This is a genomic window from Chryseobacterium sp. FR048 (assembly GCF_056844665.1).
The window spans coordinates 57,672-288,357 of record NZ_JBXDSE010000003.1 but is presented as its reverse complement, the minus strand read 5'-3'; the positions used below and the strand labels follow the sequence as shown (position 1 = coordinate 288,357).

The 230,686-nt window shown below is 37.6% G+C and carries 221 protein-coding genes, 3 tRNA genes and 2 riboswitches (2 of these 226 only partly in view); of the genes, 126 read left to right on the top strand and 98 right to left on the bottom strand.

Going from position 1 to position 230,686, the window contains the following annotated elements; translation table 11 throughout:
- Window positions 1-671 carry the beginning of a helix-turn-helix domain-containing protein gene (locus tag AC106K_RS10640; RefSeq protein ID WP_482445183.1) on the bottom strand. Its footprint begins 937 nt before the window's first position, so 671 of the gene's 1,608 nt are visible here — the first part of the coding sequence; the start codon lies at window positions 669-671; its stop codon lies off the left edge, out of view.
- 336 nt (window positions 672-1,007) lie between these two features.
- Between AC106K_RS10640 and AC106K_RS10635 the strand changes: the two genes are divergently transcribed.
- The 6 genes from AC106K_RS10635 to AC106K_RS10610 all read left to right on the top strand — a co-directional run bounded on the left by AC106K_RS10635 (window position 1,008) and on the right by AC106K_RS10610 (window position 10,034).
- Window positions 1,008-2,327, top strand: coding sequence for a T9SS type A sorting domain-containing protein (locus tag AC106K_RS10635; protein ID WP_482445182.1), 1,320 nt, complete (start codon window positions 1,008-1,010; stop codon window positions 2,325-2,327).
- 85 nt (window positions 2,328-2,412) lie between these two features.
- The gene (locus AC106K_RS10630; protein WP_482445180.1) at window positions 2,413-3,732 is read left to right on the top strand and encodes a T9SS type A sorting domain-containing protein; all 1,320 of its coding nucleotides are present in this window, start codon (window positions 2,413-2,415) and stop codon (window positions 3,730-3,732) included.
- 198 nt (window positions 3,733-3,930) lie between these two features.
- Complete coding sequence (locus AC106K_RS10625) at window positions 3,931-5,244, top strand: T9SS type A sorting domain-containing protein (RefSeq protein WP_482445178.1); 1,314 nt, start codon at window positions 3,931-3,933, stop codon at window positions 5,242-5,244.
- A gap of 196 nt (window positions 5,245-5,440) precedes the next feature.
- Window positions 5,441-6,754 carry a T9SS type A sorting domain-containing protein gene (locus AC106K_RS10620; RefSeq protein ID WP_482445177.1) on the top strand — a complete coding sequence of 438 codons (1,314 nt, stop codon included), beginning with the start codon at window positions 5,441-5,443 and terminating at the stop codon, window positions 6,752-6,754.
- 138 nt (window positions 6,755-6,892) lie between these two features.
- Window positions 6,893-7,069, top strand: a riboswitch (cobalamin riboswitch).
- Between the two features lie 32 nt (window positions 7,070-7,101).
- Complete coding sequence (locus tag AC106K_RS10615) at window positions 7,102-8,943, top strand: TonB-dependent receptor plug domain-containing protein (RefSeq protein WP_482445175.1); 1,842 nt, start codon at window positions 7,102-7,104, stop codon at window positions 8,941-8,943.
- A gap of 20 nt (window positions 8,944-8,963) precedes the next feature.
- Window positions 8,964-10,034 (top strand): DUF5074 domain-containing protein, encoded by a 1,071-nt coding sequence (locus AC106K_RS10610; protein ID WP_482445173.1) that lies wholly within the window; start codon window positions 8,964-8,966, stop codon window positions 10,032-10,034.
- 176 nt (window positions 10,035-10,210) lie between these two features.
- On the opposite strand, the gene AC106K_RS10605 is transcribed toward AC106K_RS10610, so the two are convergent.
- The 9 genes from AC106K_RS10605 to gldB all read right to left on the bottom strand — a co-directional run bounded on the left by AC106K_RS10605 (window position 10,211) and on the right by gldB (window position 17,757).
- Complete coding sequence (locus tag AC106K_RS10605; protein ID WP_482445171.1) at window positions 10,211-11,632, bottom strand: CCA tRNA nucleotidyltransferase; 1,422 nt, start codon at window positions 11,630-11,632, stop codon at window positions 10,211-10,213.
- A 37-nt stretch (window positions 11,633-11,669) separates the two neighbouring features.
- A complete protein-coding gene (locus tag AC106K_RS10600; RefSeq protein WP_482445169.1) occupies window positions 11,670-12,014 on the bottom strand; it encodes a nuclear transport factor 2 family protein in 345 nt (114 codons plus the stop codon).
- A 108-nt stretch (window positions 12,015-12,122) separates the two neighbouring features.
- Window positions 12,123-12,671 (bottom strand): L-threonylcarbamoyladenylate synthase, encoded by a 549-nt coding sequence (locus AC106K_RS10595; RefSeq protein ID WP_185289006.1) that lies wholly within the window; start codon window positions 12,669-12,671, stop codon window positions 12,123-12,125.
- A gap of 361 nt (window positions 12,672-13,032) precedes the next feature.
- Window positions 13,033-13,626, bottom strand: a complete 594-nt coding sequence (locus AC106K_RS10590) for a hypothetical protein (protein WP_482445167.1) — start codon at window positions 13,624-13,626, stop codon at window positions 13,033-13,035.
- Between the two features lie 403 nt (window positions 13,627-14,029).
- Window positions 14,030-14,542, bottom strand: a complete 513-nt coding sequence (locus AC106K_RS10585; RefSeq protein WP_482445166.1) for a DinB family protein — start codon at window positions 14,540-14,542, stop codon at window positions 14,030-14,032.
- Window positions 14,543-14,609: 67 nt separating this feature from the next.
- Entirely contained in the window at window positions 14,610-15,056 is a 447-nt protein-coding gene (locus AC106K_RS10580; RefSeq protein WP_482445163.1) for a GNAT family N-acetyltransferase, read from the bottom strand.
- 67 nt (window positions 15,057-15,123) lie between these two features.
- Window positions 15,124-16,263, bottom strand: a complete 1,140-nt coding sequence (locus AC106K_RS10575; RefSeq protein WP_482445162.1) for a cystathionine gamma-synthase — start codon at window positions 16,261-16,263, stop codon at window positions 15,124-15,126.
- Between the two features lie 154 nt (window positions 16,264-16,417).
- Complete coding sequence (gene gldC / locus AC106K_RS10570; RefSeq protein ID WP_185289014.1) at window positions 16,418-16,741, bottom strand: gliding motility protein GldC; 324 nt, start codon at window positions 16,739-16,741, stop codon at window positions 16,418-16,420.
- A gap of 32 nt (window positions 16,742-16,773) precedes the next feature.
- Entirely contained in the window at window positions 16,774-17,757 is a 984-nt protein-coding gene (gene gldB / locus AC106K_RS10565; protein WP_482445161.1) for a gliding motility lipoprotein GldB, read from the bottom strand.
- A 52-nt stretch (window positions 17,758-17,809) separates the two neighbouring features.
- Here gldB and AC106K_RS10560 point away from each other — a divergent pair, with 52 nt between their 5' ends.
- From AC106K_RS10560 to AC106K_RS10525, 8 genes are all read left to right on the top strand, one after another.
- Window positions 17,810-18,448 (top strand): leucine-rich repeat domain-containing protein, encoded by a 639-nt coding sequence (locus AC106K_RS10560; RefSeq protein ID WP_482445160.1) that lies wholly within the window; start codon window positions 17,810-17,812, stop codon window positions 18,446-18,448.
- A 15-nt stretch (window positions 18,449-18,463) separates the two neighbouring features.
- On the top strand, window positions 18,464-18,991 hold the full coding sequence (locus AC106K_RS10555; RefSeq protein ID WP_482445158.1) for a GNAT family N-acetyltransferase: 528 nt from the start codon (window positions 18,464-18,466) through the stop codon (window positions 18,989-18,991).
- Window positions 18,992-19,049: 58 nt separating this feature from the next.
- On the top strand, window positions 19,050-19,571 hold the full coding sequence (locus AC106K_RS10550; RefSeq protein ID WP_482445156.1) for a GNAT family N-acetyltransferase: 522 nt from the start codon (window positions 19,050-19,052) through the stop codon (window positions 19,569-19,571).
- Window positions 19,572-19,578: 7 nt separating this feature from the next.
- The gene (locus tag AC106K_RS10545; protein WP_482445154.1) at window positions 19,579-20,112 is read left to right on the top strand and encodes a GNAT family N-acetyltransferase; all 534 of its coding nucleotides are present in this window, start codon (window positions 19,579-19,581) and stop codon (window positions 20,110-20,112) included.
- Window positions 20,113-20,125: 13 nt separating this feature from the next.
- Window positions 20,126-20,917 carry an NAD(+) synthase gene (nadE, locus tag AC106K_RS10540; protein ID WP_482445152.1) on the top strand — a complete coding sequence of 264 codons (792 nt, stop codon included), beginning with the start codon at window positions 20,126-20,128 and terminating at the stop codon, window positions 20,915-20,917.
- Window positions 20,918-21,018: 101 nt separating this feature from the next.
- Window positions 21,019-21,534: a ribonuclease domain-containing protein gene (locus AC106K_RS10535; RefSeq protein ID WP_482445151.1), complete on the top strand. Its 516-nt coding sequence runs from the start codon at window positions 21,019-21,021 to the stop codon at window positions 21,532-21,534.
- Window positions 21,535-21,604: 70 nt separating this feature from the next.
- Window positions 21,605-22,228 (top strand): Zn-dependent protease, encoded by a 624-nt coding sequence (locus AC106K_RS10530; RefSeq protein WP_482445149.1) that lies wholly within the window; start codon window positions 21,605-21,607, stop codon window positions 22,226-22,228.
- A complete protein-coding gene (locus AC106K_RS10525) occupies window positions 22,225-22,536 on the top strand; it encodes a barstar family protein (RefSeq protein WP_482445147.1) in 312 nt (103 codons plus the stop codon). The genes AC106K_RS10530 and AC106K_RS10525 overlap by 4 nt, the downstream gene beginning before the upstream one ends.
- 486 nt (window positions 22,537-23,022) lie before the next feature.
- Here the strand turns inward: AC106K_RS10525 and AC106K_RS10520 are convergent, their stop codons facing one another.
- Window positions 23,023-23,505, bottom strand: a complete 483-nt coding sequence (locus AC106K_RS10520; protein ID WP_047096170.1) for a cytidine deaminase — start codon at window positions 23,503-23,505, stop codon at window positions 23,023-23,025.
- A 100-nt stretch (window positions 23,506-23,605) separates the two neighbouring features.
- On the opposite strand from AC106K_RS10520, the gene namA reads away from it, so the two are divergent.
- From namA to AC106K_RS10450, 14 genes are all read left to right on the top strand, one after another.
- On the top strand, window positions 23,606-24,658 hold the full coding sequence (namA, locus tag AC106K_RS10515; RefSeq protein WP_482445145.1) for an NADPH dehydrogenase NamA: 1,053 nt from the start codon (window positions 23,606-23,608) through the stop codon (window positions 24,656-24,658).
- A gap of 29 nt (window positions 24,659-24,687) precedes the next feature.
- Window positions 24,688-24,966, top strand: coding sequence for a DUF2752 domain-containing protein (locus AC106K_RS10510; protein ID WP_482445143.1), 279 nt, complete (start codon window positions 24,688-24,690; stop codon window positions 24,964-24,966).
- Between the two features lie 189 nt (window positions 24,967-25,155).
- Window positions 25,156-25,560, top strand: a complete 405-nt coding sequence (tssD, locus tag AC106K_RS10505; RefSeq protein ID WP_047096172.1) for a type VI secretion system tube protein TssD — start codon at window positions 25,156-25,158, stop codon at window positions 25,558-25,560.
- Window positions 25,561-25,711: 151 nt separating this feature from the next.
- Complete coding sequence (locus AC106K_RS10500) at window positions 25,712-27,643, top strand: type VI secretion system Vgr family protein (protein ID WP_482445141.1); 1,932 nt, start codon at window positions 25,712-25,714, stop codon at window positions 27,641-27,643.
- A 1-nt stretch (window position 27,644) separates the two neighbouring features.
- Complete coding sequence (locus AC106K_RS10495) at window positions 27,645-27,815, top strand: hypothetical protein (RefSeq protein WP_482445139.1); 171 nt, start codon at window positions 27,645-27,647, stop codon at window positions 27,813-27,815.
- Window positions 27,802-28,881 carry a DUF2931 family protein gene (locus AC106K_RS10490; protein WP_482445137.1) on the top strand — a complete coding sequence of 360 codons (1,080 nt, stop codon included), beginning with the start codon at window positions 27,802-27,804 and terminating at the stop codon, window positions 28,879-28,881. The genes AC106K_RS10495 and AC106K_RS10490 overlap by 14 nt, the downstream gene beginning before the upstream one ends.
- 3 nt (window positions 28,882-28,884) lie before the next feature.
- Complete coding sequence (locus tag AC106K_RS10485; protein WP_482445136.1) at window positions 28,885-30,261, top strand: T6SS phospholipase effector Tle1-like catalytic domain-containing protein; 1,377 nt, start codon at window positions 28,885-28,887, stop codon at window positions 30,259-30,261.
- Between the two features lie 50 nt (window positions 30,262-30,311).
- Complete coding sequence (locus tag AC106K_RS10480; protein ID WP_482445134.1) at window positions 30,312-31,352, top strand: hypothetical protein; 1,041 nt, start codon at window positions 30,312-30,314, stop codon at window positions 31,350-31,352.
- Between the two features lie 17 nt (window positions 31,353-31,369).
- Window positions 31,370-32,422: a hypothetical protein gene (locus AC106K_RS10475; protein WP_482445132.1), complete on the top strand. Its 1,053-nt coding sequence runs from the start codon at window positions 31,370-31,372 to the stop codon at window positions 32,420-32,422.
- A gap of 2 nt (window positions 32,423-32,424) precedes the next feature.
- Window positions 32,425-32,913 carry a DUF4280 domain-containing protein gene (locus AC106K_RS10470; RefSeq protein ID WP_047096178.1) on the top strand — a complete coding sequence of 163 codons (489 nt, stop codon included), beginning with the start codon at window positions 32,425-32,427 and terminating at the stop codon, window positions 32,911-32,913.
- A 10-nt stretch (window positions 32,914-32,923) separates the two neighbouring features.
- A complete protein-coding gene (locus AC106K_RS10465) occupies window positions 32,924-35,626 on the top strand; it encodes an OmpA family protein (protein WP_482445129.1) in 2,703 nt (900 codons plus the stop codon).
- Between the two features lie 119 nt (window positions 35,627-35,745).
- Window positions 35,746-36,708: a hypothetical protein gene (locus AC106K_RS10460; protein ID WP_482445128.1), complete on the top strand. Its 963-nt coding sequence runs from the start codon at window positions 35,746-35,748 to the stop codon at window positions 36,706-36,708.
- 96 nt (window positions 36,709-36,804) lie between these two features.
- Window positions 36,805-37,524, top strand: a complete 720-nt coding sequence (locus AC106K_RS10455) for a hypothetical protein (protein WP_482445126.1) — start codon at window positions 36,805-36,807, stop codon at window positions 37,522-37,524.
- Window positions 37,525-37,752: 228 nt separating this feature from the next.
- Window positions 37,753-38,313: a hypothetical protein gene (locus tag AC106K_RS10450; protein ID WP_482445124.1), complete on the top strand. Its 561-nt coding sequence runs from the start codon at window positions 37,753-37,755 to the stop codon at window positions 38,311-38,313.
- Between the two features lie 205 nt (window positions 38,314-38,518).
- Here AC106K_RS10450 and AC106K_RS10445 read toward each other — a convergent pair whose 3' ends face one another.
- The 3 genes from AC106K_RS10445 to AC106K_RS10435 form a co-directional block, all read right to left on the bottom strand.
- A complete protein-coding gene (locus AC106K_RS10445; protein ID WP_482445122.1) occupies window positions 38,519-40,042 on the bottom strand; it encodes an endonuclease in 1,524 nt (507 codons plus the stop codon).
- A gap of 384 nt (window positions 40,043-40,426) precedes the next feature.
- A complete protein-coding gene (locus AC106K_RS10440) occupies window positions 40,427-40,954 on the bottom strand; it encodes a DUF4136 domain-containing protein (protein WP_482445121.1) in 528 nt (175 codons plus the stop codon).
- Between the two features lies 1 nt (window position 40,955).
- Window positions 40,956-41,138, bottom strand: a complete 183-nt coding sequence (locus AC106K_RS10435; RefSeq protein ID WP_007842321.1) for a C1orf53 family protein — start codon at window positions 41,136-41,138, stop codon at window positions 40,956-40,958.
- A 41-nt stretch (window positions 41,139-41,179) separates the two neighbouring features.
- Between AC106K_RS10435 and AC106K_RS10430 the strand changes: the two genes are divergently transcribed.
- The 4 genes from AC106K_RS10430 (at window position 41,180) to hemL (ending at window position 45,205) form a co-directional block, all read left to right on the top strand.
- A complete protein-coding gene (locus AC106K_RS10430) occupies window positions 41,180-41,506 on the top strand; it encodes a hypothetical protein (protein ID WP_482445119.1) in 327 nt (108 codons plus the stop codon).
- Between the two features lie 352 nt (window positions 41,507-41,858).
- Complete coding sequence (locus AC106K_RS10425; protein ID WP_482445117.1) at window positions 41,859-42,767, top strand: 1-aminocyclopropane-1-carboxylate deaminase/D-cysteine desulfhydrase; 909 nt, start codon at window positions 41,859-41,861, stop codon at window positions 42,765-42,767.
- Window positions 42,768-42,782: 15 nt separating this feature from the next.
- Complete coding sequence (locus AC106K_RS10420) at window positions 42,783-43,841, top strand: glucosaminidase domain-containing protein (protein ID WP_482445116.1); 1,059 nt, start codon at window positions 42,783-42,785, stop codon at window positions 43,839-43,841.
- Between the two features lie 74 nt (window positions 43,842-43,915).
- Window positions 43,916-45,205 (top strand): glutamate-1-semialdehyde 2,1-aminomutase, encoded by a 1,290-nt coding sequence (gene hemL, locus AC106K_RS10415; RefSeq protein ID WP_482445114.1) that lies wholly within the window; start codon window positions 43,916-43,918, stop codon window positions 45,203-45,205.
- Window positions 45,206-45,267: 62 nt separating this feature from the next.
- On the opposite strand, the gene AC106K_RS10410 is transcribed toward hemL, so the two are convergent.
- A complete protein-coding gene (locus AC106K_RS10410; protein ID WP_482445112.1) occupies window positions 45,268-45,621 on the bottom strand; it encodes a hypothetical protein in 354 nt (117 codons plus the stop codon).
- A 247-nt stretch (window positions 45,622-45,868) separates the two neighbouring features.
- Between AC106K_RS10410 and AC106K_RS10405 the strand changes: the two genes are divergently transcribed.
- The 4 genes from AC106K_RS10405 (at window position 45,869) to AC106K_RS10390 (ending at window position 50,365) form a co-directional block, all read left to right on the top strand.
- Entirely contained in the window at window positions 45,869-47,203 is a 1,335-nt protein-coding gene (locus AC106K_RS10405; RefSeq protein ID WP_482445110.1) for an amidohydrolase, read from the top strand.
- An 18-nt stretch (window positions 47,204-47,221) separates the two neighbouring features.
- Window positions 47,222-47,890 (top strand): ankyrin repeat domain-containing protein, encoded by a 669-nt coding sequence (locus AC106K_RS10400; RefSeq protein ID WP_482445109.1) that lies wholly within the window; start codon window positions 47,222-47,224, stop codon window positions 47,888-47,890.
- A gap of 307 nt (window positions 47,891-48,197) precedes the next feature.
- Complete coding sequence (locus tag AC106K_RS10395; protein WP_482445107.1) at window positions 48,198-49,043, top strand: AraC family transcriptional regulator; 846 nt, start codon at window positions 48,198-48,200, stop codon at window positions 49,041-49,043.
- A gap of 83 nt (window positions 49,044-49,126) precedes the next feature.
- Window positions 49,127-50,365 (top strand): amidohydrolase, encoded by a 1,239-nt coding sequence (locus AC106K_RS10390; RefSeq protein WP_482445106.1) that lies wholly within the window; start codon window positions 49,127-49,129, stop codon window positions 50,363-50,365.
- 480 nt (window positions 50,366-50,845) lie between these two features.
- On the opposite strand, the gene AC106K_RS10385 is transcribed toward AC106K_RS10390, so the two are convergent.
- Window positions 50,846-52,255: a hypothetical protein gene (locus AC106K_RS10385; protein ID WP_482445104.1), complete on the bottom strand. Its 1,410-nt coding sequence runs from the start codon at window positions 52,253-52,255 to the stop codon at window positions 50,846-50,848.
- 40 nt (window positions 52,256-52,295) lie between these two features.
- A complete protein-coding gene (locus AC106K_RS10380) occupies window positions 52,296-55,085 on the bottom strand; it encodes a TonB-dependent receptor domain-containing protein (RefSeq protein ID WP_482445103.1) in 2,790 nt (929 codons plus the stop codon).
- 324 nt (window positions 55,086-55,409) lie between these two features.
- Between AC106K_RS10380 and AC106K_RS10375 the strand changes: the two genes are divergently transcribed.
- From AC106K_RS10375 to AC106K_RS10335, 9 genes are all read left to right on the top strand, one after another.
- On the top strand, window positions 55,410-56,084 hold the full coding sequence (locus AC106K_RS10375; protein WP_482445101.1) for a response regulator: 675 nt from the start codon (window positions 55,410-55,412) through the stop codon (window positions 56,082-56,084).
- Window positions 56,085-56,133: 49 nt separating this feature from the next.
- Entirely contained in the window at window positions 56,134-57,165 is a 1,032-nt protein-coding gene (locus tag AC106K_RS10370; RefSeq protein ID WP_482445099.1) for a sensor histidine kinase, read from the top strand.
- Between the two features lie 134 nt (window positions 57,166-57,299).
- On the top strand, window positions 57,300-57,896 hold the full coding sequence (locus tag AC106K_RS10365) for an IS1096 element passenger TnpR family protein (RefSeq protein WP_482445098.1): 597 nt from the start codon (window positions 57,300-57,302) through the stop codon (window positions 57,894-57,896).
- Between the two features lie 405 nt (window positions 57,897-58,301).
- Complete coding sequence (locus AC106K_RS10360; protein WP_482445096.1) at window positions 58,302-59,651, top strand: alpha-amylase family glycosyl hydrolase; 1,350 nt, start codon at window positions 58,302-58,304, stop codon at window positions 59,649-59,651.
- A gap of 151 nt (window positions 59,652-59,802) precedes the next feature.
- A complete protein-coding gene (locus AC106K_RS10355; protein ID WP_482445094.1) occupies window positions 59,803-60,243 on the top strand; it encodes a hypothetical protein in 441 nt (146 codons plus the stop codon).
- A 137-nt stretch (window positions 60,244-60,380) separates the two neighbouring features.
- A complete protein-coding gene (locus AC106K_RS10350) occupies window positions 60,381-61,175 on the top strand; it encodes a thymidylate synthase (RefSeq protein ID WP_482445092.1) in 795 nt (264 codons plus the stop codon).
- 96 nt (window positions 61,176-61,271) lie between these two features.
- Window positions 61,272-62,711 (top strand): hypothetical protein, encoded by a 1,440-nt coding sequence (locus tag AC106K_RS10345; RefSeq protein WP_482445090.1) that lies wholly within the window; start codon window positions 61,272-61,274, stop codon window positions 62,709-62,711.
- A 163-nt stretch (window positions 62,712-62,874) separates the two neighbouring features.
- Complete coding sequence (locus tag AC106K_RS10340) at window positions 62,875-63,093, top strand: hypothetical protein (protein ID WP_047096200.1); 219 nt, start codon at window positions 62,875-62,877, stop codon at window positions 63,091-63,093.
- A gap of 23 nt (window positions 63,094-63,116) precedes the next feature.
- Complete coding sequence (locus AC106K_RS10335) at window positions 63,117-65,627, top strand: M1 family metallopeptidase (protein WP_482445088.1); 2,511 nt, start codon at window positions 63,117-63,119, stop codon at window positions 65,625-65,627.
- A gap of 80 nt (window positions 65,628-65,707) precedes the next feature.
- Here AC106K_RS10335 and AC106K_RS10330 read toward each other — a convergent pair whose 3' ends face one another.
- Window positions 65,708-66,205 carry a hypothetical protein gene (locus AC106K_RS10330; RefSeq protein WP_482445086.1) on the bottom strand — a complete coding sequence of 166 codons (498 nt, stop codon included), beginning with the start codon at window positions 66,203-66,205 and terminating at the stop codon, window positions 65,708-65,710.
- A gap of 123 nt (window positions 66,206-66,328) precedes the next feature.
- Here AC106K_RS10330 and AC106K_RS10325 point away from each other — a divergent pair, with 123 nt between their 5' ends.
- From AC106K_RS10325 to AC106K_RS10315, 3 genes are all read left to right on the top strand, one after another.
- Entirely contained in the window at window positions 66,329-67,657 is a 1,329-nt protein-coding gene (locus AC106K_RS10325; protein ID WP_482445084.1) for a hydroxymethylglutaryl-CoA synthase family protein, read from the top strand.
- A gap of 576 nt (window positions 67,658-68,233) precedes the next feature.
- Window positions 68,234-71,086 carry a SusC/RagA family TonB-linked outer membrane protein gene (locus tag AC106K_RS10320; protein WP_482445082.1) on the top strand — a complete coding sequence of 951 codons (2,853 nt, stop codon included), beginning with the start codon at window positions 68,234-68,236 and terminating at the stop codon, window positions 71,084-71,086.
- Window positions 71,087-71,098: 12 nt separating this feature from the next.
- Window positions 71,099-72,784, top strand: coding sequence for a RagB/SusD family nutrient uptake outer membrane protein (locus AC106K_RS10315; protein WP_482445080.1), 1,686 nt, complete (start codon window positions 71,099-71,101; stop codon window positions 72,782-72,784).
- Window positions 72,785-72,876: 92 nt separating this feature from the next.
- Here AC106K_RS10315 and AC106K_RS10310 read toward each other — a convergent pair whose 3' ends face one another.
- The gene (locus AC106K_RS10310; RefSeq protein WP_482445079.1) at window positions 72,877-73,803 is read right to left on the bottom strand and encodes a helix-turn-helix domain-containing protein; all 927 of its coding nucleotides are present in this window, start codon (window positions 73,801-73,803) and stop codon (window positions 72,877-72,879) included.
- Between the two features lie 180 nt (window positions 73,804-73,983).
- Here AC106K_RS10310 and AC106K_RS10305 point away from each other — a divergent pair, with 180 nt between their 5' ends.
- The 3 genes from AC106K_RS10305 to AC106K_RS10295 all read left to right on the top strand — a co-directional run bounded on the left by AC106K_RS10305 (window position 73,984) and on the right by AC106K_RS10295 (window position 77,287).
- A complete protein-coding gene (locus AC106K_RS10305) occupies window positions 73,984-75,513 on the top strand; it encodes an aldehyde dehydrogenase family protein (protein ID WP_482445078.1) in 1,530 nt (509 codons plus the stop codon).
- Window positions 75,514-75,793: 280 nt separating this feature from the next.
- The gene (gene adhP / locus AC106K_RS10300) at window positions 75,794-76,828 is read left to right on the top strand and encodes an alcohol dehydrogenase AdhP (RefSeq protein ID WP_047096206.1); all 1,035 of its coding nucleotides are present in this window, start codon (window positions 75,794-75,796) and stop codon (window positions 76,826-76,828) included.
- Window positions 76,829-76,903: 75 nt separating this feature from the next.
- Window positions 76,904-77,287, top strand: coding sequence for a DUF779 domain-containing protein (locus tag AC106K_RS10295; protein WP_482445076.1), 384 nt, complete (start codon window positions 76,904-76,906; stop codon window positions 77,285-77,287).
- 15 nt (window positions 77,288-77,302) lie between these two features.
- Here AC106K_RS10295 and AC106K_RS10290 read toward each other — a convergent pair whose 3' ends face one another.
- Both AC106K_RS10290 and AC106K_RS10285 read right to left on the bottom strand, forming a co-directional pair.
- The gene (locus tag AC106K_RS10290; protein ID WP_482445074.1) at window positions 77,303-77,827 is read right to left on the bottom strand and encodes a hypothetical protein; all 525 of its coding nucleotides are present in this window, start codon (window positions 77,825-77,827) and stop codon (window positions 77,303-77,305) included.
- Window positions 77,828-77,843: 16 nt separating this feature from the next.
- Window positions 77,844-79,049 (bottom strand): dicarboxylate/amino acid:cation symporter, encoded by a 1,206-nt coding sequence (locus tag AC106K_RS10285; RefSeq protein ID WP_482445073.1) that lies wholly within the window; start codon window positions 79,047-79,049, stop codon window positions 77,844-77,846.
- Window positions 79,050-79,143: 94 nt separating this feature from the next.
- Here AC106K_RS10285 and AC106K_RS10280 point away from each other — a divergent pair, with 94 nt between their 5' ends.
- From AC106K_RS10280 to AC106K_RS10270, 3 genes are read left to right on the top strand one after another with little or no spacing between them, the layout of a single operon-like run.
- On the top strand, window positions 79,144-80,064 hold the full coding sequence (locus tag AC106K_RS10280) for a DnaJ C-terminal domain-containing protein (RefSeq protein ID WP_482445072.1): 921 nt from the start codon (window positions 79,144-79,146) through the stop codon (window positions 80,062-80,064).
- A gap of 3 nt (window positions 80,065-80,067) precedes the next feature.
- The gene (locus AC106K_RS10275) at window positions 80,068-80,370 is read left to right on the top strand and encodes a chaperone modulator CbpM (protein WP_482445070.1); all 303 of its coding nucleotides are present in this window, start codon (window positions 80,068-80,070) and stop codon (window positions 80,368-80,370) included.
- A 35-nt stretch (window positions 80,371-80,405) separates the two neighbouring features.
- Window positions 80,406-80,936 (top strand): hypothetical protein, encoded by a 531-nt coding sequence (locus AC106K_RS10270; RefSeq protein WP_482445068.1) that lies wholly within the window; start codon window positions 80,406-80,408, stop codon window positions 80,934-80,936.
- 78 nt (window positions 80,937-81,014) lie between these two features.
- On the opposite strand, the gene AC106K_RS10265 is transcribed toward AC106K_RS10270, so the two are convergent.
- Window positions 81,015-81,998, bottom strand: coding sequence for a PLP-dependent cysteine synthase family protein (locus AC106K_RS10265; RefSeq protein WP_482445066.1), 984 nt, complete (start codon window positions 81,996-81,998; stop codon window positions 81,015-81,017).
- A gap of 115 nt (window positions 81,999-82,113) precedes the next feature.
- Window positions 82,114-83,343 (bottom strand): ABC transporter permease, encoded by a 1,230-nt coding sequence (locus AC106K_RS10260; RefSeq protein ID WP_482445065.1) that lies wholly within the window; start codon window positions 83,341-83,343, stop codon window positions 82,114-82,116.
- A 4-nt stretch (window positions 83,344-83,347) separates the two neighbouring features.
- Between AC106K_RS10260 and AC106K_RS10255 the strand changes: the two genes are divergently transcribed.
- Window positions 83,348-84,544: an exo-beta-N-acetylmuramidase NamZ family protein gene (locus tag AC106K_RS10255; protein WP_482445064.1), complete on the top strand. Its 1,197-nt coding sequence runs from the start codon at window positions 83,348-83,350 to the stop codon at window positions 84,542-84,544.
- Between the two features lie 159 nt (window positions 84,545-84,703).
- Here AC106K_RS10255 and AC106K_RS10250 read toward each other — a convergent pair whose 3' ends face one another.
- The 3 genes from AC106K_RS10250 to AC106K_RS10240 are packed head-to-tail and all read right to left on the bottom strand — an operon-like array spanning window position 84,704 to window position 86,726.
- On the bottom strand, window positions 84,704-84,910 hold the full coding sequence (locus tag AC106K_RS10250) for a hypothetical protein (protein ID WP_482445062.1): 207 nt from the start codon (window positions 84,908-84,910) through the stop codon (window positions 84,704-84,706).
- A gap of 4 nt (window positions 84,911-84,914) precedes the next feature.
- Complete coding sequence (locus AC106K_RS10245) at window positions 84,915-85,541, bottom strand: DUF3575 domain-containing protein (RefSeq protein WP_482445060.1); 627 nt, start codon at window positions 85,539-85,541, stop codon at window positions 84,915-84,917.
- Window positions 85,542-85,547: 6 nt separating this feature from the next.
- A complete protein-coding gene (locus AC106K_RS10240; protein ID WP_482445058.1) occupies window positions 85,548-86,726 on the bottom strand; it encodes a thioredoxin family protein in 1,179 nt (392 codons plus the stop codon).
- A gap of 458 nt (window positions 86,727-87,184) precedes the next feature.
- Between AC106K_RS10240 and AC106K_RS10235 the strand changes: the two genes are divergently transcribed.
- From AC106K_RS10235 to AC106K_RS10160, 16 genes are all read left to right on the top strand, one after another.
- Window positions 87,185-88,762 carry a histidine kinase gene (locus AC106K_RS10235; RefSeq protein ID WP_482445056.1) on the top strand — a complete coding sequence of 526 codons (1,578 nt, stop codon included), beginning with the start codon at window positions 87,185-87,187 and terminating at the stop codon, window positions 88,760-88,762.
- 112 nt (window positions 88,763-88,874) lie between these two features.
- Window positions 88,875-91,460, top strand: coding sequence for a zinc-dependent metalloprotease (locus tag AC106K_RS10230; RefSeq protein WP_482445054.1), 2,586 nt, complete (start codon window positions 88,875-88,877; stop codon window positions 91,458-91,460).
- A 6-nt stretch (window positions 91,461-91,466) separates the two neighbouring features.
- Window positions 91,467-94,796 carry a SusC/RagA family TonB-linked outer membrane protein gene (locus AC106K_RS10225; protein ID WP_482445052.1) on the top strand — a complete coding sequence of 1,110 codons (3,330 nt, stop codon included), beginning with the start codon at window positions 91,467-91,469 and terminating at the stop codon, window positions 94,794-94,796.
- Window positions 94,797-94,808: 12 nt separating this feature from the next.
- Window positions 94,809-96,128, top strand: coding sequence for a RagB/SusD family nutrient uptake outer membrane protein (locus tag AC106K_RS10220; protein WP_482445050.1), 1,320 nt, complete (start codon window positions 94,809-94,811; stop codon window positions 96,126-96,128).
- Between the two features lie 74 nt (window positions 96,129-96,202).
- Window positions 96,203-96,964 carry a LytR/AlgR family response regulator transcription factor gene (locus tag AC106K_RS10215; RefSeq protein ID WP_482445049.1) on the top strand — a complete coding sequence of 254 codons (762 nt, stop codon included), beginning with the start codon at window positions 96,203-96,205 and terminating at the stop codon, window positions 96,962-96,964.
- A 144-nt stretch (window positions 96,965-97,108) separates the two neighbouring features.
- Complete coding sequence (locus AC106K_RS10210; RefSeq protein ID WP_482445048.1) at window positions 97,109-97,723, top strand: hypothetical protein; 615 nt, start codon at window positions 97,109-97,111, stop codon at window positions 97,721-97,723.
- An 82-nt stretch (window positions 97,724-97,805) separates the two neighbouring features.
- Complete coding sequence (locus tag AC106K_RS10205) at window positions 97,806-98,375, top strand: hypothetical protein (RefSeq protein WP_482445046.1); 570 nt, start codon at window positions 97,806-97,808, stop codon at window positions 98,373-98,375.
- A gap of 5 nt (window positions 98,376-98,380) precedes the next feature.
- Window positions 98,381-98,842: a hypothetical protein gene (locus AC106K_RS10200; RefSeq protein WP_482445044.1), complete on the top strand. Its 462-nt coding sequence runs from the start codon at window positions 98,381-98,383 to the stop codon at window positions 98,840-98,842.
- A gap of 34 nt (window positions 98,843-98,876) precedes the next feature.
- Window positions 98,877-99,335, top strand: a complete 459-nt coding sequence (locus tag AC106K_RS10195) for a hypothetical protein (protein WP_482445042.1) — start codon at window positions 98,877-98,879, stop codon at window positions 99,333-99,335.
- A 157-nt stretch (window positions 99,336-99,492) separates the two neighbouring features.
- Window positions 99,493-100,152, top strand: coding sequence for a hypothetical protein (locus AC106K_RS10190; RefSeq protein ID WP_482445040.1), 660 nt, complete (start codon window positions 99,493-99,495; stop codon window positions 100,150-100,152).
- Window positions 100,153-100,644: a hypothetical protein gene (locus AC106K_RS10185; RefSeq protein ID WP_482445038.1), complete on the top strand. Its 492-nt coding sequence runs from the start codon at window positions 100,153-100,155 to the stop codon at window positions 100,642-100,644.
- Between the two features lie 27 nt (window positions 100,645-100,671).
- Entirely contained in the window at window positions 100,672-101,154 is a 483-nt protein-coding gene (locus AC106K_RS10180) for a hypothetical protein (RefSeq protein WP_482445036.1), read from the top strand.
- A 27-nt stretch (window positions 101,155-101,181) separates the two neighbouring features.
- Window positions 101,182-101,493, top strand: coding sequence for a hypothetical protein (locus AC106K_RS10175; protein WP_482445033.1), 312 nt, complete (start codon window positions 101,182-101,184; stop codon window positions 101,491-101,493).
- Window positions 101,494-101,559: 66 nt separating this feature from the next.
- Window positions 101,560-101,889, top strand: coding sequence for a hypothetical protein (locus AC106K_RS10170; protein WP_482445031.1), 330 nt, complete (start codon window positions 101,560-101,562; stop codon window positions 101,887-101,889).
- A gap of 161 nt (window positions 101,890-102,050) precedes the next feature.
- Window positions 102,051-102,878, top strand: coding sequence for a carboxypeptidase-like regulatory domain-containing protein (locus AC106K_RS10165; RefSeq protein ID WP_482445030.1), 828 nt, complete (start codon window positions 102,051-102,053; stop codon window positions 102,876-102,878).
- A gap of 17 nt (window positions 102,879-102,895) precedes the next feature.
- Window positions 102,896-103,309: a hypothetical protein gene (locus AC106K_RS10160; RefSeq protein ID WP_482445028.1), complete on the top strand. Its 414-nt coding sequence runs from the start codon at window positions 102,896-102,898 to the stop codon at window positions 103,307-103,309.
- 240 nt (window positions 103,310-103,549) lie between these two features.
- On the opposite strand, the gene AC106K_RS10155 is transcribed toward AC106K_RS10160, so the two are convergent.
- The 7 genes from AC106K_RS10155 to AC106K_RS10125 all read right to left on the bottom strand — a co-directional run bounded on the left by AC106K_RS10155 (window position 103,550) and on the right by AC106K_RS10125 (window position 110,574).
- Window positions 103,550-103,622 (bottom strand) — tRNA-Phe (locus AC106K_RS10155).
- Window positions 103,623-104,735: 1,113 nt separating this feature from the next.
- Window positions 104,736-104,808, bottom strand: a tRNA-Phe gene (locus tag AC106K_RS10150).
- A gap of 132 nt (window positions 104,809-104,940) precedes the next feature.
- Complete coding sequence (locus AC106K_RS10145) at window positions 104,941-105,825, bottom strand: tetratricopeptide repeat protein (RefSeq protein ID WP_482445026.1); 885 nt, start codon at window positions 105,823-105,825, stop codon at window positions 104,941-104,943.
- A gap of 96 nt (window positions 105,826-105,921) precedes the next feature.
- A complete protein-coding gene (locus AC106K_RS10140) occupies window positions 105,922-106,734 on the bottom strand; it encodes a helix-turn-helix domain-containing protein (protein WP_482445024.1) in 813 nt (270 codons plus the stop codon).
- Window positions 106,735-107,289: 555 nt separating this feature from the next.
- Window positions 107,290-107,362 (bottom strand) — tRNA-Phe (locus AC106K_RS10135).
- Window positions 107,363-107,471: 109 nt separating this feature from the next.
- Entirely contained in the window at window positions 107,472-109,313 is a 1,842-nt protein-coding gene (locus AC106K_RS10130) for a lysophospholipid acyltransferase family protein (RefSeq protein WP_482445022.1), read from the bottom strand.
- A 22-nt stretch (window positions 109,314-109,335) separates the two neighbouring features.
- The gene (locus tag AC106K_RS10125; RefSeq protein WP_482445020.1) at window positions 109,336-110,574 is read right to left on the bottom strand and encodes an aspartate kinase; all 1,239 of its coding nucleotides are present in this window, start codon (window positions 110,572-110,574) and stop codon (window positions 109,336-109,338) included.
- Window positions 110,575-111,179: 605 nt separating this feature from the next.
- On the opposite strand from AC106K_RS10125, the gene fbp reads away from it, so the two are divergent.
- Together fbp and menC are read left to right on the top strand one after the other, a co-directional pair.
- Window positions 111,180-112,196, top strand: a complete 1,017-nt coding sequence (gene fbp, locus AC106K_RS10120) for a class 1 fructose-bisphosphatase (protein WP_047095229.1) — start codon at window positions 111,180-111,182, stop codon at window positions 112,194-112,196.
- Window positions 112,197-113,201 carry an o-succinylbenzoate synthase gene (gene menC, locus AC106K_RS10115; RefSeq protein ID WP_482445018.1) on the top strand — a complete coding sequence of 335 codons (1,005 nt, stop codon included), beginning with the start codon at window positions 112,197-112,199 and terminating at the stop codon, window positions 113,199-113,201. It begins immediately after the preceding gene.
- A gap of 133 nt (window positions 113,202-113,334) precedes the next feature.
- Here menC and AC106K_RS10110 read toward each other — a convergent pair whose 3' ends face one another.
- The 3 genes from AC106K_RS10110 to AC106K_RS10100 all read right to left on the bottom strand — a co-directional run bounded on the left by AC106K_RS10110 (window position 113,335) and on the right by AC106K_RS10100 (window position 115,368).
- Window positions 113,335-113,508 carry a bacteriocin-like protein gene (locus AC106K_RS10110; RefSeq protein ID WP_482445016.1) on the bottom strand — a complete coding sequence of 58 codons (174 nt, stop codon included), beginning with the start codon at window positions 113,506-113,508 and terminating at the stop codon, window positions 113,335-113,337.
- 80 nt (window positions 113,509-113,588) lie between these two features.
- On the bottom strand, window positions 113,589-113,753 hold the full coding sequence (locus AC106K_RS10105; protein WP_482445014.1) for a bacteriocin-like protein: 165 nt from the start codon (window positions 113,751-113,753) through the stop codon (window positions 113,589-113,591).
- Between the two features lie 484 nt (window positions 113,754-114,237).
- Window positions 114,238-115,368: an alpha/beta hydrolase gene (locus AC106K_RS10100; protein ID WP_482445013.1), complete on the bottom strand. Its 1,131-nt coding sequence runs from the start codon at window positions 115,366-115,368 to the stop codon at window positions 114,238-114,240.
- Between the two features lie 153 nt (window positions 115,369-115,521).
- Between AC106K_RS10100 and AC106K_RS10095 the strand changes: the two genes are divergently transcribed.
- Window positions 115,522-117,195: a glutamine--tRNA ligase/YqeY domain fusion protein gene (locus tag AC106K_RS10095; RefSeq protein WP_482445011.1), complete on the top strand. Its 1,674-nt coding sequence runs from the start codon at window positions 115,522-115,524 to the stop codon at window positions 117,193-117,195.
- An 89-nt stretch (window positions 117,196-117,284) separates the two neighbouring features.
- On the opposite strand, the gene AC106K_RS10090 is transcribed toward AC106K_RS10095, so the two are convergent.
- From AC106K_RS10090 to AC106K_RS10080, 3 genes are all read right to left on the bottom strand, one after another.
- Entirely contained in the window at window positions 117,285-118,181 is an 897-nt protein-coding gene (locus tag AC106K_RS10090) for a 3-hydroxyacyl-CoA dehydrogenase (RefSeq protein ID WP_185289164.1), read from the bottom strand.
- Window positions 118,182-118,301: 120 nt separating this feature from the next.
- Window positions 118,302-120,242 (bottom strand): oleate hydratase, encoded by a 1,941-nt coding sequence (locus AC106K_RS10085; protein ID WP_482445009.1) that lies wholly within the window; start codon window positions 120,240-120,242, stop codon window positions 118,302-118,304.
- Between the two features lie 89 nt (window positions 120,243-120,331).
- Window positions 120,332-121,210: a helix-turn-helix domain-containing protein gene (locus AC106K_RS10080; RefSeq protein ID WP_482445007.1), complete on the bottom strand. Its 879-nt coding sequence runs from the start codon at window positions 121,208-121,210 to the stop codon at window positions 120,332-120,334.
- Window positions 121,211-121,512: 302 nt separating this feature from the next.
- Between AC106K_RS10080 and AC106K_RS10075 the strand changes: the two genes are divergently transcribed.
- Window positions 121,513-122,694, top strand: a complete 1,182-nt coding sequence (locus AC106K_RS10075; protein WP_482445722.1) for an MFS transporter — start codon at window positions 121,513-121,515, stop codon at window positions 122,692-122,694.
- 84 nt (window positions 122,695-122,778) lie between these two features.
- On the opposite strand, the gene tssD (AC106K_RS10070) is transcribed toward AC106K_RS10075, so the two are convergent.
- Complete coding sequence (gene tssD / locus AC106K_RS10070) at window positions 122,779-123,183, bottom strand: type VI secretion system tube protein TssD (RefSeq protein WP_185289161.1); 405 nt, start codon at window positions 123,181-123,183, stop codon at window positions 122,779-122,781.
- A gap of 159 nt (window positions 123,184-123,342) precedes the next feature.
- Complete coding sequence (locus AC106K_RS10065; RefSeq protein ID WP_482445005.1) at window positions 123,343-124,323, bottom strand: YpdA family putative bacillithiol disulfide reductase; 981 nt, start codon at window positions 124,321-124,323, stop codon at window positions 123,343-123,345.
- Between the two features lie 226 nt (window positions 124,324-124,549).
- On the opposite strand from AC106K_RS10065, the gene AC106K_RS10060 reads away from it, so the two are divergent.
- A complete protein-coding gene (locus AC106K_RS10060) occupies window positions 124,550-125,194 on the top strand; it encodes a hypothetical protein (RefSeq protein ID WP_482445003.1) in 645 nt (214 codons plus the stop codon).
- A 58-nt stretch (window positions 125,195-125,252) separates the two neighbouring features.
- Here the strand turns inward: AC106K_RS10060 and AC106K_RS10055 are convergent, their stop codons facing one another.
- From AC106K_RS10055 to AC106K_RS10025, 7 genes are all read right to left on the bottom strand, one after another.
- Entirely contained in the window at window positions 125,253-126,566 is a 1,314-nt protein-coding gene (locus AC106K_RS10055) for a glycosyltransferase family protein (protein ID WP_482445001.1), read from the bottom strand.
- Window position 126,567: 1 nt separating this feature from the next.
- Entirely contained in the window at window positions 126,568-127,518 is a 951-nt protein-coding gene (locus AC106K_RS10050; RefSeq protein ID WP_482445000.1) for a hypothetical protein, read from the bottom strand.
- Window positions 127,519-127,532: 14 nt separating this feature from the next.
- Window positions 127,533-130,067: a YfhO family protein gene (locus tag AC106K_RS10045; protein ID WP_482444998.1), complete on the bottom strand. Its 2,535-nt coding sequence runs from the start codon at window positions 130,065-130,067 to the stop codon at window positions 127,533-127,535.
- Between the two features lie 31 nt (window positions 130,068-130,098).
- A complete protein-coding gene (locus AC106K_RS10040) occupies window positions 130,099-130,335 on the bottom strand; it encodes a hypothetical protein (RefSeq protein WP_047095241.1) in 237 nt (78 codons plus the stop codon).
- Window positions 130,336-130,394: 59 nt separating this feature from the next.
- The gene (locus tag AC106K_RS10035) at window positions 130,395-131,444 is read right to left on the bottom strand and encodes a DUF6263 family protein (protein ID WP_047095242.1); all 1,050 of its coding nucleotides are present in this window, start codon (window positions 131,442-131,444) and stop codon (window positions 130,395-130,397) included.
- Window positions 131,445-131,607: 163 nt separating this feature from the next.
- Window positions 131,608-132,357: a 23S rRNA (guanosine(2251)-2'-O)-methyltransferase RlmB gene (rlmB, locus tag AC106K_RS10030; protein ID WP_482444995.1), complete on the bottom strand. Its 750-nt coding sequence runs from the start codon at window positions 132,355-132,357 to the stop codon at window positions 131,608-131,610.
- A 105-nt stretch (window positions 132,358-132,462) separates the two neighbouring features.
- Window positions 132,463-132,933 (bottom strand): DinB family protein, encoded by a 471-nt coding sequence (locus AC106K_RS10025; protein WP_047095244.1) that lies wholly within the window; start codon window positions 132,931-132,933, stop codon window positions 132,463-132,465.
- Between the two features lie 493 nt (window positions 132,934-133,426).
- Between AC106K_RS10025 and AC106K_RS10020 the strand changes: the two genes are divergently transcribed.
- The 10 genes from AC106K_RS10020 to AC106K_RS09975 all read left to right on the top strand — a co-directional run bounded on the left by AC106K_RS10020 (window position 133,427) and on the right by AC106K_RS09975 (window position 142,260).
- Window positions 133,427-134,431 carry an AAA family ATPase gene (locus AC106K_RS10020; protein WP_482444993.1) on the top strand — a complete coding sequence of 335 codons (1,005 nt, stop codon included), beginning with the start codon at window positions 133,427-133,429 and terminating at the stop codon, window positions 134,429-134,431.
- Window positions 134,431-134,889 (top strand): GNAT family N-acetyltransferase, encoded by a 459-nt coding sequence (locus AC106K_RS10015; RefSeq protein WP_482444991.1) that lies wholly within the window; start codon window positions 134,431-134,433, stop codon window positions 134,887-134,889. The genes AC106K_RS10020 and AC106K_RS10015 overlap by 1 nt, the downstream gene beginning before the upstream one ends.
- Before the next feature lie 126 nt (window positions 134,890-135,015).
- Window positions 135,016-135,879 carry a DUF58 domain-containing protein gene (locus AC106K_RS10010; protein ID WP_047095246.1) on the top strand — a complete coding sequence of 288 codons (864 nt, stop codon included), beginning with the start codon at window positions 135,016-135,018 and terminating at the stop codon, window positions 135,877-135,879.
- Between the two features lie 59 nt (window positions 135,880-135,938).
- A complete protein-coding gene (locus tag AC106K_RS10005) occupies window positions 135,939-136,835 on the top strand; it encodes a BatD family protein (protein ID WP_482444989.1) in 897 nt (298 codons plus the stop codon).
- Window positions 136,828-137,820 (top strand): VWA domain-containing protein, encoded by a 993-nt coding sequence (locus AC106K_RS10000; RefSeq protein WP_482444987.1) that lies wholly within the window; start codon window positions 136,828-136,830, stop codon window positions 137,818-137,820. The genes AC106K_RS10005 and AC106K_RS10000 overlap by 8 nt, the downstream gene beginning before the upstream one ends.
- Window positions 137,820-138,827 carry a vWA domain-containing protein gene (locus AC106K_RS09995; RefSeq protein WP_482444985.1) on the top strand — a complete coding sequence of 336 codons (1,008 nt, stop codon included), beginning with the start codon at window positions 137,820-137,822 and terminating at the stop codon, window positions 138,825-138,827. The genes AC106K_RS10000 and AC106K_RS09995 overlap by 1 nt, the downstream gene beginning before the upstream one ends.
- A 100-nt stretch (window positions 138,828-138,927) precedes the next feature.
- Window positions 138,928-139,668, top strand: a complete 741-nt coding sequence (locus AC106K_RS09990; RefSeq protein WP_482444983.1) for a tetratricopeptide repeat protein — start codon at window positions 138,928-138,930, stop codon at window positions 139,666-139,668.
- A 23-nt stretch (window positions 139,669-139,691) separates the two neighbouring features.
- A complete protein-coding gene (locus AC106K_RS09985; RefSeq protein WP_482444981.1) occupies window positions 139,692-141,407 on the top strand; it encodes a BatD family protein in 1,716 nt (571 codons plus the stop codon).
- A 44-nt stretch (window positions 141,408-141,451) separates the two neighbouring features.
- On the top strand, window positions 141,452-142,054 hold the full coding sequence (locus AC106K_RS09980) for a MarC family protein (RefSeq protein WP_065398746.1): 603 nt from the start codon (window positions 141,452-141,454) through the stop codon (window positions 142,052-142,054).
- 5 nt (window positions 142,055-142,059) lie between these two features.
- A complete protein-coding gene (locus tag AC106K_RS09975; protein WP_047095253.1) occupies window positions 142,060-142,260 on the top strand; it encodes a hypothetical protein in 201 nt (66 codons plus the stop codon).
- 330 nt (window positions 142,261-142,590) lie between these two features.
- Here the strand turns inward: AC106K_RS09975 and AC106K_RS09970 are convergent, their stop codons facing one another.
- The 8 genes from AC106K_RS09970 to AC106K_RS09935 form a co-directional block, all read right to left on the bottom strand.
- Window positions 142,591-143,559 carry a chorismate-binding protein gene (locus AC106K_RS09970; protein ID WP_482444979.1) on the bottom strand — a complete coding sequence of 323 codons (969 nt, stop codon included), beginning with the start codon at window positions 143,557-143,559 and terminating at the stop codon, window positions 142,591-142,593.
- Window positions 143,560-143,582: 23 nt separating this feature from the next.
- Entirely contained in the window at window positions 143,583-144,455 is an 873-nt protein-coding gene (locus tag AC106K_RS09965) for a hypothetical protein (RefSeq protein WP_482444978.1), read from the bottom strand.
- Between the two features lie 7 nt (window positions 144,456-144,462).
- Window positions 144,463-145,569 carry an RNA polymerase sigma factor gene (locus AC106K_RS09960; protein WP_482444977.1) on the bottom strand — a complete coding sequence of 369 codons (1,107 nt, stop codon included), beginning with the start codon at window positions 145,567-145,569 and terminating at the stop codon, window positions 144,463-144,465.
- A 180-nt stretch (window positions 145,570-145,749) separates the two neighbouring features.
- The gene (locus AC106K_RS09955) at window positions 145,750-146,817 is read right to left on the bottom strand and encodes a hypothetical protein (RefSeq protein WP_482444975.1); all 1,068 of its coding nucleotides are present in this window, start codon (window positions 146,815-146,817) and stop codon (window positions 145,750-145,752) included.
- 102 nt (window positions 146,818-146,919) lie between these two features.
- Entirely contained in the window at window positions 146,920-147,348 is a 429-nt protein-coding gene (locus tag AC106K_RS09950; RefSeq protein WP_047095259.1) for a PaaI family thioesterase, read from the bottom strand.
- A gap of 87 nt (window positions 147,349-147,435) precedes the next feature.
- A complete protein-coding gene (locus AC106K_RS09945) occupies window positions 147,436-148,038 on the bottom strand; it encodes a 1-acyl-sn-glycerol-3-phosphate acyltransferase (RefSeq protein ID WP_047095260.1) in 603 nt (200 codons plus the stop codon).
- Window positions 148,039-148,354: 316 nt separating this feature from the next.
- Window positions 148,355-150,076: a PspC domain-containing protein gene (locus tag AC106K_RS09940; RefSeq protein ID WP_482444973.1), complete on the bottom strand. Its 1,722-nt coding sequence runs from the start codon at window positions 150,074-150,076 to the stop codon at window positions 148,355-148,357.
- Window positions 150,077-150,087: 11 nt separating this feature from the next.
- Window positions 150,088-150,417, bottom strand: coding sequence for a PadR family transcriptional regulator (locus AC106K_RS09935; RefSeq protein ID WP_047095262.1), 330 nt, complete (start codon window positions 150,415-150,417; stop codon window positions 150,088-150,090).
- 560 nt (window positions 150,418-150,977) lie between these two features.
- On the opposite strand from AC106K_RS09935, the gene AC106K_RS09930 reads away from it, so the two are divergent.
- The 3 genes from AC106K_RS09930 (at window position 150,978) to AC106K_RS09920 (ending at window position 153,935) form a co-directional block, all read left to right on the top strand.
- Entirely contained in the window at window positions 150,978-151,676 is a 699-nt protein-coding gene (locus AC106K_RS09930) for an XAC2610-related protein (RefSeq protein WP_482444971.1), read from the top strand.
- 1 nt (window position 151,677) lies between these two features.
- Window positions 151,678-152,268 (top strand): HD domain-containing protein, encoded by a 591-nt coding sequence (locus tag AC106K_RS09925; RefSeq protein WP_482444970.1) that lies wholly within the window; start codon window positions 151,678-151,680, stop codon window positions 152,266-152,268.
- 188 nt (window positions 152,269-152,456) lie between these two features.
- The gene (locus AC106K_RS09920; protein WP_482444969.1) at window positions 152,457-153,935 is read left to right on the top strand and encodes a MutS-related protein; all 1,479 of its coding nucleotides are present in this window, start codon (window positions 152,457-152,459) and stop codon (window positions 153,933-153,935) included.
- Between the two features lie 20 nt (window positions 153,936-153,955).
- Here the strand turns inward: AC106K_RS09920 and AC106K_RS09915 are convergent, their stop codons facing one another.
- The 4 genes from AC106K_RS09915 to AC106K_RS09900 form a co-directional block, all read right to left on the bottom strand.
- Window positions 153,956-154,339, bottom strand: coding sequence for an acyl-CoA thioesterase (locus AC106K_RS09915; protein WP_047098292.1), 384 nt, complete (start codon window positions 154,337-154,339; stop codon window positions 153,956-153,958).
- A 116-nt stretch (window positions 154,340-154,455) separates the two neighbouring features.
- Window positions 154,456-154,636: riboswitch (cobalamin riboswitch) on the bottom strand.
- A gap of 34 nt (window positions 154,637-154,670) precedes the next feature.
- Complete coding sequence (locus tag AC106K_RS09910) at window positions 154,671-155,468, bottom strand: hypothetical protein (protein ID WP_047098293.1); 798 nt, start codon at window positions 155,466-155,468, stop codon at window positions 154,671-154,673.
- Between the two features lie 219 nt (window positions 155,469-155,687).
- A complete protein-coding gene (locus tag AC106K_RS09905) occupies window positions 155,688-156,353 on the bottom strand; it encodes a hypothetical protein (protein ID WP_482444967.1) in 666 nt (221 codons plus the stop codon).
- A 132-nt stretch (window positions 156,354-156,485) separates the two neighbouring features.
- The gene (locus AC106K_RS09900; RefSeq protein ID WP_482444965.1) at window positions 156,486-158,633 is read right to left on the bottom strand and encodes an endonuclease MutS2; all 2,148 of its coding nucleotides are present in this window, start codon (window positions 158,631-158,633) and stop codon (window positions 156,486-156,488) included.
- Window positions 158,634-158,695: 62 nt separating this feature from the next.
- Between AC106K_RS09900 and AC106K_RS09895 the strand changes: the two genes are divergently transcribed.
- The 6 genes from AC106K_RS09895 to AC106K_RS09870 all read left to right on the top strand — a co-directional run bounded on the left by AC106K_RS09895 (window position 158,696) and on the right by AC106K_RS09870 (window position 162,169).
- On the top strand, window positions 158,696-158,887 hold the full coding sequence (locus AC106K_RS09895; RefSeq protein ID WP_482444963.1) for a hypothetical protein: 192 nt from the start codon (window positions 158,696-158,698) through the stop codon (window positions 158,885-158,887).
- A gap of 42 nt (window positions 158,888-158,929) precedes the next feature.
- Entirely contained in the window at window positions 158,930-159,514 is a 585-nt protein-coding gene (locus AC106K_RS09890) for a hypothetical protein (RefSeq protein ID WP_482444961.1), read from the top strand.
- Between the two features lie 38 nt (window positions 159,515-159,552).
- Window positions 159,553-159,861, top strand: a complete 309-nt coding sequence (locus tag AC106K_RS09885; RefSeq protein WP_482444959.1) for a hypothetical protein — start codon at window positions 159,553-159,555, stop codon at window positions 159,859-159,861.
- A 44-nt stretch (window positions 159,862-159,905) separates the two neighbouring features.
- Entirely contained in the window at window positions 159,906-160,421 is a 516-nt protein-coding gene (locus tag AC106K_RS09880) for a GNAT family N-acetyltransferase (protein ID WP_482444957.1), read from the top strand.
- A gap of 67 nt (window positions 160,422-160,488) precedes the next feature.
- The gene (locus tag AC106K_RS09875) at window positions 160,489-161,490 is read left to right on the top strand and encodes an acyltransferase family protein (RefSeq protein WP_482444956.1); all 1,002 of its coding nucleotides are present in this window, start codon (window positions 160,489-160,491) and stop codon (window positions 161,488-161,490) included.
- Window positions 161,491-161,527: 37 nt separating this feature from the next.
- Window positions 161,528-162,169: a uracil-DNA glycosylase gene (locus AC106K_RS09870; RefSeq protein WP_482444954.1), complete on the top strand. Its 642-nt coding sequence runs from the start codon at window positions 161,528-161,530 to the stop codon at window positions 162,167-162,169.
- On the opposite strand, the gene AC106K_RS09865 is transcribed toward AC106K_RS09870, so the two are convergent.
- From AC106K_RS09865 to AC106K_RS09855, 3 genes are all read right to left on the bottom strand, one after another.
- Entirely contained in the window at window positions 162,156-162,665 is a 510-nt protein-coding gene (locus tag AC106K_RS09865; protein WP_482444952.1) for a hypothetical protein, read from the bottom strand. The genes AC106K_RS09870 and AC106K_RS09865 overlap by 14 nt on opposite strands.
- A gap of 18 nt (window positions 162,666-162,683) precedes the next feature.
- On the bottom strand, window positions 162,684-163,175 hold the full coding sequence (locus AC106K_RS09860) for a DUF456 domain-containing protein (RefSeq protein ID WP_482444950.1): 492 nt from the start codon (window positions 163,173-163,175) through the stop codon (window positions 162,684-162,686).
- Between the two features lie 77 nt (window positions 163,176-163,252).
- The gene (locus AC106K_RS09855; protein ID WP_482444949.1) at window positions 163,253-164,437 is read right to left on the bottom strand and encodes a carboxypeptidase-like regulatory domain-containing protein; all 1,185 of its coding nucleotides are present in this window, start codon (window positions 164,435-164,437) and stop codon (window positions 163,253-163,255) included.
- A 250-nt stretch (window positions 164,438-164,687) separates the two neighbouring features.
- Between AC106K_RS09855 and AC106K_RS09850 the strand changes: the two genes are divergently transcribed.
- The 13 genes from AC106K_RS09850 to gloA2 all read left to right on the top strand — a co-directional run bounded on the left by AC106K_RS09850 (window position 164,688) and on the right by gloA2 (window position 176,939).
- Entirely contained in the window at window positions 164,688-165,956 is a 1,269-nt protein-coding gene (locus AC106K_RS09850; protein WP_047098302.1) for a mechanosensitive ion channel family protein, read from the top strand.
- A 174-nt stretch (window positions 165,957-166,130) separates the two neighbouring features.
- A complete protein-coding gene (locus AC106K_RS09845) occupies window positions 166,131-166,850 on the top strand; it encodes a pyridoxine 5'-phosphate synthase (RefSeq protein ID WP_185289133.1) in 720 nt (239 codons plus the stop codon).
- Window positions 166,851-166,985: 135 nt separating this feature from the next.
- Window positions 166,986-167,765 (top strand): alpha/beta fold hydrolase, encoded by a 780-nt coding sequence (locus AC106K_RS09840; protein ID WP_185289132.1) that lies wholly within the window; start codon window positions 166,986-166,988, stop codon window positions 167,763-167,765.
- Between the two features lie 114 nt (window positions 167,766-167,879).
- Complete coding sequence (locus AC106K_RS09835; RefSeq protein ID WP_482444947.1) at window positions 167,880-168,131, top strand: microviridin/marinostatin family tricyclic proteinase inhibitor; 252 nt, start codon at window positions 167,880-167,882, stop codon at window positions 168,129-168,131.
- Between the two features lie 49 nt (window positions 168,132-168,180).
- Window positions 168,181-168,408, top strand: a complete 228-nt coding sequence (locus AC106K_RS09830; RefSeq protein WP_047098306.1) for a microviridin/marinostatin family tricyclic proteinase inhibitor — start codon at window positions 168,181-168,183, stop codon at window positions 168,406-168,408.
- Between the two features lie 74 nt (window positions 168,409-168,482).
- Entirely contained in the window at window positions 168,483-169,439 is a 957-nt protein-coding gene (locus AC106K_RS09825) for an MvdC/MvdD family ATP grasp protein (RefSeq protein ID WP_482444945.1), read from the top strand.
- Window positions 169,432-170,436 (top strand): MvdD family ATP-grasp ribosomal peptide maturase, encoded by a 1,005-nt coding sequence (locus tag AC106K_RS09820; protein WP_482444944.1) that lies wholly within the window; start codon window positions 169,432-169,434, stop codon window positions 170,434-170,436. Before AC106K_RS09825 ends, AC106K_RS09820 begins: the two co-directional genes overlap by 8 nt.
- 438 nt (window positions 170,437-170,874) lie before the next feature.
- The gene (locus AC106K_RS09815) at window positions 170,875-171,888 is read left to right on the top strand and encodes an NAD-dependent epimerase/dehydratase family protein (RefSeq protein ID WP_482444942.1); all 1,014 of its coding nucleotides are present in this window, start codon (window positions 170,875-170,877) and stop codon (window positions 171,886-171,888) included.
- Window positions 171,885-173,654 (top strand): AMP-dependent synthetase/ligase, encoded by a 1,770-nt coding sequence (locus AC106K_RS09810; RefSeq protein WP_482444940.1) that lies wholly within the window; start codon window positions 171,885-171,887, stop codon window positions 173,652-173,654. Before AC106K_RS09815 ends, AC106K_RS09810 begins: the two co-directional genes overlap by 4 nt.
- A gap of 173 nt (window positions 173,655-173,827) precedes the next feature.
- Window positions 173,828-174,886 carry a diphosphomevalonate decarboxylase gene (locus AC106K_RS09805; RefSeq protein WP_482444938.1) on the top strand — a complete coding sequence of 353 codons (1,059 nt, stop codon included), beginning with the start codon at window positions 173,828-173,830 and terminating at the stop codon, window positions 174,884-174,886.
- A 313-nt stretch (window positions 174,887-175,199) separates the two neighbouring features.
- Window positions 175,200-175,640 carry a nuclear transport factor 2 family protein gene (locus tag AC106K_RS09800; protein WP_482444936.1) on the top strand — a complete coding sequence of 147 codons (441 nt, stop codon included), beginning with the start codon at window positions 175,200-175,202 and terminating at the stop codon, window positions 175,638-175,640.
- On the top strand, window positions 175,641-176,558 hold the full coding sequence (locus tag AC106K_RS09795) for a hypothetical protein (protein ID WP_482444934.1): 918 nt from the start codon (window positions 175,641-175,643) through the stop codon (window positions 176,556-176,558).
- Window positions 176,559-176,561: 3 nt separating this feature from the next.
- Window positions 176,562-176,939, top strand: coding sequence for an SMU1112c/YaeR family gloxylase I-like metalloprotein (gene gloA2, locus AC106K_RS09790; RefSeq protein WP_482444932.1), 378 nt, complete (start codon window positions 176,562-176,564; stop codon window positions 176,937-176,939).
- A gap of 3 nt (window positions 176,940-176,942) precedes the next feature.
- Here gloA2 and AC106K_RS09785 read toward each other — a convergent pair whose 3' ends face one another.
- Both AC106K_RS09785 and AC106K_RS09780 read right to left on the bottom strand, forming a co-directional pair.
- Window positions 176,943-177,326, bottom strand: a complete 384-nt coding sequence (locus AC106K_RS09785) for a DUF1634 domain-containing protein (protein ID WP_482444930.1) — start codon at window positions 177,324-177,326, stop codon at window positions 176,943-176,945.
- Window positions 177,326-178,156, bottom strand: coding sequence for a sulfite exporter TauE/SafE family protein (locus AC106K_RS09780; RefSeq protein ID WP_047098317.1), 831 nt, complete (start codon window positions 178,154-178,156; stop codon window positions 177,326-177,328). The genes AC106K_RS09785 and AC106K_RS09780 overlap by 1 nt, the downstream gene beginning before the upstream one ends.
- 97 nt (window positions 178,157-178,253) lie before the next feature.
- Between AC106K_RS09780 and AC106K_RS09775 the strand changes: the two genes are divergently transcribed.
- Both AC106K_RS09775 and AC106K_RS09770 read left to right on the top strand, forming a co-directional pair.
- The gene (locus AC106K_RS09775; protein ID WP_482444928.1) at window positions 178,254-178,805 is read left to right on the top strand and encodes a DUF1543 domain-containing protein; all 552 of its coding nucleotides are present in this window, start codon (window positions 178,254-178,256) and stop codon (window positions 178,803-178,805) included.
- A 28-nt stretch (window positions 178,806-178,833) separates the two neighbouring features.
- Entirely contained in the window at window positions 178,834-179,946 is a 1,113-nt protein-coding gene (locus AC106K_RS09770; protein ID WP_482444926.1) for a 5-(carboxyamino)imidazole ribonucleotide synthase, read from the top strand.
- Between the two features lie 184 nt (window positions 179,947-180,130).
- On the opposite strand, the gene AC106K_RS09765 is transcribed toward AC106K_RS09770, so the two are convergent.
- The 5 genes from AC106K_RS09765 to AC106K_RS09745 form a co-directional block, all read right to left on the bottom strand.
- Complete coding sequence (locus tag AC106K_RS09765) at window positions 180,131-180,496, bottom strand: hypothetical protein (RefSeq protein WP_482444924.1); 366 nt, start codon at window positions 180,494-180,496, stop codon at window positions 180,131-180,133.
- A gap of 18 nt (window positions 180,497-180,514) precedes the next feature.
- Window positions 180,515-181,216 carry an SH3 domain-containing protein gene (locus AC106K_RS09760; protein ID WP_482444922.1) on the bottom strand — a complete coding sequence of 234 codons (702 nt, stop codon included), beginning with the start codon at window positions 181,214-181,216 and terminating at the stop codon, window positions 180,515-180,517.
- Between the two features lie 88 nt (window positions 181,217-181,304).
- On the bottom strand, window positions 181,305-181,976 hold the full coding sequence (locus AC106K_RS09755) for an SH3 domain-containing protein (protein ID WP_482444920.1): 672 nt from the start codon (window positions 181,974-181,976) through the stop codon (window positions 181,305-181,307).
- A 210-nt stretch (window positions 181,977-182,186) separates the two neighbouring features.
- Window positions 182,187-184,310: a cation:proton antiporter gene (locus AC106K_RS09750; RefSeq protein WP_482444918.1), complete on the bottom strand. Its 2,124-nt coding sequence runs from the start codon at window positions 184,308-184,310 to the stop codon at window positions 182,187-182,189.
- A gap of 8 nt (window positions 184,311-184,318) precedes the next feature.
- Window positions 184,319-184,882 carry a hypothetical protein gene (locus tag AC106K_RS09745; RefSeq protein ID WP_482444916.1) on the bottom strand — a complete coding sequence of 188 codons (564 nt, stop codon included), beginning with the start codon at window positions 184,880-184,882 and terminating at the stop codon, window positions 184,319-184,321.
- A 254-nt stretch (window positions 184,883-185,136) separates the two neighbouring features.
- Between AC106K_RS09745 and AC106K_RS09740 the strand changes: the two genes are divergently transcribed.
- Window positions 185,137-186,060 carry an alpha/beta hydrolase gene (locus tag AC106K_RS09740; RefSeq protein WP_482444914.1) on the top strand — a complete coding sequence of 308 codons (924 nt, stop codon included), beginning with the start codon at window positions 185,137-185,139 and terminating at the stop codon, window positions 186,058-186,060.
- A 36-nt stretch (window positions 186,061-186,096) separates the two neighbouring features.
- On the opposite strand, the gene AC106K_RS09735 is transcribed toward AC106K_RS09740, so the two are convergent.
- The gene (locus AC106K_RS09735; protein WP_482444912.1) at window positions 186,097-187,002 is read right to left on the bottom strand and encodes a DMT family transporter; all 906 of its coding nucleotides are present in this window, start codon (window positions 187,000-187,002) and stop codon (window positions 186,097-186,099) included.
- Window positions 187,003-187,239: 237 nt separating this feature from the next.
- Here AC106K_RS09735 and purE point away from each other — a divergent pair, with 237 nt between their 5' ends.
- Complete coding sequence (purE, locus tag AC106K_RS09730) at window positions 187,240-187,743, top strand: 5-(carboxyamino)imidazole ribonucleotide mutase (RefSeq protein WP_482444910.1); 504 nt, start codon at window positions 187,240-187,242, stop codon at window positions 187,741-187,743.
- Between the two features lie 98 nt (window positions 187,744-187,841).
- Here purE and yiaA read toward each other — a convergent pair whose 3' ends face one another.
- The 3 genes from yiaA to ahcY form a co-directional block, all read right to left on the bottom strand.
- Window positions 187,842-188,234: an inner membrane protein YiaA gene (gene yiaA, locus AC106K_RS09725; RefSeq protein ID WP_065392731.1), complete on the bottom strand. Its 393-nt coding sequence runs from the start codon at window positions 188,232-188,234 to the stop codon at window positions 187,842-187,844.
- A 369-nt stretch (window positions 188,235-188,603) separates the two neighbouring features.
- Window positions 188,604-189,401, bottom strand: coding sequence for a hypothetical protein (locus tag AC106K_RS09720; RefSeq protein ID WP_482444908.1), 798 nt, complete (start codon window positions 189,399-189,401; stop codon window positions 188,604-188,606).
- Window positions 189,402-189,504: 103 nt separating this feature from the next.
- Window positions 189,505-190,818 carry an adenosylhomocysteinase gene (gene ahcY / locus AC106K_RS09715; protein WP_047094722.1) on the bottom strand — a complete coding sequence of 438 codons (1,314 nt, stop codon included), beginning with the start codon at window positions 190,816-190,818 and terminating at the stop codon, window positions 189,505-189,507.
- 165 nt (window positions 190,819-190,983) lie between these two features.
- Here ahcY and AC106K_RS09710 point away from each other — a divergent pair, with 165 nt between their 5' ends.
- Both AC106K_RS09710 and AC106K_RS09705 read left to right on the top strand, forming a co-directional pair.
- Window positions 190,984-191,514: a pyridoxamine 5'-phosphate oxidase family protein gene (locus AC106K_RS09710; RefSeq protein ID WP_482444906.1), complete on the top strand. Its 531-nt coding sequence runs from the start codon at window positions 190,984-190,986 to the stop codon at window positions 191,512-191,514.
- A 228-nt stretch (window positions 191,515-191,742) separates the two neighbouring features.
- The gene (locus AC106K_RS09705) at window positions 191,743-192,357 is read left to right on the top strand and encodes a 4'-phosphopantetheinyl transferase family protein (protein WP_047094720.1); all 615 of its coding nucleotides are present in this window, start codon (window positions 191,743-191,745) and stop codon (window positions 192,355-192,357) included.
- On the opposite strand, the gene AC106K_RS09700 is transcribed toward AC106K_RS09705, so the two are convergent.
- Window positions 192,338-194,602, bottom strand: a complete 2,265-nt coding sequence (locus tag AC106K_RS09700; RefSeq protein ID WP_482444904.1) for an FUSC family membrane protein — start codon at window positions 194,600-194,602, stop codon at window positions 192,338-192,340. The two genes, AC106K_RS09705 and AC106K_RS09700, sit on opposite strands and share 20 nt — an antisense overlap.
- Before the next feature lie 254 nt (window positions 194,603-194,856).
- On the opposite strand from AC106K_RS09700, the gene blaCHM reads away from it, so the two are divergent.
- Window positions 194,857-195,615, top strand: coding sequence for a CHM family subclass B1 metallo-beta-lactamase (blaCHM, locus tag AC106K_RS09695; protein ID WP_482444902.1), 759 nt, complete (start codon window positions 194,857-194,859; stop codon window positions 195,613-195,615).
- Between the two features lie 135 nt (window positions 195,616-195,750).
- Here the strand turns inward: blaCHM and porV are convergent, their stop codons facing one another.
- Both porV and porU read right to left on the bottom strand, forming a co-directional pair.
- Window positions 195,751-196,914 carry a type IX secretion system outer membrane channel protein PorV gene (gene porV, locus AC106K_RS09690; RefSeq protein ID WP_482444900.1) on the bottom strand — a complete coding sequence of 388 codons (1,164 nt, stop codon included), beginning with the start codon at window positions 196,912-196,914 and terminating at the stop codon, window positions 195,751-195,753.
- Between the two features lie 59 nt (window positions 196,915-196,973).
- Window positions 196,974-200,873 (bottom strand): type IX secretion system sortase PorU, encoded by a 3,900-nt coding sequence (porU, locus tag AC106K_RS09685; protein ID WP_482444899.1) that lies wholly within the window; start codon window positions 200,871-200,873, stop codon window positions 196,974-196,976.
- 165 nt (window positions 200,874-201,038) lie between these two features.
- Between porU and gldJ the strand changes: the two genes are divergently transcribed.
- Window positions 201,039-202,640: a gliding motility lipoprotein GldJ gene (gene gldJ, locus AC106K_RS09680; RefSeq protein ID WP_482444897.1), complete on the top strand. Its 1,602-nt coding sequence runs from the start codon at window positions 201,039-201,041 to the stop codon at window positions 202,638-202,640.
- A gap of 154 nt (window positions 202,641-202,794) precedes the next feature.
- On the top strand, window positions 202,795-204,066 hold the full coding sequence (locus AC106K_RS09675) for a UDP-N-acetylmuramoyl-tripeptide--D-alanyl-D-alanine ligase (RefSeq protein WP_482444895.1): 1,272 nt from the start codon (window positions 202,795-202,797) through the stop codon (window positions 204,064-204,066).
- Between the two features lie 95 nt (window positions 204,067-204,161).
- Here AC106K_RS09675 and AC106K_RS09670 read toward each other — a convergent pair whose 3' ends face one another.
- Window positions 204,162-204,770 (bottom strand): NUDIX hydrolase, encoded by a 609-nt coding sequence (locus tag AC106K_RS09670; RefSeq protein ID WP_482444894.1) that lies wholly within the window; start codon window positions 204,768-204,770, stop codon window positions 204,162-204,164.
- A 628-nt stretch (window positions 204,771-205,398) separates the two neighbouring features.
- Here AC106K_RS09670 and AC106K_RS09665 point away from each other — a divergent pair.
- Entirely contained in the window at window positions 205,399-205,788 is a 390-nt protein-coding gene (locus tag AC106K_RS09665) for a hypothetical protein (protein ID WP_047094711.1), read from the top strand.
- A gap of 157 nt (window positions 205,789-205,945) precedes the next feature.
- Here the strand turns inward: AC106K_RS09665 and AC106K_RS09660 are convergent, their stop codons facing one another.
- The 6 genes from AC106K_RS09660 to bamG form a co-directional block, all read right to left on the bottom strand.
- Window positions 205,946-206,143 carry a hypothetical protein gene (locus tag AC106K_RS09660; RefSeq protein WP_482444892.1) on the bottom strand — a complete coding sequence of 66 codons (198 nt, stop codon included), beginning with the start codon at window positions 206,141-206,143 and terminating at the stop codon, window positions 205,946-205,948.
- A gap of 40 nt (window positions 206,144-206,183) precedes the next feature.
- Window positions 206,184-207,239, bottom strand: coding sequence for a hypothetical protein (locus tag AC106K_RS09655; protein ID WP_482444891.1), 1,056 nt, complete (start codon window positions 207,237-207,239; stop codon window positions 206,184-206,186).
- Window positions 207,240-207,310: 71 nt separating this feature from the next.
- Window positions 207,311-208,177, bottom strand: a complete 867-nt coding sequence (locus tag AC106K_RS09650) for a helix-turn-helix domain-containing protein (RefSeq protein WP_482444889.1) — start codon at window positions 208,175-208,177, stop codon at window positions 207,311-207,313.
- 156 nt (window positions 208,178-208,333) lie between these two features.
- Complete coding sequence (locus AC106K_RS09645; RefSeq protein ID WP_482444887.1) at window positions 208,334-209,377, bottom strand: anhydro-N-acetylmuramic acid kinase; 1,044 nt, start codon at window positions 209,375-209,377, stop codon at window positions 208,334-208,336.
- 11 nt (window positions 209,378-209,388) lie between these two features.
- A complete protein-coding gene (lptC, locus tag AC106K_RS09640; protein WP_185289098.1) occupies window positions 209,389-209,979 on the bottom strand; it encodes an LPS export ABC transporter periplasmic protein LptC in 591 nt (196 codons plus the stop codon).
- A 1-nt stretch (window position 209,980) separates the two neighbouring features.
- Window positions 209,981-211,267 (bottom strand): BamG family beta-barrel-assembly machinery protein, encoded by a 1,287-nt coding sequence (bamG, locus tag AC106K_RS09635; protein ID WP_482444884.1) that lies wholly within the window; start codon window positions 211,265-211,267, stop codon window positions 209,981-209,983.
- A gap of 270 nt (window positions 211,268-211,537) precedes the next feature.
- On the opposite strand from bamG, the gene AC106K_RS09630 reads away from it, so the two are divergent.
- Window positions 211,538-212,656, top strand: a complete 1,119-nt coding sequence (locus tag AC106K_RS09630) for a DNA polymerase III subunit (RefSeq protein WP_482444882.1) — start codon at window positions 211,538-211,540, stop codon at window positions 212,654-212,656.
- A gap of 53 nt (window positions 212,657-212,709) precedes the next feature.
- On the opposite strand, the gene AC106K_RS09625 is transcribed toward AC106K_RS09630, so the two are convergent.
- A complete protein-coding gene (locus AC106K_RS09625) occupies window positions 212,710-212,937 on the bottom strand; it encodes a hypothetical protein (protein ID WP_482444880.1) in 228 nt (75 codons plus the stop codon).
- A 45-nt stretch (window positions 212,938-212,982) separates the two neighbouring features.
- On the bottom strand, window positions 212,983-214,050 hold the full coding sequence (locus AC106K_RS09620; protein ID WP_482444878.1) for a hypothetical protein: 1,068 nt from the start codon (window positions 214,048-214,050) through the stop codon (window positions 212,983-212,985).
- 325 nt (window positions 214,051-214,375) lie between these two features.
- On the opposite strand from AC106K_RS09620, the gene AC106K_RS09615 reads away from it, so the two are divergent.
- From AC106K_RS09615 to AC106K_RS09595, 5 genes are all read left to right on the top strand, one after another.
- The gene (locus AC106K_RS09615; protein WP_482444876.1) at window positions 214,376-215,002 is read left to right on the top strand and encodes a TetR/AcrR family transcriptional regulator; all 627 of its coding nucleotides are present in this window, start codon (window positions 214,376-214,378) and stop codon (window positions 215,000-215,002) included.
- Entirely contained in the window at window positions 214,986-216,302 is a 1,317-nt protein-coding gene (locus AC106K_RS09610; RefSeq protein ID WP_482444874.1) for a TolC family protein, read from the top strand. The genes AC106K_RS09615 and AC106K_RS09610 overlap by 17 nt, the downstream gene beginning before the upstream one ends.
- A 16-nt stretch (window positions 216,303-216,318) precedes the next feature.
- Window positions 216,319-217,422, top strand: coding sequence for an HlyD family secretion protein (locus AC106K_RS09605; protein ID WP_482444872.1), 1,104 nt, complete (start codon window positions 216,319-216,321; stop codon window positions 217,420-217,422).
- 141 nt (window positions 217,423-217,563) lie between these two features.
- Window positions 217,564-219,141 carry a DHA2 family efflux MFS transporter permease subunit gene (locus AC106K_RS09600; RefSeq protein WP_482444870.1) on the top strand — a complete coding sequence of 526 codons (1,578 nt, stop codon included), beginning with the start codon at window positions 217,564-217,566 and terminating at the stop codon, window positions 219,139-219,141.
- A 489-nt stretch (window positions 219,142-219,630) separates the two neighbouring features.
- Window positions 219,631-220,227 carry a hypothetical protein gene (locus tag AC106K_RS09595; RefSeq protein ID WP_482444868.1) on the top strand — a complete coding sequence of 199 codons (597 nt, stop codon included), beginning with the start codon at window positions 219,631-219,633 and terminating at the stop codon, window positions 220,225-220,227.
- A 253-nt stretch (window positions 220,228-220,480) separates the two neighbouring features.
- Here the strand turns inward: AC106K_RS09595 and AC106K_RS09590 are convergent, their stop codons facing one another.
- From AC106K_RS09590 to AC106K_RS09580, 3 genes are read right to left on the bottom strand one after another with little or no spacing between them, the layout of a single operon-like run.
- A complete protein-coding gene (locus tag AC106K_RS09590; protein WP_482444866.1) occupies window positions 220,481-221,494 on the bottom strand; it encodes a TQO small subunit DoxD in 1,014 nt (337 codons plus the stop codon).
- Between the two features lie 54 nt (window positions 221,495-221,548).
- Window positions 221,549-221,902 carry a hypothetical protein gene (locus tag AC106K_RS09585; RefSeq protein ID WP_482444864.1) on the bottom strand — a complete coding sequence of 118 codons (354 nt, stop codon included), beginning with the start codon at window positions 221,900-221,902 and terminating at the stop codon, window positions 221,549-221,551.
- A gap of 38 nt (window positions 221,903-221,940) precedes the next feature.
- On the bottom strand, window positions 221,941-222,855 hold the full coding sequence (locus tag AC106K_RS09580; RefSeq protein ID WP_482444862.1) for an alpha/beta hydrolase: 915 nt from the start codon (window positions 222,853-222,855) through the stop codon (window positions 221,941-221,943).
- 359 nt (window positions 222,856-223,214) lie between these two features.
- Between AC106K_RS09580 and AC106K_RS09575 the strand changes: the two genes are divergently transcribed.
- A complete protein-coding gene (locus tag AC106K_RS09575; protein ID WP_482444860.1) occupies window positions 223,215-223,766 on the top strand; it encodes a DNA-3-methyladenine glycosylase I in 552 nt (183 codons plus the stop codon).
- 91 nt (window positions 223,767-223,857) lie between these two features.
- On the opposite strand, the gene AC106K_RS09570 is transcribed toward AC106K_RS09575, so the two are convergent.
- Window positions 223,858-224,274, bottom strand: coding sequence for a hypothetical protein (locus tag AC106K_RS09570; protein ID WP_482444858.1), 417 nt, complete (start codon window positions 224,272-224,274; stop codon window positions 223,858-223,860).
- Window positions 224,267-224,644 carry a winged helix-turn-helix transcriptional regulator gene (locus tag AC106K_RS09565; protein WP_482444856.1) on the bottom strand — a complete coding sequence of 126 codons (378 nt, stop codon included), beginning with the start codon at window positions 224,642-224,644 and terminating at the stop codon, window positions 224,267-224,269. The genes AC106K_RS09570 and AC106K_RS09565 overlap by 8 nt, the downstream gene beginning before the upstream one ends.
- Before the next feature lie 91 nt (window positions 224,645-224,735).
- Between AC106K_RS09565 and AC106K_RS09560 the strand changes: the two genes are divergently transcribed.
- Window positions 224,736-225,266, top strand: coding sequence for an NAD(P)H-dependent oxidoreductase (locus AC106K_RS09560; RefSeq protein ID WP_482444854.1), 531 nt, complete (start codon window positions 224,736-224,738; stop codon window positions 225,264-225,266).
- A gap of 1 nt (window position 225,267) precedes the next feature.
- Here the strand turns inward: AC106K_RS09560 and AC106K_RS09555 are convergent, their stop codons facing one another.
- The 7 genes in view from AC106K_RS09555 to AC106K_RS09525 are tightly spaced (at most 44 nt apart) and all read right to left on the bottom strand, a layout consistent with a single transcriptional unit that may run on beyond the window.
- On the bottom strand, window positions 225,268-226,023 hold the full coding sequence (locus tag AC106K_RS09555; protein ID WP_482444852.1) for a hypothetical protein: 756 nt from the start codon (window positions 226,021-226,023) through the stop codon (window positions 225,268-225,270).
- A gap of 44 nt (window positions 226,024-226,067) precedes the next feature.
- On the bottom strand, window positions 226,068-226,301 hold the full coding sequence (locus AC106K_RS09550) for a hypothetical protein (RefSeq protein WP_482444850.1): 234 nt from the start codon (window positions 226,299-226,301) through the stop codon (window positions 226,068-226,070).
- A complete protein-coding gene (locus tag AC106K_RS09545; RefSeq protein WP_482444848.1) occupies window positions 226,298-226,777 on the bottom strand; it encodes a hypothetical protein in 480 nt (159 codons plus the stop codon). Before AC106K_RS09545 ends, AC106K_RS09550 begins: the two co-directional genes overlap by 4 nt.
- Window positions 226,778-226,788: 11 nt before the next feature.
- The gene (locus AC106K_RS09540; RefSeq protein WP_482444846.1) at window positions 226,789-227,268 is read right to left on the bottom strand and encodes a hypothetical protein; all 480 of its coding nucleotides are present in this window, start codon (window positions 227,266-227,268) and stop codon (window positions 226,789-226,791) included.
- Window positions 227,268-227,774 (bottom strand): DUF2199 domain-containing protein, encoded by a 507-nt coding sequence (locus tag AC106K_RS09535; RefSeq protein WP_482444844.1) that lies wholly within the window; start codon window positions 227,772-227,774, stop codon window positions 227,268-227,270. The genes AC106K_RS09540 and AC106K_RS09535 overlap by 1 nt, the downstream gene beginning before the upstream one ends.
- Window positions 227,775-227,783: 9 nt before the next feature.
- Window positions 227,784-229,253, bottom strand: coding sequence for an FAD-binding oxidoreductase (locus tag AC106K_RS09530; protein WP_482444842.1), 1,470 nt, complete (start codon window positions 229,251-229,253; stop codon window positions 227,784-227,786).
- 35 nt (window positions 229,254-229,288) lie between these two features.
- Window positions 229,289-230,686, bottom strand: the 3' portion of a protein-coding gene (locus AC106K_RS09525; RefSeq protein ID WP_482444840.1) for a patatin-like phospholipase family protein. It continues 192 nt past the right edge of the window; the window shows 1,398 of its 1,590 coding nt (coding positions 193-1,590); the start codon falls outside the window, past its right edge; the stop codon is at window positions 229,289-229,291.

Here is a 230,686-nt window from a genome sequence, read left to right as displayed (position 1 = left end):
ATAAGATTTTTACATTCATCCAGTTTGTTTTCTTTCATCAGATAAAGAGAACGGAAAATCTTATTCTCCATTTTTATGATCCTATTCTCCTCATTATTGCTGTTGATGTATTGATTACTTTTATCAAGGTTTTTTAAGGCAGTAGGATAATCTCTGCTGATCCCTGAGTTCAGTGCCTGCAGCTGATAAAGCTTTGCTGTGGTTATTCTTAAGGCAGGATCATTGCTGGTAAGGAGTTTCTGATCGGATAAAAGCCGGGCAATAATTGTTTTGGACTGATTATAAAGCCCCAGGTTCTGATATTGATCTGCAAGAGTATAATCGCTGAAAACCTGTCTGAAGTACGAAATATCTGTTTTTTGATCAAAATCTTCTTTTTGAGAGAAAATATTGACAGACTGTACATAATCACCTTTCATTGCAAAGGCTTGGGAAATAATGCTTTGTAAGATTAATTTATGCTCCGGGTCCTGATCGCTCACAAGTATTCCCTGAGTATAGCTGATGCATTCATCCGAATTTTGATACAATTTCTCAAATGCTTTGTCTGCCAGGATGTTAAAGTCAGGGCCGGATTGTCCGTTACTGAGAATCGAGCAAAATACGAATAGTAACAGAAAAGTTTCTCTGCTACTATGAAATAATTTTTTGAATAATAGATTTTTCTTCATAGGTTTTTTATGACTCTCTTTTTATCCATATTCAAAATGGTAGCCTTTTGTGTTCATCATTATTAATTTTTGTGTTTTTGATCTCTTTTAAAATTCGCGAATTATGAAAGTTAACTTCTTTTTATTAGGTAAATATAGTATTAATATTGTTTTACACGATTTTAAACACAAAAATAACATAAAGTATATAGGATTAATGTTTAAAGAGCTGCCATTTGTGTAGCTCTTTTTTATTCTTTTGGAATTCACGAATTGTGATAGTCAACTTCTTTTTACCAGGTCAATATAGTGCTAATATTGTTGTTAACGATTTGAAATACTAAATACATAGCAATTATGAGAAAATCTTACAAAATGACAATGAAAGTTCTGGTAGCTTCTTTTTTTCTGACATTTAATATCGCAGAGGCTCAGCTTACTGTAATAGCAGAAGGAGATGTTTATAGTGTTGGGGGAGTTTCAGATAATGGAGTGGTGAGCTTGCAGATTAATGTTGGAGGTAAAACATTCATATGGACTGCTTCCGGAGGATTGGTACAGATAGGTGCATTGGCACCAGGAATACAGGTAGTGGGCAGAACTCCTATTTCTAGTGACGGCACTTTAGTAACATCTGGATTTACAAATACAGCAACAGGAACTCGCGAAATCTCAACCTATAATATTGCTACATCTACCTGGACGAACAGAGGAGCCCTAGCTGCCATTGGTTCCGGAGGAGGAGAAAGTTTCCCTTGGGGAATATCACCGGACGGAAATACAATTGTTGGGTTAGGTTTCCTTACCGGAGGGCTGGCTCATGCCGTGAAGTGGACCCAGGATAGTGGGGTGGTAGATCTGGGAAGTATGGTAAGCGGACAGAATTCCAGAGCCAATGCGGTAAATGCCGACGGCAACGTTATTGTTGGCTGGCAGGATCTCCAAGGTAAACCAGCACGAGGTGCAAAATGGGTAAACGGAGTAGAAACCTTGATTACAGATAATAATGGAATTAATGTAGGCGAAGCAGGAGGGGTTTCAGCAGATGGAAATATAATAATAGGTGCCAATTTACCAAGCCCTTATGTTTGGGATGCTGCCACTGGACTTACTTTTATAACGCATCCTAATGCTTCCGTGAATTTCAGAGGAGGAGCTACCGGTATTTCTGCTGATGGTAAAAAAGTAATCGGATTTTACAGGCCCTTTTCAAGTCCTGCTCTTGCGGGAGAAGGCTTTATCTGGACAAAAGCAGACGGGCGTATTAATCTGAACAACTATGCCACATCATTAGGAATTGCAACGAATGGAATAACAATGTCATTACCTACGGCAATTTCTCAGGACGGGATGAAAATTGCCGGTGTGGGATTGAATGCATCTAATATCCCGATAGCTTTTTATCTGGATCTTACCCAATATTTATCTGTAAATGATACTGCGAATGATAAAAATGATATTGCTGTTTATCCGAATCCGGTATCTGATATTCTCTACTTTAAAGGAAATATAAAAATTGAAAAAGCCGAGATCTATAATATGGTAGGGCAAAAAGTGAAATCATTTGACTCTGTAAATGACCAGATTAATGTAGCATCCCTGTCAAAAGGAGACTATATACTGCAATATTCCGTAAAAGGAAAAGGACCACAGACTTATAAGTTCATTAAAAAATAAGAATGACCCGTTTTCATAATTCATGAATTATGAAAGCGGCTTTCTTCATGCGTTAAATATAATATTGTTGTAAATATTTAAAAATATGAAAAATAATTTCAAAATGTCAATACAAATGTTGACCGTTTCTTTTCTGATGGTATTTGGAGCAGCTGATGCCCAGCTTACTATCATGTCAACAGGACCTAATTATAATGTGGGAGGTGTCTCTGATAATGGAGTGGTAAGTATGCAGATCAGTACTGAAGGTACAATATTTAAATGGACAGCAGCAGGAGGACTTGTTCAGATTGGAGCTTTGCCAAGCGGAAGTATGATTTCCGGGAATACTCTTGTAACCAATGACGGAAGTATGATAGCATCTGCATTTACAAATTCAGTTACAGGATTGCCAGAAATATCAACGTATACTGCTTCCAACTGGACAAATAGAGGGGCACTTCCTCCTATCGCGCCTGGTGGAGGTGAAAGCACTCCTTATGGAATGTCTCCGGATGGGAATACTATTGTAGGACTAAGCTTTCTTGATATAGCACGGGTGCATGCCGTAAAATGGACCCCCTCCGACGGAGTGGTAGATCTGGGAAGTATAGTGCCGGGACGTGATTCCAGAGCTAATGGGGTAAATGCAAACGGAAGTGTCATTGTAGGGTGGCAGGATGAAGCTACAGGAATACGGAGAGGAGCTAAATGGGTGGATGGAACAGAAAGTTTCATTACGGATAATTCCGGAAATTATGTAGACGAAGCGCAAGGAGTTTCAGCAGATGGAAGCACCATCATAGGTGGTGGTGGTGGAACTCCCACTCCCTATATCTGGAATGTTACCACCGGACTTACCTATATTACCCATCCTAATGCATCCACTTTTTTCAGGGGAGGAGCAACCGGTATTTCTGCGGATGGCAAAACGGTAATTGGTTATTACAGACCATTAGGAGGACCTCCAATGGCAGGAGAAGGATTTATCTGGACACCTGATGGCGGGCGTGTTAATCTGAATGATTATGCTGCATCATTAGGAATTGCAACCAATGGAATTACAATGGGACTTCCGCTGGCGATCTCCCGGGATGGGAAAAAAATTGCCGGCATGGGAGTAGATACAAATTTTCAGTTTGTAGCTTTTTATCTTGATCTTACCCAATATTTATCCGTAAATGATACTGCGAAGGATAAAAATGATATAGAAATTTATCCCAATCCTGTAGTTGATGTTTTATACCTTAAAGGAGCAGGAAAGATTGAGAAAGCAGAAATTTATAATATGGTGGGACAGAAAGTGAAATCAATGGGTTCTGCAAAAGATAAGATAGAAGTATCATCATTAGCAAAAGGAAATTATATTCTGAACTATTCTGTAAAAGGAGGAACACAAAAGAGCTATAAATTCATTAAAAAGTAAATAAAATTAGCCGTCTAAACTTATAAATCAACTGGAGACAGGTATTGGCGGGTGGTTTTTTATAATATTGATTTTCAGTGTTTTGTAAAAATTATTCTTTTAAAATTCACGAATTATGAAAGCTAATTTCTTTCAAATGAATGAATGTAATGTTAATATTGTTTTTGATTAATAACAATAACCAAATTGAATTATTTTATGAAAAATTTTTACAAAGTACCAGTAAAAGTATTGGCTTTTTATTTTCTATTAAACTTTGGATCAGCAAAATCTCAGTTGACTGTCATGGGGCTGGGTAACTATAATGTAGGAGCTGTTTCTGATAATGGAGTCGTAAGTATGCATACCAGTGCCGGTAGTGTATATAAATGGACCAATGGGGGAGGGCTTGTACAGATAGGCTCAATATCCAATGGATATCCTGCTGCAGGAAGAACCGTTGTTTCTAATGATGGAACCAAAATAGCTTCTTCCGTTACCAATACGGTGACAGGCTTTAATGAAATATCAACCTATGATGTTGCTACTTCTACATGGATCAACAGAGGGGGGCTTGTGCCTACCGGCTGGGACGGAAGTGTAAGCTCTAGCTGGGGAATGTCTCCGGATGGAAGTACAATTGTAGGGCTAGGTTGGCTTACGGCAGCCAATGCGCATGCAGTGAAATGGGACGAAGCCGGAGGAGTGGTCGATCTGGGAAGTATTGTAGCCGGAAGAAGTTCCAGAGCCAATGCTATCAGTGCCAACGGATCAGTTATCGTAGGATGGCAGGACGAACCTACAGGAACCCGAAGCGGAGCAAAATGGGTGGACGGATCAGAAAGCTTCATTACAGATGCTAATGGAAATCATGTAGGGGAAGCTGGTGGTGTTTCTGCGGATGGAAGTACCATCATTGGAGGAGGAAACCCTAATCCTTATGTTTGGAATGCGACCACCGGGCTTATCTATATTACCCATCCCAATGCTTCATTCTTCTTTAAAGGAGGTGCTACAGGGATTTCAGCAGATGGAACTAAGGTTATTGGCTATTACAGAGCATTTGGAGCACCGCCAATGTCGGGAGAAGGCTTTATCTGGACATCAGAAACCGGACGTGTTAACCTCAATGATTATGCTGTAAGCCTAGGAATTGCAACCAACGGAATAACGATGGGGCTTCCATTGGCTATTTCCCAGGATGGAAAGAAAATTGCAGGAATGGGGCTTGATTCTTCCGATAATTTGGTGGCTTTTTATCTGGATCTTACCAGCTATCTGTCAACTAAAGAAACGGTGAAAGATAAAAGTACGATGGAGATCTATCCTAATCCTGTGGCTGATATTCTATATTTTAAAGGAACAGGAAAAATTGAGAAAGCAGAAATTTATAATATGGTGGGACAGAAAGTGAAATCTATTGGTTCTGTAAAAGATAAGATAGAAGTATCATCATTAGCAAAAGGAAATTATATTCTGAACTATTCTGTAAAAGGAGGAGAACCACAGAGCTATAAATTCATTAAAAAGTAAATAAAATTAGCCGTCTGCACTTACAAATCAACTAGAGATGGTTATTGGTGGTTTGGTTTTATAATGTTGATTTGCAGTGTTTTGTAAATTTTATTCTTTTGAAATTCATGAATTATGAAAGCCAAGTTCTTTTAATTGGGTGAATATAATATTAATATTGTTTTAGATGATTTAACATACTAAATACAATAATATTATGAGAAATTTTTACAAAATTCCAATGAAAGTATTAATGGCTTGTTTTTTCCTTAATATTAGCATAGCAGAAGCTCAGCTTACAGTTATGGGACAGGATAACTATAGTATAGGGTCCGTTACGGATAATGGGGTAGTGAGTATGAATACCTTTGGTGGTACTGTATATCTATGGACCAACGGGGGAGGGCTTGTACAGATAGGCTCCCTATCCAATGGGTATCCGGCGGCAGGAAGAAGCATTATTTCTAATGATGGGACTAAAGTAGCTTCTTCAATTACCAATACAGCGACAGGCTTTAATGAAATATCAACGTATGATGTGGCTACTTCTACATGGATCAACAGAGGTGGGCTTGTACCTACCGGTTGGGACGGAAGTGTAAGTTCTACGTGGGGAATGTCTCCGGATGGAAATACAATTGTAGGGCTAGGGTGGCTTACAGCATCCAATGCGCATGCGGTGAAATGGAACGAAACCGATGGAGTGGTAGATCTTGGAAGTATTGTTGCTGGCAGAAGTTCCAGAGCCAATGCAATCAGTGCCAACGGATCGGTTATCGTAGGATGGCAGGACGAAACTACAGGAACCCGAAGCGGAGCAAAATGGGTGGACGGATCAGAAAGCTTCATTACAGATGCTAATGGAAATCATGTAGGGGAAGCTGGTGGTGTTTCTGCGGATGGAAGTACCATCATTGGAGGAGGAAACCCTAATCCTTATGTTTGGAATGCGACCACCGGGCTTATCTATATTACCCATCCCAATGCTTCATTCTTCTTTAAAGGAGGTGCTACAGGGATTTCAGCAGATGGAACTAAGGTTATTGGCTATTACAGAGCATTTGGAGCACCGCCAATGTCGGGAGAAGGCTTTATCTGGACATCAGAAACCGGACGTGTTAACCTCAATGATTATGCTGTAAGCCTAGGAATTGCAACCAACGGAATAACGATGGGGCTTCCATTGGCTATTTCCCAGGATGGAAAGAAAATTGCAGGAATGGGGCTTGATTCTTCCGATAATTTGGTGGCTTTTTATCTGGATCTTACCAGCTATCTGTCAACTAAAGAAACGACGAAAGATAAAAGTAGTGTTGGTATTTATCCAAACCCTGTGGCTGATCGATTATATTTTAAAGGAACAGGGAAGATTGAAAAGGCAGAAATTTATAATATGGTAGGGCAGAAGGTGAAATCATGGAATACCGTAGAAGGTCAGATTGATGTATCCTCTTTATCCAAAGGAGATTATATTCTTCAGTATTCTGTAAAAGGAGAAAAACAACAGACTTATAAATTCATTAAAAAGTAATTCATATCAATTATAAAAGTAGTGGGATGAACGGCTGTTTTCAATATTGAGAACAGCTGTTCTTTTTTTGTTTATTCTGTGAAAATATAGAGTTTCTGACAGGATAAGCCTGGTTTTTGGCAGATACATATAAAAAGCTATCTTTGCAAAAATTTTGGTTTCCAGTATTTTGGAATGAAAAGGGAACCGGGTGAAAGTCCCGGACTGTCCCCGCAACTGTAAATCGCAACAAAAATTTCTGTAAAAAACCACTGTGAAAAACGGGAAGGTGCAGAAAGCGAAAGTCAGGAGACCTGCCGGAATTATAATCTAAAAACATATTGCTTTCGGAGGAAAAGTAAAAGAGTATGGGTATAAAAAGATCTTTAGTACTGTTTTTTTCGTCTTACGGCTGTTTTCTTTTGGCTCAGGAGAAGACTATTGACACGATTTATGTTTTCGACAATCAGATGAACAGAGTGAAGCTCTTTCATCCTGTGAAAATCATTTCTGCAGAAGACACTCAAAAAAATTCAAGCAACCTTTCTGAACTTCTTAGATTTCAGTCACAGGTTTATATCAAAGAAAACGGACGTGGTGCCGTCTCTTCACCTTCTTTCAGGGGAACTACCGCACAGCAGACCGCCTTTGTATGGAACGGAATCAATATCAACTCTAATTTTTTAGGACAAGGCGATATTAATAATATTTCTGCATTTGGATATGACCAGATAGGAATAAAAGCAGGCGGCGGAAGTGTGATCTATGGAAGCGGTGCCATTGGGGGAAGTATTCACCTGAATAATACCCTTGATTTTAATAAAGGCTTTCATGGTTCTCTGTTTTCAGAAGCTGCATCTTTCAATACCTATAACAACTTTGTCAGAGGTTCTTACAGCAATGACCGGTTCAGTTTTAAAGTTTCGGGAAACCATTCGATCAGTAAAAATGATTATAAGGTTGAGGAGGATCACGGAAAGATCTATACCAATGACAATGGACAGTATTATAATACGAATATCAATGTCGCTGTAGCTTATAAAGTAGCTCCACATCATCAGATTTCCTGGATCTCTGAGCTTTTTAACAGCAAACAGCATTTTCCTGTTTATTTTGGAGATTTAGAGAATAAAACAAAATATGAGGCTCAGAATGCCCGAAGTCTGCTTTCGTGGGATTGGAATAAAGTACAGTTCAGCAATTCATTCAAAGCTGCTTATACGGAGGAGAATTTTCAATATTTTGGAACGATTGATGGCCCTGAAACAAGTGGCGGAGCGGGTAAGAACTATATTCTGAAAAACGATTTCAATTATTTTCTTAATCCAAAATGGAATATCAATATTATTGGTGAATTCCAAATCAATAAAGGAAAAGGAGATGGAACTTCAGGAATCGGGGATATTAGAAGAAATGCAGGATCTATTGCAGGGTTAGTCCGTTATTTCCCAACAAAGGATTTACGTTTTGAAGCCGGGATCAAGAAAGATTTTGTAGAAGAGATCAGTTCGCCGACTTTATTTTCTTTTTCAGGAAAATGGAACGCTGTACAATGGTATGGGCTGGAGCTGAATGCTTCAAGGAATTTCAGAGCTCCTTCATTTAATGATTTATATTGGGCTTTGGGAGGGAATAAGGATTTAAAACCCGAAACTTCTTATCAATTTGAGTTGAGAAATCTTTTTAAAATGGGAATTTTCAAACTTTCTGTAGCTCCTTATTATATGAAAATTCAGGATATGATCCGATGGCTCCGAACTCCTGCCGGATATTACGGTGCCTTCAATACCAATAGAGTAGAAGCATACGGATTGGAAGCCCAGCTGGAATTTGAAAAACAGATCGGAAAGCACACCCTGAAATCTAATCTGGGATATTCCTATACGAAATCAACAGATCTTGATATTCAAAAACAGCTGATGTATGTCCCTTTTCATAAATTTACCGGAAATGTAGAATATCAGTATGATTTCGTGAAATTATATGTACAGGGAATGTTCAATGGCAAGACGTATACAGATTCCAACGAAACCAAAACCAGTGCTTTAAATCCATATTGGGTACTTAATGCAGGGTTGAATGCAACGGTTCTTAAAAACTATACATTAGGTTTTAAAGTAAATAACATTCTGAATAAAACTTATTACACTATGCTTTCTTACCCATTACCTCAAAGAAATTATAGTGTTACTTTAAATATCAATTTTTAAAATAAATAAATTAATTACATATGAATATTAGAAAAATTTTATCTCTTGCAGCTGCTTCCATGTTACTTTTCAATGTTTCTTGTAGCACAGACAGCAGTTATGAAGAAACTATTGACGGAACCGTTAGATTTGATTCCGGAGTCCTTATTACCAACGAGGGAGGGTTTACAACAACAACCTCTGAAGTTTCTTACGTGAGTAATAATCTTGCGACAGTATTTAACAAGATCTATGGAGCAAGTAATAATAATGAGCCTTTAGGAAAAGTGCTTCAGAGTATGGGGTTCAATGGTGACCGCGCTTATTTGGTTTCCAATCTCCCTAATAAAATTGAAATTGTAAACCGTTTCACATTCAAAAAACAGGCTACTGTAACTGCCAATCTGGATGGTGCCAGATATATCGCCTTTTCAGGAAATCAATATTATGTAACCAACAGTAATTTTACTACACTTAAAAGAAAACTTAACGTGTATAATATTTCAGATAACTCTTTTGTAAAAAGTATCGACCTTACAAACGCTGCTGAAAAAGTAGTGGAAGCAAGTGGAAGTATCGTTGTACAGTCTGACGGTGTAGGCTACGATGCAAGCTGGAATCCGATCCCGACTGGTTATACGGTAACGGTTGTAAACCCAACTACCAATACAATCAGCAAAACAGTAAATCTTCCAACTGAAGGGATTATTAAAGATCTTATTTCGTATAAAGGAAATGCATATGTTCTGGTTTCAGGAGATACCAATTCATTTATCTATAAAATCAATACAACAAACGGAACTTATGAAACAACGACTTTAACAGCAATGCCTAAAGTTCAGAAACTGAGAGCCGATAATGACAAGTTCTATTTTATCACGAATGCCAATAAAATATATGCAATGACTATCGGATCTTCAACGGTTCCAACTAAAATTATTGCAACAGCTGTAGGTGACGTATATGGATTTGACGTAATTGACGGTAAAATTTTTGCAGCAGATGCCAGCTATACTACAGATGGTAAAGTAAATGTTTATGATGCCGTGAATGGTACTTTATTGAAAAACTTCATTGCAGGAATCGGAACGAACGGATTCTATAAAAACTAAATATAACGCTTAGGCGATATATCTTATAATTTTTTATTTTTTTTCATCATTTGTGTTTTTTTCCGGCCGGTTTCTTCGAAACCGGCCGGCTTTGTTTACCCCAGTAAGCATAAAGCATCAAAAAGCCCGGCGGGATGGAACATCCCGCCGGGCTTTTTGATGTATAATCAATGGAATTAAATAATGGTTAATCCCAGTTTCTCCGCTTCAGCAATTACAAATTGAGTGGCTTCCTCCTTTTCATTAGGAATCTCCCCTTCAAGAATAGCCTCTTTTACTTTTTCTTTCAGAATCCCGATTTCACGTCCCGGTTTAAGGTTGAACATTTCCATGATCTCTTCACCGGTAATAGGTGGCTGGAAGTTCCTTACATGATCTTTTTCCTCCACTTCTTTGATCTTTACCGCTACATATTCAAAGTTCTTTTTGAACTTCTCCTGTTTTTTAGAATTTTTAGTGGTAATATCAGCCTTACAAAGGGTAAAAAGATCTTCAAGATTTTCTCCTGCATCAAATAAGAGTCTTCTCAGTGCAGCATCCGAAGCATCATCCGTAATCAAGGCGATAGGGCGGGATGACAGTTTTACCATTTTCTGAACGTATTTCATATCACTTCCCAAAGGCAGTTTCAGTCGCTGGAAAAGAGTTTTTACCATTTTTGAACCTAAAAATTCATGTCCATGGAAAGTCCAGCCTGTACCCTCTACAAATTTCTTTGTAGGTGCTTTACCTATGTCGTGAAGCAAAGCAGACCAACGCAGCCAAAGGTTATCTGTATTCTCTGAAATATTGTCAACAACTTCAAGCGTATGGTAGAAATTATCTTTGTGGGTTTGTCCTTCAACTTCTTCCACACCTTTCAGCTCGATCAGTTCGGGAATGATCAGCTTTAAAAGACCGGTCTGTTCCATCAGCTTTAAGCCTACGGAAGGTTTTGCAGACATCATGATCTTATTAAACTCCACCATGATTCTTTCCATAGAAACAATTTTGATCCTTTCGGCTTCCTGTTTGATGGCGTGTAAAGAGTTGTCTTCAATGGTAAAGTTTAATGTAGAAGCAAAACGTACCGCTCTCATCATTCGCAACGGATCATCAGAATAGGTTTGAGCAGGTTCAAGAGGAGTTCGTAAAATCTCTTTTTCGAGATCATCAATTCCGTTGAAAGGATCAATAAGTTCCCCGAAGTTATCCTTATTTAAAGAAATAGCCATTGCATTAATGGTGAAATCCCTTCTCTTTTGATCATCTTCAAGACTTCCTCCTTCCACTTCCGGTTTTCTGCTGTTTTCCGTATAACTTTCCTTTCTTGCCCCTACAAATTCCAGTTCAAGATCTTTATACTTGATCATTGCTGTTCCATAAGTTTTGAAAACAGAAACTTTTAATTTAGGATCGATGTCCTGTGCAACGTTTTGAGCAAGCTCAATGCCACTTTGCTCCGTTACAAAGTCAATATCTGTAGAAGCTTTTCTTTTCATCAGAAGATCACGCACGTATCCGCCTACAATATAGACAGACTGATTGTTTCTCTCTGCAGCTTCAGAAATTATTTTAAAAAGTTTTAAATTCTTATTTTGATTAAGATTAATTTTCATCGTTGATAATAGTGTCAATTTCTACCAATGTTACCCATTAGTCATAATGAGCATACATTCTACTAATTTTCCCATCCTCATTAAAAAACATAACCTCTACGGCATGTTTATCCATAATAGACTTATAAAATAATGCTACCGAATCTACTCCTGCTGTAGAATGAATCAGATTAAAATGAAGGTCCGGAAATTTATCCAGTGCCTTTCGCCAGTATTCACGAACAGCTTCTTTGCCTTTCAGAGAACTTTCCTTTCCTCCTGTAGCCAGTGTTATCATAGGTGTTGTGATCTCTATATCTTCAGAATAATGGGATAGAATATTCTCTAAATCATGAGAGTTCCATGCATGTATCCATACTTGAGCAAATTCCTGATGATTCATAGCATATATTTTATGAGTTGAGTTTGCAAAGATAGAATTAAAAAAAAGAAATCCTGTCGATATAAACTGACAAGACTCTAAAAAAATAACCGGATCAATACGGGATTTTTATTCTCTAAGAACTTTTATCCTGTTATCATTCCATATTTTGATCACTGAAGATCCTGAATATTTCGAAACTTTTTCTCTGTCTTCCTCCACAGCATAATCTACAAGATTTACCATTTCCTCTGAAATATCAGAAAATTTCAACGGGCTTTTTTCTCCACTGAAATTAGCAGAAGTAGAAACCAAAGGTCTGTTCAGTTTTGAAATCAGCTTTTTACAAAAATCATTTTTTACAAGACGGATACCAATACTTCCGTCTTCCGCCAGAAGTTCTTTAGGTAAGCCTCTTGGATTTTCGTAAACAATAGTTACCGGCTTTTCGCTAAGATCAATGATTTCCCAGGCCATCTCAGGAACATCTACCAGATCCTGAAGTCTCTTCTCAGATTCTACAAGAATGATCATGGATTTGTTTTTCTCACGCTTCTTAATGTCAAAAATTTTATTGACCGCCTCTATATTAGTGGCATCACAACCAATTCCCCAGATCGTGTCAGTAGGATAAAGAATCGTTCCGCCGGATTTTAGTATTTCGATAATATGTTCCATAAATTGTATTGAATTCAAAACAGGTTATAAAGGTAGAAAATCTGCAAATTTTAGACAAAAAAATAGGGTATAAATACAATTGTGTTTATAGGTTTTGGCTAAAGCCAATGGAAGGTGTATTTAATGAGAAAACGGGCTAAATCCCGTTCCTATTGATGAATAATGTGTGTTTAAAGAACCTGAGTATGCTTCTCCGTTACCTCTGAAATATTATGGATTTCCAATAATTTTTCAGGAATCAATTTCTATTAATTAAGGAGTGTTATAAGGAGACAGTATGATCAAATTCAATAGAAATAGGATTTAGTCCATTTACCAAAATATAAAATGCGTTTCGGCTTTAGCTAAAATTTACTAAAGATTATAAACCATGAAAAAATGAACTAAAATAGCCTCTCTTGTTACTTATTTCAACTTTGTCCTCTTGTAGTAATTTTTTTAAATCCATTTTTACAATATACTGTGAGAAGAGTACAGGGAAATTTGAACGTGATCCTTCTTTTATAACAGTGTAAAGGATGGCATTCTCTTTTAAAAAAATTACAGTAGTCTGTTCCAAATTTTGTAAACTATAAGGATCTGCAATTTCATTAAGATAGATTAAGTTACCCGAAGTCCTGGGCATTCTGTAATTATGCTTTTTTCCATATTCAATTATTCTGGCTTTAGCTTCGTTTTTTGAAATATCAAATTCGATTTCTTTTAACTGTTTTTCTGTGAATTTACAGTATATGACATAAAAACTAAAGATCAGAGAACAGATCAGAAGAAAATATTCCATATCATTATTAAGAGAAGGCTGTATTTCTTTAAAACAAAGTATGGAAGCCCCAATCAATGCCAAAAAAATAAAATAGATGAAAAAAGTATCGAATTTATCGGACCAGCTTTCTTCAAAAATCAATTTTTTAGATTGAATGCTTTTAGAGATATTTATTTTTTTTAATGATCTCATGATTTGAATGAGTAACCTCTTTTTAACTTATTTAAAAATACGAAAAAATAAATTCTAACTTGGGTCTAGAGCTATATTTTCAATAGACTCATTGTATCTGTTTATAAAATTTTAGATATAATAAATGATATTTTTATTTTTTGGCTAAAGCCAATGGGAGGTTTATTTAATGAGAAAACGGGCTAAAGCCCGTTCCTACTGATGTGTGATGTGTATTTAATAAATCTGAGTATACTTCATTGTTATTTCTGAAAGATTGTGGATTGTCAATAATTTTTCAGAAATCAATTTCTATTGATGGCGGAGTGTTATGAGGTTACAGAATAATAGAATTCAATAGAAATGGGCTTTAGCCCATTTACCAAAAAACATAACATCATTTGGCTTTAGCCAAAACTTATCCCTACATAAACCCTAATTTTGATAAATACCTTTCTTCAATAATGTTCAGGTGATGGTAATTATGTCCTACAATCAGTTTCCCTATGGTTTCTACAGACACTTCATTCCCATTGGCAATTCCTGTATTTTGTAAGGCGGACGGATGAAGGGTGTCTAAAAGGATTTGAGAAGATTTTCTTACCAGCTTATATTCATCCAGCAGAGATTCCAGACTTCTTTCATCGGCAAATGATTGATCGGCGTATTGGTTTTCATCAAATCCGGGAAGTTCGTTTTTATCACCTCTTGCAAAGACCAGCATTCTGTATTGGAAAACTCTTTCCGAATCTGAAAGGTGAAGTAAAAGTCCTTTTAAGGTCCATTTTCCTTCAGCGTAAGCAAATCTGGATTGCTCTTCCGTAAGGTTGGAATAAATTCCTATTGTTTTCTCTCCTGAAATTTTTAATTGTTCCAGCCAGTCTCCGGATGGGATCATATCTAAATATCTCTGAACGTATTTCTGAAACTCAGTCATATTATTTGTTGTGTTAAATGTGTTTATAGTTTTAAGGTAAATTAATTTTACTACGATTATTCAGTTCTTATGAATTGCTCCACTCGTAGAAATTCACGGAGTCGTAAAGTTCAAAACCGCAGGAAGGGTACAGTTGGTTTCCTATATCGTTGCTTTTTCCGGTTTCCAGAAGGATTCCGCAGGCGTTTGATGACCGGCATAGTTCTTTAGACTCTTCAATCAGTTCTTTAGAATAGCCTTTTCCTCTGTGGTTATCATTGACGTATAAATCGTTCAGTAACCAGTAGCGTTGCATTCTTGTGGATGAAAATATAGGATATAGTTGAACAAAACCTGTTAATGAACCGTTTTCCTCTGCGACAAAAATCTCCGAATCTTTATTTTCAAGTCTTTCCTGAATAAAATTGGCTGCTGCAGGAATATCAGATTCTTTGTGATAGAAAACTCTGTATTGATCAAATAATTCTGCAAGCTGAGGCAAGTCGGTAATGATTGCTTTTCTTGTATTTTTCATAGTATATTTTGTGATGATAATAAAATGAGAAGAATAATTAAATCCTTCTCATTGTATATGTGGTCGATTAAGAAAAAGCTTTCTCCAGATCTGTAATAAGATCTTCTGCATCTTCAATACCTACACTTAAACGAACCAGGTCATCAGTGATTCCTAATTCAGCACGTTTTTCAGCTGGGATAGAAGCGTGAGTCATTAAAGCAGGGTGGTTAGCTAAAGATTCTACACCTCCTAAAGATTCAGCTAAAGTGAATACTCTTACTTTTTCTAGGAATTTTATGGCATCTTCTTTTTTACCGGATTTGAAAGTGAAAGAAACCATTCCTCCGGATTCCTTCATCTGAGATTTTGCCAATTCATACTGAGGGTGAGATTCTAATCCCGGATAAATTACTTTATCTACTGCAGGATGAGATTCAAGGTATTTGGCTACAGCAAGACCGTTGTCAGAATGTCTCTGCATTCTTAATGCTAAAGTTTTGATTCCTCTCAATACAAGATAAGAATCGTGAGGTCCCAAAATACCACCGCTTGCAAATTGAATGAAGTGAAGTTTTTCTCCTAATTCAGCATCTTTGGCAATAAGAGCTCCGGCAATAACGTCAGAGTGTCCACCAAGATATTTCGTTGCAGAGTGCATTACAATATCAGCTCCCAGGTCAATAGGTCTCTGGATGTAAGGTGTTGCGAAAGTATTGTCTACCGCTACTAAAATATCTTTTCCTTTAGCAATTTCCACTACCGCTTTGATGTCTACCAGTTTCATCAATGGGTTGGTCGGAGTTTCTACCCAGATCAGCTTGGTTTTGTTTGTGATCACCTCTGCAATTTTAGACACATCATCAAAATTAATGAACGTGAACTTCAATTGGTATTTTTCAAAAAGTCTGGTAAACATTCTGTAAGTACCACCATAAAGGTCGTCTACAGCAATCACTTCATCACCAGGGTTCAATAATTTCAAAACGCAGTCAATAGCAGCCAGTCCCGAACCGAAAGCCAATCCTCTTGCTCCGTTTTCAATACTTGCTAAAGAATCTTCCAATGCCTGTCTTGTAGGGTTGGCAGCTCTTGAATATTCATATCCGGAATGTACGCCCGGGCTCTTCTGTGCAAATGTAGAGGTTAAAAATACAGGAACATTTACAGATCCTGTTGCAGACTCATGATGCTGCCCTCCGTGAATTACTTTGGTATTAAAATTCATAATTTATTGTAAATATTTACTTTAAAAAATAAGACCTTACAGATCTATTCTGAAATGTAAAAGTACTAAAATAAAGTTGATTTTAATAAAACGAGGACAATTGAAATGATCAATTATCCTCGTTTATATTATTAAATAATTCTTGTGCTAGGTCTTATTTAATAGCCGATTTTACAGCGAATTCTTCTGCAATCTCTTCCAGCCATTGTGCTACATCTTCCTCTCCTGTAGCTCTCTGATAGGTATTTCCTAAAGATACCAGGATCTGGTGGATGAACATTTTCATTTGGTCTACTGGCATTTCTTTCGTCCAAAGATCGATTCTTAAAGCTTCCATCGCTTTGTCATCCCATACAGAGATCATAGTCGCTTTGGTTGCTTCCTTTTCAACGCCTCCGTCCTGAGCGTTCCATGTAATGTTCTCAGGAATATGATTTTCATCCAGCTCTACATCTATCGTAATCTGAGTCTTTCTCATTTTTCTATTTTTTCTAAATTCTAAATTGTCTCTTATTTAAGTTTTGGCTTGTAGCCGGACTGATTAAAAATGGCTGTTGCATCCATTTTCAGAAAATCAGTCAGTTTTGTTTCAGGTTTTTCTTTCAGGTAAGCTTTACAGATCTGCCATCCGGTAAAAATTCCGATTTGTGGTGAAGATTCATTATCAATTTCTGTATAAAACTTCGAAAATGGTCCCGGCGAGATAAAACGTTCACCCAATCGGGGATCATCACCAAAGATCAGATTGCTTTCTACAAAATAATTCCAGATATTAGCTTCATTGCCGGTTGCCCAGTCATACTGCTTCTGCGTATAGTTCATTTTCAGATAATCCGGGAAATCGGGAAGAAAGGCATCCTGAAGAATCATTACCTTTCCGTTTAATATGATCTGATCAATAAATTTTTGGTGATCAGGAGATTCTGTGACAATATTTTCTGCAAAAAGCTGTGAAACCTTAGGAACGATATTCTGAGGGTTCATCGATTTTTGGAAATATAATTCCAGTCCTTTATAATGCGGATTTCCATCTCCCATAAAGCCTGTAATATCTATAAACAGAAGATTGCCTTTCTGATCATAGAAAATAGGGTCCTGTACCATCTGCAATGCTGATGAAAACAGGTAGACCTTAGGGCTTTTAAATTGTGGAAAATAATATTTGATATGTGAAAATAAACCCTGAAGCTCTTTTTGAAGCTTGGCCTGATCTATTTTGGCAGAAGCTTCTTTATAGATTTTTATCTCTTCAGCATCAGCTCTTCTTTTTTCAAAATCAGCATCAGAAACACTCCCCTGGAACCACGGAAATTGAGTTTTAAACTGCTCCAACGGAAGGGCAGGGTTGTAGAACTCTTTGGAAATATCCGTTAGTTCCACTTTTTCTACAGGATCTTTTACCTCTACTTTCCATTGGTTTTCAGGATCTTTTTTGCAGGAATTCAAGCCTGCAACTAAAATAGAAGAAAGCGCTATATATCTAAAAATCTTCATTATTTTTACATGAAATTTAAGTTTACAAAAGTAAGGATTAAATAGACAATTCATGATGAAAATTAAAATATTTACAACCCTCAGCCTTATTTTTGGACTTTCTTTTTTCTACGGACAAAAACTTGAATTTAAAGATAAAAACTTTGAAAAAGCGGTTCTTGAAAATTTTGATCAGAATAAAAACGGAGCGATAGAGTCTTCTGAAGTCAATGCTGTTTCCAACCTGTTTTTAGTTCAAAAAGGAATTACTTCCGCAGTGGATTTACATTTTTTTAAGAATGCCAAAATGATCGTGCTGGATGGTAATGCTATTTCTGAAATGAGTATCAACAATCTTGACCAGCTGGAACTGTTTTCCTGTACAGGATGTAAAATGGTTGTATTCAAGGGTGAAAATCTGAGAAACCTGGCTTCTCTCTATCTGGATAATAACCTTCTGGAGAGTGTTTTACTGAAAGCAATACCAAAAATTGATCAATTAACATTATCTTTAAATCAATTAAAAACAATTGATCTGAGCCAGCTGAAAAACCTAAGAAAGTTGAATTTGGAGCATAATAAGCTTCAAAAGGTTGATATTTCCGGTAATCCGGCTCTGCAAACCCTGAATATAGGAGGAAATGCAATGAAGCAGGCAGATATAAAAAAAGGCATGAAAACGGATGTAACTGTTTTTGGGGCCGAAGAATAAAAACAAAACAAAACTATGAAACTGGAAACTGAAAGACTTATTTTAAGAGCGCTTGAAGAAGCAGATTTTGAACGTATGTTCCTGATGGATTCTGATCCTGAAGTGATGAAATATATAGGAGTTCCTCCATTGACGGATATTAATGAGTCAAAAGAAGTCATTCAAATGATCAGGAAGCAATATGAAGAAAACGGAGTAGGAAGACTGGCTGTGGTAGAAAAAGAAAGCGGCCTGGTTGTAGGATGGAGCGGATTAAAATTATTGACAAAAGCGGTAAATGGCTACCAGAATGTTTTAGAATTAGGCTATCGTTTCGTTCCGGAATCCTGGGGAAAAGGATATGCAACGGAATCCGGAATAGCATCTCTTGATTATGGCTTTCATGAATTGAATGCTGAGGTTATTTATGCCTATGCTCATTCAGAACATGAAGCTTCCAATCATATTTTAAGGAAACTGGGATTTCAGAAAACAAGTGAGTTTGAAGAGCCGGATGGCATTTGTTTCTGGTATGAACTGAAACGTGAAAAATTTATTAAATAATAGACACCTTCTGTAAATTCAGTATGCTGAAACAGAAAAATAAACCTATATCTATATAATGAAACTGGAAACGGAAAGACTTATTCTAAGACAATTTGAAGATTCTGATTTTGAAAGACTGTTCCTGATGGATTCCGATCCTGAAGTGATGAAATATCTGGAAACCCCTGCAACAACGGTTGACGATTCAAAAAAGATGATTAGAATTATTCAGAAACAATACGAGGAAAATGGAGTAGGAAGACTGGCTGTTATTGAGAAAGAAAGCGGACTGATGATAGGATGGAGCGGTTTAAAACTATTGAAAACACCTGTGAATGGTCATATCAATACTTTGGATCTTGGGTATCGTTTTATCCCTGAATTCTGGGGAAAAGGCTATGCCTGGGAAGCTGCAGAAGCCTCTCTGAATTATGGTTTTAAGACATTAGATGCAGAAACGATCTATGCTTATGCTCATTCGGAAAATGCAGGATCCAATTATATTTTAAAGAAGCTGGGTTTTGAAAATAAAGGAGAATTTGAAGAAGTAGGTGTAAAATGTACCTGGTATGAACTGAAGCGTGAAAACTATATTTAAGATCAACATGATAACAATAAGAAAAGAAGAAGAAAAAGATTACGGACAGGTTTTTCAGCTTACTGAAGAAGCATTCAGAGATATGGAACACAGCGACCATAAGGAACAGTTTCTGGTTGAAAACTTAAGAAAATCAGACGCTTTTATTCCCGAACTTTCATTGGTGGCAGAAGATGAAAACGGCAGAATCGCCGGGCATATTCTGTTTACAAAAATAAAGATCGTCAATGATTCAGAATCCTTTGAATCTCTTGCACTGGCTCCTGTTTCCGTGAAGCCGGAATTTCAGAATCAGGGACTTGGAGGAAAACTGATTGCAGAAGGACATCGTATTGCCAGAGAATTGGGATACCAGTCTGTGATTCTTATCGGACATGAAAAATATTATCCGAGGTTTGGTTACGAAAAAACAAGTAATTTTGGAGTTTCTTTTCCGTTTGAGATTCCGGAAGAAAATGGAATGGCTATAGAGCTGGTAAAAGACGGATTAAAAAATAAAAAAGGGATGGTAAAATATCCTAAAGAATTTGGAATAGACTAAAAAAATATAAACGATGCAGACACAAAAAGTAACAGATCATATTGTAGGCTGGTTGAAAGACTATGCTGCAAAAGCCAGAGTAAATGGATACGTAATAGGAGTTTCCGGAGGAGTGGATTCTGGAGTGGTTTCTACATTAGCAGCAATGACCGGACTGAAAACATTGCTGATCGAAATGCCCATCCGTCAGAAAGCAGATCAGGTAGACCGTGCAAAAGACCATATGAACGATCTGAAGTCGAAATTTCCTAACGTGGAAATCATGTCTGTAGATCTTACGCCTGCTTTTGAAGAACTTTACAAAACCTTTGATGTAAAAGATGATCTGTATCCTAACGAAAAACTGGCTTTTGCCAATACAAGATCCCGTTTGAGAATGCTTACCCTTTATTACTATGGGCAGCTGAACGGACTTTTAGTATGTGGAACAGGAAACAAGGTAGAAGATTTCGGAATCGGATTCTATACAAAATATGGTGATGGAGGGGTAGATGTTTCTCCCATCGCAGACCTTTATAAAACGGAAGTATATACCCTTGCCAAAGGACTGAATCTGATCAAAAGTATTCAGGAAGCGATCCCTACCGATGGACTTTGGGATACAGACAGAACCGATGAGCAGCAGATTGGTGCCACTTATCCCGAGCTGGAAAAGATTCAGAAAGAATATGGAACCAAAACTGCTGAAGACTATGAAGGAAGAGATAAAGAAGTATTCCTGATCTTCGACAGAATGCACAAAGCGGCAAAACATAAAATGGAACCTATCCCGATTTGTGATATTCCTGAGGAATGGAGAAATTAATTAATGTACCAATTTAACAATGTAACAGTTTAACAATGTAATAGTCTATCAATGATTGGTAAATTGTTAAATTGGTACTTTGTTACACTAAAAAAAGTATTATGAATACTAAAATAAGAGCTGTCCTTTTTATGTGTCTGGGACTTCTTTTCGGGATGTCTGTAATGTATGTGTACAAGAATTTTATTGAAGATAAAAAGAATCAGACCCATCCGAAAACAGAGGTCGTAAGCTATGGCAGTGCTTCTACAGAAGACCAGTACAGTACAGGAAATTCAAATAAGCAGGCTTCCATTGATGAATTAACGGAAGAAAGAAAAGTGATTAGCTATGTGAAGCAGAATCATAGGCTGCCTGAGTATTATATCACGAAAAATGAGGCCAGAGAACAGGGCTGGAATCCTTCAAAAGGAAATCTTTGCGATGTACTTCCGGGAAAAGCGATAGGAGGAGATAAGTTTGGAAACAGAGAAGGAAGACTGCCGGACGGAGAAAAATACTTTGAAGCAGATGTCAACTATCATTGTGGCAGCAGAAAGGCAGACCGTATTATCTTTACAAGAGATGGTGATGTATACCTTACCAAAAACCATTATAAAAGCTTCGAAAAACAGTAACGTAATTGCAGGAAATGAAACTTCTTACTATGACTGAAGAATTAGTTATTTTAAAAATGATATAAGAACTTTGAAAATTAATGCCCTTTTTTATCTTTCATCAGTTTTCTTCCTGGCCTTATCATGTTCAGAAAAAAATAAACATGTAGAGAAAGAGGCAGAACAGCCCGCTGTCACGATACTTATACAGCCATTCAAAGATATTAATCCAGATGCTGTAGAAAAAGTGGCTGAAGGAATAAAAAAGGTATACCCGAATCTAAAAGTTCTGACTGCTATAGACTTTCCGGAAAATACATACTATAAAGCCAGAAACCGTTACAGAGCAGATTCCATCATAAAATTCCTGAATAATAATACAAAAGAAGGCTTTGTAACCATTGGCCTGACTTCAAAAGATATTAGTGCCACCAAAGGGAAAATTAAAGACTTCGGAATTATGGGTTTGGGATATAGACAAGGAAAAGCCTGCGTGGCTTCAACATTTCGGCTGAGTAAAGAAAATGCAGCGGAGCAGTTCTATAAAATAGCAATTCACGAGCTTGGTCATACACAAGGACTTCCACATTGTCCTGAAAAAATGTGCTTTATGAGGGATGCAGAAGGCAAGAATCCTACTAATGAAGAAACGGATTTCTGCAAAAAATGCAAAACTTTTTTAATCAACAAAAATTGGAAATTTAGTTCAATATGAAGACAGTATATATAGATTTTACAGACATCGGCGATTACGAAGATTTTTATGCCCAGCTGAAAGAAAAAATTCAGTTGCCTGAACACTTCGGAGATAACCTTGATGCGCTTTTTGATACCATTACCGGAGATCTGGAAATGCCACTCCACTTGGAATTTGTAAATATGACAGTAGACCAGCTGGAAATTTTCGAAGATTTGCTGACAACATTGGAAGATGCTGAAGAAGAAGTAGAAGGTTTTAGCTTTAGCTACTATCTTGAGCAGTATGAAGACGATGAAGATGAAGAGGTAGAATCTGAAGAATAAAAAATTAAAACAAGGCTGTTTCCAGGTGGGAGCAGCCTGTTTTATACTGAAATTGGCTGTAGCTTGTGAGGTATTGTAGGTAAATACAAAGGCACAATTTTTTGATAAGAATTTGTTGTAAAGCACAATGATTTTTTTAATGCCACTAATACACGAATAAAATATTGAATGATTTAATAAATTCATTCGTGCATTAGTGGCAAAAAAAACTGAAAATCTTAGATTTTCTTGCGTCTTATAAGCCGTTTATATATTAAAAACCTTTGTGCATTTACGTATTCCAACTCAAAAAACGCCCAATATAGTAATAGAAATTAGATGTCAATAAAAATAAAAACCTGCAGAAATTCCACAGGTTTTTAAACTAATATTATCCATAAGATTCCGAAAGATAATAGGAAGATCTATATCTCAGCAAAAGCTGAATATCAAATTTTATAATCATGTACAGCCTCTTTGCAGCTTTGCAAATCTGACTTTTCGTTCTTACAAAAATGTAGAATCAAAATAAAAAGGCAGCAGATCTTTCACGGCATGTACCTTTACCACTTCTTCATTCATGCTGGAAAAATAGAGGTCGATATTTTCATCCTGCTTGGTTTCGTACTCTATTAAGCTCTGTCGGCATGCTCCACAAGGAGGAATCGGAGGATTCTTTTCATGGAATTCTTTAGGACCACCTACCACGAATATCTTTTTTACTTTCACATCCGGAAAATTAGCGGCTACCCAGAACAGAGTGGTTCTCTCAGCACAAAGACCTGATGGGAAAGCGGCATTCTCCTGATTGTTTCCGGAGTAGATTTCTCCGTTTTCGAGGAGTACAGCACATCCCACAAAGAACTGTGAGTAGGGTGCATATGCATTCTCACGGGCTTCTTTGGCTCTTTCGAATAGTTTTTTCTCTATATCATCCAGTTCGCTGCTATTCTTAAAATATTCGTAACTGATCTGTATGTCTTTTTTCATATATTGTAGACTAAAAAAGGGGGGTAAAATTAGTTCTTTTTAATGAAGTGGGCAATATTTTATTTCTCCAAAAATAAACTTCAAATTTTTAAAAGATAAAATGCTATATACACCAATAAAATTCAGAAATGTAGAGCTCAGGAACCGCTGGGTAATGTCACCCATGTGTATGTATTCTTGCGAAAACGGAATGGCCAACGACTTTCATTTTGTACACTATGGAAGCAGATCACAGGGAGGTACGGGATTGATCGTAGTGGAAGCTACAGGAGTAGAGCCCAGAGGAAGAATTACCAACCACTGTATGGGAATCTGGAATGATGAACAGGCCGAAAAACTACAGCGAATCGTAGAATTTGTTCATACCCACTCGGAAAGTAAAATAGGAATCCAGCTGGCTCATGCAGGGAGAAAAGGCTCAACCTGGAATAATCTGCAGATTCCATTGGAAGAAGGATGGGAAACTGTGGCACCTAGTCCTATTCCTTATCATCCTACAGAAAGAATTCCGCACGTGCTGAGCACAGATGAGGTAAGAGGTCTGGTTCAGGACTTCAGAAAAGCAGCGCGCAGAGCAGTGAATGCTGGGTTTGATATTATTGAAATCCATGGGGCACATGGCTATCTGATTCATCAGTTTCTGTCACCGCTTTCCAACATCAGGACAGATGAATATGGCGGGAGTTTTGAAAACAGAATCCGATTCCTACTGGAGATTGTAGAGGCCGTCAATGAGGAGCTTACCGAAAATACGGCACTTTTTGTAAGAATTTCCGGAACCGAATATGCTGAAAACGGATGGGATATTCAAAGCAGCGTGGCGTTGGCTAAAGTGTTAAAAGAGCATTCCGTTGATCTGGTGGATGTATCCAGTGGAGGAAATATTCATGGAGCAAAAATTCCCGTTTTCGATGGTTATCAGGTTCCATTTTCTTCACAGGTGAAGAATGAAGCCGATGTGAAAACAGGTGCTGTGGGGCTAATTACCAAAATAGATCAGGCGGAAGAGATTCTTCAGAAAGGTGATGCAGATCTGATCTTTGTAGCAAGGGAAATTTTGAGAAACCCTTATATTGCCGTTCAGGGATCCTTTGAAATGAAAGAAGACTGTTTCTTTCCCCATCAGTATACCAGAGCTAAAATTTCTTCATAATCTGATCCCATTAATCGTAAAACCATGCAATGAATATTGAAGATTTCATGCTGGCCTGTCCCAGTAAGAAATTCCTGGGAGTAGAATGTCTCGGCTGCGGAGCACAGAGAGCTGTTGTCCTTGTTTTTGAGGGAAAGTTTTCTGAGGCGTTTCAGATGTATCCTGCAGTGTATACCGTGCTGTTGTTCTTTTTTACCCTTGGTTTAAGTTTTATCGACAAAAAAAGAAAGTACAGCAGTGTTTTAATGGGGCTGATTGTGATCAATCTTATCATTATGGTCAGCAGCTATATTTATAAACACTATTAAAACATTACCTATATTAAAAGAAAAACAATGTTGAAATAATCTGTGCCTGACCGGAATTCTAATTTGTCGTAGAACTACGACAATTTCTGAAACTGTTGTTCAAAAATTTTTCAGATTAGAACATGTACTCTATCTTTGTTTGGTCAATCGTATATACGGGAACAAGCATTAAAAATTAAATTTAAGAATATGGCAGGAAATTCAAGAGGAATCTTAAAATTCAATGGAGGAGAAGGTCAGAAGTTATTAAAGCTTAACTACAGTGTATCAAGATCTACAGACGTTTCAGGACGAGTAGCATCCGATCCGTCAAATGCACTTATCAAAGTAACAATCGAAGCTACAGAGAAATCTGATGTTTTGGAAAGCTTACTCAACAGCAAATACAAACCTACAAACGGAGAAATTACTTTCAATAAATCTCATGAAGAAGGAACACTGATCTCTTTAAAGTGGGAAAACGGATATGTAATTCAGCATGAAGTAGACTTTGATGCCCTGGACAGCAACAATATGCTGATCAGCTTCGTAGTAAGCGCAGAAAGCATCACTTACGGAAACTCATCTTATGACGGACTTTGGCCTTTAAGCTAAGCCCTCAGCAGTAAGATATAAAAAGACTGTCTTTATAAGGCGGTCTTTTTTTACCCATGATAACCCCAAATTATAAGAAATTTTTGATGGTTTTAAAAAATCTCCCGTTCGATTGAAAGATTTTTAAAAACTAAACAAGTCAACACAAAATATGTCAAATAATCCTGAAAAATCAAGAACAGCATCGTTTCGTCCTACACAAAACGCAGATGGTGTATCTGAAAATCATCATACAGGAATCAATCGCTTGGTAAAGCTTTCCCTGGTCATAGAAGGGAAAATAATCAAATACTATAAACACTTTAAACTGAAGCAAAGTACCCGCCGCCACCATGAGTTTACCCTCACGCTGGCCCATGATACTTTGGGCGACAGGCAGACCCATTCTCTGGAAGATGCCAATAAATTTCTTGGAAAACGTCTTACAGTCGTTATCTCCTATAAAGATATAGACAACAGCCCGGAAAGAACCTTTGTTGGGGTAATTACCGGAGTAGGATTCAGCCAGGAACAGATGAGCCTTGGAAATATTGTACTGACGGGGTGCAGCCCTACCATCCTTCTTGACGGTGCGCCGCATATCCAGAGTTTCGGAGGTGCTCAGTCTGTCAATATGGGAATCATTGCTGAGGAGGTCATCAGACAGGGGATTGATAAAAACCGTTTCGATATAAGGGTGGAAGCCAACAATTTTTCCCAGATCATCTATAGCAGTCAGTATGATGAAACCCATTATAACTATCTGGCCAGGATGGCTGAAGCATATGGAGAACAGTTCTATTATGACGGTGAAGTCCTGCACTTCGGGCAACTTCCTCCTCAGAATAAACCTATCATATTAACCTACGGAAGTAGCGCCCATGATATAAAAGTAGAATTAAAAGCGGTACACACCAGACCCCAATTCTATGGATACAACAGTAATAAAGACGAAAAACTGACCTCAGGATCTACTCCCATAAAACATGTAGGTGACCTGGCGAAGACAGCTTACAGCCACAACGATTCGATCTTTAAAACTCCGGCTTTACAAGTGGCGCCAATCAAAGCAACCACACATCTTGATGTGGAGTATTCACAGAAAAGTGCTTCCGGAAGCGAGGCGGTAAATGTTTTTTCCATTTCAGGAAATACAACCATTCCTTTTTTGCATCCCGGATGTGTAGCAGATGTACAGATGCGTAAACCTGATTCTAATGAAACCTCTTATTTTACAAGAATCATGATTACAGAATCAGAGCATGAGATCGACGCTATAGGACATTATAACGGAAACTTTGTAGGCATTGCAGCTGATACAGGTTTCCTTCCAAAACCGGATTTTACCGTTCCAAAAGCAGAACCGCAGACTGCTGTGGTAATTTCCAATACAGATCCTGAAGGGCAGGGAAGAGTGCAGGTAAGATTCGACTGGCAGACCAATGATACCACTCATTTTATCCGTATGATGAGCCCGGATGCCGGAGGAACCGATCAGATTACCCAAAACAGAGGCTATGTAGCCATTCCGGAAGTGGGAGATCAGGTAATGGTCAATTTTGTTCACAGCCATCCGGACAGACCCTTTGTAATGGGCGGAATGTTCCATGGAGGAATAGCGCTGGGAGGCGGTGTCAATAACCATTTAAAATCCATACAGACCAGAAGCGGTATCAGAGTCCTGATGAACGATCAGGAAGGAAGTGTTACAATCCTTGACCCAAGCGGGAATACCTATTTCATGGATGGAAAAGGAAACATTAGCATGACGGCCCCGAAAAACTTCACTTTAAATGCCGGTGAAAACATCAATATCACTGCCGGAAAGGAGATTTCAGTAAGTGCGGGAGCAAGTATTACCAGTACAGCCAATGAAGATATTGTATCCATAGCAGGACATGATATGAAACTTACCGCCTCAGGAGATATTAGAGAAACATCAGATACCAGAACCGAAATGGTGGAAAAAGAATTCAAAAGACAATCTGAGACCTCTCATGAAATAGCAGGCGAAATATCAATGTTCAGCGAGCTGGAAAATATGACCATGCAAAGCGGAAAGATCGTAGAGTTTAACAGTGCAGAAAAATCAAAACTTTTCTGATATGGCAATTATAAAGACGGCAACCAATATCAGGATAACAGTCAAAGACTCTTATCATCTGAGCGTAGGAAAAAAAGTTGAAAAAATAGCCAAGAAGATCAATGTGGAAGCACAGAAAGATAACCTTGTCTTGGCAAGTAATAAGAAAATTGTGTCACATGGGAATAAATAAATTCAAAATACTGACCCTTTTCGTTGCAGGAAGTTTCTCACTGATCAGTTGTCAAAATAAAAAAATGGAAGAAAAATACAGTTGGCTGGGAACCTTGTGTGCCCCGCAGGAATATCCTATGGAAGTTTACAGTGGAGCTATTGTGGCAGATGATTTCAGCTATGGCTTTGATGCCATCTGGGGAACACAGAATACAGGCTGGGGAAATACAGGGGCGACGATGAATGTCGAAACCCAGAAAATGGATATTCCCGATAAGCTGGAATTCACGTGGTATTCCTTGGTTGAAAAGAAATTCTACACCGGGAAATGGACTTTAGATAAAGAGAAAATTGAAAAACTTTTTAAAGAAGGTTTTACCGAACCTGCCACAGGAAAAAAAGAAACCTATACAACTTTCAAAGTAGGGCTGGCCCCAAAAGGGAAACTTGTATTATGGATCAATGCTCCGGGCGTTCAGAAAGAAGTAGGATCTTTTCAGGCCCACGATACCATTATCACCAAAGAAAAAGCTTATGAAAATGCGCAGTATATGCTGGAAGAAGGCTATGCTGAAGACCGTTTGAAAAACGATTTTCTGATGGCTTCCGACGTGAAAAACAGAATCAGTACCTCCGGGTATCCTGATCCGGCGATCTATGAAACCTACAGAAAAAAATATCTGTGGAAACCCATAGTAGAACTGCCCGCAGGTTATCAGGTAAAAAACATCTTCATAATGGCCTGCAACGGAGAATATGATAATTATAGCGGAAAGGCCGGTGAAAGAGCGGTGCCGTACTATCTGTCTGTGAATATAGAAGGTCCGGATCATAAGAAAATGGGCGCTAATGTATTTTTCACTAAAGATGAAAAGTATTATCCTGACCATGTTTTAAAAGGAGATAACGTTCTTCCCGTAGATTTTGATCTGAATGATATTAATAAAATATTCAAAAATACAGACCCAAAGAAAGAATCAGACTTTATCATCAGAGTCAGCCCGGAAAACAAACAGATGAGTATAAGCATCAGGCAGGATGATAAAACCTACGAATTAAAAGATTTCATCAGTAAAATTTATTAGAGTATGTCTAATGTAGTATTCGGAAACTATTCACCATCCTCTGCTCCGGAGAATGTGATCAATGTTGCTCTGGGAATCTTCTTTGACGGTACCTTAAACAATAAGACCAATTCTGATGCAAGGAAGAATAAAACTAAGGCATATAAAGACAATGGAGGCGATCCGTCAGATAACAACAGTTATAATAATGACTGGAGTAATGTAGCCCGTCTTTGGGAAAATTATGATAAAAGAAATGCCATTTATATAGAAGGAATCGGTACGCTGGATAATAAAAGTGACGAAATGGACGGCTATGCTTTTGGTTCAGAAAAAACAGGGATCAAAGCAAAAGTAGACATCGGGTGCAAAAAAATAGCAGAAAAGATAGACCTCTTCAAAAGAGCCAACTCTACGGCCCAATTGGGAACTATAGTCCTGGATGTCTTTGGATTCAGCAGAGGAGCCGCTGCCGCCAGATATTTTGTCCATCAGGTATCCCGGAAAAAAATAAATTCAGATCCGAAAAGTATACCATACGGTAATCTGGGAACCGAATTGAAAAAAATAGGGGTCAACCTGGACGAAATAACCATTAATATCCGGTTTCTCGGCATTTTTGATACCGTATCTTCTTATTCTGAAGACACATGGACTACCTCTCCGGATTTTAATAATGATATTGGAGAACTGCATCTGGATGATATTACCAAAGCCAAAAAAATTGTACACTTCACAGCAGCTGATGAACACAGAATCAACTTTGATCTTACTGATGTAGTGGTGTATAACAGAGCACAGCGCAAAAACGTATATCTTGGAATAGAAAAATCATTTCCCGGTGTGCACAGTGATATTGGAGGAGGCTATGAAACAGGTCCCGAAAAAAAAGATGAAATCATCAATGGTGGAGAAAGCGTTCAGAAACAGCGAAAAGAGCGACTGGTAGCAGAAGGTTGGTTTAAAGATCCTGAGCTTATCATTCATCAGTATTTACGGAAACTTTCCAGCAACAGAGAACTGGTGAAAAAAACATACAGCTTCATCCCGTTACAGTTTATGGGGGAATATGGAAAAAATGAAGGACTGAGGCTTGATACCGGGCAGATCAGTACCAAATATAGAATTACCAATGATCCTTTACTGGTAAAAGTAAAAGAAAAATTGAAACCCTATGTGATGGGAAATGGTGCTAAGCCTTATAAATTCCGCTGGTTTACCGATGTTCACAAGCAGTATAAAGGAATAAAAACCAATGATCCGAAATATGCCCTCTATCAGGCAGAGCTGCAAGACCAGACAGACCTTCGAAAACTGAGAAATGAATATCTGCACTGGTCCGCAGATTATGATTGGGTAGGAATGGATCCAAGAGAAGACGGAGTAAGAGTAGTACATTAATAAAACCAGATATAAACTCATCTACCAGTGAGTGATGAAGCAGGTGCATTATGCAGAAATTCAATAAACATATTGTCCGGAAAGATGAAACCTTAAAAAGCATTGCTGCACTTTACGGTTTAGATTCAGATTCTTTAAAATTATTTCATAATAACCTTTGTGCTGTAAAGGACATGATTCTGATCGATATTACCGGACAGCAGGAACTTTTCCTTCCGAGAACAGCGGTAACAGATCCTGGCAGACTTGTAAGATTGGGGCGAGGAAACCGTCTGGTTTTTCAACCGGGTCATTCGTTCTGTAAATATGGCGTGGTCATTACAATGGAAAATGGTGATCATAAGAACGAACTGAAATATGAAGCTTCCGTACGTTGGGTAAAAAGCGAAAATAATCTGCATTTCTTTGAGGTAGACAGAGTTTCTCACCTGTACCTGAACGAAGAAGAAGTCAATGAAATCGCAGATACCCTTGCTTACAAAACCTCTAAAGTTTTATACCCTTTACAGATCAGTACAGATGAATATGGAAAATTCAATGCTGTAGAGAATCTGTCGGTTTTTAAAAAAAGGTGGCCGGGCGTTAAAGAAGAAGTCTATAAAGAATTTGAAGGCGACGTTGTAGATCAATATTGTGAGAAGATCGAAAAAGTACTGGATGATCCGGATGTCATTGATCTTTACCTTAAAAATGATTACTTCATCCGAACATTATTTCTGGGAGTTTATCAAAGCTTTGGAGCAGAATATCAGATAGAAAGAACAGAAAACTTTCCGGTGGTAAATAATCCGATAGAACCTGTTTACCACATAAAGATGGAAATTGATCCGTTGAAAAATGAAGCTGACCTCGTCAATATTGAAGGTGAGGGGAAGTTACATGATGAAAGAAGTGCATATGACTTCATCAGCAGATCCCCATTTCCGATGATCATTGAAGACCACCCGGTGATGAATGACCAGGGAAATTTCAGAATACAATATTACCTGAACGGGACAACGCAACTCCCGGAATCTCTATATCTTGAATGCAGTATGATGCTGCAGGAAGAAAAGAAAATATCAGTAGTGATTGCTGCTGTTTCAGAATAAAAAAAAAACAAAACAAAATGAAATTTAAATTAAATAATAAAATCGCCACATTGGTTTTTATCATATGCTTCAGTCTGTCTTTCGGGCAGAAAGTGGAGTTTACAGTGCCGAAAAATATAGAAACATTAGAAAATATTATTTTTAAGTTCGAAAATAAATTTACCAAAGACGAACCTAAAGCGGCAGCGGCAGGTGGTGAAAGCTTCTCTACAACCGTAGACCTTTATAACCTGAAATATGATGCCGGGAGCAGCAATCCTTATCTGGAGCTGGCTTTGAAAAAAGGAGCAAAACCTAAACAGTTTATTGAGCAGGCCAACTGGAATGTCACCTTTAATAAAATCTCCAAAAAGAATACAAAAGTGACGATCTTCCTTGAGACAGTTGTTCCTGACCGTTTGTCAAAGAAAGAGGTAGATACCAAACTTACCAGATCTACAGGAAAAGTTGAAAAAGAAATTCAGGAGTTTCTTTTACACTATAAAGAATCAAAAACTTCTGCTACCTCAGATGCTATGGTAGCGGTAGATGCGGCAGACGTTGCAGCAGCAGAAGCACAGGCAGAAGCTGCGATAGCCGATATTCAGGCTAGAAATTCAATAAAGAAAACGACTTCCGGAAAGCTGCAGGCTCTGTTCAGCAAAAAAGAATTCATCTCATTGCCGACTTCTTCCGATGCGATTACAAAGCTTTTACAGATACAGCCAAGAGAGATCGAATGTGGAGACTGTAAAAACGGAAAATATTCAAGTTGGGATATTGATGAGGTCTTTAATCTGATCTACACCAGAATGAATGACGGTCAGGAATACTATGCCCTACAGTATTATGATGATCAAAAAGTAGGCGGATTACCCTATGGGCTGGTGTTCAATGAGAGTTCACCTACAGAATGTAAAAAGAAATTCGCAAGATATAACGCACAGCTTTATCAGACAACTGTAGATACCGATGCTAACTCATCAAGTGCTCTCACAGTGGTCACTTTCAAAATGAATACCAACTTTGTCCGTCTGGAATTCGGAAATCAGTATCTGAGCAGAATCGTAGTTTCAAACAAAGAACAGTAACCATGGCAGAAAAACATATTGTAGTACAGGGAGCGACGTGCAAATGTCAGTTCGGGCAGGCTCCGGATAAGCTCAAAGTACTGACCCATCAGAAAGAATACGCCAACGATAAAGACGCCTCCAAAAAACTGATCGTCACCACGAAGGAAACAGGAGGCGCTACCTTCGAGAAAAATACTTTCGGAAACTGTACCAAACAGGGAAGCCCACCGCCGCCATGTAAAATCATGGTCACCGAATGGCAGAATTTTTACGAAAAAGTACAGCTCAGTAACGGAGGATTCATCATTCTCGAAGACAGTAAAGCGGTATGTGCCATTGCCGGTACCCCGTGTATTGAGATTATCGATCATGGCCAGAGAGCTGAAGCCAGTCAGCAGAATTTTAAAAATTCAGACAAAGATGTGCAGCAGCAGATCAATCCTTTGGTAGATACCGAATCAATGTACAACGAGCAGCCTTCTCACGGTGGAGAGGATGGTGTAATTTAAATGAGAACAAATGGCAAAAGGCGTTAAAAAAATAAAAATCACAAAGGGCCTTTATTACCCTAAAATGAGTGTTTTGGGGCAAAGGATTACCATACAGCCGGATCAGTGGGTCTACTTTGGGGTAGAAGAATGGCTGCCGGGAACTACCGCTGAAGATAAAAAGAAAGAGCTGATCTGGATGAGACAAAGCAATGACAAACAGAATATTGTCAGCCAGCTGCCGTCATCCACCGGTTACAAACTTAGGCTGACCAGACAAATGTGTGGAAGCTATCATTATTATGTAGAAGCAAGCCTTTCAGGGGTAAGAGATAAAAAATATGCTACAGGTCTATATGTAAAAGGATGGTGCGAACCTAAAATTATCAGTAGCAAATGGACGCTGCAGAGAGGCAGCAAAGACAGTATTAAGAACAACAAAAAGACCAAATATATTTCATACGGACAGACCGTTTATCTCAATCTGATGACGGAAGGTCTCAACGGGAATACCATGATTGTGGAACTCTGGAACAGACAGAGTCTCAGAGATGATCAACTGATCTTTGTTTATACCAAAGTACAGGTAATAGATGGTGAAATCAATCTGAAAATAGACAATACCTATTCCTGGATGGCGAAAGTAAACCATATCCTGGATGTGGAAGAATTTTATATAAAAGTAAAAGATACCGCATCCAATCAATACATTAAAGATAATCGGGGAGACAACCTGCATGCTATTTATCTGAATGTAAAGAACAAGGTAAGTACTACCAACGTCAATCCTATAGAAAACCAGACACCTACCAAAGTATACAAACCGGATGTGAATGCTACCAGATACGAACCCTGTAAATTTGAAGTAATCAAAATTACAGAAACTGAAGTAAAGGAAGGAAAAGCCAACAATACAACGGTAAAAGTATTTGATAATGGAAATGGACTGAAGAAGGTAAGAGCAGAGCAGGAGCATATCCTGAGGACTATATTTTATAAATTTGATTCTACCATTCTGGATAAGGATGGGGAAGCTGTACTTAATAATATTCTGAAATTCCTTTTGGAGCATCAGGGGGCGACCATTACCTTAAGCGGTTATGCCTGTGTCATCGGAAAACAGAACTACAATAAAAGCCTGTCTCAGAGAAGAGCCGATGTCATCAAGAAATTCTTTGCAGACGGTGGACTTGACCCGAGAAGAATCACCTCAGTAGGAAAAGGAGAAGTAGACCCTACCGACGATAAAATGGGTCGGGATAACATCAAATACCGGGATGAAAAATCCTATGAAAATAACAGGAGAGTAGATATTTCTTTTGTTTTCAATGCACACGATGCCGAGACGATAAGTTATGAAGTAGTGGCACCCACAGTTTCTACCAAAAAAGATCTTGTCATAGATGTGGTAGGTTTTGATACTAAAATTTGCTTCAGAGACAGTAAAAACAAACACAAAAAAGAAATCTATGTCGTAGATGTAGGGCAGGCCATAGACAAGGGAGATTCCAAACTTACTTTTGAAAAACCTTCTTTCAGCTATAGCGTATATTCCAATTTATCCAGATTCAATGCTGCTCCATTGGCTTATCTATGGCCTATGGGAACCAATCCGAATCAGTTTCACCTGCACGTTCACAGCTGCCGGTATTTTAGCAATGAAAGAAGAACCCCGGTTCTGATGAAAGCTTATCCGGATATTAAGTGGACGTTGGAGTTTTCTTTCAATTTTTCAAATCCTGCTGGCTATACCCATGGGAACCTTCCTGAATATAGCAGACAAAATCCTCAGCCTAAGGAGGTGAGAGAGATTACCAGAGAAATGAGAAAAGCTCAGTCCAAAGCTGTAGCTTCCGGAAAAGAATCTGCCAGAATAAAAAACAGTCCGGAGATGCTTACCAAATTTGGGTTAAAACTCCAGGCAGAATGGGATGGCGGAAGACAGAAAGCGGAATATGGCGGTGAGTTTGCCGAAAAACTGAGAAGCGTTCTGGGTGTTTTTATCAGATACAAAGAAATTGCAGACCGGGTGAAAGAAACTTTGGGGGGAGCGGTAAAGACGAGCCCGGCAAAACCTCCTTTTATGTTTGAAGTGGAAGCACCTTCACTAAGCACTTCCATCAGCTGGTACCTGGAAAGAGGGGGTGGTAAATATGATAAGCAGGTTTCCACAGTGGGAACCCTGAACTTTAAAGCAGATCCGCTGGTAGGAGCCAATTTTGTCATAGATCTGCTGGCAGTAGGAAGCAGAATGCACCCGTTTGTAGCTGCTTTTGTGGCAGGTATGCAAGGTACTCTCGCTCTTGCCAACGGAGGGATTACTTTAGAAGCCAAATTTTATGGGCAGTTTAGTGTAGATTTCAAAGCATTGGAGGTCAATACGCTGAACGGAGGAGTCAAAGGAGGAAGTTTAGACTTAGGAGCAAAACTGGGACTGAAAATATTACTTAAAGTAAGCGCATCCGTAGTCATCAAAGGATTCTCTGCAAGACCGCTAATGGAAATTAATGTGACAGGACAGTTTGATGCCTATTTTTCCGCAAAACTCACTTTGGATTCCGATGAGAAAAAAGGTCTTTTTGTAAAACCGTTTATCGGGTTTTCAGGGATGATCATTACCTTTGAAGTAGAAATTGTGGTCCGGGGAATGAAAATGACCCGTAAATTTGGAAATGAAAATGATCCCTTTTTAAAAGTGGATATTGATGATCTCCCTAAATTTTATTTAACATAATGAAAAAAATATTTTTTTTAAGTGTATTTCTGATGCTGGCTTCTTGCAATAAGGGCATATCCCAGGAAACAATCAGTGAGGTTAAAAAAAACGAAAACTTTTGGAAGCAACGAGAAAAAATGATTACAGATAACGAAAAAGACAACGAATTTCCGATTAAAAAAGACAGACTTGTTAACGAAAAACGGGTAAACTCTATTGATATTCATAGCCAGAGCTTACAATTTGAAGTCTATGTAGATGATGTCTTACTGTATAACTTCAAAGGAGAAGCATCGCAACATCAGGGCGGGGCAATAGGAGCCCATGAGATCAATCCGCTTTTACTCACCAGTGGAACCCACGAAGTAAAAGTGAGAATGTATCCTGCTTTGGGGCAGAACGTTTTCGGGGATGCAGGAGGGCTCAATCTGATTTTTTTCCATTATCCATACCCGAACCTTAAACAGGTTACCTATAATCCTGCAATGAATGGGGAAGAAGGTATTTTCCTGGATCAGCAAAAAGAATACTGGGCCGCTGAGAAAGGCGAATATGGAAAACCCGGATATGCCGAAGCACATTATGAGCCCAAAGAACCTCTGAAGCTGAAAGGGCTGCCAATGTATGAATGGCGTTCTACCTTTGAGGCAGATGTTCCTTTTGATCTGGTGGGATGGAGAAACTCTGTCAACCTGAAAAAAGAATACGAAGAAAATAAAAATCTGAATAATGAAGTGATTGCCGAGTATAAAAAAATATACGAAATCATTAAAAACAAAGACAAAGATAAATTCCTGCAGCTGATCAGAGAAAGAGAAGATTTGACGGCAGAAACCCTCTATTACGGAGCCAATGAAAAGAATGCCAGAAGCAATGAATTTGTAAAAATGTTACAGAACAATGATTACGAATTGGAACCTTTATTTGAAGAAACATTCCATTTGGAGTTTCAGGGATATGGGAAGCTTGTTTCTATCCTTAATAAAGCCGATAAAGAAGGGATAATAAGGTTGAAAAGCAAAAAGAATCCTAACGAAAAGGTGTATCTGGACTTCTTATTTCAAAGGAAGAAAAAAGGAGACAAATTGAGTGTAATATAATATAAAAGCTGTTTTCCCACAGGGGAGAGCAGCTTTATTTTGAAAAGAAAGCTCATTAACTGACCAGAGAATAGAATAATCAAACACTAAGACGCTATGAAAAATCTGAAGTACCTATTGATCCCCATGATCTCTATAGGAATTGCCTCATGCAGCCGGCAAGGGAAAAAAGAAACAGCAAATTCTATTGAGGAGCATAACCATGTACAGACCGGACCTTTCAATCTGGCTACTCTTACTGTGGGGCAAAATATCAATGATATTTTAAAATCAGCGGGTGTCACCATAAAAGATACCGTTCATACTGATGATATTACGCTAATTGGAAATGACAGGCTGGCTTTTTCTTCCACAAAAATATTGCATATGGATGGAAACGACCTGGATGGTAAAAACAATACCAATATCAATAATGTGCTTCTGCACTATGGCAGCGTAGACAAGGAAATCGGTCCGCTTGCCAATGAAAAAGATAATGAACTGGGCATGTATCAGGTTGATATTTATACCGGGAAAGAACAGAAGATTCTTTTTGACTATTTAAATAAAGCACTTCCAAAACCGGTTTTTGATACCGTACGTGAAAATTTTGACTCCGAAGTAAAAGACAATGAAGTCATTCCGACTCAGAATAAGTTCAGACAGGAAGTAGCCATCTGGAAAGATAAAGATCAGATATATTATTACTGTGAAACCCAAATAGAAAACAAACCCGATGAATACCGATGCAATCTGTTTGTTTTTAAACATAAAGAATGGAAAGATCTGCTCGATGGATTTGGCTATCCGGACCTGGACAGAATTCCTTTGAACTGAGCCACCTTCGATGAAAAAAACATCAAATGTATGGAGATTGTAATGTCTCCGGAAAGAAAAATTTAACGTAAATTAAGCAGTATATTTAATACCATGGATATGTTCAAAAAAATAACCGCTTTCTGTTTTATACTTTTGTTATCGTCAAATATAAGCGCACAAAATACCATATATATTTGCAATAGCTGTGGTACATTCAATTTGTCGAAAATAACATTCAACGAAAATATGGATGATCTGGTATCAAAAGCAGAGCCATTCAAAACAGCTTTTGCGAATGCATCCTGTGAAGAAAAACGTATAGATGAGGTGGGAGGGAAAGATCAGATATGTGGTTTTAAATACAGTATCTATAAAAAAGAAACAGATCAGTCATTCCTGACTTTTTCAGATCCGTTCAGATTTGATAACCTCTATTTACTGACAAATGCTGAAAAATCACTGGTTGCCTATACGGCAGTATCAGATTTTAAAGGAGACGAAAAAGCATTTTTATCACTGGTGAATCTGGTCTCGCAGAAATTCAATACAAAGCCGGAACAGCACACTCTATTTCTTGATGGGGCATTGGTCTATCTATGGAATACTCCGTCTTATACCTGCCAAATAACCCGATCTAAAGATAAACACCAACGCGAAAGTACGGTCAAAGGAAAGGCGAAAACCGATAACTTCTATAGCCTGACCTTAGGAGTCTATCAAAAAAATAAACTTGATGCTAAAATGAAAGAAGTGATCCGCCGAAATGAAAACTTTGTAATCTACACCGATAAAAATTTTGGAAAATAAAACGGAAGTATTTTTTCCCACTTACCACTTACCAGATAGCCACATCATATCGCAATATAGCCACATAGCTTCATCCGCAATAAAGTCGCACCTCTTAGCTCTCTAGAAATAACACTCCGAATCACTCATCCTTTGCGTGTAAAAAAACAATAAAAAAATGCCAGCCTTTAAAAAGACCAGCATGTATACTAAATATTTTTCTTAATTATTTCACCAGAAACTGCATCGTAACCTGATCCAGTTTCAGAATATAAACACCCTGACCCAGATTTCGTGTTTTGATAGAATTTCCATTCCTGAAAGGCTGATCAACCGTCTGCAGAACTTTCCCCTGAAGCGTATAGATCTCAGCTTTCTTTACATTCTGAAGGTCACCTTTCACAAAAATCTCCTGATTCGTGATAGGGTTAGGTGAGATTTTGAAACTTTTCGCAGCTTCCGGAGCAATACTTTGGGCTTGTCTAGATGCAGACCCTGAATAGCATGTCCATTGCAGGTCATCAATAGCCACTCTGTTACTTGTTGAATTATTCACCAGGCTTACCGTTACATTTCCTGAAACATTGATGTTGCTGATCGTTGTAGTGGTTGCAGAAGTACTGTATGGAATTGTTCCTACAGTCGTTCCGTTAACCTTCACATCAAAAGTTCCGTTACTTCCTGAAAACATCAGCTGAGTCGTTACTGTTAAAGAACCGATTCCATTAGCAGAGCTGCCTGAAGTTAAAGAACCGTTTCTTATGGTAATAGCTTTATTATTAAGCGTCTGATCCGTTCGGGCATCCGTAGCAGTCCAGGATATTCCGCCATTGCTCCAGGTTCTTGTTGTATAAGAAGCATTGCTTGCCGGAATGGTTTCAAAAGATTCATTGACACAGCTGGTCCCCGGGTTGGTAGGAGTTGTGGTACCACCTCCTGTATTGGATGTTCCCCAAATCAGATTGACATAGTTCGGATTATCAATAAACGGATTTCTGTTCCCCTGGTACGTATAAGATGCATTATTTCTTTTGATCTCTGCCTGAGAAACGGGATCCTGATTGTGCCACGCCAGAAGAACATTCAGCTCCCAGGTCTGCAATCCCGGAAAAGTAGAACTTCCCAGCATATTCCCGGACGTAAACGAAGAAAGCTTAGACTGATAACGGGTCACAAAATAAAAAATCATACGGGCTACATCCCCTTTAAATTCATCGATCGGCTCAAAAACCGTCCCGGAATATCCTGAAGAAACAGAATTTCCAAGCTTAGAACCATTCTTAGAGGTAAACGTAGCACTTCCCACTTTACCGAATGGATAATTGCTTCTCATTCCGTTTACTTTACCGTCTGTGGCTCTGATAAAATGAATATCGGCAACCATAGGAGAAGCCTCATTAAAAAGGCTTTGCGGAATAATATGTTCCCTGTTATAGCAGCCTCCCTCTGCAGAATACGTACCACATTGGTTGGTTCCCGGCATATACTTATAAGGATCAGCTCCTACAGGTTTCTCAGAATAAATATCAAGGATAGATCCGTCATTTTCGTAATCCCTGTCAATATCGGTGGTTTTATAAGCGGTCCAAAGCCCATTGTACCCTTTGTCCTGGTGTCCGCTGGTAATAATGCTGCTTAATGCTGTTTTCAATGCAGCTCCGCTGAGCCCGTTGGCAGAATTGTAGTATCCTGCAGGTGCCTGAGCATGGGCAAGCCCCGCAAATACAGAGAATAAGATGATTTTTTTCATATCAATACAAGTTTCAGCAAGATTACTACATTTTTATGAATAAAAAATTACCTTATTATTAAATTTGAATGTAATACATGTTGCTTTTATGAATAATGAGTAACTGGTTATTTAACCACAAATGTCACAAATGGTTTCACGAATATCACAAATATTACAGATGTGCAGTTGAATCAAAAGACGAAACGGTAATAATGACTCCATTTGCTATTCAATAGGGGTGGGCTTTAGCCCACTCAAAACAATGAAGGCCATTCATCTGGCTTTAGCCAAAACTTATAAAATTATCATTCCTAACATTTCTTGTCACTTTTTTCAATGCAATAACATAAAAAAGCCGGCGCAAAAAATGCGCCGGCCTATATATAATAATAGCTATCGATTCTATTTTTTCTGCGGAGGATAATTTTTCATGATCTCCGCCATGATTTCAGGAATCTGTCTCTGTTTAGATTTTGGAGAATCTACAGAAATACCGCTTCCGATACCTTGCCAAACCAATTTGTTGGTTTTTGCGTCAATCAGATCAACGATCAGAGCTCCTTCATTATAATTGCTTGTCCATGTTCTGTTCATACCGACACCCCATCCGAAGGGTCCGCCCCAGCCCCACATTCCGTAAGGAGAAGAACTTTGTATATCCGTAACTTTTTTATGGTTGGCTTTTACGTTGACAATAAGATCAGGGTTCTCTCCGGATTGAAGTCCTTTGGTTTGAAGCTGTCTTGATAGCTCATTCAGAACTCTGTCTTTATCAATATCATTCAATTTTAGATCATCAATTCTTATTTTATACGTTTTATAAGAGTTGAAATTGGCAGTTTCAGCATAATCTGAACGGATCTGAAAAGGACTACAGGAAGTAAGGCCTAATGTAGCAGATGCCAACAAAATAAAAATATATTTTTTCATTTTATTTATTTTTTTTATCATTTTTAATGAATGTATCAGTCTTTTTATCGTACCCGTAAGGACAGTGTCTGCAGCCGCTTTTACAGCAATATCCTCTTTTCAGATGGAATTTTTCTGTAAAAACTTTGTATCCCTGTTCATTATAGTAAAAGTCTTCACCTTCTTTGATGTCATAATGGGCCATAAGTTAAAACGTAAGTCAAAAAACTTTTTATATTTGTTACTATGATAATTGTATGCCAAAAACCATTAAAAAAATTAAAAATTAACGGCATTGCTCTTTTTCCCTTTATCTTCGTTAGGAAACCCGAAGATAAGGAAAATAATATACTTATCAATCACGAAAAAATCCATTTACGACAGCAGTTGGAAATGCTGATTATTTTCTTCTACATTTTCTATGTTATCGAATATTATTACTGGTTCTTCAAACTGAAAGACAGCTATCACGCTTATAAAAGAATCTCTTTCGAAAGGGAAGCCTATGCGAATGAACACAATTTGAATTATCTTAGAAAAAGAAAGTTCTGGAACTTTAGGAAATATTTGTAAAAGATACAAGATACAAGATACAAGATACAAGATACAAGATACAAGATATTGTCACTAAATTTCAATATTGGCTTGGCTGGATCAATAGGGGTGGGCTTTAGCCCGGCCAGCCAAAAAAAGCATCTTCCATTGGCTTTAGCCAAAACTTAAAAATTGAAACCCAAACATCACAAATAACATCACAGATTACACAATCTCACAGCACAATCATTCGTGAAAATTGGCACCCATTGTGGTTAAAAATTCAATAACAACATTCCTGCAAAGGTTTGTGATAGCCATACCCCAATCCAATACGTAATCTTTTACTACTTTTGTACTCCATAACCCATGAATAGTCCCAAACACTAAAATGCTATTACAACTTCCCACAGAAACTATTCCCATTCAGGAAATCCCGGTTCAGAAAAATATAAAACTTTTCATAAAGAGAGAAGACCTTATCCATCCTCAGATTTCAGGAAACAAATACTGGAAGCTGTTTTATAATGTCAACAATTACCTGGGGAAAAATCCTGAGAAACCTTATATCATTACTTTCGGAGGGGCATTTTCCAATCATATTGCTGCGGTTTCTGCGGTGGGGAATCTGGCAGGTATTCCTACATTGGGAATTATACGAGGAGAAGAACTGGAACACAAATGGCGTGATAATCCCACCTTGCTTTTTGCCAAAAGAAACGGGATGAACCTGAAATTTGTCACCCGTGAAGAATACAGACATAAAGAAAAACTGACTGAATTCCTTCAGCACGAGTTCCCTGAAGCATTGGTAGTTCCTGAAGGTGGAACCAATGAAGAAGCGGTAATGGGCGTGAAAATGATGCTCAATGAACAAACAAAAGATTTTGACTATCTTTGCACTGCAGTTGGAACTGGAGGAACCATTGCCGGAATTTCAAAATTTTGTGAAGACAATCAGAAGGTTATAGGATTTAAAGTTGTTGACGATGCTTCACTGGAAAATAAAATATTTGAATTAACTTTGAAACAGAATTTTGATCTAATAGATTCAAGTTTTGGAGGTTATGGTAAAATAAGTGATGAAAATATCCGTTTTATCAATGATTTCAAAGAGAAATATGATATTCCTCTGGAACCGATCTATACAGGAAAAATGATGCAGAAGGTATTGGAACTGATTGAAGAAGATTTTTTTCCTGAACACAGCAGGGTTTTGTGCTTTCATACAGGCGGATTGCAGGGAATTGAGGGAGCTAATCTGCTTTTAGAAAAACAGAATAGAAATTTAATTATATAAGTAAAATTGAAAAACATGAAAAGACTTTTCCTATCCATAAGCCTTTTAGTTTTATCAAAATTTTCTGCCCAGGCTTGGGCAACCGAAGATCAGTATATTCAGAAATTTGCCAAGTATGCGGTAGAAGAAATGGAAAAATATAAGATTCCGGCTTCTATTACCCTTGCGCAGGGGCTTCTGGAAACAGGAGGCGGACAGAGCAGACTGGCTCTGGAAGGTAAAAACCACTTCGGAATCAAATGTAAAGAAGACTGGACTGGTAAAACAATGAAACATACGGATGATGCACCTAATGAATGCTTCCGTGTATATGAAGACCCGAGACAGTCTTATGAAGACCACTCCATATTTTTATCCACCAGAAAATATTACGCTAATCTTTTTAATCTGGATATGAAGGATTACAGAGCTTGGGCTTACGGTTTGAAAAAAGCCGGATATGCAACCAATCCACGTTATGCTTCCATCCTGATCAGCAAGATTGAAAAATATAAATTATACGAATATGACAATACTAATTCTAATGAAGTATTGTATGCCGTTCTAAAAATGTATCCGGATCTGAAAGACGACAGAACTTTCATGGCTCAGCTGGAACCTTCAAAAGCAGGAAAGAAAGCTAAAGAACCGGTTACTGTAGAAGTTCCTTACAAACAGACCTCTTATGCCCAGCAGCAGAAAAGAGTGGAAAGAATTAAAACAAAAGCGGAGATTCTGAATTCCATTCTGATCAAAAGTCACCCGAATGACGGTCTGAAATATATTGTCATCCCTGAAGATACAGACATAAAATTCATTGCCAATAAATTCAAAGTAAGCGAAAGCAGACTGATGAAATGGAATGAACTGGAAAGTGAAACATTGAAGAAAAACGATATTGTCTTCCTTGAATCCAAAAACTCTTCAGGAAATACAGCTACTTATAAAGCAACGTCAGGCGAAGATATGCATGATATTGCCCAGAAATTCGGGATCAAACTCCATAAATTATATGCTAAAAACAGAATGGATGAAGGACAACAGCCATCTGCAGGACAGCTGATTTATCTGATTGATAAAAAACCAAGAAACTAATTTAATTTTTTGTTGAGAGTTTATAGTTGACAGTCAAATGCCAACCCGCAACTGTCAGCAACAATCCACTATATATGAAATACCAAAGAAGTTCGGCTTTATTTGATGAAGCCTATAAATACATTCCGGGAGGTGTAAATTCTCCTGTGAGAGCATTCAAATCTGTAGGAGGAGTTCCTGTTTTCATGAAATCAGCAAAAGGAGCTTACCTTACGGATGCCGATGATAATACGTATATCGATTACATCAATTCATGGGGCCCTGCAATTTTAGGACATACCCACCCAGAAGTGTTAGAAGAACTGAAAATCCAGGCAGAAAAAGGATTCTCTTTTGGTGCACCTACAGAACTGGAAACTGAAATCGCTAAGTTTATCGTTGAAAACGTTCCGAATATCGACCAGATCAGAATGGTATCTTCAGGAACAGAAGCCTGTATGAGTGCTATCAGACTGGCAAGAGGATATACAGGAAGAGATAAGATTGTAAAATTTGAAGGTTGCTACCACGGGCATTCAGATTCATTCCTGATTAAAGCAGGAAGTGGAGCAGCTACTTTTGGAAATCCAAACTCTCCGGGAGTAACGGAAGGTACGGCTAAAGATACTTTATTGGCTCGTTATAACGATTTTGAGCAGGTGGAAGATTTATTCCGTCACAATCAGGGAGAGATTGCAGCTGTGATCATTGAACCGGTTGCAGGAAACATGGGTTGTGTATTGCCTGAAAATGATTTCTTACAAAACCTGAGAAAGATCTGTGATGAAAACGGAGCTTTATTAATTTTTGACGAGGTAATGACAGGTTTCAGATTAGCATTCGGGGGAGCGCAGGAGCTTTTCAATGTGAAAGCAGACCTGGTAACTTACGGAAAAGTAATCGGGGGCGGACTTCCGGTAGGAGCTTTTGCAGGAAGAAACGAGATCATGGATCACCTTGCTCCAAAAGGAGGAGTATATCAGGCCGGAACATTAAGTGGAAATCCATTGGCGATGAGAGCAGGATTGAAAACCCTTCAGCTGATCAAAAATGATCCGGAGTTCTTCAACAGGCTGAGCAAAACAACAGAAACTTTAGATCTGGAGATCGGAAAAATCTTAAATGAAAAAGGAATTGCTCATAAGATCAACAGAAAAGGTTCAATGATGTCTGTGTTCTTTCATACAAACAGAGTTTCCAACTTTGATGAGGCGCAGGAAGCCAATCATGCATTGTTCAATAACTTCTTCCATCAGATGCTTACGAACGGAGTTTATCTTCCGCCAAGCGGATACGAAACGTACTTCATCAGTGATGCGATCAAGGAAAAAGAAATTGATATGACGCTGGAAGCGGTAAGAAAATTTGAATATTCGAATAAATAAATACAAAGAGACTGTCTTAAAAGGCAGTCTCTTTGTATATTGGGGAATAAAGCATTCAATTACTAGGCATAACCATAGCAGAGTAAGCACATCCATCGTCCTTCTTTATTGCCTTCATCAGCATCGAAAATATAGAGCCCTTTACTTTCAATATACTTTCTTTGCCCTTGATTATCTCCTCCTGAAACATCGTTGATATAAATGATGATGCCATCCTGATCCTTTCCATACAACGTATTTCCCTTTTCTGTAAGTTCTGCACGGGTTAATCTGGGCGGTAATAACCCGTCAATCGTTAAAACTTCCTTTTTAGCGGTTACGTCAAGTGTTGCTTTTGGTTGATCTGTGTTGATCCCTATTTGGGCAAATGCAATTGTGGATGCACTTATCGAAATAATGCTTAGTATTCTTTTCATAGATATTTTTTTGCAAATATAAAATTTAATAAAAAGCCGATAGAGCCGGGATTATTAGAGATATTATATCCAATAAGCCATAGGCTGGGAAATAAAGAAAAACTTTTTATTTATGGATAAAGAGCTTATGATATTATGAGGATTTTGATGTCAGGATAAAAGAAAATATAAATTATACAAATCTTGTAATAAACCGTACACTTTGTTGAAGCCGGTTCTTTTTAATTTTGTCATAAATAGATTGGAAATGAAGACTTCAGAGAATACTATATCCCGTAAGGATTTTATCAGAAATTCAGCGTTGGCAATGGCGGGATTAACTTTAATACCTAATATTATGACAGCATCACCTCTTTTTGAAGCGAAAAATACTTCAGCAAAAGGAAAACTGAGCCTTAAAAATGTGCGTCTCGAAACAGGTTTTGAATATGAAGATGGGGAAGTAGCTTCAACCAAAACAGATCTGTTTTATATAGAAATTGAAAACGGAAAGATTACAAAGATCACTCCGAATCAACCGAATGCTAAAGCGGTAGATGCAAAAGGATTTCTGATGCTGCCTGCATTTAAAGATATGCACATTCACCTGGATAAAACCTTTTACGGAGACCAATGGCACGCTGTAAGAAAAAGAACCGGCGGCATCAAAGGAATGATAGAGCTGGAGCAGAAAATACTTCCTGAAATGCTGAAAAATTCAACATTCAAAGCAGAAAAGATGATTGAATTGCTGCAGTCGAAAGGAACTTCCTATGCCCGGAGTCATGTAAATATAGAACCTACTTCAAAGCTTCAGTCTCTGAAAAATCTTCAGAAAGCTTTAGAAAATAAAAAGAAAGGTTTCGGAGCAGAACTGGTAGCATTTCCACAGCATGGAGTGTTTTATACAGACTCAGCACCCTATCTGAAAGAAGCGGCAAAAATGGATATTGATTTTATTGGTGGAGTAGACCCTTTCAATATAGATGGCAATATCGAAAAAGTAGTAGATTTTACCGTTCAGCTTGCTTTAGATCACAAAAAAGGAATTGATATTCACCTGCATGAAACGGCAGATTCCGGATTGAAAACAGTGGAATATCTGATTAAAAAAGTAAATGAAAACCCATCCTTAAAAGGAAAAACCTATTTGAGCCACTGTTTCATATTAGGTAAATTGGAAGGTGCAAAACAGGAAGAAATTGCGGAGAAATTAGGTGACGCGCAGATTGGTGTTGTCTCTACCATTCCTTTCGGAAAGCTTATCATGCCGATTCCAACATTGTACAAACATAATGTAACGGTTTTGACAGGAAACGACAGTATTGTAGATCACTGGAATACTTTCGGGACCGGAAGTGTACTTCAGAAAGCGAATCTGATGGCACAATTGTATGGCTATTCTACAGAGTTTCATTTGTCAAGAAGTTTGAAGCTGGCTACAGGAAATATCCTTCCATTGGATGATAAAGGTGCTCAGCAATGGCCGAAGAAGGGAGATCAGGCAGATTTTGTACTGATCGGTGCGAGCTGTTCCGCAGAAGCGGTATCAAGAATTTCAGAGGTGAAATCATTGGTACATCAGGGGAATGTAGTTTTTTAATTTTAAAATGAAAAACCCATGAAAATATTAGTATTTCTTTTAGCATTTGGAAGCCTGAGTGCCTGTGAAGAAAGACCGATTGATTTTCCAAAACAAGAGATGATGCAGGATACTCATATCATAAATCTGGTCAGGAAAAATGACATTGCAGCTGTAAAATCAGCATTGGATACTGGTGTGAATGTTAATACTCAGGATAAAAGAGGACGTTCATTATTGCTTTTGGCCACGATAGACAAACAGCCGGAAATGGCAAAATTACTTGTTTCCTACAAAGCGGATGTTAACCTTCAGGATGATCAGCAGGACAGTCCGTTTTTATACGCAGGAGCGAGTGGACAGACAGAATTGGTTAGGCTGTTTCTGGAAAACGGTGCCCGGTTCGATATATTCAATAGATATAATGGGACCGCTTTGATCCCGGCTTGTGAACGGGGACATGTGGAAACCGTAAAAGTTTTGGTTAAAACTAAAGATTTCCCGATCAATCATGTGAACAGATTAGGCTGGACAGCGTTGATGGAAGCTGTGATTCTCGGAAACGGAACGAAGAAATACCAGAAGATCGTTCAGATCTTAAAAGACAATGGTGCAGACCTCAGTATTCCTGATCATGCAGGGAAAACGCCTCTGCAACATGCGGAGTCATCAGGATTTGAAGAAATTGTCAGAATATTGAAATCATAGACATTCTTATGCTGTGGAAGGTTGGGAACGCAAAGGAGAGAAACGATATACTGTTTTTAAAATGAAGAAAGTTGAAAGGTTTTTAGCAAATTGAGTGGCTGGATAAAATCAGTAGTATTCAATTGTATTGATGTATTGAAGAAAAAATCTTTGCGTTCCTCCAACCTGTTACAGAGCAGGATATATAAATTTTGAGATATAATTTAGTTAGTGTTTTTTAGCCACAAAGGATGTATTTTTCTCTTTTGTGGCTATTTTAATTTTTTCTCTCATTAATTTTTTTAATTTTAAGAGAAATTCAGGTAGCGTGAGTTATCATACAGATCATTTTCCTATTTTAGGAATTCAGGAGTTTAGTGAAAATCAGCTGAAAGGCTGCAATTTGCTGTTTAATGAACTTTACGGGGCACGTTCCATCGATGATCCCCATAAACATGATTTTTTTATCATTAATCTTTTTGAGCACGGGGTAGGCTCACATACCATAGATTTTACAGAATATCAGGTCAAAGACCATCAGATTCACCTTGTTTTTCCGGATCAGGTGCACCAATGGGTGATCGAAAAAGAAACAGTAGGATACCAGCTGATGATCAGCCGGGATTGGTTCGAAAGCTTTCTGCCGTCACTAAGATTTTCCGCTTCCTATTATCAGAACCATCCGGTTATTAATCTTTCAGAAGAAGTTTTTCAGACATTTTTGTATGAATTTCAGGCAATTCAAAAAGAACTGAATAGTGAGAAAGTCTTTTGGGAACTTATCCAGAAACGAAGCGAGCTGATCGGTTTGCTGGTGAGTAAAACCGTGGAAGGAGCTTTTAAAGATTTTGAAACTTACAATTCCAATCCGATCATTTCAAAGTTTTTACATCTGATTGATGAACATTTTAGAACAGAAAGATCCGTTTCCTTTTACGCAGATAAACTGAATATTTCTGCCAATTATCTGAATATTGTCTGCAAAAAGAGCCTCAATGCTTCAGCTTCATCCCTTATTCAGGACCGTATTTTACTGGAAGCAAAACGCCTTTTAAAAGTTTCCGAAATGTCAGTGAAAGATATTGTATATGACCTGGGCTTTTATGATCATGCCAGCTTTTCAAAATTCTTTAAGGCACAGACCGGAATGACTCCGTCACAATTCAAAGAATAATAATCTGTACAAAACAAGACATAATTGATACACCGGTTTTGATGAAAAGCCAGTGTAATTTTGTAGTGTTAAAATATTAAATCATGCAATTTCCCTATCAATTAACTGCAAAAGGAAAATATTCCCTAAAAAATGTGCGCCTTGAAACAGGTTTTGAATATGAAAATGAAGAGGTAACCGGAACGAAAACAGACCTTTTCAGTATTGAAATTGAAGATGGAAAGATCAAAACGGTAAAAGCCAATGATCCGGCTGCCGATGCCATAGACGCAAAAGGTTACCTGATGCTTCCTGCCTTCAGAGATATGCATATTCACTTGGATAAAACATTATACGGACTTCCTTGGCAGGCCCTTTCGCCCAAAAGAAGAACAGTGAAAGATATGATTGCCTATGAGCAGCAGATTATTCCTGAACTTTTAAAAACCTCAGTAGAAAGAGCAGAGCAGCTGATCAGTCTGCAGCAGCATTACGGAACTCATTTCTCGAGAACCCATTTCAATCTTGACCCTACCTCAGGATTAAAGTCGCTTGAACATCTTGAACAGGCTCTTGACCATAAAAAAGACTCCTTTAAAGTAGAAACGGTGGCCTTTCCACAACATGGAGTATATTATACAGAAACCGCTCCCTTAATGAAGGAAGCAGCAAAGCTGAAAAGCGTAAGTTTCATTGGCGGACTGGATCCTCTGAGTATTGACGGAAGCATTGAAAAAGTGATGGACTTTACCGTACAGCTTGCTCTGGATCATCATAAAGGAATTGATATTCACCTGCACGAAGTGGGACAGTCCGGAATGAAAACAATCAATTATCTGATTGATAAAGCCATTGAAAATCCACAACTTCAGGGGAAAACATTTGTAAGCCATGCCTTTGCCCTGGCTCACCTGAACCCGAAAGAAGCAGAACAGATCGCAGAAAGACTGGCTGCAGGAAAAGTGGGAATAGCCTCTTCAGTCCCTTTTGGAAAAACAGTAATGCCAATCCCGACTTTGAAGAAATATGGAGTCAACGTACTGATAGGAAATGATAATGTGCAGGATTACTGGAGTACTTTCGGATCAGGAAATATGCTGCAGAAAGCCAATCTGATCGCTGAACTGTACGGTTATGCGACAGAGTATGCATTATCTAGAGCGCTGCAATTTGCCACTCAAAGCACCTTACCATTGGATGAAAAAGGAAAGCAGCAGTGGCCTAAACCAGGAGACGAAGCAGCCATCGTGCTTACAGATGCTTCATGTTCTGCAGAAGCCGTTTCCAGAATCTCTAAAATAGAAGCCCTGATGCATGACGGGAACCTGTTCTGGAGAAATTAAATTGAATGTATATATTTTTTATACACTTGTTTTTTGTAACTGCCATCGGTTTTCCGGTGGCTTTTTCTGTTTATTGAAACACAAATGTCACAAATGCTTTCACGAATGACACTATTATTAGGGGAGAGTACAGCTACCCGTAAAGGAAAAGAATGCTGTGTATTATTAAACCACAATATATTCTATTCTTTTTATTACCAATTTTCGTTATCAATAGGGGCGGGCTTTAGCCCGCCTTAATAAATGAGCCATCTTCCATTGGCTTTAGCCAAAACCTAAAAATGGTAAGATAAGCATGACAATACAACCCACATTTTTATAACCGGAAAAAGAATTTACCTAATCCATATTAACATCTATTCACATTGAAAATCCCGGAACTCCGTAAAAAACTCATTACTATATAAAAAAAGCCTTCGGAAAATATCTCCGAAGGCTTTTGATTTGAAATGAAATCTAACTACTATATTTATATAAATCTTATAAATTGAAGTTGGTCCATCCTGCATACCATGTATCATTAGCATCTTTTACAGCACCTCTGTAAGTCACTTGTGTAAACCAGCTCGTTAATTTAGGGTTAGTAAACACTCCACCTGTTAACAATGGAGAACCTGCAGAAGGAGTAAAGTTTGGAGTTGTTCCTGCAGGAGCCCAGGCACCGGCAAGTTTTACATCTGCTGTAGAAGCAAGGATCGTATTTCCTTTAGCATTATACCATGTCGTAAGATCATTTAATGTATAAGTTGTTGGAGTAGACGTAGAAGGCCCGAATTTCAGAGGAGTTGTAGTTCCTGCTAAAATATTGTTTTCAAAGAATAGTTTGTTACCAACGATGTTGTTGTCTGTTGGAACCCCTTTAGTTGCATCAATGAATAAACCAACCGGAAATCCTGTGAATACAGAGTTGAATACAGAGATTGAAGAGTTTCTTCTGATCTGTAAAGCATTCTGGAACAATTGGTTGATTGATCCTGGAGCTGAAGAGTTGATTGGCCCAATGATGGTCATATTTGAGAATGTAGCTGATGTCTGAGGCGTTAAAGAAGAACCGTTCGCGTCATTATCAGATTCAAAAGCGTTAGAACCGGAAACGTCAGCTACCTGAGGATCTCTTACAGCAATACCAAACTGGATATTTCCTGAGAAACCGTTATCCGTATCAAAATCATCATCAAGACCTTTGTAAGAGATAAGGTGAGAACAGTTTACCGTTCCTCCGAACCATTCAAAGCTGTCATCGTTTGCATAAGCAACCTCTACATAATCTACAGTAGTACCGTTACCTACACCTCCGAAGGTAAGACCGTTGATCTCTTTATCCGGTAAGAAAGCGTATCCTGCGTACTCAATTCTTACATATTTTAAAACACCACTGTTGTCAGCAGCATTATTTCCTCCGTAAAGTCCAAGACCTTCAGAGTTGTTGATTCCTCCTTCAATTTCTCCAACTCCGTTTTGTCCACCGAAAGATGCATTGGTAGGAGCATTTCCTAAAATTACAACACCTGCCCAGTCACCTCTTTTCGGACTTGGTTTCTCAGAAGTGAAGATAATAGGGTTGGCAGCAGTTCCTTCTGCCATGATTTTACTACCCTTGGTAATAATCAGAGCCCCGTTTTTATCGGCTTCACCTACAATTTTAGTACCTGGCTCGATGGTTAAAGTAGCTCCGTTAGTTACATATACTAATCCTCTCAGCTTATATACTTTGTTAGCTTTAAGGGTAAGATTTGAAGTGATTTTTCCTGAAAGAATAAGGTTTTCAGTTTCTCCGTTTCCGTTACCTCCACCTTGAATGATGGTTGGGCCATCTTCTTCTATATTTCTACAAGCGGTAGTTGATACTAGAGCGCCAAGCATTAAAGAATATAAAACGAACTTTTTCATGTTATAAAGAATTAAATTATTTTTATTAGATTATTGATTATTAAAAATTGTATCCCAGTGTTAAACTGATATTGGTTCCTGTAAGTCTTTCAATCGCAAGAGCATCTTTCTTGTCGTATTTTCCGTTATCGTTCAGGTCATGGTAGAATTTAGCACGACGGTTCAGAATATCCGAAACATTCAGCTTGATCTCTCCCTTGTTGTTCCATAGTTTTTTAGCAACCTGGAAATCCAGAAGAGGTCTTGGTGCTTCCCAGATTGGAGGTACCTGATCGTTTCCTACATAAAGGATTCTTCTTCCGATCATATTGAAAAGTACCGTAGAAGACCATCCTGATTTTTCAGTGTCATACTGAAGACTTAGATTGACTGTGTAAGGAGACTGTCCCTGCATTGGTCTGTCAATTTTAGTCGCTTCATCCGTTACTCTGTTCCAGATTCTGGCAACGTTTCCACCTAATGTAAAGTTTTTAAGTGCAGAAACGAAGTCAAGTTTCTTTCTGAATTCAGCCTCAATTCCGTAAGCGTCAGCTTTATCTACATTCAGGTAGTTGAAAGTGTTACTTGTTCCTACCCCGGATTGGTTGAAGTATAATTCGATTGGTTTTTTGAAGTTCTTATAGAAACCTGCCACGGAGAAGATCTCCCCGTTTCTTGGGTAGAATTCCCAACGAAGATCGACATTCGTAATTTTTGTTCTCTCAATAGATTTGTTACCTATTACTGTAGCCCCTAAATCAAAATCATAATATGCTAAAGGAGAAACCTCTCTGAACTCCGGTCTTACAACCGTCTGTGAAGCGGCAACACGGATATTCATTTTAGGATCCAGCTTAAAGGTTAAGTTCACAGCAGGTAAAAAGTCAGTAACCTTTGTGTTCACAAAACGGTCATCACTTCTTTTTGTACTTCCTACCAATTGGTCAAAGTTTTCAACCCTTAGTCCCCAGATGGCTCTTAGCCAAGGAGTAAAGTTGTTGTCAAACTGAATATAACCGGCATTAAGGATTGTATTCGCAATATATCGGTATTGGTTTCCTGCAATTTCATCAAAGGTAAACTTACCGTCAGTTCCGAAGTTTCCAGGATTGAAGATCGTTTCAAAAGGTTGAGAAAGAAGACCTTCATTGGATTTCTCAAGTCTTACAGAGAAAGGTCTTGAGTTATATATTCTGTCTTTTACCTGAAACAAATATCCTCCTTTGATCGTTTGTTTTTGACCAAATAGCGTAAAAGATTTAGAAATATCCCCACCTGCATTATATAAATAATCGCTCAGAGTAGAGTAGAAGACACTTCCTGACTTCTGAGAAAGTCCGTTGGAAATCAAAGCCAGATAAGGGCTTCCCGGAAGGTTTGTATATTGGTTATACTGTAAACGTTGCAATAAAGGAATATATTGGTCAAGGATCCCGAAACTTCCGTACCAGTTCACCGTAAATCCGCCAAGAGCGTCTATTTTGTGAGTACCGGTAAGGGTAGAGTTATAGAAAGTAGTTTCTTTAAATCCTATCTCCCTTGCCATAATATTGGTTCCGTTGATCGGATCAAATTCAAAGTCCTTTCCTGTTCTGAAGGACATGTGGTTCACCGTATTATTGGTAATGATATTCTTTAAGGAAATTTTGTTGTTGTTATTGAACTTTAAAGAAAGATTCAACATTCCTCCCAGAACTATATCATTGCTGTATTTTTCTGTAAAATAATCAAAGTTGGTATCAGCAAGCTGATCATTGATGGTAAAGAAGCGGTTGGTAGATTCAGTTCTTCTTTTGTTATTACTGTAGTTTAATACAGCAATTACGCCTAAATCTTTTCCGAAAAGTTTGGTGTTGAAACCTCCGTCAAGCTGTAAGCTAAGGTTTTCAGGATACCCGATGCTGTTGTAGCCAAGATTCTTTGTATATCCTTTACCAATATCTGTTTTCTGACCTTCACTCAAAATACTGAATGCATTTTTTGCAGGCATATTGGTAGGAAGCTTTCTGTATCCGTCATCAATTCCTAAAAAGTCCCACTTTCCACCTTTCTGGATGAAAAATTCCTGACCCATAGTCGCTGTATTTCCTCCTACACCTACCTGTACATTGAAGAAGTCTTTATTAGGAATATCTTTAGTATTTACCTGGATCAATCCACCTCCCCATTCACCTGTGTATTCAGGGATAAAGGTTTTATTGATGACAAGAGTTTCGATAACGTTGGCAGGAAAAAGGTCAAAAGAGAAAGTCTTTCTGTCAGGCTCCGTACTGGATAGCTGAATACCGTTCAGCATAGCCTGGTTATAACGGTCAGACAAACCTCTTACCACAATATATTTCCCTTCAGATAAACTCACCCCGGAAACTCTTTTCAGAACCTCACCGGTGTTTCTGTCCGGACTTCTTTTGATGGCTTCAACCCCGATAACCTGAGAGACTACCCCTGCATTCTTCTGCAAACCGATGGTAGAGGCTATGGTTTCTTTTCTTGCATTCGATTTGATGACAACTCCCTCAATTTCCTTTTCTTTGGTAGATGGCTTGTCCAACACGATGTCAAGGTGAGTATTACCTTCATTTTTGATGATAACCTCACTGATCTCTTTTCTGTTGTATCCATTGGAACTTACTGTTACAACATAGTTAGCACCTGGTGAGAGGTTGATAGAGTAGTATCCGGAAATGTCAGTCATTACTTCCTGATCATTTACTTTTACCTTTACACCTTGTATAGGAGTGTTGTCTTTCTCGTCCAATACCCTACCTTCCAGAATCTGACTTTGTGCAAAAGCATAGCCAGCAGAAAACAAGGCAAGTAGCACAATGCTCTTGTGGAGTTGTTTTTTCATTTTACTTCTTTTACTTCTTTTTCAAGGGCAAAATAAAGGCTAAGTTTTTAAGAAAACTTTAGGAGAATTTTAATTAATTGTGAAGTTTATATTAATAGATAACTCTAATTTTTCGTTGTTGAAATGTGTTTTTTTTGTTTATATTTTTTTTGTTTATTTTAGATATTGTTTTGTATCTTTGGTGTATATGTATTTATTTGTCGATTTTTTTATCGATTTTTAAATTTAAAATAAGAATTAAGTTTTTTAATAATTAGTTAACATAACATAAATAAGGAAGACCAATGAAAATACCTATTTTTGTGGGAATTCTTAAACTAGAAGATGAGCAAAAAAATTCTTTTAATAGACGATGAACTGGACATTTTAGAGATTCTGTCTTACAATTTAGAAAAAGAAGGTTATGAGATCTATACAGCCACCAATGGGAATGAAGGTATAGATAAAGCAAAGGAAATCGTTCCGGACCTTATCCTTCTAGATGTAATGATGCCTGAGAAAGATGGCATTGAAACCTGTCAGGAACTTCGTAAAGTGAAAGAACTTCAAAAAACACTTATTGTTTTCCTTTCCGCAAGAAGCGAAGAATTTTCCCAGTTGGCCGGCTTTCAGGCAGGTGCCAATGATTATATCGTAAAACTGATCAAACCGAAAATTCTGATCTCCAAAGTAAATGCATTACTGCAGCTTACTTCTCAGGTTTCTGACAATGCCAAACTGATCGAAATCGGTGACCTTGTTATTGATAAAGATAATTTCCGAGTTTCCAAAAGCGGACAGCAGTTTCTGCTTCCCAAAAAAGAATTCGACTTACTTTACCTTTTGGCTTCCAATACTGAAAAAGTTTTTAAAAGAGAAGAAATTCTAGAAAAAGTATGGGGTAACGATGTGATTGTGGGTGAGAGAACCATCGATGTTCACATCAGAAGATTAAGAGAAAAATTGGGAATCAATACCATTCAGACATTAAAAGGGATTGGTTATAAACTGATTGTCTAATCATTTAAAAAATCCTAACTTTACGTTTAATCCTTAAAACGGTGTAAAATTGAAATTTTACAGACTTACCCTCGTTGCCTCTTGTCTCTTGACATTGGTAATGCTTTTTCTGGTGGTCGTTTTCGACTCACTGAAAGATATATATTACGAGACCCCTTTGTTCAAAACGGGTCTCTTGATTTGTATAGTCCTGATCTTCATCATCAATTGCGTAGTCCTGGAACTTCTGTTCAATTACTATGGAAGAAAACAGGTGAAAGGACTTTCAGGCATTCTTCCCCAGGAGATTGTTCATGATCACGATGAAAATATCACCATCAAAGAACTTGGAGAAAGATTCTCTGACCTGAATCAGCAGAAAGCCACAGAAATTGATACGATGAAGGAAATGGAAAGCTACCGTAAAGAATATATCGGAAACGTTTCCCATGAGCTGAAAACTCCTCTGTTTTCTATCCAGGGCTATGTAGAAACCCTGAGAGACGGAGGCGTAGACAACCTTACCATCCGCGACAAATACCTTGAGAGAATTGATATATCTGTGGAGAGACTTATCGCTATTGTGAAGGATCTTGATATGATCAATAGACTCGAAGCCGGAGAAATCAATCTTACCGTTTCCAAATTCGATGTCAATCTTCTGATCAAAGAAATTTTTGACCTCCTTGATCTTGAAGCGGAAAAACGTAATACTACATTACAGATCCAGACGCTTCACCCACAGATTTTTGTAGAAGCTGATAAACAGAAAATTTCACAGGTGTTCATCAATCTTATTTCCAACGCCATCCACTATGCCAACAGACAGGAGGCAAAAGTGATTGTAAAGACCAGTATTCTTAAAAATAAAGTACTCATTGAAGTCATAGACAACGGAATGGGAATCAAATCTGAAATTCTGCCAAGAATCTTTGAAAGATTCTACAGAGTGGAAACCAGCAGAAGCAGAAGAGAAGGCGGTTCCGGGTTGGGATTGGCGATTGTAAAGCACATCCTTGAAGCTCACAACGAAAACATTACCGTAGAAAGTGTCTATCTTGAAGGGACGAAATTCAGTTTTATGCTCGAAAAAAGTAAATAATTCCGGCAAAATGTAAGAAAAAAAAATATTTTAAAAAATCCTGAAATATTTTTTTGTCACATGTCATTTATTATATATTTGCAACAGAGATTTATCATAATTATAAAGGCAAAAAAGTAATTTAAGAAACTGATATGGTTTACAAAATCCGCGTAATATTAGATGCGAAAGAGGATATTTTCCGTGATATTGAAGTAAAGGGAAAGCAATCGTTATGGAACTTACATTTAGGAATTAAAAGTGCATTCAATCTGCAGGGCGAAGAGCTTTCTACTTTTAATCTGTTAGAAAATGACGGAACGATCGTAAAGAGTGTCCCATTGGAAGATATGAGTGATGACGGCGATGGTGAGATTATGTCAGACGTTTACATTGATGAGGCTTTTGAAAATGTAGGGGACAAAGCCCAATTCCAGTATGGACTTCTTGATCTTTGGGAGTTTTTCTGTGAGCTTGTTGAAATAATCGACGAAAAGAAAGGAGTGAACTATCCGATTACGGTATACAGATTCGGAAACGTTCCTTTGAAAGCCCCTAGCAAAAACGGAAGTGCAGGAGGAAGCAAAAAGAAATCAGCAATGCCTCTGTTAGATGAAGAATTTGGTTTTGAAGATGACTTTGGCGGTGGCGGAAACTTCTCAGACGAGGACGACAGCTTCGACGATGAGGAAGAAGAAGACTACAATGACGATGTCTTTGATGATGAGGATGACAATGATGATGAAAGATAGTCAATAAAATATATCAGCCCTGGGTTTTTATCCGGGGCTTTTTTATTGGAAAGGCTGGAGCAAATATTGAGGGAGAAAGGTTAAAAGGCAAAAGGGCAAAAAGGCTGAGGAGGCAAAGATGGCTAAGAGAGCTGATAAAGCAAAGAAGGCGAAGAAAGCTAATTGGTAAATCAGATAATTATCTTTCTTAGCTACCTCAGCTTCCCTGAATCTATTTACCCTATGATTCTTCCCTGCTCTCTTTACTTTCTAGGTTTTCCCTAGTCTCTTTGCCTTCTCAGCCTCCTTCGCCCTCTTCGCTGCCTCAGCTTTCTCCGCTTCCTTCGCCTTTTCACCTTTCCTCTTTTTCGCCCCTTTCCCTTTCCCCCTGAAAAAACAATCCTTACTTTTGTTAAAAATAGATTAATGAAAAAATTAATTTTATTAGCTGTAATTGGTCTGGGAATTGTTTCCTGTACCACTCAAAAAAATACAAGGAAGATGACAGAATTGCCAAAAGAATGGAAACATATCACCAATATCTATGAAGTAAATATCAGACAATATACTCAGGAAGGAACTTTCAAAGCATTTGCCAAAGAAATGCCCCGCCTGAAATCTATGGGAGTAAGAACCCTTTGGTTTATGCCGATTACCCCAATTGCCCAGCAGAATAAAAAAGGAAGTCTGGGAAGCCCATATGCTGCGGCAGATTATACCTCCATCAATCCGGAATTTGGGACGTTGCAGGATTTTAAAGATATGGTGAATGAAGCGCACAGACTGGGATTCAAAGTAATCATTGACTGGGTAGCCAATCATACCGGTTGGGATCATGTATGGACGAAAACTCATCCTGAATTTTATTTAAAAGATCCGGATGGTAAATTCCATATTGCTTCAGGGATGGATGATATTATCGAACTTGATTATAAAAATCAGGAAATGCGCCAGGCAATGATTGACGCGATGAAGTTCTGGGTACAGGAAACGGATATCGATGGGTTCAGATGCGACCTTGCTTCATGGGTAGAAGTCGACTTCTGGCAGCAGGCCCGCCCGGAAGTGGAAAAACTAAAACCTCTCTTCTGGCTGGGTGAATTTGACGAACTGGAAAGTCCTGAATACGGGAAAGTTTTTGATGCAAGCTATTCCTGGAAATGGATGCACAAATCAGCAGATTATTACAAGAAAAATGAACCGCTGCAGGAATTGAAAGACCTGTTGGTGCAATATTCCAATATCGGAGATGCTTCAATGAGAGCCTGGTTTACCTCCAATCATGATGAAAACTCGTGGAACGGAACAGAATATGAAAAATATGGCGTGATTACAAAACCTATGGCTGTATTTTCCGCAACATGGAATGGTGTCCCATTATTGTATTCCGGCCAGGAACTTCCGAATATGAAAAGACTGGAATTCTTTGAAAAAGATGTGATCAAATGGACCAATACCTATCAGGTAGCGGATTTTTATAAAACACTATTGGATCTTAAAGCTTCCAATCCGGCTTTAAGAGGCGGTGATCCTAATGTAACGACCTATCTTCTGAATACAACAGCCAATGATAAAATTTTGGCCTACGTTAGAAAGAACGGGAAAGACGAAGTACTGGTCGTTTTAAATATGTCAAAAGATCCGGTTGACTTTACCATAGAGGACGAGCATTTATCAGGAGCATTCAGAAATGTTTTTGATAAAACCAAAAGAGACTTCAATACCGGAAAAGACTTTAGCTTCAAAGTTTCAGACTATGCCGTATTTGAAAAATGAAAAGTAAAGCCCTTACAGTTCTGGCTTAAGCTCTAAGATCTTAACCGTCGGCTTTTAAAAGGTACTGTATTCCCCTCCGGCGGAGGGGTGTCAAAATCAAAGATTTTGACGGGGTGGTCTGCCACCCACCATGAAAAAAAACAATATTACAATGAACAAACAGGAAATATTAAATATTGTCAACACAAAAATCACCGACAAGATCCGGTATTTTGAAAATCTCATTGCCGAAACACGCGCGTCCAATAACGATACGAAAAGCTCTATGGGAGACAAATATGAGACGGGCCGTGAAATGCTTCAGCAGGAAATCAATAATCTGCAGAGACAGCTTAATGAAACACTCAATCAGCAGGCTGTTCTACAAAAAATAAATGCCGATCCTTCAGAAAAAGTACAGAACGGAGCATTGGTAAAAACCAATAAAGGGCTGTTCTATATTTCTGCATCATTAGGAGAAATTGTTTCTGAAAAAGAAAAGATCATGACCGTTTCAGCAGAATCACCACTGGTAAAGATGATGTATGGTAAAAAGACAGGCGAATCATTCACCATCAATACTGTTCATCAGCATATTGAAAATATCTGGTAAAAAATATCATAGCGCTATAAAGCAGATATACAGTTGCTTAATAGAATCTGGATATGGCATCCATAAAAAGCATTCATAAAAATGAGTGCTTTTTTTGATCGTTTTTACTAAATTTGGGGCATAAAATTCTTTTCAAAATGCAAAATTACCTGGACCTTTTACAACATATTCTGGATAACGGAACTGATAAAACCGACAGAACCGGTACCGGAACGAGAAGTGTATTCGGCTATCAGCTGAGATATGATCTGTCAAAAGGTTTTCCACTGGTAACGACCAAAAAAGTGCATTTGAAATCCATTATTTATGAATTGCTTTGGTTTCTGAAAGGCGATACCAATATTAAATATCTTAAGGATAACGGAGTAAGCATCTGGGATGAATGGGCTGATGAAAACGGAGACCTGGGACCAGTTTATGGTGCACAGTGGAGAAGCTGGCACGGAGCAGATGGTAAGGTGGTAGATCAGATCACTGATGTGATTGATCAGATCAAAAAAAATCCTGATTCCAGAAGGTTGATTGTCTCTGCATGGAACGTGGCAGAAATTCCTAACATGGCATTGGCACCTTGCCACGCACTATTCCAGTTTTATGTAGCAGACGGAAAACTGTCTCTACAGCTGTATCAGAGAAGTGCAGATGTTTTTCTGGGAGTCCCTTTCAATATTGCGAGCTATGCGTTACTGCTGATGATGGTAGCACAGGTTTGCGATCTGGAAGTAGGAGACTATGTTCACAGTTTCGGGGATGTTCATATCTATAATAATCACTTTGAACAGGTAAACAGACAGCTTTCAAGGGAAACAAGACCTTTGCCTGTGATGAAACTGAATCCGGAGGTTAAAGATATTTTTGATTTTGATTTCGAAGATTTTACCTTAGAAAACTATGATCCACATCCGGGGATTAAAGCTCCCGTAGCGATTTAATTTTGCACCCTATATTGATAACACCTTTTTTTATTGGTATAAATCTATTATTTTTGATACCTGTGGGAATCACATTCACAAGTTTTGAAAAATAATATGGAGAAAAAGCAGAACAATAATTATCTGGTATTTTTAAATATCCTGATCGTTGTTTACAGTCTTTATATCAGTCTGTCTGTTTTTAAAGAAAAAGCCGTCGTTACAGATGATCTGGCAGGTGTTTATGCGTTACGAGTGATTCCTGATTCCTATTTCAGTTATATTTATTCTTTTCTGGATTCTACGATAATGGCAGCGAGGCCGGTATCCGGTATCATCACCGGTACTTTATCTTTCCTGTCGAAGAATAATGAATCTGCCTATCTTTTAGGAACCCTCTTTTTTCCGCTTTCATTAATAGCGGTATATTGGGTGGGACGAAAGATGCTCTCAAAAGAACTGGCCAGTCTTATTACTTTGCTGTATTGCTGCTCCATCATAGGAACAAGTATTCAGTTTACTTCCATCATGCTCAATTCGAATCTGGCCACCATTTTCTTTGTATTGAGTATCTATTATGTTTATGTCCGGAAAAAGATCATGGTAAGTGCGCTGCTTTTTATTGCTTCAGTATTGAGCTATGAAATATTCCTTCCTTTAGTACTTCTTCCTCTTTTTCTTATCAAAGAAAATAAGAAAAGAGTCTTATTTGCGCTGCTTACGCTGGGGGTCATTATTACCTTCAGAAAGGTGATTCAGCCCTATATATTCGTGAACTCTTACCAGAGAGACGAGGTAGGAAGAATCTTTGAATTGAAAAGAGTAATGCTTGTTGTCATATTTTCCGTGAAGCTTTTTGTTAAAGATCTTTTTGTAGGAATTTATAAAGGTTTGCTGAATATCAGAAATATGAATATTCCGGAGTGGGTGCTATCAGTCGTGATTCCTTTCGTTGTGTATAAAGCATTTAGTAATTATGATTTTAAAAGTAAATCAGAATATTTTAAAAAACTGGGGATGATTTCTTTTGCTGCGATACTGGTAGGCCTGAGTATTTTCCTTTTTTCATCCTATATTCCCACGCTTTTTGGGTTCAATAACAGAAACCTTGGAGCCATACGGCTTTTTTATACCTTGCTGATTATTTCGGGAGTTATTTATTTCTCTGTGAAACTGAATGCGCAGAGCAGAATGATCAGCGTTTTTTTTGCCGTAATAGCCTTCCTTTTGGTGGTGACCAATCTCAGGGTGAAAGATTCATGGATCTATGCAAGCCATTTTAATAATGAACTATTCATTAAATTGAATAAAGCAATCAGGGATAATCATATTGAGGGTGGAGATATTTGTCTGGAATATGATGTGTTTCATGAACTGAAAACGAATCCTAATCTTACCTTCAGAGAACCTCTTTTTTATGATGACTGGGAAAGTTCGATGCTTTGCGAAATAAATGGCATTGATCCTAAAAAATTCAAGGTTCACAATATGGATAACAAAAACGATTGTGAGGTGAAGTTTCAGTATAAAAACGGGAAGATGTTCCGTATAAAATAACCGGAAAACCGGATTATTTACATTATTCCCACATAAAAGCCCTAAGTAGGCTCTTCTTTAGTATTTGTTTCTTAAATTTGAAAGACATTCCTTTCCCTGTTCTTATCCTTAGAAAAGGGAAGGAGAACTATAACTTAAAGTCAAATTTTGATCACAAAAAGTCATGAAGTATTTAAAAATTAATATTGAAGAGAAAGCAGATATTGAAGTCTTAAAAAATATTGTTCTTCAATTGAAAGGAGTGGTTTCAGCAGAAATCATAGATGACGAAAATCCGGAGAGTGAACTGAAAAAAGCTTTTGCCAAAACAAAAGAGCAGCTGAAAACCGGAGATTACGAGACACTGGTAAATGACATTTTTGACATTATAATAAAAAAATAAATCTAAAATAATAAAGTAGACCGATGAGAAAGGCCATTTTATCAATTGCGATATTGGGAATCTTATGTTCCGCCCAGGTATCAGCACAGACAGAAACTTCAGGAAGAGAAAAAGTTTACAGAGCAACTCACACCAAGACAACAGAGCTAAAGCATACCAAGCTTAAAGTAAACTTCGATTATCAGAAAGAACAGATGAACGGAGAAGAATGGCTTACCGCTTCACCTTATTTCTATCCTACCAATGAGCTGACCCTGGATGCAAAAGCAATGCTGATTCATGAAGTAGCGCTTGATAATAACGGCAAAAAGTCTCCTTTAAAATACGAATACAAAAACGATATACTGAAAATAACCCTGGATAAAACGTACCAGAAAAATCAGGATTACACGGTATACATCAAATATACCTCCCGTCCTAATGAGGTAAAACAGGAGGGAAGTATGGCGATCAATGATGCCAAAGGACTTTATTTTATCAATGCACAGGGCACAGATCCTAATCTCCCTACACAGATATGGACCCAGGGAGAAACGGAATCATCTTCAGCATGGTTTCCTACGATTGATAAACCCAATCAAAAAACAACTCAGGAAATTTATATGACCGTTCCTGATAAATACGTTACCCTTTCCAATGGAGTATTAAAGAACTCTCAAAAAGAGTCCAACGGGCAGAGAACCGATCATTGGGTAATGGATAAAAGACATTCTACCTATCTTTTCTTTATGGGAGTAGGAGAATATGCTATTGTAAAAGACAAATGGAAGAATGTTCCGGTTGACTATTATATCGAGAAAGAATACGAACCTTATGCGAAGCAGATCTACGGTAATACTCCGGAGATGATTGATTTTTTCTCTAAAAAAATGAACTATGATTACCCTTGGGCGAAATATGCTCAGATTTCTGGTAGAAACTATGTGAGTGGTGCTATGGAAAATACCACAGCCACCCTTCATGGAAGTGATATTCTTCAGAAGCCGGGGCAGCTCATTGATGAAAACAAATGGGAAGATACTATTGCCCACGAATTGTTTCACCATTGGTTTGGAGATCTGGTGACTGCAGAAAGCTGGAGCAACCTTACCGTCAACGAATCTTTTGCCAACTATTCCGAATACCTTTGGAACGAATATAAGTATGGAAAAGATCAGGCAGACTATCATCTGATGAGTGATGTCAATATGTACCTCCACAATCCGGGTGACTTTAAGAAAAATCTGGTAAGATTCAATTATGATTCCCGTGAAGATGTTTTCGATCTGGTAACCTATCAGAAAGGAGGCGGAATTCTGAATATGCTGAGAAATTATCTGGGTGATGATGCATTCTTCGCCGGAATGAATGATTACCTGAAAACCAATGAATACCAAAATGCAGAAGCTCATCAGCTGAGACTGTCTTTTGAAAAAGTTTCAGGTAAAGATCTGAACTGGTTCTTCAATCAATGGTATTTCGGAAGCGGAAACCCGAAGATCAATTATTCTTCCGCCTTTGAACCGGTAAAGAAGCAGGTTACCGTGACCATCAATCAGACTCAGGAGCAGCCATTCGAATTTCCTTTGGCTATCGATGTCTATGATAATGGAAAACCTAAAAGATATAATGTCTGGGTGAATGCAGAAGCCAAGAATACGTTCAGTTTTGATGTTTCAAAAGCTCCTGATCTCCTGAACATCAATGCCGATGGAGTTTTGCTGGCTGATATAACGGACACAAAAACTCCTGAGCAGAATCTGATGCAGTTTACCAACTCCAAAGAATTTAAAAGCAGATATAATGCTTTAACAGGAATCAAAGATCAGGTGGGGAAAAATCCAGCTGCTATAAAATTATTGGCTGCAGCAATTAAAGATCCTTTCTTCAGGGTAAGAATAAAAGCTTTGGAACTAATGGATCTTAGCAATCCGGATCAGATGAAAGCTTTGGGAGCTGATGTTGAAAAATTAGCGGTAAATGATCCGAAAACATTGACTCAGGCTGCTGCTATCGCTGCTTTAACCAAAACAAAAGATAAAAAATACCTTCCGATTTATGAAAAAGGAGTCAATGCAGTTTCAAATGCAGTAAAAGCAAATTCTTTGAATGCACTTCTTACAATTGATCCGTCAAGAGTAAATACACTGGCTGATAAAATAGATCTGGACGGAGCTTCAGATGAATTGCTGGCTTTGTTCCTTCCGGTTGTTGTTAAAAATAAAGTAACCTCCCAAATGCAGTATATTGCTCCGCTTACCGTATTCTATCCATTTGTGAAATTCCAGAATCCGGAATTAGGGAAAACGGCAGAAGAAGGATACAACTGGATTATGAGTTCAGATAACTTAAAAGCAGTGGAAAGTATGATGAAGACATTAGGTTATGCCAAAAATCAGATGGGCAATAATCCACAGGCTAAAATGATGGTTGTTCAGACGCTGAAAGAAGGATTAAGCAAGAAAATGGAACTGCTGAAACAAAATCCACAAAATGCAGCAAGCATCAACAAGCAGATTGATGCTATCAACAAACAAATCGATAATTTTAAGTAAAAATAGCAAGAGAAAAGCCGGTACCTATTGCCGGCTTTTTTATTGGTGAATGTCTAGTTTTATGTAATGATCATCACTTATTAATCCGCATAGCTAACGATTATCGGTGTTTTTAAATTCAGAGACTCCTGAAGCAGATCTTTCATTTCATTGGCCTTATCAATGTAGTAGCTCATTTCATATGGAACATAATCATGAGCAACATGCAGCATAAAACCTGAAGAGTCACTGGAATAATTGTTGATGAGATCAATTAAACTACTCATATTGTCACCATATTTTTCGTCCATGTTTACCGTTTCCTTTTCCATAGCCGGAATAAGCTGAGTTGAGATAAACCGGATCACAGCTTCCATGTCATCAGTATTATAGTAGGCAGGTAAAGGTTCATCGTTGTCTAAACCTGAAGTATTCATATTATGATGTATCATATAGGATGTTTTCTTATCCAGAAGATAATTCAGTTTTTGGGTGAGTTCAAGATCAATGTCTTTTGCATAAAAGAATAAAACATTCATTTCATCCTGCCGGAAATAAGTATCTAAACTTCCTATTAAGTAATCAATTTCAAAGGCCATAATATTAGATCGTACTGTTGTACCGATTTTTAATTTGATTTTTAACAATAGTACAAAAATCAGTATTTTTTACGGGTGTTTTTTGCATAATCTTTCATAAATTCGTTTAAAATTTAAAAAATTATGAGTTTTGGAATTGAAGCGGCAAGCTATTACGTGCCTTCTTTGTATTTGGAAATTAAAGATTTAGCGGAAAAAAGAGGCATAGAACCGGCAAAATTGGAGAAGGGGCTAGGACTTCATAAAATGGGATTCCCTGATGTGCATGAAGATGCTGCTACCTTTGCAGCAGAAGCATTATTGAAACTGATTAAAGATTATGACATCAACCCTAAAGAAATTTCGAGAATTTATCTGGGAACGGAAAGTGCGTTGGATGCTGCAAAACCAACCGCTTCTTATGCCATGCAGATGGTTGAGAAAGTATTGGAAGCAGAATTCGGAGAAAGAGTTTTCAGAAACTGTGATGTGGTAGACATGACTTTTGCATGTATCGGGGCTGTAGATGCCCTTCACAATTCATTAGATTTCGTAAGGTCAAACCCTGATAAAAAAGCAGTGGTGATTGCCAGTGATTATGCAAAATATGAATTGGCCTCTTCAGGAGAATATACACAAGGTGGAGGCGCCGTTGCTGTTTTGGTATCTTCGAAACCTGATCTGATGGAAATTGAAAATAACTGGGGAGTCGCTACAGAAAGTGTTTTTGACTTTTTTAAGCCGAGACGTCATTATAAAAAAGAGGATCTTCTCAACGCTCCTGAGAATTTCCCGGACAGCATTGAAATTTTTACAGATGAACCTGTTTTTGACGGGCAGTATTCCAATCAGTGTTATCAGGACAGAATCAGAGAAGCATATCATCATTATAAAGAAATTACAGGAACCGATAAGCCTTATAAAGACTGGAAATATCTTATTTTCCATCTTCCTTATGCCTTTCACGGGAAAAGAGTCTTCACAGAAATCTACAGTTTGGAGAACGAACTTTCCTATGGAACTCTTGAAGAACAGAAGGCTGTTGCCAAATCTGAAGAATACATCCAGTTCATCAACGATAAAATTGAGAAATCTCAAAGAGCTTCTTCCGAAATAGGAAATATGTATACGGCTTCTATTTTTATGGCCCTGCTTTCTGCTCTTCAGACTTCTTTTAACGAAAATGAAGAATTATCCGGAACCGAAATAGGGTTTTTAGGATATGGAAGTGGTTCAAAATCAAAAGTTTTTGCCGGGAAGGTTTCCGCGAATTGGAAAAAAGTAGTGGAAAAATGGAATTTGTTTGAAAACCTGAAGAACCGTACCGCAGTAGATTTTAGCACTTATGAAAAACTTCATAGAAAACAGCTTACAGAATCCGTCAATACAGACTATAAAGGTTTTGGATTGGTCTCTGTAGAATCGGATAATCCTGTTTTGATGGGCGCCAGATATTACGCATTTCAAAAATAATATTCCGTACATAAAAAGTATAAAAAGCATTTCAAATTCTGAAATGCTTTATTTTTTTAACCTGATTGTAGTAAGAAGAAAAAAAGGATAAGCCTATGCTAAAATTTCACAAAACAGCTTTCGATGATCAGGTGATTTAAATCAATTATGTTAACAAATTTTTAATTTCAAATTCAAAATATAGCCTTTTAATAAAGCCTTCCTGTTTTTTATCAGGTTATTTTTAGCTTAAATTAAGAAAAACTACCCTTAATTTTCTCTTATTTTACTTGAAATTTTGTCTTAATTAGTTTTATTTTTTTCGCTTATATGCTTTATTGTGGTTTATTTTTTTTACTGTACTTAGAGAAATGAAGGATTTTGATTTTAATTTTAATTTTTGTTAAAATTCTCTTAATGTTTAAAATGCTTTGTTTTTTGCTAAAATTTTAAAAGTAATTGAATTATTTCTTTATTGTTTCTCCGAGATTGATGAGGATATTCCTGTTCTGGTAGGCGGTTTTAAGGCTTTAACAAATTGATGTTGTTGATATTTATTAACATATTTGTCACTTCAATATATTAAAATTTGTTAATATGAATGTGAAACTGCGTGTTTTGACAGCTGGGGTTCTGTTTTTTACAGGACAAGCTGTATTTGCTCAAGAGAAAGAATCTAAGAACGGTAAGGACAAGGAAACTAAGATTGAGGAAGTAGTTGTTTTGGGATATAGCAAAACTGCTACAAAAGCTAAAACGACAACCTCTTCAGTAACGGTAGGTTCTGAAACTTTGGAAAACAGACCGAATATTTCGGTACTGAATTCAATTCAGGGTACAGCTCCCGGTATTGTAGTGAACTCTGCTTCAGGTTCTCCGGGTTCAGGGAAATTCAACATCCTGATCAGAGGTACAAGTTCCCTTAACGGTTCTACAGACCCTTTATACGTTGTAGATGGGGTTATTACTTCAGGTTCTCAGTTTAGAAACCTGAACTCTTATGATATTGATACGTTCAGTATCCTGAAAGATGCCCAGGCAACGGCAATCTATGGTAACAGAGCTGCAAATGGAGTTGTTGTGATTACAACAAAAGGAGGTAAATTCAATTCCGGATTAAAGGTTTCTTATGATGCCTTAACTTCTTTCAGTAAGATCCCTGAAAATAAATACAATGCATCAAATGCTCAACAGTTATTACAGCTTCAGAAGACTTTAAAAGCTGGGTTAGGAAATACCTTAACGCAGGATCAAATCAATAACTGGGGAACAGATACTGACTGGAACAAAGTATTTACTCAAGTCGGTATTTCTCAGCAGCATAACCTTGCCATCACCGGAGGTGGAGAAAATATTAACAACTTTTTTTCTTTGGGATATGTAGACAGTGAAGGTACTGTGAAATCTACAGATTTCAAAAGATTTACATTAAGAAATAACCTTAATGGTAAATCTAAAAACGGAAAATTAACTTTTGGTTCTATCATCGGTTTAGGATATTCTAAAAGAAATCAGCTTGATGATGAAACCAATGCAGGTATTGCCAACAATACTCTTCAAAACCCACTATTTGGAGGTATCCTTTCAAGACCGTATATAGGACCATCACCTTATGCTAACGGAAGAGATCTATATAATGCTATTGGAAATGATGCTACAAACAACAGACAGTGGATCCTTCAGGATAATGTTAATGGTGGAATCAGAAACAGATTTACAGAATTAAGTATTTCTGCGAATGCCAATGTAAATTATAAAATTACAGATTATCTAAGTGTTGGAAACAGAACAGGTATCGAGTACAAAGAATATAACAGAACCTTTGCCAGATCACCTCTAGGTTACCTTTCTATCAGTGTTGCCAATAGTGACGGATCCAGATATGGAGGAAATGAAGATTTTACCTCAACACAGGACCTGACATTCAACAGTATCACGAATATTACATTCAATAAGTCTTTTGGAGATCACACCATTAGTGCAGCAGCCTATATGGACTATATCAAAGCTCATGTAAGCTCAACTTTCCAAAGACAAAACGGTCTGAACCCACTACAATGGGAATTTGGAGCAGGTACAGGGTATATTCCTTTTAACCCGGATACTCCGAACTTCTACAGACCTTCAGTAAGTGCTTCTAAAGTAACAGCTGGTACATTGGCTTACTTTGGAACTTTAGACTATGATTACAAAGACAAATATGGAGTAAGTGGAGTTGTAAGAAGAGATGGTTCTTACCGTTTCCTTCCTACCAACAGATGGGAGACTTTCTGGTCTATCGCAGGTAGATGGAATATCGACAAAGAAAACTTCATGGCTGATTCAGGATTCAGATTATTGAAGTTAAGAGCTTCCATTGGTACTACGGGTAACCAGAACTTAGGAATTGCTTCTGATAACCAAAACCCATTAGCTTTACTTCCAAACAATTTTCTTGATCTTTATACTGGTGTTTCAGGATATCAAAACCTGCTAGGATATAATTTTGTTAACTTATCAAATCCTTATTTGAAGTGGGAACAGGTAAAACAAACTAACATTGGTTTAGACTTTAATTATAAAGGTTTGATCGAAGGTAGCGTTGATTATTATCAGAAGAGAACAACAAGAATGTTCAATGACCTTCAGAAATCATCTGTTACAGGGGCTTATTCAATCAGAGGAAATGACGGTGTTCTTGATAACAAAGGTATTGAAGGGTTGATCAGATATAATGCGATCAAAACTGCAGATACAAAATTATCAATCTTCGCCAACGCAGCTTATAACTCGAACAAAATCGTATCAATGGGCAGTGAAAACCTTGCTGGTGATGTGGTAAATGCAATCGGAGGGCCGGCTGGTCAGTATCAGTTATATCCATACATCGGAGTAAATCCGGATAATGGTAACCTACAGTTTCTTGATAGAAACGGAAATGTAACTGAAGCTCCTACTTCAGGAGACAGAAGACTGACAGGGAAATCCCGCTATGCTAAATTCACAGGAGGTTTTGGATTCAACTTCCAGCACAAAGGTTGGTTCTTGGATACCTTATTCTCTTTCCAACAAGGAGGATGGATCTATGATAACTTAAATTCTTGGTTAATGGATCCGAATGCAGTAGCCAACAGAAACCTTTCTGCGGACTTGCTAAATGCATGGACTCCTGACAACAGAAATACTGATGTACCTTCATTAGGAGCGAAAAACTTAAGCTTAGGTTCTTCAGACAGATTCTTACGCAGATCAGATTTTATCAGACTTAAGAATGTTTCCGTAGGATATAACTTTACCAAAGAGCAGTTAGGTAAACTACCTGTAAAAGGTATTAAAGTATTTGTTCAGGCAGAAAACCTTTATACATGGACAAAATGGAAAGGATTTGACCCGGAACCAATTACTTCGTATTCACTAAATGTCTATCCGAACCCAAAAACTGTATCGGTAGGTTTAAATGTTGATTTTTAATAGAGAAGAATTATGAAAAGAATAATAAATACAGTATTAATTGTAGCAACTTTATCATCTGCAGCATTTACTTTAAACAGCTGCCAGGATGCACTTGATATTAAACAGGCGGGGGAATTACAAGAAAAAGACCTGTATACCAATGTCGCTAACTTAAGAGAAGTTTTAAATGGTTCTGTATATGGACAGTTAGATCCAATGGACGAGATCTATTTTACAGCCGTATTTACAGATGAAGTAAAACCTGGTTCCGGTAGTGGAGGTCAGGAATATTCTTTACACAGATTTTTCCTTGATCCTGCAAGTTCTGTTATAACAGGAGGAACTGTGGGAACAGCTGGAAGTGATGGAATCTGGTTAAATAACTATAGAGTTATTAACAGAGTCAACAGATTATTGGAAGGAGCAAAAAATATTACACCTTCTAATGATAAAGAAAAACAAGAATACAAAGAGATCCTTGCGCAGGCAAGAGCTATCAGAGCTTATTGCTATGTACAATTAGAGGCATATTTCTCTAAGGACATGAAAAACCCTAACGAATTAGGTGTTATCCTTTTGAAAGATGTTCCTTCTACAGATGCACAATTGCCAAGAGTTAAAAATCAGGATGTATATGAGTTTATCAATGCAGATCTAGACTATGCAAGAGGTATCTTAGGGACTTCTACCAGCCAAAGAAGATATTTTGCTGATAAGAACTTTGTAAATGCCGTTACAGCTCGTTTTAACCTTTACAGAGGTGAGACTGCTTTGGCTAAACAATATGCAAAATTGGTAATTGATAATTCTGGTTTATCTCTTACGCTTGGAGCTCCAATAACAGGAGGAAATGCAGCAGTTCCTCTTACTGAAGCTGATGGTACTATATTCCAATCAGGAGAATATACAGAGCCAAAGACTACTGATAAATGGAATATTGCATTCTATGGAGGAATCAATGATGCTAATGGAAATGGTATTGTAGGTGGTTCTTTCAATCCATATAGAAGAATGTGGGCAGATTCTGATAATGGAGAAGTAATATTCTCTCTGAACAGACTACCATTAGGAGCAGGAGGTGCTATCGGTAATAAGTGGAATACGAATAACTCTACTATTAAGGGGTCACCCATGTGGTTCTGGGGAAGAAATTTATATAACATATTCAAGAATACCCCAGGGGATATTAGAAAATATGCTTATGTAGATCCTACATCTGACGCTAAGGCTAATTATGCTTCTGCAACAGCAGGTAATACGAGAGCTGATGCATTGGTTATCGATAAATATCCTGGAAAGATAAGTGCATCTACAAGAAATGATGTAAAAGTTTTCAGATTATCAGAAATGTATTTCATTTTAGCTGAAGCTGAAGTGGCAGCTGGAAATCTTTCAGCAGCCCATGACCTGATCCAGAAAGTAAGGGAAGCAAGAAACTTCCAGAATGCAGCAGTTACTCCTGCTTATTCTAATACTCAGGTAGCTTATGCGGATATCCTGAAAGAGCGTAGGGTTGAATTAGCACTTGAAGGTCACCGTTACCTAGACTTGAAGAGACTTGCTGTAGCGGCAAACGTATCAATGGATAGAAACGCTACTGATGACGTTATTGCTGTTGAGAACCTTCCGAATGGAGATTATAGATATACGTTGCCTATTCCAATCAAGGAAATGTCGGCTAACCCGAATATCAAACAAAATGATGGTTATTACTAGTCATTATTAAAATAAAAATACCCCTGAAGTTCTGCTTCAGGGGATTTTTTTGCAATTAATATAAATCAGTACACATAAACTGTTGTGAGAAATTATTCAGAATAGATGGCTCTGTTCTGATAGCTTTTCGGAGTAACCCCTACAAGCTGCTTAAATACCCTTGTAAAATAATTGGTATCTGAAAATCCTGTTTGGAAAGCGGTTTCCTTAATGCTGTTCTGGCTTGCCAATAATTCCTTAGCCCTGTTGATTCTTTCCTGAAGAATGAAATCGTTGGGAGAAGTTCCAAACTCGTCTTTAAACATTTTAAAGAAATTAGATTTGCTTACATAGGCTAATTTGGCAATACTGTCTATAGAGAGCTTCTGATGGAGATTCCTTTTGATATAATCTACTACAAAGCCAATTCTTGACCTGTTTTTTACAATATTTTTTTCCACCATGCTTCTTGCCTGGGTTTGCATGAGCCTGATCAGAAGTTCTTTCAGGGCAAAATCAGCCATGATGTCTTTTTGAGAATTATCATCCATAGCAATTCTCATGATATTATTGGTGGCAGAAGCCAATGCCTGATTATTAAAAAGAAAATATTCATCCAGCTGAATGTTCCATTGTGATGCCTCGTCTACCTTAGGAAGACTATAGTTGAGATAATTCAGAGAATTTTCTATGAATTCAGGATTAAGGCTTAGAGAAATACATTGCGTAGGAGTATCGTCCGCTTCCGGAAAATCAATAACCATGGTTTCGCCCGGGGCAACCAGAATACTTTCCCCTGGAAAATAATCGAAATAACCGGTCTTATGATCCAGTTTCATATGTTTTTTACCCCTTAGCATAGCCGTAAAGGCAATATTTTCAAAATGAAGTTTTACCCCAAAAGCCGCCTTATGAGTTTCATAAATACTGAATTCACAGTTATTGAGATTGAATTTTGTCTGGTTTTCAACAAGACTCAATAGCTGGTTTTCCTTGTGTAATTCGGGAGTATTTAATAAAATCTTGTTGTTATTGCTCATTTCTGAAATTATTTGGAGTAGAGGTAACTCAAATATAAAAAAAATGAAAGAATGTTGTTGTTAATAAAATTATAAAATTGAATCTGTGTATGATTCTGCACTTTTTTTATACGATTGTGCTATGCTTTTTTTCTCCGGACCTGTAATTTGGTCGTATTGAAAAATTAAAACAATACTGATATGAGCACTCTTACAGAACCAAAATCAGCAACTCTTTTACAACGACCAGAGTTCAAAAGCAAATATGACAATTATATTGACGGAAAATTTACACCTCCCGTTAAAGGGCAGTATTTTGACGTAGTATCTCCGGTGGATGGTAAAACCTTCACCCAGGTAGCCCATTCCTCCAAAGAAGATCTGGAGCTGGCTGTAGATGCGGCAGAAAAAGCCTTTCAAACCTGGAAAAATACGTCTTCCACAGAAAGAAGTATCATTCTTAATAAAATCGCAGACAGAATAGAGCAGAACCTGGAATACCTGGCGACTGTAGAAACCATCGACAATGGTAAAGCAGTGAGAGAAACGCTGGCAGCAGATTTACCTTTAGCTATTGACCATTTCAGGTACTTTGCGTCTGTGATCCGTGCAGAAGAAGGGTCACATAATGAACTGGACAAAGATACCGTATCACTGATTGTACACGAACCTCTTGGAGTGATCGCACAGATTATCCCATGGAACTTCCCGATATTAATGGCAGTATGGAAACTGGCTCCGGCATTGGCCGCAGGAAACTGTGTCGTTTTGAAACCTGCAGAAAGTACTCCGGTTTCTATTATGGTATTAATGGAGCTGATCGGTGATCTTTTACCGGCAGGAGTGATTAATATTGTCAACGGATTCGGAGCAGAGCTGGGAAGAGCGTTGGTTACCAATCCTAAAGTCGCTAAAGCGGCATTTACAGGATCTACAGCGACAGGACGTTTAGTGATGCAATATGCTACAGAAAATATCATTCCTGTGACTTTGGAATTAGGAGGGAAATCACCCAACGTTTTCTTCAATTCAGTGATGGATGCCGATGATGAATTTTTAGATAAAGCGATTGAAGGAGCAGTTCTTTTTGCCCTCAATCAGGGAGAGATTTGTACATGTCCTTCAAGATTACTGGTGCAGGAAGGCATTGCAGATGCTTTTATCGAAAGAGTTATCGAAAGAGTAAAAGCGATTAAAGTTGGAAATCCATTGGACAAAACCGTAATGATGGGAGCGCAGGCTTCACAGATTCAGAAAGATAAAATACTTTCCTATATCCAATTAGGCAAAGAAGAAGGAGCAGAAGTATTGGTAGGAGGAGATGTGAATCATTTAGGAGAAGATCTTGAAGAAGGATTCTACATTCAGCCAACCATTTTCAAAGGAAATAACAGAATGAGAATTTTCCAGGAAGAGATCTTTGGACCTGTCCTTGCTTTTACCACCTTTAAAGATGAAGAAGAAGCGGTGAAAATAGCCAATGATACCATCTATGGACTTGGGGCAGGAGTATGGACCAGAGATGCCCATCAGTTGTATAATATCCCACGTCAGATCGAGGCGGGAAGAGTTTGGGTCAATCAATACCATTCCTATCCGGCAGGAGCGCCTTTCGGAGGCTACAAGCAGTCCGGTATCGGAAGAGAAAACCATAAAATGATGCTTGATCATTACCGTCAGACCAAAAATATGCTTATTTCTTACAATAAGAACAAATTAGGTTTCTTTTAATATTAATTTTAGGACGTGCCCGATTGCCTTGGCTTTATCCAGGGCATACGGTCGGGCTATTCAGGGCTGCACTTCGTTTCGGTGCTTCATTACATTGCGCACCGGCTCGTTCCTCGCCGCCCTTACTATCCCTCACGCAGGAAAATATAAACCATTATATCCTGTTATGGTCTGATACCAAAAACTTTATGATCATAAAAGTCAAATTGACAAAATCAGGAGAACATACGATTACTTAAAAATAAAATAACCCTGATCAACTCTATCAAAAAAATAAAATATGATTCCAAAAACAATGAAAGCTGCGGTAGTTCAAGGCTACGGACAGCCTCTGAAAATTGAAGAAGTACCTGTAAGAGAACCCGGAAGATATGAAGTCCTTGTAAAGGTCATTGCCTGCGGTGTTTGTCATACAGATTTACATGCTGTAGACGGTGACTGGCCTGCCAAACCCAAAATGCCTCTTATCCCGGGGCACGAAGGAGTAGGTATCGTAGTCGCTTGCGGACCCGAAGCTTTTGTAAAAGAAGGAGATGCCGTAGGAGTTCCATGGTTGTACAGTGCCTGCGGATGCTGTGATTATTGTATAACAGGATGGGAAACCCTTTGCGAAGCCCAGAAAAACGGAGGTTATAGTGTAGATGGAGGTTTTGCAGAATATGTAATTGCGGATTCAAGATATGTGGGACATCTGAAATCTGATGTCAACTTTTTGGAAATTGCGCCTATTTTATGTGCAGGGGTAACAGTATATAAAGGTTTAAAAGAAACAGAAACCAAACCTGGAGAGTGGGTAGCTATATCAGGAATCGGAGGATTGGGTCATGTAGCCGTTCAGTATGCGAAAGCCATGGGAATGCATGTTGCAGCTATTGATGTAGCAGATGACAAGCTTGATTTAGCCAAAAAACTGGGAGCGGATCTGGTTGTTAATGCAAAAAATACAGACCCCGGCGAATATCTGCATAAGGAAGTAGGCGGAATGCATGGTGCGTTGATCACAGCAGTATCACCAATAGCATTCAAACAGGGAATAGATGTTTTGAGAAGAAAAGGAACGATTGCTCTTAACGGACTTCCTCCAGGATCATTTGAACTTCCGATTTTCGAAACGGTTTTAAAAAGAATTACTGTCAGAGGATCTATTGTAGGAACCCGAAAAGATCTTCAGGAAGCCCTTGATTTTGCTAATGAAGGTCTTGTAAAAGCTACAGTAACCGCTGCCAAATTAGAAGATATAAATGATGTCTTCGATAAAATGAAAAAAGGACAGATTGATGGCAGAATCGTATTGGATATTGCAGGCTCAAATTAAATATTGATGTTACTGATCCCGGTAAAGTTTATTTTACCGGGATCTTTTATAAAAAATAATAGTCTTATCAACAAAATGGAAACAAAAATAGCAAGACTTTCAGCAACGGAAAATGCACTTGAAGTCATTCAGAAGCTTGAAGACCAATACGGCCCATTGATGTTTTATCAGGCTGGAGGATGTTGTGAGGGAACACAGCCGCAATGCTTTGAAAAAGGAGGCTTTTTTCCCCGGATGAATGATGCCATGATCGGCACCATTAGCGGATATGAGTTCTGGATAGACCGGGACCTTTTTGAATACTGGAAATATTCCCATTTTACACTCGATGTGGTGGATGGCTTCGGACCTGGCGGTTTTTCATTAGAAACTCCATTAGGTAAAACCTTCAAGGTACATTACAGGCTTTTCACTCCTGAGGAATACGAACATCTGGAACCTGTAAAACGGAGTGAGTAAAGAGACTTACTATCCTCAAAAAGAAGATGTGGTAGGCTTTTGAGCAATATATGTTAATTCTCTTTCAAAGTCATATGTTCCTTTTCTGATCTCCCTCTTTAAAACAAAATATTGGCTGATGATAATAATGGCCGGGATCACAATGATTAAGAAATTCAGGTCTTTATTTTCTATATTGATTATTAGTAATAACGAGAAAAATACGAGTAATACCAAAGTGAAAATCTGAAAGAAAGACGGAATAAATTCTATAAAAACAGAGGTTTCATCGTGATCATCGGATAGCTTTCCTTTCATTAAAGGGTAATTCATATTAATATCAAAAAAACGTCTTCTTCTTTTAAGGATAAAGTTGTTTTCACGGATCATTCCACGGTATTCAAACCTTGTGGGAATAGTAGAATCTCTGATCAGCGATATAAAAGTGGAATTGGTTTCGTAAGTGATTTTCGACAATCTATGAATCAGCTCTTCCTTGTGGATACTGATTTTAAGACTAAGGCTGTCGTATAAACCAATGTTTTTAAAAAATGAGTTCATGGTGTTTTAAACTAATTTAAGAGGAGACCTTCACAAACCGGCTGACAAACATAGCAGCAACAACGTCTCCCACTGCATTCAGAACCGTTGCCAAAGGGTCTACCAAAGTCCCGATAATCATGACAGCAGGAATGGCTTCCTGAGGTAATTTGTACACCGAGATCATCAGCATTTCACCGATATATCCACCATTGGGAATACCTCCCGCAACAATACTTACAAAAACAGTAATTCCTAAAGCTAAAAGTAAATTGGCCGGATCAAAAAAGTCTTTACCAATAATTAAAAATGCTACATAGATTTTAATAATGGAAGACATGGAAGACCCGTTTTTATGCAGAGTTGTACCAATAGGAATCACCAGATTGGCAATCGAATTGGGAATCCCGATCTTAGATGCAGCCTGTAAATTTGCCGGCATTGTCGCAAAACTGCTGCAGGTACTTATCGCTGTAAGAGTAGGGTAGATTGCGTTGGTCCAGAAAATTTTAACCCCTTTCTGCCCATTAGCCATAAAAGCATAAATAGAAAAGAACAGCAGAAAGTAAACAATTCCTGCAATATAATATAAACCTAAAGGCTTAGCATAAAATCCAAAAAGCTGTGGTCCCAATGTAGCCACCTGATAAGCAAAATAAGCTCCCAAACCAATGGGTGCCAACTTCATGATCAATAAAAGCAATTCTTTCATGACTTCATACCCCGAAGCAATGAAAGCCCTGAAAGGCTGTCCCTGTTCTCCCGTTTTTCTGGCAGCAAACCCTGTAAGGAAAGCAAATACTAAGAGTGCCAGCATATTTCTTCTTGAAAAAAGCTCTGTAAATTCACCAACCGTAAAGAAACTTACGATTCTGTTGCCCCAGGTTTCGTTATCTGCTGCCTCGTTCATGATCTGAGAACTTCCCGAAACTCCGGAAACCGGGAAAAGATACACTGCACAGATCGTAAAGACAGCGGCAGTAAGAATAAAGAATAAAAAGGTAAGGGCCATCACAAGAATGATCCTTCCAAATTTAGACTGTTGCTCCAATGAGGCAATAGAATTGGATACCGCAAAAAATACAAGAGGGACAACACTCACAAAAAGAAGGTTCAGGAAAATATCACCCAAAGGCTTGATATATTCTACAAAATCCGGAGCTACAATTCCTATGATGCTTCCAATAGTAATTCCGAGTAATAAAAATAGAATCCCGGAATAGTTCTTTAAGACCTCGTTCATGTGGTGCTTTTTTATCAAAGATAGGTTTATTTTTAACATTTTGTTATACAATATTCAGACCTAAATTTCATAAATTTGGGTAAACATCGTTTCTATGGCTTATATAGATTACTATAAAATTTTAGGAGTAGATAAGAACGCAACACAGGATGACATCAAAAAGGCCTATCGAAAACTGGCCAGAAAACATCATCCTGATCTGAACCCTGATGATAAAGAAGCTGAAAAGAAATTCAAAGAGCTGAACGAAGCCAATGAAGTGCTCAGCAACCCGGAAAACCGTGCGAAGTATGATAAATACGGAGAACACTGGAGACATGGTGAAGAATATGAAAAAGCCCAGCAACAGCAGCGACAATACCAACAACAGCAAAATTATAATAATAGAGGAGGTTTCTCCGGCGCTGATTTTGGCGAGGGTGAGGATTTTTCAGATTTCTTTCAGAGCATGTTCGGCGGAGAAGGAGGCAGCTTTGGCAAAAGTTCAAGAGGAAGAGCCTCAGGAAAGTTCAAAGGACAGGATATACAGGCAGAATTGAGTTTAAATTTAAGAGATGCCGCCAAAACTCACCCGCAAACCTTCGACATCAATGGGAAAAAGGTGAGAATTACTATTCCGGCAGGAGTCTATGACGGACAACAGATCAAATTGAAAGGACATGGGAATCCAGGTGTCAACGGAGGCCCTAGCGGAGATCTGTATATTACCTTCAATATTCCTATTGATCCGGACTTCGAAAGGGTAGGTGACGATCTGAAAACTAAAGTTAAGATCGATTTGTATACCGCTGTTTTAGGAGGTGAGGTAAAAGTAAATACCCTGGATGGAAGCGTCAGCCTTAAAGTAAAACCGGAGACCCAGACAGGGCTTACCGTAAGATTGAAAGGAAAAGGATTTCCTGTATACAAAAAAGAAGGGGAGTCCGGAGATCTTTTTGTGACTTATGAAGTGAAACTGCCTACTAATCTTACAGAAAAGCAGAAAGAACTTTTCGAACAACTAAAAAATTCCTAAGCTATGAGTGAAAGAATATCACGGGAAGAACTCGTAAAAATTTATAATATAGAAATCACTTTTTTTGATGATCTTGTAGATTACGGACTGTTGAATATTCAGATTGAAAATAATATTCACTATCTGATGTATGAAGATCTACCGGATCTGGAAAAATTTGCCAACTGGCATTATGATCTTGAAATCAATCTTCCCGGCCTGGAAGTTATTTATAATATGCTGAAAAAACTGGATGCTTTAAACAAAAGAAACCGGGAGCTGATGAATAAACTTTCTGCAATAAGTGATCAATATGAGGATATTTAATGTAGTTTTGTAGCTTTTTAAAGCAAGTCATTATTATGAGTGAAGAAAAGGTGATTACATTAAAACCGCACAGAAAGATTTTTGAGGATATTTATTTTAGTGGTAATCAGGGCAGCCTGCTTTTTTCACCAACAACTAAAAGCAAGACGATAACAACTATTGCCGCAGCTGTTATTTTGGTGATTGTATTCCTTTTCAAAGACAGTTTGAGTAAAGACAGTAAAGGGATTTTATACTTTCTGAGTTTTATATTCCTGCTATGTGCTGTTTTTTTGTCTGTGAGTGTCAATAAGGTTTCAAGATGGAAAAAACAGGTCAGCCATTATCTGAACGTACTGGAAAAATGTAAGGTTTACGAAATCAGATTTGACCAGAACTTTTTTACGATCAATATCGACGGAGAAAAAGAAACCAGTGAATGGAAAGATTTTGATCTGTTTGACAGTAATCAGGATTTCATCTCTCTGGAAGGAAAATACAGCTATATGTTCCCCAAAAAATCAATGAGTGAAAAAGAATATTCATTGCTAAAGAAAACTTTAAAAGACAATATCAACCAACAATAAAAAAACGGAGCAGAATAGTGCTCCGTTTTTTGTATGATTAAATTGGCCAATCAGCCTTTTTACAATTTAGCTTTTTGCTTACTCCAGCCAACCCATTTCCTTCATCCACTCATCATTGTAGATTTTTCCTACATATCTTGAGCCATGGTCATGAAGTAAAACTACAATAACGTCATCTTTTGTGAACTGGTCTTTCATCTGAACCAATGAAGCGATTGCACTTCCTGCAGAATATCCACAGAATATCCCTTCTTCTTTAGCCAGTTTTCTTGCATAGATAGCTCCATCTTTATCTGTTACTTTCTCAAAATGATCGATAACAGACATATCGTAGTTCTCAGGAATAATGTCTTCCCCGATTCCTTCTGTAATGTAAGTATAGGCATGATCATAGTGAAGTTCCCCTGTTTCGTGGAATTCTTTCAGGATAGAACCATAAGTGTCTACACCTATTACTTTAATATCCGGATTCTTTTCTTTGAAGAAAGTTCCGCATCCTGTAATGGTACCTCCTGTTCCTGCTCCTACTACAAAGTGAGTAAGCTTTCCTTCAGTCTGTTCCCAGATTTCAGGAGCGGTAGACTCATAGTGAGCCGCTCTGTTAGAAAGATTATCATATTGGTTGACGTACCAACCGTTTTCGGTTTCTTTTGCCAGTCTTTTGGAAACTGAATAATACGAACGTGGATCGGTAGGTTTTACATCTGTAGGACAAACAATAACTTCTGCTCCTACAGCACGAAGAATATCACATTTTTCTTTTGATTGCTTGGAATTGGTTACAAAAATACATTTGTAGCCTTTGATGATGGCAGCCAGTGCCAATCCCATTCCTGTATTTCCGGAAGTTCCTTCGATGATGGTTCCCCCTGGTTTTAGTCTGCCGTCTTTTTCAGCATCTTCAATCATTTTAAGGGCCATTCTGTCCTTTACGGAATTTCCTGGGTTGAATGTTTCTACTTTTGCTAAAACTAAGGCTGGAAAGTCTTCTCCTAATACGTTGTTAAGTTTTACAAGCGGTGTATTACCTATCGTTTCAAGAATATTTTTTGCGTATTTCATAAATGTTTTATAAGCGGTGCAAAGATAGCGCTTTTAAAGTTATCTATACTTCGAACAATATTGAAAATAAATGAAAAACAGCAGGCTGCATGCTGTCAATCATAAGTTTTAATGATTAATTGTATTTGATTGCCTTTACCGGAGAAATCTTACTGATCAGATAACTAGGAATGATTAAAGCTAGCCCTGAAATAATCAGAATTCCTACGGAAATAGATATAATAGCAATAGGGTTAAGATCTACAGGAACAGTACTTACATAATAATTTTCAGGGTTCAGTTTGATAACACCAAAGAATTTCTGGATCAGAATCAGCCCCAATCCGATAGCATTTCCATACAGAAGTCCCGGAATCATAATGATCAGGGTATAATTGATGAAAGTAGCCCTTATCTGTGAATTGCTTGCCCCTAATGTTTTAAGTAAACCGATAGAGTTGGTTCTCTCGATAATAAGAATCAGAAGAACCATAATAATGTTGATGACTACTACAATGAGCATAATGATGATGATCAAAGCAATATTGGTATCAAAAATACTGATCCAGTCTGTGATCTGAGGAAACTTTTCAGTGGCCTTTTCCGCATAATTTTTGTAACCGATCAGTTTTTCTATTTCAGGAAAATCTTTGTCAATATCATTTACATTTTTCAGAAAAATATCTATACCTCCAATTTCATCAGGTTTCATATCCTGAATTTTTCTCGCATGATTGATTCCGCCAATGATAAACTGATCATCGATAAGCTTAATATCTGTTTTATAGATCCCAATAATTCTGAATTTACGGTATAGCGGTTTCTGATCAGCTTTTAAAAATACAGTGACAATACTGTCATTCAGTTTGAGATGCAGGTCATTGGCTATTTTTTGGGAAATAGTGACATTATTGTTGAAGCCTGTTTCTGTAACCTTTGGAGTGGTCCCAGCAATAAGGAATTTTTTAAATCTTAAGCTGTCAAAATCTTTTCCGATTCCCTTAAAAATAATTCCTGCAAAATTATGCTCATTACGCATGACCCCTGTAACAGTTACATACTTCTGTACATTTTCTACATCCGGAAGTTCCTTTATCTTGTTAATATTCAGTCCCTGATTATCAAGTACGGACGTATTATAGGAGGAATTTGAACGGGTAGATCTTACGGTGATATGCCCGCTGAAATCTGCCAGCCTCTCTTTGATAGCTTTTTTAGAACCAAAACCGGTGGCTACGGTAATTAAGGATACAATGATCCCCAAAGCTACAGAAAGCCTGCCAATGAAGATGATAACCCTTGAAAGGTTATTTTTGTTATCTTTGGAAAATGCTATTTTTCTAGAGAAATATAAAGGAAATTTCAAGCTTATGAATTTAGATTTCAAAATTAAAAATTTACTTCTGATTTGCCTAATTTTTTTAGGAGTATTCAACCAATATTATTCTCAAACTCAAGTTCAACCGGATTTTAAAACCGGAGCAGATCAACCCGAGGTCTATCTTCCATTATTGAAAGATAAAACAATTGGGGTGGTTACCAACCAGACTGGTTTGATGAGTGACAGAACGCATTTGGTAGATTTCTTAGTAAAGAACGGAATAAAGATCAAAGCTATTTTTGCCCCGGAACATGGCTTCAGGGGAGATGCTGATGCTGGTGCCAAAGTAAAAAACGGAGTAGATGTAAAGACAGGAATTCCGATCGTTTCTTTATATGCAAGCAATAAGAAGCCAAAGCCGGAACAACTGGCCGGGATTGATATGGTGGTTTTCGATATTCAGGATGTAGGAGTAAGGTTTTACACTTATATTTCTACACTGACCTATCTGATGGAAGCAGGTGCTGAAAATAATGTTGAAGTAATGGTACTGGATCGCCCTAATCCACATGATGGCTACACTGATGGTCCGGTACTGAGAAAAAAGTGGACAAGCTTTGTAGGGATGCACGAGGTTCCGGTGGTATACGGACTGACCATTGGAGAATATGGAAAGATGGTAAACGGTGAAAAATGGCTGAAAAATGGGGTTCAGGCAAAATATACGCTGGTTCCCATGAAAAACTATCATAAAAAACAGCGTTATCCGATGTTGGATAAACCTTCTCCCAATTTACCTAATGATAAAGCAATCAATTTATATCCAAGCCTATGTTTTTTCGAAGGGACTCAGGTTTCGGTAGGAAGAGGTACAGAGCTGCCTTTCCAGATATATGGCTCTCCATGGACGGAGAATCTGCCTTATCAGTTTACTCCTAAGCCAAGTTATGGGGCTAAAGATCCTTTCCTGAATGGGAAATTATGCTATGGGGAAAATTTGTCTAATTATCCTAATGATTTAAGAGAACTGAATCTTGAATGGGTGATTAAAGCTTATAAGAATTATAAAAACCCTCAACAGGATTTTTTCCTGAAAAACTTGTGGTTTGATACCTTATCCGGAACGGATGATTTCAGAAAGCAGATCATCGCGGGGAAATCAATTCCGGAGATCAAAGCTTCATGGAAAAAAGATCTGGAAAACTTTGAAAAAATCAGAACCAGATATGTGGTTTATGAAGATTAATGAATGTTAACCTGGAATAAAACATTCTGATGTATTAGGTTTGAAGCTGGAAGGAGTTTATCTGAAATGCATTTACATTTGTTTTACTCCTTTAAAAGGTCTATTCTTTGTGCCCTTTCATTAAAATAATTTCCAGCTTCAAGTTTTAATTTTAAGTGTTTAATCAAAATTTTGGGGCGGATTTTTATCATCTTTGCCCTTATTGAGTATAAAAAGTCCAATAGTAAGTCCTACAACGCCTGCAAAGGCAGTCAATAGGGCTCTCTGTATTTTATCCGGAAGATCGTTTCCCAGATAATTCATTAAAAAAAGGATCACAAAAGTGATCACTGAAATGATAATATGATTTTTTCCGAATGGCTTCATGGTATTATTTAAGTTTATAAGAAATCATGATACCTCCTCTGTAAGGAATAATTTCACCACTTTTATTAAATTTCTCTACTGGATCATAACGTCTCCCTGTTGTACGGTCGTAGCCTTTATAATATCCCTGAGAAGATCCTACAGTAGCATAAATGTCAAGATTCAGACGTTCAGATAACTGAAATTGATACCCCCCCGTGATTCCGAATGTAATGGAATAGCCTTTTTGATAAAGATTGGAGTTCACGAGAATTTCTCCATTCCAGTTTTCAAAGGAGTCATTATTCCAATAATTCCATTTGCTGAGATTATAAGCTGAAACACCAATGTTAACACCTACATACCAATGTTTAAAGGCTTCTTTAAAATAATATCTACCTTCTACAGAAAGAGAATAGATTTGTAATTCATGTCCTGCAAAAGATTTCCATGGTGAGATAAAAACATCTCCCTGCAATGTATATTTAGAGCTTATTTGTTTTTCTACACCAGCATTTAAAATACCTATTGGTAAAAAAAGAGCATTCCCCTTTACATATAAACTTTTCTCATTACTTTGTTCCTGTTCCTGCGCATGCATAGATCCTGATGCCAGAAAAGCCAAAACTCCTGCTAATACTCTATATTTCATCAATGTTTATTTTATCTGCTTTAATAATTCGTCTGCTAGTTTAGAATCTTTATTCGTCTGTAATGCCATATTCCTAGACATTTCTGCATAATTTTTTGCTGTTTCCTTATTGCCGGTTAGGTAGTAAAGTTTGGCAAGGATATAAGTGTTTTCCGAAGTTTCACCTCTCATGACAGATTTTTCTGCCCATTCTGTAGCTTTCTTTAGTGATGCAGGCGTTTTTACATGATCCACAAACACCCATGCTGCTCTTAAAAGTTCATTAGGATCAAACGCATCCGCATTTTTATAATATTCTAAAGCCGCTTTTTCATATTCAGGGAAATTGGCATTTTGTTCATAATAGCTGAGCTTGGTTTGATTGAGCTTTGTCATAGCTGCCTGCTTTCCTACCAATGGCTCGGCTGTTTTCATGAAATAGTCGTCATTGATCTTTTTGTTTTTATCATCAATAGACTGTTCCACTACTTTTGCCAATCTAAGCTGGGCATTAAATTCATTATAAGTTTCCTCAGGTAAAAACTTAATGATTTCCGCTTTTCTGGCCGTAAAGACATTATAGTTGTTATCTTCAGACGATTTTATGAAATAGAGTAGGAGACCAATTTCATCCTTAGTGATTTCTTCGGTTTTCTTTTTATTCTCAAAATACCTTTCAGAAGCTTTTTTAGCGAACTCATAATCGGTATTGGAATTGAGTTTCATAATGTTGATCAGGAATTCAGGATCTTTTTCTCCGCTGGCAAACCTTTCTTTAAGAGATCCTTTTTTATTTCCGGGCGAATTAATATCCTGTGCCATTGCTACAAAGAGGCTTCCCTCCATATAACCGGTGTTTTGGGACACAAGCTCTCCTTCACCGTTCAGGAAAAGATAAGTAGGATAGGAACGAACGCCATACTTAGCAGCGATGTCTCTGCCTTCCCCTTTTTCCATGTCAAATCTTGCATTGACGAAGTTGGTGTTGTAATAATCACTTACGGACTTCTGTGTAAAAACATTTTTCTCCATCATTTTGCACGGACCACACCATGCCGCATAAGCATCAATGAAAACCAGTTTCTTTTCCTTTTTAGCTTTGGCTATAATATCCTTGAATGGCAGTTCCTGGAACTGGATTGCAGTCTCCTGAGCGGAGATAACAATAGAGCAAAAAATAGATATCCCGGAGATGATCTTCTTCATTTTCAAATAAGATTTGTAGGCGAAGATAATTAATTTTCAAAACATAAAATGCTGAATCTTCTGGTCGACGGTGATATTAACTAATTTTAAGACTTCTGTTTACCGCTTTTCTACTTTCCGGATCTGAAAAAACTAAAATGAAAAAAGCGCTGTTTTATTTCTAAGTTATAAGCCAATTCATTTTTCTCAGTCTGAAAACTTATGGATTAAGTCTTACAAAAACTGAATAACTAAAACTGCCATATTGAGTTTTTTCTTGAAAACAGGTCCTTGAAAGCATCTGTTTTATCTGAAAAATAACCCTTTCAGCCAGAAATTTCAAGATATAAATAATTCACTTTTTGGTACTGAAAACTTTGTTATATTTTTGCAAATTAATAAGTTATCTGTAGAAGAGACGCTCCGAGAAGTTAAAATCCTCTGATATACTTTTTGGAGAAATAAGAATGTAGAAGAAATTGAATTTTAAGCACGCCCTAACTCAAAAATCCGTTTATATTACCGCCCTGTCCGTCTGTCTGATCGCTGTGGTGGCATTTGCTGTTTTAAGCTTTTTGATTACCCGTGACAGCCGGAAAAATACTGAAGATTTTGCACGAAGAACCTTCTTCCGTAAATATGAATCGATAGAAAAAGAATTCAGAAATATTGAAGATTATCAGTATCTGCTTCGGGCTCTGATTCGCAAAGACGGTCTGAAAAACTATAAAGACTATTCTTCAGTTTTAAACGATCTTAACAAAAAACGGAATCTGCTGGCGTACAGCTGGTATTACTATGACAGTAATATTACCGGAAAATCTGAGACCAACAACCCTCTGTCTGATATTTTCAAAAATAATGAGAACAGAGAAAAATCGGTTACCCTTAGGAACAATGGTTCCGGATATTTTAAAGATCTTCTGATTAATCATAGAGATAGTTTGTACTGGATGAGCTATGATTCTCTGATGATGCCCAATAAAAATATGCTGTATTATGGGTCTTCCGTAAGTCTTGATGATCTTCACCAATATTTCATCAATGTAGATAAAAACTCCAATACCTATGCGTATGTCTTTACCAAAGAAGGGATCTGTATTACCCATCCGGAAAAGAAATACCTTGGAAAAAATATTGCGGAGTTTACAGATATTAAATCTAAAGATACCCTGTGCAGCAGGTCACAGACAGGATATACACAAGGAACTGCAATTTCTGAGTACTTGGGGGTTGAGGTGACACGATTTATAAAACCGCTAAAAACAGAGAATTTCGATGGATATACCGTTGTAAATCATGTCAACTTTATTATTGATGAAAATGTGTACAAGGTAAGAACCTATACCATCTATATTTTCATGGCAGCTCTGTTTCTTATTGTAACGGTTTTTATTCTCTTCCAGAGATCGGCTAATATTGCGTATAAAGAGAAAGAAAAAATACAGTCTGAAAAGAACCTGCTGCTGATAGAGAATGAGAAAATGTACAAAGCTGAAGTGATCAATCAGCTGCAGCAGCTTAAGAATAACATCAATCCTCATTTTCTTTTCAACTCCCTGAATTCACTGTATATGCTGATTGGAATCAATAAAGATAACGCTCAGAAATTCACAATGAATCTTTCTAAGATCTACCGATACCTGATTGTACCTCCGAAAGAGAATATTGTTCCGGTTTCACAGGAAATCAGTTTTATCCAGAAATATATGGAGCTTCTGAAAAGCCGGTTTGATGAAGAGCTGAATTTTGAACTGATCATCAGTCATGAAGAAAGTTTAGAGAAGAAAATCCCTTATCTATCCCTTCAGGTTGTTACGGAAAATGCGATTAAACACAATATTGCAACCATTGATCAGCCTTTGGAAATCATCATTATAGTGGGTGAGGACGGGATTATTGTAAAGAATACCTGGCAGCCTAAAACAGAGGCTGTTCAGGGAGAGAAGTTCGGAATTGACTATTTGAAACAAATTTATGAATATTTTAGGGTTAATTCTCTAAATATATCTGTAGATGGTGAGTATTTTGTATGTTTTTTACCATTATTAACGTGAAAATAAAAATCCATTCACTCCCGAAAACCAACCGCTCACTCCCTAACAATACCCCTTATTATTTCTTTACCTATAGCTTTGCCAGCTGAAACTAAGATATTTACTATTTGGAATGAATCGGACTATTTTAATGAAGAATTACAGACTGGCGCTGTATTTAGGACTGGCTATAGCTTCACCAATGGCAATGGCTCAGAAAAAAGATACAGTAAAAGTCAACAAAGACAAAACTGATAAGACTGAGGTTTCATCATCAAAGAAGACCAAAAAAATTGAAGACCTGATCAAGAAAGGAACTTATAAGAAAGGACTTTTCAATACAATTCAGGTAAAAACGGATGTTTATTTTGAGATTCAGGACAGTTTGATGGGGCGTCAGTTTCTGGTAGTCAATAAGCTGTCTCAGGTGCCGATGCAGGTGAATGAGGCGGGACTGAACAAAGGAATGAATTATGAGAATAAGATCATTTCTTTTCACCGTGACAATGTAGCCAAAAAGATTTGGGTTAAAACTTCAGACGTCAAAGTATCATCCCCTAAAAACGATGCGATTACAAAATCTGTAAAAGATAACTTTTCGGAATCTGTGATCGAGGTTTTTGATATTGAGGCTCAAAACAATGACTCTACCGCAGTAGCGATTAAAGTGAACAAAGTTTTTGACGGGAATCAAAAGAGCTTTAATGATGTTCTTGCGAATGTAGGCCTGGGCGGATCTGTGAAATCAAGCCTTTCGTATATCGAGGGGGTAAAAACATTTCCTCAGAATCTTGTGGTGAAATCCCAGCTGACCACTTCTGTGAATGAAGGTGGTGTAGACCTTCCGGTGACATTGGGAGTAACTACTAATATTGTGTTGCTTTCCAAAACCCCTATGAAACCGAGGATCTCTGACCAGAGAGTAGGGTTTTTCAGTGAGAAGCATTGGGCATTCAATGACCGTCAGCAGAAAATGGATGAGAAATTCTTCATTACCAGATGGAATCTGGAGCCGAAAGACGAAGACAAAGAAAAATATCTGAGAGGTGAGTTGGTAGAGCCGAAAAAGCCGATCGTTTATTATATTGATCCTGCAACACCAAAGCAATGGCGTGAAAAGATCATCGCGGGAGTCTATGACTGGCAGGCTGCTTTTGAGCAGGCGGGTTTCAAAAATGCTGTTATCGCAAAAATGCCGGATGAAAAAGATGAAGATTTCGATATTGATGATGTAAGATATTCGGTGATTACGTATGCGGCTTCTCCAAAGTCAAATGCGATGGGACCTTCTGTGGTAGACCCTAGAAGTGGTGAAATCATTGAAGCAGATATTATCTGGTGGCACAATGTAATGACTTCTCTTCAGGAGTGGATGAGAATTCAGATCGGTCCTATAGACCCGAAAGCGAGAGGAAATAAATTCAGTGATGAATATATGGGCGAGGCTATCAGATTTGTTTCATCTCATGAAGTAGGACATACTTTCGGACTGAAGCATAATATGGGATCTTCTTTTGCATTTCCTGTAGAATCACTTCGTTCAAAAGAATTCACCGATAAAATGGGCGGAACAGCTCCGTCTATTATGGACTATGCCCGTTACAATTATGTGGCACAGCCGGAAGATGGGGTAACTGCCATCACTCCAAAAATCGGAATTTATGATAAATATGCCATAGAATGGGGCTACAGATGGTATCCGGATGAATTCTCTGAGAAAAAAGCACTTAGAAATTTAATAGAAAAACATCAGGATGATCCTTTGTATTTCTATGGTGAGCAACAAAGTTATTTAGAAACCATCGATCCACGTTCTCAATCTGAAGATTTGGGTGACGATGCGATGAAAGCCAGCGAATATGGATTGAAAAACCTGAAAGTTGTTGTCAATAATCTTTTACAATGGACGTATGAAGATGGTAAAAGCTACACAGATGCAGGTAAACTGTATTTTGGGGTAATCGGACAATGGGATCTGTATACAGGTCATGTGATGGCAAATGTAGGTGGAATTTATCTGAACAACACAAATTTCGGAAGTAAGAAAAAAGCATATGAAGCAGTTCCGGCTGAAACCCAGAAGAGAGCTGTAGATTATCTTGTGAAAAACGCGATCAATCTTCCGGAATGGCTATTCTTTAATCCGATTACAGAAAAGACTTACCCGGTTAAGAACTCACCGATGGGACCTTTCGAGCAGACTCCGTACACTTTAGCCAGAGGAATGCAGTATGCGAATATCTATTCCCTGTTTATGGATGACAGATTGCTGAGGTTACTTGAAAATGAAGTGAAACACGAGATTTCAGGGTCAAAAGAAGAAATCTATACGGTAGAAAACTTATTTGACCAGGTAAGAAGCTCAATCTTCAACAAAAAAGGGACGCTGACTATTCTTGAAAGGATGACACAGAAAAACTATGTGGATGCCCTTATCGTATCAGTCAATAAATTATTTGAAAAGACTGCTGTGAAAGGACTGAAAGTAGACAACACGCTGAATATACCGATGATCTGCAACTTCCACGGGGAAGACAGAAGTATCAGGAATATCAATTATTCATCCATGAAAAGAGTATCTGAAGTGACTACTTACAAGAGAGCGGAACTGCAGAAGGTTCTTGATCTGCTGAACAGAACCAGATACAGAGGAGATGATGCTTCCAGAGCACATTACACAGACTTAATTATTCGTATTGAAGAGGCTTTAAACAAATAACAGGCAATGAAAAAAACTCTAATACTTTTACCCCTTTTAGCTGCTAATATTGCATTGGCTCAACAAAAGAAAACCATCACCGGAAAAATAGAAGACGGAAATACTTCTGCTATCATAGCCGGTGCATCTATAAAAATAGAAACACAATCTGTTTCTACCAAAACCGACCTTACCGGAATCATTGAAAGTGTATCGGTAGGTACAGTGACTGATAAAGACGGAAAATTCATGCTGGAAATTCCGGTAGATACCAAAACCATATTGGTGAGCTATCCGGGATATGAGTCCAGAATCATTCAGATCAATGAAGACCGTACCAATTATACAGTGAGATTGGTTCCTGAAGTTTCAGATAAAAATAAGATCCAGGAGGTGATCATTACCGGGTATCAGAAGATTGAAAAACGTAAACAGACTTCAGCCGTTTCTACGGTGAAGATGGACGCCATCGGTCAGTCTGGTGTTGCCAGTGTTGATCAGATGTTATCAGGGCAGATTGCCGGGGTGGTAGTTACTCCTGAAACAGGATCTCCAGGAGGTCCTGCAAAAATCAGAATACGTGGAACAGCATCATTATCCGGACCACAGGATCCGCTATGGGTAGTGGATGGTCTTCCTTTAGAGGGAAATGATGTTCCTAATTTTAGTGATAAAGATAATATTGACCAGCTTCAGAATTTTTCTATTGCCGGACTGAATCCTAATGACATTGAGGATATTACCATCTTGAAGGATGCCGCTGCAACAGCAATCTATGGAGCGAGAGCTGCCAACGGAGTAATCTCCATTACCACAAAAAGAGGGAAAAAAGGAAGCATAAAAGTCAATTTTTCAGCAGATACTTTTATCACATCCCGCCCTGATTTTGATAAGCTAAATCTGATGAACGCTTCTGAGAAAGTTGATTTTGAGCTCATGCTTGCCAGACGTACTGATCTTACTTACCGTGCTGATAAAGGAGAAGTAATGAGAATCTTAACGAAAAATAACCAGCTTGATGCTTTCAGAGCAGGAGGAGTTGATGCTTTGAATCCGTTGACCCGCCAGCAACTTGATGTTTTGAGAAACAGCAATACAGATTGGGGGAAACTGTTGTACAGAAATGCGATCAATAAGCAGTATGGATTGAGTATTTCCGGAGGGAGCGACCGTTCAGATTATTATTTCTCATTGGGATACTTCGATGAAGAAGGAACAACGATCGGTACAGGGTTTAAACGTTATAACCTGACCTTAAAGAACAACTATAAATTAAGCGATAAATTAAATGCAGGAATCTCTATTTTTGGTACTCAAAGTGAGCGTTCATCATTTATGACGGATGCTGATGCGTCAGCCAGCCCTATCAATTATTCAAGAAATGCCAATCCTTATCTGACACCCTACAACCCGGATGGAAGCTACAGGTATGATCAGGATATGGACGGGATGAGAGATGCATATGTTCCTTTCAACTTCCTTGAGGAAAGAAACAATACAAATTATACGCTGAAAAATCATTCATTAAAAGCCATATTCGACCTGGAATATAAAGTTTCAAAAAGCTTGAAATTTACTTCACAGATCGGACTTCAGTATGATACCAATAAAACGGATAAATTCGCTGCTGAGAACACTTATTATACCAGAAAGATGCGGGAAGGTACTCGTTATTATAAAGACGGGGTTTTCAATTACTTCCTGCCAAAAGGTGGTGTGAAGCAAAATTGGGATAATGAGTTTTTCCAATACAACTGGAAGTTGCAGGGGATGTACAGTACAAAGATCAATTCGGTGCATGAGATTGATTTAATGGCCGGAACGGAGATCCGTAAAACCGAAGATAAAACGACGGTAACAAGAGCTTTTGGTTTTGATAACCTTACTAAAACAGGGGTTCCGATTATTTTCCCGAACTCTAACTTTGCTGCGGATAAAAAATATGAGACCTACCGTGAGTTGCCTACTGCAGAAAATGCCTATGCATCTATGTTTGCGACAGCATCATATACTTTCGATCAGAAATATACCTTCTTTGGAAGTGTAAGATATGACGGAACCAATTTATTCGGGGTCAATAAGAAGTATAAATATCTTCCGATATGGGCCGTTTCAGGATCATGGCTGGTGAGCAGAGAAAACTTCATGAAGAATATCAATACGATTTCAAATTTTAGATTGAGAGCTTCATATGGTCTTCAGGGGAATATTGACCGTAATACATCACCATTCTTTATTGGTGAATACAATACCTCTGTCATTCTGCCAGGTACAAAAGAAGATGTGATCAACGTGATCAGTCCTCCTAATGATAAGCTTCGTTGGGAAAAGACAACTAACGTTAACTTTGGTCTTGATCTGGGATTGTTCCAGAACCGTATCAACCTTACAATGGATGTTTACAACAGAAAAGGAACGGATATGATCAGCATGAAAGATACACCTCTTGAAAGTGGATTCAATTATACGATGATGAACTGGGGAAGTCTTTCAAACAAAGGTTTTGAAGTAGCGTTGTCTACAAAAAATATCAATAAAGAAAATTTTAAATGGTCTACCACCATTAATTTCGCTCACAACAAGAGTAAAGTATTGAGTGAGCAGCCTCGTGATAATTCTTTCCTTCCTTCCAGAGAAGGTCTTCCTGTGAATGCTGTTTTTGCTTTGAAAACGGCGGGAATGGATGAAAACGGAAATCCGATGTTCTGGAAAGGAAATGAGAAGGTAAAAATAGAAGATTTCTTTAAGCTTTATGATGTGTATGAAGAGTTTCTTCCAGGGCAGCTTGTAGATTCGAAACTTACACAGGCAGAGATGAGAAACCTTTTCACCTATATCGGAGACAGGGATCCTAAGTTTACAGGAGGTATTATCAACACCTTTAAAGTTCATAATTTTGACCTTACGGTTTCTGCTACTTTCAGTTTCAAACAGACAGTGATGAGATCACCTTCCTATAGAGGAATGGAACTGGATAGAGGGAGAAACTATACAAGAGATATCTATGAAGCAGGAACTACGCTTCCGGGGATTACAGGTTCAGAAATGGAAAGCAACCCTGGCTGGATGGGAAATAAATGGTTGATGAATAATCCTTCGAATGCATATGGTCTACTTGATTTGTGGGCGAAAGAAGTAAGCTATCTAAGAATCAGTAGCATCCGTTTAGGGTACACTCTTCCTAAAGAATTTACGAGTCCTATGGGAATCAGCAGTCTGAGACTGAGTGTTGAAGGTCGTAACCTGTTTGTATTCAGTAATGGATATAAAGGATATTTCGATCCTGAAACCTATGGTAATATTTACGCACAGCCTATTGCAAAGTCAGTTACAGTAGGATTTAATGTTTCTTTTTAAAACTTGGAAAAAATGAGAAAAATAACAGCATTTATCGCATTGGCAGTGATCAGCTTTACCAATATCGGATGTGATAGATTTTTAGATATTCAACCTGATGGTAAAGTAATCCCAGTTACTGTTGAAGATTACAGAAAAGTACTTACCTCGGCTTATGCAAAATATCCGACACATAAATCTCTGACAGCTATTCGTACAGATGAAACCGCTCTGGATGAAACTCTGAATGAGTTTAATGTATACCGTGAGATTGCCATGTGGAAAGATACGAACAATGATGCTGCTACAAAGGAGTTTTCATGGGTACAATTTTATTCGGTGATCTTCTATCTGAACCAGATCATCAATGAAGGGACTAAAACAATGATTGATTCCCCAGAAAAACAACAGATTTTGGCAGAAGCCTATGCATTGCGTGCTTATGCTTATTTTGATCTGGTCAATCTGTACGGAAAGCCCTATAATAGTGCTACAGCATCTGTAGATAGAGGAGTTCCTTTGAGTCTGGAAATTGATCTGGAAGCAGTATTGAAGCCTTCTACAGTTCAGGAGGTTTATGATCAGGTACTTGCAGATATGAAAAAGGCCGAAGATTTTATAGTCGAGGAAAAGCAGCCATTGAATGCCAGCTATAGATTTTCTAAGATTTCAGTGAAAGCTTTTCAGGCGAGAATTGCTCTTTATCAGGGAGATTGGAACAAAGCTTTAAATTATTCTGAGCAGGTATTGGCAATGAAAAATACTCTTACAGATTTGAATACTACCAATACTTTACCAAATAATTATGGTTCTGCAGAATCAATCATGGCTTTAGATGTTGTGTTTGATGATGGGGAAAGAAATGTATCCTTTGCCTCTCAGGATTTGATCTCAAAATATAATGCTGCTACTGACAAAAGATTCGGGATCTATTTTGAAAAGAAAAACAATCAGTATAAAATCATTAAAAAAGGAACTGCTGATTTCAGAGTGTCTTTCAGAACTTCTGAATTGTATTTCATCAAATCTGAGGCATTATTGAAGTTGAACAGACTTGATGAAGCGAAAGATGCACTTCTTAAAGTTGTGAAAAACAGATATACACCGACTGGTTATACGGCTGTTCAGGGAACAGTTGCTCCAATGAGTGCTGCAGAATTTATGAACTTTATTCTGGATGAAAGGTTCAGAGAGTTTGCAGCAGAGGGACATCGTTGGTTCGATTTAAGAAGAGCTGATCAGAAAAAAATAATTCATACTGTGAATGGTAAGGACTATATTCTTCAGCAGAATGACCCGAGATATACGATAGAATATCCGATGAGTGCGAAGAAGAACAATCCTAATTTATAGAATTTCATATTAACAATCCTTGAAACCGCTAGAGCTTAACCGTTCTAGCGGTTTTTTTGTACTTTTGTACCGTTATGAAAATTGCCATTATAGAAGACGAATTGCTGGCTGTTAATTATCTGAAAGATCTTTTGGGTAAACAGAGCATCATTCCTGTTACTGAAACAGTGGTTCTTCGTTCAAAAAAACAGGCAATTGATTTCTTTCAAAACAATTCTGCAGATCTCGTTTTTATGGATATTCATCTCGGTGACGGGATGAGTCTTGAGATTTTTGAGCAGGTAGAGCTTTTTACCCCAATCATTTTCATTACTGCTTTTGATGAATATGCGATGCGGGTTTTCAGACATTTTACCATCGATTATCTTCTGAAACCTTTCGAAGAAGTAGATCTCCATAAGGCATTACAGAAATTTATCTCTATAAGAAATAATTTTGATCCTGAGCCAACGCTGAAGTCTATTTCCAGTTTACAGAACGGAGATTCTGAAGTGATGAAACGCTTTATGGTAAGAGAAGGGAACAAACTGAGATCCATAGATGAGCATCATGTCGCTTATTTTTTTGCATCCGGAAAATACCTTTTTCTAACGACGAAGGATCATCAGACCTATATCTATGACGATACCATTAAAGATATTATTCAAAAGTTAAATCCACAGGTCTTCTTTAAAATAAACCGTAAATTTATTATCAATAAAGAATCTGTTACCGACATTATCAAGCACACAAGCCAGAAAGTAGAATTGAAACTTTCTCCCGAACCGGAAGTGAATACCGAGGTCTTCATTAGTAAGGTTCAGATTGCAGAATGCCTGAGCTGGCTGAACAGCTGATTTTATTTTGATTTTGCCGTAAGAATGATAATCTCTATTTTGGACGGAGAAAAGGAGTGAGGTGTTTATTGAGTTTTGATCAGATTGAAAGCTTTATTTTTTGCCCTCATTTCAGAGGATTTCCTTTTTATCCAATGATAGAATATGACAACAGATATAAGATTTGAGACTGAGTTTGAAAAACCTCTTACCTTTGAGCAGGCAGAAAGCAGCCTGAACTTTCATAAAGTTTTTGAGATCAATGGTAAAGTTTTTCGGAAGGAGGAGTACAAAAATAATCTTCTCATCAAGGTGATCCATTATCTGGATACTTCGGAAGATGATCAGTTGATTCTTTCTGACTTGGTGAACCGCTATCCGGATTTGACCTGGTTTGAAATGCGGACAACAGAACAGATCGGTACCTACAAAAAAGAAATTCGAAGATTTTTGTTGTCAACAGGGGAATATGAAGATTTTCAGATCACTTTGTTGATGAATGAAGATGGATTACTGATCTACGAAAGAGAAGATGAAATTGTGAATGATGTGGCTCAGGCGTTGACAAGGAAATACTATTACGATCCGGTATTAAAACGTGAAGAATTCGAATTCGTATACGGTGCAAATGGTCACTTATCCTCTATGAGAGGTGCAGGGTCGCCGTTTGTTGCAGAAAATGATTATTCAATAAAGGATAGTGAAATTGAATTTTTCTTTCCAGGCTTTTTATCAGAGCATCCATACTATCAGAACGCAGATTTGTTGCCCATAGACTAGATGTTGGATTTACAGGCGTAATAAAGTAACCGAAAACAAAAAAGGTATCACAGACATAGAATAATAATTCATTTTTGCAGAAATGAAAAGAACAATAACTTATGAAAACGAGCGTAATATTCCCATTACGGAAGAACAGGCTCAGGCGTCCCGGAATTTTACCAAAATTATTAAAATAGATTCCTTAATAAAGTGTAAAGAAGAGTTTATCAATGGTGAATTATGGAATGTTGTATTTTATCAGGAAGGAGAAACGATTGAAGAAATATTCGGTCAATATCCTTCATTGAACGGAATTGATGTAGTAACAAGAAAAGAGGTTCAGGGAGATTATATAATGGAAGAAGTCCTGGGGTATCTTAAAAATGAAGGATTAGTGCTGTGTTCATTCAATATCGATCATGCTTCCACAGGGAGAACGATTTGTTTTGGAGATTATGATGGTCAGACAGGGAAGATCAGAATGGAAACTGTCATAAAAATACAATATGACGATGACGAGAATATTGTCACCAACTTTTACTATAACAAAGAGGGAACAATAGAAATCATTGAGGAAGTAAGCCGGGAAAAAGGGTATCATGATTATCCGGATACCTATTACAACCATGTTCTGCCATTATTTCCTGAGATAGAAAACCATGTACAATAAAAAATATGGCAACAACATTCATAGATTATAAAGATAAAAAAGGGTTCTATATCAGTGAATCATTTATGCAGTTAGCAATTTTTTATATTTCTGAAGAATTAAAGAAATCACAATATACTTTTGTCAACAAAACAGACTTGCTTGATACTTTGGATTCAAGTATCAAGGGGTATGACAAAGGATTTTTGGTGTTATTATGGGATGAAGAACTGGTAGGGACAGATGATGAACAAACGATGATTCAGGTACTGCATAACGTAAAGGCTTCACTTTTGAGTAAAGGGAGCATGATTAGCTTAGCAGAGCTAAAATCTATTCCAACAGATGATCCGGACTTTGAAAGATTGTTTAGCAGTAAACCTTTTCCAACATCTGAACTCATTAAAATTATGGATGCACTTATACAAATGCTCAATGGAAGCTGGACCTCCACCAATCTTTACATGGATATTAATTATAAATTATAAGGAGTATCAATTAATAAAATTAAAGGAGTAAAAGATGGCAACAGAACTAATGGGCTATAAGGGTAAAGGATTTATAACATCAGATATTTTTATGGAGTTGGCTTTTTATTACATTCATGAAGAGCTTAAAAAAGATCAGTATGTTTTCATTCGGAAAGAAATTCTTACAGATTATCATCTGATGGTAATCAATGGTAAAATGAGAGGTTGGTTTGCCTTTCTTTGGGATGAGTATATATCAAATTCTTCAGAAGAGCAGACAATGATTCAAATTCTTCAAATTGTAAAAGACAGCATTCATCATAAAGGGGCTTATATTTCTTTATCAGAACTGCAATCTATCCCAACATTGGACGGTGATTTTAAACTATTTTATAACAAACCTTTTCCAACAGCTGACTTAATCAATATCTTAGAGGCCCTGATAGAAATGCTTCAGGGAAATTGGGATCATGAGGCTTATGATATGCATATCAATTACTACTATTCTTAAACATTTCTCTTTCATACAGAGATTAGGATGGTTAATGTAAAAGCTTTAAATGGATTTATCATTCCTGAACCATCTAAAATCGATGGATTATGGCAGAAATTTCAAAATTTAGAGGAATAATAAACCCTTTCCTATCACGAATAAAAAAACTAATGAAATGAGCGCAAAAATGATTTTTTTTACAAATCCTTATGATGAAGAGTTTCTTACTGAGGAAGAAGCATTAAAGCTGGGAAATTATAGAAAACATATATGGATAGACAATGTCTTAAAGAAAGAAGAAATCTATAGAGAATGTCAGCTTTGGGGTGGTACTTATTATTTATCTCCGGAGGAAAATGTTACGGAAGTACTTATAGCATTAGGTAGAAATCTAAAATGGACGATTAAAGATAATAAGCAACAGGTCAATGGCTATACGATTTGGGAGGGTAGGAGCTATGATCATTTGGAGCAATACCCTACCTACTCAAAAACTGTTTTAGATTCTGACGGACAAGAAATAGCCATAATCACTTATGATACTCTCACTCACAAGCTTAAAAGAGGACTGAAGATCTATAAATTCGGGAATAAGCCTATCCCATGGGGAGATCCGGAGGATGTATTTGAGGAAGACTCAGAAATTCTTTTCAGTTTAGGTGAAGATGGGGAAGTTGAAGTGGTGTATGTGAATAGTTTCCTTTTTAGTAATGACTTCAGCTATACAGCTTCTCAGTTCTTTCGTGCTGCAGGTAATTTCTTTGAAGAAATGGGACTTTCTGATGACGAAATTTACTATTATACCCACGCGGAACCCGTTATTCCTAACTTTTAAATGAAAACAAGAACAATATATTTTGAACTCAATGATTCGGAGGTAAAGCTATCCTTCGGAACCTATGCGTTGATGATGTATTATGGTACACAGATCAATCCTGAAGAGAATAAAAAACTCTTTGATGCTACCCTTTCAGAATGGGTGTACAGAGTGGTATATGATCTTCCGCAAGAGGATTATACTTCCGATAATGATACTTCCCATTTTGTTGTAAAAGATATTCAGGAATCTATCTGCTTTATTGATCGTGCTATTATTCCTGCCTTACAGAATGAACCACTGGATTCTGTTCTGGATAAATTTGGCGGCAAAAAATTTTTTGAAGACAAAGCGTTTTATGAGACTGAAGAATATCTAAGAGCCTTAGGGGTGGGAGGTGAAGAATATGATGATAGCAAAGGGGTATTGCAAATATACTTTATAGAGTTGAGAAATATCCTTCAGGAAGCTCTTGATATGAATACTCCGTTAGAAACTTATATTGATTAGACACAAAAAACGAAGAAGAAATAAAGCATGAATATTGAAATTCTAACCTATTTAAAAGACAATCCGGCAGCTTACCCCGGAGATATGGAGTATGAAGGAAGAATAAAACCTATGTCTATCTCCGAAATTGAAAACCATGAAGCGGTCTATAATAACGGAAAGCTATTTCCTAAAGCATTAAGAGAACTTTTGTTCCTGGCTGGAAAAAGTTGCTATGTGCTGAGTCATAATATCCTTGAGGTTGATGAGCTTCAGGAAGAGCCAAGAGAATGGATGCAAGAATATAATAAAGCAATTCATCGTCCCTTTTATGTAATTGAGTGTTGGGCATATGAAGAATCGTTCTTATTTGTTTATCTTGATGAAGATGATGATCCCATCGTCCGGCAGGCTTATCTGTTTTGTGAGGATTATAATATCCCTTTTATTTCGGACCTGTTAGGAAAGACGTTATCAGAATTTATAAACCGTAGAATCAGTATAAAGAAGGAAGGTTATAATCCGTTTTAATAAACTTAAAACATCATTTAAATAATCATGAATTTAAAAGAACCGGACAAAAGAAGAGTAGATTTTGATGATATTCAATGGGGGGATTATGACTATGACGGAAGTTGCCTTGTTCTGCATAATGGACGTTTGTATACAGGGTATGTGATATTTGATAAGTTTCCGGATGGAACCATTGAAGCAGAAATGGAATATAATTCAGGCAGTCATATCGGATGGGAAAATGAGTACAATGAAGCCGGGATCCTTGTTTATTCCTGCTACTCAGTAGGGCCCACCACCAAAGAGGTGTATCGATATGATGATGAGGGAAATTTGATTGACCATTATAGATTGTAAATGACTATTTCACGTATGACTACACCACATTTACTGGAGAAATATAAAATCAGTTTTATAAATAAAATGACGAGACTTCATGATGGGACAGAATTCCATCGGAAAATTGCTGTACATGAAGTTTCTGATGACTATTGGGGATATTTTCTTAACCATTTTACATCGGTTTCGGATATAGATGAGATCATAGGAGATATTGATTTTATCTTTTCTGAGGGAAAGTATGATCCTGAATATTGCCTTGAGATTTATCTTCAAAGCCTCACAGTAAGATATACAGATACAACCGCACGTTTTTTAGATGAAAATGAAGAACGTTGTATTGAAGAAGTTCCGTTACATGAAATGAAGGAAATACTTCTTTTATGGAAAGAGTTTATTCAGACAGATAAATAGGGTGAAAATTTTAAACACTTCTTGGTGTGTTAAAGTTTATTAAATACAGCCGGAATATTGATTAAAAATTATAATTATGCGGAGCAGTATAGGTTGAATGAGCTACCAAACATAATGTAGACCTTTTTACTACTGCTTTTATGATATAATAACTAATTTCTATGAGAGCTTGTTTCTTTTTAATTTTTCTAGGAATATTCTGTAATGCTCAGGTAATAACAGGAAAAATAATATCCAGATATGATAATACCCCTTTTCCCTATGCAAAAATTGGAATCGGTAATGAAGAAAACGGAACCATTGCCGATGAAAATGGAAGCTACACCCTTGATCTGAGTACGGTAAATAAAGATTTAAATTTAGTGGTTGAGGTAGGTGGTTTTGATCAGTTTACCATTCCTATTAAGAACTTTTTACAAAACAGCAGCCACACCATTCTCCTGAAAGAAAAAGTAAAAGATATTGCGACAGTGGATATTACCCCTAAAAAATATAAAGATAAACATTGGGGAATAGACTCTAAATCTAAGAAAATTCTGTTTGCCACTTACCCTGAAAGAAAAAAAGACAAAGAAGAGCAGTCTCTCGAATTGGCTATTAAGTTTTCAAATAAAAAGAAAGCGAAAATCCAAAAAATCAACCTGAATATCGCCGATTTTGAAACCGATGTACCTGTCGAATTGAGGGTGAATGTATATGACAATAAAAACGGTATTCCCGGTCAATCGGTCTTATATAAGGATATTACAACGGTTATTACAAAAAACTCAATCGTTGAGAATACATTTAGTCTTGATGTAAGTGATGAGGATATTTATGTAAACGATGACTTTTTTGTCAGTATACAGTTTATGAACTACTTTAAAGGTCATATTTTCATTAGCGGAGCCCTGTTTAAAAATGTATTTAGAAGAAAATATTATGGCAATTGGGAAAAGACATCATTAGCCTCTCCCGCTATTAATATTGATGTAAAAGTTGAAAAATAAACATTTTATCCGGCAATATGAACTTAAAAGATTTTACCATTATCAATCATCATATAAGTTTCAATAATCCATACTATGCCAATTTGGAAAACTTATTGAATAGCAATTTTAATAAACCGGAAACCTTAAAGGATTGTTTGAATGAATTAATCTATTTAGAAGATCATTGGAACAATATTCAGTTAAGAGATACATTTATTGAGGCAAGGCTGGGTGGCTATTGGGATTGGGAAGGGTTGGGTGCCCGTAATGTGACAGGAAATTGGCTTACATTGATCGCATTTGATGATTTAAATGGTTATATCAATGCCGATGACAGAATGTTTTATCTTGAAAACGAAATACTTATAAATGAACCTATTGTAGAAATGCCGATGGAAGAATTTATAGATATTCTGCAACAATGGAAACAAATACTGCCTACCTCATAAGAAAAGAGCAACTACACATCCGTAAAGCTTCATCAGCGACAAAGTCGCACTTCTTAGCTTCCTAAAATAAAACACCCGAATCACTCATCCTTTGCGTGAAAAAAACTTAGCCACTGTTTGTTATTAAGAATATTAAAGCACAAAGAAGACAAAAACGGTTAAATACCCGTATCCTAAGTCATTCGTGCATTAGTGGCGAATAAAAACAAAAAAACCTCTGAAAAATCAGAGGCTTTCAAGTGGTTTCTCCAGGAATCGAACCAGGGACACATGGATTTTCAATCCATTGCTCTACCAACTGAGCTAAGAAACCATTATATTGTTGTTTATTACTTCGTTGTTTTAAAGTGATGCAAAAGTATAACATTTTGTGATGCCACGCAAGTTTTTACAGTTGTTTTTTTGAAAAATATAAGAAGTTTTTTTATTTTTAATGCCAACCAACTGCCCGTCAGCAAGTTGTTTTTCATAAAATAAAACCCATTTTGAAGATCAGCCTCAAAACTTTTTGGAAGATGGTATAGAATATTTTATTTTGAGATCATTTTTAGCCTTAGCCATAGACTCTACAATAGAAACAAATATTACTTACCTCATAAGAAAAGAGCAAATACATCCCTATCCATAAAGCTTCATCAGCGACAAAGTCGCATCCTCTTTGCTCCCTTAAAATAACCATGACCAGATACAAAATTTGAGGACTAATGTAAAAGAAGAATAAAAGGTAAAGAAGGATCAGACGTAAAAGTTGGAAATCATTAAATTTTTATAGTTGTGGGTTTTTAGCATAAAGGTTGAGCTTATTCTTCTGATTAAGATAGATAACTTAATAGATGGTGATTATCTGACTTAGGAAACAGGAGCGTTAAAAAAATTGAGATTGAATCCGTTAAAAAATTTCCACTGTCTGAGCATGGCAGGACTTTGACCCGAAGAAGACTTGTTTGATTCCATGCGAGTTTGGAAATTTTAGGAGTCAATCTCAATTTTTAGCAGATGATTCCAGTCTTGAATTTTTGGATACTTTTGTTTCAAGACAAAAGGATTAATAAGAGAAATAATGGATCAGTCTCAAAAGCTGGGGGATATTGTATTTATGAAATTTAATTTAACGCAAAGTTTTTAGCCTCTTATCCATATTTTCAAGGGAGCAAAGGATGGAATCAATTTCATTGATTCTTTCTAAGCAACTACATATCCGTAAAGCTTCATCAGCGACAAAGCCGCACTTCTTAGCTTCCTAAAATAAAACACCCGAATCACTCTTCCTTTGCATCAAAAAAACTTAGATACTGTTATTATGAATATGCTCTCTAAACTAAAGCACAAAGAAGACAAAAACGGTTACATAAACGTATTTTAAATCATTCGTGCATTCGTGGCAAATAAAAACAAAAAAACCTCTGAAAAATCAGAGGCTTTCAAGTGGTTTCTCCAGGAATCGAACCAGGGACACATGGATTTTCAATCCATTGCTCTACCAACTGAGCTAAGAAACCATTATGTTGTTGTTTATTACTTCGTTGTTTTAAAGTGGTGCAAAAGTACTATATTTTTTTAATTCCCGGAAGTTTTTTTTACTTTTTTTCTATTATAGTCAGGTGCTAGAAGTTTTTTGGCCTCTTTTTTCTTTAAAGAGCTTCTTTCAAAACCTTTTTAGCATTTTCATTATCAGGATTCAGTTTCAGAGATCTTTTATAATATTCTACAGCTTCTTTCTTCTTATTGACCTTTAAAAGAGCTTCTCCATAGCTGTCATACGTATTCCAGGAGTCAGGGAAAAGCTGGATGTTCAGTTTGAATATACTCAGAGCCTCATGAATCTTATTTTCCTGGATAAGCTGATAACCGAAACCGTTAAGCTCTTCCTCGCCAACATTGTATTGGGATTGTATTCCCTTTTTGTGCTCAGTTCTGATGAATTCAATCAGCTTGTTGATTGATTTGTTTTTAGCGTATTCATTCGCAGGGATCAGGTTCATTTGTCTTAATTTTTCCTCCTGCTCTTTTAAGGTTTCTACACTGTAATATTTCCTTTGTTCATCAGTTATCTGGGTGGTATCTATTTCATATCTGAGCCATTTGCCGTCGGTCTTTTTATTTTTAATATACTGGGTACCGTAGATCTGGGGTTTTCCTTTACGCATCAGATCTCTGTCTACTGCCGCAGCATACCACCATCTGTTCAGGTCCGGATTCATTTCAATTGCCTTCTTAAAGGTTTTTACAGCCATTCCGGAGGCTATCGTATCATTACCATGCTGGAAAATAATTCCTGAGTTTAAATAGTCGTTGGCAGTTTGTACTTTGTTTTCCTTTAAAAGTTCAAATACCCGGATACGTCTCAGGCTGTCCTCTTTGTTTAAAATAGCCCAGTTGATCTGACCTGTCATTCTTGCTTTTTGGTCCTCTTCAGCCATTTGTTTCAGTTCAGTATTATCGTTGGTCTGTGCAAAGGCTTTCGCAGAGAATAATGCTAAAAGGATGAAGAGCGTGAAACAGATTCTTTTTTGCATGTCTTTTAAAATTTTAGGATAATGGATGTTAAAAAAACAAAAATATTTCTTTAGGATTTCCTATACTTGTAAAAATAGGACATTTCAAAAACAGGGCTATTCCAGCAAATGCCAGAAAGTATCTTCTGTTCCCAGCAGTGTTCCTTTCTTTAAAAACTGTTTGGGCGAATGGTGAGTAAATTGTCCGAACATCTTATTGAAGTGTGCCTGATCACTGAAATTGTGCTCATGGGCTACAGATGTAAAGCTATCATGTTTTTGATCAAAAAGTTTATGATTCAAAACCTTTCTGAAAAGTACGATCTTCTGAAATTTCTGTGCAGATACCCCAAAATGTAATGTAAAGATCCGGGTAAGATGCCGGCGGCTGATTTCTAATTTTTTGGCCAGTTCTTCCATGGAAAGAGCTTCCGAATTTTCAAATAGATGTTGAAGGGCCTGGCTTACGATCTCATTTCGGTATTCCTGGTATCGGGAAGAAAGATATTCATCCAGTAAACGGCAGAGTACAGACGTGTCATCAGTTGTAAAAAGATGATCCGTTTCTGAAGGGGTAAAGAATTCAAAATCGGTTATTTCATGGTCTATGGCAAGATGAGGGTAGAATTGCTGTATTCCTAAAGGATTGAATACAATGGAAACCCGGTGAATCATTCCCGTCTGTTTTACATACAGAACATTCTCCCGGATCGGGGTGAATATCTGAAGACAGCCTTCATCTTTCATGTATTGGATGTTCCGGTCAGAAGTCATTCGGTGAGATCGGTAAAAAGAAATCGTGTTGTTGAAATGAGGGAAACATTTAAATTCCCTGATGGTGTTCTCAGGTTTAATATCCAAATAATAATAATCAACATATCGGGCTACAATAGGATCCTGTGGCTTAAATGTTTTAAAAATCTCTGTCATTTTCATACGGTTTCTTCCCAGATACAAACCTCATAACATAAAATTACAAAAAAGAAATAGAATAAGTTGGAACAGTATTAAAATTAGCTACAGATTACTGTATTTCACGGATCAAACTCAAAAGTTGGAGAGAGTTTGAATTTTAGATACAAAGAAAAACGACGATAAAAAACGAGTGGACTTGAATGGGTAATGTTTAATTGACCTAGGAATCAGGAGCGTTAAAAAAAATGAGATTGAATCCGTTAAAAAATTTCCACTGTCTGAGCATGGCTGGGATTTTGAGTCGAAGAAGAAGAATTTGATTCCATGCGAGTTTGGAAATTTTAGGAGTCAATATCAATTTTTAGCGAATGATTCCAGTCTTGAATTTTTGTATACTTTTGTTTTAAGACAAAAGTATAAATAAAAAAATAATTTAAAATTTAGATTAATGCATTTTTATGTTGCCCCACACAACTTTTGCGCTTGCCCCAACATATTCCATTTTAAATAACTAATGGATTCGTGGCGAATAAAAACAAAAAAACCTCTGACTAATCAGAGGTTTTAAAGTGGTTTCTCCAGGAATCGAACCAGGGACACATGGATTTTCAATCCATTGCTCTACCAACTGAGCTAAGAAACCATTATATTTTTGTTTGACTTACTTCGTTGTTTTAAAGTGATGCAAAAGTAGTAAGTTTTGGTATACAAAGCAAGTATTCATCGTACTTTTTTTGAATAAAGCTAAAAACTTACTGATTATCAGTCGGATTATTTTCCTGCTCTTTTCTGATCTGCTCGCTCATCTCTTCAAGTACCGGTTTGATCGTACTTTCCGGAAGATCACTGATTCGGATATACATCAATCCATCGATGGCATCATTGAAGTTCGGGTCAACATTGAACGCAATTACTTTAGCATTTTGTTTGATGTATTTTTTGATCAGAACAGGCAATCTCAGTTCTGGTTCAAGATCGTCAATAATCTTGTCTAGTTTATTAAGGTCAGACTCCATTTCCTCAAAGAAAAGGCTCTTATCCCTGTCACGAAGCTTTACTTTATACTCATTTCTCGGAGTGATATATTGAGCCACTGCAGAATCGAAATAATTCGAACGCATAAACTCGATCATCAGAGATTTTGAAAATTCTGAGAACTTATTGGAGATACTTACTCCTCCCATCAGGAATTTATGGTCAGGATTTCTCAGGCATACATGTACAATTCCTCTCCATAAAAGGAAGAGTGGAAGTGGTTTCTGCTGATACTCCTGGCAGATGTAGGCACGGCCCATTTCGATCACTTTCTTGAAGAAAGGGTGGATGTCCTGCTCAAACTCAAATAAAGAGCTCGTATAGAAGCCTTTGATGCCATATTTCTTCATTACTTCTCTACCCAGTGCCATTCTATAGGCGCCGGCCAGTTTCTTCTCACCATTGTCCCATAGGAACAGGTGATGGTAATGTTTATCATATTCATCCAGGTCAAACGGAAGATTACTTCCTTCACCTACCGCGCGGAAAGTAAGCTCTCTCTGGCGCCCGATTTCCCTCATGATCGAAGGAATCTCTTCATAGGTAGTAAAGTAGATCTCGTAGTTTCCGTTACTGAACAGCATTTTATCAGTTCCTCTGAGTTTGTCGACATCTTTCATAATGTCCTCTATAGGAGTTTCATCAATGATGTTCTGAACGATATTTTCCTCCTTCAGCAAAGGGAATTTTACAGACAGATTCTGAAGATTGATGCTTTGGGCAAGAGATTTTCTTTTTTCATAATAAGATTTCATCATATAAACCTTACGTTTCAGAAACTCTCCCAGTTCCTCAATCGTTTCCATTTCATCCATTGCTTTTACAGAAATTGGTTTTCCAATTCTGATTCTGATAGGTTTTTCTCTATCATTCATCATTTCTGCAGGCAGCATAAGAGTTTGTAAACTTGGATGAAGTTTAGCTACCTGATAAAAAAGTCTGCTGTTTTTGGCATGGAAATACATAGGAACTACCGGCACTTTAGCCATTCTGATCAGCTTAAGTGCCGTTTTTTCCCATTCTTTATCTAAAATTTCTCCGTAAGGATTGTTCTTATTAGAAACTTCTCCTGCAGGAAAAATACCTACACAGCCTCCGTTTTGCAAATGCTTCAGTGTTTCGCGCATTCCCGAAGAGCTGCTGTAAGCTTCTTTTCTGTTTTCAAAAGGATTTACAGCGATTACATACGGCTCCATAGGCTTGATCTTTTCCAGAAGGAAATTTCCCATTACCTTAAAATCCGGACGAACCTCCGATAAGATCTTGCACATCAGAATTCCGTCAATAGCACCCAGCGGGTGGTTGGAAACCAGAACAAACGGTCCCGTTTTGGGAATCTTTGCGAGATCCTCTTCAAAAGCTACATAGCTTAGGTTTCTTTCTCTTACAAATGAGTCGAAAAAGTCTTTGCCTTCCTTATCTTTTAATTTGTCGTATAATTTATTTACTTCATTTATTTTAGCAATGCTCATCACAGCAGATGCTACCGGGTTCTTGAGGAACCCAATTTTACTTAAGCCGGAAGCTTTGATCAGATCGTTTTTCGAAATTAAACTCATGTGTGTTTAGTCGCAATTAATATTATTGTGTTACCATTTGAAGTGTATTCTTGGAAATTTGTTCCAACAATACATTTTTTTCATGGTAAAATTGATCAATGTGATCCATCTTCGCATTTCTTACTGTGAATAAAGATACATTTTTAATTGCTTCGGTTTTAAAAATTTTTTGAAGCTCTTCGTTGAGTTCTTCAAGATGATTAAACTTGTCCTCAAGGCACAGTGCCAGGGAGATTGCAGAATTCTGCATCAGGGAAACTTTGATCTTATATTTGGAAAGGTATCCAAAAATTAAGCTCATATGATCTTCTGCAATGAAAGAGAAGTCTCTTGTAGAGATCTTCAACAATGCCTGATTTTCTTTTAAAATATAAGATTCTTCCTGTTGGTTTTTGTCGGAAGCACCTACTTTTGTCCCTTCTTTAGTAGGATCCACAAAAGATTTTACATAAAAAGGAATGTTTTTTTGCTGTAAAGGTTGCAGTGTTTTCGGGTGAATAACACTGGCTCCGTAATAGGCCATTTCAATCGCCTCTTCATAAGAGATATTCGAAAGAAGGCTCACATTACTGAACTTTCTTGGATCTCCGGTCATTACTCCCGGCACATCCTTCCAGATCGTCATCGCCTCTGCATTCAGGCAGTAGGCAAAAATAGCAGCAGAGTAGTCAGATCCTTCTCTTCCCAGAGTTACCGTAAAATTATTCTCGTCAGAACCGATGAAACCTTGGGTCACATAGCAGATCTCAGGATTAAGATTTGAAATGAACTCTTCAGTTCTTCCCCAGTCTACAGTTCCTTCTCTGTAAGAATTGTCGGTTTTTACATAATCTCTTGCATCCAGCCACTGGTTGGTAAACTGAATCTCGTTCAGGTATTCACTTACGATTTTAGTAGAAATCATTTCCCCGCAGCTTACCACCTGATCATAGACAAAATTGTAGTTGGGAGACTTATTTCTTCTTAAAAAAGAATCAATATCATCGAAAAAGAGATTGATTTCAGCAAAAACCGCATGATTTTCAGGAAACAGACCCTCCGCAATCTCAATGTGTTTTCGTTTTATCTTTTCAATCTCAGTTTGATAGTTATCCTTTTTGAAATAAAGTTCTACAACTTTTTCCAACTCATTTGTCGTCTTGCCCATTGCTGAAATCACCAGCAAACATTTGGCAAATCCCTGGCTTTCTAGAACCATAGACACATTCTTCACACTCTCGGCGTCTTTTACAGACGCTCCACCAAACTTGAAAATTTTCATTAAATTGTTAAAAATAAAATTGTTAGATAAAAATTACATGAGTTTTTTACGGACGTCAAAATTATAAATTTACAGCGAGATATGAAATAGGCAGGCAATACGATGCAATTAAGATTTTATTAAAATTGTCGTAAACGTGAGATTTTATATCAATTGAATGCAGGAAGAGAGAAGGTTAAGAGGATTTAAAAATCTTATTTGTTCCATACTTTTATTTCGTATTGATGATGTGAATGGGAAAACGGAAATCCTGAGGGATGATTATTTGAAATTCAATAGAAATGTGCTTTAGCCCATTAATAAAAAATAAAAATTCAATTGGCTTTAGCCAAAAACTAAAAACCAGGCTCAAAATAAGTATAATGTCACAGGTTTATTCCAGTTTTTAATCTGACCCTTTTCTATGCTTTAAATGAAAATAAATAATCTGAATTTTTCAATGGTTCGGGATAACGAATTGGGAGGTACAATTGTGAATGTACATTTAGTATTATGTTTCTTTGTGTTTGTATTGTGTTGATATTCAATTGATAGTCTCTTTTGTAATTAAATTTTCTTAATGCAATAAATTTTCCGAAATTTGGGCAAAACGTAAAAAGAAAAATATGTCAAATCAACCATTACAGACTTTAGGAGAATTTCTTATTGATAAACAGGACGATTTTCAGTATTCCACCGGTGAATTCTCTCGTCTTCTGAGCGCAATAAGATTGGCTTCGAAAGTGGTAAACAGAGAAGTAAATAAAGCAGGAATTGTAGATATAACAGGAGCTGCCGGAAACCAGAATATTCAGGGGGAAGAGCAGCAGAAACTTGATGTAATTGCTAATGAGATTTTTATTACAGCTTTGTCTCAGAGAGAGGTTGTTTGTGGTATTGCTTCTGAAGAAAATGACGATTTTATCGATATAAAATGTGGGGAAAACGGGCATTTAAGTAAATATGTAGTATTGATCGATCCTTTGGACGGATCTTCAAACATTGATGTAAATGTTTCTGTAGGAACTATTTTTTCTATTTACAGAAGAGTTACAGAACCTGGAACACCCGTACAACTGGAAGATTTCTTACAGAAAGGAGTTAATCAGATCGCTGCAGGATATGTTATTTACGGGTCTTCTACAATGATTGTGTATACCACAGGAAATGGAGTAAACGGATTTACACTGGATCCTTCTTTAGGAACTTACTATCTTTCTCACCCGAACATGACGTTCCCGAGAACAGGTAAAATTTATTCCATCAACGAAGGAAACTACATCAAGTTCCCTCAGGGAGTAAAAAATTACCTTAAATATTGCCAGATGGAAGAAGGAGACCGTCCTTATACATCAAGATATATCGGTTCTTTGGTGGCAGATTTTCATAGGAATATGCTGAAAGGAGGTATTTATATTTATCCTTCCTATTCTCAGGCTCCTAATGGTAAACTAAGACTTTTATACGAATGTAATCCAATGGCATTCCTTGCAGAACAGGCAGGTGGAAAGGCGACAGACGGATTTAGAAGAATTCTGGAAGTAGAACCTACAGAGCTTCACCAGAGAATCCCGTTCTTCTGTGGAAGTGTTGAAATGGTAGAGAAAGCAGAAGAATTTATGCGTATCGACAGCGTAAAATAAATGAAAGCAACATACTTAAAATATTTATTAGAATTCAAACGCCCGAGTGGAACATCTCGCGGCGTTTTGCTTGATAAGGAGACCTTTATTCTGGAAATTACGGAGAATGGAAAGAAAGGGGTAGGTGAGTGTGCCCTATTCAGAGGATTGAGTTTTGACGACAGACCGGATTACGAAGAAAAACTGAACTGGCTTTGTGAGAATATCAACAAGGATGAAGCTTTTTTGAAGGAAGAATTAAAAGACTTTCCATCCATCTGGTTTGGTTACGAACAGGCTGTTCTGAACCTGAAATATGGTGGAAATTTATATTTCCCGGGTGAATTTACCGAAGGAAAATCTGCCATCACTATCAACGGACTGATCTGGATGGGAGATGTAGGCTACATGGAAGAGCAGATTCAGGATAAGCTGGAGAAAGGATTCCATTGTATCAAACTTAAAATAGGGGTCGATTGGAAATCTGAGCATGTGGTTCTTCAGAAACTGAGAGAAAAATTCTCAAAAGAACAGCTGGAGCTTCGTGTGGATGCTAACGGAGGATTCAGTAAAGAAGAAGCAGTAACGGTTTTACAACAGCTGGCAGACTTACATATTCATTCCATTGAACAGCCTATTAAAGCAGGCCATTGGAATGATATGGCAGAATTGTGTGCCCAGACACCTACTCCTATTGCTTTGGATGAAGAATTGATAGGAATTACAGACCCTGAGGAGAAGAAAAAGCTTTTAGAAACAATAAAACCTCAGTATATTATCTTGAAACCTGCTTTAGTGGGCGGATTTGCTGGATCCGATGAATGGATCTCGCTTGCAGAAGAACAGAATATCGGCTGGTGGATTACTTCCGCACTGGAGAGCAATATAGGGCTGAATGCTATCGCTCAGTATACCTTCACAAAAAAGAATCCAATGCCACAAGGTTTAGGCACCGGAGCATTATTTACAAATAACTTTGAATCCAGTTTAGATCTCAGAAATGAGCTGTTGTGGTTCAAAATATAAAATTTGATTTTAGGATACCAAAAAACTCCAATGTCATAAGGTTGAGACATTGGAGTTTTTTTTATAAATGATTTTGAACTCAGTGCTGATCTCAGAAATGAGTAGCTGGGGTCCAAAATATCATTGAAAATAATTAATTAGCACAAAATGGAGGGGGTGCATCCGGACAGGTAGCATTGTGACAGAAGTCCGGTTCCCATTCTCGGCAACATCTGTTTCTTCCATCCCAACGCAGACATCCCAGAGGAATAATTCCTCCTTTAATTGTCTTTAGTTCTCTTCTTTCTAGTTTTTTTAGATTTTTCATAGTAAAATATTTTAGTTGGTTCGTCAAATTTTGAATCTCATAAATGAGAATCTGGTTCAAAATAGAATTGAAAAGATTAACTAGCAGTATGGAGGTGGCGAATCCGGGCATGTAGGACCACAGTAACCTTCGGCCCAAGCTCTACAGCAGGCTGTTGTAGGATTCCAGCTGTTGCATCCAAGAGGAGGCCTTCCTCCATTGATGGTCTTTAATTCTCTTTTGTCTAATTTTCTTAAATTTTTCATGATCGATATTTTAATTGGATTGGTAAGTAAATGTCTAAAATCATTTTGAATTATACAACACTTGGTGATTTATTTTGTTGATTTTTAACAGAATAATAGAATCTTTATATCAATATTTTAAAGTTGACAGCTGGAATAAATCAACGATCTGTTATCATTGATCATGAGCAACCATGAAGAAAAATCCCTGCAAATACTGGAGGAATTCAAGATGGGTTCGGGAATAGTTAAAAGGTAAAGTAATTGTTGGCTCGGATAATCGATCGCTTTTATAAATTGATACTCAGTTTACATTCTAAATTACATCTTTTACAAAGATGGCTTTCTTTATATACATTAAGATATAAGAAAACTTTTTTTTAATCTTTCTCATGATAAAAAAATTGTAATTCTCTATAGTTTGAATTGGCAATCTTTATGCCATTCTCCTGACTTGTTGTAAGTTTAACATAGACTTAATTTTGTGAGTTTTTTTAATTAATCATTAAGAGATAATTGTGAAAATATTTTCGCTATTTTTTGATCTATTGCTAATAAGATTTCTATCTACTCCATACAGGTTTTGAAAAATATCATTCTGTACCTGCGAACTGGAAAGATAGCCCCAATGATTTCCTACTTCAAATTTAAAACTGCTCTGCAGGTCATCTTTTACAAAAGTACAGTCGATGATAGAGACAATGTCCTTATAGTGATCAATATCACTCGGTCCGTTTTTGCCCAGCCTTGGGGTGAGAATATTCTTGGTAAACTGCGAGATGCCAAGAATTACATCTTGTCTGTTCAGATAAATAGAGATCCTGTTGGCGAGCAGTGGAAGCTTATTAAAAGAATCTTCAGAGTCTTCAAATACTTTATAGGAAACATCAGCGTTGAGCAAAATGACCTGATCGATTACCCTGAGAATATTTTCCCTTTTAAGACTGTAAAGCATACTTTGAAGCACCCTGTTTCCCATAGAATGGGCCATGATGTGAATTCTCTGGTTACACGGGACAAGATCCCGGTTCGAAAAAATGTCTTTCAGAAACTGAGTGTAAAAATAAAACAGTCTCAGCAATGACGTCCCGGCATTGATGCTGGAGGCTTTATCGTCAAAATAAGTAAGCGGAACAATGCTGCTGGAAGCCGGCCAGCTTACAAATAAAATATGCTCAACAGGTGATGCCGGATTGTCGATGAATATTTTTTTAAGATCAAGAATCGCTTTCAGTTCATCATCAAAAGTATAAGCGTATCCATGGATGAAGATCAGTACATCACTTCTGTCTTTAGTGGAAGACATATTTTTGTACAATTCATAAAACATTCTTTGAGTTCCCCCGAGATTATTGGCGGTAAGCGGAGATTTTTTGATTCCCTTTTCACTGAGAAGAACATCCAGAACTTCCTCATATCCCTGTTTTTCAGGTTCAGAGAATAATTTATAGTCCAGAATGTTTCTGTTGACGTAATCTTTTTTCTTTTTGGCCTGAGCAGTAGGTTCTTGGTAATTGTCAAAATTACATTTAGCAATTCTGAAATTAGGAATTGAATATTCATCATTGGAAAATGAATCTACTCTTTCACCTTTATGACGGACGATTTTCCGATTGCTTAAGATATAAACAGCCATGAGCAATAATTGGGTAGGATGGTTTTAGCTTTTCCTAAATTAATGAAAAATACTGAATTACAATGCGTAAGGCTTTAAAATTATCATTTTCAAAAACGCTTATTTTTCCGTAACTTTGTACCACTTTTTTTGCTATAAACAAAAGCTAATTTAATGGAAGAAGAAAAAAAATCACTCAATTTTATTGAGCAAATTATTGAAGATGATCTGGCAAACGGTCTGAAAAGAGATCAGATCCGTTTCCGTTTTCCACCTGAGCCGAATGGTTACCTGCATGTAGGGCACACAAAAGCCATCTGCATCAACTTTGGTCTGGGTGAAAAATACAATGCTCCCGTAAACCTTCGTTTCGACGATACGAACCCTGAAAAAGAAGAACAGGAATTCGTAGATTCTATTATGAAAGACGTTGAATGGCTAGGTTTCAAATGGGATAAAGTTTTGTATGCATCCGATTACTTCCAGCAGCTTTACGATTGGGCAGTACAATTGATCAAAGAAGGAAAAGCGTATGTAGATGAGCAGCCTTCTGAGGTGATTACCGAGCAGAGAAAAAATCCTGCAGAACCGGGTATTGAATCTCCATACAGAAACCGTCCTGTTGAAGAATCTTTAGATTTATTCGAAAGGATGAAAAACGGAGAATTTGAAAGTGGTTCAATGTCTCTTCGTGCAAAAATCGATATGGTTTCGCCAAATATGAATATGCGTGACCCTGTGATGTACAGAATTTTGAATAAGCCTCACCACAGAACAGGTACAGCCTGGAAAATCTATCCAATGTACGACTGGGCTCATGGTGAATCTGACTATATTGAGCAAATTTCACACTCGCTTTGTTCTTTGGAATTTGAAAACCACAGACCATTGTATAACTGGTATTTAGATCAGGTTTATGAAGAAGGAAAGGTGAAAAACAAGCAAAGAGAGTTTGCGAGGATGAACGTTTCTTACATGATTACTTCTAAAAGAAAGTTACAAAGATTAGTAGCTGAAGGAGTAGTGACAGGATGGGATGATCCAAGAATGCCTACGATCTCCGGAATGAGAAGAAAAGGATTTACGCCAACCGCTATCAGAAACTTTATTGATAAAGTAGGGGTAGCGAAAAGAGAAAACCTGATCGAAATTCAGTTGCTTGATTTCTGCGTACGTGAAGACCTGAATAAAGTCGCTAAACGTGTGATGGCAGTTGTAGATCCTGTAAAATTGGTGATCGAGAACTATCCGGAAGATAAGGAAGAGTGGTTAGAAACCGAAAACAATCCTGAGCAGGAAAATGCAGGAACAAGAGAAATTCCTTTCTCAAGAGAACTGTACATTGAACGTGAAGATTTCAAAGAAGAAGCTAACAATAAATTCTTCAGACTGAAACTAGGCGGCGAGGTTCGTTTGAAATCAGCATACATCATCAAAGCTGAAAGAGTAGAAAAGGATGAAAACGGTGAGATCACGACCATCTATGCTACTTATGATGATAAGAGTAAATCCGGAAGCGGAACAGAAGAGAGTTTAAGAAAAGTAAAAGGAACACTTCACTGGGTATCTGCCAAACATGCAATTCCTGTTGAAGTAAGAATTTACAACCAATTGTTTACGGTAGAACAGCCGGATGCAGAAAAGGATGTAGACTTCCTAAACTTCATCAACCCTGAATCTGTGACTACCGTTCAAGGTTTTGCTGAACCTAATCTGAAAGAGGTAGCCGTGGGAGAGCCACTTCAGTTCCAGAGAATCGGATACTTTACCAAAGATCAGGATTCTACGGATTCGACATTGGTATTCAACCGTACGGTAACTTTAAAAGATTCTTATAAGCCTGAATAATTTTCAGGATACTTTAAATATAAAAACAGGACTTCATTGAAGTCCTGTTTTTTGTTTATTTAATAGTTTAAAATCTTGAAGTTTTTTTATTATTTCAAAAAATCCTTGTCCTGATAAGCCGGATTAGGATATTTATAAAACCCTTCACCAGACAGAACACCTAATTTCCCTTTATCAATATAATCTTCTTTTAATTTTTCAACAGCTTTTATCTTTAAAGGATCTTGTGTTTCTTCTGCTTCCATTTTGTTGATATTATAAGCTGTGTTAATGCCTACAACATCCAAAATTCCAAATGGGCCTGTAGGAGCACCAGTAGCTACCATCCATGTCTTATCAATGGTTTCAACATCTGCAACTCCGTCTACCCAAAGATTAACAGCCGCTCCAAGCAGCGGAACAAGCAGTGAATTCACAATATATCCCGGTTGTTCTTTGTAAATCGGCAATGCTACCATACCAATCGCTTTGGCAAATTTGATTACAGCGTCGAAGACTTCCTGTGAAGTTTCCGGATGGCGCATTACCTCTCCCGTATTATGCTTCCAGATTTCGTTGGCAAAATGGAGCGCTACAAATTTTGCGGGTCTCCCCGTTGCTTCGGCAAACTGGCTGGGAAGAAGAGTAGAAGAGTTGGTGGCAAACACCGTTTTTTCAGGCGCAACCTTAGCAAGCTTATGATAAAAGTCGATCTTAATATCAGGATTTTCAGGAACTGCCTCTATCAGAAGGTCTGCATCTTTTACTGCTTCTGCAAGATCAGAATTATAGTTGAGGTTTTTAAAGGTGGCTTCCAATTGTTCCGGAGTCGAGTGTAAATCTTTTTGGTACGCTTCACTTAAAGCTTTGAACTTATTTTTAGCTTTTTCCAATACTTCATCATTGATGTCATAAACGGTCACTTTAAATCCGTGATAAGCTGTCTGAAAAGCGATCTGAAATCCTAATACACCGCTCCCTGCTATTGTGATATTTTTAAAATCCATGAGATTGATTTTTTAGATTGAAAATGTAAAAGCAGAGCGTAGATGCCTCACGACAGATTATATTTGTGTAAAAATATATAGGCTCTGCTTTCTGATAATTTGGTCTTAGAGACTATTATTTTAGCCCTTCACTCCTTTGATCCAGTCCTGGAATTTGCCAACCTGTTCCATAAAGAAAGATTCATGTTCTTCTTTTTCTTCAGGACGGTCAACCAATATATGTTCGAAGTAGGTATTTTTCAGGATTTTTCTTAAAATTCCTTCTCCTAAGAATGGTTTGTAGTCATTCAAAGCTTGTGTCGCTTTCAATAAGTGTCTAATGTCATATTGCAGCGGATTAATATCCGGAACCTGTTTGTTGAGGTTAAGGAGATTGTACACTGCTATTCTGGCTGTTCTTACAGAGCTTTCCATAGTAAATACAACATCGTTATTGGTTTCTACAAACTGTCCTACTAACCCTAAGTTGGTACAACCTTCAGGAACCACTCTCGGACGGTCTCCCTGAGCTCTTGGCATAAACATAGACGTAATATAAGGCATAAATGCTGTACGTACTATTGTGTTTTCTACAACATTATCCAGCTGATCTGTTAAACCAAGATGGTGGCAGAGCTCTGCAAGAATTTCGTTTCCGGTACATTGAGGCATTGTTTTTTTGATGTAATTACCTTCTTTATCCATCAGTAGAGCATATACCCATACAACAAGAATATCATCCGGCTGAGTTGGGAAATGCGGCTGTCTGTTGCAGGTAAAACTCATCACCCAGTTAGAGTCTGTAATGGTAATGATACCACCGGTAGCGGTTCTACCTGAATAAGGATCATTGACACATAGCTCTTTCAGTTTCTCGGTAAATGCAGAAGGACGACAGGTTAATGTAGCAGATTCCCATGAAGATTTTTCAATATGACTACAGAATTTTTCAGGTTTTCCGAATACTTCAGATTTTGCAGCAAGATTTTTCCAGAGTTTCCATCCGGCACTTTGTCCGGCGCTGCTGTTGTCTATAGTAACTTCAGGAACAGTATTGTTATCTCCATAGAAAGTACTTTCCGTCATAGATCCGGTGGTCACAATCACATAATCATCTTTTCCAATCGGGATTCTTACTTCCTCTCCGTTTTGTTCCGTGATGATTCCTTCCACCGTTTTTCCTTCCGTATTAATATGGATGTCAAGATCTTTTACCAGAGTGTCAAACTTGATCTGTACCCCTTTTTCTACCAGGAAGTTTTTCAATGGTGTTACATAGGTGTCGTATTGGTTGTATTTCGGGAATACCAGGCATGAGAAGTCTTTCATTCCGTCTATGGCATGCAGGAATCTGTGCATATAAAGTTTCAGTTCCAGCAGGCTGTGCCAGTTTTCGAAGGCAAACATAGAGCGCCAGAAGAACCAGAAGTTACTGTTCAGAAATGATTCCGCAAAATAATCTTCGATCGTCAGGTCATCAAGCTCTTCTTTTTTCTTTAATAAAAGTTTGACAATGGCAAGCTGGTCTTTTTTCTCCAATCCGAATTTACTAAAATCTTTGATCTGTCCCTGGTTATGAATCAATCTTGCTTTAGAATAATTCGGGTCATTATCATTGATCAGGCGGTATTCGTCCAGAACACTGTAAGGAGCAGGCAATTCCAGTGCGGGAATATCCTGGAACATGTCCCATAAATTCTCATAGGTCATATCCATTTCCCTTCCGCCACGGATGATATAGCCGTCTTTTGCATTTCCGGCACCATCCAGAGAGCCTCCTTCAATGGAAAGCTGATCAAGGAAAATGATATTTTTGCCGGGAACATGCCCGTCTCGGATGAAGTAGTAGGCTGCTGACATCCCTGCAATGCCGCTTCCTACAATATAGATTTTAGTGTTTTCGTAAGACTGTAAAGGGATTCCCTTATTACGTTGGTAATTTCCGATCTGGTCTGAAAAAGGCATTGTTTTTTCAGGAGTGTTAATCTGAACTTCTTTACTTGAATCAGGTTCGTGATTTACTTTTCCAAATTGGTCAGAGGCATTTAAAACTTTGTCGAATTTTGAATTGATCGTACTCATTTTATGTTGTTTTTAATGAACAGTATAAAGGTACCTCTATTCAGAAAGCAATATATATCCCCAATGTCAGAATTACTATCCCCAAATTCTCACGACTGTATATTTTCCTGTGTTCTGTACTCAGAAGGGGATAAGGAGGTGTGCTTTTTAAAGAAACGTCCAAAGGCAGAGGCCGAGTTGAACTGAAGCTCAAAAGCAATTTCGGAAATGGTTTTGTTGGGATCTCCCAGCATGACATAAGCTTCCTTCAATAAAGTTTCATCAATCACCTCATGAGGCGTTTTTCCGCTTGCCTTTTTAATGATTTCTATGAGGTATTTATTAGAAACACAAAGCTGATCGGCATAAAACTGAACGGCTCGCTGTTCTCTGATATTTTCCCGGATCAGTTTACTGAATTTCAGGTAGAGGTCCTTTTTTCCTTCTTCCTTTTCCGGCTGGGAATCATTCTCTTTTTCTACAATTTCAGCAGTTTCAAGCAGCAGATTAAAGATAATGGTACGGATGATCTCTTCCGTAAATTTACCCTGCTTTCTGGATTTCTTTTTAAGGTATTCCAGAAGGTTCTGAAGCAGTGCTGAATTTTTTGCTGTCGTTTTTACAATGCTGTAAGAACCCTTAGAAAAAAGATTCATCTTCTCTATGATGAAAGGATTGGAAATATTTTTGATCAGAAAATTTTTGTCGAAGAACAGCAGTTTCATCATAAAGTCTTCACTCGTTCTGAGGAATTTTACAATGGTGGAGGGAGCGGCAACAAGAAAGCTGTCAGTGCTCACTCTGTATTTCTGACGGTCTATCTCAATATGGATTTCTCCAGCAGTACAGATGCAAAGGGCATAATAATCCATTCTGAAAGGTGTTTTTGGAAATTCAAAAATGGGTTTGCCGGAAGAAATATAATAAGATTGGCGGCAGTCGATACTGTAAAAAGATAAAGTGTCGTGTAAACTTTCGTAGGTCACCATTCCTGTGTATTGATTGATTTTTTTATTGTGTATATCAGCAATTTTAGGACGAAAGTGCTGTTATTACTGCAATTTACGAATTTTATAAAAGTTTTTAAACGATACCTGTCGAAAATTTTCACTTTTTACGGATACAGCTGATAGTCTCTTTTTATGAAAGCTATTTATAAAAAAATGCTTTAAATAAGGGGTTTGGGGTTAATTTTATCTACCTTTGCACTTTCAAATTCCCCCAAAATATTATTGTGAAACTTATTAACTTATACACGAGTTCTTTCAAAGGACTCTCGCAGGAGAGTTGGATGCTGGCGTTGGTAATGTTCATCAACAGGGCAGGTTCTATGGTACTTCCGTTTTTGGGAGTTTATATGACGAATCATCTCCATTTTAGCATTGAAAATTCAGGGATTGTACTGAGCTTCTTCGGAATTGGCTCGGTTATCGGTTCATGGCTGGGAGGGATGATCACCGATAAAATAGGGGAGTATAGGGTACAGAGTCTGAGTTTGCTGTTGAGTGTCCCTTTATTCTGTATGATTCCGCTTTTTACTACAGAAGCAGGATTGGCAGGGATTATTCTGGCACAGAGTATTGTCAGTGAGACGTTTCGTCCTGCGAATTCAGTGGCTATTACAAAATATGCTAAACCTGAAAATATTACCCGGGCTTTTTCACTCAACCGTATGGCGGTCAATTTAGGGTTTTCCATTGGTCCTGCGTTGGGTGGGATCTTATCGGCGATTTCCTATGAATTCCTGTTTTTCAGCAATGCTTTGGCAGCGGGGCTTGCCGGGCTGATGTATATCTGGTTTTTCAGAGGTCGGGCAAAACGGGCAAGAAAGGAAGCGGATAAAGTAAAAGAAACCATTATTATTAAAAAAGAAAACTCGCCTTACCGGGATAGCAAATTCTTGATTTACAGTGTTTTTTGTATGCTGTTCGCCATGTGTTTCTTTCAGCTGTTCAGTACCCTTACGATCTTTTATAAGGATACGGCGCATCTCAGTCAGCAAAATATCGGATATATCCTGGGGTATAGCGGGATCCTGATTGTCTTGCTTGAAATGGGATTTGTGCAATTGGCAGAAAAATATTTCACACTGGCTTTTACCATGTTGTTCGGAACCTTTTTGTGTGGTATTTCGTATGCAATGCTGGCCTTTGACTATGGAATGGTTACACTGATGATTTCTATGACGCTGCTGTGTATAGGAGAAATATGGGTATTGCCTTTTATGTCTACCATTACAGCACTTCGTTCAGGGAAAAATAATAAAGGAGCTTATATGGGACTGAACGGAATGTCAATATCCCTGGCGTTTATCGTTACTCCCTATCTGGGAACGATGATTGCTGATCAATTAGGATTTAATATTCTGTGGATCGGAACAGGAGTTCTGGCGACAGTGATTGCCATCGGGTTTTATTTTATCGTTCCGTGGATGCTGAAAGATAGAAAGAAGCCTGAAAAAGAATTCGTTTAGACAGATGATTTTTATAATCTGAACTATAAAATAACCCAGCTGAATTTCAGCTGGGTTTTATATTGATGTTTCAATTGCTTAAGATTAAGAAGGCCATCCTCCATGATAGGAAGAATTCCCCATATCAATTTCCTCAGCACTTACAACGAAACTGATCAGCATACTGTTGCTGTCTATGGCATCGAAATCAACTTCATGCTGGATCACATATCCGTTGGTCCATTTGATCGTTGTTAAAGTACCTTCTTCATGCGATTTATTAAAAGTGATTTCACCTACAGTCGGTTTGTATTTCCCGTTCAGTAAGCTTTCCAGGATGTCTGATTTATCAGTAGCTTCTACTGTGATTTTGATCAGGGCATTAGAAGGGTCAGATGCTACACGTCCGGATACATCTATAGATCTTGATACACTATAATTAAGTTTTAATAATTTTTGGCCTTCACCGTTGTTGAATTTTAAAATTCCTCTTGAATTTCTTTCTGCCATGGCTGGTCGTTTTTAGTTAATATTCTATGATCAGTTATTTATTATACCAAAATTAAAAGTATTTGCTACATCAGCAAAAAAAATATTCAGAAATTTTAAAAAGTCCTGTATTTCTAAAGCAATGGAGGTTCTTTTGGTATAGCTCTGTCTATAAATGGCTTAAAAAATACCTTGAGAATATTTGGAAAGAATATCTTTAATGATCATATCGGCATGTATTCTTGAGTTTTCAATGAACCACAGATGGGTATCTTTTCCACCACATACCACACCGGCAAGATAAAGATTCGGAATATTGGTTTCCATTGTTTCAGGATTATAAAAGGGGTTCAGGCAATCTCCATTCAGCTGAATTCCTGAGTTTTTCAGAAAATCAAAATCAGGAAGATAGCCTGTCATGGCCAGTACAAAATCATTTTCGATCTCATGGATCTGGTTGTCTTCAGTTTTAAAAACAACGGATCTTTCTTTCATTTCAATGATTTCAGAATTGAAATGAGCGGTTATACTGCCTTCTGCGATGCGGTTCTCAATGTCCGGCTTTACCCAGTATTTCACACTTTTCGAAACTTCAGAATGACGGATGATCATGGTAACTTCAGCTCCTTTTCTATAGGTTTCGAGTGCTGCATCCACTGCGGAATTGCTGGATCCTACAACGACTATTTTCTGTCTGGTATAAGGATAGGGTTCCGTATAATAATGTTTTACTTTAGGAAGATGTTCTCCCGGGATATTCATAAGGTTGGGAATATCATAAAACCCGGTGGCAATCACTACATTTTTTGCCTGATACTGAGCTTTTGAAGTCTCAATTTCAAAGATGTCCTCTTTTTTAGAAACGTTCAGAACCTTTTCATACAGATGGATATTCAGTTCTTTTTGGCGGGCAATCCCCTGATAATATTCCAGAGCATCCTGTCTTCCAGGTTTTGGAGCAGTGGTAATAAACGGAATCCCGTCAATTTCCAGTTTTTCTGCCGTTGAAAAGAACCTCATATATAAAGGATAGTGATACAGAGAATTGACGATTGTTCCCTTTTCTATGATCAAATATTTCAGGTTGTTTTTCTGGGCTTCAAGGGCACAGTTTAAACCAATAGGTCCGGCTCCGATGATGAGAATATCCAAAATTTCCATAGAACAAAGGTACAATGTAATTTGAAAACTGAGAAGAGATAGGAGAGCAGATATAAGAAAAGAATCATTGGGATTTTAGATAAAAAAAATAGATAATATTCAACGCCTAATGAGGTTCTATACTGAAATAGTTCTACGAGCTCTGTCGAACTTTTTAGATTTCAGAAATTCCGCGATCACTTGGCATCACTTTTGGTGTTTTTTACAGATGACGAAATTTTAGAATATGAAAAAGCTAATTATTTCAATGTTTGTGCTGGGATTGATTTTGGCCTGTAAAAAAGAGGCCAATAAACCTGTTCCCAATGTAATCGATTCTATGGCACAGGCGAAATCAGACAATACAGCAAATATGGTGAAAAACAACACAATTAAAGAGAGTGCCCTGAGGCATACCAATGATGAAATTTTACAGTCCTTAAAAAATAAAGACTATAAAACATTTGCCTCATGGATTCATCCTGAAAAAGGAATCCGCTTTTCAATGTACGCCTTTGTAGATTTAAAAGAAGACAAGCATTTCTCAAAAGCTGATTTTGAAAAATATCAGCCTACCAAAACACTGTTTACCTGGGGGGCAGAAGACGGGTCGGGAGATCCGTATAAAGCTACCATCAATGATTATCTGGGCAAATGGGTGTTTTCCAGAGATTTTACTACTTCAAAGTATACCCTGAATACATTTACTGGCGGTGGAAACTCCATGAACAATCTGAAAGAAATATATCCTAAAGCTGATTTTACCGAAAATTATGTGAAAGGAACGGAAAAGTATGGTGGAATGGATTGGAAGACGGTTCGGTTCGTATTTGAAGAATATCAGGATCAATATTATCTCGTGGCAGTGGTGAATGACCAGTGGACGATTTAAAAGTAAAAATAAAAATCGGGAAGATGGAACTCATGAAAAATTCCAGCTTCCCGCTTTTTTATAGGATCTCAGTCAGTTGCTGAGTAAGGTTTTTTCTTGAGAACCTCTCAATACCCTGTGTATTTTCAGTTAGGGTTCCGTTTTTCCATTGTTCAAATTTTTCAAGGATAAACTTCTTTAAGGTTTCAGCATCCGTGTACCCAAAATGTTTTCCAGCATTGGTTTCTTCCAGGATTTTGGCTACATCGGCTTTGTCTGGCCCGAATGAAAGGATCAGTTTTCCTGAAGCCAGGTATTCAAAGATTTTTCCGGGAATGATACCTCTTGATGATTCATTCGGAAAGTTGGTGATGAGAAGCATATCCGAATTTTGCATTTCCTCAACCGCTTTGCCATGAGAAAGATAGCCAAGATTCAGAATATGGCTTTTAAGGCTTGTACTTTCAATAGAATTTAAAATTTTATCATCAATTCTTCCTACAAACTTTAAACTGAAGTGCTTTGCAAATTCACTGTTTTCTTTCACCAGTTCGTCCAGAACTTTCCAAAGGTTTTCAGGATTTCTGAGCTGCTCCAAAACTCCGATATAGCTTAAAGTAAAATGGCTTTTCCCCTGCTGTTCATTTGCTTTTTCACTTATTTGCCCTTTTGCCTTTTCACCAGAATCACTTTCATCAAATCCATTGGTAATGCAAACCGCATTAGCTCCTGCTTTCCTGAAATTCTCAGCATCCGCATAGCTTGTAGCGAGTGTAATATCTGCATTTTTGAAGACGGCACTTTCAAGCTGGCGGTGTTTTTTGTCAGAACCCTTCGTAAGCTTTAAATGTTTATAGTAAGAAATTTCCGTCCACGGATCACGGAAGTCCGCAATCCATTTCAGTCCCGGAAGTTTATCCTTCAGCCCTAAGCCGATCAGATGCAGGGAGTGGGGTGGACCGGAAGTGACAATAGTGCTTATATTATTTTCTTTCAGGTATTTTTCCAAAAACTGAATCGAAGGTTTTACCCAAAATACCCTTGCATCAGGAATGAAAAAGTTTCCTCTTACCCAGATGGACAGCTTAGATTTCCAGCTTTGATTATTGCCCACATCGAATTGTCCGGCTTTAAATTTTTTATTGCTCTTATTAAGCTTTTCTGCCAGCTGATAAGGTTCCCAGATCTTTGTTCTGATGATTTCAATATCTTCAGGAACATCTTTCATCAGGGTTTCATCCAGTAGCGGATAGCTTGGGTTTTCCGGAGTATAGATGATCGGTTTCCATCCAAATTCAGGCAGATATTTGGCAAACTTCAGCCATCTTTGAACACCAGGACCTCCCGCAGGAGGCCAGTAATAGGTGATAATAAGTATTTTCTTCTGTTCCAATTTATTTGAATGAAAATGTATTAGCAATTTTTTTAAACTGAACCAAGTCTTGTTCTGTATTTTGTTTTGAAGAGGCCATAAACATCAAAATAAAATCTTTTTTAGGATCTTTTAGAATTTTGTAAAGAATTACAGAAGAATTTTCTTTCAATTTTCCATGCAACTCAAATTGCAAAGAGTTCTTTGTTTCAAGGATATTTTTTTCTTCAATGTTTTCCATTCCATAATTGCCAAAAGACTTTTTGGCTTCACTTAAATAGTTTTTTAAATCAGTATCTTCAATCTTAGGCGTTTGAAGCACTAGTATTGTTGGATCACTGATTTTGGCATTTTTACCTTCCTCAGTGAAGATATATGAATTAGCATTGTATGTGTTGAATTTAAATTTTGTTTCTTTTGTATCTAATATAAATGTTGCATTCTTTAAATAGTCAACTTTTAGATCTTTCTTGTAAACAATACCATATAGCAAATTTTTTATTTTATTTTCCAATGATAGATTATTGGCATCATACATCGCCGTAATCATTACTTTTTCAGATTTATCATCAATGAAAAGAATTCCTCCTTTTATTTGAGGCTGGCCTTGTAGAAATATAATTTTAGAATTGATTCCGTTGACTGTAATATTCTTTTCATCAAAAACCTTCACTCCTTTAGCCTCAAGTCCTTCCTTTGTAAAATCATTGACGGTATTTTGGCTGTTAGCCGTTTCCATTACTGTTAACGAGTAATCATTACCGCTTGCCACCATGGCCCCATTACTCAGTTTATAATTATTATCAAAAGGTTCTATGTATATTTTCGTGTTAGGAATATTAACATACTTGGATGTGATTTTATTATTCAAAACCGCTGCTTCCATGGGAAGAGGTGGAGAAGAATATTTTTCTTTCTTTTTTTGACAGCTAAACAAACTGAAAGCTAAAAAGAGTAGGAGCGCTTTTTTCATGATTAAATAGGGTATCAGTTTGCAGGTTCTATTTCTTTTTTCCTGTTCTTATTCATCCAGAAAATTCCGAAGGCTGCCAATGCGATAAACAATCCGAAAGACAGAAGCGAGATCCATTTTCCTTTTTCGATCACTTCAGGCTCAAAAACCATTCTGATATGGTGGTTTCCTGCAGGTACGTGTACCGCACGAAGTAAATAATCTGCTTTGATGTAAGGAACTTCTTTTTCATCAACCAAAACTTTCCATCCATGAGGATAATAAATTTCAGAGAATACAGCCAGCTGAGGAGTCTTCGACTGAGATTTGAATTCAAGCTCGTTAGGCTGATATTTTGTAAGATTGATGAATGCGGTAGAATCTGCCTGAACAGGTTTGTTGTCAAAATATGATTTGTCAGACGATGCAATCACCGCTGTTTTTTTATTGTCGATAACTCCAATCGATTTGATCTCTTCGTTAGGGGTTTCTACAAACTTTAAATCACTTACAAACCATGCATTTCCGTTTGCTTTCGGATTTGGAACGACCTGTGGCTGATCCGGACCTCCGAAAATCATGTACTTAGCATTCAGTAAATTCAGTACATTAGGGGTCTTTACGCTGTCAATATTATTGATATACTCATTAAGCACATCATCATATCTTCTTAATTTTACAGCATGGTACCCTCCGATTGAAGCTTTGAAGTAAGAAGTATTGGTTTCGCTGGTTACTCCTAACGTCTGGTTATAAATTCTATAGTGGGCTTTATCTTTTTCAGCAACCGTTTCCAGTGTTTTGTTGATGTTGACATTGGATAAGATGGATTCCAGATTCGGATTTCCCTGAACTTTTTCAGCCAGAAGGTCTGAACTTTCCGTTTGGAAAGGATTTTCAGCAAAGATCTTGTCTACATAATTTTCGTCATTCAGATAGCGTCTGTTCACCGTCCAAAGGTCAAATAAACTTACAACTCCAATGACTACCAAAGCAATATTCTGGCTCAGTTTCTTTTTTAAACTTAAGAATAAAGCAGCAGCAGCAATGGCTACATAAAGAAATGCTTTTATAGCATCTATTCTGAACAGTTTATATCTTTCATCTACAAGATAATCGAGTAGGAAAGGTGGGAAATAGGTCTTTTCATTTTCTGTAGAGAATCCTAATAACGATTTTCCGAATACTAAAAGAATCAATAATAATCCTAAAGTTCCCGCACTTACATAGGTAAGGATTTTCTGCTTGTATTCTTCTGTCAGTTTTTCATCTGTGAAAAATCTGTAAAGTCCTAAAATAGCGATGAAAGGGAATAATAATTCAACCACTACAAGGATTGAAGAAGGTGCTCTGAATTTGTTGTAAAACGGTACATAATCAATAAAGAAATCAGATAACGGCATAAAGTTGCTTCCCCAGGCCAACAGGATGGTAAGGATGGATGCTCCAAGAATCCAGTAGCGGTATTTTTTCCAGGCAAAGAAGAACCCTAACAGAGCAAGGAAACATACAATAGCTCCCTGGTAAGCAGGTCCTGAAGTTCCCGGTTGATCACCCCAGTAAGTCATTCCGCTGAACCCTTTCGAAATTCTGTCCATTTCTGCCTGGGAACCTACATTTTCCTGAACAAGTTCCTGAACTCTGCTCATCATTGCTTTTCCTTCCGGTTCCTGGCTTCCGCCACCCATTAATCTTGGGATGAACAGATTTAAAGTTTCAAGCTGTCCGTAGCTCCATAGCAGCATACTTTCCTTATCCATTCCGGATTTTCCTGAAGTATGGGTATCGTTCGTTAAAATTTGTTTTCCTCTTACGGTTTCTTTTACATACTCAGAATTGGCCATGATTCTCTGTGAGTTCATTCCAACCCCGATAATGCATGATGCGGCAATGATTCCCGAAGAAATCAGGAAATGCTTCATCGGTACTTTTTTCTGAATAGCTCTGATCAGTTCAGACAGGAATAGGAATCCTAAAGCAATGAACAGATAATAGGTCATCTGCGGGTGGTTCGCTGCAATCTGAAGCCCCATAAAAAGGCTGGTTACAATGAATCCCCAGATGTATTGTTTTCGGATATAAACCAATAAAATTCCGGCTAAAAGCGGTGCAAAATACTCAATGGTATTTACTTTACCGTTGTGTCCCGCTGCAATAATGATATAAAAATAGGTGGAAAGTCCGAAGAAAGTGGCACCCAACAAGGCATATTTCCAGTTTCGGACGGCTACCATACCCAAAAGGAAAAAACCTGCAAAAAGCAGGAAGAGATAATTGACAGGCCTTGGCAGAAAGTTGAGCTTACTGTCGATATTTTTGATGATGTCACCTTTGAACTGGCTTCCCATCTGATAAGTCGGCATTCCTCCAAACATGGAGTCACTCCAATAGGTTTCATTGCCGGTGTTGGCTCTATAGTCGAGCAGTTCTTTTGCGCCTCCTCTGTATTGCACAATATCGTGCTGGAAAAGTTGCTTACCTGAAAATACAGGAGTGGAATATAAAAATGCTAAAACTATAAATATTACGAGTGAAGCTGCAATATAAATTAAGTTTTTATTTTTTGCCATGCTGGTTATTATCTTTTATTTCTTGGAATTTTTACCTTTTGTCATTAGTCTCTTTTACCTCTTCATAGTCTACCGTTTCCGCATCCCATTTGAGGTTCTTTTTGTTATTCTTATTCGAGTCGTGTATATCCTGCTGCCCGTTATTCTGATTGCCGTTATTGTTATTGAAACGGTAGCTGTAGAAAGTCTTAAAGAAAATTCTTTTCAGGATATTCCATACAAAGAAAATAATGATGGCGGTGAGGACTAACTCAAGAATGTACTTCATGATGTTTTAAATTTAAAGTTCAGGGTTCACTCTCTAAACCCTGAACGATTTTATTTCAATTATTTTGCAGAAGGATTTACCATTACAGAAGAATTAGAAACGCTTTTCATAGACTGAGACTGTTTTCCGTCTGAGATGGTTTCAATCTGTGTTGTTTTTACGTTGATATTCTGGTTGGTAATCCATCCTGTGCTTTCATCAAACTTAATACTTCCGTTCTGAACCAGTTCACTGCTTAAGCTGTGTGTGATCGGTCCCTGATTTTTCTTTTCAGTTTTCTTAGGAATTCCTCCGGTTACAGCAATTTCAGCCGTTCCGTTTCCTAAGCTCTTCAAAACATAGTTGGAAGTTACTTTTACGCTTCCGCTAGGATCAGCACTTTCAGAAGTTGTCCATTTTTCACCCACTTTTACTCCTTTTTTAGGAATGATCGTCAGGTTTTTGTGGAATTGGTCTTTCAATACTTTTTCATTGAAAGATTCTTTAAGACTTGCTACTACACTGGCTTTTTCGTTAGCATCCTTGATCAGGGTGCCTACAGCATTGGCTACTTTGGTATATACTGCATCAAAACCTTTGATAGAAAGTACATTTCCTTTAGTATCCATTTGCATTTCAAGCTTGTTTCCGGTAAGAGCTCTGTTTACATTCCAGATCATTTTAAGTTCGTCTTCTTTCGGAATAGGAAGCTTAGTATCTACAACAATTGTTTTTCCCTGAGCAGACTGAGAACTTCTTTTTGCCACAAGATTAAGGGTCATATCATATACATTTCCCTTAATATCGTTTACGGTGAAGTTCATTTCATCTGTAGATTCACTGGTTGCAGTCAGAGATTTTCCCTGAGGGTCAGTCATTGTTTTTACATCTCTCTGATAAGTTGTAAGAGGATACGTTTTTCCTTTTTCGAGCTTAAAAGACTGTGTAACAACTCCTGCAGAGTCTCTGATAGCAGGGTTTTCCGCAACTTTTGCCACAGAGTCAGCAGGTACTTCTACGGTAACTGTTTTTCCGGTTTTTGGATCTACTTTGGTTATTTTTGCGGTTTCCTTTTTACAAGATACAAGAGCTATTGATGATATAAGCGCAAGCGCTGCAATGTTCTTCATTTTCTAATGTTTTTTATTTTAAATTCTACTCCTTACTTTTTGGATATTTCTTCTGCGATGTCTGTTTTTTTTTCAGAAGATCTGTCAGATGCTGCAGAATTCGTACCAAGAATGATTGAGATTCATTTTTTACGGCCCGGAAATATCTTTCGAAAGTAAATTGTTAAAGATTAGGTACGGCTGTCATTTTCTGTCTTACCGCTTCATACATTATGGCTCCGCATGCTACAGAAACGTTAAGAGATTGAGTTTTTCCTTCAATAGGAAGCTTTATTTTTTCATCAGCATGATGCAGTACTTCTTTAGAAATTCCTGTTTCTTCATTTCCCATAACAATAGCACATGGTTCTGTGAAGTTGACATCATAGATCAGTTTCTGTGCTTTCTCACTGGCTGCATAAACGGAAATTCCGCTTTGCTGAAGAAAATCTACCGTATGGGCAAGATTGTTGGCCTTACAGATTTTTATATTATAGATCGCTCCTGCAGAAGTTTTAATAGCATCAGAATTGATGGGAGCTGCTCCTTTTTCAGGAATGATCACCGCATCAATACCTACACATTCCGCTGTTCTGCAGATAGCTCCGAAGTTTCTTACATCGGTAAGCCTGTCCAGAATCAATAAGAAAGGTGTTTTTCCTTCTTCAAATAACTGAGGAACAACATCCTCTATTTTATGAAACGGAACATCCGAAATAAAAGCCACCACACCCTGATGGTTTTTTCTCGTGAAACGGTTCAGTTTTTCAACGGGTACATAATTGGGACGGATTTTATTTTTAGCTAAAATTGCTTTCAGTTCAGCATAAATAGGACCCTGAAGTGCATTTTGCACAAAGATCTTGTCAATCGTTTTTCCCGCTTCAATTGCTTCAATCACGGGACGCAGCCCGAAAATAAAATCGTCTTTCATTGAGTTGTTTATTGTATTATGTTTAAGGTTTGGGGTCCAGGATTCGTAAGAACGTGTTCCAGTTTTCCGTATCAAGCTTCCAGCCTCCTTTCTTCCCGCTTCTTGTTAGTATTTTTCTCCTAAAATTGCTCTTTTCTGCGCCATTACATAACCATAATGAAGGCTTTCATGCATATTGTTGAAGATAATGGCATCCTGGATACTTTTCAGATCCATCCCGAAACTTGTGGTGTAGGGAGTATAGTCAGAAAAGAAATCACTGTCATAATCTTTCATTAAAATCTTCGAAGTTTCTGTCAGTAAAAACTCAAGGTCTTCCACTTCAGATTTCTGAACATTCAAATTGGGTAAGGTTCCTTTTTTGTAGGTTTCGATCCAGTATTTATCAATACGGAAAGGGTTTCCACTTAGATAATAATGCAGAAGCTGCTGTGTGGCAACAGTATGGGCAATATTCCAGTAAATGTTATTATTGAAACCATCGGGAATCAGCAGCAGATCTTCATGAGAAGTGTTCTGAAGGATGTCTAAAAGGTTTTTTCTTACCTGTCGGTGTGCTTGAAAATGATAATTCATTTTGCAGAATTTTTAATCTCCAAAAATAGTTTAATAAACTGGAAATGACAATTTTTTGGCGAAGGGATTGAAGTAAACGTTTTTGAAAGCCTGGAAATACATTATATGATGGCCTTCTTACCTAATAAATTTTATGTTCATATGAGTGTTTTAAGAAAAAAAATCAAGGTTTTGATGTTGGGATGACTGAAAACACAAACTCCAGTTACTCATTCATGCATTCGTGCGAAAAAATAAAGAAATTTTAATGCTTTTTTTGAATGAAATTTATGATTAGTGATAAGAAGCCGGGAATAGAATTATCAGACTGCTGAACAATTGATAGGACTAATTGTCTGTATATCTGTTTTTATGGATGAAAAAACAGGCCCAATCCTCCAGAGTACATTGTCAATCCCGGAATATTTAACAAACTTTAACTCAAAAATGGCATTCATTGTGTTGATTAATGCAAGTATTTATCAGAAATTTACCACTTATTTTAAATCAAGCTATGTCAGATACATATCAAGCAGAAGATATTCGCCAATTGACGGAAAGAGTAAAAGAAAAAAACTACTTATTTTCTCTTCTGAGACAGGAAATCAACAAAGTTATCATTGGACAGGAATACATGGTAGACCGCCTTTTGGTAGGGCTTCTAGGGAATGGTCACGTTCTTTTGGAAGGTGTACCCGGGCTGGCCAAGACCTTAGCGATAAAAACTTTGGCGGATGCCGTTCATGGTGAGTTCTCAAGAATTCAGTTTACACCGGATTTGCTTCCTGCAGATGTGGTGGGAACGATGATTTATAATATCAAAGACAATGATTTCTCCATAAAAAAAGGACCTGTATTTGCTAATTTCGTATTGGCGGATGAGATCAACCGTGCTCCGGCAAAAGTGCAGTCTGCTCTTTTGGAGGTGATGCAGGAAAAGCAGGTGACGATTGGGGATGAAACCATGAAGCTGCCAAAACCATTTTTGGTACTGGCGACTCAAAACCCGATCGATCAGGAAGGAACTTATCTGTTGCCGGAAGCACAAAGCGACCGTTTTATGCTGAAATGTACCATAGATTACCCTGCTTTTGAAGATGAAAGACAGGTGATGAGAATGGTTTCCACTTCGCATCAGCCTACCGTGAAACCTGTGATCTCCCTTCAGGATATTGTGGAGGCCAAAGAGTTGATCAATCAGATTTATCTAGATGAGAAAATTGAGAAGTACATTCTGGATATGGTATTTGCAACCCGCTATCCTGAAAATTACGGACTTTCTGAACTGAAAAATTATATCAGCTTCGGGGCTTCTCCGAGAGCTTCCATCAACCTTGCCATTGCTTCAAGAGCTTATGCGTTCTTAAAAGGAAGAGCATTTGTAATTCCTGAGGATGTAAAGGCATTAGCCAAAGATGTACTGAGACACAGAATGGGCTTAACTTTCGAAGCGGAGGCAGAAGATATTTCAACAGAAGAGATCATCAATAGAATTTTAGCAAAAATCCAGGCGCCATAATGAGTGAGGTTATTATCAGAGAAGCAGTTCAGGAGGACTGTGCTTCTATGCTGGATCTGATCAGAGAACTGGCAGAATATGAAAAAGCTTTACATGAAGTCACTGTTACCCTGGATGAATTTACCCGGGACGGTTTTGGAAAGTCTCCGGTTTGGGGAGCTTTTGTAGCAGAACTTAATGGTGAGATTGTAGGCATATCATTATATTATGACAGATATTCAACCTGGAAGGGAAGAAGATTATATCTTGAGGATCTTGTGGTGACAGAAAGAATGAGAGGAATGCAGATCGGAAAGAAATTATTTGATGCTACCGTGGAATACGGAAAAATAAATGATTACAGTGGTATGGTATTTCAGGTATTGAACTGGAATGAGCCGGCCATCAATTTTTATAAAAAATACAGTCCGAAATTTGATGATGAATGGTTGAATGTATCTATTGAGTTCAAGGGATAATATTAAAATGGAAGGTGATAACAGTGATGAGCGGAAATTGACCATTTTTATGTAACACCTGAAATTTGAGCCCTGAGCTTTAAACCTTGAACATCAAACATTGAACTTTAAATTAGAAACCCGTCTATGCAGATAAAAGATATTGTAAAAAAAGTAAAGCAGATAGAAATCCGTACCCGAAAAAAGACGGAGGCTGCTTTGATGGGGCAATATCACAGTGCCTTCAAAGGGCAGGGAATGACTTTTTCTGAAGTACGCCCGTATCAGTTTGGTGACGAGATCAGAAGAATCGATTGGAATAAGACAGCCCGTTTCCGCGAACCTTTTGTAAAGGTAATGGAAGAAGAAAGGGAACTGACGATGATGCTTCTGGTAGATATTTCCGCCTCCATGGATTATGGTACAAAAGTACAGCTGAAAAGAGAATATGTAGCAGAGATTGCTGCCAGTCTGGGATTTTCAGCGGCAGGGAATAATGATAAAGTGGGATTGATCCTGTTTGCTGATAAAGTATATAAGGTAATCCCGCCTCAAAAAGGAAGGAAGCATATTCTTTCGATCATCAGTAATATCCTGACAGCAGATTATGTTCCGGCTGAATCCAAATTGGATAAAGCGCTGGAGTATATGATGGGAATTTTTAAAAGAAAATCTCTTGTTTTTCTGCTTTCAGACTTTGAGGATGAATATGATTCCAAAATGCTGAGAGTAGCCTCAAAAAAACATCAGCTGCTGGGGATGAGGGTATATGATGAAAAAGATAATGAAATCCCTGATGTAGGATATACCCTTTTGTATGACGCAGAAACAGGGAAGCAGATCTGGGCCAATACCTCCAGTGCAAGATGGAGATATACTTTTGCAGAGGCTAAAAAACAGAAACTGAGAATGCTGGAGGAAGATTTTGCCAACAGTTCGGCTGGTTTCATGAATATCAATACCGGCTCGGATTATTCAAAATTATTGTATAGTTATTTTCAGAAAAAATAAATAACATCGGGGTAGCCCGTATTTAAAAACTTAAGGCATCAGCCTTTATTATTTTAACATTGAGAAAAATACTTTTAATACTGTCTTTTCTGATCTGTGCGAATGCTTTTTCACAGATACTGTCCTCCAATGTAGAGAAGAAAACGATTGCCTTAGGAGAAGTCAACCGCCTGGTGGTTAAGATTGATAATCTTAATGAGCAGCAGGTAACTTCTGCACCGAAAAATGAACTTCTCCCTTTTCACTTTGAAGAAACGAAAGACAGCATCGGGCAGAATGCCAATTCTTATGAAAGGAAAATAGAATTTGCCGTTTTTGAAGAAGGAAAATTTACCATTCCTGAACTGGAATTTAAGGTAGGAGACAAAATACTTAAAACCATTCCTTACGAGATTGATGTCATTAATACTGCTCAGAAAGCTGATCAGATCAATGATATTATGAAGAATAAAGAGGTGAAGCTTGTGGCTGAAGATTATTGGGAACTGTATAAACTCTATATTCTGGCAGCATTGGCCGGTATTGCTTTAATTATTGCAATTATTATCATCGTAAAATGGGGAAAAAAGGCTAAGAGTTCTCCGGTAGTGGCTACCAATCAGACATTGAAAGAACTTGATTCTCTTAAAAAGAAAAAATATATTGAAGGAGGTAATTTCCGTTCGTTCTATGTAGAACTGATCGATATTTCCAGAAATTTTATTACCAAACAATACCATCTTCCTGCAGATGTGCTTCTTACCGATGACCTTATCGAGGTGATGAAGAAGAACAATACCATCTCGCAGGATAATGAAAAAATAGTGGAAGATGTTTTCCTTAGAGGAGATCTTGTGAAGTTTGCCAAAACCTTTCCGGATCAGGAGACCATGGAAAAGGACTTTGCCAATATCAGGGATTTTGTAAAAAGATCATCCAAAGATTTAGAATTTGAAAACTTGAGAAAGGATGTTTAATTTTGAATTTTACAGCCCGTGGTTTTTACTGCTTTTTCTTCTGTTTATCCCTCTTTTTATTAAAGATGCTCGTAAGGGAAAAAGCAAAGGAATAAAAGTTCCTACCATCAAAGACATGGATGACAGCAGTGGAATCCGGGGCGTACTTTTTTTGCTGAAAATATCAAAGTATATTATTCTTTCTGCTTTGATCATCGCTATGGCCAGACCGAGAACATTTACCGTTTCGCAGGACAGGGATGATACCAAAGGAGTGGATATTATGCTGTCGATAGACGTTTCTCTCAGTATGCTGGCGAAAGATTTAAATCCTGACCGGATTACTGCGCTGAAAGATATTGCCATAAAATTTGTTCAGAAACGGCCGAATGACAGGATAGGAGTGGTAGCTTACGCTGCAGAGGCTTTTACCAAAGTTCCGGTGACCTCAGACCACCAGGTTGTGATTGATGAAATCAAGAATCTTAATTCTGCAGGGCTTGAACCGGGAACAGCTATTGGAGAGGGACTTTCCGTTGCAGTAAACCATTTGATAAAAAGTAAGGCTAAAAGTAAAGTGATCATTCTGATGACGGATGGGGTAAGCAATATTCAGAATGCGATTCCTCCTCAGGTTGCTGCCGAGCTGGCAAAGAATAACAATATAAAGGTCTATTCTATCGGGATAGGAACTAACGGGTATGCTCTGATGCCTACTTCTCAGGATATTTTTGGTGATCTGATCTTTACTGAAACCGAGGTGGCCATTGATGAAGCGACCTTGAGAGAAGTTGCGCAGACTACCGGAGGAAAGTATTTCAGAGCGACCTCAAACAGTAGTCTGGAAGAAATATATAACGAGATCAATCAATTGGAAAAAACAGATGTGAAGGTTTCCAAGCTTTACAATTATGAGGAATATTTCAAGATATTCTTATGGATTGCTTTAGGAATGCTGGTTATAGATGCGTTGCTGAGATGGGTATTTTATAAAATTTTAAGCTGATGAGTTGGTCTTTAGGAAATTATTGGTATTTATTTTTACTGTTGCTTCTGCCGCTGTTAGCATCCTTTCTGATCCGTTTTTTGAAGTGGAGAAACAGGAAAAGAGAAATTTTTGCAGCCAGTCAGTTTCATGACAGTTTATTTGAGAAAAGGTCGGGGTTTATAAAGCTTTTTCCTGCATTATATCTGTTGGGAACCCTTTTTCTGATCTTTTCGATCATAGATCTTCTGAATGGTTCGGAAGAGGTGAGGAGTACCCAGAAACTGAATAACGTGATCTTTATGCTGGATGTATCCAATTCGATGAATGCCGAGGATATTGAGCCTAGCCGTCTTGCAGAAGCAAAAAATCTGATGTTGGGGACTATGCAGAAGATGAAGAATGATAAGGTGGGAATTGTCATATTTGCAGGGCAGGCGATGTCGATCATGCCGCTGACTACCGATTACAATTCAGCTGAAACTTATATTGGCGGTATTGAAACCAATTCTATGCAGGTTCAGGGAACAGATTTCCTGAAAGGGATGCAGGCTGCTGCCGAGAAATTTAAAAATGTAAGCAAAGGATCAAGAAAAATCATATTGCTGAGTGACGGAGAAGATAATGAAGGAAATGATAATGCGGCGATAAGACTTGCCAATAAAGAAGGAATAAGCATTACTTCTGTGGGAATCGGTACCGATGAAGGGGCTCCGGTTCCGGAATATTCTTTTGGGCAGCTAATGGGATATAAAACAGATATGAATGGCGGAACGGTCATCTCAAAAAGGCAAACCGATGCACTGAAGAAAATGGCGGAATCTACAGGAGGCAGCTATATTGACGGAAACAATATCAATGAAGCTCCCGACAGGATTATAGAGGCGGTGAATAAGAAAGGATCAGGGGCTGAAACCCTTGTGAAATCACAGAATGCCAATCACTATTATCAATATTTTCTGGCAATATCTATTCTTTTTTTCGCTATAATTTTTATTTTTAATCCCAAAAAAGATTTTAATGTGTAGTTTATCTCCCTTTTATAGAAGAAATTCTACATGTACTTTAACCGAATTTTAACAAATAAAACTCTGTTTCTTAACATATAAAGGAATAATTTTGCAAGTGATGAATACTAAAATCATATTTTTATCGTTTATTCTTACTTTCTCATTCTCAGACTTTTTGTTTGGGCAGGAAAATTACAGAACTTTAGTTCATGAAGGTAACCAGAAATTTGACGGTAAAGACTATGATGGAGCATCCTCAAAGTATATGGAAGCAGTGAAATCCAACGATAAAGATTTTACCGCCCATTATAATATGGGGAATGCCCTGTATAAAAGTAAAAAATATGAAGAGGCAAAGGCTGAATTTGAAAAGGCAGAGAAACTTTCACAGACTCTTCCGGATAAAGCGGCAGCCCTTCATAATTTAGGAAATACCTATATGCAGATGAGCGAGCCGGAAAAAGCCGCAGATTATTATAAAAAAGCTCTGAAGCAAAACCCATACAGTGAGGCAACCAGAAAAAATTACGAAATTGCCAAACTGAAAGAAAAAGAACAACAACAGAAAAACCAGGAGAATAACTCAGGTAAAGGCGGCGGCGGTAATGATCAGAACAAAGGTGAAGATCAGAAAGGTGACAAAGACCAAAAGCAGGATCAGGGCAATGGTAAACAGAACGAAGGTAAAAGTGACCAGGGCAACAACCCTCAGCAGAATCAGAATAATGAGGGCAGAATGCCAAAGAACCTTGAAAATGCGATCTTAGATAAAATAAACGAAAAAGAAAAAGAAACCGCCAGAAGAATTTTAAATAAAAATTCTTATTCGATGCCTGAAAGCAACGAGAAAGATTGGTGATGCAACACAAATTGATTTACATATTGCTTACATTAGCATCCGTAATTACTTACGGACAGGTAAATCTTAGTCTTGATGCAGACAAATCCGAATACGGAAGCAAAGACATCGTCAACCTTACCATTGTTCTGGAGCTTAATGGAAGTGACCTGGAGCAGCAATCCAGATTTCAGCTTCCCGATCTTTCCAAATTTAATATTATAGGAAGTGGGTCAGTAACCAATACGGTCATAGATCCTGCTACCAATACTTTGATTACTCAGAAAGTTTCCAGAATCGCCCTTGAGCCTAAGAAAAAAGGTAAAATAAAAATTGGCTCCGTTCTGGTTACCGTCAACAATAAAATTTATAAAACAGAACCTTTTGATGTCAATATCAAAGATGTTGTAGACAAGAAAGCTTTAGCAGTCAATACTTCCAATGAGGTATACCTGAATGTGGAGATTGAAGACCGGGACATTTATCAGGATCAGCCTACCATTGCGGTACTGAGGGTGTATTCCAGAAATATGGATAACCTCCGTAAAGTAAAGAATATCCGTCTTCCTGAGCAGGATAATATCAATGTACATCCTATCAACTTCAGGAAATCTGAAATAGATCCTTCGGGATATGGCAATATGCCGTCCCAGACACTGGCTATGTTTATGGTATTCCCGAACGAAGCCGGCTATGTAGAAGTTCCGGCTGTATCTGCGTCTGTAAGTTCCTATTCCAACAAAAGTAAAATTCTTTCCAATAAAGTAAAGCTGAATGTCAGAAAACTTCCGGAGGGAGCTCCTGAATGCTTTAAGAATGCCGTAGGGAATTTTAATGTCAGCGTATATAATGCCTCCAAAGAAAAAGTAGAAGCCAAAAAACCACTGAATGTGGTGGTGAAAGTTTCAGGAGAAGGTAATTTGCCGGATATGGAACTTCCTAAGATTGTGGCCTCTCCAGACTACGAAATTTTCGCCCCTAAAATTACTTCAAAAGTTTCTCCGGGAACTACCGGAATGAAAGGTGAGATTCTGGCCAATTATGTATTGGTTCCGAATAAATCCGGATCTATCGCCATCAAAACCGAACAGTTTGCCTTCTTTGATCCTGAAAACAGAGAATATGTGGATCTGGGACAGAAAACACTGGCTTTAAATGCTTTTTCTCATGACCAGATCATGGAATCCCGTTCTACGGTAGAAAAGGTAAATGAATATACAAACAATCTTCTGGAGACCGTAAACACTCCGGTTTTAAAAACAACATCCTTTAAGGTAAAAGAAAAAAGTAAATTCCACTGGAATATTCTTCTGACCAATATTGCTATTCTTTTAGGGTTATTTGTTGTCTATCTGGTATTTAAGACTTGGCAAAAAAAGCGTACATTAATTAAAGAAACTGTACCGTCTAAACCTTTAGGCTCTGTGGCGGAAACCGAACAGGAAATCAGGAATTTGCTGAAAACGGATATTAATGATTACTTTGGCTATCTTGAAAACCTTAAAGATAACAGAGAGTATGAAAAGTTCTTTGTGACGCTGGAAGAGTTGGATCAGGAAGTGAGAAATCAGTATTCCAAGGGCTCTGTTGCAGAGTTTAAGACTTTTCTTGAAAAGCACAAAGGTTCTTCATTCGCAGAAGAGTACGGGCATTTACAGCAGAGAATTCAGATTGAAAAATATGCCCCTGTAAAATCAGAAGGAGGTCTGGAAGAACTTTTGAAAACAATTGTTAATTTATATTCACAAATTAGCAAATAATCAGTTTATTTTCATATTTTTGCGAAATTTTTAATTACAAAGGGATGGAAATTTTTGAAGGTTTCTCTTTTAAAGAGATCATTACCAGTTTTATGGTGCTTTTCGCTGTTATCGATATTATTGGGTCTGTTCCCATTATTGTAGGGCTTCAGCAGAAATTCGGAAAGATTGAAGCAGGCAGAGCTGCAATCACAGCCGGCGCAATTATGATTGTTTTTCTGTTTGTAGGAAACAAGATTCTTAAGCTTATCGGAGTAGATGTAAATTCCTTTGCAATTGCCGGAGCTTTTGTGATTTTTGTCATAGCCCTGGAAATGATTTTAGGAATTGAAATCAATAAAACTACCGAAGCAAAAGCCGCATCTATCGTTCCCATCGCATTTCCGCTGGTTGCGGGAGCAGGAACACTGACGACTGCTTTATCCCTTAGAGCTGAATTTCATGATATTAATATTATTTGTGGAATCATTCTTAATACAATTTTCGTATATTTGGTGCTGAAATCAGCGAAGTGGTTGGAACAAAAAATCGGGGATGCTACCTTGATGATCCTTCAGAAAGTTTTTGGAATTATCCTCTTGGCAATTTCAATTAAATTATTCACCGCAAATTTTGCTCAATTAGTGCAGAATTATATTAATTTTTAAGTATCATGCAGAAGTTTTATAAAGTATTTCTAGTAGTATTTATCGTGTTTATCGCCATCAATCTTTATGCTATCAACTGGCAGTTGGCAGACATCCTTGGTGATGAAGATAACCTTAGATTTGTATTTTCAGCCGCCGCAGCCGCATTAGGGCTTCTCCTTCTTTTCGTTATGGATACATGGAGTAAGATAGGCGCAAAAAAATAAATTCAAATATCCAGATATAAACAGAACCTCTTTCATAATGAAGGAGGTTTTTTATTTTTAATAATGGTATGATTTTGAAAAACAAATAAGACGGATCGTTTCTTAAATACCACAAATCTTTGCTTTCTCATTTGTAGAGAAATCTGTGATTGTATTAATTGTATTAAAAGATCAATAGGAATGGGCTTTAGCCCATTTGAATAAATTTAAATTTCCATTGGCTTTAGCCAAAACTTAGGTCTTTGAAACACAAACATCACAAATGAATTCACCAATATCACAAGTCTCGTTTTATCTTTGAAAACCTAAGGATAGATTACATCATCTGATTTAGGAAATAACGATATTTTTCAGAATAGCTTCAGATTTCAATTCCGTTTCAGTCCATTCTTTTTCCGGGCTGCTTTGAGCGGTAATTCCACCCCCTACAAAAACATGTACGGCATCTTTATAAAGTCTGGCACATCGCAGGTTGACAAAATACTGAATGCTCTCCTCAGTTTCGATTTTAATATAACCCGCATAGAACTCTCTCGGAAATTTCTCATACTTTCTGATATTTTCATTGCAGAAATCCTTAGGAATACCACATACAGCAGGAGTGGGATGAAGGTCCATGATAAGCTGATCAAGGTCTTCAGGGCTGATGTGGGTTTTAAAATCAGTTCGCAAATGTTTGATATTTCCGGAAACATGATCATACGTTTCTGACTGTTGAACCTGATCCGAATAGTTTTTCAAAATATTCTGAATATAGGTAGTAACTGGTTTCTGTTCTTCAATTTCTTTTTCTGACCAGTCTTCAGAAACGGGCAGAGTTCCTGCCAAAGCCATGGTTTCAAACTCATGTGTTGCCTTATTGAATTTTCCAAGTACTTCAGAAAAAGCCCCCATCCAGGCATTCTCGCCGTCGTTGAACAGATACCTGAAGGCATTAGGGTAGGTCTGACAAAGATTTATGAAACTTTCCTTATAATCGATGGCATTAAAATCCGTAAATATTTTCCTTCTTGAATAAACCAGCTTAGGCAGATTATTGTCCTTAATAACACCAATCACCTGCTGCAATGTATTGCAGTATTCTTCTCGGGTTTCAGCTGTAAAATCTACAGGGCTGTTGATCAGCTGTTCATTAGTAATGGAAGCAGCACTAAACTCATCAGAAGTAATCCCGAAAATATCTCCATTGAAGCTGATCTGGGTGATGCTGTCGTATGAGTGAAAATGAACCGTATCCTTATTGTTTTTTTTATCTACAGACTGCAGTCTTTCATCAAAAGGAAGTTTGAAATAAATCATGAGCTATGAATGAATTTTGAAAATCACCTGCCGGAAATAATATAGGAAATTCCGAAGTTGATTTTCCTTTCTGCAAAGGTATTATTAGTCTTAAAGATGTCAAAATTAAAATCACTGTTTTTTAATCTGATATTCTTCATTTTATATTCCTGATATTCCAGAGAGATAAGAAACTTTTTATAGATCAGATATTGAACTCCCAAAGAGAAACCGAAATTGAGCTGATCAGACTTAAAATCGTCAAGTTTGCTGAGTACTTTATCTTCAGGAACCAGAAACTGTATTTTATAGTTGTTTTTGTTGATCAGGAATCCTGCAAATGGACGGATATTATTCCAATCGTAAAGTAATTTTAGCTGCAGGGCATATTCAAAATGTTTGTTGTTGAATTTCTGGAAAAGTAAAGGTTGCTGATCTTCTGAAAAGTAGAACCCGTTCAACCATGTCTCTTCCTTATTGGCATCCAGATCGAAAGTGGAATTCCAATGATAAATATGGGCAGACAGCAGTAAGGAGAATCTTCTATAAATGGATCTCGAAGCCCAAAGATTGATTCCAAATCCAAGCTGAGCCTCTTTTTCAGAGAAACTTTTCGCCCAAACACCTTTCTTAACCCCTGCTTCCAAGCCTGCTCCGAACTGAAATTTTTTGGAGGTATAAATCGTTTTTCCTTCTATCTGATCTTTAAAACCGATGTTCTTAATTGCTGTATCCTGGATTTTCGGGAGACTTACAGAAAGTCCCATAGGTTTTACTTTTAAGGCTTTTTCAAGGTACACCGTGTCATAAACAATGACCTTTTCATAGACATACAGTGTATCTGGCTTTTTTCTCTGTGCATTAAATAGCTGCAGAAGGCCAAGAAATACAATAAAAATAGATTTTCTAAACGACATGATTATTTTATCTTTCAACATATATGGTATCTCTCTGAATAATTTTTTTGACAACAATAACCTTTTGAGGAGTACTTTCCAACAGGCTGTCTTTTGATTTTAAATGATGATTTTTAAGTGATATGCTACTGTTCTTCTGTTCCTGTATTTCTGTGGTTTCTGAGGTTTTCTTTTCCATTGATACTCCTTCATTTTGAGTAGACTCGGAACCCATAACAGAACTGGAATGATCATTGGCCTCAATATCTGTTCTTTTCTCTTCCTCTAAGGCGCTTGAATTTTGGGTAGAGATCATATTTTGAAATTTGCTATTGGTCTGTTGAGGCAGAAAGAAAATAGAGCCTGTAATAACTACTAAAAGACCAACTCCTACAATGATTACCTTTCTCAGAAATTCCTGGCTGCTGTGTGTTTTAAAAGATGGAGCATGACCATTATTTTGTAAACCTGTAGATTCCGGTATCTCAAACGGTCTGGAAGGTGATATTGAAAAGTCTGAAAATTTAGCCTTGAACGTCTGAGCCCATAATAGGCTTCCAAAGCCAAGAAATATAAGTACCTGTGCGGTTTTCTTTTTGGGAGTATTTTGATTGACTACATGATTCAACAAATAATTCTGAATCGATTTTTTTGCTCTTAAAAGATGGGACTTTGAAGTGTTGGCGGTAATTCCCAACACATCAGAAATCTCGGCGTGAGAATAGTTTTCTATGAAATATAGATTGAAAACAGATTTATGATGGGAAGGAAGGCTATCTATGGAAGACAGCAGTTCCTGATGGGTAAAGTCGTAGATGAAGGCATTTTTTTCTTCCAAAAGAGGATGTTCCATTGCTGAAGGGGTATCTGGAATTTCTGAAGGTTCGGTCGTAATGAAAGTATGGGCGTTGGAGGTACGAAGATACTGCAAAGCATTATTGACTACAATTTTTTTAAGCCATGCAAAGATTGCGTTTTCATCTTTCAGCTGATGGTTCTTCTGAATGGCGGTAATAAAGCTATCCTGAATAATATCTTCAGCGGTATGTATATCCTGTATATATCTACGGCAAATCCCCAGGAGTTTTGGGGAATATGCACTGTATATTTTTTGCCAGTTATAAGTCTTTGTCATTGATGGTTTCAATTTTTACTCTCCATGTAATAGGTCAATCTCCATTTAATATTACTGATATTATATCAGTCTTGATAACGAATACTTTCATAGCGTTCTTATAGGATTATTTTTCAAATGAAAACAAATTCCCAAGAAGGGAATTTGCTCATAAGGCTAACAAGTTTTAAGGATGATATGTTAGTTTTTCTTGACCACAAAAATAGAATTGAAGCACCCTTTCATTACATCCTGAAGACTCAGGGTTTCCACATCATTGATATAGAATTTTACAGAAGAGTGAGACGGATTGAATCTTGTGGTGTAAATATTCTGATCTTTTACTACAAAACGTCCGATCGTATTAAAGCCAGCCGGATCATTTATTGGCACCAGATTATTGTTTTTATAGTAGAAATTTTTACCTATATAATATTTGTCAGAACCTTCAAAGTACATAGAGGTTATACTGTTTTGGATAATATTGGCCGGAATCTGAATATCACTTCCTGATGTGATGTTTTTAACGGAAGCAATATCGGAAGGATTACTAGGGGTAGTAGGGGTGTTAGCATTCCTTGTCAGCATATAAAACTGTGAAGGATTGGAAGGATCATTGATAAAACTATGAGGCAGAATCTTGTCTGTATGGGTAAGAAGATGATAGTTCCCGGTTTTATAATATCCTACATCCCATGAAGGAGCAGGGAAATAGCTGAAGTTTTTACGTACTGCGGCATATACTTCGTTATTATAAACCTTTATACCGCCGCCAGGCGTGATTGTACTACCTTGTCCATATGTTTCTAAAACAGTTTTTACCCCATTTTTCCAATAACAATACTGATAGGCATCCTGAGGAGAAGTAGACGAAGGATTTGTGGCTGTTCCTAAAAAATAAATATCCCCATTATGAACTTCCATTTCTCCTAATATGGAAAAGTAAGTATCATTTGTAGCATTCAAATACTGGGCAATATTGTGCTTTACTCCATTTTTCCAGAAATACCATGCCGGTGTTGGATCTATCTGGGCAATATTGGTTCCGAAGAGATAAATATCATTATTGTCGACAATGATCTGAGTTCCCATCAGGTTTTCTCCTCCCTGCACAAAAGTCTGTTGTCCGTTTTTCCAGTAGCTGGCCTTGAAATTGTCTACTCCGCCAATATAAACATCGTATGAAGCTACCTTTTCCTGTGGATCTTCATCCTGACACGACATGCAGCATAGTAAAAGTGATAGAAAAGCTAAAATTTGAATTTTCATGGTTGTTATTTTCTTATAGGATGCAAAAAAATAAAAAGGTTGCAGCAAGTATATAAAAAAAGCTCAAAAAAATTTGAGCCCTTTATCTTTATGTCTTTCAACCTATTTATGAATAATATTATTCGTCATGGTGGTATGGTTGATCAGTGTTCCTTTTTCGTCCCGGATTTCAATTTCTGAAACGTGCATCGTTTTTCCTTTTCTGATGAAGCGGGCAGTAGCGGTTACGATCCCGTCCTTTTTGCTTCTCAGGTGATTGGAGTTGATGTTGGTTCCTACACCGTAATATTTTTCACCGTCTATAAAGATATTAGACAGGCTTGAACCTAATGTTTCGGCTAAAACGCAGCTTGCTCCGCCATGCATGATCCCAAACGGCTGATGGGTTCTCGGAAGTACCGGCATTGTAGCGGTAAGGGTTTCGTTTTCGAGATCTACATCGATGAATTTGATTTCCATGGCTTTTGCCAGGGTTTCGCCACCCCAGTTATTGATGAATGCTAATATTTCTTCTTTTGTCTGACCTTTCATTTCTGTAATGGATAAATGATGAATGATAAATAATGAATGATAAATAATGAATGATAAATAATGAGTAGAAGATCGTAAAGGATTCTTCTAGCTTTTGGTTTCGGTTTCACTTCCTGTTCCCATAATATCAGGGTTCCAGTTGGCGGGAACTTTAGGAACAATATCATTTTTTACATAATAATCCTGAATTTCCTGCATGATCTCTGCAAAAGGAACCGAAGCAATTCTTTCGTACGGAATGGTGTAGCCTAGGTAAACAATATTTCTTTTAAAATCACCGGCTGCCAGTACAATAGGAACTTTTGCGGCCAATGCCATGTGGTAGAATCCTTTTCTCCATTTCGGAACCCAGCTTCTTGTTCCTTCCGGAGTGATCACAAGGCTGAAATCTTCTTTGGCAAACTGTCTGGCTACAAAATTGACCAGATCATTTTTCTGGCTTCTGTCGATCCCTATTCCCCCTAATCCTTTTACAATACTTCCGTACCAGGCTTTGGTGTGGGCATCTTTAATGATAATTTTCAAAGGTTTATTCAAAGACCAGTAGGCAAAGTTTCCTAAAATATACTCCATATTATGGGTATGAGGGGCTACCACAAGGATACACCTGTTCAGGTTGTTGACATCGCCCTGCAGAACGACTTTCCAGCCTAATAATTTTAACATCAGTTTGCCTATCAGCTTTTTCATAGATTTCTTTGGATTAAAAACAAAAAAGTATAACCAAAACTTGGTTATACTTTACAAATATATTGAAATATTATCGCTCTTAAAACAAACCGCTAATTAAATCTACGATTTTCATTACGAATTCCATTGCAAATTGTATCATGATAAGGCTGTGTTTTTAGTTGATTGGTTATTAAATTTTAGCTTTACGAAATTAAAACAATTTTTTCATATAGCGAACTAAATTTTGTTTTTTTTTCACTTTTCTGAGAGAAGAAGAGTGTGAATTTCAAACATTTGTCTTCCACTCACACCTTCTGCCACTCTCTGAAGTTAATTATTTAGTTTGTATGGAAATTTCGTTTTTTCCGTCTTTGATTTTGATGTCGACATCTTTATTGATTTTTTTGATGCCGGACGCTACAGAATCAATTACTTTCTTTGCCTGGTTATTAGGTACCTTTTTACCGTTGATAATGATGCTGTCTTTGTCATTAGAATCATAGACGATGCTGGAACCGTTTACCGTGATTTTATTTTTTTCGATTCTGATTCCGTTTTCATCATCATTACTATCCTTATCATCATCATTCATTCCGTCTCCATCCAGATCCCCGTTTACTGACATGTCATCTTTTTTCGTAACGATTACCAGAGTCTTTTGAGGGACTACCAGTTCGTAATCTACTCTGTAATCTCTGAATCTCTGCTCATAAGGATACTTTATGAAGTTAGGAAGCATTACCTTATTCCCTACGATTTCTACAGGAACTGTCAGCTGAACCGGGATATTGTATCCGTCACCTTCTTTTTTGATGATCAGATAAGGGATTTTTACATCTGATTTTCTTGTAACATCTACAGAGATATAATCTTCCTCATATACTGTTCTCTTGTCTGAATAAATATCATCATCATATGATTTGAAGTTCTGAGGAATATTTACCTGCTTGACATCTAAATATAGTGTGTCTGAAGCGGTATTGATGGCAATATTCTCTGTATCTTCTTTACTTCCTTTGTATTGCAGGCCTTTCTTAGCCATGCTTACTCCGAAATAAGCTCCCAGTCCTAGTAATAAAAGGAATATACCTCCCAGTACCCAGCCGATGTTTCTTAGTTTTGTTTTTGGAGAAAAGATTTTGATACTTAGTAAGCTGAAGATGATAGCAGGGATCAAACTTCCGAGAATCATCATCGCAACTAAAACTTTATCAAGACCATTTTCGCCCATATAGAATTCAATCTTATTCGCACCAGGGAAATCTGCACCTGTTCCGAAAAGTCCGAAGATTACAAAGATTCCGATGATACTTCCTATGGCAAGCAGGACAAAAAATCCGCCCATCAGGTATTTCAGAACATTCCAGATTCCGCTTCCTGCATTGTTGATGTATGGCTTGTTTTCGGTGTATATCTCTCCGACCCTCTGAGTAGATTCGTTGGCAAACTGTACCAATTTGTTAGACTCATTCTTAAGATTGTCGAAGTTCATAGGCTTTCCCTTCATTTTCAGGAAATCTGCTGCTGTTTCAGCTTTTGGAAGTACAATCCAAAGGATGATGTATAAAAGCACAATCAGTGAAGATGATATGGCCTGAGTAACGGTTCCTAAAAGGAAGACTCCCAGCCAGATGGCTCTCATAGCAGTAATATCTAATCCTACATACTGAGCTAAACCTGCACATACTCCTGCGATTTTCTGTTTTTCAGGATCACGGAACAGCTGCTTGTTGTCTGCAGTGCTTCCGCTGTAATTATTGTTTCTGTTGGTTGTTTTTTCTGAAAAATAAGCCTCTTCCTGCTCTTCGATTTTCTCAGGTGTTCCGATCTGTGCGATTACTTTTTCTACATCTGTATCGTTGATCACTTCACGTTTTCCCAGAGAATCTCTGAAGATCTCCACCATTCTTATTTCTATGTCATGCATTACCTCTTCTGCTTCAGAAGCATCCAGTGAGCTTCTAAGGGCGTTCAGGTAATCGCTGAGCTTTATATATGCGTGTTCTTCTATGGTAAAAGAAAAACCTGCGAGTCCTATTGAGAGTGTCTTGTTCATAGCTTTGTTTTTTAATGTTGTTGGGTGATTTGGTTGACTGAGGCTGTCAGATCATTCCACGTATTGAGAAGTTCATCCAGGAAAAGTTTTCCTTTCTCTGTGATCTGATAATATTTTCTGGGTGGCCCTCCAGTAGATTCTTCCCATCTGTAAGAGAGAAACTCTCCGTTTTTAAGTCTTGTAAGAAGAGGGTAGAGGGTCCCTTCCACTACATCCAGTTTTCCTTTTTTCAGTTCGTCAATAAGATCAGAAACATACATTTCTCGATTATTGATGAGACTTAGAATACAGAATTCCAGAATTCCTTTTCGCATTTGCGCTTTGGTATTTTCAGTATTCATCTTTGATAAGTTTTGTTAATTAGTTATATTTTTAGAAAAATGCCCCTAGCTAGTTGAGCCTATTCTAATTTTACATTACAAAGATATGTAAATAAAATGGTATTATGCAATACAAAGTAGTGAAATTTTTAAAATAAAAAATACAATTAATTGAAAATCAATAATATAAATTTTATTGATGATTTGATAGAAATAAATTAAGACCTGATTTTTTTGAATTTTGCTTTCATTTTTATTAAAAAGGAGGAAAATATTCGTGATAATTTGTGAAACTATTGGTGGCATTTGTGTTTATAAAGTCGTTTTATAGTTTTTCACAGATGCCGGATCTGTATGAAATTAGCCCCGATAGCAGCGGTTACCCCACAGCAGGGCAGGAATAGGCTCAGGCGCGAGGAGTATGAGCGGATAGCGGGAAACAGCTCCTGATCATCATTTCTATTACAATCATCTATTGAAAACTGGAGAATCATAAATTCTGAAATATGGATTTTGAGATCGCTGTTATGATTCGTATTTTTGTTATGAATTAAAAAAACACCTCAATCCATTTACTAGCTATGAAAATTTTAAACGCATATAAGAATCTTTCGGCCCTTGTTTTCCTGGGACCTTTATGTTTTGGGCAATACCAGTTTGAAGTTAAGAATGCATCAAAAAACTATAATGTAGTCATTCAATCGGAAGACTGTTCTGATAACAGTTGTATGGGAAAAGGCACCGTAGACCTGTTTGATAATAATAATACCAAGGTACAGACCTTTGTTTCGGATGATCTGGTTATAAATTTGCAGTCAGGCCAAAAGCTAACCCGTGGAAAAAGAATTGAGCTGACTAAAGATCAACGCCCCGTCATCATTGATGATTTTAATTTTGACGGTACCGAAGATATTGCCATAAGAAACGGAAATATGGGAAATTATCACAGTGCTTCTTATGATGTATATGTATTCAACAGTACCAGAATGAGTTTTGTAAAAAGCAAGGAGCTTACAGAGCTGGCATCGGATGGGTTTGATTTTTTTGAGGTAGATTCCAAGCGAAAACGTCTGATTATGTCCGGGAAATCCGGCTGTTGTGACCTCTTTACTACGGAATATGAAGTCATCCCGAATAAAGGGCTGGAAAAAGTTCTTGAAAAAGAAGTAGATATGACCCAGGAAGACCGCGTGAAAGTGATCACCAAAGAAAAGATAAAGAATAAATGGGTAACCAAAACGAAGGTTTACACCTCAGAACAATATAATAAAGAAAAGTAAAATGAAGATACAGAAAGAGATCGATTTTATTCTGGCAGTAGATGCCCTGAAGAATGTACAAAGAAGAAATTATAATGCAGATGATTCCAGAAGGGAAAACACAGCCGAGCATTCATGGCAGATTATTATTCTGGCTCAGATCCTTTTTCCTTATGCGAAAAACCGTGCAGATATTGATCTGTTGAGAGTGATCAGAATGCTTTCTATCCACGATCTTGTAGAAATTGAAGCCGGAGATACCTTCCTTTTTGACGAAAAAGCCATGATAGGAAAGTTTGAAAGAGAAAAAGCTTCAGCACAAAAGATCTTCGGAATCCTGGATGAGCCACTGCGTACAGAATTCTTTAATCTTTGGCTTGAGTTTGAAGATGAAAAAACACCGGATGCTATTTTTGCCTGTGCCATCGACCGGATAATGCCATTTATCTTAAATTCCCATACTTCTGGAAAAAGCTGGACAGAAGCTGGTGTGACGGAGAAGCAAATCAGAAATATGCTTGAAAATGCCATTACCAGAGCATCAGATGAAATGGGAGAAGCTTTCGAACTATTGCTGAACAGAAGCCTGGAAACGGAAAAAGTTTTAAAATAAATGCTTGTAAGCAATTGGAAATATAAGAATCGGGCGGCCTTTGGCCGCCCGATTCTTTATGTAAACATTTGTTTAGAAGGATGTTTAATCAGAAAAATACTTTTCCGGATCGGTGGAGTATTTTTTTTGGTATAATAAAGAGAAAACCTGTAACTATTGATTGACTTCTGTGTCTAATTAAGATAAAAATGGATTTTGATCTTAATTCAATAAAGAAATATTATCTGTTTAAAAGAAATGATAAAGAAGTGTTTCAGGATATTCCGGATGAAACCGCTGAAGATCTGAATCTGGATCTTTTATTTTTTAAATTGGACCGGACAAAATCTAAAATAGGAAAGCAATATTTTTATTCAAAATTCAGGCTTATTACAGAAAGTAGGGACTCTTTTTCAGATCATTATACAGTGTATTTTGAGAGGAATAATACGTCACTGGCAGAGAAGGAATTGGAAAAGCTTAACAAGATCCGAGATTATGAGATTATTGAACTGATAGAAAATGATGTTTTCATTAATCGGAAGTATCTGAACTATGCGAAACTGTCCCTTATCTTGCTTTTCGTGATCCTTATCTGTGGTGTTTTTGTGAAACAGTTTCTGATGTTGACGATTCCATTGTTTTTTGTGAATGCCTATTATCATTATGCGAATAAAAACTATGTGGAATATTATAATACGATAATTTCCAGGTTGTATACTTCCATTTCTGTAGCTAGTAATATCAGCAGAACTCCGGAATTGGCAGAAGAATATAAAGCGATTAACCTGAAAAAACTAGTACGGACAATCAGGTCCAGCAATATTGCTGAACAACTGGCGAAAAACGAATTTTTGGTTGTTTTTTGGTTTTTATTGGAAATTTTAAGAATCACATTCAACCTGGAGATTTTTGGCTTCAGCAGAAAGGTAACCATTTTGAATGCTTCTAAAAATAACCTTCTGAAGGTCTATGAGTATATTGGAAAAATTGATACAGCGATCAATCTCTGTAAAATTCGAAATGAATATCCGGTATGTAGTCCTGTTTTTAAAGATCAGAAAGCAATACAGGTGGAAAAAATTTATCATCCGCTTATTGATGATTGTGTAAGGAATGATCTTAGCATTTCTAATGTTGGAATTGTGCTCACAGGCTCAAATATGTCCGGAAAGACTTCATTTATGCGGTCTTTAGCAGTAAATGCTATCGCTGCACAGGCTTTTGGTTTTTGCTTTGCCAATAGGTATGAAGCTCCTTTTATGCGGATTCTGACTTCTATTTCGATACAGGATGATATTAATGAAAACAAAAGCTATTATCTGGAGGAAGTATTGCGGATAAAGGGTTTCTTTGAAGAAACAGGATATAATCTGATCTTAATTGATGAAATTTTTAAAGGTACAGGAACCAAAGAAAGGATTGCTATAAGCAAAGCTGTTCTGAAAGCCATAAACTCTGATCGAAATCTGGTTTGCATCACAACACATGATCTGGAGATTGCCTATTTCCTGAAAGAAAATAATTACGATTTGTATTATTTTTCAGAAGAGATCCATAAAGATAAGCTTCAATTCACTTATACATTGAATAAAGGAGTCAATCAAAAACCCAATGCCATAAGAATTCTGGAAATGTATGAATATCCTCAGCAAATAATAGAAGAGGCCTATAAACTTCTGGAATAGTTATGGCATGGAAATCAAATTTATAAAATCTGGATTGGTTTTTTGAATTCGTCAATAGCCACAAAAGTGAAATCTCCTACGATCGCTTTTTCTCTTTCATAAGAATACATCTGCTCCGTATAGATCTCAACGCTTACTTTCATACTGGTTTTTCCTACATAGGATACTTTTCCGATCAGTTCTACAATCGTTCCGGCTGGAATAGGCTTTTTAAAATCGATCTTATCACTGCTTACCGTTACTACTCTTTTTCTTGCAAATCGGGTCGCTGCAATGAAGGCTACTTCATCCATCAGCTGCATGGCCGTACCTCCGAAAAGGGTATCATAATGATTGGTTGTGTTGGGGAAAACCGCTTTAAAAATTCTGGTTTCGGCAGCTTCAATTCTTTCTTCTGTAGTCATATTTCATTATTAATTAAAGCGAAATGAAATCGTATCAAAACAACAGAATAATGACAGGAACCTTAGAAATTCCTGAAACAATCCATCAGATCAATAAAACTTCAGATCGCGAAAGTTTTTTGTTTAAGAAAAAGGCAGGTCTCCTGACTTGTAACATCTTTTATCTCCTTCCCATGCCTCGCACAGTGGATCTCTTGATAAAGATTTCAGTTACTTACAGTTGCGCGACAGTCCGTGATTTTCACACGGTTCCCTTTTAATCTGCGGTTAGGCAGAACCAGTTTCTGTGATGAATAAGCGTTAAAACTTTTCGGGGGCAAAAATAATGAATTTATTCCGGATTATGGTAAATAATCTGGCTGATCACTCTTCCTTTCTTGATGGTCCACAGGGTAGTATATCTGTTTTCCCCGCTACCATTGATCATATAAAGGAAAATATTATCATTGTCAAGAGCGGTTACTCCTACGTTCTCAAAATCCATCGTAGGCTGAAACATATTTTTGATGGCTTCTCTTACAAAAACAGAACCTCTTCCCGGTTGCTGTACCCTGATCGATTTGATTTCGGTCATTCCTTCAGGAAGATCATTTCCGATTCCCCAGGGTTTTACCTTATCAATGGTAAGCAGTTTGCCTTCCGCATCTTTTTCTTTCTTGCGGTAGCCGGCATTGGAAGGGTAGACATCGATCACCACCTTGCTTCTCTGAGCAGTAGGAACTTTCGGATCAGAATTGTCTGTGAAAATAAGTGATCTTCCGTTTTTAGACTTGGACGGAGTGTAGGCTGGAAGTTGGTCTATATAAGCGATACGTTCTTTATTCACCATTCCCTCCTTATCAAGAGTTTCATAGCGTACAAACGGTTTATCTTCGTCCTGCTTTTCAGGATATTTGATCCAGATCCATTCCGTTTCTCCCGGAGCGGGCTTTACATAAACAAAAACATCCCCTTTACGCATACGGATCTTATCTACAATTTTTCTGTAGTTATCTTTATGTACACGTACGTTGGCATAGCCTTCTTCAGCTTTTACGACTCCGAAGGGCACTTTATTCTGTCCTTTTACAAAAGCTAAAGAGAAAATACTGAATGCTGACAGGTACAATGCTTTGTTTATGAAAGTCATCTTGAAATTTTTTTAATCCCCAAATATATAAATTAAATGCTTTTCTGAAGATAATTATGCTGTTGCAGTTCCTTTAAATATTGTATTTGTTTCAGATGTTCATTTTTAAGCAGCAGTATTTTGTCTGAAATCTTCAGAATATTCCGGGAATGACGATCAGAAATGATAAAAGATAAAAACAAAAAAAGAGTGTTTGAAACACCCTTTTTATTGATTACGTTAAGATTCAGTAGTCTGTTTGGAATGACCATAGATGGCTTCCGGATCATTTTTAAGGAAATAGGAATATACTCCATAGAATAAAAGGAGGATTAGGAATAATACCCCACAGAGATAAAATGCTGTTCCAAAGCCATAACTGATAGTTACTTTATCTCCGAATCCCATTCCGATTTTATTGCTTCCATGACCTTCCATTTTTGCCTGGAACGTCAGATAAAATATTAAAAGGGAAGCAAGTCCTATCAGCGAAACAACAATGTGGTAGAGGTATTTTTTTCTGACACTTTTTATCAATTGAACGATAATTCCGACAATGGCAGCCAGAAAGGCAATAATGATAAACGGATTAGGTGAAATATTTTCACTGCTGTTTTTATCTTTGGAATCACTGTCCATTGGTGAATATTCACGATCTGTATTCTGTGAGGGATCATCAGGAATTCCCTTGAGTGCATCCCCAAAAGGAGAGCTTTTTTTAAGATTTTCTTTCATGCGTTCACTCATTGCTTTTTGAGAAACTCCGGTGACAAGATCGGTCCCTTTGATAGACATTAAGGTCGTATCACCACATTTTATCAGAAAGAACGGAAAGAAAAAACACAGGATAATGACCGTATAACTTGGTATTGGAATAAGGTCTGATAATACTTTTAATGGTTTCATAGAATATTGTTTTGATTAAAAGTAGAAAAATATCAGATGATAAACAAAAAAGAGAGCACTTCTCAGTACTCTCTCTTTACTATTTGCATATGATTAATTTCAAATTCTCCAATTAGTTCATTGTCAAATTAATTAAATTCTCTCAAGCTCATCCGCATCAATCGTGGTTTTGAATGTTCCGTAATTCACAATCACCTTGTTTCTGGAAATTTTTTCGATCGTTCCTACACTGGTGCTTCCTGTAATGCGGACACGCTGGCCTACTTTCATCCAGATGGCGCGGTCGGTTTTACGTTGTTCTTCCAGTTTTTCATTGGTTTCGGCGATTTTTTCAATCACTTCTTCCTTTTTAAGCTGTTGAGTGATTTTTCTCTTAACCACCTGAAGACGCTTGGTTTCGTCTTTGTCACTTCCTAGTTTTCTGAACTTTTCCTGTTCCAGAAGTTTTACGAAATCCTTTACAACATCTTTTCTGGATTTTCCTTTCGTATAACTATCGATGAAAGCCTCAATCTTATTTCCGAACTGAAGCTTACGGTGTTCCTCTTCATACAGTTTCTGGAAATTAAACAGTTTCTGCTGAAGCTGATCATTAAGTTTCTGAAGGTTATCACGTTTGTCTTCCACAGACTCTTTCCTTTCAGCAAGATCAGATTTCAGTTTTTCAACTTCAAACTTTTCCTGTTGCAGTTTTACAATCGTCTTATCCAGATTCACAATATCATGTTCTACCTTTTTCTTGGCAGAATGAATGATAAACCTCGGGATTTTATTCTTCTCAGCCACTTCAAAAGTAAATGAACTTCCTGCCTGGCCTACTTCCAGCTTATACATAGGCTCCAGCGTTTCTTCATTGAAAAGCATCGCTGCATTCTGAGCATTGGGAAGCTGTTCTATGACCAGTTTAATATTGGTATAGTGCGTGGTGATAATGGCAAAACTCTTTTTATCATAGAAAAATTCCATAAAACTTTCAGCCAAAGCACCTCCCAGTTCCGGATCAGAACCCGTACCAAATTCATCGATAAGTAAAAGCGTATCCGAATCAGCTTCACGGATGATTCCCGACATCTTTTTCAGTCTTGATGAATACGTTGACAGATGGTTCTCAATCGATTGGTTATCTCCAATATCTGTCATGATCTTCTCAAAGAAAAACATTTCAGATTTAGGATGCACAGGCACCAGAATACCACTCTGAATCATCAGCTGCAATAACCCGACTGTTTTCAGAGTAATCGATTTTCCTCCTGCATTCGGCCCGGAAATACAGATGATTCTGTTATGATCCGTTAAGGCCAGAGTCTGTGAGTGAATCGTTTTGTTTTCAGCTTTATTCCTCAGCCATAGCAACGGATGGTAAGCATCCTTTAGTTTCAATGTTCTGTGACGGTTGATCTTCGGAAGAATTCCGTTCACCAGGTCTGCAAACTTAGCTTTAGCCCTTACCAGATCAAGGTCAAAAATATACACCTGATACCTCCAGAGCTGAGGTTGAAACTCTGCCAGTTCAGCAGTAAGCTGTCTCAGAACTTTATCGATTTCTTTTTTTTCCTCCTCTTCATTTTCACGAAGCTTGAAGTAATGTTTTACAACACTGTCCGGCTGAATGTAGGTGATAGATCCGGTTTTGGAAATTCCCAGGGTTCGTCCCGGAACTCTTTTCTTAAAACCAGATTTTACAGCTAAAACTCGCTGATCATCAATAATGGTTTCCCGTATATCATCCAAAAAGTCACTCTGTCCATACGTGGTAAGAGCACGGTTGAAGTTTTCCTGAATCGCTTTTTTAGCATGCTGGATCTCAGTTCTTATGCCTTTCAAAGCAGGAGATGCTTCACTTTTTACCTCACCAAAACGGTTAAAAACCTTATCTACCTTCTCGATGATCTCTTTTCTGAATTCCAGTACAGAAACCTCTTCCATTAAAGTAGGGAAGGTTTCCGGCATGGTGGGAAAGAACTTTTGAAGTCTTCCGATCTGTTCCGTGATGGTTTTTATTTTGATGAAAGCACTGTTTTCAAGACGGTAATTCTCAATCAGCATCAGTTTCAGTTCACTTTCAATATCTTCATATTCATCAAACGGAATCGCATTTGAACTTTCAAAACTCGACAGGTATTCTGACGTTTTTTTCAGTGAAAGTTCCGCCTCGTCAATTTCCATGGGACGAAGTTGAAGAATTTTTTCTCTTGTTTTCGGAGAATACGCAAATGGGGAAATTTCCGCGAGCAATTGCGGAAACTCTAATTCGTCTAAATCTTCTTTATCTATATACACAGTGCAAATTTAGTGAGAATTTTGATTATTACGTATATTTGAGCGATTTACAAAATAGATTAATGAAGAATCTGGTACTTATTCTGTTATTTTTTGCTGTTAATGGATATGTACAAAGCTGCGATACCTTTGATATTGAAAAATTTGAGAAAAATAAAAAGGTGCTAAGCAGAATACCTGATGCTACCGATACGACAAAATGTATGGTGCCACTACAGGAAAATTCATCAGAACATTTGATTCCTATCCTTTGATGGATAGTTAATAGAATAAACGTAAAATACTACAACAGAACCATGAAATTATTAATTTATATTTTATTTTTTCTCTCAGCAGGTTTTCAGGCTCAAATAAGAACACTGGACCTTGAAAAGTATGAAAAAAAAGCGTGGAAAACTCCCGGGAAGTATCAGTACAAAGAACATGACAGTGTATTTACGGTATTGGTGAATCCTGACTTTTATGTAGAAAGGATCGCAAAAGAAAACTGGATCCGGGAGAAAACCTATGCATATTATAAAGATACCTACAGGCTGGCTTCTGAAGGAGAATACTTTTTGGGGGTACCCACCGGTATTCACAAGAAATACTCCAGAGAAGGACAGCTGATTGAGCAGACGGATTACGAGGCGCAGGTAAGAAATGAAGGATTAGTGACAAGGGATGATCTGGCAAAGGTGATGAAAAAGAAGTTTGGAATTAATATTGAAAAAGAAGATGAATTAGTCATGGTAGATACCGTTGAAAGGGAAGGTAAACTGATCTGGCGGATTATCTGTAAACCTCATCCTGAAAGAGGGATAAAGAATCATCTATCTTATCTTTTTGATGCGAAAAGCGGAGTCTTTCTAGGTAAAGAAAAATATGTTTTGAGAGGATAGCCAAATAAGCCTTATATTGCAACACTTAAAACGGATCAATGAAATCATTACTATTTATCATGCTTTTCCTTTCAGTAGGAATTCAGGCTCAGGTCAAAAAACAAGGGCATGGAACAGTGAATAAAGTTCAAAAGAAGACCCATTTGAAGAAGCAGAAGAATGCTAAAATTAAAAATTATGGGATGAAAGCTTTCAAAGATGAAGAGGTAAAAAGAATTATTGATCTCAGCCAGCAAAATGATAATACGGCTAAAAAAGAGCTCGTAAGAAAAAATAGCAGCGGATACGAATACTTTGACTATGAAGAAACACGTTCTTCAAGAACCCGAATGTATCTATTTATATAACCGGAAGCCGAACGAAGAAACTCATTATTCTAAATAATAGAGACATGAAACTTGAAACAGAACGGCTGATCCTGACAGAAATCGATGAAAGTTATACAGAGGATATTCTGAAAATCCGGAGTAATCCTTACATCAATCAGTTTGTAAAAAGAAACTCACCCAGGAACAATTACGAAGCATTGGAATTCATCCTTCATGTCAAAAATAAAATGCAGCATGGAGAAATGATTTTCTGGGGAATTTCCTGTAAAGACCAGAGAAACCTTATTGGGACGATCTGTTTATGGAACTTTTCAGCAGATAGAAAAACGGCAGAAGTAGGGTATGAACTATTGCCTAACTATCATAAAAAAGGAATCATGAGCGAAGCTCTGACGGCTGTGTTGCAGTTTAGCTTTGATCAATTGAACCTGCAAACCCTGTTGGCTTTTACCAATCACTCTAATAAGAATTCTAAGTCCTTACTATTGAAGCATCATTTTAGTCCGGAAGAAGGCAGAAAGGATGAAAACAATGCTGTAAATATTATTTTTAGCTTAAACAGACCTGAAGCAGGCTGACAGGATTGAAAAATTAGCAGATTTTTTTATTTTCGCCTGCAGACATTATATTGTGAAATGAACAGATATGAATCGTGAAATAAAATCATTAACCGGGCTTAGAGGAATAGTAGCATTTTGGGTGGTTCTCTTTCATTTTTATACCGAGCTGAACATTGGTTTTCTTCAGCGTACCATAGGGCAGGGATACCTTGCTGTGGATATATTTTTTGTTTTAAGTGCTTTTTTGCTCACTGTTTCCTATTCTGAGAAGTTCAGAAACCTGAATGTAAAAGGAATCGTCAGTTTTTACAAAAAGCGGGTCAACAGAATTTATCCCGTCTATTTTATATCCATTGTTGTCATCATTCTGCTGATCGAAAGAAGAACATTAGGCACATTTTTGATCAATGCCGGGTTGATACAGTGTTTTTTTAATCCAAATTATTTACTGAATGTGATCTACTGGTCATTGAGTACAGAGTGGATCTGTTATCTGATTTTTCCCTTTATGCTTTATGTGATCATGCGCTACAAAATACACTATGGGATTCTGATTATGGCAGGACTTTTCCTGAGGTTTATCCTTCCATATCTGCCTGATATGTTCATTGGCCTGGATGTTCCGATAGCAATGGGTAAATCCCCGAAATATCTGGATATTCCTTATGGGATCAATTCTTTAATCAGAACCATTGGATCTTATTTACTGGGAATTGGCATTGCTTTGCTGCCGGGAATCAGGATCAGAGGAAGCTGGCTTATCTATCTTATTCCGGTTGCATTCGTATTCTTGCTGTATACGTCAAGAGGATTGATTTTTATTCCATTGGTATCTGCATTGATGATCAGACTCTTGTATACCGGGGAGAAGAATTATATACAGATGTTTCTGGAAAGTAAAGTCGTTTATTTTTTAGGAAATATTTCCTATTCGCTCTATATCATCCATTACACGGTCTGCAAACACCCTTTTATGTTGGTAGATTCTGAAAATCTGAACAGCATGATATTAATCGTTTTTGCCATATTACTGTCTTATCTTTCCTATACTTTCATTGAAAGAAAAATAAAGATATTTAAAGTATAACTTATGCTTTTATTTTAATATTAATTACTTTTGCATCATGACCTGGACAGAAATTTTAGCCCCGATAAAAAGCACGGAATACTTTAAAACCCTTTGGGAAAAAGTGAAGAATGAATATGCAACGACAAAAGTTTTTCCGCCGAAAAATCAGATTTTCAGAGCATTAGAACTTACTGCTTTTGATGATGTAGAAGTGGTGATTATCGGACAGGATCCTTATCATAATGATTACCAGGCCAATGGGTTGTGTTTTTCTGTTTCCGAGCAGGTTACCGCACCGCCTTCACTAAAGAATATCTTCATCGAGTTAAAAGAGGATCTGGGTGTTGTACGTACTTCCAAAGAACTTGATGATTGGGGAAGACAAGGGGTATTGTTATTGAATGCCACCCTTACCGTTCGTGCCCATTCGCCCAATTCCCATAAAGACCTGGGATGGGAAAAATTTACAGATTTTATTATCAAAGAAATTTCTGATAAAAAAGAAAATGTGGTATTCGTATTGTGGGGTGCTTTTGCACAGAAAAAAGCCGAACTTATCGATCCGGCTAAACATTTTATTCTGAAATCGGCACACCCTTCGCCATTCTCTGTTTACAGAGGTTTCTTTGGAAGCAAGCCTTTTTCAAAAATTAACGAATACCTGTCTTCCAAAGGAAAGAAACCTATTTCCTGGTAGGATCTGAAGGATCTTTTGTTTTGGTGATGGTGATTCCAATTCTGTATTTTCCGTTCAGAGCTTTTGCGCCTTCTTCTGATTTGGGATAAGGAGTTACATCCTGTAATGTAATGGTATAGCCGTTATACTCTGTCGACTGGTTATAATTTCTTGCAGGATAATCCGTGCTGGCAAGATTTAATGTTACGGGTCTGCTGTAAGTTCCCATGACTTCAATCTGGGCAAGAGCGGCACCTGCCCATATACAGTTTACGCCTGCAGGACATCGGCTGTCTTCAGATATTCCTTTGAAGGTAACATTCATTTGATACGGTTTCAGGAATTTATTTTCTCCTTCATTGAAATAAATAACAGGTTCTTTCTGATCTCCCGATGCTGTAGATTTTGGAGAAGCCTCTATTTTGGAAGGTTTTTGAGCTATTTTACCTTTTTTCTGGGCATTGCATCCCACTAATGCAAAGATTCCTAAACTGAAGATGATGGCTTTTTGGAACATGGTTTTTATATTTAATTATTAAATAACATTAAGCATATTAAGTAGTACTACCAAAAACATTGCCACTCCTACTACAAAACTGAAACCGGTTCCATAGACGAACCCAATTAAAGCCCCTTTCGTAGACTGAAGGGCCTTGTTCATATCCTTACTGTCATGAAGCAGTTCCCCAATAAAAACGCCGGCAAACATCCCGATCAGAAAGCCTAATGGAATAGGGATGAATATTCCCACAATGGTTCCCACTACAGAACCAATACTTCCCCAGCGCGTTCCTCCATATTTCCTGTTGGTCTTTGCCGGGATCACATAGCTTAATACTACTGAAGCCGCTGTAAGAATTCCAAATGCCCAGATATAGATCATGGGAAGATCTGCATCGGTCCCGAATTTGTAGATCAGAAGTCCGCAGATACTCAGCAGAAGTCCGGGTAATACAGGAAGAAAAGTTCCCAATATCCCTATGAATAACAGAACAAGGCAGAAAATATTAATAATCGTCGTATCCATTCTTTTTTAATATAGGTGCAATATAAAAAAAGTGGCCTTATAAAAAGCCACCTTCAGAACTGAGTTATATAATTTTATTATAAATTTAAGATTACATATTCCAGAATCGGTCCTGTTTTACCGATATTTCCACTTGCATGATTATGGAATGTGGTGTAATAGATATTTCCGCTGGTTGTATTCCCTGTACATGATCCCAGATAGTCACCGTGTGCCTGGTGGGCGCTCCATGCATTCTGATTAATTGTCATGGTGATCGTATTACCGTTTGCAGTTTTATGGCAGATCGTCATGTGATTCTTATTTAATGACGTTCCTACAGGGATTTTAGGCGCATTTTTATTAGCGTACTTGTTGGTTCTTAGCATCAGAGCTTCACTTCCTTTTTGTACCAATACTTCCCAGAACGAAGGATCATAATATTTGATTTGTTCCCACAAAGGCTGATCATACATAATATCTAATGTGTTAAATCCTAATGAAGAAGCCATAGCAGCATTGGAAATACTGGAATTATTATACATCCCTATAGATCCGGTAGTACTAAAGCAAACCTGAGTGAAATCTATAAAACCTGCAGAAGGCCCACACGACAAAACGCTTTTGTCCCCGCCTACCAGATAGGCTGCAGCCCAGTCTGAGCTGTAAATGCTTCCGCCGTTGGTAATGAATGTAGAGAGATTGGCAAAAACATCAAGATCATTCCCTGGATTATTGGTTCCTGTATATTTTAAATTACGTGAGCCGCAATTCAGGAAAATAATATCATATTGAGAAATGGTGTTTAAATTTTTTAAATCATGATAGGAAATTTGGGTCGCTGTATAACCAAGATTGGCAATAATGCTTTCAATTTCGTCGTAGCTGCCTTCTACATAAGCAATTTTTGCAACCTGATTCAGTTTCGAGTCTTTGTCGGCAACACTGGTAGTTTCATTCTTTTTAACACTCACCGGAACTTCGGATCTAAAATTAAGACCATTACCGGTCTGAATGTGAAGCGTAGTGTTTCCTTCAGGGACCGCCAGGTTGAATGTTCCGTCAGCATTGGAATAAGTGTGATAAACCTGATTTTTATTGTCGATAGTGAAGACAAGGGCACCACCAATTGGTTTCGTTCCGTTTTTTGCCAGTACTTTGCCTTCTACCGTTCCGGTTGATACTGCTTTGTTGTCTTCTGGAGTGATTGGGTCGTCTCCGCTTTTACAGCCTGTCAGGAGCACAAGGGTGCAAAACATGACGAACAGGTAATTGTGTTTCATATTTAATTGATTTTTATGGATTTAGTTTAAATCAAATTTAATAAAAAATTAATATATAAACATAAAATGATGTAAATTTTTTAATAAATAATATTTATTACGGTTGTTTATTGTTGATTATTGGTTGTTTGTAGGAAATTATTGTTTCGTTGTGAAAGATTTTTATCAAATATCTTCTGGCAAGTGTTTTTTGGGACGAAAATTGATGATGAATAAAAATCATGATTCTTAATTTCATAAATTTGCTGTAATGAATGATCAGTTACAAGAAACCAAAAACGTTATACAGGAGTTAAGCGAACAGCTCTATATTTATATTACCCGGATTTCACCAACCGGATTGGACTGGGTCTTACACATTATTGTAAAGTTGAGTTTACTTCTTATTTTGTTTCTGATCACTGATTTCATTTTTAAGTTTGTGATCAATTTTGTATTTCGGTTATTTCACAATGAAGAAAAATTTCCGATTCTGAAATCTATTTATCAGTCTAAAATCACAAACTCGGTTGCGCATTTTGCCGCCCTTATCGTTGTGGGGTCTATACAGGGCTCTATATTTCCTGAAAATGCTTTGCCTAAAACAACAGTTTTTATCATAAGATGTGTGAACCTGGGATTGGTACTGATTCTTGCCGGGATGCTTTACAGATCATTAACTGCTTTCAGGAATTATTTCAGCATCAAACAGGATTTCTATAAAATTATGGCACTTAATGCCATTTCAGAAACAGTAAAAATATTAGGCCTTTTCGTATTTACAGTAGTAGGAATCTGTGTTATTTTTGGAATCAAAGGAACCACTATTGTAGGAAGTTTGGGGGCGATTACAGCTGTGCTGGTACTCGTTTTCAGAGATACAATCCTTGGGTTTGTAACCGGGCTGCACGTGGCAACTTCTAAAAATCTGAAAGTGGGTGACTGGGTGAGCATTCCGAAATATACCATTGAAGGAAATATCACGGAAATCAATCTTCTGACGACAAAAATCACCAATTTCGACAAAACGGTTTCTACTATTCCTACTTATGATCTGATGACCACAGAGATCAAGAATATGCAGGTGATGTCAGAATCCAATACCCGAAGAATTAAAAAATCAATCTATTTCAATATCAATTCCTTTAAATTTCTGACGGATGAAGATATTGAACGTTTAAAGGAAATCAACCTGATTTCAGATTATCTTGAAGAGAGAACCTCTGAGATCAGAAAAGAAAAAGAAAGCCTGATCCATAAAGAAAAGATTGTGAACGGAAGGCAGCTTACCAATATCGGGGTTTTCAGATACTATGCGCAGATGTATATCGAAAATGATCCTGATATAGACAAGGAGGGAACCAGAATGGTTCGCCAGCTGGATATTACTCCGCAAGGACTTCCGCTTGAGATCTATTGCTTTACCAATGATTCCCAGTGGGTCCGTTTTGAGCAGATACAGGCTGATATTTTTGACCATTTACTGGTAGCCTCGAAAGAATTTGAGCTTCAGGTAATGCAGGTAAGCGTAAAAGTATAAAGCAGAAAAATTGAAGAGGGAAGAAGGAAGCTTTTACCCCCTTTTCTATAAATTTTAAATAAAATTTTTAAATGATCATGAATGTAGAAAGAGCAATTGAAGTAGAAAGCCTGGATCTACCCAGCTTAAAGCTTCTAATTTCTAACATTTCATATCTAACATCTAAAATAAAAAATGACAAAACTAAGCGTAAACATTAATAAAATTGCGACGTTAAGAAATGCAAGAGGAGGTGAAACACCCAGTGTTACAGAAGCAGCTGTAAAAATTCAGGAATTCGGAGGACAGGGAATTACCATCCATCCGAGACCTGATGAAAGACACATTACAAGAAAAGATGTCTATGATCTGAAACCATTGGTTACGACTGAGTTTAATATTGAAGGAAATCCTCACCAGAGCTTTATTGATATGGTACTGGATGTAAAGCCGGAGCAGGTAACACTGGTTCCTGATGCTGACGATGCTATCACGTCGAATGCCGGTTGGGATACCAAAAAACACCTGGATTATCTTACAGAGATCATTGCAGAATTTAAAAAGGCCGGAATCCGTACCTCTGTCTTTTTAGATCCTTTACCTGAATTGGTAGAATATGCAGCAAAATCCGGGGCAGACCGAATTGAACTGTATACGGAAGCCTATGCAAAAAACTATCTGAGCAATAAAGAACAAGCCATAAAGCCATATTATGATACAGCGGTTGCTGCAACGAACTTCGGTTTGGGTATCAATGCAGGGCACGATTTAAGCTTAGACAATTTAAAATATTTTGCAGACAACATCCCTAATCTTCTGGAAGTATCTATTGGGCATGCTTTGGTTTCTGAAGCACTTTATATGGGATTGGAAAATACAGTTCAGGCTTATTTGAAGAGACTGGCGAAATGGTAATACACAAGAAATCAGAAGTTAGGAGCTGGTGAAAACTTCGTTTCTGGTCTCCATATGTGTAGCTTTATTAGAAGCAATACCTGCGGAGATCTTTATATTCTGACTTCTGATTTCTTATATCTAACTTCTAGAAATATGGAAATTTTAAATTCAAAAATATTTGGTGAGAATCTTACAGCTACGCCGCTTTTAGTATTCCACGGATTATTCGGAATGCTTGATAACTGGGGAAGTTTTGGAAAAGACCTGGGAGAATACCTTCCGGTACATCTGATCGATCTTAGAAACCACGGAAGAAGCTTTCATTCGGAAGGAATGTCGCATGATGATCTGGCAGACGATATTGCCCGTTATATGGATCATTATGGAATTCAGAAAGCTCATGTTTTGGGGCATTCTTTAGGAGGAAAAGCCGTGATGCAGTTTGCTATAAAATATCCTGAAAGAGTTGAAAAACTGATTGTAGTTGATATTTCGCCAAAAGCATATCCACCGCATCACCAGGGGATTATAAAAGCACTGGAAAGTGTAGACTTTAATACAGTTGGCTCAAGAAATGATGTTGAAGCTGTTCTGAGTCAGTATATCCCGGAAAAATCGACAATACAGTTTTTAACCAAAAACCTGTATTGGGACGAAAATAAAAAATTAAACTGGAGATTTAACCTTAAAACATTAGCTGAAAAGTATACGGAATTTGTTTCCAATGCAGTTAAATTTGGTGTTTTTGAAGGCGATACATTATTTATTGCAGGAGCAAAATCGAATTACATTCTGCCACAGGATGAGTTTGGAATCAAACAACAGTTCCCGAAAGCTAAAGTAGTAACAGTGAAGAACGCAGGACACTGGGTGCAGGCAGAGAATCCGGTTGATTTTGCAGACGTGGTAAAGGAGTTTTTGGGATTAAATTGATTTTATTCATTGATTTTCAACATTATGTTAAAATTTTATTAAAACTTGATATTATTTCTCTATGAGTTGAATTTTTTGTACTTTGGTTAATCAAAAAAATAAAATTATTAACTTATGGAAAACAAAAATTCAAAGAAAAAGCCATTTTTCGCGTCATTCCTTGAAAAACAGATCAAAGATCCTGAAACAGTAAAAGGAGGAGGTATCACCACTGCATTAGAAGATCAGATTACTTCACTTGTTAAAGATCAGGTGATTGTAACAGCAGCTCTTGAGGATAGCGTAAGTACGCCTCTTAATGATAATGTTACATTGAAATATCCTTCTGACGGAGATGATCACGTTCTTGAAATAGAAGCACAATAATCGAAATCTGACTTAATTCATTATTTATCAAATCAAAAACTTTAACATTATGGAAAACAAAAATTCAAAAAAGAAGCCATTTTTTGCATCATTCCTTGAAAAGCAAATCAAAGATCCTGAAACGGTAAAAGGAGGAGGAACAGAGATCTCTATTCCTGAAAGAGATGTAATTACCAAGCCGGCAATAGACGTTGTAACATCTCCAAAAGATGATATGATGCACACGTTGAAATATCCTTCTGACGGTGATGATGATGTAATTATCCTTCCACTATAGAAGTAACATATTAATAAAATTAATAGTAGGGGAAACTTAAACTTTAAGTTTCCCTTTTTAATAAAACCGGCAAAATGATTCTCTGTATCACCCATTCACAGGACTTTTATAATATCGACCTGTTTTTCGAATACCTTTCCTCCAGAAACATTCCCTTTTTCAGACTGAATTCTGACCGCCTGAATCATTTTCAGAAGATCAGCGTTAACGAAAATACATTTGAACTGACAGATGAATCAGGAAACACCATTCATTCCGATCATATCAAAGGAGTATGGCACAGAAAGGCCTGGAGAATAAGTGTTCCCGAAGAACTGGACCAGGATTACGAAAAGATCTTTCTGAATGAGTATGGAAACCTCCGTTATAACCTGATGACTGTTTTAGAAGACATTCCGTGGATCAATCCTTACGAAAATGAAAAGAAAATCGATGGAAATAAGATGCTGCAGCTGAAAATAGCTCAGAAAAACAACCTTACAATTCCCAAAACTGTCTACTCGAATGACGAAGAGAAAATAACCACATTCTTCCATCAATACTGCAAAGGAAAAGGCATTGCCAAACTTCACGGCGTAACAGCAAAAACCATGAGCGGTGAAAATATGACCTCCACGATGGTGATTGAAGAGGATACTCTGGAACATCTTTCAGATATTGCTTATTGCCCGATGATCTTCCAGCCTTATATTGACAAAGAATATGAATTGAGAATAGTCTATGTAGATGGCGAATTTTTTACAGGAATGATCAATAACAGCGAAAATGCAGATTGGAGAATAGCCCGTGAAGGCTACTTCTGGTCCGCCTATGAACTGCCTGACTCTGTAAAAAAGAATCTGACGTCCATGATGGAAGAAATGGGCTTGTATATAGGAGCTATCGATATGATCAAGGGAAAAGACGGACAGTATTATTTCCTTGAAGTCAACCCACAGGGAGAATGGGGAATGCTGCAGAAAGAACTGGGCTTTCCCATAGCAGAAAAAATTGCCGACAACCTTATCAAAAGAATCAATTTCTATGAATAAAATTTTAATTATCACCCATACTGCAGATAATTTTTCAATTGAAAAAGTAACAGAATACATCGAAAAAAATAACTGTGAAGTGATCCGTTTCGATGTGGATGAATATCCTTTAAAAAATAAACTGTCAACCATTTTTCAGGATGGCGAATGGATCAGTATTCTTGAAACACCTGATGCAAGCCATCGTCTGGACGATATTGCTGCCATTTGGTACAGAAGAGCCTATAATATCGGAAACGGCCTGAAAGAAGAAATAGATTCTAAATTTTATGGAGCCGCAATGGGAGAGATCCGCAATACACTTTTCGGATTTTTCGAGTCGGTGGATGCTTATTCATTAGGGAAGCCGGCAGTTTACAGAAGGCTCGACAGTAAAGAAGAACAATTGAAAATTGCTCACAAAATAGGATTGACCATCCCGGAAACCTGCCTTACCAACAATCCTGAAGAAGCCAGAAAATTTATCCTGAAGAATAAAAATGTAGTAGCCAAAATGCAGACGGGATTTGCAATCTATGAAGACGGAGTAGAAAATGTGGTTTTCACCAATGTTGTCAATGAAGATAAACTGGAAGAGCTGGATACACTTTTGTATTGCCCAATGCAGTTCCAGAGAATGATTCAAAAGAAAAAAGAACTTCGGATTACCATTGTAGGAAGAGATGTTTATGCATTTGAAATCGATTCCCAGCAGTCTGAAGCGGCAAAAATAGACTGGAGAAAAGATGGCATCAACCTGATCAGCAAGTGGAACAGAACAGAGCTTCCTGCAGATGTAGAAGCAAAACTGCTTGAACTCTTGGATGTCTATAATGTAGACTACGGAGCGATAGATATGATTGTCTCTCCTGAAGACGAATATTATTTTATTGAGATCAATGCAGCCGGTGAATTCTTCTGGTTGGATAACCTTACTGAAGGAAACCTTATTTCAAAAAGTATCGCAGACGTTCTCTGTGATAAAGCACTAAGAAGAAGTAATGAAGTACTGGCCTAAAAAAAGTACTTAATAGTATAGAAGTCCTGAAAGAATCTAAAGCTTTCAGGACTTTTAATTTAGTAGGGACTCGGCGGCAAATCGAAGATTTGCCGCCGAGTCCTAAGAATGAAATTCTAAAGTTTTTCAGCTAAGAAATCTTCTCATTAGCTTGAAAATCGGAGATTTTTAAAAACTTAAGTGTACTTCTTATGGAAAAAGCTGGAACTTAAAAAACTTAAGTGTTAAAAAACTTTGCTGCTTTTATGGTTTAAACTATTCCACAGCATTATATTTCTCACTTTCAAAATGATAATATTGGTTAAATAAACTTGAATTTTGCTTTAAAAATCGCAAATTTGCAAAAGCAGTTTTTCAAAGGAACTTTTACAGAAACCTGAAGAATTGCCGGAGAGAAAATATTGTCATATTTTAGTCAGCAATCAAGTAAAGTAATTAATGGTTTTTGTAACGGGTGCCACCGGAATTCTGGGAAGAATAATTGTACTGGAACTTCTTAAAAGAGGGAAACAGGTACGTGCTTCCAGGAGACCGGGCAGCAATTTAAACGAAGTAAAGCATTCATACGGCTTTTATACAGAAAATCCCGATGATTTTTTCAGTAAGATCGAATGGATCAATGTAGATTTTGATGATCTCGACTCTTTAAGAACTGCTCTGAAAGGGGTGGATGAGGTATATCATTGTGCTGCAAAAGTGAGCTTTCATCCTAAAGATGAAAAAGAAATGTACCATACGAATATCAACGGTACAGAAAACCTGCTATACATCTGTGAAGAATCTGCGGTGAAGAAATTCCTGCATGTAAGCTCTGTAGCAGTCCTGGATAATTTTAATGAAAAAGGCGAGTTGGATGAAGATTCTGAATTTAATCCGAAACTGGAACACTCAGCTTATGCCATTTCTAAACATTTGTCTGAAATGGAAGCTTGGAGAGCTTCTGCTGAAGGGATGAACGTTGTGATCATCAATCCTGGAATGATCGTTGGAAGCGGAAACTGGACGCAGAGCAGCGGTGAGCTTTTTTCCACCTTTGAAGACAACGGCTTTACTTTTTCCGGAGGTTCCGCTTACGTAGATGTGAGAGACGTTGCCAAAACAGCCATTGAACTCATGGAGAATAATATTTTCGGAGAACGGTTCATCATTGTGGCTGAAAATAATAAATATGCAGATCTTGCCAAACAGATCAGAGGCAGACTGGGGCTTAAAGATGCCCGGATCCTTTCAGAATCTCTGTTAAATATCGGAAGAATAGCCAATATCCTCTTCGGATGGCTCATTCCAAAACTGAGAATGGTCACAAAATCAAATATTGAGGCGATCTCTTCATTCAACACCATTTCCAATCACAAAGTCAAAGAAAAGCTGAATTATCAGTTTATTCCTGTAAAAGAAAGCATCGACTTTCACCTGAACAATTATATTAACGACAAAAAGCTGAAGAAATGAATCTTGCGGAGGCCATTATCCTTAAAAATGTAGAAAAACACCCTATAAAAGCTGCCATTGGTTTTAAAAAGAAAGAGGCAGGCTGGAAAGAGCTGAGCTGGAAAAAATTCAGTGAGATTATTTTTAAAACAGCCAATGCACTCAAAGATTCCGGTGTTCAGGAACATGACAGAGTAGCGATTTATTCAGACAATTCTTCTGAATGGATGATCCTTGACCTGGCAGCCATGGCTATTGGAGCTATTACCGTTCCTATTTATTCTACCAATAATGCCGAACAGGCAGAATATATCATCGATGATTCCGGAGCTAAAGTCGTTTTAGTAGGAAATCAGATGCAGTATGATGCGTGCCTTGAGCTTTTGAATAAAGAAACGAACAGTCTTGAGACAATCATTGTTTCCAAAAAAGCAGTGTGGATCAAGAAAGAATTCAACAGTTTTTACCTGGAAGATTTTATTGCAAAAGCTTCCGCGGAACTGGAAATCTGCAAAAAAGAAAATGAAGATACGGCTACACTGATCTATACTTCAGGTACCACCGGAACTCCGAAAGGTGTGATGCTTACCCATGGAAATTTCATCAAAGCTTTCGATTCCCATTTTGAGTTTTTTAAATTTAAAAACTTTGAAGAAGAGCTTTCTCTTGCATTCTTGCCTTTAAGCCATGTATTCGAAAGAAGCTGGAGCTTGTTATGTTTATACGGCGGTGCAAGAGTATATTTCCTTGAAGATCCTAAAAATGTAGCAAAAGCTTTGGAAGAAGTAAAGCCAACGATGATGTGTGCTGTACCTAGATTTTTCCAGAAAGTATATGCCGGAGTCCTTGAAAAAGCGGAAGAAGGTTCTCCTTTAAAGAAAAAAATCTTTAACTGGGCACTGAAAACCGGATGGGAAACAGCTGAATTAAGACGAAATGAAAGATCTGTTCCTTTTGGATTAAAACTCAAAGAGTCTGTAGCAAATTCGCTGGTTTTTAGTAAGATCAAAGAAAAAATGGGTGGGAGACTATGGTTTTTACCTTGTGGAGGAGCCTCTTTATCCCCTGAAGTAACCAGGTTCTTTGAATCAGTTGGAATCCACGTAACCGTAGGATATGGGCTAACAGAAACAACAGCAACACTTACACTTTTCCCGTTAACACACTTTGAGCATGCTACCAGTGGAAAACCATTGCCGGGAGTAGAACTTCGAATCGGAGAAAGCGATGAGATCCAGGCAAGAGGAAACGGAATCATGAAAGGATATTACAACAGACCTGAAGACACTCAGAAAGTATTTACAGAAGATGGCTGGTTCAAAACCGGAGATGCCGGGAAGTTTGATGATAAAGGAAATCTGATCATTACAGACCGTATCAAAGATCTGATGAAAACGTCCAACGGAAAATATATCGCTCCACAGCAGATCGAGAACCTTCTGACCAATAATAATTTTATTCAGCAGATTATGCTGATCGCAGAAGGAAGACAGTTTGTTTCTGCTCTGATCGTTCCTAATTTTGAATTTTTACAGGATTATATCAAAAAGAACAACATTCCTTTTACCAATTGGGAAGAGGCCGTAAAAAATGAAAAAGTGATCGGCCTTTACAAAGAAAAAATCAAAGAACTGCAAAGCCATCTTGCCGATTATGAAAAAGTGAAAAAATTTACCTTGATGCCGGCAGAATTTGACATCAATACCGGGGAAATTACTCCAACATTGAAAGTGAAGAGAAATGTGGTTATTAAAAAATATGCAGATATAATAGAGAAAATGTACTGATTATAAGACTTTGTAACCCACCGAAATTAAATACTTAAGTTTTATGAAAGTTTCCATTCTCACAAATATCTCAATTGAAGACGTGAGAATTCCCCTCCTCTGGAGAGGAACAAAAATTCAAAGAATTTTTGACGGGGTGGTCCAAAAAGAAGTATTATCACTTAAATCAAACTATGACAACACAAGAATTTATAGGAAAAGATAATTTCACAATCCATACACAAACGGTTTCAGAGAGCTGCCCATCTAATATCGCCCTGATCAAATATTGGGGGAAATATAAAGACCAGATTCCTGCCAACCCGAGTATCAGCTATACTTTGAATCATTGTAAGACCAATACTGCTATGGAGTTTACAGCAGATGAATCTTTCTCTGTACAGACTTTTCTGGCAGGAAATGAAGAAGTAAAATTTGCTGAAAAGATCGAAAAGTATTTTAAAAATATAGAACAATATCTTCCCTGGATTCTGAAAGGGAAATACATCATCAAAACTGAGAATACATTCCCGCACAGTTCAGGAATTGCCAGCTCAGCCTCAGGATTTGGAGCCATTGCGAAATGTCTGATGAAACTGGATGAAGCATTTGCCGGAAAATCCTCTGATGAAGAATCTCTGAAGAAAGCTTCTTTTCTGGCAAGACTGGGAAGTGGAAGCGCTTGCAGAAGCTTGTATAATGGTCTTGTGGTATGGGGAAATACTGAAGAAGTAGAAGGAAGTTCAGACCTGTTTGCTGTGCAGTATCCCAATACAGAAATTCATGCTGTTTTCAAAAATTTCAATGATTGGGTTCTGTTGATTCATGAAGGACAGAAAAGCGTTTCTTCTACGGTGGGACATGGTTTGATGAATACCAACCCTTACGCGGAGAGAAGATTCCAGGAAGCCCGGGAAAACTTTGTTCCAATGAAGGAAATTTTGAAGACGGGAGATATGGAAAGCTTTATCAGATTGGTGGAACATGAAGCGCTTACTCTTCATGCCATGATGATGATGAGTGAGCCTGCTTTTATCCTGATGAAAACCGGAACTTTGGAAGTAATCAATAAGATCTGGGATTTCAGAAAAGAAACCGGATTACCTCTATTCTTTACTTTGGATGCAGGGGCAAACGTTCACCTTTTATTCCCAAGTGATGGTTCAGAAGAGAAGATCAAAACTTTCATTGAAGCAGAACTGTTACAGCACACTCAGAAGAATGGAGTGGTGAAGGATGTGATGAGGTTTTAAAATATAATAGAAGAAGATCTGCATTTTTGGTAGAATTTCGGATTCTGAGATAAAAATATTCAATAGAGGTGGGCTTTAACCCACCTTTTTAGTACAAGAAAGTGTAGTCAGGTGTTTGACCCACACAAAAAAGGAATAGTTATTATTATAAATTGCCCGGATTCCTCCGAAACGAAAAACGATGCACTCCAATTATCCATACACTTTATCATTCCGTAGGAATCTAAACCAGATCTTTATGGTTTTGATTTAAGAGAGAAAAATTGTCTAAGCATCCCGGTATTTTCCTTATTTTTACCTATAAATCAATCCCATGAATAAAATATTCGGAGTTTTTCTAATGTTAAGCTCTTTCTGTTTTGCCCAACAGAATCCGGAAATAGAAAAACCAATCAGAAACCTCTTTCTTGGAATGAAGAATGCAGATCCGGCATTGGTAAAATCTGCCTTTACTGAGAATGCCGTTCTTCAGACCATCACAAAAGATGGAACCGTAAAAAATGATACAATAGAGGACTTCATTACTTCTATTTCTAAATTTTCAAAAGGAGATCTTGACGAAAGAATAGTGATAGAAGCCATTCATACAGACGGAAATCTGGCGAGCGTATTTACGCCCTATTCTTTTTATTTAAAAGAAAAACTTATACATTGCGGGGCCAATAGCTTCCAGCTGGTGAAACAAAATAATGCCTGGAAGATCCAATATATTATTGATACGAGAAGAAAAGATAATTGTAAAGAGATTCAATAAATGAGAAATAAAAACCTGATTCTTAATCCTGTCTTTTTAATTTGCCTGGTTGTTTTGTTTTTAAACGACCATTTTTTCAAATTCTACTATACAAGCTGGTTTACCGGTAAGCTGTCTGACACTGCAGGGATTATTCTTCTGCCCATGCTTCTGACTTATCTGTTTCCCAGACTAAAGCAGAATTCTGTTTTTGTAGCAGGCATATTATTTTCTTTTTGGAAATCACCTTTTTCGGAAGGCTTTATTAAAGTTTATAATAGTTTGGCTCCTATTGGTATCCATCGGGTAGTTGATTACACTGACCTGTTGGTTTTACTGTTGTTGCCGATAGTCTATTTTATGATTAGAGACGGTAAATTGATCAATGATTTTAGCATAAAAAGGTTGAATCCTGCCATTGTGTTGTGCCCGGCCTTCCTTATTTTAATGTCAACGTCTCCGCCCAAAAATTTCAGGTATAACAGGTATTCCGGAAATGTAATATTTGAAGATTTTGTTATTGATGTTAAGAAAACAAAAGGGGAAATCATGGATGAGTTTAAAAAGAGGAATATCAATATCCATAAAGACACGGCTAGAATTATTGATGAATCATCTTATCTTGTATTGCGGACAGGTAAAATGAGCTCCCAAAATCTTAAAAATGGGGAAGATGTTTTTAAATATAATAATGACTCTCTGAAGACACTTCTGAATAAAAGGATAGAAGAAAGTAATCAATACAAAATTGATGAAGCGGAGATAGGGGCAGGTTCCCGGGTTAGAAATATACAGCTTTCCATCTGGGGAGATTCTAAAAGCAATAAAATTGTGGTACATGCTATGCAGGTTGAAAGAAATCTGGACAGCACTCCCGTTGATAACAAACTTAAAAAGATTTATAAAAATCTGATGTTACAAAAATTTAAAGATTTATAAAAAATGAAGATCCATCATATTGCCATTATCTGTTCAGATTATGCCGTTTCAAAGACATTTTATACAGAAATTTTAAACCTGAATATCATCCGTGAAGTATACCGGGAAGAAAGACAGTCTTACAAACTAGACCTTGCCATCGGAGATCATTATGTGATCGAGCTGTTCTCTTTTCCCAATCCGCCTCAGCGTCCGTCACGTCCGGAAGCCTGTGGATTGAGGCACCTTGCTTTCTCTGTAGAAAACGTAGCAGAAAAACGAAATGAACTGATTGGTAAAGGATTAAATTGTGAAGAAATCCGTATAGATGAATTCACGGGGAAAGAGTTTTTCTTTACCCAGGATCCTGATCAGCTGCCGCTGGAGTTTTATGAAATGTAAAAATTAGTGGGCATAGCCTGCAAAGAAACTCACTGCCATAATCGCTAAAACGATAGAAGAAATGACTACATACACGTAGTCTTTTTCTTTTAGATAGCCTATTAAAGCGAAAACAATCCTCATCAGGGGAGTAAAGATCAAAAGAAGGATTCCCAGCTGAATAATGGCCATTCCTTCTCCTTTACATAAGGAATCCCAGAAGTGGCCCCATACTTTTTCAGAAGAAGTCCCTACAACAAGGCTTGTATATTTTTTAGGCATTTCAAAACCTTCAATAAACAGCTTGATAAAACCGATCAGTGAAGTAGCTACAGATAAAATAACTCCCAGCCTCAGAAGATTTCCTACCGAACGGTTCAGATCTACGTCTGTAAAATTCTTTTTCATTATCTGAAGCTTTTGTTGATACCGTTATACATCATATAAACTGACAGGATCGTGATCACAATCGCAAAAAATACTTTGAGCTTCTTTGTTTTTGAAACCATCAGTGTTTTGGAACCGATAAAACTTCCGATGACCACCCCAATCAGTACAGGAGCTACAATCACTGGAATGATCTCTCCTCTCTGGAAGTAGATCAGCGCACTGGCTACTGCCGTTACCCCGATCATAAAATTACTGGTAGTAGTAGAAACTTTGAAGGGCAGTTTCATCATATTATCCATTGCCAATACCTTCAATGCACCAGAACCTATTCCTAAAAGTCCGGACATCGCACCGGCAAACATCATCATCAAAAATCCTGGAACGGTATTTCTTGCAGAATAGCTTTTCAATATCCCTTTATCCGGAAATGTTCCGTACAATTTTAGTTTTTCTTCAAGACTTCCTTTGATCAGAGGTTCCTGATGGTCAGGTTTTCCTTTAAGGTTCAGTACAACGGTAAGCAGGAGAATACTTGCGAAAATGATCCCAATCGTATTCGGATTAAGCATTCCCGAAACCAGAGCTCCAATGATGGCTCCTGCCGTAGTGGCTATTTCGAGAAACATCCCGATTCTCATATTGGTAAAACCTTCTTTCACAAAAGCAACGGCTGCGCCGGATGATGTCCCGATAACAGAGATCAGCGAAGCGCCGATGGCATAATGCATTGGAACGCCAAAACCCAGCGTCAATAAAGGAATGATAATAACTCCTCCTCCTAAACCCGTAAGTGAACCTAAAAGACCAGCGGAAATTGCGCCAAGGAAGAGTATGATGATTTCTGACATACTACAATTAATGCTACAAATATAAAATTATTGTGGTAGTCTGCCAAACATTTGAAAAAGATAAATTTAACGTATTTTTGTATGCATGAAAAATGAAATGAAATTATTTTATGTCATCCTTGGGGCTACTCCAAAGGGGCGTAACATTGAGCAGCATGATGTGTTTTTCGGGATTGCAGAGTCTCTTAAAGACCTTGTTCCTGATATGAAAGACTTTTGGCCGGAAGCAGAAGGGAAGATTCATCTGGACTGCCATCAGGAAGTGAAATTTGCAGACGGCTATGAAGTGAAGATTGTAGAAAAAGGAGCGAAATCGTCTGATGAACAGCTATATTTCCTTAATCTGGGCGGGTATAAGCCTGGTTTTTTTGAAGAATTCCATGAGCAGCATCTGATGGTAGGAAAATCGATGGGAGAGATCGTGAAAAGAGCAAAAGATACTGAATTTTACCAGACCATGGGATTTGAAGGAGCAGTAAGTCATATTGACGACAAGCATGGAGTAGATATTGATGATATTTTCAATGTAAATGATATTCTTCCTGCCTCAATGAAAGAAAAATATTCTATCGTTCTTACCAGATCGGATGCTGAAGATCAGAAAAATCCGATGGGACTGGGATATTTAAAAATTGATAAAGTTCAATAAATAAGAGTAAATCTAATAAAAATAAAAAATGAAAATAGGAATTCTGGGAGGCGGACAGCTGGGAAGAATGCTGATACAAAGTGCACTAAAGTATGACGATGAGTTTTATACTCTGGATCCGGCTTCTGATGCGCCATGTCATAACATCTCATACTTTACACAGGGAAATTTCAATGACTATGAAACCGTTCTGAACTTTGGAAAAGACAAAGACGTTGTTACCATTGAAATAGAACATGTAAATGCCGATGCTTTGGCCGAACTTGAAAAGCAGGGAATCAGAGTTGTTCCTAATGCCAACATCATCAAGACCATTCAGCAGAAGATCCTTCAGAAAGAATTTTATAAAACGCACGATATTCCAAGCCCTGAATTTCAGGTAGTATGGAATAGCGACGAAAAAATTATCATGCCATTACCGTTTGTTCAGAAAATGAATACAGGAGGATATGATGGAAAAGGAGTGCAGGTGATCAGAACGGAGGAAGATGTTCAGAATTTGTGGAAAGAAGCTTCAGTAATTGAAAGCCTTGTAGACATTGATAAAGAACTTTCTGTAATTGTAGCAAGAAATGAAAAAGGAGAAACCAATACGTTCCCGGTAACGGAAATGGTGGCCGATCCGAAGCTGAATTTATTGGATTTTAATGTATGTCCCGTTCTTCTGACAGAAGATGTTCAGAATCAGATTGAAGCCATTACAGAGAAGTTTCTGAATGCTGTAAACTCTCCGGGACTTTTTGCCATTGAATTGTTCCTTGACAAAGAAGGAAAAGTATGGGTAAACGAAACGGCTCCAAGACTACACAATTCAGGACATCAGAGCCAGGAAGGAAATACCAATTCACAGTTTGAGCAAATGTATCGTGTGGTAAAGAATCTTCCTTTAGCAGATACAGATGCCATCACTTACAGCGGAATGCTGAATCTGGTAGGAGCAGAAGGCTACTCTGGAAAGGTTGTATACGAAGGAATGGAAGAGGTACTTAAATTACCTGAAACTTACATTCACTTATACGGAAAAACAGAAACCAAACCGGGTAGAAAAATGGGGCACATCAATGTTTTGGCAGACTCCAGAGAAGAGCTTATGGAAAAGCTTGTGGAGGTGAAAGGAATGGTGAGAGTGATTTCTGAATAATCAGACTTACAATCATATAACAAGGGAGTGGTTTCAAATGTGGAAACCGCTCCCTTGTTACTTTTAAATACCAATTAAGGATTCAAAATATTCTGGTTTGTGTTTTATCAATTCAATAGGAGCGGGCTTTAGCCCGCTTATCAATAATGATAAATTCAATGGGCTTCAGCCCAAACCTATTCGATTATCGTTTGAAAACTTTAGGGAAATCAATGCTCCATTTTTTCTCTTTGGAACTGTACATCAGGTAAGGACCGTCAAAAGCGTCCATATAGACCAATTCATAAGAACCTGTACTATCCACTGCATAATCCGGACTTACGCCAAGCTCCTGCTGTTTAAATCCTAATTGACTAAGGACATTCCAGTCATTATAACGGGGGAGACTTTTATGTTCTTTCTGGTAATTTTCAAGATTCAGAACAAGTTTATTTCCGTATTCTATATCAGAATGTCTTGTGACTTCAATGGGTAAATTCCAGTAGACCGTCAGTGAAACAGCCCCTAAAATGATTACTCCTAAAAGAGTAAGTAAAATCTTTTTGATCATGAATTACTGATTTGTTTTTTAAAAAGGCTTCTTTAAAATTCTTTCCTTGTAGACCCCTTTTACAATTTTAAAAAGAGCTACATAAGATCCGGCTCCGTCAGAATTGAGCATGGTAAGGTATAAAATATCACTTTTACGATCATAATAACATGCGGTAAACTGGTTGCTGGGATTGAAGAGGTTTTCAATCTCTTTAGTAGGAATCTGAATTTTTTTATCCTTAATCTGTACAGTGATAGATTTATAATGCGTTCGGGGAATAGTTCCGTCGGTTCCCCAGATCAGGTTCCCTTTGTATTTATCCTCTACCTTTTGTCCACCATAGCTGGATGAAGAAAAGAATTTTTTATTTTCCTTATAATTGAACTTTTCAGTAATAATATCTACCTTAATATTGCCGGATTTGAAAGAGGCTTTATTTTCATCATTGATGATAGGAAGAATGGTCTCATAAGAATCAATAAGCTTAACTTTTGAACTATAAATATAACCGGCTGTTTTGTCATTATAATAAACATTCATCCAGTTTTTATTATTGGTATCCGGTTCAGAAGCATAGACAATCTCATCAGAATTGATCTTCCCTATAATCTTACTTTTTATATCCGGATTTTCTCTCAGATTGACATAGCCATCCTTGTCTACAATTTTGGCAAACTGAGCAAAAGATAACTGGATACTTAAAATCGTAGCGACAAGGAATATTTTTTTTATTTTCAATGCTATTTGATGATTTTGGGTTTAAACAAAAATAATTGTATCATTTAACCTGATGAATTCAGGAAGTGTTCTCTTGGTGGACGTAAATTTAAAAAGGAATCTCCAGAACCCTTTTCTTGTATTGTCCTTTTTCAATGATAAAAAGCCCTACGTACGAACCGGCTCCCTCTGAATTATTCATCGAGATATACAGCGTATCGTTCTCACGGTCATAGTAACAGGTCGTCGATTTATTATCAATTTGGAACAGGTTCTCAATCTCTTTCGCAGGGATTTGGATCGTCTTGTTTCCAATTTGTGCTGTGATGGAGATATAGTGCGTTTTAGGAATCGTTCCGTCTATCCCCCAGACTTGCTGCCCTTTGTAAAAATCACCCTGCAGGGTTGAGGTAAAGTCTTTTTCATTTTCTTTAAAATTAAATTTTCCCGAAACAATATTGACTTTAATATTCCCTGATGCAAAGGTCGCTTTGTTGGCATCCCGTACACTGGGAGGAATCTTTTGATAAGACTGTATATACTTTAGTCTTGAGCTATAGATATAACCGTTGGTTACATTCGCCCAATTCTTATGAACCGGATCAGACTCAAATATATAAACGATTTCATCAGAATTGATCTTTCCTACGATCTTGCTTTTTGCATCTGCATTTTCCCTTACATTCACATAGCCGTCTTTATCGGTTATCTTGGCAAACTGAGCAAATGATAATTGTACACTTAAAGCGGCTGTCAAAAGGAATATCTTCTTTGTTTTCAATGAATTTTGATTTTAGACAAAAATAGTTTTATTATTTCACTCCAGGTGAGGAGTTTTCTTTTAGGGTTGATAGAGAAAGGAAGCTAGAGGCTGGAAGAGGGAAGTTATGGTAGTGATAAAAATACTTTAAGCATACTTTTATAACTTTCTTTAAGAGTACGTCAGCAATTACCCGTCTGTGAGTAACTTCCAGCTTCCAGCCTGAATTTTTTATTTAAATATTTTCTGAATCACATTTCCAATCTCCACAAAATCTCCATGATTCCCTACAGATCGTATTTCCGGGCTGTTTTTGTCATATTCCGAGAATGGGAAGATCAGAAGATAATTATTATCATTCAGGTATCTGTTCAGAAGTTCAGGAATCAGTCTCATTTGTGGAATATAGGACTTCATACCCCTTTTGGCCATCAGAATGATCAAAGCTTCATCATCTTTAAGCTTGGTTGCTGTTCTTCCACCATCCTGCCATGTATTCATAATGATGAATTCAGCTTCTATATTGGCTTTTTTAGTGATCTTCTGAAGAATATCCAGAATGTTTTCAGGTGCATAAAAAACAACTGTCGCTCCGGAATTTCTGGCAATATTCCATACCCTTAGCAAAGCGTGGAAGAATCCTGCTTCCTTATGAGCATTCTCAGGAATCATTACAGCATAGCGCTTAATGGTGGAAAGGGGCTGTGCCGCATGGTATACCAATACATTCACATCATCATTCTGAAGATAACCGTTGTACAGATTATAAACGAATGAAGGGGAGAACCCTTTTTCATCTTCCAGTCCTATGATAAGATCGGTGATTTGCTGTTCTTTGATGACATTGTTTACCCCATTGATCACGTCATTGTCATATCTTTTGAGAGCCTGTAATGTCACATCTGCTGCAGCTGCGGTATCTACTGCCTGATGAAGAAGCTTTTCTGCATTTTTTACCGAAGATTCATTCTTATCTTCATTGATCACATTTAAGGCAAAAAGATCCTCCGTATTCGAGTGGGCTTTGATAAGAATTCCCAGATTGACCATTCTTTCAACGGTTTCTTCATGGTTGATCGCCAGCAAAATACTTTCTTCTTCATGGCTGTTCCCGGAAACTGTATCTTCATTATCACTTTCTGCAATTTTCTGGGCACTTGCCATTGAAATAAAAGAAGAGATCGTACAGGAGATCAGGATCAGCAGAATACTTCCGTTCAGTACATGCTCATTCAATAGCCTTACCGGTTCTCCGGTTTCCGTTTCAGAAAGGATGATATTATATCCTACCATTACCGAGGCCAGTGTTGCTGCCGCCGAAGCAGAGCTCAGTCCGAAGATCAGTTTTCCTTCCTCTTTAGTCAGTCTGAACGTTTTTTGTGTGGCTACGGCAGAAAGATATTTCCCACCAATAGAGGCCACCAGCATAATTCCGGCTACCTCAAGAGTTTCCCAGCTTTTAAAGAAAACTTTGAAGTCGATCAGCATTCCTACACTGATCAGGAAGAACGGAATAAATATCGCATTTCCCACAAATTCAACCCTGTTCATCAAAGAAGAAGTGTGAGGAATAAGTCTGTTTAAAGCCAGTCCGGCAAAGAAGGCACCAATGATAGCCTCCACACCGGCAAGTTCTGCAAGCATGGCAGCCAGATAGATCATCACCAGAACAAAAATATACTGGGAGATCTTATCATCCACTTTCTTGAAAAACCAACGGCCGATAATAGGGAAGACAATCAGTACAATCAGGGCAAAAACCACAAATGAAACAGAGAGTTTCACCCAGAATTCCGTACCCACATCCCCCTGAGACATCCCAACGATCACAGCAAGTACCAATAAAGCAAGAATATCTGTAATCATGGTCCCTCCAACAGTGATATTGACCGCCTTATTTTTAGCAATACCCAATTTGCTGACCAATGGATAGGCGATCAGAGTATGGGACGAAAAAAGACTGGCAAACAGAATAGAAGTGAGCATTGAAAAATGAAGAATGTAATATCCACCTAAATACCCCAGTACAAAAGGAACGGTAAAGGTGTAAATACCAAAAGTGAGACTCTTCCACTTATTCTTTTTAAAATCTCCCATATCAATCTCCAGCCCGGCCAGAAACATGATGTAAAGAAGCCCGGTCGTTCCCGTTACAACAATGCTGCTGTCCCTCGACAGTACATTGAATCCGTTAGGGCCTATTACAGCACCGGCAATAATGAGCCCCAAAAGGTGGGGAACTTTTATTTTATTCAGCAGCAATGGAGCTGCAAGGATGATGATCAGTACCAACAGGAACTTCAATACCGGATCTTCTATAGGAAGACTCAGGTTGTGTATACTCAGTAAAATCATAGGTGTTTTTATTTTGTGGAACGTACCAATTCAACAGAGAACTTCGCTGTACAGCCATCAGAGGTGATGGTTCTTGTTCCTTTGATCTTGTTGTCAGAAATGTCATTCAGAAGAACGCTCATTTCTACATTCTTTTTGGCTGTAGAATCTGTCTTGAAGGAAAGTCTTATTTCGTTATTTTCAAATTTCCCTGTGTACAGCCTTACCAGATTATTGTTGTTGATAATTTTGGTAACAGGCTGGGTAGAATCGTTATCGAACTCCCATACATCCGTACGCTGATCGCCTACCGCATAGTCGCTGCAATTGGATTCTGTACAGATCACTTTTCCATTCCAGGGGCCGGAAATTTCTGCCGGCCAGGTAGCAATGACCACCGAATCTTTTTTGGAAAAAATACTGTCTCTCATTTTTAAGAGGGATTGGTACTCAGATTCTTTCTTGGCAAATGTTTTTTCTTTCTCAAGCAATTGCTTTTCTCTGTCTGCCAGATTCTTCTCTTTTTCTTTGTAATCGCAGCTTGTCAAAAGAAAAGAGGCTGCAAGAAGGATAAAAAATGTGTTTTTAAGCATATGGTATGGGATTGAGTATACAAGATAGGAAAAATGGAGGAAATAAGAAAATTACATCTTTTCCACTGGAAATTCCTCTCTGACAAATCTGGCTTTTTCATCCTGAATAGAGATAAAAGCTATATTTTAAACTTCAAATGATTGATAATTTCAGCTTCATAGTTGGTGATCATTGAGTTTTGATCAATATAAAAAAAACTGAAATTCACATCAGAAATTTAGCTATCTTCAATATGTTGTAATACAATACTTCAATGAAGAAAGTCTTTTTAATCCTTTTATTCTCTGTGAATCTGATGGCACAGAAGACCGTTGCTATGGAAGCTCTTCCCTCCATCCCTCTGTGGGTAAAAATACCGGATGGGCCTGGGCCTGGAGGAGAATGTATCCGTTCACCCAAAGGCTCTCTTACACATATCAGTACTCCGGAACTGAAGATTCATCAGCCTGATAATCCTAACGGAATTGCTATTCTTGTGATCAGTGGAGGTGGGTATGCGCATATTGAATCGGGGTCAGAAGGTTATCCTGCAGGAGAATGGCTAAAGTCTAAAGGAATTACTGCTTTTGAATTGGTGTATAGACTTCCGGGTGAAGGATGGGCTTCAAGATCGGTTCCTTTTCAGGATGCCCAGCGTGCATTAAGGATTATAAGAAGCAATGCAGAAAAATATAAGCTGGATGCTCATAAAATAGGAGTGTTGGGGTTTTCGGCAGGCGGACATCTGGCAGGATATATTTCCTCTACCTTCAATACCGTTTATTATCCACCGCAGGATGCTGCAGATCTGGTTTCTGCCCGGCCTGATTTTACGGGGATGATCTATCCCGTTGTATCGATGCTGCCGCCTAATAACAATACGCACTCTTTTAAATCTTTGTTGGGAAATGCATCCAATATAGAGGATCAGATCAGACTTTCTGTAGAGAAACAGGTAGGTACACAGACTCCAATAACTTTTTTGGCTCAATCCGAAGATGATCCCATTTCATCTGTAGAAAACAGTATTCTGATGTACCAGGCCTTAAAGAAGAATAAAATTCCGGCAGAGCTCCATTTGTTTCAATCAGGAGGTCATGGCTGGGGATTAGGAAAGAAGGGGACCAATACTGTGGAATGGACAGATTTGTTTTTAAACTGGTTAAAAGTGAATGGAATTGATAACAGGACTGAGTAAACCTCATTTAAAGTGTTTAAAGTCTTTTACCTTTTGTTATGCAATTTGCCGTTTTTTGAACATTTCCGGTTTATAATTGATCATAAAAACACCACAGATAATCAGTGCTGCTGCAAGGATAAACTTAAAAGAAATCTGTTCGTCCATAATGAGCCATCCTAAAAATATGGCAATGATCGTATTGATATAAGCCAGAATGGAAACCTGTACCGGAGAAATTTTGGTTAAAGCATAATGGAAGGCAAAAAAAGCCGCTACAGATCCAAAAACAGAAAGATACAGCATGGCTGAAATACTCTTTAAACTCCAGTTGCCAAAATTATAATTTTCAGAAAACAGAAAAGCCAGGATAATCTGAACAATCCCGGCGAAAAGAAACTGATAAAAAAGATTCAGGGTGATATTTCCGCTTTGGATATTCAATTTTTTAGTGAAGATTGTACCTGAGGCCCAGCCGGAAATGGCACAGAAAAGGAAAATCATTCCCATTCGGTAATCCGGATTGGCAAGATCCTGAAGGCCGTCCCAGAAAATAAAAAGAATGCCGCTGAAACACATCAGCACACCGGCAAAAGCCCGGAAACTGAATTTCTGTAACCCTACAGCCACACTTCCCAGGAACACCAGAATAGGGGAGCAGGCACTGATCAGGGAAGCCAGACTGCTTGATACTGTTTCTTCTGCAACCGTAGTCATCCCGTTAGCGATCACCAGCATCAAAGAAGCGAAAATGGTCTGATATCCCAGACTTTTCCAGCCAATCCATTTGAATTCTTTTCTGGAAATAAGGAGGAAAAACATGATGACTGAAGCCAGAAACTGACGGATTCCCGCTACGAACCATGCAGGGATCGTTTCTACAGCTACACGAATGGCCAAAAATGTTGTTCCCCAAACAAGGGCAACAGTAAGAACAGCGAAAATGAGTTTGTAATCTTTCAAGGTGAATCAGAGTCTAACCATCAAATTTACCGGTTTTAAAATGAATCTAATGGGTACAGTTGTTATTATTTTAGGTGATACAGATACAGGGTAATAGGTAACAGGTAATGGTTAATGGGTAAGGGGGGGACTGTAAAAGGTAGATAATATGGAGACACAAATAATCTTCGGCTTCCTGCTTCGGGCTCTTTCTTAATTTTTAATTTTTTATCTTTGAACATCTAATAAAAATTGAAGATGGTAGGAATTATTATGGGCAGTCAGAGCGATCTGCCGATCATGGAACAGGCTGCAAATTTTCTTAAAAGTCTGAATATCCCCTATGAATTGACCGTAGTTTCAGCGCACAGAACACCGGAAAGAATGTTCGACTATGCAAAGACTGCAAAAGAACGAGGCCTGAAGGTAATCGTAGCCGGAGCTGGAGGAGCTGCTCACCTTCCTGGAATGGTAGCAAGCTGTACAACACTTCCGGTAATCGGGGTTCCGATCTTGTCCAGCAACTCTATCGACGGATGGGATTCTGTTTTGTCAATTCTTCAGATGCCTGGCGGTATTCCTGTAGCAACTGTAGCATTGAACGGAGCTTTAAATGCAGGAATTTTAGCAGCTAAAATCCTGGGAAGTGCAGACGCTCAGGTTGCTGAAAATCTTCAGAAATATCAGGATTCTTTAAAAGATAAAGTATTGGGAACCGTGGATGACATCAAAGCACAGCATCCTAATCATTTTGATCAATAGTAGATCTATATACTCCAAATAAAGCCTCACTTTTCAGCGAGGCTTTTCTGTTTTTTTAATGTGATAATTTTTCTTTTCAGGTATGTTACAACTTCATATTATTCCTGAAGCATATTGTCCCGGGTATTTTTCTGAACGGCGATGGCCCCGAAAAGGGCAAGGAGAAATGCAAAAGCATAGAATCCTTTTTCGCTTGGAAGTATCGTTGCATTCCAAAGCCCAATGGCAAGCAATACAATGGAAGATAAGGTGGCGAACCAACAGATCCCATAATAAATATCGGTTACCTGAATATTTTCTAATTTGTCACGGACGGCTTTCTGCAAAGAAACAACTGCGAATAGACCATAGAGAAGAATGGTGAAATAATATCCTTTCTCATTAAGCTGCATTTCGGCTCTTGCAAGACCTACAATATAACCAATCATTCCTGCTCCCAATGCCACCCAAGATGCTGCGACAAATGCATTCGATACTCTTTGTTTTTTCATGAATTAATGTTTTAAGAGTCTAAATATATTCATTTTTTATAAACTTAGCTTCAATAACAGGAAAATATGGGTAAAATACGGAAGAATTAAAAAAAACAGCTTCTATTGTATATTGGCAATAGGGTTCCGTAGTAAGTTTAGGCTGAAGCCAATGGAATATTTTTTTATAAAAAACGGGCTGAAGCCCGTTGCAATTGAATATGATAATGGAATGTCTTCTTAATGGTTACAGGTTTTAGCCCCGATAGCAGCGGTTACCCCGGAACATGAGCTGGAAGAGGTTAGGGATTAGATATGGGAGAGGAGTATGAGCGGATATCGGGAATCAGCTTCTAAAAGAAAAACTCCCCAAAATTGGAGAGCTTAGTATTATTGAGTAATATATTCGTAATTATATTGAACGGAAAGGTTTCCGTTGGCTTCTTTTGAGACCACCTGAACAGGTAAACCAGAGTTGTTGTACTGTATCGTGGAAGTTCTGTTCTGATTTTGTTCCCAGATGCCATTGTTTTTGGAGCTTATCTTTTCTGTCAGATAATTGTTCTTGCTTACAGTATAAGCCCCTCCCATCATAAATTTGAGATATTTGTTGAAATTGGTATATGGGTTTAGCTTGTCATCATAGGAATACACAATTTTAGTACCGAAACTGGTTCCTATAGTCTCTGAGGTTTCTGATGAAATATTGTCCCCGTTATAAGTATAGGTATTGACCATTGGATGGAAACAGTCCGGTGACTGACAAAGAGTGGAGGAGGTAAGCTGACCGTTCGTATTGTAGCTAAAGGTAATGGTACTGTTGCTATCAGGATTGGTGTAGATTCCTTTAATGTTTGAAAGCTGATCTCCGTTATAATTAAATACCGAATAATATTCTAATGTACCATCTGCCATATAATAAGTGGCTTTTGAAGGTTTCCCGTTAGTGTATTCAAATTTGGAAGATCCGGATTCTGACCATGTTTTTATAAGTTCACCCTGGTTATTGTATTCCATATTCTGAATGCTGGTCTGTGGCTTACCCGGGTTGTCATAGTATACTGTCGTAACTTTGCTTAATAATACCCTGGATCCTGAAGGAGTATGAGTTCCGTCATTATCATCATTACTGCAGCTGCTAAAGAACACAGCCGAGCTCATTAATCCCAGAAATAAGTAATTTTTCATGCTATTTTTTTAGTTGACAAAAATAAGAAATGACTGAGTGTACGCTATAAAAAAATCCCACTATCTTAGAAATAGTGGGATTTTATCATGTTTTATATAGATCTTAGTATCTGTAGTACTCAGGCTTGAATGGCCCCTGTACTTCTACTCCGATGTATTCAGCTTGCTCTGGAGAAAGTGTTTCAAGCTCTACGCTTAATTTCTTAAGGTGTAAAGCTGCTACTTTTTCATCTAAGTGCTTAGGAAGCATGTATACTTCGTTTTTGTAAGCAGCAGAGTTGTTCCACAATTCGATCTGAGCCAAAGTCTGGTTAGAGAAAGAGTTAGACATTACGAAACTTGGGTGACCTGTAGCGCATCCAAGGTTTACCAATCTACCTTCAGCAAGAATGATTACTTCTTTACCTTCGATCGTGTAGATGTCTACCTGAGGCTTCACTTCAGATTTAGTCTGACCGTAGTTTTTGTTTAACCAGGCCATATCGATTTCATTATCGAAGTGTCCGATGTTACAAACGATCGCTTTATCTTTCATTTTAAGGAAATGTTCTCCTCTTACGATGTTGAAGTTACCTGTTGTAGTGATGATAATATCAGCGTTGTCTACTACGGTATCTAATCTTTTTACTTCATAACCGTCCATTGCAGCCTGAAGCGCACAGATTGGGTCAATTTCAGTAACAGTAACGATAGATCCGGCTCCTCTGAAAGAAGCAGCAGTACCTTTACCTACATCTCCGTATCCGCAAACTACCACTCTTTTTCCTGCCAACATTACGTCTGTAGCTCTTCTTACAGCATCTACTGCAGATTCTTTACATCCGTATTTGTTGTCAAATTTAGATTTAGTTACAGAGTCGTTTACGTTGATAGCAGGCATTACCAAAGTTCCGTTCTTCATTCTTTCGTAAAGTCTGTGAACACCTGTCGTCGTTTCTTCAGAAAGTCCTTTAATATCTTTTGTAAACTCAGGGTATTTATCAAAAACCATGTTGGTTAGATCTCCACCATCGTCCAGGATCATGTTCAATGGTTTTCTGTCTTCACCAAAGAATAGAGTCTGCTCAATACACCAGTCGAATTCCTCTTCATTAAGACCTTTCCATGCATATACAGGGATTCCCGCAGCAGCAATAGCCGCAGCAGCGTGATCCTGAGTAGAGAAAATATTACAAGAAGACCATGTAACTTCAGCTCCTAAAGCTACCAATGTCTCGATAAGCACAGCCGTTTGGATTGTCATGTGAAGACATCCAGCGATTCTTGCTCCTTTAAGCGGTTGAGATGGCCCGTATTCTTCACGGATAGCCATCAAACCTGGCATTTCTGCCTCTGCAAGGGTGATTTCTTTTCTTCCCCATTCTGCAAGGGAAATATCCTTAACTTTATAAGGAACGTATTGTGTTGTAGTACTCATATGTAATGAATAATTTTAAATTCAAGTGATAACGAAATGCAAAATTACAATTAATAATTAAGATATAAAAACCACAATTTAAGTTCCTTTTTATGAGATTAAACATAGCTTAAAATTATTTAGTCTTAATATAAATAAGTACTTTTATCTGATAAATCAAATATTATGAATCATACAAATACCCAGGACGAGTCTCAGAGAAAAGCAAAACCTGTTGCTCCAAAAGTAAATGAACTGATAGACCGCACCAAAAGTGTCCTATTAGCCACTGTAGATGCCGAAGGAAATCCAAATTCGAGCTATGCACCATTTGTTCGGGAAGGAAATACCTTCTATATTCTGGTATCTTTCATGGCAAAACACACCAAAAACCTTTCAGAAGGGAGAAAAACATCGGTAATGTTTATTGAAGATGAATCGGCAACCAAACAGATCTATGCCCGTGAGCGTTTGACGCTTGAAGCCTCAACTTCACAGATAGAGAGAGACTCTGAAACCTGGAATACTATTATTTCTAAGCTTAAAGAAGCTCACGGAAAAGTAGTAGATGTTATATCTGAAATGGGAGATTTTATCCTGATTGCTCTACACCCTGTAAAAGGATCTTATGTGAACGGTTTCGGAAGTGCCTATTTTGTGGATGAGAATCTTGAAATTGTTGAACATAGAAATGATGTGAACCATCAGTCTAAATAAATTAAGAAAGGGAGCTGGAAGAGGGAAGCAGGGAAGTTTATACCAGTTAAGGTAAGTAAAAACAGTCTCTGAATAAATTTTCTGATTAAGTCTGCATTTGTTTTCCGGACCTCCATCTCCCTTTTTTAAATCATAAGTTTACAAGAGGTTTTTACAGACTATCATAACTTCCATCATCTCGCTTCCATCTCCCATCCTTTTTTCGTATTTTTGCAGAATAAAAAAAGAATGCCCCTTTACCGAGATTTTTCAGATGATAATGCCACAATCCTTGTTTGGAAATATGATGAAAGCGAAGAACTTGACATCAATGAACTGCTGGAACCTGAAAATGCCGAAAAGGTAAAAGATTATCATCCGAAAAAACTTCTGGAGGTACTGATGGTACGTAAGCTTTTGAAAGGCCTGAAACCTCACTCCAAAATTTTATATAAAGAAAGAGAACCTTTTCTTTCTCCTCAGGACGCAGAAATCTCTATTACCCATTCTTTTCCATTTGCAGCCATTGCAATTTCCAACAACAAAATAGGTATTGATGTCGAGAAATTTAACCCTAAGATTTTAAGGGTGATTGATAAATTTACCTACGAAAATGAACGGGGTTTTATTCCTGAAGATAAAGCCGATACATTCTACACCATTATCTGGAGTGTAAAGGAAAGTATGTATAAGATCCATCATTCAAAATACTGGTCTTTAAAGAAAAACTATGAAGTAAAACCGTTTGAGTTGAAACATCTGCATAAAATAAGCTGCAGGGTATATGACGAACAGTTTTCAGACGAATTTAAAGCCCGGGTAGAGTTTTTTGATGACTATTGCTTTACGATTGTGGAGGAGTAGCGTGTTTTTCACTCCTGTATTTTTCAATCACTTTTCTCTGTTCTTTAGCCACATCATAGATCAGTTCCAGAATGTCATGAATGTTCTTGAGTTCTGTCAAATGTGAGATTTTATCAGGATCTCTTCGGTCAACAATATCATTTTCCTCTATTTCGGTCTTCCTTTTCATGAGCATATCTTCAATGGAAGAATCCTCCGGTTCAAGCCGGCTTTCCATTTTCAGGGCTTCATTGACGTCGTTACCGTTGAGGAGAGTAGAGGTCTGCTGCATTTCTGCTTCAATCTTTCTGCTCCAGCTTTCAGCATCAATTTCAGGATATTGCTCATTGCTTTTGGCGTACTGAGAAAGAGAAGCGGTATAAGCGGTGACAAGGTGTGATGTTGCTACAAACTGATGCACGACTTCCAGTTTTTTCTGCTGATTTTTGGGATCAGAAATCATTCGCTGGAAATTGTCGGAAAGATTGGCCAGTGAAATGATTGCATTTTTTCGTTTTACTTTATAATCCTCAATATCAAAATTTCCCTGTAAGAATTTGGAGATTACACTTTGGAAATAAATAAGATTGTCTGCTGCCGATTTTTTCATCAGATCGAGATTCTGAGTATGTTCCCAAACAGGCAATACAATATAAGAAACGGCGAAAGCGATAATTCCTGCAATAGCAGTATCGAGTACCCTGTCTTTAAAAATGATATTGACCTTCCCGGGATTCAGGAAATTGAAACTCAGGAAAACATAGATGGTCATAAATAAAACGGCCCAGAAATAGCGTCCTTTCAAAAAGCTGAAACACATGATCATACTGATCAGTAGAATGGCAAATAAAACTCCGTTGATATGTACAAAATGGAGAATGATATAAGCGATTGTGGCTCCGGTTACCGTTCCATAGAGACGGAGCAGGTTTCGCTGCTTGGTAATGGAATAGGCAGGCTTTAAGATAGCTGTAATCGTGATCAATATCCAATAGGTATGTCCAAGGCCCAGAGAATCAAACATGGAGAAAAGATACCCCAGCAGCAAAGCGGTGGTAATTCTTATTGCATGGCGGAAATGAGAGGATGATAATGAAATATTATTCCTTAATACCTTTGAATTCAGCTTAGGCTCATTAGGCATGAACTTTTTAAGGTCTAATCCCGTAGATAAACTTTTGGCCAGTTTTAAATCCTGTGAGAAGACTTTGTAAATCTCGTTGATCTCTTTGGTGATTTCATTGATACGCATCAGGATCTGGCGCAGGACCATGAAATTTTCCAGACTGTCGGAAGATAATTGTTTATTTCTGAGTTCGAAATAATTATAGTTGAGATTCTTTAATTCAAGTTCAAGATTAAACATGGGCTTTGCTCTGGTACCACTTTGGAGAGCGATCCCGATATTGGTGATCTCTTCAGCGAGAAGATTAAGATAATCGTGGATATTGACCAGGATCATACTGTCTTCGAAGCTCTGCTGAAGCTTTTGATAGTCACTTTCAGAGGTCATGAGCTTTTCATGAAGGTCCATAGAGTTCAGGAACATCAGCATCAGCAAACGACTGGTCGTAGTCGATTCATTGACAATGGTTCTGGTTTTAAAAACGGTTTCTCTGGTATCTTCCTGAAGGTTTTTTATTTCGATCTGTTTGGCAATGACCTGTGTGGTAAGTTTGTCAAAGTCAGGGTTCTTCTGATAATAATTAGCTTTGATCTTTAAAAACTCGGCAAGTTGAAGGTAGTTTTCTCCAATCATTTGTCCGGCGAGTTTATAAGGTCGTATGGTGGTTACCACAAGGAAGATCAGCAAAAACCAGATGCATCCGCTGGCAAAGATGAGTAAGCTTTTAAGAATATTACTTCCGGTAAGATGGCCGTCAATAAAGATGGCGAGGACGACAAGAGATAATGAACCTACAGCAGCCAATCTCTGGCCATATACCCCGATCAGGGAGAAAAACATCCCGAAGACAATGATCTCAAGAAGGACCAGGAGCTTAAAATTCATGACGAGACTGGCAATGAGGGCTACCAAAACAAAGCAGCAAATGGCAAATGCAAGTGCATTTCGTCTTCGTATAAAAGGTCCGGGTTGGTCAGTAAGGGCGACAAAGCTGGTTCCCAGAGGAAAAAGGAAATATTCTTTCAGAATTCCAAAGTGGGCGAGGACTAAACAGGGCAGAACAGTGGCTAATGTTATCCTGATTGCAGAATATACATATTGACTGGTTACAAATTTTTTTAGTTCCGCTGAATAGTTCATACTACAAAAATAGCTATTGAATTTAAGAAAATCGCCATAAATAAGAGACTTTTGTGAACTTAAATATTATATTTTTTTAATAATTGGTTTTTCTCATCGTCAGTAGTCAGATTGACTTACAGAAAATGAATGACGAAGGTCTTTGGTGCACAATTAACCTATAATGCAGATGATCCGTCTGTATTTTATTTTGATCTGGTTTCTCATGAATTTTACCTGATATTCCTTAATTTAGTTTTCCAATTCCTAAGCATATGAAAATCAATATTAAAAATATATTCATCTTTTTATTTTCTTTTGTGATCTTTAGTTGCCATTCTCAAAATAAAAAAGATTTTGTAGCGAAAGAGGTCTATAAATCCGGAAGCCTGATTATTACTCAGATTTCGAAAAATACTTTTATTCATACCTCCTTCAAGCAAACCAATGATTTCGGGAATGTTCCCTGTAACGGACTGGTGGTAAGAAATAATAATGAGGTTATTGTTTTTGATACTCCAACGAATGATAAAGGAGCAGAGGAACTGATACACTGGATCAATGAAAAACTTCATGCAAAGATTAATGCTGTTGTTCCTACCCATTTTCATGATGACAGTTTAGGCGGTCTGCAAGCTTTTCATAACAAAAAAATACCTTCATACGCCTATTCTAAAACTATAGAATTGGCCAAAATAAATCATTTTACCGTTCCTCAAAACAGTTTTAACGACTTTATTATTTTAAAAGTGGGCAACAGAGAAACAATGACAAAATTTTTTGGAGAAGGTCATACAAAAGATAATGTCGTGGCCTATTTTCCATCTGAAAAGATCCTGTTTGGAGGCTGTTTATTGAAAGAGGTTGATGCAAGTAAAGGATATTTGGGGGATGCTAATGTTTCAGCATGGTCCAATACTGTTGAAAGAGTGAAAAAAGAATATCCGGAGGTAAAAATTGTTGTTCCCGGGCATGGGGAATATGGTAATGGAGAATTGCTGGATTATACGATTCAGCTATTTAAAGGTCAATAGTCAGTTTTTGCTTCGCAGAGCGAATGGGGGATAATAATTAGGTTTAAAATAAATTGAATGGATGATCATCTGCTATCCACCAAAAAAAGCCTCATTACATCTGTATGAGGCTTTTTGTATAGAAATTGTTGTTGTTTAACGGTCGTTGTTGGAAGTTTCCTCTCCGATGTTCCAGGTAAGACCGAAACGAAGGGTGTTATCCAACGCACTGTTGATTTTAGACATATTGATCAGGTAAGAAAGATCCAGTCCGAAAGAACGGTATCTTAGCCCTACACCCGCCGTAGCGAATTGTCTTGCTCCCTGCTCTTCACTTTCATGGAAGTAACCTCCTCTTACAGAAAAAGCATTGTCATATGAATATTCTAAAGCACCACTATACATGATACTGTTTTTGTTTTTGAAAGATTTTCCGATACCGGCCATAGGACCTACGTTAGGAATTTCATATCTGGGTTGTCTTGTGTTTGGGTCGATTCCCGCATATTCAGATCCCGGAACCAAAAGTTTTGAACCTTCTACCGTCAATCCGATTCTGTTCATATCATCCAGGAACATATCATACCCGATCCCCAATCTTGCCATGGTAGGAAGATAAGATCTTGATTCCTCATTTCCTGTATAATCCAATTTTGGACCTAAATTCTGAATGGCTAAACCTGCATTGATCTTACCATCATATCCTCCGATACTTGAGAATCTTGGAGAAGTATAGTATCCTGAAACATCCACTGCAAAACTGTTAGCAGGCTTTAGCGTTGTATCTGTGTTGAATCCACCAGCTAAGTCTGAACGAATGAATCTACCGGTAACGGCTCCTGAGAAAGAATCAGAAAGTTTCAATGCGTAAGCAACGTCAATGGAGAATTCATTTGGTTTTGATGTACCCATTGAAGCGATCTCTGTACCTACCAACTGCGTCAGGTCAACCTGTCCCATATTGAAATAATAGATACTTGCAGAGATGGTAGATCTCTCTTCCTGTCCCAGAAACTTATGGAAGGAAGCATATAATAAGAATACATCATTGGTAAGTTTTCCCATGTAAGGCGTATAGTTAAGACCTACGGAAGAACTTGTTCTGCTGAAAGGATATTTAGCCGCATTCCAGAATTGTGAAAATGCATCCGGAGAGGTTACCACACCCTGATCTCCCATACCTCCAGACCTCGCATCTGGAGCAATTCTTAGAAAAGGAGCTCCGGTAAGAACTGGGTTTACTTTGCTTAAATCTTGCGAATAGCCTAAAAAACCAGCACTCAAACCAAATCCTAAAAGCAGTTTAGTAGTTAAATTCATATGTTGTCTTTTATATATTATCAGTTTTTTATTAATTTTATTGTCTATGTCTTATTTAATTATTTCAAAAGTACCATTTTTTCTACAGCTGTGGCACTTCCTTTGCATTTTTCTTGGTTTTGACTTTTTGCAAATATCTTAAAAATATACGTACCTTTTGCAACAGTAGATCCAAAATCGTCTCTTCCATCCCATTCTATTGCCTGACGAGGGGTTCTAAAGCCCTGTAGGAACGGTTCTGCAACCACTGGCTGAGATAAAGTTTTTACCAATCTTCCCGTAATTGTATAGATTTGTACGTTGACATCCAGAATATCATCACAATTGTGCTCAAACTGAATATACGTTTTATTAGTAAACGGATTGGGCCAGTTCAGCGGACGGTTGATGGTCAGGTGCTGGTCAGATTCATCCTTAACTTCAAAATTTAACGTTGCAGTTGTAGAATTATTGTTTATATCCCAAACTTTAAATGTCAATTGGTGCTGTCCTATCGATAGATTTTTGAAAGGATAGCTTACATTTCCTTTCTGGTAATCGGCAAGACTTGGGTTCAGACATCCGTTTCCTTCTCCCGGAGAGTAGAAATCATTCAAGATAACCGTATTGATGATCTGCCCATCCAGGTAGACTGTAATGTCATGTCCGATTCCTGATCCGGTAGAATTAATTCCCGTATCATCCGTAAGACATGCAAGAAGCATTGGGTTCTGGTTGGTAATTCCACCATCCGCGAAGTTGGTGTTATTCATATACAGCTTTACTTTCGGAGGCTGGTTGTCATTAATTCCGTTCGGGTTAATATCACCTACCTGTACTGCCTGATTGTTGAAGACATCCGTTGCTTTATTATCAGCGTAAGCAAGTATCCTTCCGGTTCCTACAGCATAATTGATGTCTTTAGGCACATAGAATTCCGCCGTGAATACTCCGTTTACAGCAGTTCCTGCTGCTTTTACAATAGCACTTCCTTCTTCCGTATATTCCAGTATAGGAGTCAGGACGCCAATATTGTTCAGTGTTTTTTTATTTAATCTCTTATCAAAGATATTGATGGCCACTCTTCCGTTGAAAGTATTGTTCAGCGTACCATCAGCCTTATTAATGTGTCCTTTTACCTTTACAAAATCCAGTCCTCTGATTAATCCGGGTACCGGAGTTTCAATATTATCAATCACCAATAATCTTTGAGGTCTGCTTAGTTTCATGGCAGGGTCACCCAGGAAATTTACCTTCAGGTGGTTGGTATTCGGTCCTTTCTGTTTTTTTGCAAGGAGATGGGCATTCCCTAAAGAATTGAAATCATCATTGGTTAATTTAAAGATGTTTTTGGTAAAAGTATTGGTGAAATCACGTCCATAATCTACTCCAATAGCGCGGCTGGAAGTAATCATCGTTGAAGCACCTCCCTGTTTTAGCTTGATAAACTGTTCTCCTACAGAATTGGTTCCCGGCTCATCCCATAGTGTAAATTCACAGGTAATCGTAGATACAAAAGGGAATCTGCTGTATACATTAGAAAAATTGTTGGCATTTTGTACTTCTGTACTGGTCAGTACTCTTTCCTGTGCCCAGCCATTGATCCCTCCGTGCCCGAAATAGAACAGATATAAACTGTTTCCGATGGCATTGGAAATTGCCTGAGTTACCTGTGGAAATCTAAGCCCTGCAGATGTACTTTGGGCTGCAAAAGCATCCATATACAACTTCTTGACATTATATTCTTTAAGTTCCAGCTGTCCCGGTTGTTCAAATATACTGACCAAAGAATTGTTCATTACAGTATGGAAAGGCGATCCTCCTTCATTGTTATCATCCACCACGAAGTCAAGTCGCATACGCCAGTCTCCAAAAGGACTCGACTGTCCTGAAAGAGAATTGTAGTAAGCCAGCGTTTTGTTGATCATATCTCCGGCTTCAGTTGCATTGGATGCAGGAATTCTTCCGATCGGTACATCCGGTAGATTGTTTTCAATAAGAAGGTTATTTTGTGGCTGGGTCATTACAATATAATCATCCGTAACGAATGAGGATACTACGTCAGAAGACTGCTCACTCTGATAACTGGAAACAATATTGTTATTATTAGGGATTCTGTTCTTATAATCAAATGAAGTATCTCCCAGGATGAAAACATACCTAAGCCTTCCTGTGGGAGTATTTAATTTGGTTACAAAATCTCTCACCGCAGTAAGATCTTTACTTCCGCTTCCAAATTCTTCGTAAACTTTATTGATGTCTACAATTTCTACTTTATAATTGTTGGTAGTCTGGTGATAATTGGCAAGTCTCTGTGCCTGTCCCATCATTTCAGGGACAGTAAGAATCAGATAATCTACATTCTGTAATGCCGATAGGTTCTGATTACCGATTCTTCCTACAAACTGAGGACTGTAAGCCGCATCAGCACGGAATGCCACAAACTCGTTGTTGAAGTTTTGGTCTGCAGCTATATAACCGAAGTTGAATGAACCGGCTCCGGCTTTGTTTACCCTTCTGTTGGCATTTGTAATATCAGTAACATCCCATATCTGTTCCAGATTGCCGGTATTGGTCATGCTGAAACCATAGTTGGTATTGCTTCCGCTGTCTATAGAAAAATCTCTGAAGTTCATTTGCGAACCGTTAAACATAAGATTTTCTTTATACTGAAGCTCGATATAATCAAAGTAGAAAGTTCCGTTAGGGTTTTTAGAGATGTCCGGAGTATAGTTCACCGTAATCTGATTTCCCGTAAGATTGGAGATGGTTCCCGTATATTGTATAGGATAGAAGTTATACTGGATTCCTCCCGTATCAGCTGGAATTGTTTTTGAAAACGGGGCCACATTATTGAGTTTAAAATCAATCGTATTCTGCTGTGCTTTGTAGCCTATGACCTGAGATCTGTATCGTATTATATCATTAGCCTGAATAGGAGCGTTCAGAGTGACTGTAACTGTCTTATCACTGTTGAAAGGCGTTTCTTCCACCCAGGTTCTTCCTACTTTTACCAGGTTTTTCTGATCTTTATTCACCACAAAGTAGTTGTCGTATCTTGTGATCATCTGCGCCGGAAGATTTCCGTCAATCGTCTGAACGCGCTTTCCGGCACCTTTGTCAAAGTTGATATAATAATAAGAATAATCTTCGTAAATATTCTTTACATTATTACTTCTCTCGAAAAATCTCGTATCTCTTCTTTTGAATCCGTTTCCGTTATTGGCGTCATAAAGGTTATATCCATCAGGTCCCTGTGCATAGAAAAGGGCATAATCATTGTCATTCCATACGCCGTCATCTTCACCTACCACCTGGATGGCATTTTCCTGCAGACCGCTATATCTAGGATCTCTGTTGAATTCAGGAAGCATGATTCCTCCATTTCCGTAAATTCTGAAGTTTTTAGGATTTACAGAAGAAGGATTGATCCCGTTATCTTTTAGAAACTGAGTAGTAATTTTAAATACACCGGATTTGTCAACCTTTATTTTATAAAAATTACCGCTCGAAAGAGGATTTCCTGAGGTTCCTATTTTGTTGACTCCTCCTGATAAAGCCAATGGAAGAGCATCTTCAGTAACATTAAATGAAGACAGCCTCTGAATACGGCCTTTTACATTTTTAAACAAAGCAACACTTATGCTGGCATAGGTTTCTCCTTCCAGTGTATAATATGAAACGTCTGCCATGTCATAGTCAGGAAGACTTCCTCTGTCCAGCTCGAATAAATCCTGATTGGAAACATTTTCCCAGGCAAGGTCAGAAATTTTCAATTGCTTTTCTCCGATTTTTTGCTTGGTTACTATAAAAACATTATTTTGGCTGTAAGAAAAACCTTCATTTTTGAAAATCGGAAGATTAATTTTTGTGTCACCAAAATCCTGAATTTTAGAACCATTCCATTCTATGGTGTTTCTTTGAGCGTAAAGTGTTGATGCAAAAGCGATTAAAGATAAAAGCGTGATTTTTCGTTTCATGTTTACTATTGAAATTGCTAAATTACAAAATAAATGAAAATTTTAGAATTAAATTGTGATACAATAAAATTAATTTGTTAACGTTTTTCAAAAAAATCAAATCTTTATTTGATTTATTGAATAATTTATTTTTTCTTTGTACTCTTGAAAATATTTATATCGACTATGAAAAAACTAAAGTTGTTTTCATTAATAGCATTAAGTTCTACACTTGCATTAACCAGCTGTGGCGGATCAGGGACCAGCAAAGGTGGCGGTACCAAAAAATTTGTCAGTAAAACAGGTTGGAAACCAAACGAAAAACAGGGTTGGTTTTTTGCAGGAAAGCAACAGAAGCAGAAGGGTTGGCCGGGAATGGTATATGTAGAAGGTGGAACTTTTACAATGGGATTAGTGAAAGATGATGTTATGCACGATTGGAATAACACACCACGCAGAATGCAGGTGAGTTCATTCTTTATCGGAGAAACTGAGATTACTAACTACGAATACCGCGAATACCTTACATGGTTGAAGTATGTATTCCCACCAAGTGACCCAAGTTTTAAGGAAATTTATAATGGTGCTTTACCAGATACCTTATTATGGGACAACAAACTAGCAAGAAACGATTATAATGAGACGTACCTGCGTTCTCCGGAATTCGATTATTATCCGGTAGTAGGTGTTTCCTGGACTCAGGCAAACAGATACTGTGAATGGCTGTCAGACAGAGCAAATGAAAAAGCTTTGATGCAGGCAGGTGTTATTGCTAAAGATTTGTACATCAACGAATCCAACAACCAGGGAGGTACTGCATTCAACATGGATAAATTCAAGGCGAATGATCCTGAAATGCAAGGGTACATCAACGAAAAGAGAATGCAGCAAAAATCTGGGATGAAAACAACCAACCAGAGATTATTAGCTGCCAACAGAGCTCCTAACGCTGCGATGGTACAGAAGTTCAGACTTCCTACCGAAGTAGAGTGGGAATATGCAGCTCTTGGAATGGCTAAAAACAGAGAATACAACCAATACCTAGGAAAAAAACCTGAAATCGAAAGATTAAGAGGGGTGAAAGGAAAAGAAAGAGGAATGTTCCTTGAAAACTTCAAAATGGGTAAAGGTGACTATTCCGGTATCTCAGGATGGAAGAATGACGGATCTGCTCAAACTTCAGATGTAAGAATGTATCCATCTAACGACCTTGGAGTATATGGTATGTATGGTAACGTTGCAGAATGGACTGCAGATGTTTACAGACCTATCATCGACGAAGATTACAGTGATTTCAACTACTATAGAGGAAACATGCCTCAGACTATCGTAAGAAACGGTGACGGAACTTACAAAATGATTGACGAAGGCACGATCAAGTATGATACTCTTGCTGACGGAAGATTAGTATACAAAGGTCTTCCTGGACAGTTTGAAAGACAAACGATCGCTGATTACAGAAACTACAGAGATGGTGACAGACAGTCTTCTTTAGAATATTACAGAGCTTCAGATTCTGCTTCAGGATTTGATATGTATAATTCACCTAAGAAAAGCTTCGTTGTAGATGCCAGCGGTAGAGTGAAAATGCAAAAAGACTCTAAAGAAAGAACTTCCGGAATTTCTAACGAGGTTAGAGTAGTAAAAGGTGGTTCTTGGCAGGATACAGCTTATTGGCTGGATCCGGGACAAAGAAGATATAAAAATCAAGGAAGAGCTTATGGTTGGATCGGGTTCCGTGTTGCACAGGATGCCAGAACTAATGATAAGAGTAGAACTAGAAGATAATATTTATCAAAAAAATACTTAAAAAAAACCTTCCGGATTTCCGGAAGGTTTTTTTATTTTTGACTCATGAAATCGCTTCGCCTGAAAAGTCTGAAATACTCGTATAGATTTGGTGACTGCATATGATTTCTTTTAAAAAAATATATATTTCCACATGAATATAGAACAGTTCTATCCTTTGTTTCTGCAGGCAGATAAAGTAACCATCGACAGCAGAAAAATCGCAGAAAATGATATTTTCTTTGCCTTTTCCGGTGACAATTTCAATGCGGCAACATTAGCAGAAAAAGCCATCGATGAGGGAGCTTTAGCCGTAATCGTAGAGCAGCAGGAGTTTGAAAACAGAAATAAAAATATTTTCTATGTTCCGTCTACCCTTGAGTTTTTACAGCAACTAGCTATTTACCATAGATCTCAATTAAACATTCCTTTTATAGGCCTTACCGGAAGCAACGGAAAGACCACGACAAAAGAACTGATTCACGCGGTACTCTCGGAAAAATTCAATGTGCAGTATACCTCGGGAAATCTGAATAATCATATCGGGGTTCCGTTGACGATTCTTTCCATTAAACCTGAACATGAAATGGCTGTTATAGAAATGGGAGCCAATCATCAGAAAGAGATCGAGTTTCTGTGTACCATTTCGAAGCCTGATTTCGGATATATTACCAATTTCGGGAAAGCCCATTTAGAAGGTTTTGGTGGTTTTGAAGGGGTGATCAAAGGGAAATCTGAGTTGTATGACTACCTTAAAAATAATCATAAGACTATCATAGTCAATGAAAATGATCCTATCCAGGTTGAAAAAACAGAAAACTATTCACCTGTTATCACCTTTGGAAAAGAAAGCTCTGCTTATTATTTTGAAGCTTTTTCAGAAGAGCATTTTGTAGGATTAAGCTACGAAGGAGAGAAAGCCGTATCAAAGCTTACCGGGGAATATAATTTTACCAACCTTTGTGCTGCAGCCAGTCTTGGTCTTCATTTTGGGATCAGCTTTGAAAAAATACAACACGCAATAGAAGTATATACCCCTACCAATATGCGTTCACAGGTTGTGAAAAAAGATAGCAGAACACTGGTGCTGGATACTTATAATGCAAACCCAAGTTCTATGACTGCTTCACTGAATAATTTTATCAGCTTTGAAGGCCGTAAAACCATTATTATCGGTGATATGCTTGAATTGGGTACAGAAAGTGAGAAAGAGCATCAGAACATCTTAAAGCTGGCTCAGGAGCTTAATTTCGACGAAATCATTACCGTAGGAAAACATTTTAAAGCGGTGAATGCTTCAGGATCTGCTTTTGAAAATACAGCAGAACTGATAGACTATCTGAAACAGCATAGAATTCAGTCAGACAATATATTACTGAAAGGATCAAGAGGAATAGCCCTTGAAAAAGTGATTGATTTTATTTAAAAAGTAAAAAAGCCGGAGGCTGGGAGAGGGAAGTACCTGAAGGTGATTATAGGGTAGTTCTCTTTTTCATTCTTCTGGCGTCCAACTCTGTCCATTTATTTTTTTGAATCCCAGAATTCTTTTACAATCAGCTTAATATTCTGGAATGTGCTTGGGAACACCTCACTTTCAATCTGAGACGTATTTTTCCAGGCTACTTCAGTAATGCCTTCTTCTATTTGTGGTTTCGAAGTATCTTCCCCATTGAAGTTCATTTCAAACCAATGCGTACATTTCAGAATCTTTTCTCCATTTCTTTCCACGTAAATGTGGTAGGTGGTGTTGATGAATTCAATAAGCTCAACGTCTCTCAGTCCGGTTTCTTCTTCAATTTCCCGTACTGCAGATTCTTCTCTGGATTCACCTTTCTCCATTTTTCCTTTCGGAAGATCCCATCTTCCTAATCTCTTGATGAAAAGAGTCTCTCCTTGAGCATTATTGACAAGTCCTCCCGCTGCTTCAATGATCCTGAAAAGTTTCTGGAATTCATCCCAGATCTCATCAATATTCTCACCGAAAACATTCAGCTCGTTGACAGAAGTATTCTCCAAACGATCCAATGCAATCTCTAAAGTCGTGAAACTTTCATACTCAAGCTTTTTTTCAAGCTCCTCAGGATGCTTGGAAATCAGTAATTTTTTTTCGTTCACAAAAACTTTGTACATTTTCAATATTTATTGGAGGTATTGGTAATCAGTTATTTGTATTTTGTAGAGATTTTAAAACAGACAGAAGTTTATGCCTATTTTAATGGCCTTCTACTAAAATATATTCGCAAATATATAAAATAAAGCACAAAATGCTCCGTAAAGGACCTTATTTTTCTTCCCGGAACAGATGTTTGGATTTAGTTTAAATTAATTGCTTAGAAATTTTATTCGCGTTCCTTATAATATAATGTAAAAGAAGGAGGGAGATGAAATTATATATCGGGATTTTACCCGTAGATCTCTATAGAAATAAATACAGATAGGCTTATTCATCTAGGTTTTAAAGCTTTAATGAGCAATTTTCCCGATTAGAGATTCTTTCTGCTATTGATTTGTTTTCCAGTTGAGCATTCTCTCTTTAAAAGTATGCTTCGGGTAGTGTCTTTGTTGATTTTTTTTATAATTTTGTTGTAAGAGTAAATATAAGAGATCACCATCTCATGTTAGCTTTTGATAAGAGATATAAATCTGAAAGTTTTTGAAACGGAATATTTACTGTTATTGATCAGAATATTGTCTAAAGTATTGATCATTAATTTAATGCGGAAGTACAGGAATTAAAAATTTAAATACAAAATAAAAAATGAATTTAGAAGGACGAAAAATTATTGTCAATAAATCATCCAAAGAGCTGGCGGAATTGCTGAAATTCCCTGAAAACTACAAAGATTTCATGCCAGATGGTCTTCAGAAATTTGAAACAAGAGACAACGGTTTTAAATTCGGACTACAGGGAATGCCTGAAATCGCATTAAAAATAGATGAAGTGACGGATCAGAAAGCGGTTTTGAAATCTGCAAGCTCAAGTTTAGATTTTTCATTAACGGCGACTTTGAACCCTATCAACGAGAACCAGACTGAAGTTCAGATGTTATTTGAAGGAAAATTCAACCCTTTCATCAAGATGATGGTAGAAAAGCCATTACAGAACTTTATCAATACGCTTACTGATAAGATCGAAGCTTATAAATAACAAAAACCTTCATTTTTGAAGGTTTTTTTATTTTCCTGAGAAGCAAAATAGAAAAAGCGTAATCATACATTTTCCGGATAATTAAATCTTACTAACGATGCGGTCCCGGTCCTGCATTGACTTTTCCTATTTTAAATCTTCTCAAATATATTGGGTCTCAATAGGCTCCTATAAGCTCTGCTCTTATTTCGATAATTTTTTTATGCTGAACAGGAGTGGAGGATTGTGTGTTTTCTAAAACCCATGTAACAGGGGAAGACCTTTCTTTACTTTTTTTACAGCTGGAGAATAGGCTTCCGGCAATTACTGCTAAAAACAGTAGATGGATTAGTGTCTGAAATTCTGCTTTTCTCATACTTCAAATATTTTTTACCCCTCAGATCTTTTCATTATTCCTACTGACTCTTTTTAAAAAGTCCTGCCTTCAAGTTTAAGCCAATTGAGCCTTCTGCCAATTGCAGATAATTACGTTTACTCTGATCCTTCTCAATCATTACATTTCCAGAAGTCTGTACATTTTTCATTTCCAGAAAATCTGTTGAAGTGGCATCGCTGTCGCTTAGTGGGCCGCTTCCATATCCCGCCAGTTTGGTATACCCGGCAAAAATACTGTCGGAAGCTTTGTATCTGCGTTTACTGCCTTTTTCTCTGATCCATACTGTGCTTGTATTGGCTATGATGTTATGGTGGAAATCAAAATCATCTCCATTAGTGCCTTGTGTAGTCCAGACTCCGCAGAAATAGCCGCCATATACCAGAGAGTAGCGCATAGCGCTGCGGCTGCCGGCTCCGCCATCATTTTTCCAAAAGACAACGGGAATTTTACAATTGAAAAAGACACAATGATCGATCACCAGACCATAACCATTGGCTATAACTCCTACATGTAATGGCAATACATCCGCATTTCCGGCAAACATACATTGTGATACAAGCAGATCATCCAGGCTTTTTCCATCACGCCATATAGGATAAGAACGCCGCAGATCAGTACCGTCTATATAAGAATAATCAGGGCTTCCGGTGAAGCGCAGTCCTTCAATACTAACGTGGCTTACTTCCGGTTGTATCCCTTTCGCCTCCTGTCCGCCTATACCTGGTTCAAGAGGAACTGCGGTTACTACAACGGGCATTTTTTGAGGAGTCCAGTCTGTATCATCGGGCATGACATCCGCACGAATGATAAGACGATCTTTAAGAGTGTATTTATCATTGGTAAATATTACCGTTTGGGTTAACAGATGTACCCCTTCTGAAAGGAAAATGGTAGTTGCTCCCGGCTCTTTGTTTAAGTTGACACGCCTTGCAGCTTCCAAAATTGTTTTAAGCGGCTGTACTTTAGTTCCGGAATAAGTGTCGTTACCCGTCCTGGGATTAACGTACAATTGCTCTGCCTGCACCAGAAGGACACCTATCATGAAGAATAGAAGACTGAATGTATATTTTATCATGTTCCTTTTTTTTGTAAAATTAGGAACAGTCACCATTTATAAAAAGGTCATTTTATTTTTATAATGGTCATTTATATATTCTTTCGGTATTGCTGAGGAGTACTTCCTGTAAACTTTTTAAAGAAACGGTTGAAATTGGAGGGGTCTGAAAACCCAAATTCATAGGCAATCTCCTTGGCAGATTTGTTTTGGTAAAGCTGTTTTTTGATTTCTGAAACTAATTTATAATGGATCATTTGCTGTGCAGATAATCCACTGAATTGCCTGCAGATTTTATTAAGAAATCCTGCGCTGATATTAAGCATTTTTGAATAACCTTCCACCGTCCGGTCATTCACAAAATTTCTTTCCAGTAAAGATCGGAATCTATAAAAATCAGAATGAATATAAGTGTCTCTCTGAACATCATAAACCTCCGCATAATATCGGTTGAGAATAACAAGCAATTGATATAAAAGTGACCTGATCAAATGATTACTGTCATTCTGCAGCTGCCCGAATTCCTGCTCTATACTATGCAAAAGCTCCCTGCATTTTTCAAAGGAGATCTCTGATACCTGCATTTCTGTTGGACGTGAATATTGATGGAAGTATTGAAACCGATGTAAAAATAGCTCATCTGAAAAGAAAAGATTGAGGAAATCTTTTTCAAAGAGTAGAATATAGCCTTTTACCTTTTCTTCAATTTCCCAACGGCGTATTTGCCCTGGACTTGTAAAAATAATGGTTTGCGGGGCTATCGAAATCTTATTCTCGTCCAATGTAAAAGTTCCTGCTCCCTTTTCGATAAAAAGAATTTCATAAAAACTGAGCTGATGCAGCGTATTATCCAGAACAAAATGATTCAGCGTTTCGATGTGTCCTATATCTAATAACAGCTCCAGGCCATATTTATAGGGGAGAAAGTGATACGTTTTAATTTTTGTCACTGATGCCATTTCTTTTACAATTTTCTTCTCATTACAAAGATGAGTTAAAAATACAAATTTTCTGTTGGCTGTATCATTGGTAAAAAAGAATGCTCTGCATCAATATGGTTATAAAGGATATTGCTTTGTGGAACTGATAGCGGAATTGGGATGATGAAACTTTGTCTAAGCGAGAATTCCTGAAGAATGATCTGCAGTACTTCCTGTAGCAGAAGAAAGAACGTTTATTTCATTATTCATCCTTAAAACTCCCATGAAAGCAAATATCAGAGCTTCCTTATAGTCGACGATCTCTTTTTCAGGAAAGATGACTTCAGCTGTTGTTTTTGCTTTTATCTTTTCAATCAAAAATGTGTTGTAGGCACCTCCTCCGGTAATGAGGATGTCTTTTATTCCATATTCATGGATGATGGTGGAAATCTGATGGGCAATATGTTCCGTAAATGTAGCTAAAGCATCCAAAGTATTGACCGATTTCAGAACCGGAAATATATGTTTGTTGCACCATTCCACACCTAATGATTTTGGGTGGGGAAGCTGATAGAATTCTAAAGAATTGAGCTGTTCCAATAGCAATGCGTCAATGTTTCCCTTTTTTGCCAGTTCACCATTTTCATCAAAATCTTTGTTCAATTGCTGAGCCAGCTGATTCAGGACAATGTTGACCGGAGCAATGTCGAAAGCGATTCTTTTCCCGTTGGATGATAAAGAAATATTGGAGAACCCACCAAGATTAAGGCATGCGCTGTACTTTGAAAATAGCAGTTCGTCTCCTATTGGAACGAGTGGTGCACCATTTCCTTCCATCAATACGTCCTGGCTTCTAAAATCATAGAGAACAGGTAACTTTGTTTCCAGTTTTATCGCTCTTCCGTCTCCTATCTGGAGGGTGAATTTTCGTTGTGGCTGATGAAATACTGTATGGCCGTGAGAGGCAATCAGACTGATATTTTCAAGCTGATGCTTTTGTATAAAATTTTTTACCTGCCGGCCGAGATAAAATCCATAGTCAGAATTCAGTTCCTGCAGATCTTCCGCCGAAAGATGAATAGAGTTTCGCAGCTTATTTTCCCAGTCTTTAGAATAGGGAAGGGTCTCTGCTTTCAGAATCCTGAAATTCCATGGGTTCTGTTTTTCAAATTCAGCAAAGCAAATATCCAAACCGTCCAGACTTGTTCCGGACATGAGCCCAATAGCCAGCGTTTTCATGATGATGGAATTTATTTTTTATTCTCAGAGATCCTTTTTGAGCTGAAATCTCCTGAGTTATTATAGAAGGTATATTCAGAGAAATCATCCTTGGCTGTCATCCCATTGGCTCCTACAAGGGTAGAGCCGTCTTCCATGGTTACGTAAACCGTATCTTTCGTATAGATTCTCTTTTTTCTCTGATCCCAGAAGATACTCTGCATGGCAAACTTCTGTCCTTCGTTCGTAGTGATTCTTACGTTGCCTTTTGCTTCGTAGAATTGTTTATAGTCGTAAAACTTAGCATATTTTGCTTTGATCGTTCCCGGAATCTTTGGCTTTTTCTTATCAAAAAACTGGATGTCAACCCCTTTTCTGGCTACAGTATAAGGACTGTCTATCAGCTCGTACTTCTCGATGATAGGAGCTTTAGCCTTCAGGATGACAAATCCGGAGTCACGCTGTACAATATTGGCATTATTAATCGTCTGTGAAGGAAAATTTTTGCTCTGGCTGCCTTTATTTTTAGTAAGGTCCTCTTCACAGGATGTCAATATAAAAAATATAGCACAACTAAAAAGGCATGCTATATTTTTATATGATATTTTTTTTGAAAAATTCATTCTAGTTATAAAGAGTCTTTCTGAACCACTTATCAGCAAAATTGAAGCCGATTCTCAGGTTGACGAAATTCTGGTTGATCAGATCATTCTTAAGAGTTCCTCTCTTACCTACTTCTAATCCTATCTCAAGACCACTCATTCTGGTAATACTGCTGTTTTTGAATGGAAGCATTACCCCTGCTGTGATACCGTATTTATTGATGCTGGTCCCTTCCAGTTTTAGATTCCCTCTTTCATAGAAAGCTCCATATCGGTAGACTACCCTTGAGAAGTAGTTTCTGAAGTTATTATAGTTAGGAAGATACCATCCACCGGCAGAAATTCTATAGCTATCCTGGAAATCGATGGTACGGCCAAAGTAAGAAACATTTTCTCCTTTTTTATAATCAACCTGGCCGGAAATAAACCAGTGATTGTCACTTCCGTATCCTGCTCCTACAGAGGCCTGGAAAGGAAGAAGGTTTTTAGTGTTGAGGCTTCTCTGTTCAAGAATGCTTTCATCCATCTTTGTCCCTGCTTTTTCATCAGCATATCTGTAAGTGCTGTTGACATAGTCGCTTGTTGTATTCCCTGTATTCCCGAAAGTAGCAGTAGCTCCTAACGTTAATTTTTTATCTGTACGGGTGTTCAGAGTTTGGTAGCTCGTCCCCAACGTAAAGTTGAAGTTTCTGATTTTGGTCTGAGTTTCATACCCATTCACATATTCAGTTCCGGCGGCTCTGAATTCGTTACGGTCGTTCAGATCTCCAAAATAAAGATTGGCCTTGGCACCCACTGAGAATTGCTGATTGATTTTATAACCCACTGCAACCTGAGCAATGTTTATTGTACCATTTCCTTTAAAGTTATTTCGGTACTTTACACTTCCATCAGCATTAAGCTGGTCCGTTACAATATCATAACTTTTGGAGCTGTAAGGCTGATAAGAGATTCCCATTTTCACTTTTGATGAAATAGGAAAAGCTAATGAAATATTGGAAAGATACGTAGAATGCTTTGTAGATTTCATATCGTTATAGTTCGATTTGAAATAATTGTTTTCGTTAGTAGCTTCCAGTTTGATACTCGTAAGTTCGAAATTGGTGTTGTTTGCAGGGTTTGCAAAGTTGAAACTGCTGGTAAAGTCACTTATATAAGCTGTTGATATACCTCCCATGGAAGCAGTTTCGATCGTATTATCATATTTTACATCTCCAATTCCATATGCTGCATAGGGAGAGTTACTTAGACTCTGTGCATTCAGAAAATATCCAACTGATATGAATGATACTACAAAGATTTTTTTCATTCTTTCTTTTTAAAACAATGCGCAAATATCTTAAATATTAATGAATTGTAAAAATTATATGTGGTTAAAGTTTGTTAAGGCCTGATATAATGGGAAATTTTGAATCTTTAGAGGGTATTTATTGTAAATTACCATTCAAGATGAATAGGGAATAGTTCATCCGTTTAACCTGTAAATCTGTTGGGCCATATATCCACTTACAGACTTTATAAAGCAAAAATTGACCGTTGACCATTCTCAGATTTATTCCCGATTTCTTATCTTTGAAACATGAATTGGGAGAACATCGCCGGACAGGTGAATCTGAAAAAACTACTTAGAGAAAGCATCGCTGAAAACAGAGTGAGCCACGCCCAGCTTTTCGTAGGAAAAGAAGGATACGGAACATTACCTATGGTATTGGCCTATGCAAGAGAAATCTTAAGTCAGGAAAATGAGCATGCCGCTGCCAAAGTAGAGCATCTCAATCACCTGGATCTGCATTTCAGCTTTCCTGTTTTTACCGATAACAGAAACTCTTTAAGCAAAAATAAATTCGACGAATTCCGGGAGATGATTCTGAATTCTCCTTATGCCAGTTATGATGACTGGACAGCCTTCCTGGAATCTGAAAATAAACAGCTTTTTATTTCTGCAGATGAAATAGATGACCAGAACCAGAAATTCTCCTTAAAAAGTTATGAAGGAGGAACTAAAATCCTCATTGTATGGAGAGCCGATAAAATGAATATCGCAGCTTCCAACAAGTTTCTGAAATTTCTGGAGGAGCCACCGGCAAAGACAATCATTCTGCTTACCGCTGAAAGTACCAATGATATATTGCCTACCATCCTGTCCAGAACACAGATCGTAGAAATCCCGAGAATACAGGATGAAGATCTTGAAAAATATCTTAAGCAAAATCATGCGGTTACGGATGAAAAGGTGAGGGAAGTGGTACATGAAGCTCAGGGAAATCTCAATGAAGCCATTAAACTGCTGAAATCAGGAGATAAAACCAATGAGTTTGAAAAGCTGTTTGTACAATGGGTAAGAGACGCGTTCATGGTAAAAAAGAAACCGGCGTATCTTAAAAGTATTATTTTCTGGGCCAGAGAAATCGCAGGTTGGAACAGAGAAAAACAAAAGAACTTTCTGAATTACTGCTCTGAGATCTTCAGGTTGGCATTGTTGCAGAATTATCAGTCTGAAAATCTGGTATACAAAAAGATCGATGCCAATGGATTCAACTGGGCCGGATTTTCAAAATTTATCAGTGGAGCCAATATTGAAAGCATCCTGGAAGAAATCAATGCGGCAGACCTGCATCTGACCAGAAACGGAAATCCTAAAATAGTATGGACGGATCTTGGGATAAAATTATCAAGATATATTCATAAAAGTACATAAAACAAAACTCCGGAAATTTTCCGGAGTTTTTATTTTTTAGCTTTATCTGTGGTCTACGCTGCTTTTTTCTCTTTGGCAGTCTTTTTCTCTTTTGAGGTATTCTCAGCCGTTTTCATCTTTGCGTCGCAGCCTTTATGATGAGCGTCCGAACACGCTTTTTTATCCTTTACAGAGCATTCTTTTTTATCTTTTCCGGCACAGCACCCACCTTCTTTTGGTTTTTCCTGAGCATAGCTGAATGTGAATAAACCGATAGCAAGAATTGAGATTATTTTTTTCATGATTTAAAATTTTTAAGTGCCTAAATGTAATACTTTTTTGCTTACTTATGAATTTTTTAATGATGCCTGAAATTCCTGCATTTCTTTTTCCATAAAATCAGGATTACCAAGCTGTTTTCGTACAGATTTTATATTGCCAATGGTACTTTCCAGAGCCGTTTTGAACCATGGGAATTCCTGACTTAAAGAAGTAAGTTTTGCCAGGGCTCTCAGAGCATTATCACTTTGTGATAACTGTACTGCATGTTCATATCTGAAGACAGGACAATAATAATATTCTTCTGCTAAATAGTCCCAGGTGTCATTATCAGCCTCTGTATTCATCAGATAAAGCATAGCGAAAATAGAAGAATCTGTATAGCCTTCTGAGAACCTGAAACAATCGAAAACAGATTCTGTATCATTCCGTTCTATCTTTTTATCAAATACTTCATGAAACAGCTGATGAGAAAGTTCTTTATCCGAATGATTGCCCACGATATGAAGAACCGTTGCATATTCCACTTTTACAGAGTCATCTTCAGAATGATTTTTGTAAGCGGTCTCAATATATTCTCTTGCCGTATTATTATCCAGTAAAACCCGGTGAAGTTTTGAAAGTGAAACCAGCTCCTCTTTGGTAAAATCTCTTTTATCCGACATTTTTTTCTCAAAATAAAGAAGTGCTTTTTTAGCATAGCGGTCTTTTACAAACCTTTCAATCACCTGCCAGTCTTCAAGCTTTTCAAATTGAGAGTGGTCCCAGAAACGGTAAAACAATGAAATACGGTCCCATTTTGACTGAATGCCTGACCATTCTGCAAAAAGATCACCGTAAGCCTGATGTGCGGAAAGACTGTTCCCTTTATCATCTTTGATCTTAATATCAATTTCAAGACCAGGATCAGAATGAAACCTTTTGAACGCCTCTACCATTTCAAGGTCGAAGCGGTTTTCATCCTCATTGATTTCGGTAACGGTCTCTTCTGGTGTTACATTGGCCTCTTCAGCCAATGGTGGTGTTTCCTCAGGTAATGCGGCAGTTATTACTTCATCCGGAGACTCCGCTTTAAGAGGTATTTCATCTGTCTGATTTTTCTTCTTCTTTTTAAAAAGGAAATCAAAAAAGCCCATAAAATTCGTTTTTTTGTAAATATAATATCTTTTTTGACCTGTTGCCGGATTTTCAGATAAATCTTATTAAAGTCAGGAAGCTGGAAGAGGGGAGTGATCAGGTTTGTATCAGGCTGTTGTCTTTCTGTTTTTTGTATTCTCTATACCAGATTGGAGAGTTTTCATATGATCTTTCAAGCTCTTTTTCCCCTTCAAGCCTTTATTAATCTTATTTATAGAAGTCATCTTTTATCAGTAATACATTAAATCTATATAAAAAAATCAATCAATCGTTTGATTTTATTTGAAACTTGTGTACATTTGCGCCCTGAAAAATGAACACAGCATGATTTCAAAAGAAGAAAATATACTGTTTGCAGCCGAAAAGCTTTTTGCTGAGAAGGGGTTTGAAGGAACTTCCACTCGGGAAATTGCCAAGGCAGCTCATGTAAACATCTCTATGATTTCGTATTATTTTGGTTCTAAAGAAAAGCTTTATGAGAAACTGGTTGAATACAGGATGAATGAAGGCCAGTTTTTTTCAAAAGATATTCTAAGCAGAACGGATATTAACGAATGGCAGAAAATCGAGAAAGTAATCGATCAGTTTTCCGACAGAATAAGAACTCAGAAATGCTTTTACAGGATTATGCAGAGAGAGCAGCTGTATACCAAAAATCCTCAGATTGTAGAGTTTTTGAAACAGACCAAAATGGGATTCCTTTCCATGTATTCCCAGATATTGGAGAGTGGTCTGAAAAATGGGGTTTTTACCAAGAATCCTCCTATTTATCTGCTTCATTCCACCATCAGCGGAACTTTGTTTTATGCATTCAATGCCAAAGAAATGTATAAAGAATTCCTTAATGATACAGAAGAGGAGAGTGTTTTTGACCAAACCTTCTATACAGAACTTAATAAACATATAAAATATTTACTAAAAGACCTTTTAGGTTATGAAGAGAATAAATAACTCAGTGATTGCATTATCACTATTCGTAGGAATAGCAAATGCGAATGCTCAGGAGAAAAAGACCCTTTCTCTTGACGAAGCTGTGCAGCTGGGAATCCAGAACAGCAAGAATCTCAAGATCGATGCAGCCAAGATCGAAGAGGCTACAGCTGATCTTTTGGAAGCCAAAAACAGACAGCTTCCGGAATTGAAAGTTTCAGGAAGCTATATGTACCTTCCCATAAAACCGAATGTTGATATTAAACTTCCGGGGCTTTCCGGTGGTGCAGGTGGTCCGGAAGTACACCAGGTGCTTTACGGTTCTGCTAACCTTAGTGTTCCTATCTACAGTGGTGGAAGGATCAAATACGGCATCCAGTCTGCAAAATATCTGGTAGAAGCTTCTAAGCTGAGTACTGAAAATGATAAGATTGCCATTGCTTACAATGTAGCACAGGCCTATAACAACCTGTTTAAAGCCAATCAGTCTATCAAAGTTTTTGAAGAAAATCTTACAGCCTCCCAGAAAAGAGATGAAACTTTCCTTAAACTGGAAAATAACGGTTTGATTGCCAGAAACGACAGATTAAAAGCCAATCTTCAGACATCCAACATCGAACTTCAACTGTTGGAAGCCAGAAATAACTACAATATTGCCAACATCAATATGGACCTTTTATTAGGACTTCCGGAAACTACAGAACTTCAGGTAGATGAAAACTATATTGAAGAAGGTTCAGACGTGAAACCGGTTGATTTTTATGTGAATGAAGCAAGAGAAAACCGTAAGGATCTTCAGGCATTGGTTCAGCAGAGAAAAGCAGCAGAATTGGGAACAAAAGCTGCTAAAGCAGAAAACCTTCCGTCCATAGCATTTACCGGAGGGTATGTAGCCGCAGATATTCCGAAATTTCTTACCGTATACAATGCCATCAACGTAGGAATTGGAGTTTCTTATAACCTATCCAATCTTTGGAAAGAAAATTCATCATTGAGACAGTCTCAGGCGAGAGAAAAACAACTGGCTGCCACTGACGAATTATTGAATGACAACATCAAACTTGACGTCAACAGAGAATATCAGAACACAGATTACTCGAAAAAAAGAATCATAGTTTTCGAAAAGTCGGCAGAACAGGCTAATGAAAACTATAGAATCACCAAAAACAAATATGACAACGGCCTTGCGACCATGACAGAGTTATTGGATGCCGACGCCGCTCAGATTGCTGCCAACGTTGGCGTGATCAATGCCAAGGCAGATGCTGCACTGGCTTACAGAAAACTATTACAGACAACAGGAACTTTAACAATTAAATAATCAGATCGAAACCAAAATGGAAAATAATAATACACAGGCAGCTGAACCTAAAAAGAAAAAAAGTTTAGTTTTTCCTATCATTTTAGCGGCAGTAGTAATCGGAGGAGGTATCTACGGTTACAGAGCCTACACTTATGGGCAGTATCACGAAGAAACTGACGATGCTCAGATTGCTTCCAATATGGCACCGGTAATTTCTAAAATATCAGGATATGTAGCTCAGGTAAAAGTAAAAGACAACCAGTTTGTAAAAAAGGGAGATACGTTGGTGATTTTGGATAACAGAGATCAGAAAATGGCTCTTGATCAGGCTCAGGCAGCATTATCTACAGCTAAAAGTAACATCTCTAATGCAGAAGCTACAACAACGGCTACTTCAAAAAATATCGGTTCTTCAGAAGCAGCAGTAGTTACGGCTAATGCTCAGATAGAAGCCGCAAAAGTAAATGTTTGGAAAACTTCTCAGGATTTGAAGAGATATGCTAATCTTGTAAAAGACCATTCTATTACAGAACAACAGTACGAGCAGGCTTTAGCGGCAAAACAATCTGCAGACAGACAGCTGCAGGTTTTAGTGGACCAAAGAAATCAAATTGCTCAGCAAACACATATTGCATCTTCTCAAACGGCAGCAAGCTCACAACAAATCAGTGTTGCAGGATCTGTAGCTAAACAAAGAGAAGTAGATGTTGAAAATGCGAAATTAAACTTATCATACACCGTAATCCTGGCTCCTGAAGATGGATATGTAGGAAAAGTACCCACACAAGCAGGTCAGTACCTGCAGGCGGGAGCACAGTTGTTTGCTTTGGTGAAGAACGACCAGAAATGGGTAGTGGCCAACTTTAAAGAAACGCAGGTAGATAAAATGTTAGAAGGACAGAAAGTGAAAATAGAGATTGATGCTTTCCCTGACAAAGAATTTGAAGGAGTAGTAAGCTCATTCTCTCCAGCTACAGGAGCTACTTTCTCTATCCTTCCTCCGGACAATGCGAGTGGTAACTTCGTAAAAGTGGTTCAGAGGCTTCCTGTAAAGATCGATTTTGTAAATATTGATAAGAATATTGCAAAAAGATTGAGAACAGGGATGAATGTGAAGGCAGAGGTTGCTTTAAAATAATATTTAAAATTGTTAAAAGTCAATTAACTTCTTTGTCAATAGTAAATCAGCTTTGCTGTCAATTTAAAATGACGGCTTTGAAATTCACTATTCACTTGCGAAGCAAAGTTTACCATTGATTTTTTACATCGAAAAAAACTTATGCAAGATTCATTAGTAGAATATGGAGCGCGTAGAGTGATCATTACGATTACGGCTATCCTTTGTGCCCTTCTGGAAATTGTAGACTCCACGATTGTAAATGTTGCCTTGAATGAAATGAAGGGGAATCTTGGATCTACACTTTCTGAAGTGGGATGGGTAATTACAGCTTATGCCATTGGTAACGTAATTATAGTACCAATGACGAGCTGGCTTTCCCAGCAGTTTGGACGTAGAAATTACTTTGCGGCATCCATCATTATATTTACCATATTTTCATTTTTATGTGGAAATGCGACCAATATCTGGGAACTCGTGTTCTTCAGATTGATGCAGGGAATCGGTGGGGGAGCCTTATTGGTAACTTCACAAACGATCATTACGGAATCTTATCCGATTGAAAAAAGAAGTATGGCTCAGGCTATTTATGGCTTGGGAGTAATTATTGGGCCTACACTAGGTCCGCCACTTGGAGGATATATCGTTGATAATTTCAGCTGGCCTTATATTTTCTATATTAATATTCCGATTGGGATTGCAGCAACCTTGATGACGCTGCAGTTTGTAAGAAGTCCGAAATATGCCGAAAAACGTAAAGCATCAGATGTAGACTGGATTGGTATCGGTTTGCTGGCAGTAACAGTAGGTTCATTACAGTTCATTTTGGAGAGAGGTCAGGAAGAAGACTGGTTTGCCAGTGGAATGATTGTAGCATTTACAGTAGCTGCTGTTTTAGGATTTATCTTATTCCTTTGGAGAGAACTTACCTTTAAATATCCGATTGTTGAGCTGAGGGTTCTTAAAAATAGTAACCTGAGAATCGGAACGATGATGTCATTCGTCCTTGGATTTGGACTTTATGGTTCCACTTTTATTGTTCCTTTGTATACGCAGAGTATCCTGGGATGGACGGCCCTTCAATCGGGAGCACTGATGATTCCTGCAGCATTAACCACAGCCTTTATGATGCCTATCATTGGTAGACTTTTGGCAAAAGGGGCTAAACAGCAAATTCTGGTTTCATTAGGATTGTTCATCTTCTTTGTGTATAGTTTCTGGGGATATAAAATTCTGACACCGGATACCAGCAAAGATGCCTTTTTCTGGATGCTTATCGTAAGAGGGGCTGGTCTTGGATTATTATTTATCCCGATCACTTCCTTATCTTTAAGTACACTGAAAGGGCAGGAGATTGGTCAGGGAGCAGCCTTTACAGGGATGATGAGACAGTTGGGCGGATCTTTCGGGATTGCAGCCATCACAACCTTTATTGCTAACGCAGGGCAGAAATACAGGAATAATCTGATATCCCATCTGGACGAAAACAGCTTTGATGTACAGCAAAGACTCGCAGCGCTTAAAGCCAGTTTTGTAGCAAAAGGAATGACACCTGACGCTGCAATGAACGCCGCTTATAAAATGCTCGATCTATCTGTAACGAAACAGGCGACAGTTTTATCTTATATGGATGTATTTCTTTACCTCGGGGTAATATTTTTAATATGTATTCCGTTTATCTTACTCGTAAAAGAAAGAAAGAGTAAAGAAAAAATAGATTTGAGTGAAGCCATGCACTAAATTTTAATGAAAACCTCCGGAAATCCCGGAGGTTTTTTGTTTTTTAAATACTTTGTTCACCACATTTAAAATTGAATAAAACAGGACTCAAATTGAGCTTTCCCACTTCAATAACTTCCCTCTTCCAACCTCCCTCTTCCTAACCTTATCAAGCAATTTCTATTTTATATTAATTAATTGTTTCTTTTTGTTAAAAATAATATCACATATTGGAGAATTTATTTGTTTTTTTTAACTTTACCCTACAAAATGAAAAAATATGAATAGATTCCCTCACCTCCAAAATCCTTTTCAGAAAAGGTTCAGACCGGATTATACGCTCTGGTTCTTATGGGAAAGTTACCCTTAGATTATAGATTTATTCATACTCATGAAGTATGGAACTTTTGCCTTGTTTAATAAAGGCAAAATTCAATGTTTCTGAAATCCTATTATTCAGTTGCATTGCTTTTAGATTTATTTTTTCAAAAAACTTATACCATTTTACATATGAATCAGATACAATTACCGGAAACCTATGCCGCATTATCAGATTTCAGGAAGAATGACGTTTATCTTCCAGAAATGAATCAGAATCAGATCATTGCTGACTTTTTTCCAGAAACTTTTAAAGAACTTACACAACGTCTCTCAGATATTACAGGAGCCTTTTATGGTGGCCTTCTCAAACAGGCAGGAAAACTCTATGGACCAGAAGCTATTGAGCAGCTCTCCAGTACTTTTATGTATGATCTCGGATCAAGAATGGCTTTGAAAAATATGGAGGCCAAACCGGACTTACAGCCTGGCATCCCCGCAGTGGCCAAGATCCTTATTGCAGCAGTTTTTACATCCAGTCCCGAATATAATTTTGAATTTAAAGAATTAAATGACCACAAAGCTGAATTCCTGATCAAAGGTATCGACCGCTACCATAAAATCACCCAGAGCTTCCAGATTGCTGGCCTGCTGAAATGGCCGGTCATCAAACCTTTTGTTCAGGGAGTATGCGATACCATGGGGCTGGATGTTTTACTTGAAATGAAAGTACTGAAGCTTGATCCGGACAGTTCATGTATATATGAGGGGATCTTGGTGGAGAAATAGTTTTTTAAGATAACAGATAACAGATAACAGATAACAGATAACAGATAACAGATATTGTCGGTAAACACCATTATCTTTTATGTATATCTATTCGGGTTCGACATCAATATCCATATCCATATCCATATCAATAGGAGCGGGCTTTAGCCCGCTCTCACTATATTTATCATTCCATTGGCTTTAGCCAAAACCTGAAATACAACAAAAAATTGTATCCTCACGTTTTCCAACAAAATATAAAATCATATCTGATCTATTGTATTTTTTCCGTCCACTCAATACCGCTAATATCAATCAATTTTAAGGTATGGATTTCCTCTTTTCGAAGAATATCATCAATCCCGATACGGACATCTGCTTTTGCTCCCAAAGGAATAATAAGACTGTGTTTCCCTGGTTTTACTTTGGCTACATAATGATTTTTAATATGATCCTCAGAAAATTTTGAAAGGGCCTTATGGTCAAATTCCTTTAAAACATTTCCATTCTTATCCAGAATGTGAACCCCAATGAGGAAAGATCCATAGACATCAGCACCTTCCGTTCTGTAAACTTCGAATTGCAGATCAGAATCAGTATGTGAAATATTGGAAATCTCAAGCTTAGGTTTTACCGATTTATTATGCAAGGTTCCCCAGACCCCTCCATGAAAATATTGATTGGTGTAAAGCGTAAGACCAAAAATGATCAGAGAACCCGTGAGCACAAAAACTTTTGGCTGAGAAACAGGAAGTACTCCCGAGCCCAACCATTGAAACCATTTTGTCAGGGTAAAATGCCTGTTCTTCTTGATGAAATAATGATCCAGAGAATAAGGGCCGCTTCCCGTGAGAAATAAGACAAAACCTCCGGCAATTCCCAGAACACCTATTTGCCATTCATCTACGCAGGTGGTTCCCAACCAGCCTGACCCCAGTAAAATTCCCAAAGCAAGACTGAAAATCCCGATGCTCATCAACCGGGTCAGTAATCCGAGGATAATAAACAACCCTACAATTGCTTCAATAATGGTAAAAGTCATCATTGACCGTTGTAATGCATCCGGATGGGTCACCAGATATTCGATAATAGGTTTGATGCCTAAGGCGTTGGGTAAGAAATGATTGAATTTTTCCCCGATATATCCCTTTTCATCAGGAATAAGCTTGTTCTCAAGGATGAGTCTTCGCCAGAATGCGGAGAAATAGGTCCATCCGATCACCATTCTTAGAGATAAAGTATATAATCCGGCCAGGTCATAAGACTGGCTGTTAGTAGTATGTTTCATTGAAATTAATAATGTATGGTAAAAAACTGTTTTTAATCTGAGTTGAAAAAGTTTTTACACCAGGCTTAATTTCAGTCTTTTAAACAGAATATATTTCGGAGGGCTGTTTCCCGTGGAATGCCCGGAATATTTATTGAAGAAAAGTTTTTCTTCTCGAATATTCTTTGCAACAGTATTGGAATACATAAAAGATCCTGTCAGCCTGATACTCCTGGATTTCGATATTGAAACCTGTGAAGAAGCAGAAGCAGTATCGCAGCTGAAGGATGGCCCGGAGGTAGTTTTTACCTTATTGAGACCACTGATGTACTGAATGTCAAAAAGGTCAAGCACATTTCTTTTTACAGAACATGGCGATAATGAAAACACCAGTACCAGCATCATGATGATGGCTTTATAGGTTTTCATATATATTGATGGGCTTGACATAAGTACAAAACTACACTTTATTTTAGTTTAAGCTTTATAAATTGTAAAAATTCATCCTGCTGATCTACAAATAAATAATGTGAACAGTTATCGAACAGTTTAAAATTCTTCTTTCCAACGATCGCAGTAAGATCAGCCAGTTGCTTTTCAGAGAAGATTCCGTCATTTTTTCCATATACTGCAAAAATGAGAATCCCTTTTCGTTTGATTTCTTTTAAAACAGCAGTATTATCAAGATTATTGAGAGGCTCATTCTGATAAAATTTAATAGGAGAATTGGCATTTCTGATATTGTTTCTGTAGAATTCCCCATTCTTATATTCCTGTCTTAATCTTTCACTTTCCTGTGTAGGATGAGGCATATCAAAGAAGTTGAGCTTGCTTGCGATCTCATAGCATCTCTTTCTGTAAGCAGCAGAGTTTTTATCAAGGCTTTCAACTGCTGCAATCTCTTTGAGCAGGGTCGGATCATTTTTGAAATGTTCTTTTGCCTCTTTTAAGATATGATCATACGTTTCCTGTTGGGTAAACAAAGCTCCGGCAAGAGTCAGAGAACTTACTTTCTCAGGGAATTTATCTGTAAACAATGTCCCGATAATTCCTCCGAAACTATGGGCAATAATATTTGCTTTTTTAAGCTTATAGGTAGTATACAGGGTATTTAAATCATCAAAACTTTCGTTAAAAGTCATGGTAGCATTCTCGTCTTTCGAACGACCTTCACCACGTCTGTCGTATACGATTACATAAAATCCTTTGTCAGCCATTTTCTGAGCAGTAGTTCCTTCAAATAGGGTAGCATTTCCGCTGGGTCCACCATGTATGAAAATTACGGGTGGATTCTTTGGATTTCCATAGGCTTTTGAATAGATATTCTGAGCATTCACTAAGCTTAGGAATAAAGAAAACAGAATGGATAAAAGTAATTTCATGGCTGATATTTTGAGGTTGCTAATCTAGTTAATATTTTCAAGGTAATGATGGAGGGTATCGGAAATTTGTTATTGGATGATGGTAAGCCACATAGAACAGGAAGACTTTGGCAGTTGAGAAAAATCTGCAAGAAGTTTTTTGCCACGAATACATGAATTATATTGTTATGAGTAGAGACTATACAGCAGATATTTTATTCGTGTATCCGTGGCAAAAAAAGAAAATCTTCGATCGGATACCACAGTATTCACCAGTTTTTAGTTTTCTTTTCACAAGATAAAAAATAACCTCTACTGACTAACAGTTGTCACAATCCTGTCTTATCTTTATACCATTAAATAAAAAACAGAATATTTCGATGAGTTATTGCTTAGCCATAGAAGGAATGCAGCCAGAAAGCAGAAGAGAACTGCACAAAAACTATCACGACAATTATTATGGGTTTCCGATCCATGATGACAACGAATTGTTTGGAAGACTGATCCTGGAAATTAACCAGGCAGGTCTGAGTTGGGAAACGGTTCTGAAGAAAGAAGAAAGCTTCAGAGCGGCATATCACAATTTTAATATTCAGACAATTGCCGCTTATACAGAAGAAGATAGAGAGAGACTGCTTAACGATCCTGGAATTATCAGAAATAAGCTCAAGGTGAATGCAGCAATAGAAAATGCCAGAACGATTATTGAACTTCAGAAAGAATTTGGTTCATTCGAAAAATGGCTGGAGCATCATCATCCTAAAACATTACCGGAGTGGATGACGCTTTTTAAGAAAACATTCAAATTCACTGGTGGAGAGATTGTAAATGAGTTTTTGATGAGTACCGGATACCTGAAAGGAGCCCATCATGAAAGCTGTCCGATACACGAAAAAGTATTGGCCGAAAAGCCTTTGTGGAAAAAGGTGTAAGGATAACTTAGATTGCTACAGAATGATTCTATTAATTGCAGAGGCTTCTATTGGTTATTCTGTAGCAATCTGATGGTGAAAAAATCTTCTATTAAGCACCATATCCCACATACTCAATGTCTTTTTGGGTGAAAAATTTTTTAAAATTTTCTACCTCTTCATCTACTTGCTGTAAAGCATCTACAAGCAGGTGTTTTTGAAATGTCCAGGATTGTCCGCTATTAAGATTGGTCCATTTTATAAGGTTATTTTCAAGGTGATCAACCTGAATTCCTCTAATCCAGCCACTACACTCAGGAATTCCGCAGCAACATGAAAATATTTTGAATTCACCATCTGCATCTATACTCTCATAGAACTCACTGATGTCAATAATATCTCCTTCTGCATAAGGCTTTTTATTGTTAAGTCTTATTTCGAGGTATCCATGCATATAGACGTCGTTTTGACTGGTCTGACATGCCACTACGATTAATTCCAGATAAAAAGTATCTAATTCCTCAGTCATTCTTTGAAGCTTTTTTCATCAGTTCTTTATGCTCATTTCCCCATTTTTCAAATTCCAGAATAATCGGTTTCAGTTTATATCCAATTTCCGTCAGTTCATATTCTACCCTTGGCGGAACTTCGGCATAAACCGTTCTTGTGATAATTTTATCTTCTTCAAGTCTTCTAAGCTGGAGGGTAAGCATACGTTCTGTAATGTTTTGAAGTTTTTTCTTCAATTCACCAAATCTCATTTTCCCATTGATCAGATAACAACAGATAGCCAATGCCCATTGTCCACCGATAGTATTGGAGGCATAGATCTCCGGACATTCATCAGCAAGGGCTTTCTTATTGGCAAAATTGGTTGAAGTTTCCTTTATTTTAGTCATTACTTACATTTTTTATAGTACCATACAATAGGTTGCTAATGTACGAAATGTAAGTTACATGTTGTAGTTTTGCTGTAGAAATTTAAACATAATGAAGACCTTAATTATTGTAACTCACCCGGATATTGAAAAATCCGCCATCAATAAAAGATGGATTGAAGAACTGAAAAAATCCCCGGAAAAATACACCGTTCACCAATTATATAAAGCTTATCCTGATGGAAAGATCAATATTGCTGAAGAGCAAAAACTGATGGAATCTTATGATAAGATCGTATTTCAGTTTCCTTTTTATTGGTTCAGCAGCCCACCACTTCTGAAACAATGGCTGGATGAGGTTGTTTTGTATGGCTGGGCTTATGGAAGCAATAGCGGATACAGGCTGGCAGGAAAGAAAATGACTTTAGCGGTTACTGCCGGGATTGACAAAGAAGGCTATACTGCATCCGGAGAATATAAATATACGATGAACGAACTTTTCAGACCTTACGAACTGACCTTTGATTATATAAAAGCAGAGTATAAAGAACCTTTCGTGTACTATGGTATAGAACGTGATTCTTCAGAAGAATGGATCGAAAAGAGTGTACCGAAGTACCTCGATTTTTTGGATAGACTTTAGATCAGTAATGATGATCAAGGTAAACCGGACCTTCATAACTGCCCAGATTTTCTTTGATGTTCATCATTATATCCGGAATATATTCATAGCCACCTTCAAGAAGATGTTTCATTTCATCACGGTATAGATCATCAGTGTTTTGAAGATAAGTATTTAGGTGTTTTTCGGTACTTATGTGCAGATTGATATAGGGGTCGAACTGAGCAATATTCAATGATTTTCTCATTTCCTCTACGTCGGGTGATCCTACGAAAACAGCTGCTTTAAAGGAAAGAAGAATAAGATAATCAACCATAAGAAGAAGCTCATTACTGCTTAAAATAGGATCAATTGTCAATTCCGGAGCATTATCAAGAAGCGGAATATAAAATTCCTCAACTCCTTTGGCAGCCACTGAAAAGAGTAGAGGAACTTCATAGCGGGTAGTCAGATGCCAGATGCTGACGAATCCATGATGGGCAAAGATTTCTTCGTCACCCTCGTGATCATTCTGATAATACCAGGTAAACCAATCGAAAAGAGCTGTAAATTCTTCATTTTCTAAGGTGTAATCTTCTTGCTGAAGTTTTAACACAAGCTTTTCATAGGATAGATCTGAAAATTCTCTTTCGCTTTTCAGAAAATCCCGGAAGGTTCCAAAACGTTTATTAATGATCTCTAAAAATACATCAGGAAGACTTGTATCTGAAATTTTCGGATACAGGTTTTCTCTGATCTTTGCTTTATCCAGTCTGTACAGTTCTATAAATCCACCCATAATAAGTTCTATTAATGTATTCAGAGAAATATCTCAGAACCTTTTTAATATTTTTTTCTTTCAAGGATTAAGCCCATGATAGCTCCGATAGTAGTAATGATAATTCCCAATATGAGACATGGCAGCCAAAAGGCAAAACATAGTTCACTTAATCTTATGATGAATGGTGGGAAATTTCCACTTGCCGTAAACATTCCTGCCCCGATTATAAACATAATAACCGAAATAGGAAGCATCAGGAGTCCTGCAATAATAAGGTATTTACTTAAACCTCTCATATTTTATCAAAAATGTTTTTATTGAATGTCTGTAAATCTGCAGCCTGGTCCTGAAAATAATTTTTAAATTTTTCAGAAAGAGCTCCATCTTTAAATTTAATGATAGTGTACCCACTGTCAACAGCAATGATTTCTAAAATACTGTCAGCAATTAAAAAATGATTACTTTTCCAGACCTTAGGATCTTCAGCCGACAATTGGGATACTTGCAAAGAATTAACATCAATAGGATGGGGGACAGCGGCAATAATTCCCCAGATAATCTGAGTATTACTTTTGTAGATAGTCTCAAACTGTTGATGATTTAAAATAAAGAAATCATGATCAAAATTGATAGGGATACGATCATCAGACATAAAATCAAGATCGGTTAAGATCCAGTGATGAAAGGCGAGATCTTTCCAGATAGGTTTTAAAACTTCCTGAAGATTGGTATGGAACTTTACTTTTTTTGTACTTCTGATAATCCAGTTCATGGTATGATCATTTAAATTTTCTGATCCCAGCCAGGACCATTTTTTTCACTGCAGGAATCGGAATTTGTAGTATGAGAATATCCTTCCGGGAGCACACCCTGCACTGAAAGCTGATACATCTCGTAGAAATAGTCAAAGTATTCAAGGCTCAGATCAGAATAGTCTTCCAGCTCAGGATTATGAAGATTTACCCTTCCGTTTTCAATCGCTTGCCAGAACAGTTTCTGATTATCTTCTGTAAAGCTTCTTGTATCCAGACTTCTGTTGACCCATTTACCAGTAGTTGCCTGGTAAAAACCATAACCTGATTCTACTCTCTGATCTTCAGTTTCATCTTCCAATGGAATTTGAAGACGCAGCCATTCCGCAAGAGGCTTCCCGTTTTCTAGAAGGAGCAGCTCCTTAATAGCTATTTGTATAATACAGTCATAGCCTGTCCATCTTCTTGAAAAGGTAGCTCCATTTTTAAAAATAATAAAGCAACTTGCCATTATTCATCATTTAAGTTTAATGCTCTGTTGATCCTTTTTTCGGCTTCTTCTTTTGTAATTCCGTTATAAAAGTCATTTACAAAAGGATGCTCAAAGCTCTGATGAGGAAAAACAAACGGACGACCGATAGTATTGTCTACCACAACCGTTGTTGGAATGCTTTCAGAAAAGTCATAGTCGGGAAGATAAGTGGACAGCCAGCCGAAATATTCTGCTTTAAACTCCTTGTTATCATAGTTCTCTACATATTCGTTGTAGCTTTTCTCACTTAATGAAACCCAGATTCCATAATCAAGGTCTCTGCAATCATCAATCACTTCCTGTATTAAGACGGCCCGGATAAACCTATAAGTGTATTCAGACGTTTCCACGATACACAGGTCCGAGGTAAGTTCAGTATTTTTTAACTCCTCTTCAGATAAGCAGGAATAAAGATATGGGGAAGAGTAAGCCAGTGCCGGCCAGTCTTCTTTTTCTTCTCCGCAACATTCGCAGATGTATTTCATGATCATATTTTATTTATAGTGTTGGTAAAATTTATTGTCAAAGATTTCTGAAGGATCATATTTTCTTTTCAACTCAAAGAATGAATCTGCCTGTGGATATATTTTCCTCATTTTGCCTCTACCTATATGAAGGCGGTATGGAAGATAAAAAGTTCCTTCATTTTTTAGAGTAATATCTACCAGGTTATTAGTCAGTTTTTTCATCGCATCTTCTTGTTTCGTTGTTTTTTTCTGGTTGAATAAAAAGACAAATCCGAAAACATTTTCTCTGGCATAGTTCATATAGCTGTCTTCATCTTTATTGACGGCTCTGATGGTAATATTCAGAAGATCCAGTCCTGAGCTCTTCAAAACAGGTTTTATATTTTTAATAAACTGATTAAAATTTCTTTCTGGTATAAAATATTCCTGAAGCAGATCGGTAGAGTTTGGATCTTTATTTTCGATAAGAGAAACATGGTCATTAAGAAGCTCGTTTCTGGAATAAACGGCATTTTTGGTCATTTTATTCATACCTGTTTCCAGATCCCACCGCAGCCTTTTTCCATATTCACTATTTACAGTGCTTCTAAAGACCAGGCGCTTTGTTTCTTCATTTTTAACATTTTGAAGCTGAAGAGGTAATGGTTTTTCATCCGTTTTTTCAAAATAATTGATGGTTGCGTCTTCAAGAAAATGTTTGTCAGAAATTTTTAACCTTCCGAAAACCAGATTTACCCCTGGATTTTCAGAAATAAATTTTTTATAATATTCCACGTAATGATCGGCACTTAGGCGAATATATTTATATTGAAGAGCTGTATTATCAACTACTTTTAGCCGAACATCAAGAATGATTCCGAAAAGACCATATCCGCCGATCACCAGTTTGAACAGTTCAGGATTTTCGTCTCTGCTACAATTAATTATCTCTCCATTTTGATTCATCAATGAAAATGATACTACGCTGGAGGAAATAGGAGGCAGATTCTTTTGCCATCCATGACCATTTACACTGATTGATCCGCCTACCGAAAAAGAGCTGAAAGCCTGCATGATTGCAATAGACTTACCATGTTTATCCAGATATTGTATAGCATCTTCCCACAAGGCTCCGGATCCTATTGTAAGAATATTGTTTTTTTCATCCAGTTCCATATGTCTGTAGGGAAGCATATTAAGCAGAATGCCATTCGGATAAATGCTATGTCCGCCCATACTGTGTTGAGCTCCGGCAATGGATATTTTTAAGTGCTTTTCTTTTGCATAAGCCAGGATCTGATGAAGTTGATTTTCAATTTCCGGTTTAGAAGATGGTACTTTTATGAGAGTATCAATTTTCGTTAAGTTCAGCTGACTTGCATCATCAGTATATCCTTTAGGAATCTCTTTCCTTATATCAGATTCATTCCATTTTGCTTTAAGGATATGAATTATAGGGATAGAAATGAAAATAAGTAGAATTATGATTCCAGCAATAAAGAAATATCTTTTTTTCATCAGATTATTAAAAAAGCTAAAGTACTCAAAAATTCTTATCCCACCGTAGGGGTATCCTCTTCTTTCAGTATTTTTTTCTCTTTCATGGAGAGCATCATGCGTTCGTATTTGTATTTTTTCCAGTCAAACTGGTTCAGAAAATCCAGGGCAGCCTGGAAGCCTCTGTTGAAAAGTTCTTCTTTTTCTTCCTTTTTCATAAAGAAATTCAGCCAGGTGCTGGTACCACAGTTGACGGTCTGTATACTGTAAAGGCGGTAGAAACTATGCTTGGTAAGAAATGTTTTATCATTAAAACCTTTTAAAGTACTGATGATATTTCCGGCATAGCTGAAGGGAGTGTTCATGATTTCCGCACTTGTTGTTTTTCCTCTTTCGGAAAGCAGGGCAGAATCACTGGTGAGCTGTACGCCGAAAAGGGGCATTCTGGGATAAAAAACTTCATCTGCGTGAAACAGATCGATAGGGAAGTTGGAGATGCTGCCGCCATCAATGAAAATCCCAACAGGATTAATGTCTTTCTGCTGAGTATTCATCCAATATTTCCAGGCATATTTTACAGAATCATCCTCTTTGTTGATCTCTTTCTGGAAAGGTTCAAAGAAAAAAGGAACAGACATGGAAGCTCTCACAAAATCTGCCGGACTGATGTGTTTCAGTTCCTCTTCAGACCAGTACAGATTGGCCATAGTGGGAAGTTCCACTTTTATTTTAGCATTAATGTCGGTCGTAATGATCACATATTCTGATCGGAGCAGATAGAAAGGGTTGTTTTTGTAATAGTCGTTATTGGCGGCACTTTCATAGAATATTTTATAACGGGTCTGGTCGATATGCTCAAGGTTTTTATTCTTGATGCTTTCTATGCTTTGAAGCGCCATTGTATAATATTCCTGGCCGTTTCCGTAGCGGTAGTTGAGGTTAAGATCATATTCCTTCTGAATGAATTTTTCGTTCAGGTGAGCCACGGTTTTGATTCCGAAACTTTCCAGAGCATTCTTCATCGTATTCCGGAATACATTTCCAGGATTGAGTCCGCTGTTTTCCTTTCTGAAATTGTTGTATAGCTTTTTAATGCATAAAAAGAGGATAATGGCAGGGATCAGAGGGATCAGAAACATAAGTTTTGCACTCAGTATGCTGTCTGAAGGAGCAGCAAAAGGAATGCTGACCAGAATAATGAAGAGAATCGCTGCAATAATGGCATTGATCTTAAAAAAGTCCTTATTGTTAAGCATCCCATGAAGGGTAGTTTTTACGTAAGTCTTTCCGTCCATAAAATCAGCAAAATCCCAGCTGAAAAGAATATCTTTAATCAGCTCACTTTTGGATTCTTCTTTGGTTTTGCAGGCTGCAATAAGCATCGTATTGATCGCTCCGGCACTCGTTCCCGCTACTTTCAGAAAACGGATCCCAAAGATTTCAAGACCATAAAG

Excerpts from the sequence above, each read along its gene's own strand:
- AC106K_RS10635 (WP_482445182.1), top strand. The coding sequence starts at position 1,008 with ATGAGAAAATCTTACAAAATGACAATGAAAGTTCTGGTAGCTTCTTTT.
- AC106K_RS10630 (WP_482445180.1), top strand. The coding sequence starts at position 2,413 with ATGAAAAATAATTTCAAAATGTCAATACAAATGTTGACCGTTTCTTTT.
- AC106K_RS10625 (WP_482445178.1), top strand. The coding sequence starts at position 3,931 with ATGAAAAATTTTTACAAAGTACCAGTAAAAGTATTGGCTTTTTATTTT.
- AC106K_RS10620 (WP_482445177.1), top strand. The coding sequence starts at position 5,441 with ATGAGAAATTTTTACAAAATTCCAATGAAAGTATTAATGGCTTGTTTT.
- AC106K_RS10615 (WP_482445175.1), top strand. The coding sequence starts at position 7,102 with ATGGGTATAAAAAGATCTTTAGTACTGTTTTTTTCGTCTTACGGCTGT.
- AC106K_RS10610 (WP_482445173.1), top strand. The coding sequence starts at position 8,964 with ATGAATATTAGAAAAATTTTATCTCTTGCAGCTGCTTCCATGTTACTT.
- AC106K_RS10605 (WP_482445171.1), bottom strand. The coding sequence starts at position 11,632 with ATGAAAATTAATCTTAATCAAAATAAGAATTTAAAACTTTTTAAAATA.
- AC106K_RS10600 (WP_482445169.1), bottom strand. The coding sequence starts at position 12,014 with ATGAATCATCAGGAATTTGCTCAAGTATGGATACATGCATGGAACTCT.
- AC106K_RS10595 (WP_185289006.1), bottom strand. The coding sequence starts at position 12,671 with ATGGAACATATTATCGAAATACTAAAATCCGGCGGAACGATTCTTTAT.
- AC106K_RS10590 (WP_482445167.1), bottom strand. The coding sequence starts at position 13,626 with ATGAGATCATTAAAAAAAATAAATATCTCTAAAAGCATTCAATCTAAA.
- AC106K_RS10585 (WP_482445166.1), bottom strand. The coding sequence starts at position 14,542 with ATGACTGAGTTTCAGAAATACGTTCAGAGATATTTAGATATGATCCCA.
- AC106K_RS10580 (WP_482445163.1), bottom strand. The coding sequence starts at position 15,056 with ATGAAAAATACAAGAAAAGCAATCATTACCGACTTGCCTCAGCTTGCA.
- AC106K_RS10575 (WP_482445162.1), bottom strand. The coding sequence starts at position 16,263 with ATGAATTTTAATACCAAAGTAATTCACGGAGGGCAGCATCATGAGTCT.
- gldC (WP_185289014.1), bottom strand. The coding sequence starts at position 16,741 with ATGAGAAAGACTCAGATTACGATAGATGTAGAGCTGGATGAAAATCAT.
- gldB (WP_482445161.1), bottom strand. The coding sequence starts at position 17,757 with ATGAAGATTTTTAGATATATAGCGCTTTCTTCTATTTTAGTTGCAGGC.
- AC106K_RS10560 (WP_482445160.1), top strand. The coding sequence starts at position 17,810 with ATGATGAAAATTAAAATATTTACAACCCTCAGCCTTATTTTTGGACTT.
- AC106K_RS10555 (WP_482445158.1), top strand. The coding sequence starts at position 18,464 with ATGAAACTGGAAACTGAAAGACTTATTTTAAGAGCGCTTGAAGAAGCA.
- AC106K_RS10550 (WP_482445156.1), top strand. The coding sequence starts at position 19,050 with ATGAAACTGGAAACGGAAAGACTTATTCTAAGACAATTTGAAGATTCT.
- AC106K_RS10545 (WP_482445154.1), top strand. The coding sequence starts at position 19,579 with ATGATAACAATAAGAAAAGAAGAAGAAAAAGATTACGGACAGGTTTTT.
- nadE (WP_482445152.1), top strand. The coding sequence starts at position 20,126 with ATGCAGACACAAAAAGTAACAGATCATATTGTAGGCTGGTTGAAAGAC.
- AC106K_RS10535 (WP_482445151.1), top strand. The coding sequence starts at position 21,019 with ATGAATACTAAAATAAGAGCTGTCCTTTTTATGTGTCTGGGACTTCTT.
- AC106K_RS10525 (WP_482445147.1), top strand. The coding sequence starts at position 22,225 with ATGAAGACAGTATATATAGATTTTACAGACATCGGCGATTACGAAGAT.
- AC106K_RS10520 (WP_047096170.1), bottom strand. The coding sequence starts at position 23,505 with ATGAAAAAAGACATACAGATCAGTTACGAATATTTTAAGAATAGCAGC.
- namA (WP_482445145.1), top strand. The coding sequence starts at position 23,606 with ATGCTATATACACCAATAAAATTCAGAAATGTAGAGCTCAGGAACCGC.
- AC106K_RS10510 (WP_482445143.1), top strand. The coding sequence starts at position 24,688 with ATGAATATTGAAGATTTCATGCTGGCCTGTCCCAGTAAGAAATTCCTG.
- tssD (WP_047096172.1), top strand. The coding sequence starts at position 25,156 with ATGGCAGGAAATTCAAGAGGAATCTTAAAATTCAATGGAGGAGAAGGT.
- AC106K_RS10500 (WP_482445141.1), top strand. The coding sequence starts at position 25,712 with ATGTCAAATAATCCTGAAAAATCAAGAACAGCATCGTTTCGTCCTACA.
- AC106K_RS10495 (WP_482445139.1), top strand. The coding sequence starts at position 27,645 with ATGGCAATTATAAAGACGGCAACCAATATCAGGATAACAGTCAAAGAC.
- AC106K_RS10490 (WP_482445137.1), top strand. The coding sequence starts at position 27,802 with ATGGGAATAAATAAATTCAAAATACTGACCCTTTTCGTTGCAGGAAGT.
- AC106K_RS10485 (WP_482445136.1), top strand. The coding sequence starts at position 28,885 with ATGTCTAATGTAGTATTCGGAAACTATTCACCATCCTCTGCTCCGGAG.
- AC106K_RS10480 (WP_482445134.1), top strand. The coding sequence starts at position 30,312 with ATGCAGAAATTCAATAAACATATTGTCCGGAAAGATGAAACCTTAAAA.
- AC106K_RS10475 (WP_482445132.1), top strand. The coding sequence starts at position 31,370 with ATGAAATTTAAATTAAATAATAAAATCGCCACATTGGTTTTTATCATA.
- AC106K_RS10470 (WP_047096178.1), top strand. The coding sequence starts at position 32,425 with ATGGCAGAAAAACATATTGTAGTACAGGGAGCGACGTGCAAATGTCAG.
- AC106K_RS10465 (WP_482445129.1), top strand. The coding sequence starts at position 32,924 with ATGGCAAAAGGCGTTAAAAAAATAAAAATCACAAAGGGCCTTTATTAC.
- AC106K_RS10460 (WP_482445128.1), top strand. The coding sequence starts at position 35,746 with ATGATTACAGATAACGAAAAAGACAACGAATTTCCGATTAAAAAAGAC.
- AC106K_RS10455 (WP_482445126.1), top strand. The coding sequence starts at position 36,805 with ATGAAAAATCTGAAGTACCTATTGATCCCCATGATCTCTATAGGAATT.
- AC106K_RS10450 (WP_482445124.1), top strand. The coding sequence starts at position 37,753 with ATGGATGATCTGGTATCAAAAGCAGAGCCATTCAAAACAGCTTTTGCG.
- AC106K_RS10445 (WP_482445122.1), bottom strand. The coding sequence starts at position 40,042 with ATGAAAAAAATCATCTTATTCTCTGTATTTGCGGGGCTTGCCCATGCT.
- AC106K_RS10440 (WP_482445121.1), bottom strand. The coding sequence starts at position 40,954 with ATGAAAAAATATATTTTTATTTTGTTGGCATCTGCTACATTAGGCCTT.
- AC106K_RS10435 (WP_007842321.1), bottom strand. The coding sequence starts at position 41,138 with ATGGCCCATTATGACATCAAAGAAGGTGAAGACTTTTACTATAATGAA.
- AC106K_RS10430 (WP_482445119.1), top strand. The coding sequence starts at position 41,180 with ATGATAATTGTATGCCAAAAACCATTAAAAAAATTAAAAATTAACGGC.
- AC106K_RS10425 (WP_482445117.1), top strand. The coding sequence starts at position 41,859 with ATGCTATTACAACTTCCCACAGAAACTATTCCCATTCAGGAAATCCCG.
- AC106K_RS10420 (WP_482445116.1), top strand. The coding sequence starts at position 42,783 with ATGAAAAGACTTTTCCTATCCATAAGCCTTTTAGTTTTATCAAAATTT.
- hemL (WP_482445114.1), top strand. The coding sequence starts at position 43,916 with ATGAAATACCAAAGAAGTTCGGCTTTATTTGATGAAGCCTATAAATAC.
- AC106K_RS10410 (WP_482445112.1), bottom strand. The coding sequence starts at position 45,621 with ATGAAAAGAATACTAAGCATTATTTCGATAAGTGCATCCACAATTGCA.
- AC106K_RS10405 (WP_482445110.1), top strand. The coding sequence starts at position 45,869 with ATGAAGACTTCAGAGAATACTATATCCCGTAAGGATTTTATCAGAAAT.
- AC106K_RS10400 (WP_482445109.1), top strand. The coding sequence starts at position 47,222 with ATGAAAATATTAGTATTTCTTTTAGCATTTGGAAGCCTGAGTGCCTGT.
- AC106K_RS10390 (WP_482445106.1), top strand. The coding sequence starts at position 49,127 with ATGCAATTTCCCTATCAATTAACTGCAAAAGGAAAATATTCCCTAAAA.
- AC106K_RS10385 (WP_482445104.1), bottom strand. The coding sequence starts at position 52,255 with ATGAAAAAGTTCGTTTTATATTCTTTAATGCTTGGCGCTCTAGTATCA.
- AC106K_RS10380 (WP_482445103.1), bottom strand. The coding sequence starts at position 55,085 with ATGAAAAAACAACTCCACAAGAGCATTGTGCTACTTGCCTTGTTTTCT.
- AC106K_RS10375 (WP_482445101.1), top strand. The coding sequence starts at position 55,410 with ATGAGCAAAAAAATTCTTTTAATAGACGATGAACTGGACATTTTAGAG.
- AC106K_RS10365 (WP_482445098.1), top strand. The coding sequence starts at position 57,300 with ATGGTTTACAAAATCCGCGTAATATTAGATGCGAAAGAGGATATTTTC.
- AC106K_RS10360 (WP_482445096.1), top strand. The coding sequence starts at position 58,302 with ATGAAAAAATTAATTTTATTAGCTGTAATTGGTCTGGGAATTGTTTCC.
- AC106K_RS10355 (WP_482445094.1), top strand. The coding sequence starts at position 59,803 with ATGAACAAACAGGAAATATTAAATATTGTCAACACAAAAATCACCGAC.
- AC106K_RS10350 (WP_482445092.1), top strand. The coding sequence starts at position 60,381 with ATGCAAAATTACCTGGACCTTTTACAACATATTCTGGATAACGGAACT.
- AC106K_RS10345 (WP_482445090.1), top strand. The coding sequence starts at position 61,272 with ATGGAGAAAAAGCAGAACAATAATTATCTGGTATTTTTAAATATCCTG.
- AC106K_RS10340 (WP_047096200.1), top strand. The coding sequence starts at position 62,875 with ATGAAGTATTTAAAAATTAATATTGAAGAGAAAGCAGATATTGAAGTC.
- AC106K_RS10335 (WP_482445088.1), top strand. The coding sequence starts at position 63,117 with ATGAGAAAGGCCATTTTATCAATTGCGATATTGGGAATCTTATGTTCC.
- AC106K_RS10330 (WP_482445086.1), bottom strand. The coding sequence starts at position 66,205 with ATGGCCTTTGAAATTGATTACTTAATAGGAAGTTTAGATACTTATTTC.
- AC106K_RS10325 (WP_482445084.1), top strand. The coding sequence starts at position 66,329 with ATGAGTTTTGGAATTGAAGCGGCAAGCTATTACGTGCCTTCTTTGTAT.
- AC106K_RS10320 (WP_482445082.1), top strand. The coding sequence starts at position 68,234 with ATGAATGTGAAACTGCGTGTTTTGACAGCTGGGGTTCTGTTTTTTACA.
- AC106K_RS10315 (WP_482445080.1), top strand. The coding sequence starts at position 71,099 with ATGAAAAGAATAATAAATACAGTATTAATTGTAGCAACTTTATCATCT.
- AC106K_RS10310 (WP_482445079.1), bottom strand. The coding sequence starts at position 73,803 with ATGAGCAATAACAACAAGATTTTATTAAATACTCCCGAATTACACAAG.
- AC106K_RS10305 (WP_482445078.1), top strand. The coding sequence starts at position 73,984 with ATGAGCACTCTTACAGAACCAAAATCAGCAACTCTTTTACAACGACCA.
- adhP (WP_047096206.1), top strand. The coding sequence starts at position 75,794 with ATGATTCCAAAAACAATGAAAGCTGCGGTAGTTCAAGGCTACGGACAG.
- AC106K_RS10295 (WP_482445076.1), top strand. The coding sequence starts at position 76,904 with ATGGAAACAAAAATAGCAAGACTTTCAGCAACGGAAAATGCACTTGAA.
- AC106K_RS10290 (WP_482445074.1), bottom strand. The coding sequence starts at position 77,827 with ATGAACTCATTTTTTAAAAACATTGGTTTATACGACAGCCTTAGTCTT.
- AC106K_RS10285 (WP_482445073.1), bottom strand. The coding sequence starts at position 79,049 with ATGAACGAGGTCTTAAAGAACTATTCCGGGATTCTATTTTTATTACTC.
- AC106K_RS10280 (WP_482445072.1), top strand. The coding sequence starts at position 79,144 with ATGGCTTATATAGATTACTATAAAATTTTAGGAGTAGATAAGAACGCA.
- AC106K_RS10275 (WP_482445070.1), top strand. The coding sequence starts at position 80,068 with ATGAGTGAAAGAATATCACGGGAAGAACTCGTAAAAATTTATAATATA.
- AC106K_RS10270 (WP_482445068.1), top strand. The coding sequence starts at position 80,406 with ATGAGTGAAGAAAAGGTGATTACATTAAAACCGCACAGAAAGATTTTT.
- AC106K_RS10265 (WP_482445066.1), bottom strand. The coding sequence starts at position 81,998 with ATGAAATACGCAAAAAATATTCTTGAAACGATAGGTAATACACCGCTT.
- AC106K_RS10255 (WP_482445064.1), top strand. The coding sequence starts at position 83,348 with ATGAATTTAGATTTCAAAATTAAAAATTTACTTCTGATTTGCCTAATT.
- AC106K_RS10250 (WP_482445062.1), bottom strand. The coding sequence starts at position 84,910 with ATGAAGCCATTCGGAAAAAATCATATTATCATTTCAGTGATCACTTTT.
- AC106K_RS10245 (WP_482445060.1), bottom strand. The coding sequence starts at position 85,541 with ATGAAATATAGAGTATTAGCAGGAGTTTTGGCTTTTCTGGCATCAGGA.
- AC106K_RS10240 (WP_482445058.1), bottom strand. The coding sequence starts at position 86,726 with ATGAAGAAGATCATCTCCGGGATATCTATTTTTTGCTCTATTGTTATC.
- AC106K_RS10230 (WP_482445054.1), top strand. The coding sequence starts at position 88,875 with ATGAATCGGACTATTTTAATGAAGAATTACAGACTGGCGCTGTATTTA.
- AC106K_RS10225 (WP_482445052.1), top strand. The coding sequence starts at position 91,467 with ATGAAAAAAACTCTAATACTTTTACCCCTTTTAGCTGCTAATATTGCA.
- AC106K_RS10220 (WP_482445050.1), top strand. The coding sequence starts at position 94,809 with ATGAGAAAAATAACAGCATTTATCGCATTGGCAGTGATCAGCTTTACC.
- AC106K_RS10215 (WP_482445049.1), top strand. The coding sequence starts at position 96,203 with ATGAAAATTGCCATTATAGAAGACGAATTGCTGGCTGTTAATTATCTG.
- AC106K_RS10210 (WP_482445048.1), top strand. The coding sequence starts at position 97,109 with ATGACAACAGATATAAGATTTGAGACTGAGTTTGAAAAACCTCTTACC.
- AC106K_RS10205 (WP_482445046.1), top strand. The coding sequence starts at position 97,806 with ATGAAAAGAACAATAACTTATGAAAACGAGCGTAATATTCCCATTACG.
- AC106K_RS10200 (WP_482445044.1), top strand. The coding sequence starts at position 98,381 with ATGGCAACAACATTCATAGATTATAAAGATAAAAAAGGGTTCTATATC.
- AC106K_RS10195 (WP_482445042.1), top strand. The coding sequence starts at position 98,877 with ATGGCAACAGAACTAATGGGCTATAAGGGTAAAGGATTTATAACATCA.
- AC106K_RS10190 (WP_482445040.1), top strand. The coding sequence starts at position 99,493 with ATGAGCGCAAAAATGATTTTTTTTACAAATCCTTATGATGAAGAGTTT.
- AC106K_RS10185 (WP_482445038.1), top strand. The coding sequence starts at position 100,153 with ATGAAAACAAGAACAATATATTTTGAACTCAATGATTCGGAGGTAAAG.
- AC106K_RS10180 (WP_482445036.1), top strand. The coding sequence starts at position 100,672 with ATGAATATTGAAATTCTAACCTATTTAAAAGACAATCCGGCAGCTTAC.
- AC106K_RS10175 (WP_482445033.1), top strand. The coding sequence starts at position 101,182 with ATGAATTTAAAAGAACCGGACAAAAGAAGAGTAGATTTTGATGATATT.
- AC106K_RS10170 (WP_482445031.1), top strand. The coding sequence starts at position 101,560 with ATGACGAGACTTCATGATGGGACAGAATTCCATCGGAAAATTGCTGTA.
- AC106K_RS10165 (WP_482445030.1), top strand. The coding sequence starts at position 102,051 with ATGAGAGCTTGTTTCTTTTTAATTTTTCTAGGAATATTCTGTAATGCT.
- AC106K_RS10160 (WP_482445028.1), top strand. The coding sequence starts at position 102,896 with ATGAACTTAAAAGATTTTACCATTATCAATCATCATATAAGTTTCAAT.
- AC106K_RS10145 (WP_482445026.1), bottom strand. The coding sequence starts at position 105,825 with ATGCAAAAAAGAATCTGTTTCACGCTCTTCATCCTTTTAGCATTATTC.
- AC106K_RS10140 (WP_482445024.1), bottom strand. The coding sequence starts at position 106,734 with ATGACAGAGATTTTTAAAACATTTAAGCCACAGGATCCTATTGTAGCC.
- AC106K_RS10130 (WP_482445022.1), bottom strand. The coding sequence starts at position 109,313 with ATGAGTTTAATTTCGAAAAACGATCTGATCAAAGCTTCCGGCTTAAGT.
- AC106K_RS10125 (WP_482445020.1), bottom strand. The coding sequence starts at position 110,574 with ATGAAAATTTTCAAGTTTGGTGGAGCGTCTGTAAAAGACGCCGAGAGT.
- fbp (WP_047095229.1), top strand. The coding sequence starts at position 111,180 with ATGTCAAATCAACCATTACAGACTTTAGGAGAATTTCTTATTGATAAA.
- menC (WP_482445018.1), top strand. The coding sequence starts at position 112,197 with ATGAAAGCAACATACTTAAAATATTTATTAGAATTCAAACGCCCGAGT.
- AC106K_RS10110 (WP_482445016.1), bottom strand. The coding sequence starts at position 113,508 with ATGAAAAATCTAAAAAAACTAGAAAGAAGAGAACTAAAGACAATTAAA.
- AC106K_RS10105 (WP_482445014.1), bottom strand. The coding sequence starts at position 113,753 with ATGAAAAATTTAAGAAAATTAGACAAAAGAGAATTAAAGACCATCAAT.
- AC106K_RS10100 (WP_482445013.1), bottom strand. The coding sequence starts at position 115,368 with ATGGCTGTTTATATCTTAAGCAATCGGAAAATCGTCCGTCATAAAGGT.
- AC106K_RS10095 (WP_482445011.1), top strand. The coding sequence starts at position 115,522 with ATGGAAGAAGAAAAAAAATCACTCAATTTTATTGAGCAAATTATTGAA.
- AC106K_RS10090 (WP_185289164.1), bottom strand. The coding sequence starts at position 118,181 with ATGGATTTTAAAAATATCACAATAGCAGGGAGCGGTGTATTAGGATTT.
- AC106K_RS10085 (WP_482445009.1), bottom strand. The coding sequence starts at position 120,242 with ATGAGTACGATCAATTCAAAATTCGACAAAGTTTTAAATGCCTCTGAC.
- AC106K_RS10080 (WP_482445007.1), bottom strand. The coding sequence starts at position 121,210 with ATGGTGACCTACGAAAGTTTACACGACACTTTATCTTTTTACAGTATC.
- AC106K_RS10075 (WP_482445722.1), top strand. The coding sequence starts at position 121,513 with ATGCTGGCGTTGGTAATGTTCATCAACAGGGCAGGTTCTATGGTACTT.
- tssD (WP_185289161.1), bottom strand. The coding sequence starts at position 123,183 with ATGGCAGAAAGAAATTCAAGAGGAATTTTAAAATTCAACAACGGTGAA.
- AC106K_RS10065 (WP_482445005.1), bottom strand. The coding sequence starts at position 124,323 with ATGGAAATTTTGGATATTCTCATCATCGGAGCCGGACCTATTGGTTTA.
- AC106K_RS10060 (WP_482445003.1), top strand. The coding sequence starts at position 124,550 with ATGAAAAAGCTAATTATTTCAATGTTTGTGCTGGGATTGATTTTGGCC.
- AC106K_RS10050 (WP_482445000.1), bottom strand. The coding sequence starts at position 127,518 with ATGAAAAAAGCGCTCCTACTCTTTTTAGCTTTCAGTTTGTTTAGCTGT.
- AC106K_RS10045 (WP_482444998.1), bottom strand. The coding sequence starts at position 130,067 with ATGGCAAAAAATAAAAACTTAATTTATATTGCAGCTTCACTCGTAATA.
- AC106K_RS10040 (WP_047095241.1), bottom strand. The coding sequence starts at position 130,335 with ATGAAGTACATTCTTGAGTTAGTCCTCACCGCCATCATTATTTTCTTT.
- AC106K_RS10035 (WP_047095242.1), bottom strand. The coding sequence starts at position 131,444 with ATGAAGAACATTGCAGCGCTTGCGCTTATATCATCAATAGCTCTTGTA.
- rlmB (WP_482444995.1), bottom strand. The coding sequence starts at position 132,357 with ATGAAAGACGATTTTATTTTCGGGCTGCGTCCCGTGATTGAAGCAATT.
- AC106K_RS10025 (WP_047095244.1), bottom strand. The coding sequence starts at position 132,933 with ATGAATTATCATTTTCAAGCACACCGACAGGTAAGAAAAAACCTTTTA.
- AC106K_RS10020 (WP_482444993.1), top strand. The coding sequence starts at position 133,427 with ATGTCAGATACATATCAAGCAGAAGATATTCGCCAATTGACGGAAAGA.
- AC106K_RS10015 (WP_482444991.1), top strand. The coding sequence starts at position 134,431 with ATGAGTGAGGTTATTATCAGAGAAGCAGTTCAGGAGGACTGTGCTTCT.
- AC106K_RS10010 (WP_047095246.1), top strand. The coding sequence starts at position 135,016 with ATGCAGATAAAAGATATTGTAAAAAAAGTAAAGCAGATAGAAATCCGT.
- AC106K_RS10000 (WP_482444987.1), top strand. The coding sequence starts at position 136,828 with ATGTTTAATTTTGAATTTTACAGCCCGTGGTTTTTACTGCTTTTTCTT.
- AC106K_RS09995 (WP_482444985.1), top strand. The coding sequence starts at position 137,820 with ATGAGTTGGTCTTTAGGAAATTATTGGTATTTATTTTTACTGTTGCTT.
- AC106K_RS09990 (WP_482444983.1), top strand. The coding sequence starts at position 138,928 with ATGAATACTAAAATCATATTTTTATCGTTTATTCTTACTTTCTCATTC.
- AC106K_RS09980 (WP_065398746.1), top strand. The coding sequence starts at position 141,452 with ATGGAAATTTTTGAAGGTTTCTCTTTTAAAGAGATCATTACCAGTTTT.
- AC106K_RS09975 (WP_047095253.1), top strand. The coding sequence starts at position 142,060 with ATGCAGAAGTTTTATAAAGTATTTCTAGTAGTATTTATCGTGTTTATC.
- AC106K_RS09970 (WP_482444979.1), bottom strand. The coding sequence starts at position 143,559 with ATGATTTATTTCAAACTTCCTTTTGATGAAAGACTGCAGTCTGTAGAT.
- AC106K_RS09965 (WP_482444978.1), bottom strand. The coding sequence starts at position 144,455 with ATGTCGTTTAGAAAATCTATTTTTATTGTATTTCTTGGCCTTCTGCAG.
- AC106K_RS09960 (WP_482444977.1), bottom strand. The coding sequence starts at position 145,569 with ATGACAAAGACTTATAACTGGCAAAAAATATACAGTGCATATTCCCCA.
- AC106K_RS09955 (WP_482444975.1), bottom strand. The coding sequence starts at position 146,817 with ATGAAAATTCAAATTTTAGCTTTTCTATCACTTTTACTATGCTGCATG.
- AC106K_RS09950 (WP_047095259.1), bottom strand. The coding sequence starts at position 147,348 with ATGAAAGGTCAGACAAAAGAAGAAATATTAGCATTCATCAATAACTGG.
- AC106K_RS09945 (WP_047095260.1), bottom strand. The coding sequence starts at position 148,038 with ATGAAAAAGCTGATAGGCAAACTGATGTTAAAATTATTAGGCTGGAAA.
- AC106K_RS09940 (WP_482444973.1), bottom strand. The coding sequence starts at position 150,076 with ATGAACAAGACACTCTCAATAGGACTCGCAGGTTTTTCTTTTACCATA.
- AC106K_RS09935 (WP_047095262.1), bottom strand. The coding sequence starts at position 150,417 with ATGAATACTGAAAATACCAAAGCGCAAATGCGAAAAGGAATTCTGGAA.
- AC106K_RS09930 (WP_482444971.1), top strand. The coding sequence starts at position 150,978 with ATGAAAATTTTAAACGCATATAAGAATCTTTCGGCCCTTGTTTTCCTG.
- AC106K_RS09925 (WP_482444970.1), top strand. The coding sequence starts at position 151,678 with ATGAAGATACAGAAAGAGATCGATTTTATTCTGGCAGTAGATGCCCTG.
- AC106K_RS09920 (WP_482444969.1), top strand. The coding sequence starts at position 152,457 with ATGGATTTTGATCTTAATTCAATAAAGAAATATTATCTGTTTAAAAGA.
- AC106K_RS09915 (WP_047098292.1), bottom strand. The coding sequence starts at position 154,339 with ATGACTACAGAAGAAAGAATTGAAGCTGCCGAAACCAGAATTTTTAAA.
- AC106K_RS09910 (WP_047098293.1), bottom strand. The coding sequence starts at position 155,468 with ATGACTTTCATAAACAAAGCATTGTACCTGTCAGCATTCAGTATTTTC.
- AC106K_RS09905 (WP_482444967.1), bottom strand. The coding sequence starts at position 156,353 with ATGAAACCATTAAAAGTATTATCAGACCTTATTCCAATACCAAGTTAT.
- AC106K_RS09895 (WP_482444963.1), top strand. The coding sequence starts at position 158,696 with ATGAAGAATCTGGTACTTATTCTGTTATTTTTTGCTGTTAATGGATAT.
- AC106K_RS09890 (WP_482444961.1), top strand. The coding sequence starts at position 158,930 with ATGAAATTATTAATTTATATTTTATTTTTTCTCTCAGCAGGTTTTCAG.
- AC106K_RS09885 (WP_482444959.1), top strand. The coding sequence starts at position 159,553 with ATGAAATCATTACTATTTATCATGCTTTTCCTTTCAGTAGGAATTCAG.
- AC106K_RS09880 (WP_482444957.1), top strand. The coding sequence starts at position 159,906 with ATGAAACTTGAAACAGAACGGCTGATCCTGACAGAAATCGATGAAAGT.
- AC106K_RS09875 (WP_482444956.1), top strand. The coding sequence starts at position 160,489 with ATGAATCGTGAAATAAAATCATTAACCGGGCTTAGAGGAATAGTAGCA.
- AC106K_RS09870 (WP_482444954.1), top strand. The coding sequence starts at position 161,528 with ATGACCTGGACAGAAATTTTAGCCCCGATAAAAAGCACGGAATACTTT.
- AC106K_RS09865 (WP_482444952.1), bottom strand. The coding sequence starts at position 162,665 with ATGTTCCAAAAAGCCATCATCTTCAGTTTAGGAATCTTTGCATTAGTG.
- AC106K_RS09860 (WP_482444950.1), bottom strand. The coding sequence starts at position 163,175 with ATGGATACGACGATTATTAATATTTTCTGCCTTGTTCTGTTATTCATA.
- AC106K_RS09855 (WP_482444949.1), bottom strand. The coding sequence starts at position 164,437 with ATGAAACACAATTACCTGTTCGTCATGTTTTGCACCCTTGTGCTCCTG.
- AC106K_RS09850 (WP_047098302.1), top strand. The coding sequence starts at position 164,688 with ATGAATGATCAGTTACAAGAAACCAAAAACGTTATACAGGAGTTAAGC.
- AC106K_RS09845 (WP_185289133.1), top strand. The coding sequence starts at position 166,131 with ATGACAAAACTAAGCGTAAACATTAATAAAATTGCGACGTTAAGAAAT.
- AC106K_RS09840 (WP_185289132.1), top strand. The coding sequence starts at position 166,986 with ATGGAAATTTTAAATTCAAAAATATTTGGTGAGAATCTTACAGCTACG.
- AC106K_RS09835 (WP_482444947.1), top strand. The coding sequence starts at position 167,880 with ATGGAAAACAAAAATTCAAAGAAAAAGCCATTTTTCGCGTCATTCCTT.
- AC106K_RS09830 (WP_047098306.1), top strand. The coding sequence starts at position 168,181 with ATGGAAAACAAAAATTCAAAAAAGAAGCCATTTTTTGCATCATTCCTT.
- AC106K_RS09825 (WP_482444945.1), top strand. The coding sequence starts at position 168,483 with ATGATTCTCTGTATCACCCATTCACAGGACTTTTATAATATCGACCTG.
- AC106K_RS09820 (WP_482444944.1), top strand. The coding sequence starts at position 169,432 with ATGAATAAAATTTTAATTATCACCCATACTGCAGATAATTTTTCAATT.
- AC106K_RS09815 (WP_482444942.1), top strand. The coding sequence starts at position 170,875 with ATGGTTTTTGTAACGGGTGCCACCGGAATTCTGGGAAGAATAATTGTA.
- AC106K_RS09810 (WP_482444940.1), top strand. The coding sequence starts at position 171,885 with ATGAATCTTGCGGAGGCCATTATCCTTAAAAATGTAGAAAAACACCCT.
- AC106K_RS09805 (WP_482444938.1), top strand. The coding sequence starts at position 173,828 with ATGACAACACAAGAATTTATAGGAAAAGATAATTTCACAATCCATACA.
- AC106K_RS09800 (WP_482444936.1), top strand. The coding sequence starts at position 175,200 with ATGAATAAAATATTCGGAGTTTTTCTAATGTTAAGCTCTTTCTGTTTT.
- AC106K_RS09795 (WP_482444934.1), top strand. The coding sequence starts at position 175,641 with ATGAGAAATAAAAACCTGATTCTTAATCCTGTCTTTTTAATTTGCCTG.
- gloA2 (WP_482444932.1), top strand. The coding sequence starts at position 176,562 with ATGAAGATCCATCATATTGCCATTATCTGTTCAGATTATGCCGTTTCA.
- AC106K_RS09785 (WP_482444930.1), bottom strand. The coding sequence starts at position 177,326 with ATGAAAAAGAATTTTACAGACGTAGATCTGAACCGTTCGGTAGGAAAT.
- AC106K_RS09780 (WP_047098317.1), bottom strand. The coding sequence starts at position 178,156 with ATGTCAGAAATCATCATACTCTTCCTTGGCGCAATTTCCGCTGGTCTT.
- AC106K_RS09775 (WP_482444928.1), top strand. The coding sequence starts at position 178,254 with ATGAAATTATTTTATGTCATCCTTGGGGCTACTCCAAAGGGGCGTAAC.
- AC106K_RS09770 (WP_482444926.1), top strand. The coding sequence starts at position 178,834 with ATGAAAATAGGAATTCTGGGAGGCGGACAGCTGGGAAGAATGCTGATA.
- AC106K_RS09765 (WP_482444924.1), bottom strand. The coding sequence starts at position 180,496 with ATGATCAAAAAGATTTTACTTACTCTTTTAGGAGTAATCATTTTAGGG.
- AC106K_RS09750 (WP_482444918.1), bottom strand. The coding sequence starts at position 184,310 with ATGATTTTACTGAGTATACACAACCTGAGTCTTCCTATAGAAGATCCG.
- AC106K_RS09745 (WP_482444916.1), bottom strand. The coding sequence starts at position 184,882 with ATGCTTAAAAACACATTTTTTATCCTTCTTGCAGCCTCTTTTCTTTTG.
- AC106K_RS09740 (WP_482444914.1), top strand. The coding sequence starts at position 185,137 with ATGAAGAAAGTCTTTTTAATCCTTTTATTCTCTGTGAATCTGATGGCA.
- purE (WP_482444910.1), top strand. The coding sequence starts at position 187,240 with ATGGTAGGAATTATTATGGGCAGTCAGAGCGATCTGCCGATCATGGAA.
- yiaA (WP_065392731.1), bottom strand. The coding sequence starts at position 188,234 with ATGAAAAAACAAAGAGTATCGAATGCATTTGTCGCAGCATCTTGGGTG.
- AC106K_RS09720 (WP_482444908.1), bottom strand. The coding sequence starts at position 189,401 with ATGAAAAATTACTTATTTCTGGGATTAATGAGCTCGGCTGTGTTCTTT.
- ahcY (WP_047094722.1), bottom strand. The coding sequence starts at position 190,818 with ATGAGTACTACAACACAATACGTTCCTTATAAAGTTAAGGATATTTCC.
- AC106K_RS09710 (WP_482444906.1), top strand. The coding sequence starts at position 190,984 with ATGAATCATACAAATACCCAGGACGAGTCTCAGAGAAAAGCAAAACCT.
- AC106K_RS09705 (WP_047094720.1), top strand. The coding sequence starts at position 191,743 with ATGCCCCTTTACCGAGATTTTTCAGATGATAATGCCACAATCCTTGTT.
- AC106K_RS09700 (WP_482444904.1), bottom strand. The coding sequence starts at position 194,602 with ATGAACTATTCAGCGGAACTAAAAAAATTTGTAACCAGTCAATATGTA.
- blaCHM (WP_482444902.1), top strand. The coding sequence starts at position 194,857 with ATGAAAATCAATATTAAAAATATATTCATCTTTTTATTTTCTTTTGTG.
- porV (WP_482444900.1), bottom strand. The coding sequence starts at position 196,914 with ATGAATTTAACTACTAAACTGCTTTTAGGATTTGGTTTGAGTGCTGGT.
- porU (WP_482444899.1), bottom strand. The coding sequence starts at position 200,873 with ATGAAACGAAAAATCACGCTTTTATCTTTAATCGCTTTTGCATCAACA.
- gldJ (WP_482444897.1), top strand. The coding sequence starts at position 201,039 with ATGAAAAAACTAAAGTTGTTTTCATTAATAGCATTAAGTTCTACACTT.
- AC106K_RS09675 (WP_482444895.1), top strand. The coding sequence starts at position 202,795 with ATGAATATAGAACAGTTCTATCCTTTGTTTCTGCAGGCAGATAAAGTA.
- AC106K_RS09670 (WP_482444894.1), bottom strand. The coding sequence starts at position 204,770 with ATGTACAAAGTTTTTGTGAACGAAAAAAAATTACTGATTTCCAAGCAT.
- AC106K_RS09665 (WP_047094711.1), top strand. The coding sequence starts at position 205,399 with ATGAATTTAGAAGGACGAAAAATTATTGTCAATAAATCATCCAAAGAG.
- AC106K_RS09660 (WP_482444892.1), bottom strand. The coding sequence starts at position 206,143 with ATGAGAAAAGCAGAATTTCAGACACTAATCCATCTACTGTTTTTAGCA.
- AC106K_RS09655 (WP_482444891.1), bottom strand. The coding sequence starts at position 207,239 with ATGATAAAATATACATTCAGTCTTCTATTCTTCATGATAGGTGTCCTT.
- AC106K_RS09650 (WP_482444889.1), bottom strand. The coding sequence starts at position 208,177 with ATGGCATCAGTGACAAAAATTAAAACGTATCACTTTCTCCCCTATAAA.
- AC106K_RS09645 (WP_482444887.1), bottom strand. The coding sequence starts at position 209,377 with ATGAAAACGCTGGCTATTGGGCTCATGTCCGGAACAAGTCTGGACGGT.
- lptC (WP_185289098.1), bottom strand. The coding sequence starts at position 209,979 with ATGAATTTTTCAAAAAAAATATCATATAAAAATATAGCATGCCTTTTT.
- bamG (WP_482444884.1), bottom strand. The coding sequence starts at position 211,267 with ATGAAAAAAATCTTTGTAGTATCATTCATATCAGTTGGATATTTTCTG.
- AC106K_RS09630 (WP_482444882.1), top strand. The coding sequence starts at position 211,538 with ATGAATTGGGAGAACATCGCCGGACAGGTGAATCTGAAAAAACTACTT.
- AC106K_RS09625 (WP_482444880.1), bottom strand. The coding sequence starts at position 212,937 with ATGAAAAAAATAATCTCAATTCTTGCTATCGGTTTATTCACATTCAGC.
- AC106K_RS09620 (WP_482444878.1), bottom strand. The coding sequence starts at position 214,050 with ATGGGCTTTTTTGATTTCCTTTTTAAAAAGAAGAAGAAAAATCAGACA.
- AC106K_RS09615 (WP_482444876.1), top strand. The coding sequence starts at position 214,376 with ATGATTTCAAAAGAAGAAAATATACTGTTTGCAGCCGAAAAGCTTTTT.
- AC106K_RS09610 (WP_482444874.1), top strand. The coding sequence starts at position 214,986 with ATGAAGAGAATAAATAACTCAGTGATTGCATTATCACTATTCGTAGGA.
- AC106K_RS09605 (WP_482444872.1), top strand. The coding sequence starts at position 216,319 with ATGGAAAATAATAATACACAGGCAGCTGAACCTAAAAAGAAAAAAAGT.
- AC106K_RS09600 (WP_482444870.1), top strand. The coding sequence starts at position 217,564 with ATGCAAGATTCATTAGTAGAATATGGAGCGCGTAGAGTGATCATTACG.
- AC106K_RS09595 (WP_482444868.1), top strand. The coding sequence starts at position 219,631 with ATGAATCAGATACAATTACCGGAAACCTATGCCGCATTATCAGATTTC.
- AC106K_RS09590 (WP_482444866.1), bottom strand. The coding sequence starts at position 221,494 with ATGAAACATACTACTAACAGCCAGTCTTATGACCTGGCCGGATTATAT.
- AC106K_RS09585 (WP_482444864.1), bottom strand. The coding sequence starts at position 221,902 with ATGAAAACCTATAAAGCCATCATCATGATGCTGGTACTGGTGTTTTCA.
- AC106K_RS09580 (WP_482444862.1), bottom strand. The coding sequence starts at position 222,855 with ATGAAATTACTTTTATCCATTCTGTTTTCTTTATTCCTAAGCTTAGTG.
- AC106K_RS09575 (WP_482444860.1), top strand. The coding sequence starts at position 223,215 with ATGAGTTATTGCTTAGCCATAGAAGGAATGCAGCCAGAAAGCAGAAGA.
- AC106K_RS09570 (WP_482444858.1), bottom strand. The coding sequence starts at position 224,274 with ATGACTGAGGAATTAGATACTTTTTATCTGGAATTAATCGTAGTGGCA.
- AC106K_RS09565 (WP_482444856.1), bottom strand. The coding sequence starts at position 224,644 with ATGACTAAAATAAAGGAAACTTCAACCAATTTTGCCAATAAGAAAGCC.
- AC106K_RS09560 (WP_482444854.1), top strand. The coding sequence starts at position 224,736 with ATGAAGACCTTAATTATTGTAACTCACCCGGATATTGAAAAATCCGCC.
- AC106K_RS09555 (WP_482444852.1), bottom strand. The coding sequence starts at position 226,023 with ATGGGTGGATTTATAGAACTGTACAGACTGGATAAAGCAAAGATCAGA.
- AC106K_RS09550 (WP_482444850.1), bottom strand. The coding sequence starts at position 226,301 with ATGAGAGGTTTAAGTAAATACCTTATTATTGCAGGACTCCTGATGCTT.
- AC106K_RS09545 (WP_482444848.1), bottom strand. The coding sequence starts at position 226,777 with ATGAACTGGATTATCAGAAGTACAAAAAAAGTAAAGTTCCATACCAAT.
- AC106K_RS09540 (WP_482444846.1), bottom strand. The coding sequence starts at position 227,268 with ATGGCAAGTTGCTTTATTATTTTTAAAAATGGAGCTACCTTTTCAAGA.
- AC106K_RS09535 (WP_482444844.1), bottom strand. The coding sequence starts at position 227,774 with ATGAAATACATCTGCGAATGTTGCGGAGAAGAAAAAGAAGACTGGCCG.
- AC106K_RS09530 (WP_482444842.1), bottom strand. The coding sequence starts at position 229,253 with ATGAAAAAAAGATATTTCTTTATTGCTGGAATCATAATTCTACTTATT.